Here is a 227,462-nt window from a genome sequence, read left to right as displayed (position 1 = left end):
TAGATACTTCTTTAATAATGTCATCCGCTTCGTTATCGTGCTCAATTTGTGCTTTTCCCGTTGAAAAGTTAACGCGTACATCTTTGACAGCAGGAACTGTTTTTAAATGATTCACAATTGTGTTCGCACAAGCCGCGCAGTCCATTCCTTCAATCAAATACGTTTTCATTTTTTTATTTGATTGGATAGTCTCAATGTTAAACCCTAGTTTTTCTACTGAGCTTGGAATGAGTAACAGAGCTGACTCACTTGCCGCCGCTACCTGGAGCTTCCCTGTATTATAGTTGAGGGTTACGTGTTGAATATCGTTTAATGTTTTTAAACTTTTTTCAATCGTCGCGGCGCAGGAAGGACAATCCATTCCATATACGCGGTATTCAGCCGTTTCTTCTATGTCACTGTCGCCTGATACTATATCGTGATCACTGCAGCAAGAATGCTGGCCTTTGTCGGTCGTTAACGCAATGGTATCTGAACAGCAGCTGTGACTGTGTTCATGACTCTTTGTGCCGCAGGAAGAAGGCTCTTCAGTAGATGCGGCTTCTGAAGAAGAGGAGCAGCAGGTCTTGCTTTCAATTTCTGGTGAAGAAGATCCGCTGCAGCAGCTTCCGGTATGCTGATGATTTTTTTTATCTTCGTGTTTCATTGTGTCCCACTCCCTATACGGTAAGAAAAACTTAAATGGTTACGTCTTCTTTTTTAGCAAACATGATATCAATTACTTGTTTAATATGTGCATCCCTTAAAGAATAAAAAGCTAACTTTCCTTCTTTGCGATAATTGGCAATTCCTATATTACGCAGCAGTCTTAAGTGATGAGAAGCAGTCGCAACTGTAGAGCCTACAATATTGGCTACGTCACATACACATAATTCCTCGCCTTTATACAGAGCCAAGACGATTTTAAGCCTCGTTTCATCTCCTAACGCTTTGAACAGGGCAGAAACACCTTGAACAGCTTCGGCATCGATAGCAGGCTTAATACGATTTACTTTTTCTTCATTAAAACAATAAATATCACAGCGGTCTTTTGGCATGATTTCCTCCTTCATTCAAACATTCAAATGATTGTTTGTTTATAATATATGTCAATTTTAAAAAATGTTCAAACATTTATTGATTATTCGGAATTTTTTTCTGAGCAAAACATAAATATAGAAAGTATGCCTATTAGTGTATGTACTCTGTACTAAATGGTGCGGGCGAAAAGAGAATGACTTTACATGCAGGCCAAAACAAAAAGCCACCCCTGTAGGTAGCCTTTTAATGATTTTAAAAATGATAGAAATAATGGAATATAGCTTAGACTTTGTTTACTTAATTAGCGTTTTAATCGGTTAAATAATAAATCTGCTGAATTATTTAACACCTTGTCCGACTCTTTTAATCGTTTGTCCGAGTTTTCTAAATAGGATTGAGCAGATAATACAACATCTAACGGATCCTTGACATTCTTCTTTTCGGTACATACTAAATGCCCTACACCATTTTTCCAATGAATCGTGCATTTAAAATTCACAAATGTATCATTGGTCGTTCTCAAACGCAAATGCCTGATGATGGGGTTAGATGAGGAGTGCTGTGACAGCATCCACATTGCTTGTTTCCGGTCGTCTTTATGAATAATGCTCCACAGACTGGAGACTGAAGAAAAATAAGAATGTGCTTGACTAGAAAAATGAAGGATTTCACCTTCTTGATTTAATTGAAAGTAAGGAACGGGGATCCATTTAAGTATGTTACTTTCCATCATGCACCTCTCCCAACTTAAGTAATCCCTTTTACCATATCACAATTACCTAATATTTGTATGATTTTTATTATTTTCCCCATGCTTTTCCCCGTTTTAAGCTGTAAAAGCTAAAGAATTATTCAGTTTAAAACACTTGAAAAAAGAACATGCGTTCGATAAACTGAAAATTAAAGGAGCGAATTCTATGCGACAGCTACTTCAAGAAAGCTACTCTTCAAAACGACCTGTTGAAATTATTTATATGGACGATAAAGGATGTTTGACACAGCGATTTATTATTGTGTATAAAATTTATCCTCAGAGCGTAAAAGCTTGGTGCTTACTAAGGAACGAGAAACGAACGTTTAAAATAGAGAATATCCTTTCATGCGGATTCAGCAATAAAAGGAAAAGCAGTTTTAGGCAGAAAGCTCACTCAATTTAAGAGGGGCTTTTTCATATCATTTCCTCTTATGGCGTGTGAGTTATTTTCATACACTATATCCACCAGAAAGGGGAATGAACATGACATTAAACCAAGGAAATAAAACTAAACACATCGCTAAAGGAAGAACGGAAAAAGATGATATGACAATGCAGGGTGAGAAAAAACAGCATGAAGCACAAAGTACCTCTTTGTCTCATAATAATTGTCGGGCAAACCTTGATGGAGATTAATCTAAAAAAGGAAAGCTTTCGTTTCCGAAGCTTTCCTTTTTTGTGTATATCGCATTTTTAAGTTAACTCGTATTTTTCTGAGCCAATTACAATATAGTCTCTCGCTTGATAGATGAATTTTACGGATTTCTCACAAACTTCGTACGAATAATTTTCTAAAACATTGTTTTTTTGATTAATATATTGCATAAAAACGCTTTGAAAATAACCGTTCTCCATAAAAAGTTCCCCGGCTTTGCACAGCTTCTCATGTGCTTCTTCCAGCCATTTTGCAATTTGACTGTCGTTGTTAGCAAATGTAAGGATGTGTGCATAGTGACCTGATAAATCCGTCATATCCTCTTTATCCTGGTCAAAATAAAACACTTTTTCTTTTTTTGACTGCAGCCTTTGTTTATGCAAAGTGATATTTTTTAACAGTTCTTTTTCAACGTCTTCTTCGGGACTTATATAGATGGGGCAGGTGCCTGCTACCTCACCTTGATCTGTAAATAATACAACATAGTACAAATCAAACATCATATCTCTCCCTTCACGTGTTCATACTATCCTATCTCGCATCCTTTACTTTTAGAATCATTTTTCTGACGTTTGTGCAACATTGGTTCTAATGTATTACTCATAAGCGAACCTCAGTTTTAACGGGAAAGAAAAGGGGAAATGAAAATAAAAATTCTGCGTTTCTTCATTATAATAAGAAAAAACGATCTGTTTACTAGTATTTAAATCTTTTGAAAAATCAAAATAAATAATGATTGATTTCGTCACTTTATTGTGGTTTCATAATAAAGTGTAAAAAGACCATTTTTCTTTCAGAGAGAAATGAGATAGAGTGCTTCTGTGTTGATTCTTTCTTTTGAATATAGTATACATACAGGGGTATAGAAATTAATTGGGAGGAAAACATGGCGATACTATATATGAGCATAGGTATTTTACTTTTATTAATTTGTTACAGTTTTTATAAACGCTATGTGCCGGTGCAGGGAATAAAGAAAGTGACGACCGTCGACTGTGCTTCTACAACAATTTCGTATGTAGATGTTCGTCATTTTCATGAAATGAAACAAAACCCCTGTCAAAAAGCAATCCATATTCCGCTTCCTTATTTAGAGAGACAGCATGCAGAAATTCCATATAAAGAAGTGGTCGTAATTGTTCCTGACAGCATTTCCCGAAATTTAAGCATTCGGCAGCTCAAAAAGCATGGGTATCAGGTCAAGGGATACATGTGTGCGGAAAGATGTGTGTAATAAAAAGAACAGCAAATGACCCTTTATAGGGTTTCCTTTTGGAAAGCTGTGATATATAAGCTGAAAGATACCTGTGTCAAAACGGGTATCTTTTTTTGTTATGAAGATGAGAAGGGGGCAGGGATCGGTTTCTTTTGGTTCAACAGCTACTGAGTCTTTTAGCGTATTTTTATGACAAAAGGTTTGAAAAATCCCTTTTGTGGTAAAAAAAAACGTAGTTCTCCTAGTGCATAGACAGAGGTTTAATAGGAAGTTATAATTTAGGCAATTACATAAAAGGGGAGTAAGCTAAGGAAGGTGAATAGATGTGCGAAAGATAAAGCGGTTGCTATTTCTGTTCATTTGTATAGCGGTTGTAATTGTTGCGTATGAGATGATTCGATATCCGATTGAAAACAATGCTGCAAGTGTGCAGCAGCATTTGCGAAATTGGGAGCATAAAGAAAGTATTGATGGTTCTGCAAGGATTACGCTGCAAGATTTTAAACGGGTTGATCACTCTAATACATACATAGCCTTATTCTCCATACCTGGTGATAAAGAAGGAATGGCCGTATTGAAGCAAGGATGGAACAAACGCCTGCGTATTGAAGTCAGTACCAAAATGAGCAATTTAGTGGATTATGATGATATCCATACAAATAAAGGGACATATGCGCTGTTTACAGGAACAAATAGAAGTAAACAAATTGAGCGAGTAAAGGCGGCTTTGGTGCACGATACATATACAATTGATGCCGCGGTTCCAAAAAGTGATTATTTTGTGCTGTATGAAAAAATACCGAGTCATATTAAACATCCGTTTCCAGCAACGACAACGCTGCTAGATAAAGCAGGGGATGATATCACGGTTAAAGAATTTATGGATCAAGAGCTGCGTGAATAACACGCAGCTTTTTTCTATAATAAAAAGCTTTTTAAAAAAATTCACGTTTTGTTCATATTTTCGAAAGAAAGAATTTTAAGCAAAAAAATCAAATATTTGCTACAAAGTAAAGGGGAATTAACGGGCAAAATAAGTTTCATACAAGGCGTCACATTTTCTTTGAAAATTTGTCACAAAATATTCAATTATGTCGATGTGTATTGATATATCAATGTTGAAGCAAACATACAAAGCTAATTTTGCAGTTATTCCTAAAGAAATAGTTAAGAAATGGGAGCTAGATCCTTTTATTTACATTTATTCATACCAAATTATGTGATAGAATATCGCAAGGTTGAAGCACTCTAACCCCATTGGTACAGTCACTATATTAGAATATTTTTAATATAAAAAAATAAAGCAAAAGGGACGAAAAAAATGTCATTTTGTATTACAATAGTAGTGGCCTACAAATAAGGGGGAAGAGAGTCTGTATAAAAATGTCGTTATCTAGCGAAAGATAGCGCATTTTGAATGTTCATCAATATAGGCTTCGCATCATGTGTTGTTAGAAAGGAGAGTTTTAAGTGAAACCAAAAAAAGGATTTTGGAAGCTAGTAGGTTTACTATCTGCGCTTTCACTAGTATTTTTGAGCGGTTGTTCAAAGCTTGCTGTATTGAACCCGCAAGGTCCTGTTGCAAAAACGCAATCTGATTTAATCATTTGGTCTATGTGGATGATGTTGATCGTGGTTGTTGTCGTATTTGCTATTTTTATATTTGTTCTTGTCAAATATCGTGAAAAACCTGAAAACATGGACTATGAGCCACCTGAGCAAGAAGGTAACTTAAAGATGGAGGTTATTTGGACAGCATTCCCAATCATCATCTTAATTCTATTAGCAGTGCCAACTGTTAAAGCGATCTATTCTGCAGAAGAAGTACCGGCAGAATCAAAGGATAAAGATCCAATCGTGATTCACGTTACATCTGCAAACTGGAAATGGATTTTCAGTTATCCGGAACAAAATATCGAGACGGTTAACTACGTAAACATTCCAGCGGATACGCCAGTGAAATTTGAGTTAACAGCTCAAGGGCCTATGAACTCATTCTGGGTACCAGAACTTGGCGGACAAAAATATTCGATGAACAACATGTCAATGCCATTATACTTAGAAGCTGATAAGCCTGGTTCTTATATGGGACGTAGTGCTAACTTCTCTGGTGAACATTTCACTCAAATGCAGTTCGAAGTTCAAGCTCAAACGGACAAAGACTTCAAAGAGTGGGTTAGTGACGTAAAAGGCACAGCTGGTAAACTGACTGAAAAGAAATATGATCAAATCCTAAGCCCAGGCGTTGTTGGTCGTCAAACTTACAACGGTACACATTTAAAATGGATTGACCATGCAAAAGATGTATACATTCCTGGCAAAGAGCTAGAACGTGGTACAGGACATGATCACAGCAAGATGAAAGAAGACGAAAAAACGAGTAATGAAGAAATGGAAAACATGGATCACTCAAATCATGAATAACATTCATTTATTACACTAAATAACGTAATGATTGGGGGAAGACATAATGAAGCTAGATGAATTTTTCGTCACTGGCGAACCTATGATTTACGCTGCTGATGCAGCAATCGCTATGACGGTCATCGGTATCGTTTTTGTCTTAACATATTTCAAGAAATGGAAATGGTTATGGACAGAATGGTTAACAACAGTTGACCATAAAAGACTCGGTGTCATGTACATCCTTTCAGCTGTATTAATGCTTTTCCGCGGCGGAATCGATGGAATCATGATGCGTATGCAGCTTGCATTCCCGGGTATGAACATTTTAGATGAACATCACTACAACGGAGTCTTCACGGCTCACGGTGTTATCATGATCTTATTCATGGCAATGCCATTTATTATCGGACTAATGAACGTAATCGTTCCATTACAAATTGGTGCGCGTGACGTAGCATATCCGTTCTTAAACGCAATTAGTTTCTGGACATTCTTTATGGGAGCAATGCTATTTAACCTTTCTTTCGTAATCGGAGGAGCTCCTGATGCAGGTTGGACAAGTTACTTCCCGCTTGCAGGTAAAGAATTCAGTGAGGGCATCGGAAATAACTTCTATGCCGTTTCACTACAGATTGCTGGTGCTGGTACATTAATGACTGGTATCAACTTCTTTGTAACAATTTTAAAAATGCGTGCTCCTGGCATGACAATGATGAAAATGCCAATGTTTACTTGGTCAATCTTCATCACATCAATTATTATCATTTTCGCGTTCCCTGTATTAACAGTAGCGCTTGCACTTATGACACTTGACCGTGTATTCGGAACAGCCTTCTTTACAATGGCTAACGGCGGTCTTCCAATGATGTGGGCTAACTTATTCTGGATTTGGGGTCACCCTGAAGTATATATCGTTATTTTACCGGTATTCGGTGTCTTCTCAGAAGTTATCAGTACACATTCTCGTAAGAACTTATTCGGTTATAAAGCAATGGTTGTATCAATGGTCGGTATCGCATTCTTAAGTTACCTTGTATGGGTGCATCACTTCTTTACAATGGGTAACTCACCGTCAGTTAACTCGTTCTTCTCAATCACAACGATGTTAATTGCCGTACCAACCGGAGTTAAAATCTTTAACTGGCTCTTTACAATGTATAAAGGCCGTATCAAATTTACGACTGCGATGCTTTGGTCATTAGCGTTTATTCCAAACTTCGTAATCGGTGGGGTAACAGGGGTTATGCTTGCGATGGCATCAGCCGATTATCAATATCATAACAGTTACTTCCTAATCGCTCACTTCCACTATGTATTAATCTCTGGTACAGTGTTTGGCTGTTTCGCAGGTTTATACTTCTGGTATCCAAAAATTTTCGGTCACACGTTGAACGAAAAATTAGGAAAAATTTCATTCTGGATTTTTGTTGTTGGATTTAACGTATGTTTCTTCCCACAATTCTTCCTAGGTTTAGACGGTATGACTCGTCGTATGCAAACTTATGCAGACAACCTTGGCTGGAACGGATTAAACTTAGTTTCAACAATCGGTGCATTCTTAATGGGTCTTGGCTTCTTCGTATTAGTAGTTAACTTATTATATAGTGCATGGAAAAACAAACGCGACACTGCAAACGATCCTTGGGATGGTCGTACACTTGAGTGGTGGACTAAATCACCAGTTCAAGCTTACAACTTTGCAGTAATTCCTCATGTGAAAGAAATGGATGCATTCTGGCACATGAAAAAACGTAATGAAACAGAAATTAAAGCAGAAGACTTAAAACCAATTCACTTACCAAGCAACTCTGGTGTGCCGTTTATCTCAGGTATTTTCTGGTTTATCGGTGGATTTGGCTTAGTATTTGAATGGATTCCAATGGCAATCGTTGGATTAGCAGGTATTTTTGCTTGTATGCTTGCTCGTTCATTTGATTATGATCCGGGCTTCTATGTAAAAGTAGATGAAATCAAGAAGGTTGAAGGAATTACAGGGGGTGACAAATAATGGCAGGACATTTAGATAAATCATTGCCGTTAGAATACCAAGAAGAACAAAGTCGCCTGAATATCCTTGGATTCTGGATTTTCTTAGGTGCCGAGATCGCGTTGTTCTCTACGCTGTTCGTAACGTACTTAACGTACCATACGCGTACAGCGGGTGGCCCTACTGCAGAAGAACTGTTCGTTGTTAAAGATTTTATGATCGAAACGCTGTTACTACTATTCAGTAGTTTCACGATGGGAATTGCCATCTTTAAAATGCGTAATAATGATTTAAAAGGACTTTTAGTTTGGTTCGTTATTACGCTTGTCCTTGGTGGAGGATTCCTTTTCTACGAAATTCGTGAGTTTTACATGTACGCAGTTCACGAAGGTGCAACAATGCAAACAAGTGCCTTCTTATCAGGGTTCTTTACACTACTTGGAACGCACGGTCTTCACGTAACAGTCGGTGTATTCTGGGCAATCAGTATTATTATTCAATTAGTAAGACGAGGATTAACACCAGTTACTGCTCGTAAAGTATTTATTATCGGTTTATACTGGCATTTCCTTGATGTTGTATGGATCTTCATCTTCACGCTTGTATACTTGAACGGATTGGTGGGATAAGACATGGAAAATAAACAAGGCCAAAAAGCAGGTTTTCCGCTTAGTCATGTATTTGGGCTTATCCTTTCACTAGCCTTAACATTCGCAGCGCTTGGTTTAGTAGTGCTAGCTGATCTATCAAGAAGCATTACGATGACTCTTATCATGATCCTAGCGTTATTACAAGCAGCAATGCAGCTAGTAATGTTCATGCACATGACTGAAAGTGAAAATGGTAAAGTACAGGTTGCAAACATTCTTTACAGTTTCTTTATTGCACTTTGTATCGTTGTTGGTACACTGTGGATTCTTGCAGCTCACTTTAACCATTAAAAATAAAACCACTTACTTCGGTAAGTGGTTTATTTTTTTTCATTCAGTTTATATTTCAACGTTTGATATTCTCCCGTGGGAACTTTTTTTACTACTTTTCCTTTATCATCTCTATAAACATTTACTTGTTCGTACACTTCAATTCGGTATCCGCCTCTTTTTTCTGTTTTAACATGAACTTCTTTGACCGACATGTTTAATTGTTCCGCCTCGCCTTCATCTGCAGAGGTTTCAACAGCTCCTCCATCAAGTGAAAGGTGAGATAAGCTGTCAAACGACTGCTGGGAATTGTTATCAACATAGCTTGTCACGACTAAAATGCCGGCAAAAAACAATACTAAAAAAAGCGTCCGGACTTTCATCTTCATCTTAAAACACCCCCGTAAACTGACAAACCAGCACGACTGCACCTAATATCCAAACGTAAATTGCAAACGTTTTTAATGAATGATGCTTTAAATAATTGATCATCCATTTTACCGCTACATAACCAAATAAAGCAGATGAAAGGGTGGCGACGAATAAAAAGAAAATGGAAAGCTGCTCGACTTCACCTGTGACTACATCTTTTAACTGAAGTAACACCGCTCCGCAAATAGCGGGAGTCGACAATAAAAATGAAAAGTAAGCGGCTGTTTCACGGTCTAATTTTCGCATTAACGCAGCTGCCATCGTTAAGCCCGATCGAGATACAGCAGGGAATATCGCAGCTGCTTGAAACGAGCCGATAAAAAACGCATCTCCGTATGAAATATGATCCATTTTTTTATAGCCATTTTTTACGGAATCACCAAACCATAACAGCAGTCCCGTCGCAAGAAATTCCCAGCCAATCGTTAAGCCAGATTTAGAAATACTGTCAAAATAGTCTTTGAACAAAAGACCAATCGCAACTGCAGGGATGGTTCCTATCACTAAAAGCCCTGTAAGCTTGCTAAAGGGATGACGAATAATATGCCATAGCTCACGCTTATAAAAGACAAACACAGCAAGCAGAGTGCCCATATGCAGCATCGTATCTAAATACAGTCCTGCATCGTCTAAGCCAAATAAGTGGCGTCCTAAATACAAATGCCCCGTGCTGCTTATCGGTAAAAACTCTGTAAGCCCTTGAATGATTCCCAAAATAAATGCTTCAAACCACGACATCTTATCACCTCATACAGCGTGTCCTTATTAGTAGTGTATAGAGGAAGTTCTGAGAACATGACAAAAACATGGAAGTATAGGCATTCATTTAGTGAAATAAATACATAAAAATAGGTCATAGTATAAGAAGAGACGACCATTCTTATCTCCATCTCATCCACAATGAATGGAAAGAGGTGCTAAAAATGATACGAAAATGGGTTGCTGTATGCGTCGTATTCGCTGCTTTTATTTTTCCGCAGGCAGTAAGTGCTGAACAGCCAAAAGTAGAGATATTTCAAATTGAAACGGGCAGAGTCGTTCGTTCAACGCTCAAACCCCCAAGTGTTCAAAAAGAAGCCGAAAAAAGTATTGCGTCCATTACTGGTTTATATAAAAAGGCAAGTCCGCTTCCTAAAAAAGGCTATCTTGTTAAAGTACCTCTTGATCCAGCCGTAAAAATTGAAAATAGTGCGGTCAACACGCTGGCAAGTGAAGTTATTTTTGTTCTTGAGCCGAATCAAAAGCCAATCATGATGGTATTTGACAATGAAAATAGAACCTATTTTTTTGAATTCACTCATGATTTAACTCTTCTCAGAAAAGCATTACAGCTATAAGTCATCGAAATGATGGCTTTTTTTTACATAGACAGTTGACAGTTTATTATGATAAATGTAATATATTTAGAAAAGTCAGAAATAATAAGGGGGAGAATTATGTGATAGCTCTACGACCGTTCTCCAAAAAAGACTTTAAACAGCTAATGGATTGGATTCCCTCCGAGTCATTTATGGTGCAATGGAGCGGCTCTAGCTTTTCTTTTCCGCTTACTCCTAGACAGTTAAAACACTACATTCGATATGCAAATGAAGATGGTGCTTCTACCTATGCTTTTTCCGTCATAGATGAAAATGAACAGCTTATTGGGCATATTTCTCTTGCTCATATTGATTATTATCATAAAACAGGAAGAATTGGCCGAGTGCTGCTTGGTGAAAAGTATAGAGGAAAAGGGCTTTGCTCGCACATGTTTGAAAAAGTGTTAGCTTTCGGTTTTGAAGAACTGGGTCTTCATCGAATTTCGCTCGGCGTCTTTGATTTTAACGAGCGGGCGATTCAGTCCTATGAACGAATTGGCTTTACACGCGAAGGCCTTCTTCGAGATGTCCGGCTTGTAGATGGACAGTACTGGAGCTTAATTGAAATGAGTATGTTAGAAAGTGAATGGGCACAGCGTGATGTGCATCAAAAATCAAGCTAAAATCTACTAGTGAAAAGCCAGCTTCTCAACAAGCAGGCTTTTTTGACGTGTGCTTAAATTTCTCTAAAAAGGTATAAATTTTCATTCATTAAGGCATATAGAGAGTAAGTGATGTGTAAAGGAGACCGTATGAATGAAAAAATACAAAATAGGGATCTTAGCGGCATGTATTTTGCTTTTAGGAACCGCTGGATTTGGAATTGCCTATCAACAGCAAACATCTGCTAAAGAGCAGTCTCACTCGTTTAATGTACTGGTGATGGGCGTAGATGAAAGGCCGGGAGATACAGGCCGCTCAGATGTATTAATGGTGGTCAACTTAGATACGAGCCACAATAAAGCAAAAGTTATGCCGATCCCTAGAGATACACGCGTGCACATTGATGGAAAAGGAACGGATGAGAAAATTAATCATGCTTATCGATACGGAGGGATTCCTTTAACCGTGCGCACGGTTGAGAAATTCTTAGATATCGATGTCGATTATTATGTGAAAGTAAATATGGAAGGCTTTAAAGATGTAGTAGATGAACTTGGCGGAGTGAACGTTAAGAACCCGTTTCCTTTTGTGTTTGATTCATTTATCTTTCCCCAAGGAGAAAATGCGTTGAACGGCGAAAAAGCTCTTGCCTATGTGCGGATGAGACACGAAGATCCAAAAGGAGATTTAGGAAGAAATAATCGCCAGCGCCAAGTAGTGGAAGCTCTATTAGATAAAGGAATGAACATGTCAACGGTGAAAAACATTCCAAGTCTCCTCACGCTTGTAAAAAAGCATATTCGAACGAATATTGATATCAGCGATGCATTTACGATGTATAACATCATTAAGAATGGCCGGCCTGATTTCGAAACGGTAACGGTAAAAGGAGAAGGGCAAATGGTAGATGGTACATGGTATTATGTTGTCAAACCATCTGAAAAAAAACAGCTGAGCGCTATGTTTCAACAAACCAATGAATAAAAAAGAGGGCTGAAGAAATTCAGCCCTCTTTTTATTCACCAATTTCTTCTTGACGCTGCAAGCAGGAAATTTGTTTTTTCTCTGGATGGACACCAAATGTATAGCCCCACGTTTGCAATTTATCTAGAATGATTTCGTCTTTTTTAAAGCCAAAGATCATCACTACATCTTGGTTTTCATCTAAAAGCAAATACTTTTCATCTTTGCGCCACATCGTTAAGTTTGACGCGTAGAAAAGATTCCAGCCGTTATTCATGCGATGACCGGTTGCTTGGTTTTTATAGTTGACAATCATATTTCTTCCTCCATTAGTGAATCTTTCTAAAAGTAAAACTTCAAAGAATATTATAAACGTTCTATTCCTAGAAATCTATTATTTATCCTGTTGAGGGGAACTCGCCGTGATGTTTATAAAATACATGTGATAAAAGATTTAGTATATCAGGATATATTTGTATAAAACAAGAGTCGATAAGTAAGAAAACGGAGAAAAGGAGGGTCTAAAAGCGTATATAATTGAAAAAAATATAAGTTATCTAGCTTTAAAGACTTAAAAACACGCTTTTCAGACCATGGACATGCTTTTTCAAATTTCTACCTACAAGAAAGAAGGCAGAGGTGCGAAATGTGTAGGTGAATCTAAATGAGTTTACGGTAAACATGAGGCCCCAAAACGTGGTACATGCTAGAAAAGGGGGAAATTCAACGATGTCAAAAAAAGCGCTATGGATTAAAAATGCTTCGCAAGTTGTAACGGCCAAAGAAAATAAAGGTCCTTTAGCTGGAAAAGAAATGAGGAACTTGACGGTGATTGAAAATGGCTCAGTCTGGATAGAAGGAGATCAAATTGTGACCGTAGGTACAACAAAAGAGCTAGAACAAAAATATGAAAGGGAAAGAAATGACGCAACGATTATTGATGCTTCTCATAAAATTGTGACTCCAGGTCTGATTGATCCCCATACACACGCTGTGTACGCTGGCTCGCGTGAAGAAGAATTTTATAGGCGGTTTGAAAGGCCAACTTCTTACTTGGATTTATTAGAAGAAGGTGGAGGTATTCACTCCACTGTCGTTCAAACACAGGAAGAGTATGCGTACCGGATTTATCAGCAGAGCTATGAGCGTCTTACGTCTTTTCTAGCTCACGGAGTCACAACTATAGAAGTGAAAAGCGGGTATGGCTTAGAACTAGAAACAGAACTAAAGCAGCTGCAAATCGCTAAAATGCTGAATGATACGCACGCAGTTGATGTAGTAAGTACCTTTTTAGGCGCACACGTCGTACCTCTTGTATATAAAAAAGATACGCAGAAATACGTCAATTTACTTATTCACGAAATGATTCCTCAAATTTCTTCTTATAACCTTGCAGCATTTAATGATGCTGTATGTCTTCCAAATGCTTTTTCATTCAAACAATGTCAAGAAATACTCGAAGCCGGGAAAAGATATGGCATGCTTCCTAAAATACATGCCGACCCCTTTGAATACTGCAGAGGAGCGGAGCTCGCAGCAGAGGTAGGAGCGATATCAGCAGATTATCTTTTGTATGCTTCTGATGAAGGATTAAAGAAACTGGCTGAAAAACGGATCGTAGCCACACTTTTACCCGGGAATTCCTTATTTGTTGGAATGAAATGGCCAGATGCTAGAAAAATGATCGATTTAGGAGTTCCGGTTACTCTTTCTACAGACTGCAATCCAGGTTCATCTCCAACGACTTCACAGCAATTTGTGATGAACCTGGCATGTATGAATATGAACATGAGTCCTGAAGAAGTGCTTGTAGCCACAACTCTTAACGCAGCTCATGCTATTAATCAAGGAGATAAGATTGGGAGTATTGAAGCCGGAAAACAGGCTGACCTAGCGATTTTTAATGTCTCTAGTTATCGAACCCTTCAATATCAGTATGGCTTAAATCATATTGACTGCGTAGTAAAAAAAGGAGAAGTAGTTGTAGAAAACGGAAAAGTTTTGTAAAACAAGTTTATAGAAAAAGAGAAAAGGGTAAAGAATAGAGAATTTGTCACACATGCAAAGGCAGGGAATTTAGATATGATTACAAAACAAAATGTTATTCCATTACTAAAAGAAGCTTGCCCATCTTTTGAGCCAAGCGAAGAAGTGGACCTCAACGATAAAGACGAGCTGCAGCATGAATTAAGCCGTGTTGCGGGTCATTTAATCTCTCTTGAATATAACGGCCAGCTCCAGCGTGAACCGGACGTATTTGAAGCGATTGAACAGCTGTATATAGAAGGTGAAGCTGATGTGAAAGAAGCTGTTACAACGGGACTCTTTCAAGCAATGCATGAAATGATTATAGATCAGCAAATTAGCCCAGAAGAAATTGGAATGCTATTAAAACCTCACTCACTGAAGTGGTGGAAAACGATTGACCATTTTAGCGAAAACAGTGCTGAACAGTAAGGAAAAAGAACGTCATGGAAACATGATGTCCGTGACGTTCTTTTCTTTTACTGTTCTTTTTTCAGCTGTCTCTCTAAAATAAAAGGACCAAATGGAATAACCGACATAAGAAATGCAAATAAAGAGCGGCCGATTGACCATTTATGCGCGAATTTCACATGAACGACTGCAAGAGCGTACAGCACAAAAAGTGCACCGTGTGCTGCGCCTACAACTGATACAGCTTCGGGTATGCCTGCTGCATATTTTAGCGGCATAGCAATGCCAAGCAGCAGTAAAAATGAAATTCCTTCTAAAATTCCTACTAAACGCAGGCGACCGATTGGTGATGTAAGAACCATGTTTTCTCCTCCCGTAACGACGGAATAAATTTCTGTATCAATGACAAAAATGTACCATAGCGAGCTCTTCATATACAAGCATCATTTGTATCTGTCACAAAAAAGTCGAAAACGCTTTAATTTGCTTTATAGAAGTATTTTGTTTGAAAAACTGACATACTCTTGTGATGCAAGGGATAAAAGAGCACACTACGTGTTGACAAGTTATTTTAATTATTTTATATGTATAGTATCGAAAACGTATGAGAGGATTTTTTACCATGACAAACCGAAAACAGCAGAGAGAGAAAATTTTAGATGCTGCTTTTGAAGTGTTCGGATCCAAAGGCTACTATGAAGCAAAAATGATTGATATTGCTAAACTAGCAGGTGTATCTAAAGGAACGCTTTACTTGTACTTTTCGTCTAAAGAGTCGCTTTATATCGCTGTGAACAATCGTTCGTTTGATGAGTTTTTGTATCATGCAAAGCGAAGAACGGATGAATGCCAAACGTTTCATGAAAAGCTGTATTCAATTGCGAAGCATCACCTGCTCTTTTTTTACGAAACTAAAAAATATCCGGACTCTTTTTGGCAAGCCCCTCACCAAATGCCAGAAATGATGGGTCGCCTTCATCAATTTTTTGAGGATTATCACGGGCTTGTTGCTAAATTGATTGAAGAGCAGAAAATAAAAAATGCTTTCTTACACTCAAAAGCGTTTTGCAGCATGTTAAATGGGTATAAGATGGATATCGTTTCCGACGATGATATAACAGAAGAAGATATCATGAACTATGCGGAGTTCATTGTGAACTTATACATTGAAGGCTGCTATTTTGAGACCCAAAAATGACTCGTCGGTACTGGTTGATAATGGAGGGATATGATGAATACCAGCAGCACAGTAATTAATTTTTCATATTTTCAAGAACAAACCGTTACCAAGGTTAACACAGACAATACCCTGCCGTTTTCTCTTGGATTTAGTAAAGGTGGACTTGTGGCAGAATGTCCATGGAGACTAAAAAACAAACGCAGCATCTTGCTTGGTCAAGCGGACTGGAAATCGCTACATTCTGCCGAGCAGCGTCAGCAAGTCGAAGCACTGCTGCTTGGCCAGCACATTATCTCTATACAGTGGTATGAAGATATCGGTATACTTCGAATTACATTTTCTAATGGGTATGCGCTAGATATGTTTCACGACAGCTCTTTTTTTGAAGGTTGGGATTTATATGGTCAAGACGGCTTTTCTTTTATCTCGCTGCCAGGGGGAGCGTGCGACCATCAAATTTCAGTTTGTATAGACAGTTCATCAGCACATGAAAGGAGGTGAGTTTTTTTTATGAAAAACTGACCCGCGGGTACTCTAAAATTGTTAAAAAAAAATAAAACGGGTCTGCAGCTATTAAAGGATGAAGGCTTTTCAAATAACTTAGTTACGTAACGGAGGAAAAAGATGAATTTTTTGACGAGATTTAGTTTAAAAAATGCGGTAGCTGTGTTTATCGTTTCATTTTTACTTATTTTAGCGGGGCTATATTCATTTTCAAAACTAAAAATTGATTTACTGCCGAATATCGAATTTCCGCAGCTGTCCATTGAAGCAACGTATCCCGGGGCTTCTCCTGATGACGTAAATGAAAGCGTCACGTCGAAAATCGAAGACCAAGTGAAAGGAATTGAAGGCGTTAAAAGCGTACAAAGCGTATCGTATGAAAACGTCGGTATTATTAATTTAGAATTCCCGTTTAATACGGATTTAGATAAAATTGAACAGCAAATTAACTCGTCGATAAAAGAATTAGATTTACCAGAGTCATCAAATGTAGACGTAAACCGTTTTTCATTTGGTTCATTCCCGATTTTCAACATTTCACTGTTTGCGAAAGATGATGCAAATCTTGAAAAAGTATTAAACGATGAAGTGATTCCTGAATTGAATAAAATTCAAGGTATTAACTCCGTCTCAGTTGGCGGCGTGAAAGAGGACCTTTTACAAATTACGGTCGATAAAGAAAAAGCAGCTCAAGCTGGCTTAACGCTTGATGGGATGAAAGAACAAATTAATCAAAAAGCTGTTTCATTCCCAGCAGGAACATTAAACGGAAAAGAGCTTCAAATTCCAGTGCGAGTAGAAGAAAAAGTTGCGACGATCGATGCATTAAAGAAAATCCAGCTGAAATCTACGACGAATCCTGAAGCAAAGCCTGTGAAGCTTGGCGATATTGCCAAAGTCGAAGCCGTAACAGAACAAGGCGAATATACACGCTATGACGGCAAAGATGCACTGTCGATGGCCATCACAAAAAAACAAGATGCTAATACGGTTGAAGTGGCGAGCGAAACGATGAAAATTTTGAAAAAATATGACGATCAGTTAGACTACGCAATCGGCTTTGACTCAGCTGACGGCATTGAAAAGTCTGTTGAAACATTAGTGCGCGAAGGATTGCTCGGAGCATTATTTGCGTCACTTGCCGTGCTGATTTTCTTGCGTAACTTCCGCGCTACGATCATTGCCATTATATCGATTCCATTATCGCTGTTAGTATCAGCTATTTTCTTAAACCAGCTTGATATTTCACTTAACATTATGACACTAGGCGGAATGGCTGTAGCCGTTGGGCGCGTAGTGGATGACAGTATTGTTGTGATTGAAAATATTTTTAGACGCGTTCGCCGTTCAGAAGAAGGCATGAGCAACGAGCTTGTCGAATCGTCCACAAAAGAGATTTTAAAAGCCATTACCTCGTCTACCATTACAACGGTTGTCGTATTCTTGCCAATCGGCTTTGTAGGAGGAATTACAGGAGAGTTCTTCTTGCCGTTTGCCTTAACAGTTGTTTTTTCACTGTTAGCATCTCTTCTTGTAGCGATTACAATCGTGCCGATTTTAGCAAAGTTTGCATTTAAAAAAGTACCGCCTGAAGAAAAAGAAGGAAAGCTGCAGCGCGGATATGCAAAAGCGATTGCATGGTCGCTTAATCATAAAATCAAAATTTTAATTTTATCCTTTATTTTACTGTTTAGCTCATTTGCACTTGTTCCTTCACTTGGCTTTACGTTTATTCCAAATGAAGAACAAAAAATGCTTCAGGCCAACGTTCAATTACCGGCATCTACATCACTTGAAAAAACAAACGATGTATCTTTAAAAATTGAAAAGATGTTTGCGGATCAAAATGAAATTTCAGATGTGACTACGGAAGTTGGATCACGCGACTTTTCAACAGGTGTAAAACGCCCGAACCAAGTTGGCTATTTCTTGAACGTAAAAGAAGGCGTGAATGTCGATACGTTTATTGATAAAGTTCAAAAGAAAATGGAAAGCATCACGAAAGAAGAATCGCCTAAAGCAACAGTTAATGTACAAGAAGCATCAACAGGAGGGCCTCCTACAAATAATAACGTAACGGTTGATTTATATTCTTCTAATTTAAATGACTTGCAAAAGGCAGCTAAGCAAGTGGAAAACCACTTAAACAAAGACAAACGTCTTAAATATGTAACAAATAACTTCTCAGATAAGCAAAAGCAGCTTGTAGTAGAAGTAGATCCTGATAAAGCCGCAGAGTACGGAGTATCTGGATTTCAGCTGCTTGGTACAATCTCCGACCAAACCAAACCAGTATCCGTTGGAGACTTAAAATTAGATAATACAAAACGAGCGGTTCAGCTTTCGTACGATAAAGACCTTAGTTCAGTAAAAGAAATTAAAGATCTTCAAGTATTTACAGAACGAGGGCCTGTGTTAGTAAAAGATATTGCTGACGTTCGTACAATTGATACGTTCACTTCTATTCAAAAGCTTGACGGCAAAGTATTTGCGCGAGTGGAAGCAGATATTAAAGGCGATGATGTTCAAGCTGTGACCAAAGATGTTGTAGATGGAGTGAAAAAGTTAGACTTGCCAAAAGATGTGAGCTTGGACGGTGGAGGCGGAAGCGACGAGACAGTGGAAGTCTTCCAATCTCTAGGTCTAGCTATTTTAACGGCAATCGGCCTTGTGTATTTAACGATGCTCGTTACGTTTGGAAAAGCGCGTATTCCATTTATCATTTTATCGTCACTCATTTTTGTGCCAATCGGTTCGTTAGTTGGTCTAGTACTTGCAAAAGAACCGCTGTCCGTCAGCGTCATGATTGGATTCTTAATGCTGATTGGAATTGTTACAACAAACGCGATTGTACTTGTAGATCGAATTACCCAAAATCGTGAACAAAAAGGCATGACGATCCGCCAATCCCTTATTGAAGCTGGGAAAACGCGCTTGCGTCCAATTTTAATGACGGCGTTTGCTACCATTGCTGCATTAATTCCGCTGGCGCTTACTACATCAAGCGGAACGCTGATTTCAAAAGGCTTAGCTATCACGGTGATCGGAGGGCTTGCGTCATCTACCCTTCTTACCTTAATTATTATTCCAGTGGTATACGAACTCTTCTTCGCAAAGCAAGTGAAAAGAGAAAAACAGCTGGAAAAAGAAACGACATAAGAACTATTTTCTAATAGAGGAAAATATGACCATAGACTATATGTTATAATAAAAGTACGTTTTAACCCCTTATATTATAGAAAAAGAAGCGGCGCTTTCAAGCGCCGCTTCTTTTTTATGTAAAGTCATTATTTACAAAAAATGATTAAATGTCTTGTATGGAGGGAAAGAGTGTTAACAGGAAGCTTTACTATATCATCGTAGAGTTATCTAAAAAACATACAAAGTACAGGAGTGTCGTTTTCGTGAGTTCAACAAAGAAAGTTGTATTTATCAGTTCCATTATCTTAAATGTCCTTTTCATAGGTGTTTTTGCTTTTTATGCAACAAGCAGCAGCGCGATGAAAAATCCGCTGTCATCTAAGGATTCGTCTAAGCAAAGCTATAGAGATAATCCTTATTACATTGAACGGACCACTTTGTTCAAGCAATTAAGTATTCCTAAAGAGTCAATCGTATTTCTCGGTGATAGCATTACCCAGCGCTCTGAATGGAGCGAACTTTTTCATAATAAGCAGATTGTCAATCGAGGCGTAGCCGATGATACAACAGAAGGGGTATTGCATCGTCTAAAAAGTATTACAGATGCTAAGCCAAAAAAGATTTTCTTAATGATTGGCATTAACGATTTAAATGAGCAAAAATCTGTAAAAAAAACCAAAGCCAATTACGCTGAAATTCTTGAACGTATTCATAAAGAATCACCGAATACAAAAGTCTATATTCAAAGTGTACTGCCCGTGAACAATAAAAAATGCGGCGACGCAGTGGACAATAAAGATGTTATCGCATTAAATAACTATTTAAAGCGTTTAGCTAAGAAACACAACGATTCTTACATTGACCTGTATTCGAAAGTATCTACACATAATCAGTTAAAAAGTAATTTCACGGTTGATGGTCTTCATTTAAAAGGCCAAGGCTATGCTATTTGGAAACAAGAGGTTCAGGCATACGTAAACCAATAAAAAAAGCGCTCCGAAAGGAGCGCTTTTTTTTAGATAAGCTCTGGTAAATGTTTTTTAGCATCGTATTCGACAAGAGCATCTCCGTTTTTGATGCGCTGTAAATAATCAGGATTTGAAATAAGCGGGCGGCCAATAGCAGCTACGTCGATCCAGCCGGCTTGCAGCGCTTTTTCAGCTGATTCAGGCGTTAAGTCACCTACGCCGATAATCGGTCCATCCCAGTACTTACGCGTAATTTCATAAAGATTTTGACCGTTTTGAACATCTTCATAAAAATCCAGCATAGACGGATGGATGATCTCAATTCCTGTTTCTTTAAATGCTTCTGTATACGTTTGAATAGCTTTTTCAGTGTCGTCCCAGCGGTAGTCTGGTTTATCAAGCTTATGAGGAGAGAAGCGAATCACAACGCGCTCTTTTCCAATGGCGTCGATAACAGCCGAAATCACTTCTTTCATAAACGTTAATCGCTGTGCAAGGTCGCCTCCGTATTCATCAGTGCGTTTATTAGACCAGTCTGAATTAAACTGATCGATTAAATAGCCGTGAGCACCGTGAATTTCAACGCCATCAAATCCTGCTTCAATGGCATTTTTAGCGGCTTGAGCGTACTGTTCTACAACTTCTTTAATATCTTCTTTTGACATTTCTTCAGGCTCTTCGTAGGGCTTGCGGAAACGAGGCACTTGGCCTTGTGCCGCAATAGCGGAAGGGGCCTGAGGCTTATGCCCATTGATTAACCCGGAATGACTCAAGCGGCCAACGTGCCAAATTTGAGCGATAATCGTGCCGCCTTCTTCATGAACAGCTTCTGTTACAGGCTTCCATGAATCAATTTGTTCTTGGGTATAGATACCCGGAACGCCAGGATTTCCTTTTGCGCGTTCGCTGATAACAATTCCTTCACTAATAATTAAGCCAATACCATCCTTTGCGCGGCGGCGGTAATAGTCTACAACGTCTTGACCGACTACGCCTGTCTCTGGATCAGCAAAGCATCTTGTCATCGGTGCCATTGCTGTACGAGTGTGTAAATCAAATGCTTCAATGTTTGTTGGTTGGAATAGTTTTTCAAATTTACTCATTTTATATTCAGCTCCTTAAGAGGAAAGTATAGCTGCGAACGTTTTGCAGCGGGTTCAGTTTATTGTAACAGGGGATTTGTTTTATCTTCAAACATTTCGACTTCCGAAAAAGTTCAGAAAAAAAAGCCGGCTGTCTTTACAGCCAACTTTTACAACATTAATGCTGTTTATTAGGAAGTTTTTTCTCAGGATGTCCAGTAGCTTGACCCTGCTTGTTTTTACGCTGCTTTTCTTGATTGTCATTCAGTTTTTGAACAAATTCATTTGTGTTTTCCATTATCCAAACCTCCTTTATGAACTTTCCCTGTTACTATAACCCATTGCACGTAAAAACATGACGCGAATCCGTTAAAAGCAACTTCATATGTGCACTGGTATATAGAAATCAACAGGAAAATCGTGTATACTGTTGTAAAAATAATGTTAATGTTTCGTGAGTTTATAATTTCTTATTCATTCATGAACAAGAAAAGGTGTTACGCAATGAGTGATTTTTTTAGCGGGAAAGAAATGTCGTTTATTTTGATTTTGACATTCAGCGTGTACATATTTGTCTGGAATGTGCCCCTTCAGGCGACAAATGCCATGATGATCTACTTTATCCTGCTGTTTTTGTATACAGTCAGTAAACTGCTTTTTTCTCCTCAGTTCCGACAATTTCCGCTTGTTAAGGTGCTTTTGGCCATTTTATTCGTTCTTATGCTGGCTGAAATAATCGTTGCTTACAGCACTCATAGCATAAAGATTACAGATTTAAATCATATTTTCGATTATTTTAGTCATATGGATTTGTATTCATAGTATGTACAGCAAACAAATGATTTACCACGATATCCTCTCCGAGTGCTGGCTGTGCTTTTTTATATTTTTTACACACTGCTTGCACAAGGAAAGAGAAAGCGTACGTTCTTTGACCAAAAGATCAGGGGAATGCCAAATTTCTTTGAATAGCTCTGTTAAGATGCTTTCGCAAGCATGTGGATCTTTTTACTGCTGAATAGACAAGACGATACAAAAGCGATTCATATCGATTGTAAAGCTGATGAAGTGCTTCTTTCTTTCGGATTTTTATCTCTTGAATGAGTAAAAGATCATTGTTCATAACCGAGCCCCTTCGAAAATCAATTATAGTTCATTGTACCCTCGTTAAGATGAGTATAAACACCTAAAAAGGAGAGGCTTATGAGCGATGTAGTATCAAAAAAAACAAGGCAAAATATTCAACGAGATATCGAACAAGGGAACTTGGGGAAAGTGAGAGACCGCCTGCACAGTTTGCTCGTTACGTATCCAAATGAGCTGATAAACTTATTGTAGCTGGATGTGCATTGATTTTCCTTACAGTCGTCAGTTTACTAATCATTGGCGTATATACAGTTTGTACATGGCTGTTTTCATGAAGAAAAGGTGCACAGATGTGCACCTTTTCTTTATGAATGCTGCTTCACTACGTGATTTACAATTTTTTCGGCTGCAGCGGCGGGTCCAGCTGCCTGTTCGAAACTTACGTTGATTTCTTTTATCCCTTTCTTGTAGCGGTCGTCATGTATGACTTCGTCAACGGCACTCCTTAAAAGCGAGGCATTTACCGTTTCTTTTGCTAAGCGATACCCGGCGTTTAGCTCCACGAGCCTTTGAGCAACGAGCGGCTGATCTTTTCCGTGAGGTAAAACGACTAACGGTACGTTAAAATGAATAGCTTCATTTACACTGTTCATGCCTCCGTGCGTGATAAAAACGTCAGCTTCTTTTAACACGTCAAGCTGAGGAACATAGGGCGAAATAATAAAATGCTCTGGTGCTTTTCTTATCTTTTTAAAATCAGCCCGGTCTCCTGCTGCAATCACAACTTTTCCATCAAAGTCGCTAAATGCGTCGATGCAAAGGTTAAAAAAGCCTTCTACATCGTCGAGTACTGTTCCCATTGAAACATAAAGAACTTTTTCATCTTTTAGCTTTTCTAACGGAAAATCATGAGAGGTGTGACGCTTTGGAAAGCTTGGCCCAATAAATAAACAGGATTCATCAAAACGTTCATGAAGCGGCTGAAAAAAGCGGCTTGTGTATACGACCGTTAATTCGCCTTCATTGTTCATAAATTGAAGCAGATTTTTAGGTTCTACGCCAAACTGATTTTTGAGCAAGCTGAGCCCGTACTGAGCTTTTTCGTCAGGTTTAAATGGAACGTCTGAATCCGGATGCAGAGGCATCATTGCTAAGCGTTCTTTTGGCATTAAAAAAGAAGCAGATGATACAATCCCGGGAATTCGCAAATAATCACGTACTAATTCCCCTGCTCCAAACTTGTCGTAAAACACAAAGTCAAAGTCAATTTTTTTTGATAATGTATGAACAAGCTTCAGCGTATCTAAAGACGTTTGGATGTGGATATTTAAAAAGGCGTTGATTCCTTGAGCAGTTTCAGGCTTGATGGATACACCGCTTAATAAGTCCCGGTGAGTGTGTACGATAGCCCCGGCGTTTTCAAGACGCTCTTTAAAACGCTCGGCCGTAATGTAATGAACGGTATCACCTCGATCTGAAAAAGCTTTTACCATTCCAAGCGTTGGGTTTACGTGACCTTCAGCGGGAAAATTGATCATTAAAATGTTTGCCATTTTTTCACTTCACTTTCGGTAAGATTTCTTCAAGCGTAATCAAATATAAGGAAGTTGACAACTAATTTGGCTAGTGCATTTATCTTTTAAAACCTTAACTTTGTGTATAAAATGTGAAAAAATATAACTTTTTTCCTAAAAAATAACATCATTAAGCGGAGGTTATGGTAGGATTTTGAGAGCACTAGAGAGAAAGAATCATTTTTGGAGGTTGCTATTTTGAGTACGTTATCAACAAATTCAGAGCCGGTTTTAAAGCCTAAAAAGAAAAAAGAGTTTACTTACTTCACGCTGCTTCTATTTATCGTGTTAGGCTTTGGCCTGCAGATTATAGCCGGAATTGGAATAGCTATTTACGATGAAGTTACGGGTTCAAATATGACGGGAATTTTATTAGAAGGGCCATATGCCCTGCTGGTAGACGCGGCGTTTTTTCTAGGCGTTGCGGTGCTGTACAGGCCTGTGCGCAGATTTTTAAAGCCTATGTGGAACGTCTCAGTATTAAAAGAAAGAAAAACGTATGTATATATTGTGGTAGGCTTTTTAATTGTAGCCGCGGTGCAGTACGTGATGCTTTCATTTTTAAACGTAGAAAGCGCAAATCAGCAGCAAAAAGATTTAAACCAAGGCAGTTTTAATCAAACGCTGCTTTCAAGCTGGATATTCTTTATAAGTGTAGCAGTCATTACGCCTATTAAAGAAGAGCTGCTTTATAGAGGTGTTTTATGTGGTTTTTTAACCAAACGCCATCACGTGTTTGTAGGCATTTTCGTTTCCGCTATTGTATTCGGTCTGTTACATATTGGCTTTCCGATTACAGCTACCGTCATGGGACTTGTCTTTGCCATTATTTATTATCGAACAAAATCTATTTTTCCATCTATGATTTTACATATGCTGTGGAATGGATTAGTGAGTATAACCGTCTTCTTTTAAAAGCCGCTTAAGCGGCTTTTTTATTTGGATAAAGATGCAGAATGCTTTACGCGAATTTTCCCAACAATTAATAATCCAAGAGGGTAAAATAGTCCAAATAACAGACTATACGGAATCCACGTATCTCTGTCCCACGTTTGTTCATATGGAATGCTTGGATACACGATAAGTGAAAATGTAACGGCAATAATGCCTAGCGGAAGAGTTAAAATTCGGTAGTTTTTTAATTCAAGAATTTGAGCGAGTCCAGAAACGGTCGCATAATAGTAGAGAGACGTTTTAAAATAAAGAGATAAAAACCACATAATAGCCATAATTACTTCAATATTTTTTAGAAAATCCGCAACTTCGATCCGTCTTGCAAGCTCATAGCTTGGATATAAAGCAATACGTGTATACGTATTTCCAAGTACAAGAATGCCAAGCAATAAGATAATAATCATAATGCCTCCGCCGATTAAGCTTCCCGTAAAAAAAGCGCGGTTTCGCTGATCTGGTTCCGCTACGTGAGCAGGGAAAACGGTTAGCAATACAATAAAAGTGAGAGAAGTAATACTTGTAAATACCAGAATAGATCTGATAATAGGCTTAACGCCTACCTCTAACAAAGGCTGCAAATTCTCATAATGAATTTGAGGGAAGATCGAAAAAACTAAGATTAAGAACGGAATAACAAACCAAGGAAAGAGAATTTCAGCACAGCGGGCAATCGTTTCAATGCCAAGCCGAACGCCGACAATCACAATTCCCATAAACAAAATATGAACAGCAAGCATAGGTGTTTGAATAATAATGCGAGTTGTTAGAAACGAGCCCACGTAAAACAAAACTTGACTGCAAAAAAGAAGAGTAGAAGCGACAAATAAAAGAGATACAAACTTTCCTAGCCACTTGCCTAAAATGGCTTCGTTTAGTTCCATGAGCGTTTTATTAGGATAAAGGCTAGAAAGTTTGATATACATCCATACAAGAAAAACGCCTACACCTACGCCTAAAATAGCTGGAATCCATGCCTCTTGTTTAGAATCAGCCGTTAAGCTTCCAGGAACGACTAAAATGGTGTCGCCTAAACTATAAAAAATGACGAGTATTCGAAACTGTGCTGCGGATAAATTCATCTGACTATGCACATTGTTCACTTCCTTTTATTTCAACAGACTGAACAAAAAATCACTAAAAGGTTTTAATAAAAAAGCAATGCCGTCCCCGGGGTTAGGAACCTCCACACCGCCGTATTTTAAACTAACAATTAAAATACTTACTATGAACAAACTCCAAAAAATTTGCTTTTCTTTTTTACTGTTCACTTTTTTTAAATAAGGTATTTCTACTAAACAAACAGCTGCACAAAGTAAAAAAATCCCTAAAAATATAAGCATGTATCAACCTCAATTAGTAACCCTTTAAAAATGATGAAGGGATGTTAAAGACGCCTGTGTTTCAAATATAGTATGATCCAAAAAGGCTTGATTTATGAAAAGTAAGACTAAAGCCAGGGCAAAACCGTGTTATAATGACCAAGTTGAGCGTTATAATAGAAAAAACAGCATGATTACAAACAAGTAGATACATAACAAGGTAAGGATGGGAGAGATATATATGGCAGATGAGCTCAAAAAAATGCTAGATGACAAAGAAAAGGTGCAGCTTATTATCGCCGCTGTTGTCATGCTTGGAGGCCTGGTCGTTTTGTTAAAAAGCGTTGCAACAGGGCAGGCCATGGGTCAAAAATGGCTAGAAAGTCAAGGGAACGCAGACACGGATCTGTATCTTGAAACGATAAAAAGCTACATACATCTGTATCAAATTGTGGGTGGCGTCATGTTTGGAGGAGGCCTTCTCACGTTACTTCGTGCTAAACTAAAGAAATAAAGCGGCAGCAAAATAAAAGATCATAGTCCAAAAGAAGTGTCATATCTTTTTAATAACTTAAAAAATAGTGAAAAGGAGTTATGTATGAATAATGAAGAAAATACACCGGCTTATCATCTGTTTATGATGATAGGAGCGCTTGCTATGCTGATTTTTGGTGTTGTCGGTTTCTTTATTCAGTATCCTGCTACGTTAAGTTTTGTGATGTGTATTGGTGGAAGTATCATATTTTTGCTGCATTTATTTGAATATATGAAACCTAAAAATGAACTATAGCATCTTCAAACGAGGAAATCTAGAAGCAAAGGAAGATGAGAAATGCGGAAACACCGTACGTATGAAACGCTAGTTGATCTTTATCAAAAAAGCGCCAAAATTCATTATGAAATCGATTATCGAGATAAAAAATCTGTAAAAAAAGGCAATCGAGCTGCAGAAGATATGAAAAAAATTGCGCAGCTCATTCATTTATATTATCCAGGCATGCTGTTTGAATTTGCAACACTGCTGACGAATCCTACTTATCGAATTGACCTATGGGCTGCACATCATATTTTAGAAATCATGAGCTATTCACCAATGCTTGAGGACAACGCGCTTTCCGTCATTGAACGCTACGCCGACGAAAATGATTTTACAGCTTTAGGAAATCGCATGTGGTTAGATCAGTGGAGAGAAAAACAGCGCTAAAATTGGGCTAAGCAAACAAGAATAACCAAAAGGAAGATGGATATATGAGTTTACGTACATTAAAGAACGGTATAGGCATCAGCATTCGAGAAGCAGCACCGAAAGACGCAGAGAAAATGATTGCTTTTTACAACCGGGTAGGAGGAGAAAGCGATTTTCTTTCATTTGGAGAAGGTGAGTTTCTTACACCTCTTTCAGAGTACGAACTGTTTTTAGCTTCTGTAAAACAAGAGCAAAATGCTCTTATAGTTGTGGCTGAAAAAGAAGAGAAAATCATTAGTATTGCATCCATCACCTCGTCTCAAAACCCGCGTAATAAGCATGTGGGAACCCTCGGTATTGTAGTAGAGAAATCTTATAGCGGGCTAGGGTTAGGCAGACAGCTAATGATTGAGCTGATTGAATGGGCACGTACGAATAAACAAACAAAAAAAATCGAACTTGTGACGCGAGAAGATAACCAAAGAGCTATTTCTTTATACAAGCAGCTAGGGTTTCAAACAGAAGGATTAAAAGAAAAAGACACCTATATAAATGGCGTGTACTATAATACAATGCTTATGGGTCTTCACTTATAAAAAGAGGCTGGGACAAAAGTATATTAAGTGAATGAAAATCCGAACGATGAATCGTTCGGATTTTTTCATTGTGGTGATGAACATAGGCTTCCTATAGGCAGATGCTTCTAACGATTTTGGAGGCTCAGCGGCGCCCGCGGAACGCGAAGCCTTGGACGGAAATCAATGGCGGCGGAACAAGCAGGTCAGATCATGTATGCCAATGGTTCGTCTTTAGATTGAATTGACGTAGTTATATCTCACTCTTTTTTTGTTTATTGTTTTTTAGCGTCCGCAAATACACTCATCGCCTCGTTCATAAATTTGGCTAATCCTTTTCCATAGCGATCAATGTTAGTTGTAAATCGCTCATCTTGCACATACATTTCTCCAAGACCTTTAAAGGCTTCTAATGAATATGTTCCAAAGTTCTCATTTAAAAATTGATACCATGTCGCAATAGCTTTTTGAGCTTCTGTAGAGGATGGTGACAGATCACGAAGCGAAGCTAAGTGAGTGTAGATACTTTCCCATTCGTTTGATATGCGCTGCTGTTCTTCTTGTGAGAAGCTTTGTACTTTTTCATTCGCTTCATCTACCCGCTGATTTCCCCAGCGCTTCCGTGCTTCTTCTTCATAGGGGTTATGCGAAAAATCCAGTCCTTTAAACCGCTCTTTTTCGTTCATTTCAATCGCTCCTTTTTCATATTGAATCGTTTTATTAATGGTTACAATCATTTGATCGAGCCGACTGCGTTTTTCAATCAGCATGTTTTTTTGCAGTATCAACGCTTCTGTGCGATTAAACGTCGGATCTGTTATAATCTCGTGAATTTGTTTTAAAGGGAAGCCAAGTTCTTTAAAAAATAATATTTGCTGAAGCATATCGAGATTAGCCGGTGAATAAAGCCGGTAGCCGGATTCACTAACGGCATCAGGTTTTAATAGCCCGATTTCATCATAATGATGCAGCGTGCGGACGCTGATTCCTACTAAGTCAGCAACTTCTTTTACTTTTCTGTTCATTCTTTCATCTCCCTTCTGAAATCTACTATAAAATATAACGCAGCGTAAGGGTCAATACTAAAAAAGAAATAATTGACTTTTAGTTTATATGCATTTATATTTAATTAGCATTAACTATTTATAACATGAAATAAATAAGCAAGCCTGGAGGAATAGATGTGACAAAAAGCAATCAGTATCTTGGAGAGATTCGTTCATCGCTTCAAGTGCTATTTGAAAAAATGCAGCCTGAAATGATGGAGAGCCTAAATGAGCATGAGATGACTCCTACGCAATTATTTGTTCTTTCTTATTTAAAGAAAGTAGGGAGCAGCAAGGTTTCTCAAATTGCAGAACTCATGGATGTCAAACCGAGCGCCGTGACTCTTTTAGTAGATCGTCTTGAACAACACAATTTTGTTGTAAGAGAACATAATAAAGAGGACAGACGAGTCGTTGATATTACCTTAACGGAGTTTGGGCATCGCAAGCTTGAAGATGTGCTGAATGGTCGAAAAGCCATTATGGACCGCTATCTTTTGCATTTAACAGAAGAAGAGCTTTCTATGATGGCTTCTATTACGAAAAAGCTTGCAACGTCAGCTGCTTCTTATAAAGATAAGCAGTAGTAACAAAAATGAGGAGAGACACACGATGGAAAATCAAAAAAATTCAAAGCGCACGCTCTTATTAATTGGGTTAATTATTGCGATGTTCTTTTCTGCACTTGATGGAACCATTGTCGGAACAGCTATGCCAAGAATCGTAGGAGATCTTGGTGGATTGAGCATGATGACATGGCTGACAACAGCCTATTTATTAACGTCGACAACGGTTGTTCCGATTGCAGGGAAACTCGCTGATTTAGTAGGACGCAGAGTAATTTATGTTACAGGACTTATCATTTTTATGATCGCTTCTGCTCTATGTGGAATGGCAAATAACATGACAGAGCTTATTTTATTCCGTGCATTACAAGGAATTGGCGGTGGCGTTATGATGCCGATGGCAATGATTGTAATCGGTGATTTATTTACAGGAAAAGCACGAGCAAAATTTCAAGGAGTATTCGGAGGAATTTACGGTCTTGCTTCTGTCATTGGTCCACAAATTGGCGGATGGATTGTTGATTCACTGAATTGGAAATGGGTGTTTTACATCAACTTGCCAGTAGGGATACTCGCTACCGTTTTTATTGCACTGGGACTTCAAGGAAAGAAACATACGGGACCTGTGAAATTCGATGTAGCGGGTATGTTCACAATGGTTATCGGAGTAGTGAGCTTGCTTCTGGCCCTGAGCTTTGGAGGAAAAGACTACGACTGGAACTCTTGGCAAATTGTTAGTCTATTTACACTGGCTGTTGTTGGGATCATAAGCTTTATTATTGTGGAAACGAAAGCCAAAGAGCCGATTCTTCCGATGTATTTATTTAAGAACCGAACGTTTACGCTTTTAAATATCATTGGCTTTTTTATGAGCATCGGCATGTTCGGAGCCATTACGTTTGTTCCGTTCTTTATGCAAGGAATCGTTGGAGTCAGCGCCTCGGAATCCGGTACCATTATGACGCCGATGATGATTTCAATGATTGTAACAAGTATTATTGGAGGGCAGCTTGTTTATAAAGTTGGAATCAAGCCTCAAATCGTAACGGGTATGCTCATTATGGCAGGAGGGTTCTTCTTGTTAACAACATTAGACCTTCATACTAGCAAGCTTGTTGCCACTTCTTATATGGCCATAATCGGTTTAGGAATGGGTCTTGTGATGCCAATTTTAACACTTGCTCTTCAAGAGAGCTTTTCAAAAGAAGAGCTCGGTGTGGTTACATCATCAAGTCAATTTTTCCGTTCAATTGGAGGAACGTTCGGTATTACCATTTTAGGAGCGGTGATGAATGCAAAATCAGGTACGCTTCTTACTGACAAACTCGTTCCATATTTAAACACATTGCCTGCTCAAGCAAGTGCTTTTGCGGACGGGTTTAAAAAAGCGATTGATACGAATCCTGAAAGTGTGCTGCAGATGCTGTTTAGCCCCCAAGCGCTAAAGAGTATTCCAGCTGCCCTTTCAGACAGCATTGTGCCAATTTTGAAGACCTCGCTAATGAGCGCATTGCACAGCGTCTTTTTCATGGGCTTAGCTTTTATTATTTTAGGAGCGGTATGCACATTGTTCTTAAGGCAGATCAAGCTTTCAAATAAAAAAGCCGAAGAAAAACCAGAAGAAGGCATTGCTGAAGTAGAGCCATCACGTTAAAAAAAGCGCACAAATTTGTGCGCTTTTTTCTATATTAACTAGTTGTTTCATTAGGCTTACGAAGAAAAGGGGATTGTTTAGACGTGTCATACGAAATTTGATCAAGCAAATACGTTAAATATAAGTTCAGTTCAAACCGATCTTCCGACACAAAATCTGTAAGCGCTTGCTTATTATCTTTCCACATGAGAATTCCTCCTTAATTTTACATACTAATGAATGGATTTAATATCAGAAAGCTGAAGGGAAACAACGGCTTCATTTTCGTCTTTTACGGATAGAATTTGCTGATGGAGATTTAAGTTGTGCACGCGGCCTTTGCACGTTTGCAACGTTCCATCTTTATAGTAAGAAACAGTTATCGTCCCACTTTTCGTTAATTCTCGTAAAAACATTCGAGAAGCCTCCTTAAAAAAGATTACCTGATTTAAAAGCCAGTCCTTTCATTTGAGATGAGCAAAAGGGAATTGTATGTACTGCAAGCTTCCCTTTATATTCTCCAACGTGTATGAATAGATCGAATAAAAGGTTGCTAGCCCACCTATAAACTGTCCTAAATTTCAGAATATACTGTCTTTTCTGTATAGTGTTTTTTAAAAGGATTAATGTTACATTTATTATGTAACATTCTAATGAGAAAGAAAACCGTTTCTACAAAACTTCTCTAAAAATTACAAAATATTCATATTCATGTGAAGGATGTAGAATGAACAAATATAGAAGTAACTGTGTTTATAAAAAACGTAACTACAGCTTCAATTATTAATGATCTTAATACTAGTTATCAATTATATGTATTTTACTAATTTATTCTTCTCCGATAAAATGCAGGTAGACGAATTTGATAAGAATTTTCTAATGATTTATATAATTAAATTTGATATAATCTATAGGAATAATAATGTATGAAGGGAAACATCATTGATTAATTAGACACAGGTATTAAATGTTGTTGAAGATGATTCGTAAAAGCATACATATTTAAATTATATATTTTTGTGAGGTGGACAGTGTTGCAACTTAAGGTAGTAAACAGCCCTTTTAATCAAGAACAAGCAGATTTGCTTAATCGCCTTCTGCCGACATTAACAGAAGCACAAAAAATGTGGTTGAGCGGTTATTTAACAGCATCTCAATCTACGTCTGCCGAAGGAACGCCAGACGTTTCTACAGCAGCGCCTGCTCAAACGAAACAGACAGTTTCAAAAGACGTAACGATTCTTTATGGATCACAAACAGGAAATGCTCAAGGACTTGCTGAAAATACAGGCAAAACGCTTGAAGCAAAAGGCTTTAATGTAACCGTATCTTCTATGAATGATTTCAAACCAAATAATTTAAAGAAACTTGAAAATTTATTAATTGTCGTAAGTACACATGGAGAAGGAGAGCCGCCTGATAATGCGCTATCTTTCCATGAATTTCTTCACGGCCGTCGAGCGCCAAAACTTGAGAACTTCCGTTTCTCTGTTTTATCGCTTGGAGACAGCTCATACGAATTTTTCTGTCAAACAGGAAAAGAATTTGATGTGCGCTTAGCAGAACTTGGCGGTGAAAGACTGTATCCGCGCGTTGACTGTGATTTAGATTTTGAAGAGCCCGCAAATAAATGGCTTAAAGGTGTTATTGACGGATTAAGCGAAGCGAAAGGACACAGCGCTTCGGCAGCTGTTCCAGCGGAAGCTCCTGCAGGAACTTCACCATATTCAAGAACAAATCCTTTTAAAGCAGAAGTGCTTGAGAACTTAAACTTAAACGGCCGCGGATCAAATAAAGAAACGCGACACTTAGAACTATCTCTAGAAGGTTCAGGTTTGACGTATGAACCAGGAGACAGTTTAGGTATTTATCCTGAAAATGACCCGGAGCTTGTTGATCTTCTTCTTAACGAATTCAAGTGGGATGCAAGTGAAAATGTAACGGTTAATAAAGAAGGAGAAACGCGTCCTCTTAGAGAAGCGCTAATCTCTAATTTTGAAATTACCGTTTTAACAAAGCCGCTTTTAAAGCAAGCAGCTGAGCTTACTGGAAACGATAAGTTAAAAGCGCTTGTAGAAAATCGCGAGGAATTGAAAGCATACACACAAGGCCGTGATGTGATTGACTTAGTTCGTGACTTCGGCCCATGGAACGTATCGGCACAAGAGTTTGTAGCCATTTTACGTAAAATGCCAGCGCGCCTTTACTCGATTGCAAGCAGCTTATCAGCAAACCCTGATGAAGTTCATCTAACAATCGGAGCGGTACGCTACGAAGCGCATGGACGCGAGCGTAAAGGTGTTTGTTCCGTCCTATGTTCAGAACGTTTGCAGCCAGGCGATACGATTCCTGTATATCTTCAAAGCAATAAAAACTTTAAGCTTCCTCAAGATCAAGAAACGCCAATTATTATGGTAGGACCTGGTACAGGTGTGGCTCCGTTCCGCTCATTTATGCAAGAGCGTGAAGAAACAGGGGCAAAAGGCAAGTCATGGATGTTCTTTGGAGATCAGCACTTCGTAACAGACTTCCTTTACCAAACAGAATGGCAAAAGTGGTTAAAAGATGGCGTACTGACAAAAATGGACGTGGCGTTTTCACGCGATACTGAAGAAAAAGTATACGTACAAAACCGTATGCTCGAACATAGTAAAGAATTATTCCAATGGTTAGAAGAAGGCGCATCTTTTTATGTGTGCGGAGATAAAACAAATATGGCACGCGACGTGCACAACACGCTAGTTGAAATTATCGAAACAGAAGGCAAGATGAGCCGTGAACAGGCGGAAGGTTACCTTGCTGAAATGAAGAAACAAAAACGTTATCAGCGTGATGTATACTGAGGATTGAAAGGAGATTTTCAACATGGTAAACAAAATTTTAAAAGCGCCCGAAGGTCCTCCAAGTGACGTTGAGCGCATAAAAGATGAAAGTAATTATTTGCGCGGTACATTAGGAGAAACAATGCTCGACCGCATCAGCTCAGGTATTTCTGAAGACGATAATCGTTTGATGAAGTTCCACGGAAGCTACTTGCAAGATGACCGAGATCTTCGTAATGAACGTCAAAAACAAAAGCTAGAGCCAGCTTACCAATTCATGCTTCGCGTCCGTACGCCAGGCGGTGTTTCAACACCAGAACAGTGGCTAGTGATGGATGATTTAGCACAAAAATACGGAAATGGAACGTTAAAGCTGACAACTCGTCAGGCATTCCAAATGCACGGAATTTTAAAGTGGAACATGAAGAAAACGATTCAAGAAATTCATGCTTCTTTATTAGATACAATTGCAGCTTGCGGAGATGTAAACCGTAACGTAATGTGCAATCCGAATCCGTATCAGTCAGAAGTGCACGCTGAAGTATTCGAATGGTCAAAAAAATTAAGTGATTACTTATTGCCTCGTACAAGAGCGTACCACGAACTTTGGCTAGATGAAGAGAAAGTGATCAGCACACCGGAAGTGGAAGAAGAAGTGGAACCAATGTATGGTCCGCTCTATTTGCCAAGAAAGTTCAAAATTGGCGTAGCTGTTCCACCGTCTAACGATATTGACGTGTATTCACAAGACCTTGGCTTTATTGCCATTTTAGAAGACGAGAAACTTGTTGGGTTTAACGTAGCAATCGGCGGCGGTATGGGTATGACGCACGGAGATAAAACAACTTACCCTCAGCTTGCAAAAGTGATTGGGTTCTGTCGACCTGATCAAATTCTAGAAGTAGCTGAAAAAGTCATTACGATTCAACGTGATTATGGAAACCGCTCTGTACGTAAAAACGCGCGTTTTAAATACACGGTTGATCGTCTTGGATTAGAAACGGTAAAAGAAGAGCTTGAAAATCGTCTGGGCTGGAGCTTAGACGAAGCAAAATCTTATCACTTTGATCATAACGGCGACCGCTACGGCTGGGAAAAAGGTGTAAAAGGAAAATGGCACTTTACTCTTTTTGTTCAAGGTGGACGTATTGCTGACTTTGAAGACTATAAGCTTATGACGGGTCTTCGTGAAATTGCAAAAGTTCATAGCGGTGATTTCCGTTTAACGGCCAATCAAAATTTAATTATCGCGAACGTATCAACTGAAAAGAAAAAACAAATTAGTGACCTCATCGAACAATATGGACTAACTGACGGCAAGCATTATTCGGCTCTGCGCCGCAGCTCATTAGCTTGTGTATCGCTTCCAACTTGCGGGCTTGCTATGGCGGAAGCTGAGCGTTATCTCCCAGTTCTTCTTGAGAAAATTGAAGCAATTGTAGATGAAAACGGCCTTCGCGATAAAGAAATCACCATTCGTATGACGGGCTGTCCTAACGGCTGTGCACGTCCTGCTTTAGGTGAAATTGCTTTTATCGGTAAAGCACCGGGCAAATACAATATGTATCTTGGAGCAGCATTTGATGGAAGCCGCTTAAGTAAAATGTACCGTGAAAATATCAGTGAAGAACAAATCTTAAACGAACTGCGCGTCTTACTTCCTCGCTATGCAAAAGAGAGAGAAGAAGGCGAGCACTTTGGTGACTATGTCATCCGCGCTGGTGTAATCGAAGCTGTAACAGACGGCACGAATTTCCACGCATAATACGTATGAAGGGACCTTTCTAAACTTACAGAAAGGTCCCTTTTTTCTATTTTAATATTCTCTAACAAATACTGCTACTCCAAATACTCCTAATCTTTCAGCGGTATTTTGTTCAAATCCGTTATCAAGTAAACAATGTGCTGCACTTCGGTAGCGCTGACCTTGAGCTAACAAGCGTCCGCAAGGATTTGCGCTGCCGATTACTGTTGCTTCTACGACAGTACGAGGAGCTTGTCTATCCAAAGGATTTCGCTCCCACAGAATTGTCACCACATCCGGAGGACGTGGGATAGATACATTACCTGTGTGTTCATGCATAGCCACCACTTCCTTACACTATAGTAAATGCAAAAAATGACAGACTGCTTGTACACACGCTGATTTTTATTAAAAAAGGCGTTCACCTATGCCTAACTCGGCTGATTTCATAGCAATGAGGTGATCAATAGAAACGGCTGGCAGAAAAAAAGAATGCTATAATGTAAAAGAAAGGAATTTTTATCAAGGAGGGAGAAACATGCAGCAAAAACGAGTAGTGGTTATTACAGGGGGAGCAAGCGGAATTGGCAAAGAAACTGCCTTAAAGTTTGCGCAAAAAGGAGACGCGGTGGTCATTGCTGATTATGATAAAGGGAAAGGAAAAGAGACCCTTCAAAAAATTGAAGAAGCTGGAGGGAGCGCTTTATTTGTGCAAACAGACGTCACAAAGTTTGAAGAAGTGGAAGCGCTGATTGAGGAAACTGTGAACCGCTTTGGGCGAATTGACGTGATGTTTAACAATGCAGGTATTGGACGCCCTACATCTATTTTAGATCAAGACTTAGAAGAATATCACCGTATTATTAATGTGAATCAGCACGGCGTTACATATGGGATTATGGCAGCGGGCAGGAAAATGAGAGAGTTAGGTATTAAAGGCGTCATTATCAATACGGCATCTATTTTTAGCTTCTTAGCCTCACCCGGTACCTATGCCTATCACGCAACAAAAGGAGCTGTTGTGATGATGACGAAATCAGCTGCGCTAGATCTCGCTAAATACGGTATTCGCGTCGTCGCCATTGCGCCAGGATTTGTTGATACGCGCATTATTCAAGGCTATAAAGACAACGGTATGATTGAAGGAATGAAAGCTAAAACGATGAGCAGGGAGCTCACTACACCAAAACAAATTGCAGATATGGTTTATTTGCTTTCCTTGGAAGAAGCGGGAGCTGTAAACGGCAGCGTCATCATGGCTGATGATGGGTATGCGGCATTTAAATAAAAGGAAAAAGGATTCTTTTTAAGAAAAGAATCCTTTTTTATTATGTAGTAGGCAGGGAACTATAAACAAACGTATCGTGAGCTTTTCCGTTTTGATACATATAGTTTTTTAACACTCCTTCTTTTTGAAACCCGAGCTTTTCAAGCACATGCTGTGATGCTTTGTTTTCAAGAAACACAACAGCTCCAATCCGCACTAGCTGAAGGGTATCAAAGCCATAAGCCATAACAGCCGAAGCAGCTTCCGAAGCATAGCCGTGACCCCAGTGCTGAGGGTGCAGCTCATAGCCAATTTCCGCGCGCTTATGCTTTTGGTTCCACTGATTAAATCCAACTGTCCCAATTAATTCCCCCGTATCGAGCCGTTCAATTCCCCAGCGCATGCCTTTTTGATTTCTGTAATTTTCAGCAAAAATATCAATCAGAACCAGAGCTTCTTGAATAGTTGTGAATTTTTCTTGCCCGTAATATCTAATAACTTCTTTCTGAGAGAAGCAGTCAAAAATAGTATCTGCATCGACTTCTGTTATTTCACGCAGTGTAGTGCGAGGTGTAAGAAGAATAGGAAACATACTTTTCTCCTTTCTATTTTATATAGAAAGATTTCGTCAGCTCAGAGAAAATACCTTTTATTTTATTTTTCTGTTATAAATTAAGTGGAAATACGAGCTAAACGACTGAGAAAAAGACAGGAAAAACTTCTAAATAACGCAAACAGTTGTTACATACTAGCACTAAAAACAGTATACTAAAAAAACAAATAGAGCTAGCTGCACGTAGAGCAGCTAGCTTTCCTGTAGGAAAGAACCTATTTTTTAGTTAACTGATTGCGATCTTCAATTTGAGGAGGCTCTTCAAGCCATCCGTTTTGAATCATAATTTTGCCGCCTTCTTTCGCCAAACTGTAAATGTCTTTTGCAAGCTGGAGCATCTTTAATGGCAAATCACTTCTTAAACTAAAGGCTCCTCCTAAAGCATTACTCCCCAGACCGAACGTACTCAAAAGACTCGTATTGTACATCATCAGCTTATCTGAAAAAGGAGGAACGGTTGAATTCGTCGCTTTTCCGGCATGAGTAGCCGGGGGTTCTATGTAGCTATGGCGTAAAATATCACCTAGTTCTGTTTCAATTTTCTTCGAAAGCTTCATACCCCTGACAAAATGCTGCTGTGCTTCTTTGTTGTTGGCCACTTGAGCAAAACCAATCATCAGCTGCATTCCTACAAGATTTGTATCAACAGCATGTTGAATAAGTGACACTTCAATGGTATTCAGCGATCTTTTTTCGCTAAACCAGCTCAATCCGCCTATATAATTTTGTTCATGGACAAAATGGACTTCCTTAGGCATAGAAACGTATGGGGGTTTTGCGATGACACCCGTTTCTAACAATACTTGTGTGGATTGATTGTATATGTCCTGTGCTTCTGCTGTTGCCTCTACGAAGAAATTTCGGACATCTTCTCGGTAAGACATGGTCGAATGCAAAGCAAACAGTCCTGTTTCAATTTGAGACATTAAGCGTATATACATGACTTCGAACATGTGGTCATATAGTTTAGGAACTCCTATATTCACGTCATCTTTCGTAAAACCAATTGGGATAACAGCGCCTTCGTTCTCAAATATTTCTTTAATTCGAGCTACACGTTTTAAAGATCGGCTATAATATAGCTCAAAAAGTTCTTTGTAATCTTGTTTATCTTCCAGAAAATATTCTAGAAACCTCAAAATCATCGTTTTTTCCTGATAAGTCATCCATAAGTTAGCAAGCTCCGAGGACGTGAGCGGCGGAAGTTTTGATGTGCTCATTGTACACATTCCTCCTGAAAATAGTGATAGGTAAATATTTATAGCTTCATTAGTATTTCTTTTATTTATAGGAATATTCTTCTTTTTAATTTATTGAAAAGCTTCATTAGCCGTTATTATAGTAAGATAATTGAAGGAAATAAAGCTTACCAACAAGTCAGTTGTATGATAACTGATATGAATAAAACTAAGTTTTTCTATTACTTTAAATAATTTGACAATTGATGTTATTCTTACTATTATGGAAACATAAGTTTTACATATATTGCTAGAGTTCGGCAACACATTCTAGCAGCACTATAAGTAAGGAGCTTACGATGAAGCACATTGTCCAAGCAACAGATCATCCTAGAACGAAAGACACATTAAAAGAAGATTTACGCAGGTTAGGCATAACACAAGGGATGACTATCATCGTTCATTCTTCGCTATCTTCATTAGGGTGGGTAAACGGAGGTTCAGTAGCCGTTGTTCAAGCTTTAATGGAGACAGTGACAGAGGAAGGAACGATCGTGATGCCGTCACAGTCGGTCGATCTTTCGGATCCATCAGAATGGGGCAATCCGGCTGTGCCAAAAGAGTGGTGGGAAACTATTCGGGATACGATGCCTGCATATGATCCGGCCCACACGCCAACAAGCGGGATGGGACAAATCGTGGAAACTTTTCGAACGTACTCTGGCGTAAGAAGAAGCAGCCATCCAATGTATTCATTCGCCGCTTGGGGAAAGGACAGCGAAGACCTCTTAAGAGATCATCCCCTTGAATTCAGTTTAGGCGAAAATTCTCCTCTTGAAAGGCTTTACAAAAAACATGCCTTTGTTTTATTATTAGGTGTCGGGTTTGGGAACAATACTTCTTTTCATCTAGCGGAATATCGTATTCCATATCGAAACGTGATTCAAAAAGGGTCTCCAGTTATGGATGCAGGAAAGCGAGTATGGAAGACATATAAAGAATTAGAGTTTCGAGAAGAGCTGTTTGAAAAGATAGGTGAAGCGTTTATTGAAGCAAAAGGAATAAAAGCTGAAAAAATCGGTTCAGCACGTGCATACTTCTTTTCAATGCCTAAAGCCGTCGATTTTGCTGAAACGTATTTGAAAGCGCTACAGTAAGTGGTTGTATGCTTTTAAAGTTGTCTGTATATCAGACAACTTAACGTGAGAGCCAGCGACCCCTCTGGAATCTAAATTAAACAAGCGCAGAAGTCATTCAAGCAAGATAGTTTACTTTTTATGTTCCTTGTTTCATAATGGCACTTGTCTGTGAATTTATTCGGTCAGGTTGTCTTACAATTATGGAGATAAAAAGCAAGTGTTAAATAAATTCATTAAAAAATTTAAATGTATAGAAAAAAAGGAGAGAATACAATTATGTCACTACGTGATCAAGCACTACATATGCATCAAGAAAAACAAGGTAAGTTAGAAGTTAAATCAAAAGTTGAAGTTCAAAACGCTCAAGATTTAAGCTTAGCTTACTCTCCGGGAGTAGCAGAACCTTGTAAAGAAATTCATGAACATCCAGAAACGGTGTATGATTACACAATGAAAGGAAACATGGTCGGCGTTGTGACAAATGGTACCGCTGTTCTTGGCCTTGGAAACATCGGACCTGCGGCTTCACTTCCCGTTATGGAAGGAAAAGCAATTTTATTTAAAAGCTTTGCAGGCGTAGATGCATTCCCAATTACACTTGATACAACAGATACAGATAAAATTGTTGAAACTGTGAAATTAATGGCTCATACATTCGGAGGCATTAACTTAGAAGATATCGCAGCTCCACAGTGCTTTGAAATTGAAGAGCGCCTGAAAAAAGAAGTAGATATTCCTGTGTTCCATGATGATCAGCACGGCACAGCAATCGTAACGGTAGCAGGACTTGTAAATGCACTGAAAATTGTCAATAAATCAATGAAAGACTTAAAAATCGTCTTAAACGGAGCAGGAGCTGCCGGCATTGCCATTACAAAGCTTCTTTATTCTTACGGTGTACGTGACATGATTATGTGTGATACGAGAGGTGCTATTTATGAAGGCCGCTCTCAAGGTATGAACAAAGTGAAAGCTGAAGTGGCTTCTTATACAAACGTAAACAAAGAAAGCGGTACGCTAAGCGATGTAATTAAAGGCGCAGATGTATTTATCGGTGTATCTGCAGCAGATGCATTATCTCAAGAGATGGTTAAATCAATGAATGAAGATGCAATTATCTTTGCGATGGCAAATCCTAATCCAGAAATCAAGCCAGACGCTGCAAAAGAAGCAGGAGCGGCTGTTATTGGAACAGGTCGTTCAGACTTCCCTAACCAAGTAAATAACGTTCTTGCATTCCCTGGAATTTTCCGCGGTGCATTAGACGTTCGCGCTACTCATATCAACGAAGAAATGAAAAAAGCTGCTGTTGAAGCAATTGCAGCCCTTATTACAGAAGAAGAGCTAAACGCAGATTACGTTATCCCTGGACCATTTGATCCTCGCGTAGCGCCAGCTGTAGCAGAGTCTGTAGCAAAAGCGGCAATGGATTCAGGCGTTGCCCGCATTACAATTGATCCAGCACGTGTAAAAACACATACAGAACAATTAACAAAAATCGAAAACTAATAACGGGTAAAAAAGCCCTTTGAAACGCTGTTTCAAAGGGCTTTTTGTTTTAAAGACCTGCTGTAACCGCTGTGAAATCTAAACGTAACACCATTTCATCTCCCATATGATGTACAATAAAGAGAAAAGAACCCAGGTTTTGTATCATAAAGGGAGGAACAAAGATGTACACCGTATTTTCAACATTTAATGTACCGGATGAAAAAGCTGAAGAAGTGATTGGAATTTATAAAAATCGTTCAAAATCAGTCGACGAGGCTCCAGGATTTGTAGACTTTCTACTTCTTCAAAACGATAAGCGAGCAGGGGAGCTCACCGTTCAGCTTACATTTGATACGAAAGAGAATTATTTAAGCTGGGTACGAAGCGAAGATTTCAAGCGTATTCATGATTTAGAGAAAAAGTACCCTGATCAAGAACTGGCAGCCGTCATCCCAAAAGTTTCTCAGTACAAAGTGGTGGCACGATGAGTTCACTTCCCGTTAATAAGATCGTCGAAAGAGTAACGGAGAAAATCTACGAGTTAGAACCTTCTTTGCTCGAAAAATTCGGAGAGCGCGGTAAAGAAAGATGCCATGAAGATAATCATTATCATATGAAGTATCTTGAGACAACATATAAGTTAGACAACCTGAAAATTTTTACGGACTATGCCTTATGGTTAAACAATTTACTCACAAGTAGAGGCATGAAAACACAGCATATTATTGATAATTTTAATTTTATACAAGAAGCGCTGTTTGAATTAGATAATTACGGTGATAAACAAGTACAGGCGTATGTGACTTACTTAGAAGAAGCAAATCATATACTGAAGCAACAGCAGCTTTAAAAAAGAGGCTAGGACAAAAGTGTTTTAGTTGAAGGGAAATCCGAACGGGTTTGATTCTTGTTAGAGAATTCAATCTGTTCGGATTTTTTCATGGGTAGGGTGAACGTAGGTTTCCTGTATGTAGTTATGTCTCACTTTTTTTGTTTTACATATGTATAAAGGTGGAAATAAAAAAGAAAAAGGAGAATACATATGCAAAAACAGCTAACAAAAGGAATCCTGTTCTTAATTACTCTATGTATGATTGGAAGTGCGGCAGCTTGTTCAGGTGAACCAGCTAACAAGACAAAATCTGATAATCATACAGCAGAGGAAAAACCAATTGAAGACCGTCAAGAATTGACAAAGCTACAGCAGTATTCGAGCGACCCAGACATTAAAAAGGGGAAAGATGAAGATTTTGACTTGATCGGTACGTTAAAAAAAGACGCTGAAAAAGAAATGACGCTGAATATCGATGATCAACTCGTTAAAGTACCAAAAAGCTCTGGGATGGAAGTGGAAGGCTCACAGCTAAAAGATATGATTAATAAAGAAGTAGAAGCTGAAATTGACGCAGCTAAACAAGAAGCAACTAGTATTGAATTAACTCCAAAAGCAAAAGCAGATAAAAATGGCGTGTATGAACAAGATGGAGACGAACGTAAAATTGTAGGTGTTTTTATAGAAGAAAGTAACAAACATATAACGGTAAAAGTTCCAAACGGCAAAAAAACGTATCAAAAAAGCACAGACTTTGAAAAAGAAGAAAAGGGCAGTTTAAAAGAAAAGACGGTATACCTTGAAATCAACTCAGCTAATGAAGTAGAAAGTATAGAAAAAGAAGACCGTGAATAAATAAAGCTACAGTTCTTCTTTCCCTCCTTGCTCTCTTGACTTTTCCAACTGTGTCACTTAACGTTACAGTAGAGAAAGAAAAAAGGTGGTTTATGGAAGATGAACAGTGAATTTACCATTGCCGTGCACAGCTTAGTGTTCCTAGCAAATTTACCAGATCACCGAGCAAGCAGTGAATCGATTGCTTATAACATCTGTACCAATCCTGCACGGGTTCGGAAAATAATGAGTACACTCAGAAAAAACAACTTGGTTCGGACAAAAGAAGGGCTAGGCGGCGGTTATACTTTAGGCTGCAGTCCTGCTGAAATAAGTCTTGGATTGATTTACCGAGTTATATCGACAGGAACGCTGAAGCCTCACTGGTGCAGCGGCGACCCTGACGCTGACTGTATTGTGAAATCAAACATTCAAACAGTGATGGACGACATTTTTACAGAGAGTGAGCAAAGCGTAATCAGGCATTTAGATCAAATTACGATCGAAGACGTGCTGAAAAAAGTTAGAACTGCTCATTAAAAAGCACCTTGCTCATGCAAGGTGCTTTTGTTATGACTCTTCGGAAGCGGCTGTTTCAGCCGCTGCTGCTTTTAAGCCGTCATTTACTTTTCTTCCATTCTCTAAATACTCTGTTTTGAAGCCGCTTTTTAAAGCCCATGTGTAGAAGAGAAGAGAAACAACAACAATAATTCCCATATCCCATCCATATTTAATGACATTAAGGCCCCCAAACTTTTCGCTTCCAAGCCATGAAATAGTCATCATACAAAGTAAGTATACAACCATCCATACGCCGCCTTTGAAGTTCTGCCGAAAGCCTTTCCATTTAGCCTTTGCTTGATAATAAAAATAAATAGGCAGGCCGATTAAAATAATAAACAAAACTTGTCCAGTTAGCGGCCAGCGCGCCCAATATAGCGTTAATGAAGCAAAAATAAAGCCGAGCGGCGCAATAATGCTTAATCCTTTTAAACGAAGGGGACGATATAAATCGCTTCCAGTTCGTCTTAGCGTCATAACCGTAACAGGACCTGTAATGTAAGAAATAAGCGTAGCGACTGAAATAATTTCAGCAAGCACGCCCCAGCCCCGAAATAAAAACAAAAAGACAAGAGAAACAGCTAAGTTAAAAAACATGGCTTGACGCGGAACACCATAAATAGGATGAAGGCGTCCTAGAACACTTGGCAAATATTTATTTTGTTCCATACCATAAATCATTCGAGCAGTAGTAGCTGTATACGTAATACCTGTTCCAGATGGTGAAACAAACGCATCTGCATACAGGACAATTACAAGCCAGTTGATGTTAAGCGCAATGGCTAAATCTGCAAATGGAGAGTTGAAATTTAAATGACTCCATCCCTTCGCAATATCAGAAGGGTTTACCGCACCGATAAAAGCAATTTGAAGAAGCAAATAAATGACTGTAGCCACTAAAATTGAGCCTACAACCGCAATCGGAATAGCTCTTCCAGGATTCTTTGCTTCTCCAGCCATATTAATGGGGCTTTGAAAGCCGTTAAAAGCGAACACAATTCCAGACGTAGCAACAGCTGTTAGCACACTAGCCCAGCCGTTTGGTGCGATGCTGCTTCCAGAAGTGAAGTTCTCTCCGTGAAAGCCTACAAATAAAAGTGCTCCAATTGTAAGTCCCGGTATAACAATTTTAAAAATAGTGATTAACGAGTTGGCCTTGGAAAATAGTCCAACTGTCCAATAATTCAGTAAAAAGTAAATAATCAATAGCACAGTAGCGATAGCTAATCCTTCGCCAGTTAACGTTCCTTTTTCTACGAGGTGGCTTGTCCACTGTGCCCACTTCCAAGGCCATGAGCTCATATATTGTACAGAAGCTACTGCTTCGACTGGAATAACGGATACAATCGCAATCCAGTTTGCCCAAGCAGCAATAAAACCAATAAACGAACCGTGCGAGTACTGCGTATACTTGACCATCCCGCCAGCTTCGGGAAACATGGATCCTAATTCACTGTAAGAAAGTGCAATAAATAAAATAACGACCATTCCAATGACCCATGATAAAATAGCAGCCGGACCTGCAATTTGAGCTGCTCGCCACGCTCCAAATAACCAGCCGGAACCAATAATTGATCCAAGTCCCGTCATGGTTAACGCGAATGTTCCCATTCTTCGATGTAAATTGTTCATCTGACTAACACCTTTCATATAAAATAAGTCTTTCAATTAAACGTTGTTGCTTTATTATTATTATTCTGAAATCTTTGGTTGTCAACTTTTGTCGTTACATGCAGTTCTTGATACCTATTGATTTCCATTTATGTAGGACAGCTATCCTCAACCTTTCTGTCAAGGTAATTAAAGCGCTTTACTTTCTTTCTTTTTTATCCTACAGGAAACCCTACAGAAATAGATACAATCCGACAAAAAGTTATCAACTTCGTACCTTATGCACTAGCAATATAAAAAAATTAGGGGATAAGTGGTAGTTATATTCCCTAAATATGTGAAGAAAAAACATACTCCATAATAAAGCCCCCTTTGAATAGAGGAATAAATACCTTCAAAAGGGGGGAGAGTTGGAATTTTATCTTTCTTGATGTTTATACTCGAGTAGTTTTACGACGTTTTCTACATCATTTTCAGCAGAAAGTTCGTTGATATTCACTTTATAAATAAGCGTATCCGTTGCAAAAAATTCATCTTCTCCCTCGGGTTTTACTTTTAAGTTCAAGATTTTCACCCGCACAATATGAGTGAACTTACCGCCTTTGCCGGGCTGTATTTCACCCATTTGTATCCCGATATCATCTTTTTTAATCGGGCGAACTTTTACTTTTTTATGCTGTTTACCGTAAACCTTCTCATAATGAGAAGTAATATCTTGATGTACCCAAGGTTCAAGAGATTGATAAATAAAATCTTTTACAACAGGCTGACTTACGTGTGATTCTATATTTTCTTCTGGTATATTTTCTTCTGCGGAAATGGAAAGCGTAAAACAAAAAAAGACAAATGCTGCTAAAAATAAAAATTTTCCCACGAAAAAACCCACCTTACCTGTTCGTTTATGTAGCTGATTTTCTAGATCTGCCTCTTTATCTTTTGAACAAAGGCAGGAAGGTATGCACAATTTTTTTTTGTGGAATTTACCTTATTTAAAATCAATTTAGTTTAAATAAAATATGTTCTAAATAATTGATTGAAAATTCAAATGTGGTTTACGTACAAAAAATAGCCAAGTGTGCCTTTACATAAGGACACTTAGCTATTTTCATGAACATTTTATGCTGCTGTTTTCTTATTGCCTTTAAAAATAAAATAAAGAGCTAATAGCATAAATGCTACACCAATCCAACGGGATAGATCAAAGGGTACTTCCTTGCTTCCAAACCAGCCAAAATGGTCAATAATCATACTTGCAAATAACTGACCGATAACAGTTGAGATATTAGCTGCTGTTACACCAATTTTAGGTACAGCTAAAACAGTTAAAAATAAATAAGATGCTCCGAATAAAGCGCAGGTAAGCTGCCATTTAGGGACATCAAAAACAGAGAGAATGTTTCCTTGACCAAAGAATACAACGACAATCGTTAAAATCATGGCACCTGTCGCAAAGGTTAAAAAAGCTGTTTCAAACGTACCTGTTTTTTTACTTAGTGTACCGTTAATAGAAGACTGAGCGCTTAGCGTTAATCCTCCTATTAAGGTAAGTATCACCATCAATAAACTCATCGTAAAACCCTCCTAGAAAATAAGCACAAGCGCAATTCCCATACATACAATAGCCATTACGCGTTCTTTGTTAATTTTAATTTTGCTGCTGCCAAGCCAACCAAAATGCTCAATGATCATGCTTGTAATCATTTGGCCCACAATAACAGCAACCATTGAAACGCCAATTCCGATAAAGGGGATACTAATCACTAGAATTGTTAAATAAACCGTACCTAATAAACCGCCGGTTAAATTCCACTTAGGCGCTTTTAAGACGTAAGGTAAATCTCCCTTTCCAGCAAATAAAGTGGTCAGACCTAAAATGAGCGTTCCCATAATAAAAATATAATAACTGCTTTCAAGTTTTCCCACTGTTTTTCCGAGTTCTCCGGCAATAGCGCCTTCCATACTTAAAGCAGCGCCGCCTAGAACCGCAACCAAATAAACCAACAACTTCACGTTTATCACTCCAACACTTCTTTATATTTGTATATCTAGAAAAATAGATATAATGAGTGAAAAAAACTCGTTAAAGTTTTTTTCGTAAGAATGAAGAAAGCTCTTGAAGCGTTTCTTCATTTCGGCGATAGTATGTCCATTGACCGTGCCGAATTGACTCTAACAAACCTGCTTTTTGCATCATGGAAAGATAACTGGACACTGTGGACTGAGACAGCTGAGCTTTTTCCTGAATATCTCCCACGCAAACACCGCCTCTGCTGCTGACCTCCTTAGGCAAATGTGCTTGTTTGTCTTTAAAATGCTTTTCAGGTTCTTTTAACCACTCCAATATATTTAATCGAGTTTCATTAGATAATGCTTTAAAGATATCAATAGGTTTCATACTTATTATTTTATTCGTCACAGCTCAGATGTCAAATGTTCAAGTTTGCATTTTATAGCTAAATAAAAAGCGATGGGTTGAATTATAACAGCTGTGAACAAAAAGTCAACTTATAAAAGAGTATAAAGAAGAACGTTTTATTCGGCTGTTTTTCTACTTATATAATTAAAAAGCACCTTATTTTTTGAGTAGAACAGATGACATATTCCTTATTTTTCAAGGGGTAGTTTAGTAAAATAGAAAAAAGTGAATAACAAAAGAAGCTAGTCTATTTACTCAGGGGGAGGGCTGCATATGCAAGGGAAAACAAAACAAGTGCGCTTTCGTAATATGGTAGCGTATGGATTTGGGGATTTGTTTGGCGGAGGATCCTTTTTTATTATCGGCACATTATTTATGGTTTTTTTAACAGATGTAGTCGGGCTTTCTCCTGTAGAAGCAGGAACGATTGTAGCTCTTGGAAAAGTGTGGGATGCTTTGTTAGATCCAACCATTGGGTACATATCTGATCATCTTCAGACAAAAAAAGGACGAAGAAGAGTCTTTTTTCTTTTTGGAATCATTCCAGTTGCCATCACGTTCAGCATGCTTTGGATTCCTATTGAAGGTTCGCATATGTTCAAATACACCTATTTTATCTTAGCCTATCTTTTGTTTAACACGGCGTTTGGTATGGTGATGGTCCCTTACAACACGCTAGCAGCAGAAATGACTACAGATTATAGTATTCGTTCGAAAATGACGGGAATACGCATGGTCTTTTCACAAGGCGCTTCATTTTTAGGCGCTTTCTTTCCAAAACGAATCATTGATGCATTTCCAGGTGGACAAGGGTATTTAATCATGGGAATTATCTTTGGTCTTCTTTTTGCTCTTCCATGGATTTTTGTCTATAAAGGAACTTGGGATAGCGGAGAAGTAGTGGAACGAAAAAAGAAAAGCGGATTTTGGTTAGAATTTAAGCAGCTTTTTATCAGTTTTGGAAGTGCATTTAAAAATAAGTCGTTTAACGTGTATCTTGCCATGTACTTAGCATCTTACATTGCAATGGATGTATTTAATGCTCTTTTCTTTTATTTTATTGCCTATTACATGCTGCGCGAAGCTATTTATGCAGACACCCTAAGCTTTGTGCAAATTACACAAGTGCTATTTATTCCTCTTGTTACGTACATAGCCATTAAGTTAGGAAATAAATTAACCTATAACTTCAGCATGATCATCTGGGGAACGGGCATTGTTTTATTCAGTTTCCTAACAACAGATAGCTCGTTAGTTCTTATTTATTTAGCAGCATTTTTCTTAGGAAGCGGTCATTCTGGAGCGATTATGATTCCATGGAATGTACTGCCGTTCGTATCAGATGTAGATGAAATGATTACGACAAAAAGAAGAGAGGGCGTGTATGCAGGGCTGATGTCGTTTATTCGAAAATCTTCTCAGGCGCTTGCGATTTTTCTTGTTGGTGTTGCCTTAAAGAATATTGGTTATGTACCAAACGCCGAGCAGTCAGCGTCTACGCTAGCCGGCTTACAAAAGCTGTTCATGATTGTACCTGCTATTTTGATTCTCGCTGGAATTATCGCAACCATATGGTTTAAAATAAGTCCGGAAAATCACAAAATCTTATTAGCTGAAATTCAAAGAAGAAAAAAGGGAGGCCGAGCGAAAGACGTTACTCCTGAAGCGCAAGCGGTTTGTGAAAGTTTAACGGGTTATAAATACGAACAGCTTTGGAAAGACGTAACCATTTCAAAAGAAATTCGAGATAAAACGGTTGTTTAACCTTGAACTTCGCGAAAAAGCGCAAAATTTTCTGCGCAAACATTCGCTAATTATATCCAATAAGAAACTTCCTCTGACGTATTGCCTTTTGACAAGAAAAGAAATTCTCCTGTCTATCGACTCATTTTTCAGGTGAATTTTAGAAAGGAAGGATTTCTTACCATTAAAGATGTGCAATTTGGCACGTCTTGATAGGGTGGATTGTACAACTTATAATAAAACTATAAACTAGCCACAGGCGCTTTCAAGGCGCAGGTATAAATTAGAAAGAAGGAAGGTACAGTTTATGCCGATTCGATATGTTTGTCCACAATGCCAAGGAGCCGGTAAGAAATTTGGATTTATAAAGTGCAAAGTGTGCAACGGCGAAGGAAACATTATCATGTCTTCTAATGAGCCAGATCCAACTAAAAATAAAAAATTAAAATCATCTTCTAAACAAGACAAAGCAATGTAAGCTATTGCTAGTAAAGGTATGTATGAACCCCGCTTTTCTATAAAAAAGCGGGGTTTTCTGCTAGACAGACAAACGCTTTTCTTATGATACAATAAAATGAAAATCGCTAAAATAAGGGATAGGGAACTGAAAGAAGAGGGAGATAGATGGAATACATCGCAAAACAATTTACGCCGCAGTTAGAACAACATATACATACAGTTGAAAGATCTATGCAAGAACTTCTCAAATCAATATATGCACAATATAAAGAAGCTTTTGAAAAAAAAGGGATGGAGCTTTCTGTAGGTGTGATCCGTGAAGGAGAAAATCCTTTTCAGCCCGGTTACCACGCCACTATTCACGTAGGTATTTTGGAAAAAGATGAGTTTTTAGACGGTCTTTTTATTCCTGTCTGGCACTGTGTACGCACGTTTTGGGGCATCCGTTCTTCGAGGAAGCTCCCAGGCAGCAAGATAACCGGAGAGCTGGTGGAAGAAACAGAAGAGGAAATAACAAAAGAAGTAGTAGGCTATTTAGAAATGCAGCTAGAAGATTAGAAGCACCCTGCTTCTAATCTTCTTTAAATTGAAGAAGGTGCAGTTTCTTTTTCAATTTGTCTTTTAGCACGAATAAAAGCCGTCAGCTGCTGAATTTCTTCTTGAGATAGTTCCGCACCGTCAACCGTAATCGTATGAGTTTGAGGCGATGTTAATTCAATGGGTGCAGCTGAAAGAGAATGAGGTTCCTTTTCCTTACCTAGCAAGTAGTCTGTTGATGTATCAAATAGTTCTGCGATTGTAACGAGTGCTTCAAGAGAAGGACGACGATAGCCAGATTCGTATCCTGCGTAGGTGCTTTTAGCAATTTCAAGCTGGTCAGCTGTATATTGAAGAGACCATTTTTTTTCTTTCCTGAGTTGAGCTAATCTGCTTAACATTCATGACGCTCCTTTGTAGGTGTAGTATGTAAAAAACCGAGGCATTCAGCTCGCGCGCAGATCTTTGTAATCAAACCGTGAGCTAATTTACATTTTTATTCATTATATCATTGCTGCAGAGAAAAGTGTACGCGAAACGAATAATTTTTCTCTTGATTTATTGATTTTTGGTTACTATAATTACAGGTGAAGTACGCGAAATGAATATAATTTATTTGATAGATTGTCAGGTTTTTTTACAAAAATTAAGCAAAGGGGATGTCGGTTTTGAAAAAACTATTATTGTTATCAACTGGTGGAACGGTCGCTTCACTTGAAGGTGAAAATGGACTTGTTCCTGGAATGGAGCCAGATCAATTACTAAGCTACATACCTGATTTAAATGAACACTGTCAAATTGACAGCAAATCTCTTATGAATCTTGATAGTACAAATATGCAGCCAGAATGTTGGATAGAGATGGCAAAAGCGATCGAAGAGCATTATAATGAATACGATGGTTTTGTTATCACCCATGGAACTGATACAATGGCCTACACATCGGCAGCTCTTTCTTACATGCTTCAGCATTCTAAAAAACCAATTGCGATTACAGGATCTCAAATTCCTATTTCATTTAGTAAAACGGACGCGAAGCGCAATATTGCAGATGCGATTCGCTTTGCTTGTGAAGAAACAGGCGGAGTCTATGTAGTCTTTGACGGTCGTGTGATTCAAGGCACAAGAGCAATCAAGCTTCGTACAAAAAGCTATGATGCATTTGAAAGCATTAATTATCCATACGTGGCGTCTATCCATGATAATACGGTGGAATATACAAAACCCGTTCGCTCTAGTAAAGAAGAGTTGACGGTTAATACATCTCTTTGTACGGATGTAGCAGTTGTTAAACTGTTTCCCGGCATTAAACCTGAATTTTTCGATGGATTAAAGGATGTATATCAAGGCGTTGTTGTTGAAAGCTATGGAAGTGGAGGTATTCCATTTCAAGTTCGCAACATTTTAGCCAAGCTTGTTGAGTTAACAAACCACGGTGTATCCGTTGTCATTACGACTCAATGTCTTGAAGAAGGAGAAGACATGGGCATTTATGAAGTAGGCCGAATGATTAATCATGACAGCGTCGTGCGCTCAAAAAACATGAACACAGAAGCCATTGTTCCTAAATTAATGTGGGTGCTCGGACAAACGAAAGACCCTCACCAAGTTAAAAAGATGATGGAAACGTCGATTGCAGAAGATATTAATTAAAAAGAAAGCAGGTACAGCTATGAAACAAGAAACAGCAGGATATCGTACAGAAGCTGATTTTCTAGGAGAAAAACAAATCCCAGCAGACGTATACTACGGTGTACAAACCGCACGTGCCGTAGAAAATTTCCCGATTACGGGTTATAAAGTACATGAAGAAATGATTAAAGCGCTTGCTATTGTAAAAAAAGCGGCAGCGCTTGCAAATATGGATACAAAGCGCTTGTATGAGGGTATTGGAAATGCGATTGTGCAAGCAGCTGATGAAATCTTAGCAGGTCAGTGGCATGAATACTTTATTGTGGACCCTATTCAAGGTGGAGCAGGAACGTCGATGAATATGAATGCTAATGAAGTTATTGCAAACCGTGCTCTTGAAATTATGGGAAATAATAAAGGGGAGTATGGTAAATTAAGTCCTAACAGCCATGTGAATATGTCTCAGTCAACAAATGATGTATTTCCAACGGCTATCCATATTTCAACGCTGAACTTATTAAATAAACTTCTTGTTACAATGAATGATATGCATGATGTGTTCAAGCGAAAAGCGCAAGAATTTGATCATGTAATTAAAATGGGCCGTACGCACCTTCAAGATGCTGTACCCGTTCGTCTTGGTCAAGAGTTTGAAGCATACAGCCGCGTGTTAGCGCGCGACATTAAGCGTATCAGCGCAACGCGTGACCACTTGCATGAAGTAAATATGGGGGCGACAGCTGTTGGAACAGGCTTAAATGCAGATCCTCGCTATATTGAAAATGTAGTCAAACACTTAGCCGATATCAGCGGTCTGCCGCTTGTGCATGCAGAGCATTTAGTGGACGCTACTCAAAATACAGATGCTTATACAGAAGTATCTGCAGCGCTTAAAATCTGTATGACGAATATGTCTAAAATTGCAAATGACCTGCGTTTAATGGCCTCGGGACCTCGTGCAGGTCTAGGAGAAATCAGCCTTCCAGCCCGTCAGCCTGGTTCTTCAATCATGCCAGGAAAAGTAAACCCGGTTATGGCTGAATTAATCAATCAAATTGCGTTTCAAGTAATGGGAAATGACCAGACGATCTCTCTTGCTTCAGAAGCAGGTCAGATGGAGCTTAACGTCATGGAACCTGTGCTTGTATTTAACTTGCTTCAATCAATCAGCATCATGAACAACGGTTTCAGAAGCTTTACAGATCACTGTTTAGCAGGAATTGAAGCAAACGAAACGCGCATGAAAGAATATGTAGAAAAAAGCGTAGGAATTATTACAGCTGTTAACCCTCACTTAGGCTATGAAGTCGTATCGCGTATTGCGCGTGAAGCGATTTTAACAGGAAAACCAATTCGTGAGCTTTGCCTTCAATACGATGTGTTAACAGAAGAGGAATTAGATCTCATTTTAAATCCATTTGAAATGACGAACCCTGGTATTGCAGGAAGTTCATTGTTTGATCGACAATAAAAAAAACGGCTTCCTTATGGAAGCCGTTTTTTTTATGAAAACATGTGATGAATGACGCGGCGCATTTTCTGAGCTGTTGCAGCCAAGACGTCATCTTTTTCAGTATATTGAGGAATTTGCGTATAAAAACCTCCGAAACACTCCTCTTTATATCTCGGAACGATGTGCATGTGAAAGTGAGTTAACTCGTTAAACATCCCGCCGTTTTGAGAGAGAGTAACTCCGTCTGGAACAAAGAGCGTCTTCACTGCTTTTGTCATTAGCTTCGCTGCATTCATCACGGCCAGTATGTGTTCAGTATCAAATTCGTCGATTTCCACTATATGTGTTTTAGGAAGAATTAAGACGTGTCCTTCGTTAAATGGCTTGTGATCTAATAGGCACGTCACAAACGAATCTTCACATATCACATGCGATTTCTCTTGGTTATTTGCTAATCGACACCCTAAGCAATCTATACGTGGATTCACCATCATACGTTCTCTCCTTTTTAAGATAACTAAAGTGTAGCACGAGAAGTATCAGGAGGAATAGTTTGAAATATACACAGGTATTTTTTCGCTTAGTAAAGAGAGCCCGGATATATGACCTGGGCTCTTTGTTTTGTTCTTTTTATATGGTTAGTTGTTTTATCTAAAATTTACCATGGTTTTAATTGTAAAAATAAAATCTTTACAGTATAATGATAGTGTAACAGTTAACTGTAACTAATAAGGGGGGATTGTTTGAATACATATACAGGAAAGCAAATTACGGAGTTATTAAATAATGAAGGTGCGGACTTGAACCTGCGTACGGTACGGTATTACACGCAAATAGAAATTGTTCCTCCGCTAGTGCTAGTAGGGAATAAGCGTGTCTATACAGATCAGCACGTTCACTACTTTCGAGCCGTTTTAACATTATCAAAAGCAGGTGAGTCACTAGCTTCCATTCAAAAAACGCTGTGTTCCATGAGTGATGAAGAAGTAAAAAACATCGGTGCGCAGCTCCCTCTTTACCAAAGCAAACAAATTCAAAATCAAGAAATGCATCAAGTCAATGAAGATGTGTTTGTAGCTATGAATCGAAATTTATCAGCGGACGTACGGCAAAAAGTAATTGAGTCTGTTACTCAAATTTTAAAGGATCATTCATCGCATGATTAAATTAGCTGTGGCAAAATCAGTGATGGAAAAAGAAGAAGGAATGAACCACCTTTGTATTACATTTGAACGTTCGCAAGTAAAAGTAACAAACATCACGATTGATATTCAGCTGCCCGAAGGTCTGTTTAAAACGACAAACTTAAATGGATACCGGGAAAACAAACAGGGGCAAATCGAAGTAAAACATATCGACGATGAACCTCTATTAATAGAGCTCTACACGGAAGAGACTGTTTTATATCCACAGGCAGAGATTGCAGTTGCTGTGACTTACCGCGATGAAATCTTGCATATACAGCAAGAAAGGCATTCTCTAATGATTAAATTTACGGATGAAGAGTTGATAGGGGATTCATTTTTAAATCATGAAATCAGTGCAAAAGTGAAAAAATTTGCTCGTACTAATTCAGTGGAAAGAGGCGGTCACATGAACTTAACTCCATATGTAGTAGAACAAACAAGCAAAGGAGAGCGTGCCTATGATATTTATTCAAGGCTGTTGCTCGACCGAGTGATTATGCTCACAGGTGAAGTTACGGATGAGGTGGCTACTAGCATTATTGCTCAGCTTTTATTTTTAGATGCAGAAAACCCAGAAAAGGATATCAGCATTTATATTAATTCACCGGGAGGATCTATTACAGCGGGCATGGCTATTTTTGATACGATGCAGCTTATACGTGCAGATGTAAGCACATTGTGTATAGGGCTAGCGGCATCTATGGGTTCATTTTTACTAGCGGGCGGTCAAAAAGGGAAACGTTTTGCTCTTCCTAATAGCGAAGTGATGATTCATCAGCCGCTAGGAGGAGCAAAAGGACAAGCAGCTGAAATTGAGATTCGAGCGAAGCGTATTTTGCGGTTAAAAGACCACCTAAATGAACTGCTGTCTGAACGAACAGGGCAATCGCTGTCAACGATTAAAAAAGACACTGATCGAGATACATTCTTTACAGCGGATGAAGCAAAAGAATATGGCATGATTGATCAAATTTTAGTTCATCAATAAGGAGGATACCGTGTGGAAAAAACAAATCGTTATTCAGTAGAATATGAATGGGCGAACGTGATTTTTTATCAAGAAGTAGAAGCAATGACTATACAAGAAGCAAAAGAGCGAATTCAACATGCAAAAATAAACGCCGCTATTCGCGCTGTTCATGTCATAGAAGATGTCGAATCGTAACGAAAAACTGGATCCTTTCGGGGATTCAGTTTTTTTGAGCAAATGAAGCAGGGATTTATATGAAGAAAGGAGAATGCAAAAAGAGATTTAAAAACGAGCAGCTGGTAGCATCATTCAGCAAGAACATCTCATTTCAATTACACAAAGAAAGGTAGATGTAAATGAAAAAAGTATGGTCTGGATTAGTTGTTCTCATTGCTATTTGTTGGGTGATAACAGGATGTCAGCAAAGCAGTGCTTCAAGCGGTACTGTTGAACAAAAGCTCGTAATCGAAAAATACATAGCCGATAATCAATATGGCCATGCGGTTAAAATGAAAGATCAAAATCAAGTACAGAAAGTGCAGCAGTGGTTAAAAGATGTATCATGGAGAGAAGAAAAAGCTGAAATGATTCGAAAACCTAACTACATTCTTCACTTTGAACCGGTGGAAACAAAAAAGGATATAAAGGTACAATCTTATCGGATGTGGGTCAACTTAGGAAACGAAACCGTTGAATTAGCTACAGATACACACTACGCACAGTTAAAGGGCAAACAAGCAAGATCATTTATTGAATTAGTAGAGCCCAAATAGAAAGCAACTATAAAACAATGTCCAATGAAAGCTAAAACTGCACTTGTTCATATTGGAGCTACCTTCACCGATATGCTTGATGATCTCGAAGGCACAGGGCTGCTCCTTACTAACGCGCTTGATATGAGGGTGTAGAAGTATTAAATGTGAGAGGTGACAAGCAGCCATTTTTAAATGTAGCAATAAAGAGTTACACTTACAGGTAGGTTCATTGTTAAAACATTTTGCTATAAGAAGTAAGGGAAAAAGAGAAATCAAGACGCTGATTTCTCTTTTTTATTCAGGCATGTCGATGATTATTATTTCCGCGCATTTTGCGTAAAACAAAACTCACAATTAAGACTAAAATAACAGCACCAATAATAGCAGGAACAATTGCGAATCCGCCAATCTCTGGACCAAAATCTCCAAAAATTAGAGAGCCTAACCATGCTCCAATAAACCCGGCAATGATGTTTCCGATAATTCCACCTGGAACATCTCGTCCTGTCAACGCACCGGCAAGCCAGCCGATAAGTCCTCCAACAATAAGCGTCCAAATAAATGACATATACCTAACCTCCTTTTTATAGGGAATTCCTTTTCAGTCTTTCCTAAAACACACTTTGTCATGCGACATGCTTGCTGCATACCCTTTTACATTTTTTCATCTATTTATCATATATGCTAAGATAGCCCAACATTAAATTGAAGAGTTATGTATGAGAATCCACTGTGAAAGTAACGATAAAATGAAGGAGAGAAGTTCAGCTCGTGTACGTTTTAGATTCAATTTAGCTCATTCTATTCGTAAAAGGGGACATCCGGTTCATTTTTTAAAGCTTTTTCCCTTAGTTTTACTTTTTTTAACGGTATTTGTGATATCATTTTAAGTAAACAAATTCTTAACGGGAGAACAATATGGAGTCATTATTATTAGATAAAAAGCTTAAACACATTACGAATTTAATTTTAGAAAAAAAAGAAGAGTTCTCAAAACAAAAAAAATATGAAGAAAAAGATATTCAACAACAACTAGAACCGTGGCGCGTTCATTTAATTCAAATATATGCTGATTCTGTCTCAACAAATGATACCAAAAACTTTGAAGTACTTGAGGAATGGGGAAGAGAAGTAGCGAATTTACTCGTTGTCCTTCAGCTTCCGTTGGATGTAGCATTAGAAGAAATCAGCTATTACCGAAATGTTATCGGAGAAATTATTAAAGAAGAAGCAAAAGCTGAGACGTTTACGTTTGATGCCTTCTATCAAGTTATTTCTCGTTTCAACGTAGTAGTAGACAAGGCTGTACACTGGGTTAGTAAATCATATATGACGGACTTTGCAAACAAAATTCAATCCGCTCGCTATGCAATTGATGAACTTTCAATTCCTGTGGTACGCATTACGAAAGAAATTGGCGTGATTCCTCTTGTTGGCGATTTAGATACAAATCGCGCTCAAATTTTAATGGAAAATGCGCTTCAACACGGCAGCGACTACAAGCTAAATTGGCTGATTATTGATTTATACGCGGTTCCAATTATTGATACGATGGTAGCGGACCAAATTTTTAAAGTAATCGGTGCTTTAAGATTATTAGGAATTCAAGTGGTTTTAAGCGGGATTCGCGCTGAAATTGCTCAGACGATGGTGAACTTAGGGTTAGATTTGGCTGACATTACGACTTTCAGCAGCCTTCACCAAGCAGTGGAATACGTTAATCAAGCGGACTAATACAACACAAAAGCCCCTGATATGGTTACATACTCACGGGCTTTTATTGGTAGAAGAAAATTTGAAGTTTATTTAATAAAGCATCTAATGATTGACTAACTTGAAGTGTGTTAGGACTTGTCATTCCTTCACGGACAGCCGTTTGAATCATTAACGTTCGTGTCTGTTCGATTTCTTCTATTAGTATTTGGTACATGGATTTGTCTTTTGAGTGGGTTGAAAGCAGCATGTTAATTCCTCTTTTTTCTATAGTGATTATGGTTAAATTAACATTAAGAGGTTTATTTTTCAATATTATGAAATTAAAAATAGTAAATTTTAAGAATTTTTCATATAAAAAAAGAACCTCTTTTTCAACAGAGGTTCTTTTTCTAATATAATAATTTATTAGGCATGTTTATGATTACCACGCATTTTTCTCATAATGAAACTTACGATTAACACTAAGATGATTGATCCGATGATAGCAGGAATAATAGCAAATCCACCTACAACTGGTCCGAAGCTTCCAAAGATAGCTGAACCTAACCAAGAACCGATAAAACCGGCAATAATGTTACCAATAATACCCCCTGGAACGTCTCTTCCCGTAATTAATCCGGCAAGCCACCCAATAATACCACCTACAATAAGTGCCCATAAAAATGACATAAATATCATCCTCCTTTTTAATGATGTATTGCTTATATAGGTTAATACCCCACTTAAAAGAAAACTATTCACAGAATAGCAAAAAAAAATAAAAAAAACTTGTAAAAGGATTTAAGAACTGCGATAGAGTCATAGAAAATAGACTAACTAGTATATAATAGAAAAAGGAACATAGTTTAGAAGAGAAGGGAGACATAAAGTGAAAATAAAAAATCAAAGCGAGGTAGTAGAACAGCACTTGATTCAGCACTGGATGTATTTTCAGCATACGAAGAAATCTGTGAAAGTGGATACGTCAGAAATTAAATGGATTTCTGCATCTCCTTACAATCGGGGGATATATGCAGGAACCCGTCACATTGAGCCTGCGTTAGGAATATGCTCTCCGCAAGGGGAGGAACCTCTATGGATTGTTGGTCCATCTTCATATGATAACCTTGGTCCAGTTCTTCATAAAAATGGATTTGTTCCTTATGAAAAATGGATTGGAATGATTCAGCACATTCAAGAAAAAGAATACATACATACAGGAGTAGAAGGGTTTCAATGTAAACGAGTGCGCACAGAAGCTGAATTGAAAGAATGGATAACAGTATACATAGACGGCTATCAAAAACCAAAAGAATATCAAGCTGACTTTCTTGAAAGGTTTAGGGAGCTTATGCAGCACACTGACCAATATCAGTTATATCTGGGCCTTTATCACAACCGGCCAGCTGTAGCTGGATCTCTCTTTTTTTATGACGGTACAGCGGGTTTGTATTGTATCACTACAGCTAGACATATGAGGAGAAAAGGCCTGGCCACCGCATATTTGAAGGAAGTTCTTACTGAAGCAAAAAAACAGGCGGATACGTGTATTTTGCATGCTACAAATGCAGGAAAGCCAGCCTATGAAAAACTTGGTTTTACAGCGGTTAACGAATTTGATGTATATAGATGGAGAAATAGAGATAGAACATAATGTGCTGCGGTTTGTGAGAAAAGAGACAAATTTCGACAATTTTTTAAAAAAGTGTAGCTTCCACTTCGTTTTTGGTGTATCCTAGGAAAAAGCAGCAGCATGAGCTAGTGTTGTACAGAGAACACAGATAAAAGGAGTCATTATGAAACATTTTTTTAAAACGAGCACGTTTTGGATAGGTTTGGTTATCGGAATCGCGCTCACATTTGGGGGATATTTTACTGTTACTAGTATTTATGATTATTATTTAGGACGAGAACAGCTGAAAGTATTGACTGCCTCTCAGAAAAACCTTCAAACTGCTTTTAAAGAGTATAATCAGCTTATGGCCGAAAAAAAAAACAAAAAGCAATTTATCAATGAACTCGATGATATTTCAAATACTATAAACTATGAATATAATGAATTAGCTTCCCTTGATCCTACGATGAAAACGATGTATAAGCATACGGGCGTCATCGATGATATGGAACTGATGATTGATAATATCGATAGCATTTATGAATTAACGATGAATGATCACAAAGACGCAACAAAACCGCTTCAAACCTACGTATCTGATTTAATGGAATATGTAGAAAAAGATATGAAAAAAGAAATAAGCATGCTAAGTAAATAGAAAAAAACAGCTGTCTAAACAAATAGGCAGCTGTTTTTTTGTTGATTATAAAAGGAATCTTTTGGTTGCAGGCGAAAGAGTATACTATGCACCCACTCACTTACGTGCACCACGTTTACAAAAAAGGGAGGACATAGTATGAAAAAAGTGGTGGTTATTCTATTTAGTTTGTTTTCATTAGCCGCATGTCAGGTTCCTACAGCTGAAACGCTTGAAGATCCTTATCCACCCGCTATAAAAATAATAGCGGAAGGCAAAGAAGCCATCATCAAGCCTTTATTTTTTTGCTGGACCGAATGTGAAGCTGATTTTGGCGAACGAAAAAATTTTAGACAAATTGTTATGAAAGATAGTATTCCCGTCTCTCAAGGTGGTCAAGTGTCCATTAAAATAGATGGTAAAAAACCTAATGCGCTTTATTACAAACAAATTCGCAATCAGTCTATTTACGAAAACATAGTAGAAAAAAAGGACATAAAAAAAACATCTGCTATTACAGTAGATTCTACCTCTCGCAGTGATCGGTATATACTCGTAGCGGACTGGAAAGATAGCAAAGGAAAAAAGTTAATCGGGCGTGTCTACTATACTCCAGTAAAATTTGAAACGCCATAGATATGGCTCTCTATACTGTAATAGAGAGCCATGTGCTTAACTAATAGAATTAAGTGCTTGTGCAAGAGAAGAAGTAGTTTTAACATGTTCAAATGAAAGCCCTAAGCGAATGGCAGTTTGAGAAATTTCCGGTCGAATTCCAGATAAAATTGTTTGCACACCAATTAAACGAAGAGCTTTTACCAAATTAAAAATCTCTTGTGCCATCATCGTATCAATCGTAGCTACACCGAGCAGGTCAATACATAAATGTTCAACGCCTTTTTCCGAGCATTGCTGAAGCGTATTTTCTAAAATAAACTGACTTTTGACCGTTCCAATATCCCCCACAAGAGGCAAAAGTGCAACTTTGTTTTGAAGCATGATGACAGGAGAACTTAATTCATTAATTAACTCTTTCTGAGCGTTCAGCTGTTCTTGCGTATTTTTATGATATTCTTGAATAAAGATATAAATAGATAGATCAAAAGCTTTAACAATAATGTCATACCACATAAATATCTTATCTACGCTTACCTCATTCGAATGCAAAGAGATAAACTTCTTTAAATAATTAACGACAATTTTTTGTGAATTAAAATATTCTCGAATAATAAAGTGAAGAGGCGTACTTAAATGCTTTGGATCACGTGCTAGTTCTATCGACCACTGCTGAAAATCTGAAAAAAAATACTCCTCATCCTTTATAAATACGTCAAATAAATGCTGAAAATAATCTTGATTTTGCTGCTTCAGTTCTTTCACAATTGCTGGATTTTCACTCGAATAGACAGAAAACTCATTTTCATCGTCGAGCTGATTGTACCAGTCTTCAGTTAATTGAAGAGAATGTTCTTTGAAAAAATGATATAAGTCCTGATTTTTATGCATGAAGACTCTCCTTATATATGTATAGTCTAATTGATTTATAAATAAAGGCATAAAAGCATCCCCTGATCTAGAGTGAGGATGCTTATAAATAAATCCATTATGAAGCGCATTTATTTTCCTATACGCCTTATTTTCCCTAACTGTATACTCTCAAACCCAATTTATAAAAAAATAAACATTTTTTAACTAGCATATTCATCCATGTTAACTATTTTTCATAAAGAACCACTTCTTATGCTTATAGCTTTAGCTTCGGCAAGGCATCTTTAATGCTTTGATAGACTAAAATAAAGGACATATCATCTTCTATAGTGCTCATATGTATGGCCATGTCAGGAGAAATTCCTGTTAAAACAAGCTGAGTTCCCATGAGCTTCAGCCAATTGTAAATATTAAGAATATCACGGCCGAATGAATCATTAAATTGCGCTAATCCTGAGACGTCTAGGATTAAATAACGATCTTTGCTGCTTGTATTACGCGCGGTGAAGCTATTAAATAGCATTTCTATACGCCGTTCGTTTAACGTTCCGATTAATGGAAGAACAGAGATTCCTTCCTCTATTGGCACGATAGGAGTGGATAGCCTTTCCACTTCTTCCAAAGCCTGCTGAAGCTGTTCCTGGGCTGTAATTTCTATTGTTACGTCTTTTTGAACACCGATAAAGTAGTATTTATCTTCTTCTTCTATATATGTTGGGTCAATCGTTAGCTGATTATGAAAGAAAGAGCCGTCTTTTCGATAATTAACAAGCGTAACAGAGACTGACTGATTGCGGCTGATAGCGCTGCGAATTTCATCAACGTGGTGCGGGTTTGTAAGAGGACCTTGTAGAAAACGGCAATTTTCCCCTAATACTTCTTCTTCCTTATAGCCGGTCATAAGGGAAAACCCTTGATTGAGGTAAATAATTGGGTTATCAGGCAAAGAAGGGTCTGTCACGATAATACCAGATTGTGAGCTATGAAGGGCTTTATTTAAAATGGACCATTTTGAATCTTGAGCTTCAGGTGTAGTCAATGCATTCCCTCATTCCTTGGAATTTTTATAAAAATATTGTGACATAAACACGTCAAAAAAACAATTTTCGACGCGTTTGCTTCTAGAGAAAGAATGAAGATAAGGAAAAATATGTTATAATAGTTTCAGGAGCAAAGGGAGTGTGAACAAACGTGATAACCATCAATTTATTTAACGTTAGTTTCTTTGTGATGGCGCTAGTAGGCTTTATTCTCATTTTTTGTTTGCGGCTAAAGTTCAAGCGGCCACTGTCATTATTTAAATGGTCTTTTTTGTTCGGAACGATGCTGCTGTCGCTAAGTTTATACTTGTTTATGGCGACCAGCCAATATATTCATTTGATATGCAATACAATCGGCTCAGTTATGACAGCGCTCTATCTTATCAGTATTATGGTCGGAGCAGAAGAGTCATAAATACATATGTTTGAAAGTCTATTGAAAGTAGAAAAAAGTAAAGATGCATAAAAGAGAAAGAAACGAACTTACATTCTTTTAGCCAAAATGATAACAACTGGAAAAACACCTCGGTACAAAATGCCGAGGTGTTTTTTCTAAATAAAAATAAAAGGGAAGGGAGAATATTTAGAGAAATACTAGTCATATTTTACTGAGTGTAGTAAGATAAAAAGTTATTATTCTATTTTTAGGTTGTTGCTATTGGCAACATGTGTTAGTCTAAAAGTGGTATACATTTTAGGCGATCTTGAAAAAGAGAGACGAGAAGCTTTTATTCAAGTTTCTTAAAAGCTTTACGTTTACTGAGGTGAAACAATGAAATCTCAAGTACAAAAATTTGTAGGCTATTTATTAGCTGGTGATCAAGACAGCGCTTGGGAAATTGTGCTAGAAGAAATCCAACAAGGAAAGAACAGCCTAGATATTTATGAAAATTTAATTACAACCGCAATGCGAGTAACTGGAGATATGTGGGAAGAAAATATCATTTCTGTAGCTGATGAGCACGTCGCCACTACGACATGTGATTATGTGCTAACTCGCTATCGCTTTTATAAAAAAATTCAGGGACACGCTTCAGACATCGCTCCAAAGGCACTGCTTCTATGTTTGGAACAAGAACAGCACTTTATTGGTTTAAAGATGGTGGCTTTATTGTTTGAAGAACACGGGTGGAATACTCGCTTTTTAGGGGCCAATCTGCCTCTGGAATACGCCGAGAAAATGGCTATGGAGTGGAAACCACAAATGGTAGGATTATCTGTCAGTATTCCTTATCATATTGAGAGGCTTGCTGAATATACCAAAACTTTGGACAAATTAGAACCAAGACCAACTGTAATGGTAGGAGGGCGCTTAGTTTCTCAAATTGATTTCCGTTCCTACTGTTCTGAGCATACACGCCTAATTCCGGATCTTCACCAACTAAATAACTGGTTAATCAGTTATCACAAAGGAGTGGAAGTTAATGTCGATGCTTGAATATGTTCCAATTCCTTACTTTTTAGTGGATACTGAATTTAATATTTTGGAATGGTCGCAACAATCAGGTCATTTATTTAAGCCTTCAGCTAATTTTTTAGATCTTGTAGACGTATTTAGTCAAGAAAAGGCGAGAAAGTTTTTAAGCTTGCGCCAAAAAGATTCTCGAGAACTGTCGGTAGACGAACCCCATGATGAGCAAACGCTTGTCCAAAGCCGAGGCCAGGCTATTCAGAAAGTAGAGCTTGTGATGCAAACCAATGATTCGCCTTATTCACTGTTTGAATGCTTAATTCAATGGGATAGTGATATAGGTCATTTAGTTTGTATTCGCCAAGATGAACGTATACAAGAGCTAACGAATCTTGTTCAAGACCATCGGAAACGATTAGCAGATACAGATTTTGAACTGCTTGAACAAAAAGAACGTCTTGAAAAATCATTACAAAAAATTAAGCAATTGTCCGCTTCTTTTATTAAATTATCCTCTAAAGTAGGACTTATACCTCTTTTTGGAGACTTAGATACAGATCTTGTAGCTGAAAATACGTACATTTTGCAAAACTTTGCGCATGAAGGAAATTACACCACGCTTCTATTTGACTTTGGAGGCTTAGATATATTAACAACCGAAGGAATTCAAGCTTTTGCAGGCTTTATGCAGTCCTTCTACCTCATGGGTATCACATGCTACATTATCGGCATGAAGCCTCACCATACGGCTGCTTTGAAAAATAGAACGTTTGGTGATCAAATTATTTATATGAATAATCTTAGTGAAATTATTGCTGTGAATAAAAATGTGAGTTAAAAGAGTGGAGGAGAAGAAAGAATAACTTTCTTCTCCTCTTTCTGTATACACTTCTTCGCTTACAATTAAACATTCTTTTTATATTTCAGCTGAAAGGATAGCATTAAGACGTTGAAGTCCAATGTTCAAATCAGTATCACTAAGAAGGGAATAGCTTATTCGAATGTAAGCATGAGGAGGTTTGTGAACGAAACAAGCTTCACCAGGTAAAAAGCAAATATTATGCTCCTGGGCTTTTTTTAATAATGCGAATGTGTTTACATTTTGCGGCAGTTTTAACCATAAGTTGAAGCCTCCTTTAGGGACTTGGAATTGAACGTAGTCGGAAAGAGGCGAAAGCAGGTCGCTTGCATGATCTCTTCTCAATTGCAAAGCGATCCTCAGCTTTTCCATATGCTGTTTCATTCGCTCAGTGCGTAAGAAAGCTAGCACAGCTTTTTGAGTTAGTAAGGGACTACCAATATCCATCAATGCTTTAACCGCATATAGCCAATCAAATACAGAACCTTGTGCATAAAGTAATCCAATTCGAAGTCCTGGAGCCAAGGTTTTACTAAACCCCTTCAAGAACAAAACATGCCCATTTTTATCAAACGTTTTGATCGGTGGAGGCACTGATATATCATCGAAATAAATCTCTCCAAACGAATCATCTTCAACAATAAAAAAGTGATACAATTCGGCCAAATCAACTAGTTCTTTGCGGCGCTGTCTGCTCATTAGTATACCTGTAGGGTTTTGAAAAGAAGGGTTTACGTACAAAAGCGAAGGCTTTATTTTTTGGCAGACTTCTTCTACTAAATCAGATTGTATTCCTTCTTCATCTAGTTCAATTGAAATGACGTTAACACCTTTATTGGTGAAGACATCAATTGCAGCTCCGTAGCATGGACTCTCTACTATAACCGTATCACCTGGCTTCAAAAGCGTTTGAGCAATTAAATCAATACCTTGCTGAGCGCCACTTGTAATCATGATTTCATGAGGATCAGCTTTTATTCCTTGCTCTCTCTGTAAATAAGAAGAAAGCTCTATGCGAAGCTCACGATCTCCTTGAATTGGACCGTATGTGGCTAAAACAAGCTCATTGGTACGTAACAGACTTTGCATTTCTTGCGCTAAAAACTGATTAGGAAGGAGACGAGGGAAAAGAATAGCCTGAGAGAAATCATAATATTTACGATCACGATTTAAGCTATACTGAGAGCGCGTGATATTTACGTTTAATTCATCTTGCCATGAAAAATTATTTAATACCTTGGAAGAACGTTTAGTAACCCCTTTAACAAAAGCTCCTTTTCCTGACTGTATTACGATTAATCCTGATTTTTGTAAGAGCTGATACGATTTTCGTACCGTTAATAAGCTTATTTCTAACTCTTGTGATAGCTTGCGTAAAGAAGGGAGCTGATCACCAGGTTTTATCATGCTCGTTTGGATGCGATAACGAATCTGCTCATAGATTTGCTGATAAATGGGGGTAGAAGATTTTTTATGTACATTAAATCTCATTGTGTCACCTAACTATTCTTTTTCTTTAGTTAACCTCAAAATAAGCATGGGCGCAACTGGAAAAACAGCAACTGTTATAGTCAAGGTTTTACTGTTATACTTCCTTTCTTTTATACTCGTGGTATGTTTAAAGGAGGAAGATATATGATTATTATTAATTACGTACTTATCTGTTTTATTTTCGGCACGACATTCTTAACTATTAAATTAGGGATTGAAGCAGGAATGCCTCCACTTTTCTCAGCTGGAACTCGCTTTCTTTTAGCAGGAATATTAGTAATCTCGTACTTTGCATATAAAAAAGACGTTCGACGCTCGTTATTACTTTCAAAAAAAGTGATGATGGTAGGGTTTTGTTTGACCTTTATGACATTTTCAACACTCTATTGGGCAGAACAACATGTGACATCGGGTCTTGCAGCTGTTTTATCTGCTACTGGCCCAATGATGATATTGCTTATTCAAGTGATGCAAAGAAAAATGGAATTAAAAAAAGAGCAGTTATTCGCTTTGCTTCTGGCTTTTACCGGTGTTATTTGCATTTCACTTCCAAATGTGACAGCCACTATGTCTTATTCGCGGACGTTAGGGTGTATCATTATCATAGTAGGAGAAGTATTTTACGGCATAGGCAGCAATTATTCGAAAGCTTTGTTAAATAAACTAAAAGAAGTATCACCGTTTTTAATTAACGGTATTCAAATGTTTTACGGGGGAATATTTCTACTGGTGCTATCTTTATGTACAGAGCAGATCCATGTTTCCACTATTATGCCTTGGAACGCAGTATGGTCTATTGTATATTTAATTTTTGTTGGTTCAATTGCTGGACACGGCTTATATTATTGGCTAATAGCCCAAACAAATCCGGTTTTTCCATCTACGTGGTTGTATGTATCTCCTTTAATCGCGGTGTTAATCGGTTATGTAGTCTTAAATGAAGCTATCACGCCTTCTATTATTGGCGGAGGCCTTCTTATTTTAATAGGAGTGTTTATGGCCAATCGTGAAGCTTTGGGAGTACATTTTAAAAAAGGTGTGCTATTCAAAAAGCAGCTGTAAAACAAGTCGCCATTTGCTGACTTGTTTTTAGTCAATCGGATGACAAAGAAGATTGAAGAAGATATCAAAGATGACTAAAAACCTCTTCCTAATGAAAGAAGAGGCTTTTTTGTTAAGAGTTTGCTGACATCGTATGAGACGGTAAAATGATATCTTGGTCGACGAGAAAGGACAAAAGTTCTCGTGTAGCATATGACATATAGCGATCTTTTTTCAAAATGATCCCGAGCTCCCACATTGGAGTAGGGGCGGCAATTGGAATACTTTTAATAAAGGGATTATTGATTTTCGGAAACACGGACTTTGGTAAAATAGCAATACCTAATTCAGAAGCAACTAGTTCAATAATCAAATCCCATTGAGAACTTTCGTACGCTATTTTTGGATGAAAACCCGCTTGAATGCACTCATGAATAATGCGATCATGAAGAGAGAAATCTTTGCTGAACAGAACAAACGGCTCTTCTCTAAGCTCGCTCAAAGCAACAATTGATTTAGCTGCCAGCGGATGCTCATGATGAATGTATAAATTAAACTCTTCTTCAATAAACGGATAGATGTGAAAAAGAGGGTTTTGAATAGGCAACACGATAATGCCAAGGTCTACTTGTTCGTTTTCTACAAGTTCGACAATTCGCTTTGCGCCAAGCTCCACAAGCTCTAATTTCACCTGAGGATGTTTTGATGTAAAGTTTTTTGCAATCATCGGGAAAACAACAGTCCCTACTAAAGGAGGAATTCCTACTTTAATATCTCCTGTAGGCAGATTCCGTAAATCATCTAACAGAGCATGCAGCTCGTGAAGAGTGGATACCAGCTTTTGGCTTTGCCCATACACAATCTGTCCTGCATCGGTTAACGTCAGCTTTCGAGTAGAGCGATCAAAAAGATCTACGCCGAGTTCTTCTTCTAGTTTCTTTACAATTTTACTTAATGCTGGCTGAGACAAGTGAATTGCAGCTGCTGCTTTCGTGAAACTTTTTTGATTAACTACTTCCATGAAATGTTGCAGTTCTCGAATATCCATAAATTCTCCTCACTAGTATTCTTAGTTTTCATACTATTTATTCTATTTATCTATTTTACTTATGATTCAAATAAATGTAAACTCTTACATAAGGAAGTGAATAGGGATTCATCTAAAAATAGTACATCAAATTCCTCTAAATACGTTAGAAACCCGCATGTTTGTAAGCGTTAACAAAAAAGCACCCTCGAAGAAAATCCTAGAAAAATATTTTTTCCTCCCGTAAAACAAAGCCGCGAGCGCAGAAATAACAAGTGTTGAAATGTTCATTTTGTATACTGTTCTGACAATTAAGAAAGAGGAATAAAATGGTATAGTGCACCACTAAGGTGAGTCTATTCATTCTGCAAACGAGCCGTACATAGAAAAAAGGCCTGTTTGTTAAAAATAATTGGGGGAGTGGTTGAGATGACATACGTTAAAGGACTAGAAGGAATCATTGCAGCTGAAACAAAAGTAGGGCATGTTGATGGAGAGAAAGGTCAGCTGATTTATCGCGGATATTGGGCAAAAGATTTGGCGATCAATTATTCTTTTGAAGAAGTTTCTTATTTAATTTGGAACGGCACGCTGCCAAATCATGATGAGTTAAAAGCATTTAAACAAAAAATGGTGACTCATCGTACGCTTCCAGCTAATATTGTTGCGTTAATGGACTGTTTGCCAAAAGATACAGAAGTGATGAGCGCGCTTCGCACATGTATCTCAGCATTAGGAGACCCTTCATACAGCTGGCCTCCGACAAAAGAGCAGGCGCTTGCGATTACAGCGGTAACACCTACCATTATTGCCTATTGGTATCGTAAAATGAATGATTTAGAAGTAGTAGAACCTAACGAGCATTTGGATCATGTAGCAAACTATTTATATATGATTAACGGGGAAATTCCAGATCAAAGTTTGGTTACTGCGCTGAACGCATATTTTGTTTTGACAATTGAACATGGGATGAACGCCTCAACCTTCTCATCACGCGTTATTTCATCTACCGAATCTGACATGGTTTCAGCTATTTGCGGAGCAATTGGCGCGATGAAAGGTCCGCTTCACGGAGGAGCTCCTTCTGGTGTTATTACCATGTTTGATGAAATTGGAAGTGAAGAGAATATTGAGCCTTGGGTTCGTAAAAAATTAGATAATAAAGAGAAAATTATGGGATTTGGTCATCGCGTTTATCGTACACATGACCCAAGAGCAGAAGCATTAAAAGAAGTATCGAAACAAATCTCAGGAGACAACGGGCTATTTGATTTAATTGTTAAAATTGAAGATAAAACCATTGAATTACTCAATGAATACAAGCCGGGTCGAGGCATTTATACCAATGTAGAATATTTCGCTGCAGCGGTTATGAAAGCGGTTGAGCTTCCGTCTGAACTATTCACACCAACCTTCACAGCAAGCCGTGTAGTTGGCTGGACAGCTCATGTCGTAGAGCAGTCAGAAAATAATCGTATTTACCGACCTCAGTCTGCGTATATAGGTTATACGCCAGTTGAACAAAATCAATAAATAAACTCGGTTTCACATAAAAAACGTCGGTAGATCCGACGTTTTTTTCATATGGTTAAATATATTCTTTTTGAGAATAAAATCGCTTTAATAAATAGAATAATCCGACTGCTAAGCATAAACTTGCTGCAGCTAAGCTAGAGGTAATCATGGCGTGCTCACCTTCGGTAGGGGTATGTGAAAGTTTATAGCTGCTGTAGCATAAGAGAGCTGTGATACATAAACAGCAGGAACTAATCAATCCATAACGCTTTTTGAAGCCAATAATAGATAGTAATACAATCAAATAAATTCCGCTCACCATCATCATAATTGGAAACTGAGGGTGGAATTTAATTGTATATAACAAATAATCGATGTGAGAATAGTGATGAACCGCCGAGGACTTTGTTAGCCCTCCGGTCAAACTAGCTGATAAAGGTCCTTCAAGCATCGAAGAGCCGTTATACCAAGTAGCGACTGAGGAAAGTAAAAAAACAAAACAACTTGCAAATAGCTGCGTCATGCATTTTATTGACACGTATAGAAAGCTCCTCTCAATAACCATCTTTTGTTAATACAAGTCCGAAAATTATTATAGCAGGTTTTGAAAGTAAAAAAAGTACTATTGGAATGGTTTCATAAAACGTTCATATTTGAAAAGGTTTGTTTTTTAAAGAGAAAGGGAAAAAAAGTGAAACGGAAGATATGAATAGAGGAGAGAGAAAGATGAAAGCAGCAGTGATTTTGAATCCAAACGCAGGAAACAAAAAATTAGTAAATGAAATTGACTTTATATGTGATCGGTTAAACACTGCATTTGAGACGGTTACTTTATATAAAACAGAGCAACCTGGAGATGGTGCCGATCTGGTAAGAAAATTGGAAGGCAAAGCGGATGTCATTATTGGAGCAGGAGGAGACGGGACAATTTATGAGCTCATCAACGCTCTTGCTCCGCTGCAGCAACGTCCTGTATTTGCTATTTTACCTGGAGGAACGTGCAACGACTTTTCGCGTGCAATTGGAATGAATCAAAATCCTTTAAAAGCGGTGGAGCAAATTATAGAAAAGCAGACGGAGGCAGTGGATGTTGGAAAACATGGCGAAGATTATTTTTTAAACTTTTGGGGAATCGGCCTCGTAGCTGATGTATCTGAAAATATTTTAGAAGAAAATAAAGAGAAATTTGGTAAGCTCTCTTATTACATGAGCGTAGGTAGAACTTTAAATCAAGCAGAGCCTTTTCAATTAAAAATGACGAGCGAAAAAGCTTCCTATGAAGGAGAAGCTGTTATGGTGTTAATTGGAAACGGTCCCTTTTTAGGAGGAACTCGCGCTATGCTAGGAAACAGCTCATTTCAAGACGGATTATTAGATGTATTCGTTATTAAAGAAATGGGAATCGAGCCGGTTATGGCATGGTTACAAACAAGCCCTGATGAGGAACAGCTTAACCCTGAAAGCAACCTTATGCATTTTCGTGCAAAAGAAGTTCATATTGAAACTACTCCTGAAAAAACGGTAGATTGTGATGGAGAAAAAGAAACGACGACACCTTCAACGATTACGGTTCTCCACAATCACATAAATATGATAGTCGGAAACAGATAAAAAAACGCTGGAAGTTCCAGCGTTTTTTTTATGAAGACAGCCATCGCGGAGAAGTAAAGAGCATAATCATTATGCTGCTCATCGTAATAACAAGCATGGAGTAGCAAAAAGCAGTAAATCCGATAATATGTAAGCCCACTATCATAATCGTACTGTCTAAGATAAAAATGGTTATTCCTATATTGATTTTCCATTTTTTTGATACAATAATGGCAATTAAATCAAGCCCGTCCGAACTGATGCCGTAGCGAAGCATCAGTCCTATTCCCATTCCTACGAGTGCGCCTCCAAGCAGTGAGCTAAAGAGCAAAGGAAGCTCCAGCGTGCCTTCGAGAATAGACAGCCATTCTGTCATAAAAAAAGAAACAAATAAACCTATACTTCCATAAAAAAAGTTTTGACGATGACGAAAAAAAGCATATAAATAGACAGGTACGTTCAAAAAGAAAATGGACATTCCGATAGGAGTTCCAAACACATAATATACGATAAGCCCAAATCCTATAAGTCCACCGTCTAGTAAGTGATACGGAGCAATAAATCCGTTTAGCCCTAGTCCAATTAATAAGCTGCCACAGCAAATCGAAACCACTCTCGAAAAAATATTCCTCACCCTATACGTTAAATTTTAATAGGAGTAATCGTTCATCTATATATATGGCAAGCTTGGGTTATTTAGAAGTAAAAAGAAAATTATGTAAAAAGTATTGATTCTATAACTCTGATATTCTATAGTTAATCTAACTTCGTTTTCACGACAATTTCTTGATTTTTTACGATACTGTTTAACTGTTTGTATTTTTAATATATAAAAAAGTTGTGTTCGGTAAAAAGCATACGATTGTAATAAGTCGATAAAAGCAAGCCGCTATATAAAGGGGTTGATTACGTGTAGGATTCTCTTTCTTTTCAGTCATACTAAAAAGAAAGAGGGATTGTCGTGAAAAATCGTTCCGTAATTTTTTTATGGTTTGGTCAAAGTCAAGCCAATTTAGCAGATGTATTATATATTGTTGCGTTAATCAGCATTCTTTATGCTCAAAATAGTTCTCCCGTGCTGCTTTCATGCATTCCGTTTACCATTACGACTGCTAAGTTTTTGAGCAGTTTTACTGTGCCTTTTCTTATAGATCGCTACAGGGCTAAGCGTATTCTTGTTGTGTCTCAGCTGTTAAAAACCAGTGTTTTGTCTATGTTTTTCTTGTGGCATATGTCGCTTATCAGCATGCTGTGCTGCGTGGCGCTTATTGCTTTTTTCGATGGGTGGGCAGCTCCGGTTCAAAGCTCTATGCTTCCTCATTTAGTAGATAAAGAGAAGCTGTTGAAATGGAACAGTATGTTTAATGTCACCGTTCAAACGATTCAAATTGCAGCCTATCCGCTTGGAAGCTTTCTGATCATTAGCTGGGATGCTACTGGCCTTTTATGGCTGTCATTTTCGTTATTCAGTTTGTCAATCGTATTTATGCAGTCCATTCGCATTAACGCTCATTCTTCTAAAACGAAGCAAAAACAAGGGTTAAAAGAGGGATGGAAGCTAATTTGGCATTATCCGCGCCTGCGGGTTTTATTAGTCATGGAGGTTTTAGAAGGGATGGCTGCCGGCGTTTGGGCATCAGCAATTGTCTACGTGTTTGTGAAAGAGATATTAAATAAAAATGAAGCTTGGTGGGGATATATCAACAGCAGTTTTTTTGTTGGAACGGTTCTTGGAGGTTTCGTTTTGTTGAAGATTTCAGTTGAACAAGAGAAAAGTCTTTATCATATCGTAACATTAGGCAGTCTTTTATCAGGTTTCTTTACATTATTGTTCGGAGTGATGCCTGCTCCTTTTCTTTCACTTTTACTTAGTTTTGCTATTGGTATTGCCCTTCAAATAAGCGCTACGTGTTCTTACACGCTTACACAAACGGCCGTTCCTTTAGAAAAGCTTTCTAAGGTACTTTCCGCTACGCTTAGCGTTTCATATGTGACGTTTGGGCTTTCGGTGCTGCTGCTTGGAGCTGTTGCTTCGCTAAATGTGACGGCGGCGTTTCTAACAGCAGGAGGACTGATTGTAATCAGCGGCTGTGTAGGTTTATTCTTACGAAATTATGCGCTTGCTAACTAAAAAAGGTTGCTATTTGCAACCTTTTTTAAAACATTGTATTTTCTCTCCTCAACCATAAGCCGTATAAGGTTGTTTGCTTTAAATATCCCTTGTGTAAAAGTAGGGAGCTTTTCACGAAAACGAAAGGAAAAAAAGTATGGTTATCGAATTATGTTAAGAGCGTTGAGCTAAAAGGAGTGATTAAATGGTTGTCATTCGACAGGCGGTTGAAACTGATCGAGAGCGACTGGCTACGTTAATGCAAGAATATATAGTAAAATTCTGTGAGCAGCCTGCCCCTTCCCGGAAAGCTTTAACTTTACATATTAAGCGCTTATTGAATAATCCTTCCTATGGTATCCAGTTTGTTGCTGAATTGGAAGGGAAGCTAGTAGGTTTTGCGACGGTGTACGTATCGTGGAGCACCTATTATTTTAAAGAAACAGCCATCTTAAAAGACTTGTACGTATCTCCTTTAAACAGAGGAAATAAAATTGGTGAACGTTTGTTTAAGATCTGCCTTGCCTATTCTCAAAAGTATGAGTTTGCAGGTATGACCGCTGAGTGCAGCAGTGAAAATAAAGTTGCTCAAAACCTTTATCAAAAAATGAACGGTAAAGAAAATGCAGGGGTTCAATACCGTTTTTTTAAAGAGAAGTGCAGCTTTTACTTTTAAGACTTCTACTAAATGGCAAAAATATGTTATAGTATGAAAAGTGAAATTGATGAAAATGTCGGTGGGCTATATGTTAGATGATCGTATCAATAGTAGGGGGAAGTTGGACTAGCTGTTTGAAAGGCGGCCATCCTATTTTTAGTATAGCCGCAAGGAAGGAGCAGGACCTTGAAAAAAAATCCAATCTTAAACGCGTGGAAAATAGTAACTGCAACGAGCGGTTTTTTACTTGCGCTGTTTATCTTTAAAGTCCGAAAAGGAAGATAACCATATAAAGAAAGCTCCTCGATTGAGGAGCTTTTTATGATTTAGGAATAGGAAACGTCAAGGGAGTCACTGTTGATAAAGAATCTCTGTAAGAATGATAGGTGAAATAATGACGTGTTGGACTATAAATAGTCATGTAAAGTAAATAATCATATTTCGTTTCCATATAGAAAAAAACGCCGTCTACGTGGAGTGTATAGAAAGAGTACGACATCCCGAGCAGCGTTTGCTTTTGTACGCTTGTGCTTGGGTTTTCTTTAATCCATTCATACAGTTCAAACGCACTCACTCCTGGTGATGATTGCAGCGTATGTACTTTGTCATATAACTTATCAGATACATCGGAAACCGACTGTTTTAATTGGTGAAATAAGTTGGACATTTGTTCTTTCATTGTGGTGAGCTCCTTTACGGGTAGTCAGCTATTAGCATGCTCAAAGAAATCCACGCTTATGTATAAGTTAGTGGATGGCTGATTTGAATTTGCCGCCATGCGCTTCTTGGGTATCCATAATGGTTGTAAATGCATGCGGATCTATTTCGGAAATAATGGTTTTAAGCTTGGTAATTTCTAAACGCGTCACAACTACGTATATGACTTCTTTTTCTGTACCTTCAAATCCGCCTTTACCGTAAAGCTTTGTAACGCCGCGTCCTAGACGATGTGTAATAGCATCTGACAGCTCTTCGTAGTGATTTGAAACAATAAAGGCTGCTTTTGTTTCATCAAGACCCTGAATAATCGCATCGATTGTTTTAGAAGCAATATAGTACGTAAGGATCGAGTACATGGCCTGTTCCCAACCTAGCACAAACCCTGCCCAAGCAAAAATGAAGATATTTAAAAACATCACAAATTCGCCCACAGAAAACGGGATTTTTTTTGTTAATAAAATACCTAAAATCTCAGTTCCGTCTAACGCTCCGCCGTGACGAATGACCGTTCCTACACCTGCTCCTAACAGTAGCCCGCCAAATACAGTAGCAAGAAGCGGTTCAGATGTTACAGCTGGAACATGGTGCAATTGAGATTCTACAATGGATAAAGCAACAACTGCAAACATAGATGAAAAGCAGAAGTTACGACCAATTTGTTTGTATCCACTATATAAAAAAGGGAGATTAAAGATGATGATAAGAAGACTGAACGGCAATTTCGTTAAGTAAACTAAAATTAGAGAAATACCGATAATACCGCCATCAATTACGGAATTTGGGACTAAAAATAATTCGATAGAAACGGCAGCCAAGGAAGCCCCAATTAACATCATAATGTAGCGATAAATGAGCCGACCTGCCTTTTCCTTTTTGTGCTGTTTCGTTGTCATAAAATCTTTCCTTTCAAAATACTGCCTATACGCAACTCTTACTAGTATAACTAAGTCTTGGGAACTCTATCCAATTATCTACTTTAAAAAAGACTAGCCAGAATAAACAAAATCCTGTTAAATTAAACGGTAGACATTTGCTGAAATAAAGGAGCTGTACATATGATAAACGTTTATATTCCAGCGCTTCAAACAAGCGCTGGCGAAAAAGCGGCACGCTATATTGATACATTAACCAAACCGATAGGAAGCCTTGGAAGACTCGAAGAAATAGCAGTGGAATTAGCGGCCATGACCGGGGAAGTTTTTCCGACAGTCACGCCGCCAGGAGTCCTCGTTTTTGCAGGCGATCATGGAATTGTAAAAGAAGGAGTTTCAGCTTATCCGCAAGACGTAACGGCACAAATGGCGCTGAATTTTTTGCAGGGAGGAGCAGCTATTAACGTGTTTAGTCAGCAAATAGATGCACAGTTCAAACTGATTGACATCGGCATTGCTTCTGACCTTTCCCATAAGGACCTTGTACAACGCAAAGTGAAGCTGGGGACAGCAAGTTTTTATAAAGAAGACGCGATGACGCGCAGTGAGGCAGAACTGGCTGTTCAAGTCGGATATGAAGAAGCTGAAGAGTTTATTGCCCAAGGAATTAAATGTTTGATTGTAGGAGAAATGGGCATCGGAAATACTACGTCAAGCACGGCTATTTTAGCTGTATTGACAGGAGAAAAAGTCTCTAAGCTTGCGGGAATGGGCACAGGGATTTCTGATGAACAACTGCGCCACAAAGTGAACGTGATTGAAGAAGCGCTGCAAAACAGGCACATTAACCCTCAGGATCCGATTGATATTATTAGTAAAATAGGGGGTCTTGAAATTGCCGGGATGACAGGTGCTATGCTGGCGGCAGCTGCTCACCGTATTCCTATTTTAGTAGATGGTTTTATTTGTACAGTTGCAGCCCTTCTAGCGACAGAAATCAATACACAAGCAAGAGACTATATGTTTGCTAGTCACGAATCTGTTGAACAAGGCCATGCGTGTGCAATGAAGCTTCTTGGCAAGAAACCGCTCCTCAACCTCAATCTTCGTTTAGGTGAGGGAAGTGGAGCTGCTGTTACATTTCCGCTGCTGCACTCGGCTTCACTGATGATTGCCAATATGGCTACGTTTCAATCTGCGGGAGTGTCTGAGAAAGAATAAACCTAAAAAAGACATGGAAACAAAACCATGTCTTTTTTCTTTATTTTATAAAAAAATCTTATATTTTTAACATCATAAACCAATAAATGCTAAAGCTAGCACCTGTTAAAATAAATGATCCAATAATTAACAATACCAGTGCAACGCGTCGTTTAATCGCTTGAATTTCTCTATCTTTTGGCAAACGTCCCATTGGTCTTCCTCCATTATGTAAATATTTCACGTATTTTCCTATTTTACTCCGCTTTAAAAAGAGAGAACATATGTCAAAGTTACTAAAAACCAAATTATTTTACAAAAAAATTGTATCCCCGTTACAGCAGGGCAAAGAATACGTATTTTTTTCAGTTAGAAAAGGACTGCTCTAAAGGTTTACTTACATGGCAACAACCTTTATCATATAACTGACTATACTATGATGTTATCCAAAGTTGGAAGAAATCTCAATAAATGTGAGTGTTATAATTACATGATAAGAGTCAGAAAATTTTAAAAAAGAGTGTGAGCAAACAATGAACGGTATGTTGATTATTCGGAACGGTGCTCCTTTTTATGAAGGAGCTTCCGTGCCTATTCCAAAAGATAAAGCCTGTATTATCGGACGAAGCAGTGAAGAATGGGAGCCTTATCTGGCCTTTCAAAGTGCTTACATTTCGCGCAAGCATTTTGAAGTAACGTACGAAAGCAATGCCTTTTTCATTACAGACTTATTTAGTAAACACGGGACAAAAGTAAACGGAGAAGAGTTACAGCCTGGAACCCCTCGTTTATTGAAAGAGCAGGATGTCATTACCTTAGCAAATGAAGAGGCAGCTTTAGTATTTAGAAATGATGATATGGATGCAACCCTCGATTTAGGACCTTTGCTAAAACAAATAAATAAGCCATTTTACACATTAGATCCAATTTTGCAGAAAGTAAAAATAAAAGAGGAAACGTATATTCTGTCAGATAAAGAATACGCGTGCTTAGCTTATCTTCTAGAATACAACAATCAATTTGTTTCAAAAGAAGCATTAAAAAAAAGCGTTTGGCCTGAACGAGTAGAGTCAAATGGAGAAATTCTAGTAGCAGCGGAAGAGCTGAATGCGCTGATTTACCGGGTTCGCAAAAAAATAGGAACATATTTAGAAATCGAAGTGATTCGAGGAAAAGGATATTGGCTGCACTTTAACGAAAATGGACGTGAATAGAATCACGTCCATTTTTTAATCTCGTTTTACAGCATGTACACGTATATGTTTAGCTTCTGCTAGCCAAGATCCATTTTGAAATAGTTTATCTTGCATTCGATTTTCTAAGCGCGTAATGAGGACATTTTTAGTTTCTGTCGTCACGTGAGCAAAAAGAGGGGCTGCATTTGTTTCTAGCCAATTACGCAAGCCGTTTTCTCCTTTTAACAAGAAGGGACGGCTGTAGTGAATAGCCGTGGTGACTTGAAAATTCTGTGATTCCAAAAGAGAAGAATATTCAGCTACAGAAGGAAAGTACCACGGGAAATCTACATCGTTATAAGGGATATCAAACGTTTTAAATTGACGAATGATTTCTGTGAAAATTTCGTCCATGTTTCCTTTTCCCCAAAATTCTGCTACAAATCGGCCATTTGGTTTTAAAGCATTGTAAATGTTTTTAATGACAAGGTGAGGGGGACGGATGTCGTGTAAAGTTGCATTTGAAAAAACTGCGTCAAATTGTTCGTAATAAGGAAGGTTAAGGGCATTTAACTGTTCAAAGGATAAAGTTGGGTACTGATGACGAGCCTGTTCAATCATATTTTCAGAGCAATCGATGCCCGTTGCACGGACATGAAGCTTATTGAGCTGCGAAATAAATTCGCCAGTGCCGCAGCCAATATCTAAAATATGTTCGCCAGCTTGAGGAGAAAGAAGGTTCATAGCACTTCCTCCAAATGAAGAAACAAACGGAAGATGATACACTTGAGCAATTTTTTGTTGATTAACAGTTTGACTCATGAAGTGATTCCTCCTTTGTAAAAGATGATGACTATCGTTTTATAAGAAGAAACAAGCTTTGAATAGTAGATATGAAGTTATTGATAGAATTATACCATATATCTCACTTATTATGCCGAAAACTGCAAAGAAAAAGCGCACCAAACTTCTAGCTTGGGCGCTTACAAGCACGAACTATTTTATTAACCGAACTGAACAAATAGAGGAAGATCTGTATGACCCATCTCACGTACGTAGACGTATAAATTTCCTTTATGATGAATTTCATGGTCAATGGCCATTTGTAAGAGTTGACTTCCGGGAAGCTTTCTTCCAAACGCTGCAGTGGTGTCAATTGTTTTGTTTAAATCATCTTCGCTAAGTGAACGTAATACGTCTACTGTTTTTTGCGTATATTCAGCTGCGAGGTCCGATAATGATTTACCGCTAAAATCAGCTTTTTGACCAAGTGGAGATAAATCACCGGATTTTACCACTGATGCAAATGCATAAAAAGATGTTAAAATATGCGTAGATAAGTCAAAAGCGGACATAGATGTCGGGGCAGGCTTGTATTCGTAGTGACCTGCTTCAATTTTGTTGATTAATTCATTAGTTACGTTTCGATGTGCTAAAAAGTGATGAGTAATTTGTTCAACTGTCATGATGAAAGGCTCCTTTATTATGTATTTCGCTTCTGAGTATAGCATCTGAAACTCAGAAAGCGAAGAAAAAACTTTAACAAAAAGAAAAACAGCTGCATGTGAGCAGCTGCTTTTCTTTTTGTTAGAAATTACGTTGTTTTAACTCTTCAAGTAATAACTCCATACCTTCGCGGCTTAAAGTTAATTTGCCATCTGCGATTGTTACGTTGTCAGAAGATACTTCGCCAGTAATCGCACAAGCACCGTTCGGCTCATATTTCTTTAAAATAATTCGATCTGTTTCGACAAAAATTTCAACAGGATCTTTTACATCTATTTCAAGAACACGTCTTAACTCTTTAGGAATTACGATACGACCTAAATCATCTACTTTTCTTACAATACCAGTCGATTTCATTTTTTAATCACCTTTACTTTTATATTTTATTGAGTACGCAAAATATTATTTTTGGAATTTCTAAGATGATTATATACTAGATAACCGCTAAATTTGTCGAAGTTATTAATATGTAAATGAACTGTAATATTATTGAAATATTATCTGTAAATACAAATCCTCCTACAATATGGAATATGTAGGGCTCTTTGTATGATATAGGAGATGCAGGAATTAATTACATTTGACATACATTTTTTTTTATGTTTATGCAGCAGCCTGGGGGTAGGCTACATGTAAGCGTGGAAGCAAACAAGTTGAAAAAATGAAGAAAATATGATTAAATTTAAAAAGTAACTTGCTCAAAATAATTAAATCGTAATGATTACGTATTTCAAATAAAAAATTGATAAAACGAAAGGATGACAAAGAGTTTGGCTAAAAAATCAAAAGTTGTGAAAGAACAAAAGCGTCAAGAGATGGTAGCGAGATATGCGCAATTACGCCAAGAGCTGAAGGAAAAAGGAGATTACGAAGCGTTAAAAAAATTGCCTAGAGATTCTTCACCAACCCGCTTAAATAATCGCTGCCGTGTTACCGGTCGTCCGCGAGGCTATCTTAGAAAATTTGAAATGTCACGCATCGCTTTTAGGGAATTGGCCTACAAAGGACAAATTCCAGGTGTTAAAAAAGCAAGCTGGTAGTATAAAAGCCCTCATTATGAGGGCTTTTATTATTTATTAGCTGCAAAATATCGAGCAATTCCTTGGTAAATACCTGTAGATATTTGCTGCTGATACGCGTTAGAAGAAACAATTTGCTCATCGTGAGCATTTGATAAAAAGCCTAGTTCAAGAAGTACAGCACGCTGGTTGTTTTCTCGAGTAACATAATAATCTCCAAAACGAACCCCCATATCCTTCATAGAAGGCGCGTTTTCAGCCATGCTTTCTTGAATGTATTTTGCTAATTCTTTATCTTTGGCTTCACTGTAATAAAATGATGCGATGCCGTTTGCAGAAGATGAAGTAGAAGCGTTATAGTGAATGCTGATAAATGCATCTGCATGCTTTGCTTCACTAACGTTCACTCGTCCGCTTAGTGAGATAAAAGTATCGTTTGAACGCGTCATAAATACATTTGCTCCAGAATTAGCTAGGCGGCTTGCCACAAGTTTTGCTGTTGTTAACGCTAAATTTTTCTCAATCGATGACTTGCCTGAAGTGCCAGGATCATATCCGCCGTGCCCAGCGTCTACTACAATAATTTTATCTTTTAAAGCAGCAGATGAGGAAGGCAAACTAGCTGAAGTTGTAGAACCAGCCGCAGCTGTTAACCCTTTTGACACCCATGCTGTTTGACTTGCAGAGTACTGAATTTGCACCCAGTCATTCGTTTCGCCTACTTTTTTGAATCGTTCACCTGCTTTTGCTACACGAATGATTCCCGCACTTAAGCTCGGCTGACTGCGCAAATTTGAAGCTTTTGTAATTTGAATCGACTGGGCTGGTTGTGAAGACTGTCCAGAATCAGCTTTTAAATACTGACTCGCCACCCAGCCGGTTTGACCCGATGCCGTTTTAATCTGCGACCAAGATCCGCTTACTTTTACCACCGTTACTTTTGAATTGCGCGATAAGCTCGTCACGATGGACGCGCCTGTGCTTGCAGAAGAACGAACGTTTAATGAGCTCGCGTTAACGACCGCTGACTGTGATGATGTGGACCCAGAATCTTTAGCTGGCGCAGAAGAAGCAGAGCCTGCTTGTAAATACTGACTCGCCACCCAGCCGGTTTGACCCGATGCCGTTTTAACCTGCGACCAAGATCCGCTTACTTTTACCACCGTTACTTTTGAATTGCGCGGTAAGTTTGTCACGATGGATGCGCTTGTGCTTGCAAAAGAACGAACGTTTAATGAGCTCGCATTAACGACCGCTGACTTCGATGTCGAATTTGCGGTAGACGTACTGTTTGTTTGCGTTTTATTTATGTATTGAGATGAAATCCAAGCTTCTTTACCGCTATAGGTAATTTTAGCCCATCCTTTGCTTTCATCTACTATATCAACGGTGTTTCCCTTCGTTATTTTTCCAACGATAGCACCGCTTGTACTAGGCGTTGCACGTACATTTAACGATGTAGCAGTTACTTTGGCCGATTCAGCTGCATCTGCATCAATTGAGTGCAAAAGCAATGAAGAGCTTAAAAGAACAGAAGAAACGGCTGTGTACATGACATGTTTTTTACTCATTTTTTCCTCCTTGCAAATTACAAATTTCAACATAAGGTTATTGGTATACAAAGCATATATCGGCAAATAGTCCAAAATTTTGAGTGAAATCTACTATTATCTCATAATACCGATATTATCCATCATACTATATGTCGAAATTCAATTGTATAATGAATTTGAACTATCTGCCATCCTTACCGATAAAATTTTACATTAATGTAAAATATAATTATGTTAAAGGTGGAATATAGAGATATTAAAAGCATTTAGTCCTTTGTTTATCGACATTTTGAGGACGTGTTTTATACTAGAAAAAATGTAAAATAGTATAAAGCAGCCGGATGTGAATAGGATAGAGGAGAGATAGCAGATAAAAACGTATCTATCTTTTGGAGGAGGAAACATCCACAATTATGAAACATTTAGAATAAAAATAACAAAAATATATAAAATAATAAAAAGCCTGTCTATATTGCTGTAAAGCTCGTAGCATAAACTAAAAGTAAATAGTTAGAAAATTCTTTCTTTTTATTTTGAAACATGATACAGTATAAAAAAGTGAAAGGGTGGAAACTGATATGCGAAAGATTGTTCAGTATGAAACAAAGTGGTCGCTTTTGTATCAAATGGAAAAAGAAGCGTTGCTTAATACACTAAAAGACTTTTCAGTAGACATCGAACATATTGGAAGCACGTCCGTTCCAGGATTGGCAGGTTCACCAATCGTTGATATTTTAATCGGAGTCAAACGCGAAGAAGACATAAATGAAGTGCGGGCTATATTAAAAAATAAATCTCACGTATATGTAGCGGAAAAAGAGATGTTTGTCTTATTAAAAGAAGGCGTTCCAGCTGCACACTATCCTCCAATTATGACAGCTAAAAATGCCCGTAGGCTCATTCCACATGATGCTAGAAGAAGTCATGTGTATGTAACGGTCAGTGAATCTCCTTACTGGAACGAACGAATTAATTTCAGGGAGCAGTTACGCTCGAGCGAACGTGCTAGAAAAAAATATGAAGGTATGAAATACGAGCTTTCAAAACGATTGTGGAACGATATTTCTACCTATGAGTACAAAAAAGAAGAATTCATTCAGCGCAGTCTATAAAAAACGTCATTTCAATTGAAATGACGTTTTTTAATTAATTATCTTGTAAAACAATGGTCTCAAGCTTGTCAGCAGTATTTACTGCGAGAACCGTATAGTTTTTACCGCTTTGAAGATTTGTTCCAGGAAGACTTAGTATTTCTTTTCCATCTGCTGTGGAAACAGATAGATCATACGAACCCGGATTTACTACTTGATAACCTGAAATGCTTTTAAAAGACAGATCTTTAAATAAAGGAGCAGCACCTTTAGGACCTACGTTTACCGCAGGAGCATCAGGAGATAAATGAGCAACACGTAAGCTTGCTTTTCCATCCATTCCTTGCTTATTATTCGTGAAAGCCTGTAGTTCAAGATTTTCCGCTTTATTTACAGCGGCCACTGTATACGATTTTCCACCGTCTACAACAAGGGTAGCTTCGATGATGGAATCTTTTGTTCCTTTTGTCTTCGCTTCGTATACTTCTACTTTATGAGAACCGGCTGACAAAGGCAAGGAGTTGGAGACATCTTTAAACTTTGCTCCTTCTACTAAAGCTTTGTCATCCACAAAAATGTCTACAGCCGGAGCATCCGGTGAAGCATGAACGATGCGAACTTCTGCATTTTGAGCTGTTCGCTCATCTGCAGCAGGAGGTGTTTCAGCGGCAAATACTAACATGCGGCTAAGTGCCAAGAAGGCAATCACTGCTGCCATTACGAATAGTCGTTTCATCAAGTATCACTCCTTTTTTAGTATACACAGCTTTATGTAAAGAGAAGGACTGTGCAGTTGTTAGCGTACACTAAATAAAATCAACTATTCGTTTGTTTGTTAACTTTTGATATGTTTACTGAGATTTCTGACGAAAAAATCGAAGAATAGCCAAAATATTGTACAGAGCTGTTAAGAGCCATGTTAATAAAAAGCCTAGGCCAAGCCCAATATTGGCATCTATATACGTATGCGTGAAGTCGTCATATACGACGTAGGAAAGAGGAGCAATCGACAGTAAAAATAGAAGAAAAAACAAAAGCTTTTTCCATCTGTTTAAAGTGAAGGTTAAATAAAAGAAAAGGAAAGCAGCGAACAATAGAAGACCGTCTCGAATAGCCCAAGACAAAACGCCGATATGTGGATTAGCGAAAAGAAAAGTCGGGACAATCGAAAGGAGGAAAAGGAGAGAAAGTAAAGTTACGTGAAGTGTGTGCTTTTTTGTAAAAGCCGGCACCAATAAAAACGCTGCGGTTGCACTTAAAAGAAAATTACAAATTAAAATAAACTCCATATCAACACCTCATTTATTGAGTATTACTTTTAGTCTATTCAGCACGCTGTTAAAGTAGATAAAAAAGCTGCGATGTTCATCGCAGCTTTTGGTTATTCGAATTTAAATCCTTGTTTTTCAAGCATCGCTCGAACTTCTGGATAATAAATGGTTTTGTAAATAGCTGATACAGTTTGTGACCAGTTGCGGTCATCAGCACCGTTTGTTCTCTTTTTCATATACTCTGCCATTTCAGCATCATAGTCTTGAATCAATGACTTCAAGTCGTGATTATAGCTTTCACGATGGTGCACAGCAGCTTGTGGCAATCGAGGCTTTTTCGCAGAATGATCTGACGGATGTCCAACCACAAGACCGCTTACTGGGAATACGTATTCCGGTAAATTGAGCAGTTCAATGACTTCTAGCGGCTTTCTGCGAATTCCTCCGATTGGGACTGTACCTAAACCGAGTGATTCTGCTGCAACTGTTGCGGCTTCTAAAGAAATTCCAGCATCAGTTGCCCCGACTAAAATTGATTCAAGCCCATCGGTTACGCCAAGAGGGGCATCGTTAAGCTCAGCTGCAATCTTAGCACGATTAAAATCTGCACAAAAGATTAAAAATAGAGGAGCTTGATCAATCCACGCTTGGTTGCCGGCAAGCTCTGAAAGTTTTTTCTTCTTTTCTTTATCTTGGACGCTAATAATAGTTACTTGCTGTCCATTAATAGAAGAAGCGGCTGACTGAGCAGATTGAATAATCGTATCTAAATGTTCGTCACTTACTGCTTCGTCTGTATACTGACGGATAGAACGATGATCTTGAATTGTACGAATTGCTTCATTCATGATGCGTCATCCTTTCAAAGAAGTTATGATTAACCTTGTAATGTTTTTACATCTAAAGGTGCTACAAGTACGCCAGTTTGAGCAAATGCTACAAAACTTTGGAAGTGAGCTGATTTATTGTGTGCTTGAATTGCTTCTTCGCTTTTCCACTCTTCAATCATCATAAATGTGTTAGATGTAAAAGCATCTTCAAATAGTTGATAGTTGCTGTTTCCTTCTTCTTGTAAAGAATGCTTAATTAGTTCTTGTACGTTTTCTAAAAATTCTTCTCTTTTTGCTGGGTTAACTTTCATTGAAGCTTGTAAATGAATCATGGGTGATTCCTCCTTTAATAATGATGGTGCTTTATATTATTTGTTTTGTTTTTAATCTTTCATTCAATTTACGATTAAAATGAAGATAAGTTCGAATATCATCGAACAATGAAACTATAACACCGATTAAATAACAGTGCAAGGAATTTAGTTCGAAAGTTATCGAACATTGATACACAAAAGAAGCTGTGTTATATTTTAAGCATGAGAAAACCTTATCAACCACCGAAATCTGAAATTAAATTAACGCCTATTTTACATGCGTTGAGTGATCCTAACCGGCTGCGAATTGTACAGTGTTTAGCGACAAGAAAGGAGCAGACCTGTTCGTATTATCAAAAATTAAATGTATCAAAATCAACGCTATCACATCATATTAAAGTACTTCGCGAAGCTGGAATTATCAAACTACGTATAGAAGGTACGCAGCACTATTATTCCTTGCGTTTAGAAGAACTTGAGGAATTGTTTCCAAATCTTCTTCCTTCCATTATAAATATAGATGAGCAATTATTTTAAAAGCTGAACGATGTTTTGTTCAGCTTTTAAAATAAATGTGTCCATGCAGGCTGCACCCGGGATTAAAAGAAGAACGACAGTGAGGGCAAGTCGAGTTACAGGTTAAGTATTCATTAATTGATAGCTCGTGTTTACATACTCCGCAAAGAATAGCTTTTTTATTAAACATAGCTTTTGGCCACCTTTTAATATCATGATCAGCATGTCCGTTATGACATTGATAGCATGGATAATATGTATTACAGCAATAAAATTTTATTGCGATAATATCTTTAGCTGTATGATAGTGCGTACAGCGCGTTTCGGAATCCACCGTATCACCTTTTACTGCAGGTACAGATTTGTTCATTATCATCACTCCCTATGAAAAGTATAGCATGCTTTTATACGCCTTATCATACATATGTAAAAAGAAAAATGCTATAATAAAACCATCGTTTTACATGTCAGATTGCATGCTAAAAAGATCAGATAAAAATTGATGTCAAAACAGATCGATTAAGTGAAGTAAAGAGAGGAAGAAAAAATGAGTAAGCAAGTTATCGTTTTTACCGGAGGCGGAACAGCTGGACACGTAACACCAAACATTGCCATTATGAAAGAATTAGACAGTGAAAAATGGGATATCCATTATGTCGGTTCTCACAATGGTATTGAGAAAGAATTAATTACAAAATTAAACGTTCCATATCATGCGATTTCAAGCGGGAAGCTGCGTCGATACGTAGATATGGAAAATGTAAAAGATGTATTTCGAGTAGCAAAAGGAGTTGGCGATGCACGTCGCGTGCTGAAAAAGTTAAAGCCTTCTCTTGTGTTTTCAAAAGGCGGTTTTGTCACAGTTCCTGTTGTAATGGCTGCTAAATCGCTAAACATTCCCGTGTTCATTCATGAAAGTGATTTAACACCGGGACTGGCAAATAAAATTGCGCAGAAATTTGCCACTAAAATTTTCACTTCTTTTGATGAAGCGGCAAACTATTTTCCAAAAGAAAAAGTGCAGGTTGTTGGTTCACCTATTCGAAAAGAATTATTTAGCGGAAGCGCAGCGAACGGGGAAAGCTGGCTTCGCTTTTATGATAAGCGCCCAATTTTAACCATTATGGGCGGAAGTTTAGGAGCACGTCGCATCAATGAAATTGTTCGAGAGTCCTTGCCTGAACTGCAAAAGAAATTTCAAATTGTACACCTGTGCGGAAAAGGCAATGTTGATACAAGCCTTGAAAAAGAGTCGGGCTACCGTCAGTTAGAATATGTAAATGAACAGCTTCCAGATGTTCTAGCGGCCACTGATTATGTGATTACACGCGGCGGATCAAATGCTATCTTTGAGTTTTTAGCCCTTCATAAACCGATGATGATTATTCCTTTGTCAAAAGCACAAAGCCGCGGAGATCAAATTTTAAATGCACAGTCCTTTAAGAAAAAAGGCTACTGTATGGTCGTGGAAGAAGAACAGTTAACAAAAGAAGTGTTTTTGCGTGAAGTGAATGAGCTTCAGCAGCAGGCAAGTACGATGAAGCGTACAATGCGTGAAGCAACAAAAACGGATGCCATTTCAATTCTTGTAAATGAAATTGAGAAAATGAGCTAAAAAAAAGGCTGGGACAAACGTACTTTAGCCGAAGTGAAAAACGAACCATTGATCAAGGTGTTTGATTAGTGGTTCGTTTTTTTTGTTAAAGTGAACGTAGGTTTCACCTGTTCAGATCCTTCTAGCAGTTGATTGGAGGGCAAGAAGAAGACTCCTGCGGGAAAAGCGACGAGGAGGCTCAGCGGCCGCCCGCGGAAAGCGAAGTCTTGCACAGAAATCAACTGCGGTGTCACAAGCGGTTCAGCTCATGTATCCCATTTGTTCATCTTTAGATGGGCTACATTCAGTCACAACCTTTTTTTCTTCGAATCTATTATTTTAAAATAATGAATATACATAGAAAAATAAAGCTTTTAAAATTTCAAAAAATGTTGTTGACAGTAAATTTTAACAGGAGTAAGATTACTCTCATGAAACGTTCCACTGTGAAACGCTGAGTCTTTTCTGAAAGAGAAGGAAAGAGCGGAGGACCCAATTATCAGGGGTGAATCTCTTAATTGAGTAGGGTTACTTTCTTGACCCGAACCCGTCAGCTAACTTCGTAAGCGTTAAGAGAGAGGATGGTGTAATCGTGGTCGTTTTCTATAACAGCGGATAGCGCGTTCCTTTCAAAATATAGGCGAAAGGAGCGTCAAGATGCATTTATCTAAGCAAATGATTCAATTGATTGAATACCGAGCAATGTGCGACCAGCAATCTTTTGATCTAGCAAACCGCTATTTGTCTACGTTAGCTAATCAAAGTTTTAAACGCAGCAGTAAAAACCATAATTAAGTCTAAAAATTAAATAACAAATATACGCTTAATCAATTATGAGCGGGGGACCCAATATTTTGTACGTATGTACTAGGGGTGAATCTCTTAACTGAGTAGGGTTACTTCCATAACCCGAATCCGACAGCTAACTCCGTAAGCGTTTTGGGAGTAAAAAAATTCGTGTTGATCACGGCTTATTTGTCGTGCATTAAACCGCGGAAGAGAACTCTCTTCTGCGGTTTTTTTAATGGGGAAAATAGGAGAGCAGGTTATGTCTGCACCGTAAAGAGGATATAGTAGGGCTTTTAAAACGAGAGCAACAATACGTGAGGATTAAACAATCAAAGATAACCTTTCGCAGCTAGCTCACTTGGGCGTGATGCTTTACGCACAGAAACAGTCACTACGCTTAATCATGGGTGGTAAGAAACAGTTAGGAGGGAGCAACTTGGATATAATCATGCTTGGAACGCTTGCCATATTAACAGCTGCTATGTACGGAATTATTTGCTGGTCGTCTCATGTAGTAGACGAAAGAGAGGAGAAGTGAACATGTCGTTCATTTTGTTAGGTATTTCAGTTCTCGTTTTAATTTATTTAGTATATGTACTGTTAAATCCAGAACAATTTTAATAAGCGGAGGAATAAAACGTGGGAATTTTTCTACTATCAGTTGCGCTGCTGCTTGTTTTTGTAGCCCTTATTGCAAAGCCCGTAGGTATTTATATAGCGAATGTGTTTTCAAACGATAAAAACACTAGCTTGGTAGGGAAGATAGAATCGGTGATGTTTAAAGCGGCAGGAATTAAAGGGCATAATCAGACGTGGAAGCAATATGCATTTGCTCTCGTTTTGGCGAATACGTTTATGATTTTTGTGGTGTATCTTATCTTCCGGTTTCAAGAGGTACTGCCGCTTAACCCAAGCCACATCAAAGGAATGGATCCGGCCCTTGCTTTTAACACGGCCATTAGTTTTATGACAAATACGAACTTGCAGCACTACAGCGGTGAATCAGGTTTGTCTTATTTCTCGCAGATGGCCGCCGTTGTATTTATGATGTTTGCTGCACCAGCAACAGCCCTTGCAGTAGCAATCGCTTTTATTCGTGGGTTGGCAGGGAAGGAAATGGGAAACTTTTTTGTTGATTTTGTGAAATCAATTACGCATGTTTTACTTCCTATCGCTTTTATAACAGGCATTTTATTTGCGTTTTTAGGTGTTCCTCAAACGTTAAGCGGAACGGTGACTGCCCATACATTAGAAGGGGCATCCCAGCAAATAGCAAGGGGACCAGTTGCTTCTTTTCTTTCAATCAAAGAGCTAGGCAACAACGGAGGGGGATTTTTTGGTGTCAATTCAGCTCATCCATTTGAAAATCCTAATGCGTGGAGCAATGTATTACAAATCGTCCTTATGCTTTTGTTGCCAACCGCACTTCCTTTTACGTACGGAAAAATGATCGGACAGCGTAAACAAGGTCGCATCTTGTTTATATCGATGAGTATGCTCTTTATTGTTATCTTAAGTACAGCGTTTGTAACAGAGTGGGGTGGCAACCCTAGACTTGATGCTTTTCATTTGAATGAAGCGAGCGGTTATATGGAAGGGAAAGAAGTTCGTTTTGGTGTCGGCATGTCAACTCTGTACGCCATCGTGACGACAGCAAGTGAAACAGGCGCAGTCAATGCCATGCACGATACCCTTACGCCTCTTACCGGGTTATTGACACTTGGAAATATGATGTTAAATACCGTATTTGGCGGTGTCGGAGCAGGGTTTATGAATGTCATGATGTACGTCATCATCGCCGTATTTTTATCAGGTTTAATGGTTGGAAGAACCCCGGAATACGTAGGTAAAAAAATTGAAGGAAAAGAAATGAAGCTCATTGCCGTGACGCTTATTCTGCAGCCGCTGCTAATTTTAGGGGGAACCGCCGTAGCGCTCACTACTCATTTAGGAATGGAAGGTATATCAAACCCAGGCTTTCACGGGTTAAGCCAGGCACTGTATGAATTTACGTCGTCAGCAGCAAACAATGGATCCGGTTTTGAAGGACTCGGTGACGCAACTCCGTTTTGGAACATTTCTACGGGAATTGTTATGTATATTGGACGCTACTTCGGACTAATTACGATGCTGGCGGTATCGAGCTCACTAGCATCTAAGCAGCTTGTTCCTGAAACACCTGGGACATTTAAAACGGATACGTCTTTATTTAGCGGCATTTTAATTGGAACTACCGTTATTGTAGGGGCACTTACGTTTTTCCCAGTGCTTGTACTTGGGCCGGTTGCTGAGTATTTGACACTGTAATCAAGAAAGCGGAGGATTATAATGAATAAACGGAATTTTATGAATAATCTTGAATTAGATCGTAACAGTCATATTCAAGGTTCTGTAGATAAACAAACTTCATCGATTTTTATTCAATCAGTAAAGCAGGCTTTTATCAAGCTAAGTCCAAGAACGATGATAAAAAACCCTATCATGTTCGTAGTAGAAATCGGGTTTGTTATTACGCTTTTTTTAGCTGTTGTTCCAGACCTTTTCGGAGAAAGTACAGTAAGCGCAGGCTTTAATATTGCCGTATCCCTCGTTTTATTTTTCACAATTGTTTTTGCTAATTTTGCAGAAGCATTAGCAGAAGGACGAGGAAAAGCGCAGGCAAACTCATTAAAGCAATCGAAAGGTGACATTACAGCTAATAAACTTCAAAACGGGCAAATGATACAAGTTTCGGCATCGCAACTAAAAAAAGGAGACATCGTCGTCGTTTCACAAGGCGAGATGATTCCTGGAGATGGAGAAATCATTAAAGGACTGGCGTCTGTTGATGAATCGGCTATTACGGGTGAATCGGCACCTGTTATGAAAGAAGCAGGGGGAGATTTTAACTCTGTAACGGGAGGTACAAGAGTTGTCAGCGATGAAATTACAGTTAAAATTACGTGTGAGCAAGGTGAATCATTTTTAGATAAAATGATTTCGCTTGTTGAAGGAGCAGAGCGTCAAAAAACGCCAAATGAAATTGCGCTAAACACGGTTTTAACAAGTCTGACGATTATTTTCTTACTAGTTGTTGTGACGCTTCCTGTATTTACAAATTACTTACATTTTCAGCTCGACACGGCTATTTTAATTTCACTGCTCGTCTGCCTCATTCCTACGACAATTGGAGGATTATTATCGGCCATTGGAATTGCTGGGATGGACCGAGTTACTCAGTTTAACGTGATCGCCATGTCAGGAAAAGCAGTAGAAGCAGCTGGTGACATCAATACAATTATTTTAGATAAAACCGGCACCATTACGTTTGGAAACCGAATGGCTCATCAATTAACGACTGTAGAAGGCATAGACGAACGTGAACTTTACAAATGGGCGTTTGTTTCTTCTCTTTACGACGAAACGCCAGAAGGGCGCTCAGTTGTTGATTTTATTCAAAACCGTATGGGAGTAGAAGATCTTAGAAAAACGCAGGGAACATTTGTAGAATTCAAAGCTGAAACGCGAATGAGCGGTATTGACTTAGAGAATGTATCTGTACGAAAAGGAGCAGTGGACGCCGTCACGGCATGGGTAGAGTCAAAGGGCGGGAAGGTTCCCTCTGATTTGCAGCAAAAAGCAAACGAAATTGCAGGAGCTGGTGGCACGCCGCTTGCCGTCGCCGATGATGATAAAATCTATGGCTTAATTTATTTAAAAGACACGGTAAAACCAGGAATGAAAGAACGCTTTGATGAACTTCGTAGAATGGGTATTAAAACGGTTATGTGTACAGGAGATAATCCGTTAACCGCTGCAACCATTGCAAAAGAAGCTGGAGTAGATGAATTTATTGCGGAATGCAAGCCAGAAGACAAGATTCAAGTAATTAAATATGAACAGCAGCAAGGAAAGCTAGTTGCTATGACAGGTGACGGGACAAACGATGCCCCTGCGCTTGCTCAAGCTGATGTTGGCTTAGCAATGAACAGCGGAACCTCAGCTGCTAAAGAAGCAGCAAATATGGTGGACTTAGATTCTGATCCCACTAAAATCATTGAAGTCGTTTCAATTGGAAAACAGCTATTAATGACAAGGGGTGCCTTAACTACATTCAGTATCGCAAACGATATTGCTAAGTATTTCGCTATTATTCCAGCCATGTTTACCTTGGCGATTCCGCAAATGGAGGCTCTTAACGTAATGAAGCTGAATTCACCTCTATCTGCCGTATTGTCAGCGCTTATTTTTAATGCGGTCATTATCCCGCTGTTAATTCCCTTAGCCATGAAGGGAATTGCGTATAAGCCGATGAGTTCTAACGCCCTGCTGCGAAAAAATTTGTTCATTTACGGATTAGGTGGGGTATTGGTTCCCTTCATTGGGATTAAAGCGATTGACTTACTACTTTCATTTGTAATGTAGAGGAGAAGAAACGATGATACAAACAGAACGAATGGGAAGCATTATTGTTCGCTTAACAATTATGATGATAATTCTTTGTGGTCTTATTTATCCTGTTGTGATGACAGGCATTGCTCAGACGGCTATTCCAAGTAAAGCAAATGGCAGCTTAATCTATTCAAACAAGCATCAAGTTATCGGTTCTAAGCTGATAGGGCAGCAGTTTACGAGCAATGCATTTTTTCATGGCAGAATCTCTAGTATTGATTATAACGGGGCAGGGTCTGGCTCGTTGAATTTAGCACCTTCAAATAAAGATCTTACGAACCGTATCGAAAGATCAGTAGCGGCGTGGAAAAAAGAAAACGAGGTACCAAAAGGCGGAATTCCAATTGATGCCGTCACAAATTCGGCTTCTGGACTCGATCCGGATATTACGCCACAAGCTGCATATGCACAAGTAGAGCGCGTAGCAAAAGCAGCGCATATTAACACCAACACGCTAAAAGAGCTGATCAAAGAACATACTCAGCAAGGAGCTTTTGGTGCAAAACGAGTAAATGTAGTAGAGCTAAATTTAGCTGTTCAACGAGAGCGCTAATTACATGCACTCGCTTCATGTATTGAAGCGAGTGTGATAAAGGGGCCTGAACAATGAAAGAAAAAGAAGCTCATCCATACTTTCGAAGAAAAACTCCGGAAGAACTATTGCGTGAACTTCATGATCAGAAGCGCGGAAAGCTTAAACTCTACATCGGTGCGGCGCCGGGAGTAGGAAAGACGTATAAAATGCTTCAAGATGCGCAAGATTTAGTCAAAGAAGGCGTAGATGTCGTAGTTGGATATGTAGAAGCACACGGCAGGAATGAGACTGAGGCGATGATCGGAAATCTAGAAGTAATCCAAAGAGAAACCGTTTTTTATAAAGGAAAAGAATTACAAGAGCTTGATTTGCTGGCGATTGTAAGAAGGCGGCCAAAAGTTGTAATTATCGATGAACTCGCTCATACAAATGTGCCGAAAAGCCGCCATAAAAAACGTTTTGAAGATGTTTCTTACCTGCTCAACCAAGGTATTTCAGTCATGTCAGCAATGAATATTCAGCATATGGAAAGCGTACATGATCTCGTATATGCTGTTACCCAGGTAAAAGTTCGTGAAACAGTGCCAGATTTATTTATCCAGCAAGCAGATGAAATTCAGCTTGTGGATGTTACGCCAGAACAGCTGCAAAAGCGTCTTCGTGAAGGCAAAATATACGAAGTTCATAAAATTGAACAAAGCCTGCAGTCTTTTTTTAAGCTCGCAAATCTCCATGCCCTTCGTGAATTAACGCTCAGAGAAATAGCGGATGAAGTGGACGGTAAGCTCATTCATTCCCATGAAATTGGCGTAACAGGTATTTGCGAACGCATTTTAGTATGCATTCAATACAGTGAAACAGCTGAAAAATTGATTCGAAGAGGCTGGAGAATGGCAAACCGATTGAAAGCAGATTTGCTGCTGCTTCATGTTTTTACAGGCGAGCAAACTGAAAGGCAAAAAGCACAAATCAAAGAGTGGCAGGAATTTGCTGATCGCTTTCACGCATCGCTAATTGTTGAAGAAGCTAAAAAGCAAAAACCAGCTGCAGTGATTGTGAACGTAGCCAAGCAGTATCGCGTTACTCAAATCTTACTAGGGCAATCAGCGAGGACAAGGTGGGAAGAGATTCGAAAAGGGTCTATTGTGAATACGATTATGAGACAGACTCATAACATCGACATTCATATTGTTTCAGATTCAGCAAAGCAATGACAATAAAATGGATGTATAATAAAAGGAGAATATGAGTGAATATTGCGTTCTTTTTACTCCCCAAAAAAGAAGTCGTTACCCTGTCGACACAGTCAACTGTCCGTCAAGCATTGGAGAAAATGGAGTATCATCGCTACTCTTCTGTACCGCTCATTAACCAAAAAGGAGAATATGTAGGGACTTTGGCAGAAGGAGACTTGCTATGGAAAATAAAAAGCCTAGAGCATATAGAACTTCATGAGCTAGAACACCTACGAATTGAAGAGGTCCCAAGGCATCGCGATTATGAACCTATCACCATTAATGATGAAATGGAAAGTATTTTGTCACGCGCGTCTGAACAAAATTTTGTACCAGTTGTAGATGATCAAAATATTTTTATTGGACTCGTGCGGCGAAGAGAGATTATAGAGTATTGTATCTCTCAACTTTTTATACATGGAGAAACGCCTTTAAATGTGAAGATTTAGTTAAGTTTGCGTAAAAAACATAATTTTTACATAAAAGGTAGTCTCTTTTTATATAATTAATGTTATAATAAGAGATGTAAAGACGAAACTTGCGTAATGTAAGCCTCTAACATTTGTTAGAGGTTCTTTTTTTACATAACATAAAACATTTGATTTCAGTTCTTTCTATGATTAAGTTAGAATAAGTGTTAAAGTAAGAGGTTTCTTGCTTTTTTACATAAGAAAAGTGAGCTGTACAAAGGAGACAAAGTATATTGACTACGGAAAAAACAAAAAGCGATCAATTACGCAGCATATTCAAAACTATTATCTTCGCTATCGCTCTAGTATTTATGATTCGCGCATTTTTATTTTCTCCGTATATTGTAGAAGGCGCTTCAATGAACCCAACGCTGCATAACGGAGAGCGTTTGTTTGTGAATAAACTGTCGTATTCGCTCCATGATATTCGCCGCGGAGATATTGTGATTATTAAAGATGAGGCTAAGAATAAGCATTATGTAAAAAGAGTAATCGGTCTGCCAGGTGAAAAAATCGAAATGAAAAAAGATCAGCTTTATATTGATGATAAAAAAGTAAGTGAACCTTATTTAAAAACGAATCGTCAAATTGCCAATAACATGGATATGGAGCTCACAGGAGATTTTGAACCCGTTCAAATACCTAAAAACGAAGTATTTGTAATGGGTGATAACCGTCTGTACAGTATGGATAGCCGCAACGGTCTAGGTCTCATTGATGAGAAACGGATTGTCGGAAAAAGCGAATTTGTATTTTACCCCATTAAAAAAATAAGAAAAACAACGTAAAAAGAAATGCCGGCGAAGGTATTTCTTTTTTTGTGCCTATGTCTACTCGGCTTCTAGATGGGCAAGCTAAGGAAAAAAGGTGTGAATTAATTGAAGACAGCCTATGAAAAATTATTTAAACATTTTAAATTTGTTGATGCTCTTGAGATGAAAAACCGATTAGCAATGGGACCTATACTCACATACGCTTCACGGGAAAACGGAGAAATATCCGATATCGATCTGACTTTTTACGAAAAACGAGTAGGGGGCGTCAGTACGGTAATTGTCGGCCCCGCGTTTATCACAGAAAATGGCCAAGTAGCACATGGTCAAATCGGCATTCATCGTGATCAGGTCATACGAAAGCTTCATCAACTAACTCAAATGATTCATAGGAGAGGAGCTAAAGCGATTCTTCAACTATCGCACGGGGGAAGAAAGTGCGTAGAAATGAAAAATAAATGGCAAGCCATTAGCCCAAGTGAAAAGCCTCATAAACGTAAAGGCAAAAAGCCTGTTCAAATGAACGAGCGCGATATAACTTATATTGTTCAAGCGTTTGGCGAAGCTACCACTAGAGCTATGGAAGCAGGATTTGACGGAGTGGAAATTGACGGAGGAAATGAATGTTTACTGCAGCAGTTTATGTCAAGGCAAGCCAATGAACGAAGCGATTCTTATGGGGGAAGCGCAGAAAACCGCTTCACTTTTGCACTTGAAGTTATTCGTGAAGTGACGCGTCGAGCAGCACATGCGGGCAAACCATTTATTGTGGGGTATACATTAGCGCCCAAAGAAAAAGGCTATTTAGGAAATAAAGTGGAAGATACATTTGAGTGGATTGATCGTCTTGTTCATACAGAAATTGATTATTTACATATCAGTGCTTTGCATGAATCTACCTTGGATAGTGAAGAAAATCGTTCACTTCTTTCTTCGATTATTAAGCACGTCAATCACCGTGTCCCTCTTGTAGGTACAGGAGGACTTACGGCAACAGAAGTAGCAGAAGCTTTTGAGCAAGGTCTGGCTTTAATTACGATTGAACAAGCATTAGTCGTACAGCCAGATTGGGCAGAAAAAGTGATAAATAGCGACGAGCCTGCTTCTATGGATATGACGTCATTAGATAAAGATGTGAGTTTGCCTCCTGAAGTGCTGGCTCATTGGAAAGACATGCATAAAAACGACCGCCCTTATTAAGTGAGCGGTCGTTTTTATGTGGTTGACTTAACAAGAAGAATTTTATTTTACTGATACTATAACCAAGCAGCATACATAGACTAAAAGAAAAAATCAAAAACACAGTTGACTTCTAGGAATAGTTAGGATTACAATATAAACAACTTATTCATAAAACGGACAGCTGATCGGACATACCGAAGGCTTCTAGCAAACAACTGTTGGAGGCCTTTTTGTGCTTTCTAACAGAAGATGAAAGTGGAGGGACAACATGAAAAAGTTAATTACGTTTGCACTTATTGGCTTTTTAGCTCAGTTAATTGATGGATCACTCGGAATGGCATACGGGGTGACATCAACTACGCTGCTTTTAACGTTTGGAATTGCACCAGCTGTGGCTTCCGCATCTGTTCACTTAGCAGAAGTTGTAACAACAGCAGCTTCTGGTGTTTCACATATTAAATTTGGAAACGTAGATAAATCGATGGTGTTAAAACTAATTATCCCAGGTTCCATCGGAGCTTTTGTAGGAGCATGCTTTCTAAGTAATTTACCTGGAGATGCAGTAAGGCCTTACGTTTCAACATTCTTATTGCTCCTAGGAGTTTATGTGTTATTTCGTTTTTTATTTACGTTTAAAACAAACGAAGAAAAGAGCACCAAACCTTTATCGACGAAGCAGTCCATTCCGTTGGGATTAATTGCTGGATTTGCTGATGCTACAGGAGGAGGAGGCTGGGGGCCGATAGCAACGCCTGTATTGCTAGCTAAAAAAGGCACAACAGCCCGGAAAGTCGTTGGAACCGTGGATACAAGTGAATTTGCTATTGCCGTCTCGGCTACACTTGGCTTTTTAATTTCTCTTGGCTGGGAGCAGGTAAACTGGTTCTGGGTAGGCGCCCTTATGATTGGCGGAATTATCGCGGCTCCGATTGCTGCATGGTTTGTGCGTATTATCCCGGCTCACTTGCTTGGTTCACTTGTTGGTGGATTTATCATTTTAACAAATGCTCGAACACTCTTAAATACATGGGTATCCAGCAGCTCAACTCAGATAGCTGTATATGCATTCATACTTATTGTGTGGGCCGCAGCGATCATTTACTCACTGTTACAAGGAAAAAAATATAATCAAAATCGAAACGTAGAAGTTTCGTAATAAAGAGGATGGAATAAAAGTAGCTTAGTTAAAGGAAGATCTGAACGCATTTGATTCTTGATGGAGAATCAAATGCGTTCAGATTTTTTTATGGTTAGAGTGAAGGTAGTTTCATGTATGTAGTGGTTTCTAGCTGTTGGTTGGAGGGCAAGGCGAGGACTCCTGCGTGAAAAGCGGAACAGATGAGACCCGGCAGGAGCGGCCGCCCTCGGAAAGCGCAGCCTTGTACGGAAATCAACAGCGGTGTAACAAGGGATCCATGCTAGCGTATTATCCCATTTGTTCGTCTTTAGATTGGGGTGATTTCGTTATGTCTCAATCTCTTTTATTATCTGAATTCCGTAAAATAGAGAAGCGTAGATATTTTTTTTGCGTCTTATGATACAATAGACGAGTTCATTCATGAGTGGGAATACTTTCTAACACATATAAAATTCATTGAATCGTCGAGGTGTGAAGAGTAAGTGGTCTATTTTATTTTAGTATTAGTAGCAGCTATCGAAGTAATTGTCTTATTGATTAATCGACCTGTATTTGCAAACATTCCGTATGTTCAAGTATATATTGTTCCTTTGTTAGTAGTAATTGTCATCACGATGTTGCTTTCGCGAAATCCAAAGAGATTTATGCGGTGGTTTAAACAAGGGCTTATTACGATTTCAGTCGTTGTGCTTGTATTCGTACCGGTTCTCTATGCCAAAAATCTCCCGCTGTATGGTTATAATGAAGCAAAAAAAATGCTTGCGCAAAGAGAACAGCTCTTGCTAAGTCAGTTCCAAAAAGGAAAATACGTATATCCAGCAAAAGACAGCCCTAAAAAATACCGTTATCTATTTAAAGTCAATCGTGGAAACGGCATGCTTGAATATGTATTCGACCCATACACAGGCGGTTATGAAGTTGTGACAGATGTGATAAAAAAATAAAGGTTTAGCTTATCTAAAGCTAAGCCTTTTAATATGAGAAAAATTGAAACTTTTTGAAAATCTGTACGTATTTATTAAAGAACGTTCACAAAAAAGTCACAAAAGGAGTTGCATAATGGGAAAGTTAGAATACCGACTGCTAAAGCCTGATGATACATTTGTATCTATTTATCACTATCAATCTATTGAACTTGAACAAATTTTAGCAAGAAGAGAATGCGAATTTTTTGTTAAAGAAGGAGTAACGTATAAACAAACTTCATCTGCAGTCGAAGATGATATACATATTATTTATGTAAAAGAACATGAACATGGACCGAAAGAGCAAGCAGAAGATGATCACAGAGAGATTACATTAGAAGTCCGCGAACTGAATTCTCTTCGAGGACATCCGATTTTATTCGTCTCTTCATTTCATACGCATTTGGACGTATTAAGCTATATCGGAACAGTTTATACATACTACAATGGATGGGAATGGGAAAGAGACTCTGCGGAAATTGATGAAGATCGCAGCGTGTACAGTTTATATGTAACAAAAACAGGCGTAACGTATGAAGGGGGAAAGGCGTAATGTCAAAAACAAAAAAAATGATGGCCGGGGTTTTGACCACAGCTTTAATGACATCGCTCGTTGCCTGTGGTTCAACTGATCAGGCAAGACCAGCTAAACCGAAAGATAAATCGTGTGACAAGTGGAAATGGGATGAAGATACCCAAACGTACTACTGTTCAGATTCTTCTTCTTCCCACAGCGGCTCATATTATCACGGAGGCCGCTACTACGGCTCTAAAAAACAGTTGACCTCATCATCGGCCTATAAATCATTTAAATCAAGCAGCTCGTATAAATCTGGAATTGGGAGCGGCTCTAAAGGCGGTTTTGGCGGGTAATGCATAAAGAAAAGCGAGAAATGTTTTATAAAGAAATTGAAGATTTTTGGCACGATTTATACGGAACAGAGTATGCTCTTTATGACGTACATATAGAGTCTTCTCATATCATTGATTCTATTAAAGAAGCTTCAAATCAAATTGGGGAATTATTTTTTAAAACTGCACCTTTACTTCGTTCGTTAGATGATCAGACGCTTTTTTCTTTAGGATTTCCAAAAGACAGCCTCCCGTACCTACGACTGAAAACGATGGAAACAGAAAGTGTGATTTCGCGCCTTGATTTTGCTGTTACGACTGATCAAATCAAGCTTTTAGAACTAAATGCGGATACGCCTACGTTCATTAAAGAATTATTTCATGTAAATGAGTTAGTCTGTCGTCATTTTCAAGTGCAAAACCCTAATAAGCTTGAGGAAGAAAAGCTTGCTTTAGCATTAAAACACGCCATTTTTGAAGCTTATAACGAGCTCGATAGAACGAACTATCCAAACGTCGTTTTTTCTTCTCATGATACACATGAAGAAGATAAGCTAACGACTCTTTATTTAATGAAGCTAGCCGATGTAGAAGCTACATACGTTCCATTATCGCAGCTTCTAATTGTCCCTTCCTCTACAGTGGAAGAAGGTGAACATATAGAAGCGGGCGTGTATGATCAATATGGACAAAAAATAGACGTACTTTATCGCCAAACTTATCCGCTTGAACATTTAATTGAAGATGAAGATCCGAGCACGCATGAAAAAGTCGGACACATGCTTTTAACATTGGCACAGCAAAAAAAAGTAGCCATAATCAACCCGCCTTCTGCATTTTTACTGCAGTCCAAAGCCGTGCAAGCACTCATTTGGGCTTTGTATGAACAACATCACCCTTTCTTCACTAAAGAAGACCATCACATCATTGAAACGTACTTTTTACCAACGTATTTAGAAGAAGATCCATTTATTGAAAGAAAACAAGCATTTGTGAAGAAACCATCTTTTGGTCGTGAGGGAGATACCGTTGAAATTTATAATGAAGATGGAATCAAAATAGACGAAGATCAGCATAAAACATATCAAGAATACACGGCTGTGTATCAACAGTTTATTCCATTGCCAACTGCAACGATGAAGACTCAAACGCAAACAATAGAGGCTCATATCATGTACGGGTGCTTTTTATTAAATGGAAAAGCAAGCGCAGTAGGAATACGAGCTGGAAATCAAATTACGGATAACGAATCGTATTATTTGCCGATTGGATTAAAATGAAAAGGGGACTAAAAATGACACAATGGATTGATTGGGCTAGTATAGGGAGTTTTTTATCTCACGTAGCGGTAGGGTTAGGGCTATTATTTATCGGAGTTATGGTATTTGAATTAACAACAAAGTTTAATGACCGTGAACTCATAAAAAAAGGCAATGTGGCGGTCGCTTTGAAGTTATGGGGAAAAGGAATTGGGCTTGCTATTGTCATTTTTACTGTATGGAGCAACAGCTTAAATTTGGTAGATGCAACTCTTTGGGGAGTAGTAGGTATCGTTACTCAAGTAGTGGCATATTGGGTTATTGAATTTATCATGACGCCTAAAACGAGCCTAGCCAAAAAAGTAGAAGAAGGAAATGTAGCGGTTGGAGTAACTCTTTTTGCAGCGTCGGTTGCCGTCGGCCTTATTGTGGCCGGAAGCTTAACATATTAAAAGAAGGCGATTCCTGTTTTACGGGGAATCGCTTTTTTTATGTCCAGATTGCTCGTGTTCACTTAGTAATAATGTACGTGTATTTTCACGATCGGCACGAACAATTTTTTGCTGTGTGTAAAGCGGAATGACAAAGAGCAAAATAAATAAAAAAACATAGCTCATTTTTGTTATCCTCCCATGTAAATTGTAAACGCCTGCTAATAGTGTGTGACAAACAATACGTAAATATAGCATATTTGATTGGATGAACTGGAAAAAATTGAGGGATACAAAAAGAATATAATCTTACCTTCAACAAAAACTAAAAGCAGTATAGAGGCACGTCTTTTATTAAGAAAGGAGTTGGGAAAAGTGAAAAGGTGGCTCATTTTGTGCTTAATGATTATAATCGCAGCTGGATGTGGACGCCCAGATGAAACGTCTCAACCGAGCATTTTCCTTATACCAGAAGGGTACAAAGGATGGGTTATGGTCGAATATGACAAAGATAACGGAAATCCCAGCAAGACAGAAGGAGACTACATTGTATTTAAAGTAAATGACCAGGGAGTCGGGAAAACCAAAACGCTTTTAAGCGGCGGCGGCTGGGCAAGAAATAAATATTTCTATGTAAATAAAAATGGAGAGCGAAAGCAATTGAAGCAGGGGAAGATGATTCATGGAACGACTCAAGGTAACAAAAATCATACGGTAACCTACTTTTTCGTCGGCACCGCAAAAGAGTTCGATAAGGCCGGAGACTATCGAAGAAAACTTACCGAAGAAAGTTCTTCGTAAAAAAAGAAACGTTGCCTCTTCGGCAATGTTTCTTTTCTATCTTCATTTGAATGTGCAAAAGACGGTGTCTTTTAAACGTTGAATTTCGTTTAATGCTTCTTTCTGCTTATGAATTACCCAATCTGGCAATGAATGTTCAACCGACAGCTCGTCGAAACAAGCCCCGCATGTTTTAACTTCAATATAAGATTCAATATACTGAAGGTGATCTAAGTTATAAGCCCAAAGTCGACGTTCAGGGCATATCGTTTCTAAGTAAAGCGGAAGCTGAAAAAAAGGATCTACTGCTTCAGAAAGTTCTAACGGTCCTTGGCTATCAGCATTGGTTACGTCTAGATAACCGCAGTGAGGACACGTGCATGAGTGCGTTGACCCGCTCAATTTTTTATCCAGTTTTACAACTCGCGCACATAGTTCGCAGTTTGGACATTTTACTAAGATAAAATCAAGGAACTTATCTAAAAATTGTTGCTGTATTACTTGCTGATTTGTCATTTTTTGTACCTCTAACTGTCAAACTTTTTTTAGTTACGAAAATAAATCATGAAACCTACATACTATTCATAACACATGATGGGGGTTAAAACAACAAAAACCCTTTTCGACAGAAGGGTTGTATGATATAGTATGACAAATCAGAATAAATAAAGAAAAATGGTGAGAAAAAATGAGTCAAAACGAACAATGGACCTCAAAACTCGGCTTTATCTTGGCATCTGCCGGTTCCGCGATTGGAATCGGAGCCATTTGGAAACTGCCTTATGTAGCCGGAACAAGCGGAGGAGGGGCCTTTTTTTTACTGTTTATCTTGTTTACAGCAATTATTGGTTTGCCGCTTTTGCTTGCTGAATTTGTACTAGGTAGACATACACAAAAGGAAGCAATTCGTGCTTATGATGCAGTTGCTCCCGGTTCTCTATGGAAAGGAATCGGGTATTTAGGTGTGATTACATGCTTCATTTTATTATCTTTCTATAGTGTAGTAGGAGGATGGATTTTACAATATATTTTTGCAAGCGTCACGGGTCAGCTGAATGGAGTAAGTGACTACGGGAGTTTATTTAACTCGACCATTGCCAATCCAACAAGTGCTGTTATCTCTCAATTTGTTTTTCTTCTTTTAACAATTGTTGTAGTCGCAAGAGGCATTCAAAATGGTATTGAAAAAGCAAACAAAATTTTAATGCCTGCTCTCTTTATTTTATTTATTATTATCATTATTCGTTCTTTAACATTAGACGGGGCGATGGAAGGCGTATCTTTCTTTTTGTATCCAGATTTTTCAAAGCTTACATCCCAAACCATTTTGTTTGCCATGGGACAAGCATTCTTTTCGCTTAGCGTAGGCGTTTCAGTTATGGTTACGTACAGTTCGTATCTATCTAAGCAGCAAAACTTGCCAAAATCGGCTATTTCAATTTCAGCGTTAAATATTTTGATTTCTTTACTAGCAGGACTGGCAATTTTCCCTGCGGTCTTCTCAATGGGTGTAAAACCGACCGAAGGACCAGGTCTTTTATTCATTGTATTGCCTTCTATTTTTGAACAGCTTCCGTTCGGAATTGTGTTTCAAACTTTCTTTTTGGCGCTGTTTTTATTTGCCACTTTGACATCTGCGTTTTCGATGTTAGAAATTATTGTTGCTTCTTTAGCCAAAGGAGAGCAGCATAAGCGTATAAAGCTATCTTGGATTTCGGGCTTGCTAATCTTCGTGGTAGGAATACCTTCAGCGCTATCGTATGGTTTATTAAGTGACGTATCGATCTTTGGAAAAAGCATCTTTGACGCTTTCGATTTTCTTGTAAGTAATATCCTTATGCCACTAGGTGCTCTTTTAATCGCCATCTTTGTTCCTTGGAAAATGAAAAAAGATGTGCTAATTGAAGAATTTAAGCACGGTTCAACGAATGTGAAGCGCTGGTTCTCTTTATGGCTTCTTGCTATTCGATACATTGCACCTGTTTTAATTATCATTGTATTTATTAATATGCTAGGCTTTATCTAACGAAAAAACGCTGTTAAAACGCTTGGTTTTAACAGCGTTTTTTTGAAGGAAGAGGAGGAGTATGATGCTTGATTTCTTGTATGATATGTTTGTAGGGGCAGGGGTATTTATTTTATTAATAATTCTGTTGCTAGTAGCGAGAACGTCAGGGAAACGCAAGAAATAGGCGGGTATAATTCCCAGTGTAAAAACCCCAAAAAAGACTAACACCACAGAATTAAACTATGATAATATATTATCCTATGAGCATAATCAATGCTCACATATGTTGTGATGAAGCGTTTTTTTAGAAAGAGGGATCATCTTGAGTGGAGAAGTTCTTGTCAAGATTTTATCTCAAGCGTATGAACAAAAAAAGACATTACCAATCGTCTCATTCTCGTCTTTTTTTGAACAAAAAAAGGTGGGCTTTCGTTTAAATAACGATGTGTCCGCTGATATTATCTACCATACGCTTATGTGTATTCAGAGAAAAACGTGTGTCCAAGATGTGTTAGTGGAAGTACTAAAAGTTGATAGTCCAAACAATGACGGGGCATTTTCTGATTGTGTATATATTTTAGCAAATGGTACAAAACAGCAAGTGAAAGAATGGGTTCAACCCTTACATCCTAAAAGAGTGAAACAAGGATATCAGCACGGGACACCCATTGATGCGCCACAGTTAAAAAATGACTACCACGTGTTTGCCGTTACTTGGTCATAAGCGTTTAACCCAAAAAACATCCTGCTGTCGCTGCAGGATGTTTTTTGTTAATAAGGATGAGCATCGTGACCTTTTTCATTAGCTTCTTCTACCGCATCAGCAGCTTTGTTGCTTCCTAAGGGTGAACCGCCTTCTTTTGGCAATTTCCCGTATGTAGGAGTCATTTCTGCTCCCATTTCAATTTCTAGGGAACCATCATCATGCATCAGAAGACCAATGCCATTTGCTACTCGATTGCCGTAGTCAAAATCACATTGAGTTAAAAGCTCAATCATCTTTGTTTGAACGGTATGGTGACAACATTTTAAGCCGTCTACTAAATTTTGAATAAGCTCATCACGTTCCCAGTCCTCTAGTAAACGATAGCGTTCACCAGCTTGCTTAAAGTCATTTGTACGATCAATTTTTTCTTTTTTTACATTTCCTTCAACATAAGGCTGATGAGGTTTTGGATGGTCATGCGCTTCTTGAAGACCTCCAAGAGAAGAAGGCTCGTAATTCACGTGCGGGTTCTGACCTGGAGCAGCATCTACATGATAGGCCATTTGACCGTCGCGTTGATTTGTTGCTACATGTTTTTTCGGCGCGTTAATAGGCAGCTGCAAGTAGTTTGTTCCCACCCGGTGACGCTGCGTGTCGGAATAGGAAAACGTTCTTCCTTGCAGCATTTTATCATCAGAAAAATCTAGCCCGTCTACAAGTACACCCGTACCAAATGCGACTTGCTCCGTTTCAGCAAATACGTTGCTTGGATTTTTATCTAGGACCATTTTACCTACTGGGAGAAATGGAAATTGGTCTTCCGGCCAAATTTTCGTGTCATCAAGCGGATCAAAATCCAGTTCAGGATGCTCTCCATCTTCCATGATTTGTATACAAAGTTCCCACTCGGGGTAGTTACCGCTCTCAATCGCTTCATACAAGTCTTGAGTGGCGTGACTGATATTTTTAGCTTGAATTTCTTCTGCTTGCTTTTGGGTCAAATTTTTAATTCCTTGTTTTGGTTCCCAATGGTATTTCACAAGAAACGCATCGCCATCTTTGTTTACCCACTTATATGTATTAACACCGGAACCTTGCATTTGCCGATAGTTAGCAGGTATTCCCCAAGGTGAAAATAAAAAAGTAATCATATGCATAGCCTCAGGGGTGTGAGAAATAAAATCAAAAATACGCTCGGTATCTTGACGGTTTGTCACAGGATCGGGCTTAAAAGCATGAATCAAATCAGGGAATTTAATAGCATCGCGGATAAAAAATATTTTAAGGTTATTTCCTACTAAGTCCCAGTTTCCGTCTTCTGTGTAGAACTTTACAGCAAACCCCCTTGGGTCTCGCATTGTTTCTGGAGAGTCCTTTCCATGAGTTACGGTAGAAAATCTGACAAAAACGGGCGTCTGTTTGCCTGCTCCTGAAAAAACTTTTGCGCGGGTGTATTTTTCAACGGGCTCGTCTCCAAGCTTTCCGTACGTTTCAAAATATCCGTGAGCTCCCGTTCCCCGGGCATGAACAACACGTTCCGGTATACGTTCACGATCAAAATGCGAAAGCTTTTCAATCAGCTGGTAATTTTCAAGAGTAGCAGGTCCTCTGTTGCCTACCGTTCGAGAATTTTGGTTATCACGAATGGGGTGACCTTGACGCGTCGTAAGCGTCTGCTCGTTTTCTCCGGCTGCATAGCGTTGGTCTTCCGAGTCACCTGATCCGCTAACATTTGTACCATGAATGCCTTTATGGCTCATAAAATAATCCTCCTTGTTTCAAACATAACAAGACTATTTTTTTCAGCCTTCGTTTTTTTATTCATTAATATGGAAACAATATAAATTTTTAGAAGAAAAGCTGTTTTACTAAAGAGGGGAACAAGTCCGCTAAACGAATAAATTTTAAAAAAGTTTCACATTTCAAAAAAAAATAAATTGTTTTTTTTGAAATATAAAGATAATGTTACGGGTGATTTTTTACCTATTATTAGTGTAGGAAAAGGAATAATATTGGAATATATTAGCTTTTTTGTCGAACTTATTAAGTGTTAAACGACAATAAACTACGACAATATACACCATACAGCTGCGCTACTGTCGTTTCCTGTAACATAAATGTAATATTAGTGATGTTATTTTGTAATAATGTGTTGTTACAATGTAAACGTCTTATAGATTAGTAGATTATGGCATTGGAGGAACCTTTTTTTATGAAAAAGTTGATATATTCGTTAGCGTTATGTGGATCTTTAACAGTAGTACCTACAATTAGTGAAGCTGCTTTAGGAGATGCTACGTTGCACCCAGGAACAAGTAATTCAGATGTGAAAGAATTACAGCAAAAATTAAAAAACAAAGGTTATTTTACATACGGTACAACAACAAACTATTACGGTTCAATCACGACTAGCGCAGTAAAGTCGTTTCAGCGTGCAAATGGTTTATCTGCAGATGGTATTGCAGGTCCATCTACATTTAATAAGCTGCTAGGAAGCGGAAGTTCATCAATTAGCTCAAGTTCATTGCTGCGCGTTGGTTCAACTGGACCAAACGTACAATCTTTACAGCAGCAGCTAAAGAATAAAGGCTATTTTAAAGGGACTACGACTCAATACTTCGGTTCAATTACAAAAAATGCAGTAATGGCATTTCAACGTGCAAACGGACTGTCTGTGGACGGAATTGCGGGTCCAGCTACGTTAAGTAAATTAAAAAATGGCGGTTCTAGCGCTTCAACTGGTGGTTCTAGCTCTAGCAGCTCAACTATTTTACGTCAAGGTATGAAAGGTTCAGCAGTAAGCAGCCTTCAGCAAAAACTAAAAAATAAAGGTTACTTCTCAGCTGGTGTAACAGGCTACTTTGGCTCAATTACAACAAGTGCAGTAAAATCATTTCAACGTGCAAATGGTTTATTAGTAGACGGAGAAGCGGGTCCAGATACGCTGAATAAATTAAATTCAAGCAGCTCTAGCAGCTCAAAACCTTCAACATCAACAGGAAGCAGCACAAGCTCAAGCTCAGCTTCAAAAGTTATTTCATATGGTAAACGTTTTATGGGAACACCTTATGTTTGGGGTGGAGCTGCGCCTGGAGGCTTTGATTGCAGTGGTTACCTTAACTATGTATATCGCAATGCAGTAGGTGTAAGTCTTCCTCGTACAGTTGCTAGCATCTATCAAACTGGTACGCGTGTAAGTTCACCTCAGCCTGGCGATATCGTTTTCTTTGAAACGTACCAACCAGGAGCTAGTCATGCTGGAATTTATATCGGGAACGGTCAATTCATGCATGCAGGTTCTTCAACAGGCGTGACAATCACATCACTAAGCAACTCTTACTGGTCAAAACGTTACTTAGGAGCAAAGCGTTACCTATAAGAGTGTAACAAAAAGGAGTAGTTGCAGAACTATTCCTTTTTTCTATGCACCATAAACGTAAAAGTAGGAAATTTTTGCGCGATTTGGTATGATGACTAGGGAACAAATAAAAGGAGTGTATAACATGGCTATTGTAGATGTAACCATTATTCCGGTAGGTACGGAAACGCCAAGCGTGAGTCAGTACGTAGCTGATATTCAAAAAGTGTTGGCCAAGCATGAAGATGAAATTACATATCAATTAACCCCTATGAATACATTGATTGAAGGGGAATTAAGCACGCTGCTAAAAATTGTTCAAGAGATGCATGAAGTACCTTTTGAAAATGGTATTCAGCGCGTATGTACAAATTTACGAATTGATGATCGCCGTGATAAAGAAAATCATACGATGGCTGGGAAATTACAATCAGTACAGTCTAAATTAAAAGCAAAATAAATAATATGCAATACAATAAAAAACGCTTGAGTATCCACTCAGGCGTTTTTTATTGTATTTATACTTAATTAGCATGCACAAGAGAAAAAATTTGAAAAGCTACGCGCAGCCGAAGGGTTTCCTCTGACGTGTGAATAGGTCTTTTTAATAATTCTTCGCATTTTTCAATTCGATAGATCACCGTGTTCCGGTGAACGAATAACTGCTTAGCAGTCTCTGAGATTTGGCAATTGGAATTTAGATATGTTTCAAGCGTGTCAAGTAAGATGGAGCGATCTTTCTTATCGTACTGCAGCAAACCTTCTAATGTTTGAGAATAGTAATCTTGTAAATCGTTTGCTGGAAGCAACCTCAGCAGTTCTTTAAACTGTTTTGGCTGATAAAATTGAATAAGCTTCGACTGATCTTTAAAATGGATGGTTTCAAGAGCTTCAACAGCTTCTTTATATGAGTCAGCGATTGTAAGTAGGGATTGGCTTTGGTTTCCAACTCCAAATGACATTCGCTTATCGTAGTGACGGTAAACAGCTTCCTGCAAGCGATGCAAGCATTCTATAATCATAGGTTGAGAATGAGGTGTAAACAAAAGAATATAAAGATTGTCATAGAAAAACAAAACGGCCTCTGTATGACCTGTTGATAACTCATATTGAAGGAGCTCATAGATCATATCATCATCGCTGTAAGGCGTGAATGTAGAGTGGATTTTCCCGACGGCGCAAATATAGCTGTTTCCTGCTGATAAGCCCATCATCTGTGCTTGAAAGGAAGCATCTTCAAGCGTTTTATAATAATTGTTAACAAGCTGATTGAAAAAATCGTTTTTTCGTCGCCGTTCAGCTTCATACAAAGCCTGCTGTCTCATCATTTCGAAGGATAAAACGTTTGTCGCTTGTTCAATCGTTAGGAGCGCTGAATCGGATAAAGAAACTTGGTGTTCAATAAGTAAATAACTGTACTTTCTTGTATGAGTAGCAATCGGAAAAAGCGTAACGGTTTTTTTGGTGTGTAAAAAGGAAAAGGTTGTATATTTTGACGTTCGTAAAAACAGCTGCTTAGCGCCCGCTACCGCTTCTTCCATCGGGAGTGAAAAGGGTTCGCGTTTGTTTGTATAAAAGAGTTCATGGCCATGGGTATCAAAAAGGGCAACGTGAGCATTGCATAACGTTTGAATAGATTGCATAATTTTCTCAATGCCTTTTCCTTGTAAGATGTACGAGGAAAATAGCTGATGTGTGACCATCGCTTGCTGAAGCTCGGCTGTTTTTTTATCTAAAATAAAGCTGAGAGATTCGTTAATAACTGCGCCTAACGTTTCGTCCGTTTGGAAATCAATGATCGGAAAGTGAAGTTCATCAGCTAGCTGACAAATAGAAGCAGGAACGTGTTCGAAAAAGCGCTTCGTTTTGATGGCCAATCCTGCACATTTCTTTTTAGCCATTCCTTCTACAAGTTTTGCTAAGCTTTCTTCATGTTCTTTGAAGTGATAACCCGTTGTAATTAAAAATTCTCCTTCTTTTAAAAAAGATAAAATATCGGGTGCATCCATCATATTGACGTTATGTACTTTGCGGGTGACTCCTTTTTGCCCGGCTACTACAGATGCTTTTTCATAAATTGGAATGCGTAAAAGAGTTTGTAGTTCCATTATTTATTACTCCTTTTGTTAAAAATTCTCACATTTCTCTGCGCGTATCTTTATCTATCTTTTATTTTATAAGAAAGTTTAGTTAAAATAAATAAAATCTTCAGAAAAAAATGTATAAATTGTTAATGAAGAAGTGTATTCAATCCTGTAAGATAAAATAAATAACATATAATGTTAGAAAAAGTGACGTATATAAGACTTTGTATATTTAGTGATAATAGCCAAAAAAACACTAAATCATTGTAGGAAGTGTCAATGAAAACAATCAGTCATTTTCTTAAAATGAAGATAGCAGGAGGGATAGCAATGGTTGCAGATATGACGGGAAAATCTAAGCTTTGTCAGCAAATCGAAGAAAACGTTAGCTGGTTGTCCCAGTTTGGGTTAGATGAAAAAGAAGGCGTTACGAGGCTTTTATATACCGAACAGTGGAATGCAGCTCAAAAAGCATTGGAAGAAAAAATGAAGGGACTTCACCTCAAAACGTATTACGATGATGTAGGAAATTTATTTGGACGGTTGCAAGGAACGGGTTCAGAACAACAAGTTATTTTAACAGGATCCCATATCGACACCGTGATAAACGGTGGAAAGTATGACGGGGCGTTTGGTGTTGTGGCAGGTATCATTGCTCTGCAGTACCTATATGCGCATTACGGCTCCCCTACAAAAACCTTAGAGGTCGTATCACTTTGTGAAGAAGAAGGTAGCAGATTTCCTCTTACGTATTGGGGATCAGGTAATATGAATGGATTACACAGCAAAAGTGATGCAAAACATGTTATAAATAAAGAAGGGGTTAAGCTGGATGACGCAATGAAACAGCTTAATTTCGGAAAAGGCCTCCACAGCGAGCCATACCGCACGGACATCGCTTCTTTTATTGAACTGCATATCGAACAAGGAAAGCAGCTTGAAATGTCTCGTTGCGATATCGGAATTGTTTCTAGTATCGTCGGGCAGAAACGATTTACAGTATCTGTTAAAGGTGAAAGTAACCATGCGGGCACAACCCCGATGAACATCAGAAAAGATGCATTTTATGTGAGCTGCAAACTTGCTAAAGCATTTATTGAATTGAGCGAAAAATATCATAACGCTTTATACGTAACGGTTGGCAAAATTACACTTTCTCCAAATGCACCGAATGTAATACCAGGATATGTAGAATTCACGGTCGATATAAGACATCATGAATATGAGGTTTTACAAGAGGCAGAACGAGAAATGAAGGAAATTATAAAGCGAACAGCAGGGGATTTAGAAGTGAATATCGACTGCTGGATGGATGAAAAACCTGTCGCCATGAGCGAAGAATTATCTGAACTTTCCAAAATTATTTCCTCGGAAAAGAATATCTCCTCCCGAGAATTAGTAAGCGGTGCAGGACACGACTCGCAGGTATTCGGACGAAGAGTTCCCACATGTTTGTTATTCGTACCGAGCCAAGATGGAATCAGCCATTCCCCAAAGGAATTCACCAAAGGAGAACAGTTAGAAAAAGGAGTAAAGGTCTTAATAGAACTATTATATAAACTTGCCTACTAGGAGGAATTTGATATGACTATAACAAAACAGCTTCATACACCGCCGCGTACGATTATGACACCCGGACCCGTAGAAGCAGATCCCCGCGTATTAAGAGCATTAGGAACACCTATTTTAGGTCAGTTTGACCCCGCATTTACGCACATTATGAACGAAACGATGGAAATGCTTCGTGAACTATTTCAAACCAAAAACAAATGGGCTTTTCCCGTTGATGGAACGTCTAGAGCTGGGATTGAAGCAGTTCTTGCAAGTGTAGTTGAGCCTGGAGATAAAGTATTTGTCCCGATTTTCGGCCGCTTCGGCTATTTATTAACGGAAATTGCCGAGCGCTACGGAGCTGATGTACACAATATTGAATGCGAATGGGGAGAAGTGTTTGACCCTGAAACAGTTATCCATGAAATAAAAAAAGTGAATCCGAAAATTGTTGCAATGGTTCATGGTGAAACGTCTACAGGAAGAATGCAGCGGCTTAAAGAAATTGGTGCTGCATGCCGCAACCAAGATGTTTTATTTATCGTCGACGCCGTAGCCACTATTGGCGGTACGGATGTAAAAGTAGATGAGTGGAACATTGACGCATTGATTGCAGGTACACAAAAGTGTTTATCTGTTCCGTCGGGCATGGCACCTATTACGTACAATGATCGTATTGAAAAAATTATCATGGAACGCAAAAAAGTTGAAAAAGGAATCGCAACAAAAGCGGATGCTCAAACTGTTCGTCTGCGTCCGAATATTATCAGCAACTATTTCGATTTAAGTCAGCTTCAAGACTATTGGAGTGAGCGCAGGCTAAATCATCACACGGAAGCAACGTCCATGCTCTATGCTTTAAGGGAAGGGCTGCGCGTTATTTTAGAAGAAGGATTAGAGGAAAGATTTGCAAGGCATCGTCTCCATGAAAAAGCACTTGTAGCCGGTATTAAAGCAATGGGATTATCTTTATTCGGAGATGAGCATTCAAAAGTTCCAACCGTTACTTGTGTTTTAATTCCCCCAGGTATTGACGGAGAGACAGTTCGTTCTACGCTTCTTGAACAATTTGGGATTGAAATTGCAAGTTCTTTTGGGCCGATGCACGGAAAAATATGGCGTATCGGTACAATGGGATACAGCTGTCGAAAAGACAACGTTCTATTTACATTGGCTGGTCTTGAAGCAGTGCTTATTCGAAACGGGGCAAGCGTGAATGCAGGTGCTGCTTTGCAAGCAGCATTAGAAGTTTACGAGGAAGAAGTAGCGTTGTCTAGCCTGTAGAGATTCGTTTTATTCATCATATAAAGAAAAGAGGAGATTTTCTATGAGTGAATACTTTTTTACACACCCCTATGCATCGCAGCGTACGTGTACGTTTGGAAAAAACGGAATGGTAGCAACCAGTCAGCCTCTTGCTGCTCAAGCGGGTCTTGAAATGTTGAAAAAAGGAGGCAATGCGGTAGATGCTGCTATTGCCTCCGCGGCTTGTTTAACGGTTGTAGAGCCTACGTCAAATGGAATTGGCGGAGACGCATTTGCTCTTGTGTGGATAAATGAAGAGCTATACGGACTCAACGCGAGCGGTCCTGCTCCTGCTTCTATCTCTATTGAGGCTCTACGTGCCATGGGGATAAAAGAGATGCCCGCTCGCGGTTTTGTTCCTGTTACGGTCCCAGGTGCCCCGAGTGCGTGGGTAGAACTGTCAAAACGCTTTGGGCGGCTATCGTTAAAAGAAGTGCTGCAGCCTGCTATTTCATATGCACAAGAAGGGTTCCCAATCTCTCCGATTTTAGGGTACAATTGGGAACGAGCGTTTGAACGATTTACACACGCGTTAAAAGGTGACGAATATAAGCACTGGTTTGAGACGTTTGCCAACAATGGATCAGCTCCTAAAGTAGGGGAAGTGTGGCGATCACCGGACCATGCTGCTACGCTGCTTGAAATTGCCGAAACGAATGGAGAATCTTTTTACAGAGGGGATTTAGCTGATAAAATAGCAGCTTTTTCGAAAAAATACGGCGGATTTTTAGCAAAAGAAGATTTAGCAGCTTTTAAAGCAGAGTGGGTGAAGCCAATTTCAACTTCTTACCGAGGATATGATGTGTGGGAAATTCCGCCTAACGGCCAAGGCCTTATTGCACTTTTAGCTTTAAATACGCTAAAAGGCTTTTCTTTCGATGCCAAAGATTCTGTCGATACATATCACAAGCAAATTGAAGCCATGAAGCTAGCGTTTGCAGATGGACAAAAATTCATTACAGATGCTGATAAAATGACAGTAGCAGTTGAAGATTTGTTGAATGATTCTTATGCAAACAAGCGCAGAGGACTGATTGGTGAAAAAGCGCTTATTCCCGAAGCCGGACAGCCGTCTCATAGCGGCACGATCTATTTAGCGACAGCTGATGGAGAAGGAAACATGGTATCATTCATTCAAAGTAATTACATGGATTTTGGCTCAGGACTTGTCGTACCTGATACGGGCATATGCCTGCAAAACCGCGGGCATAATTTTTCGTTAGACCCACAGCACCATAACCGATTAGAGCCAGGAAAACGGACCTATCATACCATTATTCCTGGATTTTTAACAAAGAATAAAAGTGCTGTAGGTCCATTCGGTGTAATGGGCAAATTCATGCAGCCTCAAGGACATGTGCAAGTCGTCATGAATATGATTGATTTTCATCTAAATCCTCAGGCAGCTTTAGATGCACCAAGATGGCAGTGGATTGAACATAAAAAGGTTCTTGTGGAAAAAGAAATGCCTTCACATATTGTAGAAGCATTAGAACGCAAAGGGCATGATATTCATGTGGCTACGAGCAGACATACGTTTGGAAGAGGGCAGATTATTTTGAGAGATGAACAAACCGGCGTATTATACGGCGGCACAGAAGCGCGAACAGACGGAGCGGTCGTTGCTTATTAGATCACAGAGAAAGGAGCGCGAGAAATGCGACAATTGGATATTTTTATAGCGTTTTTTCGCTCAGGTATGCTCGGCTACGGAGGAGGACCTTCAGCTATTCCACTCGTAAAAAAAGAAGTGGTCGATACGTACAAATGGATGGATGACGATGAATTTGGCGATTTGTTAGCAATCGCCAATACGCTGCCTGGGCCTATTGCTACAAAGCTGGCTGGATACATCGGCTATCGAGTCGGCGGTATTTTGGGTCTCGGGACAGCTTTATTTGCAGCCGTTATTCCAACCGTTTTTTTAATGGTATTGCTGTTAACAACTTTAACGCAATTTAAAGATCAGCCGTGGGTTATGGGCATGACCAAAGCAGTTGTTCCTGTAGTGGGAGTTATGCTCGCGGTTATGACGTGGGACTTTTTTAAAAAATCAACATCTGGTTTAGGGTGGACGCCAGCTATTATCTTACTGATTATTAGCTTAGGATTAATGGAATTTGCCCATATCCATCCAGCGGTCATTATTATTGTTCTTATGGCGGCAGCTTGGATTCCGCTAAAACGAAAAGGAAAAAAAGGCGAAAGTGCTGAACACAAGCAGAAGAGGGAATCGGTATGATTTATATTCAGCTATTTATGGCGTTTTTTGTTTCAAATATTTTAGGCTATGGAGGCGGACCTGCCTCGATTCCGCTTATTCAAAAAGAAGTCGTAGATCGCTACCATTGGCTTACCGTCAAAGAGTTTAGTGAAATGCTGGCAATTGGAAATGCGCTTCCTGGTCCGATTGCAACAAAAATGGCGGGGTTTATCGGATATCAGCAGGCAGGGATTTTAGGCTCTGTGATTGCTCTTTTTGCAACGATTGCTCCATCGGTTTTACTTTTAGTTATTTTACTTCGAATATTATTTAAGTATAAAGATTCGCCAAATGTTAAGAAAATGACGAACTACATTCGTCCCGTTATCGCCATTTTACTGGGCTTGATGGCGTATGAATTTTTTATGAATTCATACGGTGATTCAGGTATATGGCAAACTTTATTTTTAGTAGTAGCCAGCTTTCTTTTATTGGAAAAATTACGTGTGCATCCAGCGTTCGTTATTGTCGGAGCACTCGTATACGGAGCTGTTTTTCTTGCTTAAATGAAGCTCTCAAATAATGAGAGTTTTTTTTGTGTAAAAGAGACGAAAAGAGGGGAAGTCATGGTTGAAAAAGCAGCGCTAGAAAACGTTCAGGATTTGGTTAAACTGCGAATGTTGCTCATGAAAGAACTGGGAGAATTAAACGGGAACGAGGAGCTGTTTCAAAAAGCTACAGAAGAATATTTTACTGCAAATATAAATAATCCAAATAGCTATACGGCTATTTTAAAAGCGGGTGGAGAAATTGTATCAGCAGGAAGCATCGTCTTTTTTATACGTCCGCCTTCACCGAGTAACCTCCAAGGAAAAGAAGCATATGTTATGAACATGTATACAGCTTTTGATCACCGAAAGCACGGCTACTCTTCAGCTATTTTAAAGCATTTGATGCAGTACTGCCAAAAAAGTGGTGTAAATCGAATATGGTTAAATGCTTCTTCCGCTGGAAAAAGCTTGTATCAAAAACATGGGTTTATTGAATGTGAATCTGAAATGGAATACAAGTTTGAAAAAAATTAGAGTAGCAAAACTCTTGATAGAGATGGGTTTGAAGGAGCTATGGTTTTTAAAAAATAAAAAAAATTGATAAAAAGTGTTGACGAAGATAAAAAAACCATTCATAATACAAATCAACATCACACAACATTACACACAACTTGGAAGCGACAAACAGTTTCAAACGATCGGAACTGATTATCCAAGTACACATACATAGTCAATACTGAGCGTTGATAGGAGCACTAGTAGAAAAAATTTCCCTGTAACAGAGAGCTGACGGTTGCTGCGAGTCAGAACACAAATTTTTTCGAAGTACATTCCTTGAGCATCTTTTCCGAGTAGGAAAAGACGGCCTGGCCGTTATTTTAATGAAGAGGCAAGCAAAATGCTTGCAACTAGGGTGGTACCGCGAATTTTCGTCCCTACTGACTCTTAAGAAAAATCTTAAGGGTGAGTAGGGACTTTTTGTATTTCGGTCCATTATAATTTTATATCCATTACAAGCGATGAAAAGAGCATAGTAGCAAAATCTTCCCTGTATTCAGAGAGCTGATGGTTGGTGCGAATCAGTACAAAAGAGATTGCGAATTACATTCTTGGAGCTTTCTTTTGGCGATAGTCAAAAGCGGCAATAGCCGTTATCTTAATGAAGAGGCAAGCAATGCTTGCAATTAGGGTGGTACCGCGATCAATTCGTCCCTACTGATACAATCAGTAGGGACTTTTTGTATATCCGCATAAGCGGCTGTGTAGGTGTAAAACGGATTTTTCAATACAAACTAAACGAGAAGATCCGTTCAAGGTTATAAAATCAAAGGAGGATTTTTAAAATGACAAAATCACTAGAACAATTACGAGGACAAATCGACGAAATAAATTTAGAAATTTTAGAATTATTAAATAAACGCGGTGAAATCGCACAAGAAATCGGAAAAGTAAAAGGTACACAAGGTGTGAATCGCTTTGATCCAGTGCGTGAACGTAAATCGTTAGATCAAATCTTAGCTAACCATAATGGACCATTCGAAGCTTCAACAATTCAGCATATTTTCAAAGAAATTTTCAAAGCAAGCTTAGAGCTTCAAGAAGACGATCACCGCAAAGCACTTCTTGTATCTCGTAAAAAGAAATCTGAAGATACAATCGTTGACATCAACGGTACAAAAGTAGGACCTGGAAATTTAGAATTTGTAATGGGACCATGTGCAGTAGAAAGCTACGAACAAGTAAAAGAAGTGGGCTTAGCCCTTAAAGAACAAGGCATTACGTTAATGCGCGGCGGAGCGTTCAAACCACGTACATCACCTTACGATTTCCAAGGTCTTGGAGTGGAAGGGTTAAAAATCTTACGTCAAGTAGGCGATGAGCTAGGCCTATCAATTATCAGTGAAATTGTTTCTCCTCAAGATATTGAAACGGCTCTAGACTACGTAGATGTGATTCAAATTGGTGCACGTAACATGCAAAACTTCGAGCTATTAAAAGCTGCAGGTTCTGTAGACAAACCGATTCTTTTAAAACGTGGATTGGCAGCAACAATTGAAGAATTCATTAACGCTGCTGAATACATTATGTCTCGCGGAAATGGAAACATTATTCTTTGTGAACGCGGTATCCGCACATACGAACGTGCAACACGCAACACATTAGATATCTCAGCTGTTCCAATCTTGAAAAAAGAAACGCATTTACCAGTTGTAGTAGACGTAACGCATTCAACAGGACGCAAAGACTTATTATTACCATGTGCAAAAGCAGCGATTGCTATCGGCGCAGATGCTGTAATGGCAGAAGTTCATCCAGACCCAGCGGTAGCACTATCAGATTCAGCACAGCAAATGAACATTCCTGAATTCCACAAATTCATGGAAGAATTAAAAGGTGCAGCAGTAAAATTATCTTAATTTCATAGTGATACAGTGATAAGAAACTAGTAGCAAACATTTCCCTGTCTCAGAGAGCTGACGGTTGGTGGAAGTCAGTACACAAATGTGAGCGAATTACACTCTTTGAGTACTCTTTTACAGAGCGGTCAGCAGATCGTTAACAATTCGAGGTGGCAAGCAATGTTTGCAACTAGGGTGGTATCGCGAGAAAAACTCGTCCCTATGACATAGGGGCGAGTTTTTTTATTTTTTATAACAGAAAGGAATCGATAATATGAGATATTTAACAGCAGGAGAATCGCACGGACCTCAATTAACAGCGATTATTGAAGGAGTACCGGCAGGGCTTGAATTAACAGCCGAACATATTAATGAAGATTTAGCAAGAAGACAAAAGGGACATGGGCGCGGACGCCGCATGCAGATTGAAAAAGATCAAGTTCAGATTAAAGGCGGGGTTCGCCACGGTGAGACGCTTGGTTCACCCATTGCTTTAGTCGTTGAAAACAAAGATTTTACTCACTGGAGAAATATTATGGGTGCTGATCCAGTTGATCATGATGAAGAAGTAAAGCGACAAATTACAAAACCTCGTCCAGGTCATGCGGATTTAAATGGAGCGATTAAATACGGTCACAGAGATATGCGAAACGTATTGGAACGTTCATCTGCTCGTGAAACGACGGTGCGAGTAGCCACAGGCGCAGTTGCCAAACAAGTACTAAAAGCTGTAGGCGTAAATATTGCGTGTCACGTGCTTGAAATCGGCGGTGTGAAAGCTGAAAAAACGGCATATGAGTCACTGACAGAACTTCAGGAAAAAACAGAAGCGTCACCTGTTCGCTGTTTAGATGAAGAAGCAGGACAGAAGATGATGAAAGCAATCGATGATGCAAAAGAAAATGGAGACAGCATTGGTGGCGTAGTGGAAGTAGTAGTAGAAGGAATGCCTACTGCAGTGGGAAGTTACGTGCACTATGATCGTAAGTTAGATTCAAAGCTAGCTGCTGCTATTATGAGCATTAACGCGTTTAAAGGCGTTGAAATCGGCGTAGGCTTTGAAGCAGCTCGCAGACCGGGAAGCGAAGTTCATGATGAAATTCTATGGGATGAACAAAACGGCTATACGCGTAAAACGAACAATGCAGGAGGTTTAGAAGGAGGCATGACAACAGGGATGCCGATTGTTGTGCGAGGCGTCATGAAACCTATTCCTACCTTATACAAGCCGCTGCAAAGTGTAGATATTGATACAAAAGAACCATTTGCTGCAAGTATTGAACGCTCAGACAGCTGTGCAGTACCGGCGGCAGCGGTTGTAGCAGAATCAGTGATTGCTTGGGAACTAGCATCTGCTATTATCGATCAATTTGGGGCAGATCGAATTCAGTTAATTCAAGAAAACGTAAAAAAACATGAAGAATACGCAAAGCAATTTTAATGAATAGAGGAGAATGAAAGGTGAAAACACGTGTATTACTTATTGGCGTCGGCCTTATTGGAGGATCATTAGCGCTAGCTATGAAGAAGCATCGTCACGTCACAGTCGTTGGAGCTGATATCAATACAAATGAAGTACAAGTAGCCAACCAGCTAGGTATCGTTGATTATGTAGCTGAAGATATAAAAACAGAAGCAGCCCAAGCAGATTATATCGTGCTTGCTACTCCAGTAGAGTACACGACAGCATGGATACACGACCTTTCTACTTGGAAGCTTAAAGAAACGGTTATCGTAACGGATGTCGGAAGTACCAAAGGTGAAATTATGAAAGCAGCCGAAGCGCTGAATAAGAAACGTATTTCATTTATTGGGGGGCATCCGATGGCTGGTTCTCATACGAGCGGTGCAGTCAATGCACGAGCGGATTTATTTTGTTCGGCGCGCTATATTTTAACGCCGTTTGAAAATGAGCAAAAAGAAAAAATACATGCGCTTATGCATTTGCTAGAGCCTACAGGTGCACAATTTGTACCGCTTGATGCAGCTACTCATGACCAAATCACTGGAGTTGTCAGTCATTTACCTCATGTGATTGCGACCAGTCTTGTAAGACAAGTAAAAGGATATTCAGCACAGAATCATCTTGTCACGGAAATGGCAGCAGGCGGTTTTCGAGATATTACGAGAATTGCTTCAAGCAATCCTCATATGTGGAGAGATATACTAAAACAAAACCGTTCTATGCTTTTAACATTGCTTGATGACTGGATGAAAGAAATGGAACAAGTAAAACTATTAGTAGAAAAAGGTGACGGTCACGAATTATTTGATTACTTTTCAGATGCCAAAGAATTTCGTGATTCGCTTCACGCATAAAAGGAGAGACATATTGTGACAGTAAAAGCTTTACGAGGAACGATTCAAATTCCAGGAGATAAATCCATTTCTCACCGCTCCGTTATGTTTGGTTCAATCGCAGAAGGAACAACAACGATTAACGGGTTTTTGCCAGGTGACGATTGCCTTAGCACCATTTCCTGCTTTCAAAAACTAGGTGTAGATATTCAAATGATTGATGAACAAAGCGTCGTAGTCAAAGGAAAAGGGATACAAGCTCTAAAAGAGCCATCTGATATTTTAGATGTTGGAAATTCGGGCACAACGATTCGCCTTATGATGGGGATTTTAGCAAATACACCCTTTCATTCAACATTGATTGGAGACGAATCCATTGCCAAACGCCCCATGAAGCGTGTGACCGGTCCGCTTCGTGATATGAATATTCATTTAGACGGTCGAAAAGATGCTAATTTTACACCGCTTGTTATTCGAGGTGGGCAAGCAAAAGGTATACACTATACATCTCCCGTTGCAAGCGCACAAGTAAAATCAGCTATTTTACTTGCTGGACTGCAGGCGGAAGGAACAACTTCTGTAACGGAACCGGCGAAATCACGTGATCATACAGAACGTATGCTAGAGGCATTTGGTGTTAAAGTCGAAGAAGAAGGCTTAACGGTTTCAATTGAAGGCGGTCAAACGTTAAGAGGAACGCATGTAGAAGTGCCTGGTGATATTTCGTCAGCTGCATTCTTTTTAGTAGCGGGGGCTATTATTGCAAACAGCCGCATTGAAATTCAAAAAGTTGGGATGAATCCGACTCGAACGGGTATTTTAGATGTGCTTTCAAATATGGGCGCTTCGATCGAGACAGTCAAAGAAACAAAAGAAACAGCGGAACCCTATGCAGATTTAGTTGTAGAAGCTTCTCACTTAAAAGGTACAGAAGTAGGCGGAGACTTAATTCCACGCCTAATTGACGAAATCCCAATTATTGCACTAGCTGCCACACAGGCAGAAGGAATCACGGTTATTAAAGATGCTGCAGAGTTAAAAGTCAAAGAAACAAACCGTATTGATACGGTAGTGAATGAGTTAACCAAAATGGGAGCTAACATTGAAGCAACGGAAGATGGAATGATTATTCACGGAGGTACAAAACTTCACGGAGCAAATGTAAACAGCCACGGAGATCACCGTATCGGTATGATGCTCGCTGTTGCCTCTTGTATTGCAGAAGGGGAAACAATTATTGAAAATCGTGACGCGGTATCCGTCTCTTACCCGCAGTTTTTTGCTCACTTAGAGTCTTTACAGCAGTAAATTCCCTTATTATGTTAAAATAGCAGTTTGAAAGTTATAAGGAATTTATAAAATTAAAACCAATGACTCTATATTTCGCTGGAGAAATCCGATATAATCATTACAACACCTCTAGTATTAAATAGAATTTGGTGAATGATTATGTTTTTGATGATTGTCTACATCGGGGCCATTTTATTTTTTATAAAAATGTTTATGGATCGAGATTTTATTTGGTTTTTGTTCCTATTGCCATTTTTGATGTTTGTTATGTTTTTTGAAACAGACTATCTTGATCATGTCCCTGAATCTGGAAGGTTAATTATCTTTACGTTTTCTTTTTTAGTCATTTATGCAATGGTTTTGGTGTATAATCGATATTTTAGAAAAGAAGGATGTAAAGAGTAAACTCAAATGTGAATCCATTGATAATGATAAAAAAAGCATGCCCTACGGCGTGCTTTTTTTATCGCTTGAATTGACATCCACTGGCGTAAGCGGCTTTTTAGCAGGGCCTTCTACCACAGATCCGTCGTAAGAGAAACGAGAACCGTGACAAGGGCAGTCCCACGTGCGGTCACCAGCGTTCCAATTCACTTCACATCCTAAGTGCGTGCATGTAGTATCGACGCAGTGAAGCTTCCCTTGAGGGTCTTTATAAGCCCCCGTACGTTTGCTGTTTACATATACGACCGACCCTTCATCATTTTGGAGCTGATCCAGTCCTTTTTCAGGCATTGAAAACTTACCGGTAATAAAGTGTTCAGCCACATCAAGATTTTGACGAAAGAAATGCTTAAGGCTAGGGTCTGCATAAAAACGAGATGGATTATACAACTCTGCATATGGGTTGTCTTTTCCGGTTATTGCATCTCGAATAATATGTGCTGCAATGGTACTATGAGTCATTCCCCATTTTTTAAATCCGGTGGCAATAAAGATATTTGGCTTGCTTTCTTTAATGGGACCGATATATGGAATTTTATCAAGCGTAAATAAATCTTGTGCAGACCATTTATAACGAAAATGTTGAACATTAAAATTTTCTTCAGCGAACCTCTGAAGGGACTCATAGTGGAACATAGTATTAATTCCTTGTCCAGCTTTGTGGCCTTCTCCACCAATTAAGATGAGTTCTTCTCCGTCAACTTTTGTTGAACGCAGCGAATGAGTAGGCTGATCAGCACTTAAATACATGCCTCCAGGGTAAGCTTGTTCAACTTTTGCTGCTAACACATACGAACGTTTGGCATACATGCGCGTATAGTAAAAGCCCGCTCCATCATAAAATGGAAAGTGTGAACACGCCACTACGTATTTGCAAGAAATTCGATGTCCGTCTCTTGTGACAACGGTGGGCGATGTGCTTTCTTCTACGTCCGTTGCTACGGTGTTTTCAAAAATCAATCCGCCGCTTTCTGTGAATTTTTTTACTAAATGAAGCAGATATTTTAACGGATGAAACTGAGCTTGATCTTTCATAATAGCTGCTGCCCTAATATCAAAATTAAAAGGAAGCTCTGTTGCAAATTCACACGGAATATGTAATCGCTGATAGGCTCGAAATTCTTTACGAACTCGATGATCAAACTCCAGCGTTTCTCCATATAAGTAAGCATCTTGTACCGAAAAGTCACAGTCAATGTTCTCCGTTTGAATTAAGTTTTTCATAAACTGCAGAGCTTGTTCGTTTGCTTTATAATACAGCAGCGTTTTTTCTTCGCCAATGTGTGAAAGCAGTTCATCGTAGATAACGTCATGCTGAGCTGTAATCTTTGCTGTTGTGTGACCGGTTGTACCATTTAAAATATTATCAGCTTCAATTAACGCCACGTTCAGTCCTTCTTTTTGTAATAAATAAGCTGTTGTAATACCGCTAATACCGCCTCCTACTACTACAACATCAACTTTTCGATTTTCTGAAAGAGATGGGTATGTTGGAAACTTTAAATGATCGCGCCAGTAGGGCTCAGTATCCTTTGGGATATTTGCCAATTTATTCACCTCCATATGATAAGTCTTATTTTTACCATAGTTTTCTAAAAAATGTATGCAAAATAAAGGAATCTACTCTAATAGCATCTCTTCGCTATACCTATTTAAGCAAAGGAGGGGAAAGAGTGATTACAATCAGCCTTTGTACGATTGTTGCGAACGAAGCAGAGGTTAAACGAAAATATTTGCTCTTCAAGATTCTTCTTTTTCAACGTGGCTTCCGCACCTGCACCTTGCCATTTGCTACGAAAGAATTGGTGAATAAAAAGCAAAGTATGAAATAGTAAAGGTTACAGATTTAAACATGAAGAGCAATAAATTCATATAAATGATAGGGAGCATCATATAATAAAAGTATAGAGGTTTAATTCGGCAAAAGGTATTTAAACATCAAGGTCCAAATAAAAGGGCAAACGGCATGTTTGTCCTTTTTTCATGATTATAGTGACAATTTTCATATATAGTAATAAAGTATATATATAGCAAAAAAATCCCAAATTTTAAGAAGATAAAAAACGGCTTAAAACCAAAACAAGTTGTACTCTTAGAGTATGTAGAACGTGCAAAAAAACGAAATAATATGTAGTATTGTAATACAGGACGTAATTGGGAAGAAAAATGAAAACGTTGACAAAAAGAGGAGGGGTACCATGTTGGGTTCACTACCTAATGTTATAAATACGTCAACGCTTGTGTCTTCAAGTGAACAACAAGAAGCGTCATCTGAATCATTTAAAACATATACTCATAAAGGGAAAAAATTCAAGGTCTATTTACCTAAATCCTATCATATTTTAAAATCTTACCCACTAATGGTTATGCTGCATGGATGTACACAAAATGCAGATGATTTTGCGATAGGCACGCAAATGAATGAGCTCGCCGACGAAAAGGAATTTATTGTCGTATATCCACAGCAGTCTTCTAACTCAAATATGAATAAATGCTGGAACTGGTTTGAACCTCTTCATCAAATTAGAGGGTTTGGCGAGCCAGCTATTATTGCAGGGATTGTAAAAAAAGTCCAAAACATGCACTTTATTCAGAAAAATAAAGTGTTTATTGCCGGTCTGTCAGCAGGAGGAGCAATGAGCATCGTTATGGGGGTAACGTATCCAGAACTGTTTGCTGGAATAGGTGTGTCAGCAGGTATCGAATATCAGGCGGCTCTTAACGTATTTAATGCGTATTCTGTCATGGCCAGTAAAGGTCCTTCCCCCGTTAAACAAGGAAGAATTGCTTATCAGCAAATGGGAAAACGGGCAAAGCCACTGCCGCTCATTGTATTTCATGGTAACGCTGATTCTACGGTAAATGTAGCCAATGCAGATCAAGTGGTTCACCAGTGGATTACAACGAATAATCTTGCTTATAATGGAAGAATAGATGGATGGATTCAAGATAGCCCGGTTAAAACGAGAGAAGAAAAAATTCTCTTTGGACGGGATTATACAACATATCGCTACGAAAGCAGTAAGGGAGAATTGGCTATTGATAAATATATTATCAATGGAATGGGGCATGCATGGTCAGGAGGGAATTCAGCCGGCAGCTATACAGACCCTAAAGGCCCCAACGCTAGTCGAATCATGTGGGACTTTTTCATGAGTCAAAAAGTATAAACAGAGCATATAATGAGGTTCAGTTGCGTTCTTATCGCAGAGAAGAAGAGCTGAAAGTAGCTCTTCCGGCCCTTATTAGTATAAAGAAGCAGCTGCAGGAGCCATTATTTTAACTAGACGTGTTTTTCTAAAAATTAGGATTTGATTATTTAGAAAACGGGTACTGTAATAAAGAAAATAAGAAGCCAAAATTACATAGCTTAGGATTGACAGCTTATAGTTGTAAATGTAAGATAACTGCGAGCTGCATTTTGTATGATTAAAACATTAAAATAAGCCGAAAACTGAAAAAATAAATAGAAATTGTAAGATGAGCGGGTAAGGAAAAGGAGATTAAAAAATGAATATTGCATTTTTCTTAGTACCAAAAAGTGATGTTGTAACACTAAATATTCAATCCACATTAAGACAGGCTCTTGAAAAAATGGAGTATCATCGCTATTCTACAGTTCCGCTGGTTGACGATGATGGTAAATATGTGGGCGTTCTTACTGAAGGAGATCTTCTTTGGAAGTTAAAAAGCCTAGGAGACTATCGCTTTCAAGATACGGAAAATATTAAATTAACAGAGATTGACCGCTATCAAGATTATAACCCAGTTGCTATATATGATGAAGTTCAAAACATCCTTTCAAAGGCAATTGACCAAAATTTTGTTCCTGTAACGGATGATCAAGGGGTATTTATTGGAATTGTGAGAAGAAGAGAAATTCTAGAGTTTTATGCAGAAAGCGCAAGTAAAGTGAAAAATCAAATATAAAAAAAGCCATCTCTAGATGGCTTTTTTCTTGTCTTATCTCCCCCGTACATACTCCTAAAAACAGGCTTAGGTCATGGCCCACAGCAATGCACTTCCTTGTACTAGTTTACATAATCTATTTATATATAGGTATAAAATTGCCTATATAAATCTTATTTATAGATAAGGATGGTTTATGTGAGTTACAACAATAAAAAGAAGTGTTGCTGGTGTTCTAATCAGTATTATTACAAAACTTCTGGCTATGATCCAAGAAGTAGCCATGAAGGAAAATGCTGTCATAACGATTATAAGCATAACGATCATTGTCCTAAACATGATGATGATCATCGTTCTGGACATAAAAAATGCCATCATGATGGCAACCATGGCGGAGGTCACGACGGTAACCATGGCGGAGATCATGGTGGCAACCATGGCGGAGATCATGGTGGCAACCATGGGGGCAACCATGGCGGAGGTCACGGCGGTTGTCATGGCGGCAACCATGGCGGAGGTCACGGCGGTAACCACGGCGGTAACCATGGCGGAGGTCACGGTGGTTGTCATGGCGGTAATCACGGTGGTTGTAAAAGACGTCGCTGCTGTTGGGGCTGGGTGTTTTAATTTAATAAATAATTGAATTAAAATGAAGCGTTGATTTAGCAGAAAGAACTCAAGAAATTGAGTTCTTTTTTTGTAAGTTGAAACTTATAAACGGTATACTTCGTATATATAGTAAGAGCATTTTGGAGGAGGAAAAAAAATGTTTAAAAAAATGTTTGCTAAAATTGGAGTTGGAGCTGCCAAAGTAGATTTACGACTAAATGAAACGGCCTATACGCTCGGTCATGTAATTGAAGGAGCTATTATCATCCAAGGTGGAAACGTTCAGCAACATATTAATTTAATTGATGTTGAATTTTGGCTTGAAGTTCAAATGAAAAGCGGTCAAATGCATACACATCGTGTGGAAAGCCTGCGCGCAGCTTCTTCATTTACAATTAATGAAGGCGAGAAAAAAGAAATTCCATTTACATATCATTTACCTTTGGATCTTCCAATCTCTGCGAGCAACGTTAGCTATTTCTTTAAGACACACTTAGATATTGAAGGGGGAGTAGACTCAACAGACCGGGACCCTGTGCGTATTAAAGCTCCAAAAAGCTTATATCAGCTAGTAGAGGGCCTTGAAGCACTTGGGTTTAGAGAAAAACATCATTCAGGAAAATTTAACGGATACAAACAAGAATTTTCATTATTTCCTACAGACTTCTTAAAGGGATATGTAAATGAGGTTGAGTTTGAGGTAGCCATTGAACGAAAAGGTATCCGCGTGCTGTTGGAGCTAGATTTGCCTTCTTTCGGCCGAGAGAGGGAAATAAAAAATGAACTCTTTTTTACAAATGATGAACTAAGCCAGCCATCTACTATCGCTCGTTTGCTGGAAGAAGCGATGGAAGAGATGATGGAAAATCCTCGAGACTATGAGTATTATAAGCCTTCTCACTATGATCAGCATTCACACCACCCACGTATGAGCGGGTTAGGAGGAGCAATGGGAGGCTTTGCAGCCGGTATGTTAGGCGGACTGCTCATTGAGAATTTGATGGATGATATGTTTGAAGACTCGGCGCTTGGTGAAATTGGAGAAGATATTGAAGAAGCCGGGGAGGATCTGTTGGATGGAGATTTTTTTGATGGAGGAGACGATTGGTAAAAGGGATTTTGAATAAATAAAAAGGATGATTAATGATGATCATCCTTTTTTTCTTTCTTCTTTCTTTTTTTTACTTCTATATACTTAATGTGAAAATCCTCTATAATCAGAACTTTAAAGTAAAATTGCTCATGCTGAATGATATCATTTTTGGTCACATCAAACTTTTCGGTTAACACCCACCCGGCAATGGTATCTACTTCTTCGTCGCTAATATCCGTACCGAGTAAATCATTTACTTGGCTAATGAGCATTTTTCCGTCAAGAATATAATGGTCGTCTTTAATTTTTTGTACATAAGGAATTTCGTCCGTATCAAACTCATCTCGAATTTCTCCCACAATTTCTTCAATAATATCTTCTACTGTAACAAGCCCAGCGGTTCCGCCATACTCATCAAAAAGAATAGCCATTTGAATACGTTCTTTTTGCATCTTTACAAGCAAGTCATGAATGGGTACGGTTTCAATTACTTTAAAAATAGGCTTGACGTATGACTCTAACGTATTGGTGCCGTCTTTTTCGTTGAATACAATATCATTATAAATTTCTTTGATATTAACGAGACCGATTACTTTATCTTTATCCCCATCTTCAACAATTGGATAGCGCGTATATTTTTCGACATTTGCGATTTGCAAAAAAACCTCTACGACGTCGTCTTTGGAAGCACTCACAATTTCCGTACGAGGGACCATTACTTCTTTAGCTAAACGATCGTCAAAATCAAAAATTTTGCTCATATATCGATATTCGGATTGATTGATTTCACCGCCTTCGAAGCTCTCAGATAACAAAATGCGCAGCTCTTCTTCACTATGAGCAGCTTCATTTTCTGAAATCATCGTTATACCAAAAATCTTGGTCAACATACGAGCTGATCCGTTTAATATTTTAATGAACGGATACATAAGTTTGTAAAACACGATAATCGGTTTTGCAAAGTTCAGCGTAATTTGTTCAGCCATTTGAATAGCAAACGTTTTAGGAGCTAATTCCCCCAAGACAACATGTAAAAAAGTAATAACAACAAATGCAATGACAAAAGATAAAATACCAGCAAGCGGTTCATTCGTATGGAAGGTAGTAAAAAGAGGGTGAAGCAACCGATCTAGCGTTGGTTCACCAAGCCAACCAAGCCCGAGAGCCGTGATGGTGATACCAAGCTGACAAGCGGATAGATATTCATCTAGATGCGTAATAACGTGTTTGGCAGATACAGCTTTTTTATGTCCTTCTTCTAGAAGCTGATTGATTTTTGAACTTCTTACTTTTACAATAGCGAATTCTGTCGCTACAAAAAAAGCAGTTAATGCAATTAAAACTGCGACTAATAGTAATTTTACGGCGATCATCAAAGTCACCACCTTGTACGTAAATGTATATCTTAAGTGTTAGCCAAAGTGGAGAAAACATGTATTAAATCGAGAAAAGAAAAACGCACATAAAAAAACTGCTTCTATCTTTAAAAAGAAAAAGAAGCAGTTTATTATGTTACATGTTCATTTAGGGGAATTAATCTTAACTTTACCATCATGGTCTATCACATATCGGTTCTACAGTTCAACTGACTTTTAGCAAACGTATTGCGAGTGTGTTATGACACCTCCTTTAACTGTAATCCGAGTATATATGATGCATCTCTCACTCCTTTCTATTAGTTAATTGTATTATAATACACAATTAATCAAAATACTACAAATATTCAGAAAATAATTCAAAATGCATAGTTTTTTGTCATTTTCTGAAATATACACACAAAACGAGATTGAGATATAACAAAATCAATACAATCTAAAGAAGAATAAACTGAGTAAATGATCTAGTATGGGTCGTTTGGTAACACTGCTGGTGATTTCCGGGCAAGGCTACGCTTTCCGCGGGCGGCCGATCAGCCTCCTCGTCGCTTGCGCTCCTGTGGGGTCTCATCTATTCCGCTTTCCCGCAGGAGTCTTCGCCTTTCCCTCCAATCAACAGCTAGAAGCAACTCCAAACATATTAACATTAAACCTATATTCACCATACCAATGAAAAGATCCGAACGATGAATCGTTCGGATCTTCCTTCAACTAAAATACGTGTGTACCAGCCTCTTTTTAATTAATGCAGCTTATGGTTATTAGGCATCTGAGGAGAGGCAGTAGCTTTTGCAAAACTTGTGATCATTTGCTGCATATCTTCTTTTGCAAGCTGCGGCACTTGATAATAATGGTGTTTATTTTGATAAAGAGAAATTTCATAAGCCATTTCAATCCAATTAGGAACACTGTCTCCGAATATTCGGCGAACAACAGGATTTGTTATTTCTAAAGCGGTCATGGTTAAAAGAGATGCTTGAGACTTAACTAGACCTAGCATATGACCTGATATGCCTTTTTCATTAATTTCCTCAACGGACTGATTCGGCTTTTTAGGCTGCGAAGGCTTTAAGCCATAAACAAAGGTATGAGACTGCTTCATGTTATATACATGTGTAGAATCGGCCGGCTTTTGACCAGTAGAAAAAGCTTCTACGATTAAATTATATTCATTTAAAATAAACTGATATTGCCGATCAATGATATCAAGCAGCTCTTGTTCTTTTACATATTGCCTAAACATCATAAACTGATCCATTACATTAATCGAGCCGGCAAGTGTTTCATGAACGTCAAATAGTTCATGCCCTCCATGGTTCAATTGAGGGGGTACAGCTCCAGTTTGCATGTTTGTAGGAAGTTCGTGATTATTCATACTAAGTCCTCCTTAAAATCGGTATCGACTATAGTCTTTAAACTTCTTCAGGTTTTATACTCAAACTTGATTTATTCATAAAATGTTGCTCTACATAACTTAATTTACAACTAGTTATTTAATTAAAAGGTAAAAGTGAAAGGGTTTTATGAAAAAAAAGCGAATATCAATAACAATTCACGATCTATAGATAGGGGAATCAAAAAACATGAATGAGCTGCTGTCATACTCAAGTGAATTAAAACACGAAGCAAATCAACTGGTGGTATCCAATCATTTATTGGATCTGTTAAGAGAATACGGTTGTCCTCTCTCAGGGGAAAGTTTTGAGTTAAATGTCATGACAAATCGCATCATTAATTTTTACGTAGGAAATGATGAAATGGATGAAGAATCTATTTTTCACATGGGGTATCAGCTTACAAAGCGTTTTAACCCTTATAAGATGATATTTGCTAATGAAAAAGATAAGTACCAGTGGAGTCTGTATATGATTCAGAAGGGAGAAGAGTGGAAGCTTGATATTTCCGTGCTTCCAGAAAATATCGTGAAAGGCAAAGTTGAGAAACAAGAGTTATTAAAATCACTTCTCACTGAAAAGAAGCGGGAATGCATTTTATTTTTCAAGCAGCAAAGCGGATATAATCGCTATTATACGAGTGATCATGTCTATAAGGCTGTACTAGAAGATGACATTCACGATGATATGTCTTTTTTTATATGGCTGCAAAGACAAAAAAAAGTAAATCAACAAACGTAAAAAAGAGCCGCTTAGGCTCTTTTTATGCGTTTACGGATGTTTTTACAGGTAAAGCAGCTTTTAGCATCCAAATATGTTTTTCAATGTTGCCGATTGTTCCAATGAATAAGTCAGCTGTTACGTGATCGTGTGCTGCTTCAGCGTTTTCAACTGCATTTTTTAGGTTTTTAACAAGTAGCGTATAGTCATTAATTAAGGTTTCTACCATTTCTTCACTCGTTTGCTCGTTTCCATCTTCAGAAAGAGTAGCTGCTTGCAAAAATTGCTTCATTGTAGCAATTGGGCTTCCTCCAATGGCTAGTAATCGTTCTGCATATTCATCTATATAGTCCGCCGTCTCATTATAGAGTTCTTCAAATTTTTCATGAAGCGTAAAAAATTGAGGCCCTTTTACATACCAGTGAAAGCGATGTAGCTTCGTATACAATACGTTAAAATCGGCAATTTGTTGGTTCAATACGTTTTCTAAATTCATAGTTAATAGCCTCCTAATGAGTTGTTATTATCTTATATTTATATTATATCAAATATCAAATTAAAATCAATACTTATTTATAATTATTATTAAATAATAATCAGAATGCTTTTAAATTATAGCTATTCTCTTTAAAAACTCTAAAGATATGATAGGATAGAGCAAGAGTATTGAAAGGAAGCAAGAGTATTGAAAGGAAGAAGGATTAGTTATGCATATTACACCAGAAGCAAAACAATTAATTAACAATATACTTGAAGAGCAGGAGATAACAGGAATTCGCTTGTACTTCAAAGGAATTAGCTGTGAAATCCCTAATATTGGGTTAGCTTTTGAAGAGCCTTTTGAAAATGATGAAATGTATGAAGTCGACGGAGTACAAGTAGCAATGGAAGCTTCTATTGTGCCTTATACAAATGAATTAATGTTAGATGTTCATACAACGCCGTACGGTCCAGGTTTAGCATTAGTTGGGGCTAAAGAGGCTGAGTAAAAAATTTATGTAAGAGAAGCTAACAGGTTTGTTGTTTGTTTTGGTAAACCTTGTTTTACTTAATTCAAACGTTAGTGAAATGGAGGGGGACCTATGCTTCTTTCTCATCATGTAACGGTTGAACAAAGGCAGCAAATCAAACGCTTTAAGCAGCAAATACAAGACGCAAAAACGCTAGATGAGCGCCGTTTGTATCAAGCCCAGCTAAATAAATTTGTTGAGCGCCTATTTATTGAGAATCGCTTGCAGCGCAGCGGCGAACAATAAAAAACACCTAGAAAAGAAGCCTTCAAAGAAGGTTTCTTTTTTTTTAGTAGATTATTATACTTTTAACTCTTGTAATTATTCATTTTCTTATATATCGCCCTTTATCTACTTGAAATCCGGTTTTCTGTATGAATATAGCACTAAAAACGTGTAAGTGACTATTAAATGAAAGCGCTTTCTGTTATAGTGAAGGTATAGAATTGTACTTGTTCACCTACAATGTTCATAAGGAGTGGTTTGTATGATTGAAAGAGGAAACTTCTTAATTGGTTTAGCGTGGGGAACATCTTTGAGCATACCTTTATGGATCGCCTTCTTTGGCTGGATAAAATTAGTTTGGCGCTTGCTTTAAATAAATAAAAACAAAAAAAGTAAAAAAACTTCAGTGGATATGCGCTGAAGTTTTTTTAAATAGAATAAATAGGTATTAAGAACTATTAAATAAATTATAATTTATAACGATAAGTAAATAAGACTACTATAAATATTATTTATGGATTTTTTAAGATTCTAATGTTTTAGGTCTTATTACACAACGGAAAGCAGGAGTACAAATTGAAAAGCTATCGTTTAGTAAGTTTCTCTACCTTATGTATCTGTCTACTTGTTTTATTCATTTCACCTTTTCAAGATACATCTAGTGCGTCAACTGATAAATATCAAAATTTCAAGCAGCTCTCACAGCACGAGTTTTCAGCTAGCTATAAAGTGACGACCAAAGAAACAAAAAGCCCTGTCCTTATCTTTGCTCCACACGGTGGAGGAATTGAAGGGGGGACAAGCGAAATTGCCAAAGAGCTTGGCAAACAAAATGCTCTTTACCTATTCGAATCGTTAAAGTCGAAAGGGTCACGAGACCTGCACCTCACAAGCACTCATTTTGATGAGCCCACAGCGCGTAAGATGGTAAGCAAGTATGATAATGTTTTATCACTTCACGGGTATTCTGGGAACGAAAAACATATTTTTGTGGGGGGAACTGATCGGGAGCGTGCAAAAAAATTAACGCAATTATTAAATCAAAATGGATTTCCCGCGGAACTGATTACAAAAGGGCACGATGAGATTGCAGGCATTAACCCTGGAAATATTGCAAATAAAAATCGTACCGGGAAAAGTATTCAATTGGAGATTAGCCAACCGCTGCGAAGTGCTATGTTTCATTCATTCTCTTCAAAAGGAAGAGCTTCGTCTAAAACTCAAACTTTTTATAGGTTTACAAATGTGCTTTCTACATTTGTTTCCGCTTCTTACTGAATCCAAAAAAGAATGCTTTCACAAGCATTCTTTTTTTATAAACTAGTTTCGCTACTCGTGACTTATAATAGGTTTCCAGTTAAAATCTTTTACATCTTGAACAGAGGGCTTTCTCACGTGCTGTAAGCTTTCTTTATTACACGCTCCATAAACTATAAAATTTTCCTGAGCTTCTATTAAAGAAATAGAGTTGGCTCCTAATTCGTTGGCATTCAGCTTTTGGTACGGATCGTCTTCCCAAAAACATATCTCACAAATATCATAGTCACCATCACTGTCTAACGATTGATAACCACAGCAAGGGCATGTATACTTTTTCATTGTTTCTATCCTTTCTGTATGGGATTTTAAGCTAGAAAAAAGTCAGCCATCTTATTTAACTATTTTACTATATTCAAGGATAGTCTGAAAGAATATTCAAAAAATTACAGCGGCATCTTCCCTAGGATTTGTGAACATTTTATAACGAATTGGTAATAGTTATTGTGAGACTGAGTAAAAAAGGAGTACACTTACTAGGAAAATAGATCGTGTTCGAAAACGTCTACATAAAAGCATTTTTGGATATGATGAAAAAAGAAAAAAGAGATAGGGAGTCATAAATATGAAAAAAATAATAGGTTTACTTTTAGCATGCTTTTTAGCTGTTCCGACAGTTAGTTTTGCTCATACACATGTGCAAACAACAGTGCCGGAAAATGGTGCAACTGTTACAGCTCCTCTAAAAGAAATTAAATTAACCTTTGAAACACACATCGAGAAAATCAGTACTGTAACCGTTACAAAAGATGGACAAAAAATTTCACTTGCATCGCAAAAAGTAGAGGGTCATGATTTAATAGCTTCTCTCGATCAGCCTCTTGAAAACGGATCTTACACAGTGAACTGGGAAATTGTAGGGGAAGATGGTCATGTAATGAAAGATTCGATTGCTTTTAAAGTAGATGTGAAAGATGAAGCGAAAGAAGAGAATACTCAAGCAGCCGGAAAAGATAGTGAAAAAAAGCAAGACGCCACGCAATCCGAACAGCACCAAAAAAGTGCAGTAGCAAATGATGAAAAAACAGAGAACAATGATTCTTCATCGTTTTTTGTTATCATGATTATTGCTATTGTAGTGGTGGTTGGAGCATTACTCTTAATCTTCAGAAAGAAAAAGGCTTAAAAAGATGAGTATTTTGTTGCCTGTTTTTGAGTGGTTCACATACGTAGGTCTTTCCTTATTATTAGGATTTGCTGTACTGCAATATGTACCTCTTACAAAAAAGCCAACAATTTTATTATCAAAGCGATGGCTACTTGCAAGTGCAGCGGCTGTCGCTATTTTTTCGGTTGGAAATTCGCTTGAGATTATTTTATCTTTTTCAAAAATAAGAGGGTTAGGTGAAACAGTTCGTCTTGTATTATTGGAAACAAGAACCGGACACGCCTGGATCTTTGTTGTGCTGATTGCTATTTTATGTATGGTTGCTGTTTCAATAGAGAGCCACCCTCATATGTATACATTACTGACTGTAGCCTTGGTGGGAGGAATCGCCTACGCAAGTCACGCAGCATCCGCTTCTGCGCTTAGCGGCATGCTTTCTCATTCTCTTCATATTTTAGCAGTTGGACTGTGGGGAGGGGTGGTTCTGATTGTTGCCGCTTTTTCAAAAGAAACCTCCAATTGGAAAAGTTTCTTAAGCTGGTTTACTCCTTTTGCAATCGCTTGTTTTGTGCTTCTTTCATTAAGTGGGTTCATTTCGATGGTCATTATCATGGGGCTGTCCAACTACGTAAATTCATGGGCTACAGATTACGGGCAGTCTCTTTTACTAAAGCATATTACGATTATTCCGCTGCTTGCATTTGCCGTCATCAATGGCTTTCTTATGAAAAAAACGATAAAACATCCAGAATATAAGCCCGTGATGTGGATTCGAGCAGAAAGCATTATTTTGCTTATCATTTTTTTATTTACAGCTATCATGGTGACGCAATCGCCGCCAACTAATATAAGTCATATGGCAATGGATTCATCGATTCTTCCGTTTATCTATGGGAAACAAGTGACGCTCCCTCTAACGTTTCACGTAACGATTGTAGGAATCCTATTCTTATTTGTCGCACTGCTGTTTTTTGTGTATTTACTTGTTTGTTTTTACAAAAAGACAGTATGGCTTAGCGTATTAAGTGCGGGTTTGTTTGTTTTTGCTTTTTATATTGCGATGATGACAAGTATTCAAGTCTAAAAACAGTGAGAAATATCTCACTGTTTTTTTATTAGCCATTAAAAGCTGTGTTATCTCTCGGGCCTTTTCCCAGAGAAGGAGGCATCGGCATATGGGAATTAGAACCAGAGCTAGAACCAGAGCCGGACGTAGAGCCGCTTGGAGGCGATATATTTCCTACGTTTCCAAAAATAATGATCCCGCCAGAAATTGTTCCAATAGAAACAGATTTAATATAAACAGACATTCTTATTCAACCTCTCATCTAGTAAAAGAGTTCAGTGTACCATAGTATATGACCAGCTTGTCATTTTCGTATAGACGAGTTTGAAAAATAGGTAAAAGCTTAGAAGTTCAGGTTGAGAAAGGAAATGGTGTAAAATAAGATAGAACTTTGAAGGTAAAGTGTGTGGTGTCTGCCTAAAGTGTGTATACCACCTATTAAAAGAATTAGAAAGGAACTAAGATGAATACGCAAAAAGGAATTCATTTTTCATTTAAAAAATTATGGTTGCTAACGGCCCCTCCGACAGGAAAGCTACTCATTTCGTTTATACTGGCCTTAATTAATACCGGAGCGTCGCTTTCTATTCCTCTTGTCATTAAAGAAGTGATGGAGAAAATTGCAATAGGAGTCTCACCGCAGCTTATAGCAGGACTCCTTGTTTTATTTGCTGCTCAAATGGTAACAAGCGCAGTATCTCTTTATCTCCTTGCTCAAGTAGGGCAAGGTGTTGTAAAAGAACTCAGACATAAAGTGTGGAACAAGCTCATAAAGCTTCCGGTTTCATTTTACGACCAAAACCGTTCCGGTGAAATGGTAAGCCGCATTACAAATGATACAACCATTGTGATGAATTTATTGTCAACAGAAATGATTGACTTTGTTAAAAATATTTTATCTATTATCGTTGCCATTGTTATTTTATTTACGCTTGATGTACCCATGACGCTCATTTTATTAGCGGTTATTCCCGTTATGTTTGTACTGGTTATGCCGCTAGCGCGAAAAATACATAAAATTTCACGTGAGCAACAGGATAAAATGTCCAAGCTTACGGCTTTTTTAGCTCAAATGCTGAGTGAAATCCGCTTGATTAAAGTATCCGGTTCAGAGAAAAAAGAAGTTGATTCCGGCTTACAATCATTTCAGTCACTCTACCTCTTCGGTGTAAAGAGAGCTAAAATTGAAGCCATCATTACCCCGATTATTAGCACGGTGATGACCGCTGTTATGATTGCCATCGTCGGGTTTGGTGCATACCGGGTGAGTGAGGGATTTATCACTGCAGGAGAGCTGGTGGCTTTTGTTCTTTACCTTTTTCAAATTATGGTTCCGGTTGGTTCACTTACCCGATTTGTTACGAGCTTTCAGCAAACCAAAGGAGCTTCAGAAAGAATCTTTGATATATTAGCTGAGAAAGAAGAGAACTATGAAAATGGAGAAGTGCTTGAACAGGTAGGGAGTTTAAGGTTCGATAAAGTTGCTTTTCAATATGAAGATAAACCAGTATTGCAGGAAGTTTCATTTTCTGCTAAAAAAGGAGAAGTTACCGCTTTTGTTGGACCTAGCGGAGCTGGAAAATCTACTGTTTTTTCGCTTATCGAACGCTTTTATGAGCCTTCATCGGGGCGCATATTCTTGGATGGAACAGACAGTCAAAACGTCAACTTACGTTCGTGGCGTCACCTGTTTAGCTATGTTCAGCAGGATTCTCCGATTTTAGCAGGAACAATTCGAGAAAATCTCATTTACGGATTAGAGCGGCATGTGACGGATGAAGAAATAGAAGAAGCAGCGAAGTTAGCGAATGCTCATCATTTCATTCAGTCCTTTGAAGCTCAATATGAAACAATGATTGGAGAAAGAGGTATTAATCTCTCAGGAGGACAGCGACAGCGTATTGCAATTGCCCGAGCGCTGTTACGCAATCCCCAGTTTTTACTACTGGACGAAGCGACAGCTAGCTTGGACTCCGAATCAGAAAAGCTTGTGCAAGAGTCATTGGAAACGGTAATGAAAGAACGCACATCACTCGTCATTGCCCATCGTCTATCTACGGTCATTAATGCGGACCAAATTGTTGTAATAGAAGAAGGGCAGGTTACAGGAAGCGGAACGCATAAAGAGCTGTTAGCCTCTCATTCTTTTTACCGGCGTTTGGTAGAGCAGCAGTTTCAAACATCCCTATAGAACAAACAAAAAAAGACTGCTTTCAAGCAGTCTTTTTTTAGTTTATTTATTTAGCTTTTTGACTAATTCATCACCCATTAACTCAGAAGAAAAAGGATCTCGGCTTGTGACAATTTGATCATTTGCCCAAACGGCATATGCTTTTTTATCCATCTCAGGGATGTAGTTAGCCACTTCACGAAGTTCTTGTTCTAAACTGTATGGTAAAAAGGGAAGTACTTCTTCCGGTTCGATTTCATCAGGATAACCGGTTACGTCTAGTCCTTTAATTAACAGTTCATCATCGGATCCTTTCAAGAAAGCAAAAACAGAAGGTCCGTGACACTCAGCTGCTAAAATACCTCCGTTGTCGTACACTTTGTTCATAAGTGCATGCAAGTCCACATTTTTTGCTAAGTCAAACATAGCGCCGTGGCCGCCTACTACTAAAATAACGTCATAGTTCTCAGCATCTACTTCTTCAAGTTTCATTGTCTGATCCGCTCTTCCTGATTCATATAATTGCTTATACGTTCCGTCTGGATCAAAGTCTTCTGAAATACTTCGAACGTCTACTTCCGGCTTACCTCCAAAAGGTGAGGCTAAATCAACGGTGTGCCCTGCGTCCTCAAGCTTTTGCAGCGGAGCAAATAATTCTTCTGCCCACCAACCTGTGTGATAATCTTTCTCTTCGTATCCGCTTGATAATACAGCTAACACTCTTGCCATGTTTATACCTCCTAAATAATGTAAAACGTATAGTGATACATATCATGTATTCATTGTGAACTGTACCCTATATAAAAAAACTTTAAACAATGGCAAGTTATGAAAAGGTAGCGTGAATCATAAACAAAACCAAAAAAGAGATAGCAAATTTAAGATGCCACTTTTTATCTGTACGCTTATAGCGCTTCACGCCCATCACGAGTAAACAAGCTAGAACAGCCATCGTAATAATTCCTGAAAAGTACGTAAAATTTGCTTGAAATCCTTTTATTAAAGCCATATAACCATGTAAAATAATCAAGGCTGTTGATATAAGAGCAATGGGAACGTGCCACTGACGAACGTACTTGGCTAAAAATTGGATAAGCGGTTTTAACTCAAAATTTCCTTTTTTTATGTGCGATAACGGTTTCCATTTTAATAATAAAAAAATAGGATAAATGGCTAAAGCTGCAAAGAAACCAATTCGTGCGATTGAACCAAGCTCTTTAAAATTCCCTTCATATACTTTAGAATCGAGCGGAAGGGAATGTTTATAAATAGGGATGTAAATAAGCCCTGCTACAACTAGTAAAAAAGAGATAGTAAAGATAAAGATCACTTTTTTGCGCTCACTTTTATTTTTGATTAATGTCTGTAGCCATGATTTTTTAGCTGGAGATTTAGCTGAATTCATTTTCTTCCTCCTCGGAAAAAACTAGTTAATGTCAGTATGAACTTTTTTCCTTAAAAAACCTTTAAAAATCCTTCTTTTTTAGAAAAATTCATTTTTTTCTTTGCAATACGCGTTATAGTTAAACAAAGGGTTTAAAAAGGAGATGAATACATGAAAAAAAGAATAAGTATATCTATAATCAGTCTTTGTTTACTTTTAACGGCCTGTGGTCAGGAACCTGCTCAAAGCACAAATGCTGAGCAGCCAAAACCGTTGGACGTAAATCTTCAAGGCCCAGGGGCGTTACAGAAAAATGAAAGCGGTATCTACAAAGCCGAAGTTACATATGGAGACGAAAAAGTGAAAAATGATGATGTTGAAATGATTGAATTTGAAATAGAGAAAAAAGATGGCGAAGGGAAAGGGAAGATGTTAAAGCCTAAACAAATAGGAGAAGGTGTATATGAAATACAAACATCTTTCTCTGAGCCTGGCACATATACCGTGCAATCACATGTTTCTGCAAAAGGGACGCATAACATGCCTCTTATAACCGTTACGGTTAAATAAAAGAAGTCAAGGATTCTAATTCCTTGGCTTCTTTTCGTTTAGTATGTCCATTGAATTCCCATTCTACAAGGGGAAAAGGTTATTTGGAATAGGATGATTTTTTCTATCATCAATTAAAGTAATGCACTGAGCCAGCTGTTCAATTCCTCGTTTGATCGTATTCGTATTTACTTGTGAGATGCTTAATCGGAGAAGAGTGTCTCGTTTGTATTCTGGTAAAAAAAATCTAGAAGCATCATCAACATATATGTGCTGCTCGTTTAGCATGTGAACGATCTGTTTTGCTGTCACATGCTCAGGCAAACTAATGGATAAATAGAATCCTGAAGTTGGTTTAGAAAAGTGTGTATGAGCGGGTAGCAGTAAATCACATGCTTCTACAAGAGTTTGCATTTTGGTATGGTATACCTCTTTTATCTTTTTAAGATGACTAGTAAACATGCCGCTTTTTAAATAAATTTCAAGAGCACCTTGGGAAAGCGCTGAACTATTAAAATCTGAACTGAACTTATATCGTAAAAAGTTGCTATTCATTAACGAAGGAAGCACGACAGCAGCAATACGTAACCCAGGAAGAAAGATTTTCGAAAAGCTTTTAATGTAAATAACTCGTCCAGAAGGATTAAAAGAAAATAAAGGATCTTATTTTGCATCGGGATCAAGGTCACCCAAAAAGTCATCTTCCACTATATATACATCGTATTTTTCGGCTAGCTCCACGATTTTTTTCTTCTCAAAATTTGTATAACAATGCCCAAGAGGATTGTGAAATCTTGGAATAATATAGAAAAATTTTATATCATTATTTCGAAAAATGTACTCCAAACGATCAAGATCAATCCCTTTCATCGATAGCTCGATCCCAAAAGCAGTAGCTTGGTGCAGCGTAAGAGACTCGATAAAACCGAAATAAGTGGGCTGTTCAATCAGGATATTATTTTTTCCATTTGGAAATGGCATAGAAACTAATAAGTGAAGAGCTTGCTGAGACCCGGATACAACAACTAACCTTTCAGCTTGAGTGAACACCTGTAGGTTCTGCAAGTGTTTCACTAACTGTACCCGTAATGAGTAAGAGCCTTGTTGATCAGAGTATGTAAAAAGCTCTTCTTTGTAGTGTTCAATCGCTTGGTTTATACAATGCTGAAATTCAAGATAAGGCATAACGTTTTTATCTGGACCAGCAGACAAGAAATCAATCACTTCATTTTCATTCGTCCTATGTTGAAATTCTGCCACAACGTAGTAGCCGCTTTTAGGAACAGAATAAATTAAATGCTCTTTTTCTAGTTCACTGTACGCTTTGATAACGGTATTCTTGCTGCACGAAAAATGTTGGGATAGTCGGCGAACAGAAGGGAGTTTACCACCTGCAATAAGCGATCCAGTTGCTAGGCCAAGCTTAATTTCTTCCATGATTTTCAGATATTTCAAACTCATAGGTCCTACTCCTTTAATTTGTACCCGTACAGATAGGTAAAAGAATGATTTATTTTAGTAGTTGTCCTGCGCTATCCTTTTAATTATATCAGAACTTTTTTTAGAAAAATGGTACAGTTCTGAAAAATAAAAAGACAGGGGTAGGGTAAGATGCAAAAAGAAACGAGAGAGAAAATGGGCTTATTGTTGGGGTTAGTAGGCGTTATCTGTTTTAGCTTAACCCTTCCTTCTACAAGCATTGCAGTGGAGTATTTCGGAACGACAGTCGCCGGTTTAGGAAGAACAGCTGTAGCTGCTGTTTTAGTAGCTGTGATATTGATTGTACGAAAAGAAAAATTTCCTTCTCTTCGCCAATTTAAAAGTCTGCTGATCGTCGCTTTAGGCGCAGTTTTAGGGTTTCCTCTGCTCACTTCTTGGGCAATGAAATCCTTGCCTGTTTCTCACGGAGCGGTTGAACTCGCTCTTTTACCATTAGCCACAGCCGGTTTTGCGATGTTTAGAGGGGGTGAACGTCCTTCTTTAAAATTCTGGGTCTCAAGTATAATCGGTTCGGCAGCTGTTATCGTGTATGCTCTTCACCTCGGATTCGGTCAACTGCAGTTTGCTGATGCAGCTTTACTAGCAGCGGTGCTGATACTTGGACTGAGCTACGCAGAAGGAGGGGGGTTAGCAAGAGAATTAGGCAGCTGGCAAGTAATTGCTTGGGCCATTATCATCGGTGCACCATTTTTTATGATTCCAGTGGGACTAAGCATTACAGCTGAAATGCTCCATGCGCCTTTACAAGCGTGGGTTAGTTTGATTTATCTCTCAGTAGTGAGTCAATTTTTAGCATATGTTGCTTGGTACAGCGGGATGGCTATGGGTGGAATAGCCAGAGTTAGCCAGGTTCAATATTTACAGCCATTTTTAATGATTCTGTTTGCAGCTCTATTTCTAGGTGAAACAATTACACTTTTTACTCTTGCTATAGCAATAATTGTTGTCTTTTCGGTTGTACTAGGCAAAAACGCTTCGGTGTCAAAAAAAGAAGTGCATCCACAGAAAATGGTGAATAAAGACGCTTAACTAATATGTGAATTTGTTATATTAAAACAACATGCTCTATTCCCATTAGCAATCAGCAGGCTCATTGGGTCTCCTGTGTTCTCTATGCAAGTTTCAAGAGCCAAAAGATAAGAAATGAATGAATTTCCTATGTAAAAAAGGTATATAACGGTTTTTTTTTACATAGGTTGAACATTATACAAGAACTTGTACACCGAAAAATACAATTAGACAAATAATTCGTATAAAGCTTGTCATATACATAGAGAGAAGAGGTAGTGATGAAAAAGGACGGGAAATAGAGGAGATAACGAGATGAACACTTTTTTGAAAGGAACGTTTATTCTAGCAGGTGCTGCCTTTGCAGGAGAGTTAATTGAATTTCTTGTAAATATGGTACTTGCTAGAGAATTAGGAAGGGAAGGCATGGGCATGTACATGACTGTTCTTCCTATCATTTTTCTTATTGCCACCGTAGCTAACTTAGAACTGCCTATTTCTATTTCTAAATTTTTGGCTGAACATCATCGCAAAGAACATCAGCATATGATGAAGCATGCCACCATTTTTGCGACTGCTGTGAGCTTGGGAATCTTTTTTATTACACTGGCCGTATTAGCAGCCTTTCCATTTTTTAGTCACTATCATCCTTACTTGAAATGGGTCGTACTATGTTTCATTCCGGTTGTTTCATTTTCAGCGGTGCTTCGTGGATATTTTACGGGTAAAAATAATATGACGACTATCGCTGTGTCTAATTTTATCCGCAAAGCCTTTCAGCTAACGATTTTATTTGTTGTTTTTCAAATGTTTGCTTTCACAGATGTTAAAATGTCGCTGTTTATTGCGATTTGTACGCTAATTGGAACCGAAGCTGTTATTTTGCTTTATTTTTTTATCACGTATGTTACTCAGTTAAGTGTTTTATCAAGAGGGCACAGACCTCTGCTTTCTCCAAGTGAGATTCGGAAAAAGCTGTTAGGCGTCTCACTTCCGACCACGGGACTGCGTTTATTTAACGCGGTATGTAATGCTATTCAGCCGTTTTTAATCAAACACGCGCTCGTTTTATCGGGCATGACTTTAACCGGGGCAACGCAGCATTTTGGTATGCTAACAGGGGTAGCGATGTCGATCGGATTTTTTCCAGCTTTCTTTGCTCATTCTCTTTTAGTGGCACTAATACCTGCTGTATCTGAAGCTCATGCGAAAAATCAGGAAGAACAGCTTCAAAGACTTTTGACTCAAAGTATGCAAATGACATTTTTATATGGGATTCCGTCTATAGTGGCGATGTATTTCTTTGCTGAGCCGCTTACTAACTTGTTTTTTCATTCTACAGAGGCCGTGTACTATTTAAAGGCTTTATGGCCGTATTTTCTTTTTCACTTCTTTGCCGTCCCGCTTCAAGCTTATTTAATTGGACTTGGCTATGTAAAAGATGCTTTTTATCATACGATTTGGTCTCATATTGTATCTTTTTCCCTGATGTTTTTCTTAGGATCACAAACAAATATTGGCATGCAGGGAATTATTATCGGGATGAACTGTGGCGTGGTTGTCTTGACCGTTCTGCATTATGTAACGATTTGCAAAGTCATTAACGTTTCCTTTTTTTCACTTAAGCATAAAACGCATTTATCTTAAAAAAACCTCCAACAGTGAAGTTGGAGGTTTTTTGGTTACCAGTTATTCATAATTGAGCTAAACAGTGTAGCAGGGTCTTGTCCGCCGCCGCCTGATAAGTATTTCGTTGTTTGCGTAGAATTAGCATTATCAAAGCCAGCGTGGATAGAAACGACTGCATCATCGGTATACCCGACAAACCAAGCATCTTTGACATCGTTGGTTGTACCGGTTTTACCTGCAGCATCTCGTGAAGAACGAGCGTTAACACCTGTTCCATAGCTTTTTTCAATCACATCCTGTAGCATGGATGTCATTGTATCCGCATTTTCTTCACTCATTACTCGCTCTGTCTGAATGTCTGGCTTTTTCACTTCACCGTCGCGCATCTCAATTTTTCGAATTGCGTACGGCTTAGTCATGACGCCTTTGTTAGCAAAAGTTGTATATCCTTGTGCTAACTGAAGGGGAGAGAACGTTGTGGTCGTTCCTCCCAGAGCAAGCCCTAATTTTGACTTATCGTCATCTTCAAGAGGAAGTCCAGCTTTTTCCATGAATTTTGCGCTTGTATCAATACCAATTTGTTTTAAAAGCCAAACAGCTGGAACGTTAAGCGAACGAGTAAGTGCTTCACGCATTGTCACATGCTTTTGATATTCACCTTCTGCGTTTTTAGGGCTATATCCACCGCCAAAGTCTTGTCGTTCGTCACTTAAGAGTGAAGTTGGTGTATAATCTCCAGTTTCTAAGGCTGGACCGTATACGGCTAAAGGCTTAATAGCTGAACCAAGCTGATAGCCGCTTGTAGCACGGTTTAAGCCGTTTCGCTCATAGCTGCGTCCTCCATACATCGCTGAAATTCCACCTGTTTTAGGGTTAACAGCTGAAATCCCAACCTCTACTTTGCTGTTGATGTCATCATCTCGGAACATATGATTTGCTACAGAGTTATTAATCGATTCCTGTAAATTAGGATCTAAATCTGTATAAATGGCATAACCACCCTTGTAAAGGTCATCAGCAGATACGCCATACTGTTGAGCAGCTTCTTTAATTACATAATCAATAAATGCTTGATTTGAGTTCGGTTTTTTAACCGGAATACTAGGCTTGACTACACGTTCGTTTAACGCTTGCTGATACTGAGTATCACTAATAACGTTTTGGTCATGCATCAGTTTCAATACAACGTTTCGTCGGGCTGTCGCTTTTTCTGTACTATTGCTGGGTGAATAAGTACTCGGCGCTTTTGGCAGTCCTGCTAAAAGCGCAGCTTCGCCTACGGTTAAATCTGATACAGGCTTATTAAAATAAAGCTGAGAAGCTGCACCAATACCATATACACCGCTTCCGAAATAAATTTGATTTAAATATAATTCCAAGATTTGATCTTTTGTAAATTGTCTTTCTAAACCTAATGATAGAAACATTTCATCTACTTTACGTTTAATGGTCTTATCACTAGATAAGTAAAGATTTCTTGCTAACTGCTGTGTAATGGTACTTGCGCCTTCAGCTTTACTCATTGTTACAATGTTCTTAAAAAGGGCGCGGCCAATACCTTGTAAATCAATCCCAAAATGCTTGTAAAAGCGACGGTCTTCCGTTGCAACAAACGCCATTTTTACATAATCGGGAATTTCATTGCTCGAAACATTTTGACGGGGAACGGTTTTATACAATTCGTCAATCTTACGGTCATTTTTGTCATAGACTACCGTACTTTGAACCGACTGCAGTTTCGAGTAAGATAAATCAGCCGTTTGCTGAAATTGCTTTAATACATAGGTAACTCCTAGCATTACAATTAAAACAACGACTAAAAAGGCTAAAATAAATTTCCTCATGTTGGTTCACTCCACTAAGTAATAATTCCATGTTTACACATAGCTACATTCTTCGTCTTTACAAGGTCGTTATGTAAAGAATGCTAAAGTTTGTTGATCCATTCAATCTTTTAACAGAGAGATGGATGATAAAGTATTAACGTTCACAAGCTGACGCGCTAAGTTTAATAAAGGCTATTATTCAAGTGCAGGTAAGTTTTTAGGGTATAAGATGATTGACATAAATAGCTCTTTACGCAGTTATTTTTTGCTTACTCGCAGATGTTTCGTTTTTTTATTAAACTGAAACGAAGTGAAATACAATCATCTGAACTTAGTTTACCCATAAATTTGTGTTTGTCAAATAAAGTCGTATAAAGCACCATTCGGGGCTTTGTTCCCCTTTATGAAAAAACAAGCTGGTATTTTACGTTCTGTTTCTCATAGAAAAAAGTTGTTATAACACGTATAAGAAATAAGATTTAGTACGTTCGGGTATAAATGCTGATATCTGTTGAAAGTAACGAAATAAAGCAAAAATTAACTAATTTATCAGACTAGGGCACTTTTTATACGAAGGAGGACGGGCGAGTTTTAATCATTATCCACCTTTTGACGGGAGCACTTAGCTAAAAGTGGAATATTTCTTTCCCCGTTGTAAGTCAAACGAATTAAATACCTAGCTGCATATGAGCAATGGCTATATGAAGTTATTCAGTATTATGTGATACTGCCAGCAAAACATACAGGTATTTCTTTGACAGTAGTTCCTTTACAAATGCTTCGAAAGTTCTTATAATAAATTTATCTTTAATTCGAGATATTTAAAAGGAGTGGATATACGTGAAACATATTTTTAAAAAAGGAACGGACGAGACGAAACCGACTTTGTTGCTGTTGCATGGTACAGGAGGTACAGAACAAGATCTGCTTCCTGTTGCAGATATGATTGATTCCTCTTGCTCGGTATTATCTGTAAGAGGAAATGTACTAGAAAACGGAATGCCCCGTTTCTTTAGACGTTTACAAGAAGGAATATTTGATATAGAAGATTTAATTGAACGCACAACAGAACTTCATCAATTTTTAGACGAAGCGGCTGAAACATATTCATTCGACCGACACAACATCGTAGCTGTAGGCTACTCAAATGGTGCCAATATTGCAGGAAGTTTGCTATTTCATTATGAGAATTCTTTAAAAGGGGCGGCTCTTCTTCATCCGATGGTTCCAAGAAGAGGAGTTGAAGTGCCTAAGACGGACGCCTCTATCTTTATCGGCGCAGGCACAAACGACCCTATTTGCCCAGCATCAGAAACAGAAGAACTTTCTGCGCTTTTAGAAAAAGCCGGAGCAGACGTACAGGTGCATTGGGAATCATTTGGACATCAGTTAACAAGAACAGAAATTGAAGCAGCTGAAAAATGGTATCGGTCAAAATTTTAATTTAAAAACTTTCCGCACTCGTGCGGGAAGTTTTTTTATTTTTAAAAAATAATGACAGTTATCGTACAAAAGATAGATATAAATGGTAAAAAGTACTTTTTTTACTGAATGAAGGGAAATTTTATGATATCATTTTATTTCCGGTATATCTTTGCAGAACAGCTATTTTTAGGTAAAGTATCAAATTATTTTAAAATTCCTGGTTTCTATCACAAAAAAATGAAACCAAAGTCTGAGTAAACCGTTATAATAAATGCAGGATTTAAATTCAAAAGGATGGTTAAAAGCATATGACTCGTTTTTTTATTGTTTTACTTTTCGTTCTAATGGTTATATGTGTATATACCATTATTTCGCAAACCCTTTATCGTCGCTATCATTCATCAGTCATAATAAAAGGGGAAAAAAAGCATAAAATAGCTATAACATTTGACGACGGGCCTCATCCTGTTTATACACCAAAAATTTTGGACTTGTTCAAACTGCATGAAATGAAAGCTACTTTTTTTATTGTGGGAGAACTAGGGGAGAAACACCCGTCTATTTTAAACAGAATGATCGATGAAGGACATGAAGTAGCTATACATCATCATCGTCATGTGAGTGCATGGACGCAAACACCTTGGCAATTAAAAAGACAAATTCATCAATGTGCACAGGTTATAAAGAAAGTAACAAATCAAAAGCCGCTTTTTTATCGTCCGCCGTGGGGACATTTAAATATGAGCAGTTTATCAATGGCCAAGCCATATCACCTTGTGATCTGGACAGGAATCTTTCAGGATTGGACACTAAAAACAACGAAAACGGCATTAGTTCAAAAACTAATGCGTAAAGTAGAAGATGGAGCCATTTTTGTGTTACACGATAATGGAGATACCCCGGGAGCAGATGAAAAAGCACCTGAAATGACGATTGCGGCGTTAGAAGAATTTTTACCTTACTTAAAACAGCAAGGGTATGAAAGTATAACCATGCAGCAATTGATGAATCAATCGTAAATAGAGGAGCGAGCAGTGGACTTAACAATTATTTCTCAGTATATACATTCCTATGGTTATATTGTTATTTTACTTGTACTTTTTTGTGGGATTGTTGGAATTCCAGCGCCTGAAGAATCATTTTTAATATTATTAGGCATGTTTATTGCCAAACATCAGCTGAACTTATACGAATCATCTCTTTTTGCTTTTTTAGGTGTTATAACTGGAATGCTTACTGCTTACGGGCTAGGAAGGTATGCGGGAACCCCATTTTTTGATAAATACGGAAAATACGTAGGGTTAACCAAAGAGAAAATTGAAGCGGCAAGCGGCAGCTACCATAAATATGGGATATGGACCATTTTATTTGGTTTATATATTCCAGGCTTGCGTCAAATTAGCCCATATATGGCGGGAATAAGTCGCTATCCGTTTTTGCTTTATTTATTGTTATCGGTAGTAGGAAGTCTAGTATGGGTCCTTTCTTTTCTAATTCTAGGTTACTACGTAGGAGATCGAATTCATATTTCGTATATTATCATGGGGGCTGTAGCTTTTTTTGTCATTTATTTACTTATAAAAAGAAAAAGAAACCGAAAACGTCTTGAGAGGAGGGATGGTCAATGAGGAAGGTTTTATTCTTACCGCTTTTTCAGATGCCATCTGGTCATCACCAAGTAGCAGACGCCGTTATGGATGCCATCATGGAGCGTTTTTCGCACGTTATTTGTCAAAAAATTGATTGTTTAAGCTATTGGAGCAAACCGCTTGAACAAATGATTTCATCGATATACATGAAATGGATTTCTGTTTTTCCAAAGCAGTTTGAAAAATTTTATTACGGTCATGTATACAAAAAAAACGACCATACGATGGATGATTTTGTTGTGAAAAAGTGGCCGATTATCGAATACCATATGAAAAAATTAATTGATGCAGAGCAGCCGGACGTCATTGTTTGTACACACAGCTTTCCTTCCTGTGTATTAAGCGGGTTAAAAGAAAAAGGAATCATTGATCTTCCTATTATAAACGTATACACAGACTTCTTAGTAAGCGACGTATGGGGTAAAAATGGAATTGAGCTTCACTGCGTGCCTGATCAGGATACAAAAGCGTTTTTACAAAACGTTCACGGTGTAAAAGAGTCTTCTATTTATGTAACGGGCATTCCCGTTCATAAAGCGTTTTTAAAAAGACGGATTGACCATCTCATGCCACAGAAACATATACTGATTGCCGGAGGGAATTCCGGCCTTGGAAATGTACGCAAAATGCTTCAGCAGCTTCCGCAAAACTGTACGTATATGTATTATGTGCTGTGCGGAAAAAACAAAAAGTTGTATCAAGAACTAATAAAATTGAACCACCCGAGAATTAAAGCGGTCTCGTATGTAAAATCGAGAGAGAAAATGAATGATTTATATGAGGGAGCAGATGCCATTGTCACAAAAGCGGGGGGAGTGACAATTAGCGAAGCCCTTCACAAGAGACTACCTATTTTTATTCACTCATCTCTTCCCGGTCAAGAACAAATTAACATTGAATATCTAAAAGAAAAAGAGCTGCTGATACCGCTTAATGATGCTGAAGCCTTTGAACAGCAGCTTAAGAACATTTTAGAAAATGATGTGAAACGAAACCGGTTGATAAAACGGATGGACGAATATGTAGACAGCTTAGAAGTAAAAGTAGATCGCGTGCTTGCAGATCACTTTAAGCTGTATCGATATGAGACAAGTCAAAATCAATTTTAAGCAGAACATTGGTTATTTCTTTTTACATTCGATAAACTAACTGTAGAGATAGCATCTGTAGAAGGTTAGATGAAGTAAAAGGAGATTATAATATGAACTCAGTTATTGAAACGATTTTAAATCATCGTTCTATTCGCAAATATGAAGACAAACCATTGTCGGAAGAGCAAATTCAGACGATTGTAGAAAGCGCACAGGCAGCTTCCACATCAAGCTATATTCAAGCGTATTCCATTATTGGAGTAAAAGATAAAGAAACGAAGCGAAAGCTTGCTCAATTAGCAGGAAATCAGTCTTACGTAGAAACAAATGGACACTTCTTTGTATTTTGCGCTGACTTTCATCGTCATGATGTCATTGCGGAAATGGAGAAAAAAGATTTATCGACAGCGCTCGAAAGCACAGAGCAGTTTATGGTAGCTATTATTGACGTTGCCCTTGCTGCGCAAAATGCAACGCTTGCTGCTGAATCAATGGGACTTGGAGCTTGTTACATTGGCGGTTTGCGTAACGAATTAGAAGAAGTAAGCAAATTGTTAAAACTGCCTCATCATGTAATCCCGTTATTTGGTCTAACGGTTGGACATCCAGCGGGTATTACGGATAAAAAGCCGCGCTTACCATTTAAACATGTGTATCATGAAGAAACATATGAGCCGAATGATGAGCAGACGAAAAAAGAATTAACAGCGTATAACGAAGAAATTTCTGCTTATTACAACGAAAGAACAAATGGCAAACGCCAAGACACATGGACTGGTCAAATGGCTGAAATGCTTTCCAATCCTAAGCGTATGTATATGAAAGAATTTGTTGAAAAGCAAGGATTTAACAAGAAATAAAAAAGCTGGGACAAAAGTAGTTTAGCCGAATTGAAAAACGAACCGCTGATCAAAATTTTTGATTAGCGGTTCGTTTTTTTTTGTTATGAAAAAAACTTAATATACCCGTTAAATGATCACTAAAAAAGAAGAGGCATAGCCAGCAATGGTAGAGAAATTTAACTATTTTAGTAAAAACAACAATAAAAAGCAGTAAAAAGTAGAAACGTTTCATCATATAGCCAAATTATCAGAAATATTACGATTGAATGTTCTGTTTTGTTAAGTTTTGTAATAAAAGTAGCACGGCTCTGTAACGGCTGTGAAATGTGAGGATGATATCATTCAATCATTGAGTAAATAAGGAGGTATTCTTAATGAAAAAATTTATATTTACTCTAGGAACAACAGCAATCCTTTCAGCAGGATTTGTAGGTGCAGCTTCTGCTTCTACAAGCGGAACGTATCACGTAGAAAAAGGTGATACGTTATGGAAAGTCGCTCAAAAGCACAGCGTGAGCGTAGACGAGCTAAAAGATGCAAACAACTTAACATCTAATATTATTTATCCAAATCAAGAATTAAACGTAGCTACTATAAAAGAAATGACGCACAAAGTTCAGCAAGGAAACACATTATGGTCCATCAGTCAGCAATACGGCGTGACGGTAGATCAAATTAAAGAATGGAACGGACTGAAGTCAGATTTAATTTATCCTGGCGAACAATTAAAAATTCAGTCTCCAAACGGTCAAGCTCAGCAATCAAGCCCTTCAGTAGCCCAAGCTGCTCCAGAAGCTCAGCAAGCTCAAGCACCGGCTGAACAAACTCAAGAAGAACAGCAGCAAGCTCAAGCTGAACAAGCTCAAAAAGAACAACAGCAGGCTCAAGCTGAACAGGCTCAAAAAGAGCAGCAGCAGGCTCAAGCTGAACAGGCTCAAAAAGAGCAGCAGCAAGCTCAAGCTGAACAGGCTCAAAAAGAGCAGCAGCAAGCTCAAGCTGAACAAGCTCAAAAAGAGCAGCAGCAAGCTCAAGCTGAACAAGCTCAAAAACAACAACAACCTGCTGAATCGTCACAACAAGCCAGCGGCAAATCAATGACAGTTGAAGCAACTGCCTATACGGCTAATTGTGCTGGATGTAGCGGTACAACTGCTACAGGAGTGGATTTAAAAGCAAATCCAAATCAAAAAGTAATCGCTGTTGACCCTAGTGTTATTCCATTAGGTTCGAAAGTTTATGTAGAAGGCTATGGTGAAGCTGTAGCTGCCGATACAGGTGGAGCAATTAAAGGCAATCGAATTGATGTATTCGTTCCTTCTGAAGGTGATGCTCAACAGTTCGGAAGAAAATCTGTTAAAATCACGGTTATGAACTAAGAAGTTCTTTATAAAATTGCTAGTCTAGTATAGAAATACATAGCTAGTAAAGCAAAAGAGGTGCCTTATGGCACCTCTTTTTACTTTATAATACGCTTTGCTCCTGCATAGCTGTTTTTCCAGTAAGCTGTTGAAAGTGATTGCGTTTTAACGCCTTTGCTGCTGACATAAATGAATTCTTGTTTGTCTAGGTAAATTCCTACGACTGAAACAGATTTGCCGTTTTTAAAGAAAACTAAATCTCCAGCCTGCAGGCTGTTTTGCTTTACGTCCGTGCCGCTTTTATACTGATCTGCTACTGTACGGGGGATAGAAATATTTGAACCCGCGTTTTTATATACATACTGTGTGTACCCTGATACATCAAAACCTTTTGGTGTCGTACCTCCATATTTATATGGCTTTCCAATTAGCGTTTTGGCATACGATACAATTTGCTGCTGTTTTGCACTAACAGAAGCTTGAGGTGCTGGAGCCGGAGAAGGTGCGCTTGTACTTTTCACTTTCAGCACTTGTCCAACTTTTAGCGCATCTGTTTTTAAATTGTTTAATTTTTTTAATTCAGCTACCGTCATGCCGTACTTTTTAGCGACTGCTGTCAGCGTGTCTCCTTTTTTCACCGTGTAGGTGCCATTACTATCAGCCGGTGTAGATGGAGCTGTTGGTGAAGGTTGAATATCTTCATCAAGCAAATAACTCATATTTGCGTTAAACGTTACTTTTCGCTTCGTTTTATAGCTCTTCGCTTTTTGCTGAAATTGCGTATTGTATGCGTTGATTTCTTTTTCAAAATTTGCAGAGATCTTATTAAATTCCGCGTCACTTACATCTCCATACGCATAGTCTTCAAGATCCACAATGTAATTGTAAAGAGCAATTAAGCTGTCGTATAAATACCCTTGAAGCTGACCAGCTTCTGAATTAAGGTGATTCATCGCATAATTTTTATCAGTCTTTGTTAGAAACTGGTCAATTTGATCCGCAAGCTGATCATATGCCGCTAACGCTTTTTCGTCATCTTTTATTCCTTCAATTTCTTTTAGCTTTTTTTCTACGGTTTTATAAAATGGTGCGTAATAATCTGCTAGCGAATTAACGTCTTTTTGATAAACGCTGACAGAAGAAGCAGCATAAGCAGAGTGACTAAAAACAGGCGTTGTCACCGATGCTCCTACTAAAACGGATGCTGCTATAAATGGTACAAGTAGTTTCTCTTTTTTCATTTGTAAAGTCCCCCAAATATCCAAATAATAGTATAGCAGATAGATTATACTATATTAGGTTATAAAAGAACTAGTACTTTTCCTTTAATTTCATATTTTTTAGCAGTTTGCGTACCTGATAGAAGATAATTTAAGGAACAAAGAAAATATGTGATACAATGTACAAATATTCAGTTAAAAAGGAAGTGTACGATATGCAGCAATTTATCAAAGAAATAGCGCGCGGAAAAAGAGGATCAACTGACTTAACGTATGAACAAGCAAAAGAAGCAGCTCGCTTAATCGCTTCTGGACAAGCTACGGATGCTCAGATCGCTGCTTTTTTTATTGCGGAACGTATTAAAACTGAAAATGCAGATGAACTATTGGGATTCGTTCATGCTTTTCGTGAAAAAACAAAAGAAATCCCGCTGTCTCAGCCGTTAAAAGATAAATCAATTGATTTTGCAAGCCCTTATGCAGGGAGAAATTCATTTTTTGCCACCATTCCTGTATCGATTTTATTAGCTGAAAGAGGTGTGCCAGCTTTTTTACACTGTACAGAAGCACTTCCTCCAAAGTTTGGAACAACGATTGAAGACGTACTTCATTCATTACAGATCCCTCAAGCTCAAACGATTGAAAACATCGGTCATGTGTTTGAAACGTTAAAAATTGGCTTTGTAAATGCTGAAACAATTTCTTATCCTCTTAGTCGCATCAAAAAAATTCGTCATGAAATTGGTGTAAGGACACTTATTAATACGGTTGAAAAACTACTAAACTTATCGAATGCTTCTTCTTTAATGATGGGGGCTTTTCATCGTACGGCCATTAATAAGATTGTGCCTATTTTTGCTTCTCTGCCTTTCAAACACGTATACGTGGTACAAGGGATAGAAGGATCAGAAGATGTACCTGTACATAGAAGCAGCTTTGTTTTTACTATCTCAGAAGGAGAGATGGAGTCGTTTATTGTCAATCCAAAAGAATACGGACTGTTTGTGGAAGAAGAGCACTTTGAAAAGAAAATAAGTGTTGAAAAACAAGCGGAATATGTGATGCGCATTCTGGAGGGTGAATCTTCTTCCGAACTGACTTACGTCTATAATCAAGTAGTATTAAACGCTGGATTGCGCTATTATTTATTTGGCTATGAAGCTTCTATTGAAAAAGGAGTAGACTATGCAAAACGTCAGCTAGCTGAAGGTTTGGGCTGGAAACACCTGCAGAAATGGAAAACACAAGCGATTTCAGAAGAGTAAAAGGTGAGCAAACATGCTCATCTTTTTTTATCGGAAGAGATAAATCCTTTGTTTTTTGTCAGAAAATTTACTATAATTAGTTATGTATTTGTGTTAGAAAATGTCACATTTGATGTTAATAAAAAATAGATTAGCAGAAAGGAAGCTTTCATTGAAACTTACGTCGAGAGAACAAGAAAAATTAATGATTGTCGTAGCTGCAGACTTAGCAAGACGCCGTCAAACAAGAGGATTAAAACTTAATTATCCCGAAGCAGTAGCTATTATTACATATGAAATTATGGAAGGAGCTCGTGATGGCAAGACGGTAGCACAGCTAATGCGAGAAGGGACCAAGATTTTAAAACGAGAAGATGTAATGGAAGGTATTCCGGAAATGATTCATGATATTCAAGTGGAAGCTACCTTTCTAGACGGAACCAAGCTCGTCACTGTGCACGATCCAATTCGTTAAGAGGAGGGAAAGATATGATTCCAGGGGAATATTTCTTAAAAAAAGACCCAATCACTTGTAATAACGGAAAGAAATCAATTAGCGTGACTGTAATCAACAGAGGCGATCGACCTGTTCAAGTAGGGTCACACTTTCATTTTTTTGAAGTGAATGCTGCGCTCGAATTCCCCCGCGAAGCTTCGCTTGGCTATCATTTAAATATTCCGGCCGGTACAGCCGTTCGTTTTGAACCAGGTGATGCAAAAGAAGTCGATCTCGTTGCTTTCTCCGGAACAAGAGAAATCTACGGTCTTAACAATAAAACAAACGGATCGCTTTCTGATAGAAAGGAAGATGTATAAGATGAGTTTTCAAATGTCGCGACGTCAGTATGCAGATATGTTTGGACCAACCGTTGGAGATGCTGTTCGTTTAGCAGACACAGAGCTATTTATTGAAATTGAAAAAGATTTCACAACATATGGAGATGAAGTGAAGTTCGGCGGAGGAAAAGTCATTCGTGACGGAATGGGGCAGCATCCTCTTGCAACACGAAGCGAAGCAGCGGACTTAGTGTTGACAAATGCAATTATTGTTGATTATACAGGCATATATAAAGCAGATATTGGAATAAAAGATGGACTCATTCAAACCATCGGAAAAGCGGGCAATCCCCTGCTGATGGATGAAGTAGACATCATCATTGGTGCGAGTACAGAAGTGATTGCAGCAGAAGGGAGAATTGTAACCGCCGGCGGTATTGATGCACATATTCATTTCATTTGTCCGCAGCAAATTGAAACTGCTCTTGCCTCTGGAGTTACAACAATGATTGGAGGAGGAACGGGACCGGCTACAGGAACAAAAGCTACAACTTGTACACCCGGAGCGTGGCATATTGAACGAATGCTTGAAGCCGCTGAAGCATTCCCAATGAATATTGGCTTTTTAGGAAAAGGGAATGCAAGTGCTAAAGAGCCTTTAATTGAGCAAATTGAAGCAGGAGCGATTGGACTAAAGCTTCATGAAGACTGGGGAACCACGGCATCTGCCATTGACACAAGCTTACAGGTAGCAGACGAGTACGATGTTCAAATTGCGATTCATACAGATACTTTAAATGAAGGCGGCTTTGTCGAAGATACGATTGCAGCGATTTGCGATCGAGTCATTCATACCTATCATACTGAAGGAGCTGGAGGCGGACATGCACCTGATATTATGGAAATGGCAAGCTTTCCAAACGTGCTTCCATCATCAACTAATCCAACAAGACCCTATACTGTCAACACGCTTGAAGAACATTTAGATATGCTCATGGTATGTCACCATCTTGATCCCTCTGTACCAGAAGACATCGCTTTTGCTGATTCTCGCATTCGCAAAGAAACGATTGCAGCTGAAGATATTTTACACGATTTAGGTGTATTCAGTATGATTTCTTCAGATTCCCAAGCAATGGGACGTGTAGGAGAAGTGATTACAAGAACGTGGCAAACAGCTGACAAAATGAAAAAGCAGCGAGGGAAACTTGATGGTGACAGCGAAGCTGGCGATAACGCACGTGTCAAACGCTATGTAGCTAAATATACGATTAATCCAGCTATTGCTCATGGAATTTCCGAATACGTAGGATCAGTAGAAACAGGGAAAATGGCTGACTTAGTCCTATGGGAGCCAGCGTTTTTTGGAATAAAGCCTGACTTGATTGTAAAAGGCGGTTTGATTGCACACAGCTTAATGGGAGATCCTAACGCTTCAATTCCAACTCCACAGCCGGTTTTATACCGTCCGATGTTTGCTTCTTATGGAAAAGCAAGAGCTAAAACGTCTTTTACGTTTGTGTCAAGAGCAGCGTACGAGAACAAAGTGGGCGAGAAACTGGGGTTGCAAAAGCTGCTTAAACCGGTCAAAAATATTCGTCAATTAAAAAAAACAGATATGAAGTTAAACGGGGAAATGCCTAAAATTGAAGTTGATCCCCAAACGTACGAAGTCAAAGTAGATGGACAAATGATTACATGTGAAGCAGCAGAAGTTGTGCCTATGGCGCAGCGATACTTTTTATTTTGAGGTGAAAGAAATGGTAATCGAAAAAATTATCGGAAATATGGCAACATTAGAAAAACGGGTTCCACATATAGAAAAGGTATATATCGAAAGTGATCACTTAGTAAAACGCGTTCAGCGCGTTGTAACAGATCACGGTAAGGAACTAGGAATTCGTCTAAAAGAAAATCGCGAGCTCACTGATGGCGACGTGCTGTTTATGGATGAAAGCAATATGATTGTTGTGCAGGTGCTGGCAGACGATATTTTGACGATTCAGCCGATTGATATTCAGCAAATGGGAGAAATTGCTCATCAGCTTGGCAACCGACATTTGCCGGCACAGTTTGAAGGTGGAGACATGCTCGTACAGTACGATTATTTAGTCGAAGAATTGCTCCGGCAGCTTGATATTCCCTATAAGCGTGAAAAAAGAAAAGTAAAACAAGCTTTTAAGCATATCGGACACAGTCATGACTAATTCATTGCTTTCGCTGATTCAACTATGTGATTCAAATTTTCCATCCGGTGCATTTTCACATTCGTTTGGCTTTGAAACGTATATTCAGCGAAACCAAATTTACAACACAGAAACCTTTCAAGAAGCGCTTCGTACATACCTTGATGTTCAGCTGACGTATACGGACGGCTTAGCATGCAGACTGGCTTATGAGTATGCGGCTCATGACCAGTTTAACGAAATTATGAGAGTGGATCATGAATTATACGCTCTTGCTTTGTCAAAAGAAACAAGAGAAGGGACAAGACGCGTGGGCCAGCGCATGTTAAAACTTTGCTTAGAGTTATTTCAAGGCTCTTATTTAGAAAAGTATATGAGTGAGGTAAAAGCAAAGAAGGCGTATGGACATCCTGCTGTTGTATTTGCGTTAGCCAGCCTGCAGTTAAATATCACAAAAGAAGACGCAATTTTAAGTCACTTGTACGCTAGCATTTCTTCGTTAATCCAAAATGCTGTTCGCGGCATACCGATCGGTCAAACGGATGGACAAAAAACGCTCGTTCTTTTTCAGCCGCTGCTGCAGCACGCACTTCAGCATATTTTACAAGCAGATCAAGAGGAATTTGGTGCCGTGACACCAGGGTTAGAAATCGCTCAAATGCAGCATGAACAATTGCATGTCCGATTGTTCATGTCATAAAAAAGGAGGGAAGGCCTTCTAACGATGAAGGCGTAAAAAATGAATGCAATTAAAATTGGAATTGGTGGACCTGTTGGTGCAGGGAAAACAATGTTAGTAGAACGATTAACGCGTGCACTAGAAGGACAGCTAAGCATGGCGGTCGTTACAAACGATATTTACACAAAAGAAGACGCGCAATTTCTAGTAAAAAACAGTATTTTACCGGAAAATCGCATCGTAGGAGTAGAAACAGGAGGATGTCCTCATACGGCCATTCGAGAAGATGCATCTATGAACTTTGCTGCGATCGATGAGTTAGTGGAACGTCACCCGGATGTTGAACTTATTTTTGTAGAAAGCGGAGGAGATAATTTAGCCGCAACGTTTAGCCCAGAACTCGTTGATTTTTCGATTTATATCATCGACGTAGCACAAGGGGAAAAAATCCCGCGTAAAGGCGGTCAAGGAATGATTAAATCTGATTTATTCATTATCAACAAAACAGATTTAGCCCCGTATGTAGGAGCCAGTTTAGAAGTAATGGAAAAAGATACAATCCAAGCGAGAGGGCACAAGCCTTTTGTTTTCACCAATTTAAAAGAAGATAAAGGGCTCGACCAAGTGATAGAATGGATTAAAAAAGAGGCCTTTTTAATCGGCCTTGAATCATGAGCTACACGGGTTATTTAGAGCTTCGAGCAGAAAGAAACAGTGAGCGTACCGTTATTAAAGATACGTACCATTACGGGGCTTTCAAAGTTGCCAGACCTATTTACATGACTCCTGAATCCCCTTTTGTCTATATGCTTCACGTAGGCGGAGGATACGTAAGCGGAGACAAGTATAAAACGATGATAACGGTAGAGAAAAATGCCCAGCTGACGGCTACTACTCAATCTGCGACAAAGGTGTACAAAACACCGAACGAAGCTGTTTTACAAGAAACGTGTATAACTCTTGAAGAACAAGCCATCATGGAATATATACCAGACCCGCTTATTTTGTATGAAAATGCTGCATTTGTTCAAGAAATAACGGTTCATATGGCACAAAACGCTGCTTTGTTTATGTGTGACAGCATAACTCCGGGGTGGTCGCCGGATGGGCAGCTGTTTCAATATACCTCTATGCGTTCCAAGCTTAAACTGTATGTAAACGAGCAGCTGAAGGTATACGATCACTTATACTTGAAGCCAGAAAGCCATTTGCGCGGCATGATGAAAATGGAAGGGTATACTCATTTTGGATCGATTATCATTGTTCATCCAAACGCCGACGACGCATTTATAGCGAAAGTACATCAGCTGTGCGAAGAGGCAGGCTGTAAAGTAGGAGCTTCCGCACTTCCGATCCCCGGATGTGCTATTCGAATATTAGCTGCTAGTACACAAGAAGTTGAAGACATAATCGCTAAAGTATACGGATTGTTCCGACAGCATTTACTAAAAGCTGAAGTATCACTTTTGCGTAAGTATTAAAGAGGCTGGGACAAAAATATGTTAGTTGAAAGAAGATCCGAACGAGCTGGATTCTTAGTGGAGAATCAAATTCGTTCGGATTTTTTTATTGGTAGGGTGAACGTAGGTTCCCTGTATGTAGCTCCTTCTAGCCGTTGATTAGAGGACAAAGCGACGTCTTGCACAGAAATCAACAGCTGTGGAACAGGCAGTCCAGATCATTTATCCTACTTGTTCATCTTTAGATGGAATTGTTTTCGTTATGTCTCATTCACTTTTAGAACCACAGGCTAAACAAGCCGTTGCTTACACCTAAATTATACATATAATAAAGGCCAAATATAATGCTGACAGCGCCTGTTACCTGCATCAAGCAGCGGTTTAACGTCACTTGTTTTTTAGTTGTAACGAATGGAATCCCAATAACCGTTGTAAATAACAGCATGCCAAGACAAGTGCCGATTCCAAAAATGATAATGTACAGAGCACCTTGCCATACGTGAGTAACGGTGCTCATCGTTAATACAACCATCGCTGCACTTCCGGCCAGTCCATGAACAAAGCCAATGCCCAATGACTTTAAGTAAGACGTTTTTTCGTGATGCGTATGTACTTGTTTTTTGTAAGACAGAAAAGATGTAAAACCGAGGTAAACGAGCATAATGCCTACTAAAAATTCAAGTGACATGCTCATACGTTCAGAAATACTGCTTTTGAACACCATTAAAATCATGCCAAAAATAAACAGCGTAAGCGTATGACCAATCCCCCAGTATACTCCTGCAAGCGAAGAGCGCCACAGCTTTTTACTTTTTGAAGCAATGGTTGATACAGCGATAATATGATCTGGTTCTAGAGCATGCTTGATTCCTAAAAAAAACCCTAGTATTAAAATTGAAAAAAAACTTGTTTCCATGTCAGCTTTCTCATCCTTTCGTACGTATAAAACTAGTATATCGTACGTTTTTGTTTTAATAAACAGAAAATTCTAAACGAAAATGTCTGGTCGAATAGCTAAACTATTTATCAATTTACAATAAGTTACAAATATTAAAGGAGATGTAGTATAAAAATTTTACATTTACAAAAACTATGAGTAAATTATTGTGAGGTTGATAACTATGGACAAAATTTCTACTGATATCATGCTGTGGAGTTCTTTTATACGTCAAAATGTTAGGACAGAACGTGACTAGACTAGAAGCTCTTTTATGGAGCATTGCGTTGCCGGGCTTTGGACAATTACTAAACAAAAAACATATAAAAGGAATTTTGTTTATTGTACTTGAATTTCTCATTAATATGGGCGCAAATTTTAATGAAGGTATTCGCTTAAGCTTTTTAGGAGAAACAAGGCAGTCCCTAGAGGTAATGAACATGCAGTGGTTAATGTTTTATCCATGTTTGTATTTTTTTGCAATTTGGGATGCTGTTAAAGAAGCAGAAAACGGCGCATCGAGATTTACATTTATTCCTTTTGTCTCCTGTGCTTATTTTGTTACAGTAGGCATTATGTATTCCTCAGTAACAACCATCAACGGTGTTTTTATAGGACCAATTTGGCTTCCTATGCTGTCTGTTATACCCGGACTTGTTGTCGGGCTCATTGTCAAAAAGCTATTAGAAGTGTATATACATAAGAAAAAATAAACGTCATTACAATCTATACATCCGTAGATTTTAATGGACGTTTATTTTATTTTTGTTTATAAATAAGTAATAAAGTCTCTTATTTAGGGAACGTACTAACAGTGGCTGTTTTTACATAATTTTAAGAGAGCGCGGACTACTCATAAAAAAGAGCACATTGAAAATGGAGAGAATGTGTACAAGCTTATATAATAGCACTTTGACAAAAAGAAGCTGGAGAGCAGGTGGATAGAGGATGATCACAAATGGTATTTATCGTTTTTTTCTTATCTGGTACGTATGCGGAGTCGTCTTGCTTTCCTTCGATTTGCTGCCTTCATGGTTAGAATGGGCAAACGCGGTCTTTTTACACTTGAGCAGTCTTCTTGCTCTTATTTATCTAGCTAAAGCTTATGGAGTAAGGCGGGCACTGCTCGTTGCGATATTTGTGACAGGCGCATCTATTTATATCGAAAGTCTAGGTGTTAAGTATGGATTTTTATTTGGATCCTACGATTATGAAAAAGATTTTGGCGCCAAAATTTTAGGGGTTCCTCTGACCATTGGTTCGGCTTGGTTTATGGTTGTGATCACAAGCAGAATATTAGCTCTCGGAATTATGAAACGTATGGAACTGCCGTTTATTGTCCATGGAATTGTCTATGCAGTCATTAGTTCGCTTTTTGCTGTTATTATGGATTTGGCTATTGATCCTGTTGCCTATGTTGTTAAACAATATTGGGTGTGGGAAGGGGACAGCTTTTATTATAATATTCCTTTATCAAATTTCTCCGGCTGGTTTTTATTGTCTTTCTTCATTCAGCTGGTCGTATATTTCTTTTTAGCTAAGGCTTCTAAAGAGGAAAATCCGGTGTGGGAAAAAAGAATGGTATTTTTGTATAGTGCAGTTGTCATGATGTTTGTGATTGTAGCGTTGGCGAATGGCCTATGGCTTGTCGTATGGCTGACGATGATTCCTTTTCTTATTCTTTATATTGTGTATAAAAAGGAGACTCGCTTATGATTTACCCGAAGAAAAACTCAATATTTGAGCGATTTTTTCAACTGTTTGTCACATATCAGCTTAAAAAGCAATTTTATCGTATTCATTTACATATAGAAGGGCTCCCAAAAGATAAAAAAATTTTATTAATTGCTAATCATTCCAGCTGGTGGGACGGTTTAGTGACATTTTATTTAAATAACGCGGTATTAAAAACAGATCTATACGCTATGATGTCCGAACAAGGAATGAAGGATTTTCCTTTTTTTCAACGAATCGGAGCTTTTTCAGTAAATGCAGCGTCTCCGAAGCATACGGTGGAATCGTTAAGGTTTGCCAGTAAGCTGTTAGAAGAGAAAAAAACGGTGCTTATTTTTCCCCAAGGAAAAGAAGAGCATCTTGAAAAAAGACCGTTAACTTTTTCTGAAGGACCTGCTTTTCTTCTAAAGAAGCATTCTGACGTTGAAGTTATTCCCATTACGTATTATTATACGTTTCGCCATGATCAGCGACCGGAGCTTTTTATCTGGGTAGGGCAAGCTGTTTTTTACGACTCATCTAAGGCAAGAGAAGAGATAACCAACACGCTAGGCGGTGCAGTCACTGCTCAGCTCGATTATCAAAAACAGAAAATAATTCAAGAAAACGATGAGGAATTTACGGTTTTATTAAAAGGAAAAAAGACGCTTAGTGAATGGTTAACGTGGTGGAAAGCGAAGGTGAAAGAATGATTTACTATATGCTTTTATTTATTTTTATGCTGCTTCTAACCATTGTAAATATTAAAGCAATGCCTAAATTAAAAAGATACGAGCCAGATTCCAAAACACCTCAGCCTCTTATTTCTATTTTGATTCCAATGCGAAATGAAGAACGAAATGTAAAGCGAATCATTTCCTCTATTAAAGGATTAACGTACAGCAATCTAGAATGTGTCATACTAGACGATCAGTCCACAGATCAAACACGAACACAGCTGTTGAAAGAAATTCACGGGGATCCGAGGTTTACCATCATAGAAGGAAAAGAGCTGAGAGAGGGCTGGGTCGGAAAAGTTCATGCCTGTCACCAGCTGTCGCAAGCTGCAAATGGAGACTATTTATTGTTTGTAGATGCAGATGTAGAACTAAAAGAACGTACACTGGAACATACTTTAGCCACAGCACAAGCGACAAAAGCCGCTCTTTTAACAGGTTTCCCTCGTTTTCCCGTAAAAACGTGGTTAGAAGCATTGGTTGTTCCGCTTCAGCATGTGGTTGTTTTTAGTTATTTACCGGTTGTCGTAGCTAATCGTAATAAGATGAGCAAAGCTTCAGCGGCTCACGGTGCTTTTATGTTTATAAAAAAAGAAACATACGAGGCCGTAGGAGGACATGAAGCCGTCAAATCTTCACTAGTAGAAGATGTCCACCTAGCCCAGCTTTTTAAGCAAAAGAAACACCGCGTCATTTTAGCTAATATTACCTCTCATGTTAGCTGTTATATGTATGAAACAACAGAAGAAGTATGGAACGGTTTTGCTAAAAACATCTTTGTAGGTCTGGGCCGCTCCGCTAAAGCAGTTTGGGTACTAAGCGTTTTTTTTGCCTGTTACTATGTGCTGCCGCTTCCTTTTTTTATAGCAGGAATATTCACAGGCAACATGCTTTGGATTCTGCCTTTTTGCATTATGCTTTTTCAGCGGTTTTTAATTGACCGGTCGGCTCAGCAAAAAGGGCTTTTGTTTTGTACGATGCCCGCGTCGGCAATTGTGCTGATGCTGCTGATGAATCATTCCATGAAGCGTGAACGAAAAAAGCAGGGATATGAATGGAAAGGAAGGCATTATCAATGAAAAAAGTACTAATAGTTGGGGCAGGGTTAGGCGGATTAGCTGCAGGAGTTCTTCTTCAAACAAAGGGGTTCGATGTCACAATTGTGGAAAAAAACGAGCATGTAGGCGGAAAAATGATGCCTGTGCAGCTAGGAGAATATTCTTTTGATTTTGGGCCTAATACCATTACAATGCCCGAAGTTTTTCAGTGGTTATTTGAGCAAGCGGGTGAACGTCCAGAAGACTATATGCCTCTTGTCAAACTAACGCATCATACGAATAATTTCTTCACCGACGGCTCCCAATTTTCCATGTCTATAGATGAAAGAAAGATGATTCAGCAGCTTGAACGTCTCGATCCCTTTGCTGCGGAGCAATACCCTGCCTATTTAAAAGAAGTAAAAAGAATATACGACATTGCAAAAAGCCAATTTTTCTACCGGACATTTTCATCGTGGAAAGATTACACAAACCCTTCTTTATTAAAAGCATTGCTGCAAGTAAGGCCGTTTGAAACAGTAGATACGTTTCATCAGCGTTTTTTTCGAAACGAAAACATTCGAAATGCATTTAATCGATATGCAACCTATATCGGATCTTCACCTTATACATCACCCGCTACGTTTTCACTGATTGGACATTTAGAAATGAATGATGGGGTGTACTATGTAAAAGGAGGAAATCCTAGAATTGCAAAAGGGCTGGGACATGTGTTCCAAAAAGTTGGAGGAAAGCTGTATACAAACTGCAGCGTTACTGAAATAATCGTAAAAAATAAACGGGCTGCCGGAGTGGAAGTAAATGGAGAAGAAAAGATAGACGCGGATATCGTTATTGTGAACGGGGACTTGCTAAAAGCCTATCCGGCACTTGTAAAAGAACAGGATAGACCTCATTTTAAAAACAAAAAAGCAGCTGAATTCGAGCCTTCCATATCAGCTTATGTGATCATGGCAGCTGTTAAGAAGCGCTTTTCTCAGCTGATTCATCATCAAGTGTATTTTTCTCAGGATTATAAACAGGAATTCTATGAGCTATTTCAGCAAAAAACGCTTCCAACCGATCCCACCATCTACATTTGTAATTCTTCATATACCGATAACACGGTAGCTCCGGGTGATAATTTATTTATTTTAGTGAATGCTCCTGCTGTGAAAGAAGAGAATCAAGAAGAAATGAAAGCTTACAGAGAAGTTGTCTATCGCAAGCTTTCTCAGTTTGGTTTAGATATCGAGCCTTCGCTTGTACATGAACGAATTGTTACTCCATATGAAATTGAACAAACGTTTGGCGCATTTAAAGGTGCTTTGTACGGCGTGAGTTCAAACCGGAAAATGGATAGTTTTCTTCGCCCAAGCAACGTCTCAAAAGATGTTAAAAACTTATATTTTGTAGGAGGAACGACTCACCCTGGAGGAGGGTCTCCTATGGTCACGATTAGCGGCATCAATGTAGCTATGCTTATTTCATCTTCCTAATTGATAAATCAGGATTGTCAAAAAGTTTAGTTTTTTGGTACTATAAGAAAGTGCAGAGGCTGTTAACCTACTGTTCTTACGGATGGAAAAAATGAAAAAACATGTTACATAACGAAGTTGAAAAGGTGATTACATAACTATATGATTGTATTTACGTGTCTTATTATTATCATAAGCATTATCCGTCCGTACTTGGAAAGCGTGACTGTTAAGCGACTTGCTTCAGAAGGCAAAAAAGTTCGCTACTACAAAGAACAGTTCTTTTTTTATGTGCTAATTTTACTATTTTATATTGCGGTGATGGTATACCATAGGGTTCCAATTTCTATGTTAGGATTACAGGGAGTATATCTCGATACGATTCATCGCACGGCTCCGTATCCAGCGTGGATTGAATATTTGCTGCTTTTAATCTTTGCAGGCTTTATCATTCTTTCCATTATGCTTCAATGGATGAAAGATCATGGAGAAACGGTTTTTGTGGAACAGGAAATGCCCACGTCAATTGAGGCAACCGTTCCTAAAACGGAAAGAGAGCAAAAGTGGTGGCTAGCATACAGCGGTATTTCCAGCTTCGTAGAAAGCACCGTCTATTTTCCTAGCTTTTATTTATATAGTCACTATATATTAGCCATTGAAAACACATGGGTATTGGCCGTCTTAATTGGTATTGGTTATTTCCTATCACAGCTAGCTTTCCAGCGTGACCGTTTAAGTGTCCAGACGCTGTTAGTTGGTATCGGGCTAGGCGCTTTATTTATCATGACGAAGTCAGTTGTCATCATGGTCTTGTACTATGGCTTTAGCTTTTTGATTTATGATATTTACCAGCAAGATCGCAATCTAGTAAAAAGCACAGATGATCACTAAGAAACAACACGGCATAAAGCTGTGTTGTTTCTTTTTTTTTATAATTTATAAAAAAAGCTTGAAAAGCGCTTTCAATAGTCTTATAATTTAGATAAATCGATTTACTAAACCGGTTTAGTAAGTGGTTAGTTAGCATAATAAGAAAGGTAGGTCGATTTATGAATAGTATCATTATCCCGTTAAATGCATTTGAAACAACAGGCTTTCAGCACACCATGATTGGGAAAATACATGAGCAGCAAGTACATGGAGTGGAAATTCGAAGAGAGTTAATGAAAAAAGTAGATCAAGAGATTGAGCTTATTGCCGAAGAATTAAAAAAATATCCGCTTTTTACAGTATATTCGGCTCCAATTGAACTGTGGAGAGAAAATGGAGAGTTAAACACACAAGAATTAAAAGCTATTCTTGAAGAAGCCGTATCACTTGGCGCTCAGTGGGTAAAAGTTTCTCTTGGTTTTTATCAGCCCCAATCGCCTATAGCAGATTTACAGCAGCTATTAGAAGCATTTCCAGCTTTACGTCTATTTGTAGAAAACGATCAAACCAGTCACGGAGGCAACATAGCATCTCTGCACGCATTTTTTGATAACGCTTACGAAGTTCCTGTTTCCATGACGTTTGATATTGGTAATTGGCTTTATGTACATGAACAACCCCAGGAAGCAATCAAAAAGCTAAGGTCATTTGTGGGCTATATTCATATTAAACACGTAATAAAAAACAGCGGAAAGCTAGTGACCACCGCTATATCAAACGGTTCAAATGAAATGTGGAAAGATATTTTGAAAGGGTTTTCTCATTCTACTTTTAAAGCTTTAGAGTTTCCAATCGATGAACCAGAACAAATCCCCCGCTTCATTTCATTGGTGCAAGCAGCAGAACAGGAGGAAGTGCAATGAATTCATTAGACGTTATTACCTTCGGAGAAGCAATGGCGATGTTCATGGCAGAACAGCCGGGACCGCTGCATGAGATTAAGCGTTATACGAAAGAACTAGCCGGAGCAGAAACAAATGTAGCAATTGGTCTCGCTCGTCTCGGTCTGCGCGCAGGCTGGGTGAGCAAAGTCGGCAACGATCCTTTCGGTACGTTTATTATGAAACGGCTACAAGAGGAGTCAGTCAACACCGATTGTGTACTAGTAGATAGCGAGCATGCAACAGGCTTTCAAATTAAATCAAAAGTGGAAGTGGGAGATCCGGAAGTTTGTTACTTCCGAAAAAATTCAGCAGCCAGTCACTTGCACTCCAGCGATTTTAATCAAAACTATTTTTTAGCGGCAAAACATATGCATATGACAGGCATACCGCTTGCTGTGTCAGCAAGTATGCGCGATTTTGCTCTACATGCACTTACATCGATGAAAGCAGCTGGAAGAACGGTTTCCTTTGATCCAAACCTTAGACCCACTCTTTGGGCATCGAAAGAAGAAATGGTTATTACAATCAATGAAGCTGCTAAACAAGCAAACTACGTTCTGCCGGGTATTGAAGAAGGAAAAATCTTAACCGGCTACGAAAATCCAGAAGACATTGCTTCTTACTATTTAGATGCAGGCGTAGAGCTTGTCGTTATTAAACTAGGTGAACAAGGAGCCTTTTTTAAGACGGCTAAAGAGCAAGGAATGGTTGAAGGAATAAAAGTGAAACAAATAGTGGATACAGTCGGAGCAGGAGACGGTTTTGCAGTAGGACTGTTAAGCGGACTTCTTCAAAATGATTCTCTTACTCAGTCTGTAAGGAGAGCAAATGCTATTGGGTCATTAGCTGTACAAAGCCCTGGAGATAACGACGGATATCCAACTGAACAGCAGTTGCAAAGATATATGGAATCCCAAAAACAAGGAGTGAAGTGATAATGAAACAGCAGCTCGCAAAAAAAAGATGGCTTCGATTAATTCCTATCGTATTTATTACGTATAGCCTTGCATATTTAGACCGTGCAAACTACGGGTTTGGAGCAGCGGCAGGGCTGGCAGAAGATCTTCATATTACGCCAGGTATTTCGTCTTTATTAGGATCGCTCTTTTTCTTAGGTTATTTCTTTTTCCAAATTCCAGGCGCTCACTATGCTGAAAATAAAAGCGCCAAAAAGCTGATTTTTTGGTCTCTGATTTTATGGGGAGCACTTGCTACAGCTACGGGTATGGTAAGCCACGTCGGATTTTTGTTTGTTATTCGGTTTGCTTTAGGAGTAGTCGAAAGTGCCGTTATGCCTGCTATGCTCGTGTTTTTAAGCCACTGGTTTACAAAAGCAGAACGTTCTAGAGCCAACACGTTTTTAATTTTAGGAAATCCGGCAACCGTTCTTTGGATGTCTATTGTTTCTGGGTATTTGCTAGAATCGTTTGGCTGGAGATGGATGTTTATTTTAGAAGGTTTTCCAGCTGTTATTTGGGCATTTTTATGGTGGAAACTAGTAAACGACGAGCCAAAAGATGCAGGCTGGCTGTCGAAAAAAGAAAAAACAGATTTGCATGAAGCATTACAAAAAGAACAAGAAGGAATTAAACCTGTTAAAGGCTATAAAGAGGCTTTCAAAAATCGTACTGTCATTTTATTAAGCATTCAATATGCTTTATGGAGTATCGGCGTCTACGGATTTGTTATGTGGCTTCCTTCTATTATTAAAGCAGCGCCTAACATGAGTATAGTAAAGACCGGTTGGTTAGCGTCCGTTCCTTACGTATTAGCAGTCGTATTAATGTTAACGGTTTCATATTTATCAGATAAGTTTTTAAAACGAAGCGCATTTGTATGGCCGTTCTTATTGGTAGGAGCGCTTGCTTTTTACGGATCATACTTAGTTGGCACAAGCAACTTCTGGCTTTCTTTTACTTTACTCGTTATCGCCGGAGGGACAATGTACGCTCCGTACGGACCGTTCTTTGCAATTATCCCTGAAATTTTACCGCGTAATGTTGCCGGAGGAGCGATGGCTTTAATTAATAGCATGGGCGCACTTGGCTCATTTGCGGGTTCTTATATCGTAGGGTTTTTGAATGGATCAACAGGAGGATTTGGCGCTTCCTATATCTTTATGGCGGGATCATTATTCCTTGCTGCCATTCTAACTATTGTCGCAACGAAAAAGCCAAGAGAAGTTCAAAGTGTAAAGCCAGTTGAAACAACAGCTTAATGCAACGATAGAAAAGGAGAATTCAAATGCATATTGAGAAAATTACAAGTAGCGGTATTGTAGCGGTCATTCGAGGAGCAAGTGCTGAGCGAATTATTCCGCTTGCCTACGCGTTAAAAGAAGGCGGAGTAACAAACCTAGAAATTACAATGGAAAACCCTGCTGCCGTAGAGGTTATTAAAGAGTTAAAAAATGAATTTGACGACTCGATGTTTATTGGAGCAGGAACTGTTCTAGACGAAGAAACAGCACGAATTGCTATTATGGCAGGAGCGTCATTTATTTTTTCTCCTACGGTTAATGAACGAACAATTAAAACGGCTAAAAGATACGGAGTCATTAGCGTTCCGGGCGCTTTTACACCCACTGAAATTTTAACAGCCTATGAATGCGGTGCAGATATGATTAAAGTCTTCCCGGCAAGCGTAGTGGGCCCCGCTTATTTTAAAAATATAGCAGGACCGCTTCCTCATATTCCATTAATGCCAACGGGCGGCGTTACGGCTGAAAATGCAGGAGCTTATATTAAAGCTGGAGCAGCTGCTATTGGGGCAGGAAGCACATTAGTGGATGGAAAGCAGCTTCCAACTCCTGAATACTTACTTCAAGTAACAAAGGAAGCGAAGCGTTTTACTCATGAAATTCAAGAAGCTAGGCTTGCGTACGTTTAATAAATAAAGCCTTCTGCTAGCAAGAAGGCTTTTCCTTTTTCGTTTTTTTCGTTTACACTAGGAGTAGCATAATTTTAGGGATTGAATGAAAAGGACGGATTATGATGCAAAAAGTTACTATGCTGGACGTTGCAAAAGCAGCAAATGTCTCCAAAAGCACCGTATCACAATACATTAACAAGCGGTATGAATATATGGGCGAAGAAACACGAAAGAAAATTAAAGAAGCGATTGATACACTCGGCTATCAGCCCAACTATCTAGCAAGGAGCTTAAAACAAAAGCGAACGTCGATGATTGGGATTATTGTCGCGAATATTATGCACAGATTTTCTACTGAAGTCATTCGTGCAATTGAAGACTATTGCCATTCACAAGATATACATGCCATCATCTGTAACGCAGATGATGACCCTGATAAAGAAAAGAAATATATTAATATGTTAAAAGCAAAGCAAGTAGATGGCCTTATTTTATTTCCAACGGGAGCCAATACTTCTCTTTATGAGCAGATGATCAAAGAAGAATATCCGGTTGTTATTATGGATCGTAAAATTCATGATGTAAAAGGAAAAATTCCATCCGTAGTGGCAAACAACCAAGAAGCCACAAAACAGGCTATTTTGCATCTCCTCGAGCTTGGACATAAGCATATAGCGATTATTACAGAACCATTAACTATTACACCCCGGATTGAACGTGTAGAAGGGTACAAAGAAGCGTTAACATCAGCCAATATGCCTGTAAATGAATCCATGATTATCAACTGCAAAAAAGCGGACATGCAAAAAGCGCTTGAGAAGCTATTTGCAGCCGATAATCCGCCGACAGCGCTGCTTGCTGGAAACGATTTAGTATTCATTGAAGTGCAGAAATTTATTAAACAACACGGATTTAATATCCCAAATGATTTATCTTTAATTGTTTATGATAATATTCCTTACGCAGATGTAGCAACGCCTGCTGTTACGACGATTTCGCAGCCCGCTTTTGATATGGGAACAAAAGCAGCAGATTTACTTATTAAACAAATTTTGAAAGAAAAGATAGCTTATGAAGAGTACCAGTATGAGTGTGAATTAATTATTCGAGAAACAACTTTGTCGCATTAAGCTAAAAAGAGCGCCTATGGCGTGCTCTTTTTAGCTCATCAAAATATTGGTTTTTTTTACGCTGTTACTAAACCGGTTTAGTAGAAAGTGAGGAAAAAAAATATGAAGATACAAGTAGCAGTAGATCGTGTCACAATTGAAGAAGCTATTATCCTTGCCAAGCTGGCAGAACCCTCTGTTGATTGGATTGAAGTAGGCACATCTCTTATAAAAGAGTATGGAATTGAAAGCATTTATAAAATCAAACAGGCATTTCCACACAAGACGATTGTAGCAGATATCAAAACAATTGATAACGCAGAGTATGAGTTTACAATGTGCTATCAAGCAGGTGCAGATATAGCAACAGTCATGGGCGTATCACCTTTACCTACGATAGATACTTGCGCAAATGTCAGCGAAAAATGGAATAAAAAAATGATGGTTGATTTATTAAACACATCAAGCAGCTCGCAAAAGCAAGTAGGTATTTATAGAAACGCTATTTTTTGCCATCATATCAGCAAAGACGAGCAAGAAAAAGAAGGAAAATCGCTGAGTCAAATAAATTTGCGGCAATATTTTCATTCAGATGCCCAAATAGCAGTAGCAGGAGGAATTAATCCAGCCTCAGCAGCATCGTTACTTCAAATGAAAGCGGACGTCGCGATTATTGGATCAGCGATTACAAAAAGTGCGGATGTGGCAAAGGCATCTGCTGAATTTCAAAACTTATTTATGAGCAGGGGGAACGTATAATGACAAAAACACAAACGATTTTAGACGAAATTACGGCCGTAATGAATCACATAAAAGAACCGCAAATAGAAGAAGTAGCGTTTTCACTTTACCAAGCGAAACGAATTTTTGTTATAGGCGAAGGCCGCTCTGGGTTAATGGGCAAATCATTTGCGATGAGACTGATGCATTTAGGTGCGACAGTATATGTTGTAGGGGAGACCATTACTCCTTCGATTGCAGCAGGTGACGTGTTGGTGGCCATATCTGGTTCAGGAAAAACACAGCAAGTGGTGAGTGTAGCTAAAAAAGCCAAAGAAGTAGGATGTTCAGTTATCGGCATTTCAGCTAGTACAGAATCACCGTTAACTGCTCATACTGATGAGCTGCTGCACATTCCCGCTGCAACCAAATACCGAAGCGAAAATGAAGCCGCTTCTATTCAGCCTTTAGGCTCATTATTTGATCAATGTGCTCACGTTGTATTTGATGCCATTTGCTTAGAATACGGGAATTTGAATCACACGGATCATGAACAGGCGTTTAAGCAGCATAGCAATTTAGAATAAGAGGAAAGAGGCTAGAACAAAAGTAGGTTATTTAAAAGAAAATCCGAACGATGAATCGAGATTCTTGATAAAGAATCACATTCGTTCGGATTTTTTCATTGGTATAGGTGAGCGTAGGTTTCATGTGTGTAGTTGCTTCTAGCTGTTAATTGAATCGATGTAGTTATGTCTCATTCTCTTTTGATACAGGCAAGTCTAAGTCTGAACGTTTACTTCAGTTTTGTTTATTGCGAATATATTCCTTCTCTTCAAAGTAAATGACAGCATTTTTATGCTGAAATTGCTATAATATACAAGCCGGTACATATACTAAGGCGACTGAAAATAAAGGAGTTTTGATTAATGACAAAAATAAAATTAATTTCACATAACGATTTAGACGGGGTAAGTCCAGCACTGTTGGGTCGGTTAGCGTTTAGCGATGACAACTTTGATTACAGCACGGTAAGCATTGGCCGCATCAATGACACAGTGACACATTTTATTGAAGAAGAAAACGATGGAGACACAGCTTTATACATAACGGATATTAGCGTAAATGAGGAAGTAGCGGAAAAATTAAATGAACTGGTAAAAAAAGGCCAGCAAATCACTCTTATTGACCATCATATCTCTGCTCTTCCACTAGCTGAGAAATACGATTGGGTTCATGTTATTGCGGAAGATGAAAACGGTAAAAAGACGGCAGCTACATCTCTTTTCTATGACTACTTAGTGCGCCGCAACATGCTCCAAAAAACGGCGTTGCTTGATGAGTACGTAGAACTTGTGCGCTTATTTGATACGTGGGACTGGTTCCATGAAAATAACTTGAAAGCAAAGCGCCTTAATCACCTATATTATCTAATCCCGCATGAAGAATTTAAAGAAACCATTCTAGAAACACTTCGTGAATCGTATCATACTGAAAATCAAGAATTTACGTTTACGGACAAACACGAAATTTTACTAGAAGCAGAAGAAAAAAAGATTGAAAAATACATTTATGACAAACAAAAACAAATCATAAAAGAAAGGGTTGAAATTGATAAAACAGCGTACAACGCAGGGATTGTATTTGCAGATACATATCAGTCTGAGCTAGGAAATGCACTGTGTCTAGAAAACGAAGATATCGACTTTTCCGTTATGGTGGACATGGGACGCCAAAAGATTGGCTTCCGTGCAGTAAAAGACGAAATCAACTTAGCAGAAATTGTTGGGCACCTTGGAGGAGGAGGTCACCCAAAAGCTTCTGGATGCAAGTTAACGGCTGAAACGTTTGCTCTTTTCGTCACGGATCACTTGTTTAAAGACGAAGAAAAAAGTGAATAAAGCGTATAAGGAGGAGATGATATGTCGTTTAAAGATTTAGTTGTTGTTGTTACCGGAGCTGCGAACGGAATAGGTAAAGATGTATCCCGCGCATACGCGAAACAAGGAGCAAAAGTGGTATTGGCAGATGTGGACGAAACCGAAGGAGAGGGTCACGCGGAAGCTATTCAAAGACAAGGCGGAGAAGCCATTTTTGTGAAAACAGACGTCCGAAAAGAAGGCGACATTTTAAATCTCGTTGAAAAAACGGTCAGTACGTATGGAACGATACATATTTTGATTAATAATGCAGGCGTTTCCCGCTGGAAATCACCGTATGAGCTAACCATTGATGAATGGGATGACATTATCAATACGAACCTGCGCAGCGTGTTTCTATGCTCTCGCGAAGCAGCTAAGGTGATGAGAAAAAACGAAAGCGGAGGCTCCATTGTAAACTTAGCTTCTACAAGAGCTACAATGTCTGAACCTCACACAGAAGCCTATGCGGCTACAAAAGGAGGAATCGTTGCTTTAACTCATGCACTTGCCATTTCACTTGGTGATGACAATATCACAGTAAACGCTATTTCTCCAGGATGGATTGAGACATCTGACTACGATGGCCTTCGTGAAATCGATCATACGCAGCATCCGTCTAATCGGGTGGGAACGCCAGCCGATATTTCAAGAGCGTGTATGTACTTAACAAACGTTGAAAATGATTTTGTAACAGGAGCTAACCTCGTAGTAGACGGGGGAATGACGCGAAAGATGATTTATGAACATTAAGCATCTGTGAAAAAAGACTGCCGTATCTAGCGGTCTTTTTTCATATAATCAAGAAAGGAAAAAGATAATCATTTTTTTCTTGACAGACTAAAATAATCATTGTAAAGTAAGTTACATAAAGTAATTAAATTTCAATTAATATTTTTTTAGTTTAATATCTCGAATTAGAGATATAAGAATTCATTATACCTTGTTTATCTCCTTTTATCAGGGGGAAGGGTATAAACATGCAATTTAAGTTAAAAAAACAAACAATTAGGAGTGTGGAAAATGGGTTTTTTAGATAAATTATTTGATAAATCAAGTGATCAACAACAGGTTGGAAAAGATTTTTATGAAGCAATTAAAAGCCGACGTTCTATTTATGCAATTGATAAAAATGTAAAAATATCAGAAGAAAAAATTGAAGAAATTATTAACTTTGCGGTGAAACATACCCCTTCATCATTTAATTCTCAAAGCGCACGCGTAGTTGTTTTATTTGGCGAACAGCATGATAAAGTATGGAATATTACGAGAGAAACGCTTCGTAAAATTGTTCCAGCTGAAAATTTTTCAGATACGGATCAAAAAATGAACTTATTCGGAAGCGGCTATGGAACAGTTCTTTTCTTTGAAGATCAAGAAGTAATTGAAGGATTGCAAAAGCAGTTCGCATCTTATAGCGAAAATTTCCCGGTTTGGTCTAACCAATCATCAGGTATGCTGCAGCATGTGATTTGGACAGCGCTTGAGCTGGAAGGCCTAGGAGCAACTTTACAGCATTACAATCCATTGATTGACGATGAAGTAAAAGCAGCTTGGAATATTCCAAGCTCATGGAAATTAATTGCTCAAATGCCATTTGGTAATCCTGTGGCGCCAGCGGGCGAAAAAGAATTTCAACCGCTAAGTGAACGTGTAAAAGTATTTAAATAAGAAAAAAGAGGTACGGACAAAATTATTTTAGTTGAAGCAACATCCGAACGATGAATCGTTCGGATTTTTTCATTGGTATGGCAAGCGTAGGTGTTGCGTATGTAGCTGCTTCTAGCGGTTGATTTCGTTATGTCTCAGACCCTTTTTTTAGTAAATAGTTTGAATATTCTTTTATGTTTAACCTAAGAAAAATGCGGTTAAATAGGAGGAGTAGTCCTCAAATCTTCTGTGGAATTTATGCGCTATACATAAGCAATTCAACGATGTTTTACAAAAAAATAAAGTTTTTAACTTGGTTTTTTAGAGAATATTTGTTAACATATCCACTTGTGAGGTCTTAGTAAGAGGAGGATGATGTAAAGAATCCCATATCGGACGCAAGGGCGTAGATATGTGGAGTGGGAATTTTAAAGGAGGATTTTATGTCTGATCAAGGAAATCAAGGAAAATTTAAAAAATCAATATCGTTACTTGACCTAACGTTAATTGGGATGGGAGCTATTTTTGGTTCCGCCTGGTTATTTGCGGTTAGTAACGTAGCGTCAAAGGCTGGTCCAGCCGGAAGTTTTTCGTGGCTGATTGGCGGAGTCATTATTTTACTTATCGGTTTAGTGTATGCTGAACTTGGAGCAGCGCTGCCGCGTACCGGTGGAATTATCCGTTATCCGGTTTACTCGCATGGTCATTTAGTGGGTTACTTAATTTCATTCATTACCATTATTGCTTACACAAGTTTGATTGCCATCGAGGTAACGGCTGTACGTCAGTATGTTGCGTTTTGGCTTCCTGGTCTAACTAAACATGGTTCTGAATCGCCTACTACAATCGGCTGGTTATTTCAGTTCGCGTTATTAACGCTATTTTTTATCATTAACTACGTAAGTGTAAAAGCATTTGCTAAGTCAAATGTCATTATATCTGTGTTCAAATATGCGGTTCCTCTTACAATTATCGTCGTGTTAGCTTATCACTTTAAATCAGCTAACTTTACAACTGGCGATTTTGCTCCGTTTGGTTTTAATGGTATTCAAGCAGCCATTTCAACAGGTGGCGTTATGTTTGCTTACCTAGGACTTCACCCTATTGTTTCTGTAGCCAGTGAAGTTAAAAACCCGCAGCGTAATATTCCAATCGCGCTCATTATCTGTATTGTACTTTCAGCGATTATTTACACAGCACTGCAAGTATTGTTCATTGGTAACATCCCGGCTGATATGCTATCAGGAGGATGGGGAACAATTCAAGAGCAATTCTCTTTACCATTTAAAGATATTGCACTTATTTTAGGCCTTGGCTGGTTAGTAACGCTTGTTATTTTTGATGCTATTTTATCACCAGGCGGTAACGGGAACATCTTCATGAATACAACTTCTCGTTTAGTGTATGCTTGGTCTCGTAATGGAACATTATTTAAACGTTTCTCAAAAGTAGATAAGAAAACAGGAATTCCACGTGCGTCACTATGGCTATCATTTGGAATGTCCGTATTCTGGACACTGCCATTTCCTTCTTGGGAAGCGCTAGTAAACGTATGTTCAGTGGCACTTATTCTGTCTTATGCGATTGCGCCAATTTCAGCTGCTGCATTCAGAGTAAATGCAAAAGACCTTAAGAAGCCTTTTAAATTAAAAGGCATGAGCGTTATTGCTCCTGTTTCATTTATTTTCTGTTCATACATCGTATATTGGTCAGGATGGACGACAATTTCTTGGCTGCTGGGATCACAGCTTCTAATGGTTGTTATCTACGTAGCGTTTAAGAAATATGTACCAACTGACGTCGTAAAATTTGCACAGCAGCTTAAATCTGCTTGGTGGCTAGTTGCTTATTATATTATTATGCTTGTTATCTCTTATCTAGGTTCATTTGGTGGAGGACAAGGTGTGCTAAGCAACCCGCTTGACTTAATTTTAATTGCTCTTGTTTCACTTGGTATTTTCTACTGGGCGAAATACACAGGTTTACCAAAAGCAGTTATCGATACAGATGATTAATAAAAAACACGGCATGAATTCATGCCGTGTTTTTCGTTTGTATAGGCGTATACTCTATTTATTTATCAAACAGCCATGTTTTTAATATAGCAGCATACTCACGAAAGTAGGCTTGAAGTTTAATTGAATTTGGTGTCTTTGCACCTAAGGGATAAACGTCAAAGCCTTGACGTTTGGCAATAATAGAGGCGCGAAATAAATGAAAATCACTGCTAACAAGCACGACTTTTTTGTGTTGAATATCAACTTTCTGTTTAGTAAAAGTAAAATTCTCAAAAGTAGAAGTTGACTGATCTTCTTTTATAATTCGATTCTTTTTAATTCCTTCTTTCCGCAGAAAACGATAGGCTGCCTCTGCTTCAGATATTTCTTCATCGGATCCTTTTCCGCCCGTTACGATAACTTTTGTTTGTTGATGTGCTTGTAAATAAGATAAGGCCGTCTTTACTCGTTCTTTTAAACTAGGAGACATTTGATCACCATCTACTTTAGAACCTAAAACGAGCACATAATCTGCGTTTTGTGGAACAGGCTTGTGAGCAGTTTGATACATACAAAAAGATATAATTGCTATATAAAGAACAAGAGAACCAATAAAGGTATAAATCATTTTTTTCTTCAACTGTGAGCACCTTCCTAGCTATTTCATAAGATGTTTGGAAAATAATTGTTATTATAGCATACGAGACCCAAATAAGTATAAGCACAGTAATATATAATAATAGAAGAAAATCGTTATTGTGAATGGTTATAAAATTCGTTACAATAAAGAATAAATGATTTTAAAAGTGCCTCTAAGGAGGATAATAGGGAAATCGGTGTAAATCCGGTGCAGCCCCCGCTACTGTAAATGTGGATGAACCTGCAAAGACCCACTAGTCAAACTAGGAAGGGTGCAGAAGTAAAACGAAGCATAAGCCAGGAGACCTGCTTTTAAAAACCCCTTATTTTTCGGTGGGAGAAATAAGTCAAGACAATGTGTTAATGAGCGCATGACCAAACCTTGACTTTTACAGTTAAGGTTTTTTTATGTGGTAGGGAGTGGAAAAAGTGAAAAAAGGAAAACCGCTTATGATTCAAGGAACGCACTCAGACGCTGGAAAAAGCATGATTGCTACAGCATTTTGCCGTATTTTTAAAGAAGACGGCTATCAAACTGCACCGTTTAAATCGCAAAATATGGCGCTTAATTCATACATTACAATGGATGGAAAAGAAATTGGCAGAGCGCAAGGAATTCAAGCAGAAGCAGCTGGAGTAGAAGCAACAACCAATATGAATCCTATTTTAATTAAACCAACTCGTGATCATGAATCTCAAATTGTCGTTCACGGAAAACCGCTACGTAATATGTTTGCTTTTCAGTATCGGCAAGAATTTTTTAATGAAGGTTTGAACGTTATCACGGAAGCTTATAAAGAGCTTGCCAATCATTATGATCGAATTGTGATTGAAGGCGCTGGAAGTCCTGCTGAAGTCAATTTGAACGATCGGGAACTCGTAAATATGCGCGTTGCAAAAATAGCCCAAGCGCCTGTTGTGTTAGTAGGAGATATTGATAAAGGAGGAGTTTTTGCGAGCCTAGTGGGTACTCTTCAATTGCTTCCAGATGAACACAAGTCTAGAGTTATCGGGGTGTTAATTAATAAATTCCGAGGAGATTTAGAACTTTTAAAACCAGGTTTGAAGTGGTTTGAAGAATACACGGGTGTTCCGGTTCTAGGAGTTATTCCTTATATGAACAACGTGGAAATTGACGCGGAAGATTCGTTATCACTTAGAAATTACTCAACGCTTGTGAATCCGTTAAAAGAAATTGATATTGCGGTTATCTCGTACCCGCGCATCTCAAATTTTACAGACATCGATCCTTTAAGCTTAGAAGAAGACTGTCACGTGAGGCTTGTAACCAAGCCGTCGCAATTAGGTACGCCTGATTTAATTGTTTTACCAGGAAGCAAAAATACGATTGAAGATGCTCAGTTTTTACAAGAAAGCGGCCTGGCTCTAGCCATTAATCAAGTTTTGAACACAACGAACGTTCACGTCATTGGCATCTGCGGAGGATATCAAATGCTAGGGGAGACAATTACAGACCCTGATGCAGTAGAATCTCGGATTGAATCCATTAAAGGGCTGGGCTTGCTTCCGGTGGAAACCGTTATGACAACCAGCAAAAAAACAGAAAGAGTTTCTGGGTATGTCCAGCTAGAAAGTGAAAGAGTTTCGATTGAAGGCTACGAAATTCATATGGGAAAGACGATTTCTAAGAGCACCACGGAAGCTTTTGCAGTGGTAGAGCATGAAAAAGAAGGAACGGTTAAAGACAACGTCATTGGCACGTATGTTCATGATGTGTTTCATAACGATGCTTTGCGCAGAGCTTTGCTTAATCAAATTCGTAAACATAAAAAATTGCCGCCTATTACGGACACATTCAACAGTCGCCTGCAAAAAGAGGAGTCTTTTTCAAAAGCAGCAGCATATGTGAGAGAAGCCGTAGATATGGAAAAGCTGTATCATTTAATAGACAACTATAAAAGCCCGGAGCAAACACAAAAAGTATAGCTTGTAGGGGCTTTCGCTTGTTTTTTTACCGAGAACTTTAGTACGCTATTCTACGTTGCCTAGTTCAACAGTCTAGCACTCGTAACAAATAAAAGATGATTGTTTCCAACTTAATGCATGGTGGAAGCATGGTTTATGGACAGGAAAATGAATGGTTAATGTAAAACATCACGCCTCGTTTCCTAGAGGAGCTGAACGTATTGATTTTTAAACGTATTTTTTTTAACAAAGCATCTATTTTATACATAGTCAGTTTATTTATTGTATGTACTTCGGTAATTATGGGCGTATTTATTGGTACAGTTTCGTTAACCGTAGGAGATACAATCAAAATTATTATTGGCCACCTTACCGGGCTATCCTTATATCACGGTCCGGAAAACATGGATTTAATCATTTGGCAAATTCGTTTTCCAAGAGTACTGGTGGCATTTTTAGTAGGAGCTTCGCTTTCAATAGCAGGGGCTGCCTTTCAAGGGCTATTAAGAAACTCTCTTGCCGATCCTTATACGATCGGGGTTTCCTCAGGTGCAACCCTTGGCTCTGTCATGGCAATTTATTTTCATTGGAGTATTTTTGGTTTGTCTATCTTCACGCTGCCTGTAGTCGGCATTGTATCTGGTTTTATTACTCTTCTTTTAGTTTTTGGTATTACGAAACTCGCAAGCGGCAATTTGGCCAATGAAACCATCATCTTAGCGGGGATTATTTTATCATCCTTTATGAGCGCGCTTATTTCATTAATTGTGGCTCTTTCTCCCGAAGAAGATGTAAGGCAGGTTTTATACTGGCTAATGGGAAGCGTATCAATGAGAGGATGGTCTCATATTCAAATTTTAGGGCCGTTCTTTTTGATCGGTACAATTATGCTGTTGTTACATGTAAAAGAGCTGAACGGCTTAGCATTTGGCGATCAATCCGCTCAGTTTATGGGAATAGACGTAAAGAAGAAAAAAAGCATGATTTTAATAGGTGCATCCGTATTAACAGGGGCTGCGGTATCAGTATCTGGGGCAATTGGATTTGTTGGCTTAGTTATCCCCCACGTAGTGCGTCTCGTAGCGGGAGCTAATCATAAGCATGTACTGCCGCTTTCTATTTTAATTGGAGGAAGTTATTTGGTTTTAGCAGATTTATTGGCACGAACGATATTAGAACCTCGTGAACTGCCGATTGGAGTCGTAACCGCCTTAATTGGTTCGCCAATTTTTACCCTGCTCCTTGTAAAAGAACGTATGCGAAAGAGAGGGATATCATGATTGAACTATATAATGTGACAGGAGGATACGATAAGCAGCAGCCAACCGTTCGTGACATCACGTTCACCGTAGACAAAGGTTCTTTTGTCGCTTTACTAGGACCAAATGGAAGCGGGAAAACAACGCTTATTCGCTTAATTATGAATGTATTAACCATTCAATCAGGAGAAGTGAAGGTGGAAGGAAAGTCAGTGAAGGCTTATTCACCAAAACAACTGGCGCAAAAAGTTGCAGTCATGACGCAAGAAAATCAAATTGGGCTAGAATTTACGGTTCAAGAAATTGTTTCACTTGGACGTTACCCTTATCAGGCAAAAGGATTGTTTAGCACTGTATCAGCACAGGATGAAGAAGTGGTGGAAAACGTGATGAAATTAACAAACGTCTGGCACTATAGAAATCATACTTTTCAATCGCTAAGCGGTGGAGAAAAACAGCGGGTTTTACTGGCTAAAGCACTAGCGCAAGAACCTGACTACTTACTTCTTGATGAACCAACGAATCACTTAGATGTAAAACATACAATGGAACTGCTTCAGCTGTTAAAAACTTTACAGCAGGAAATGAGCTTAACGGTCCTGGCCATTTTGCATGATCTCAACATCGCCTCGCTGTTTGCAGATAATGCCGTGTTGCTGAAAGATGGAAGAGTAGAAGAAACTGGGATGGATGCCATTTTTAAGGATGCAGCTACGTTAAAAAGAGTATATGGGGTTGATTTGCATGTATTTCACCATCCCGCTGTGAACAAGCGACAAATTGCTTTTGTGCCGCCGTATCAATATCCAGAGACGGACTTCCATGAGTTGTATCAGTTACAAAAGGAACCGGGCAACCTATGTTTATCCTTTGTTCGTCCTTTGAGAACTCTTTCACTGGGTTCAAATGAAACAGGTCTAGACTGGTGTCAAGAAATTGTTCAACAGCAAAGCAGTGCTAACGCGGCGTGGAAATCTGCGTCTTTATATAGTCATGAAGTTCGCTTAAAAGACGATAAAGGTTACTCGTGGCTGGCTGTGCTGACACATGGACAAAAAGAAAACGAAGTAAATATTGTTCTACTAACAAATGTGCCGCTTTCGGACGGAAACTTACTTCATGCTGCGATGAAGGTAATTGAGTACCGAGCTTTCTTAGGAAAAACAGGACGTATTGTTGTAGCATCATCTCATCATAAAGAAGAAAATCAAGAAGAAATTTCAGAGTTCTTGATGGAACGCCTCCAAAAAGAATTACAACTATTTATGGAAACAAAAATGACCGACAGTTGCTTTAAATAAGCAGTAGCGGTCATTTTTTATTCTTCGGAGTGATCATCAGACTTTTCTGTTTCACCTCCTGAACTCATCGTTGTCTCAGTTGTATGTTCATCAATCTTTTTTTCTTTTAGCTTAACAGAAAACAAGTCTTTGACTTCTTCATCTACTTGATCAGAGTCAGCGCTGTAAGTGGTGCCGATGTTTAAGTGACCGGTCAAATCTTTAATGCCTAGCTGGCCGAAATTATTACTAAGATCAATTTTGTCTAACAATACTTTTTCGACCATGATTTTTTCAACAACAATGGACTGCTTTGGCTGAGTTACTTCATCAATCTTTTTGTCAAGAGTTTTCACCATCTCATATAAGGCTGTATTGGACGATTCTTCCTTTAACGCAGAGAGCTGATTTTGAATAGCTTCGAAATTAGGAGCTGACTGCATAGCCGAGAGTAAATGAGCTGTTTGATCGTGCAGTTGAGACAGTGATTGAATAAGGTGAGCTGATTCATTTAATTGCTGATGAAGCTCTTCTATTTTAGGGATCGCGTCGGTTAAACGCGTCACTTGATCAATAATTCCCTGCAGGTTCAGCGCTGAATCTGACGAAAGAGCAGGTTTTGTGAATTCAGCTTCAGCAGAGGTCTTAGGCTCCATTTGGCTAGGCAACTTCTTTGGCTGTTGAGGGGGTTTTTTTAGATTAGACTGTTTTTTAGCTTTCATCTTTTCGGGTAATTCTTTCCGCTTTTGATTAGAACGTTGGTCTATGGGACCTGCTTTTTTTTGAGTTGGAAGGGAAGACGGATTTATTTTACGGACTGTTTCAATTTTAGGCGATTGTTTAAACCACTTAGAAAACATGAAATTCCCTGCCTTTCATGCTACGTATAGTTCTGCACAATAAATTACAAATCAAATTTCACATGCAAAAGACCATCTTTAAATGATGCGTGACACGGCGCTTCCCCTACAGCAGGCGGAAGGATGATTGATCGTTGAAACGTTCCTTCACGTCTTTCTTTGTGAAGAACATTTGCATCCTTCACGGTTAAAAGAGATGAACCGGATATGTGTAAAGTATTTTCGTGCATGGTCAATTCGACATCTGTTCGTTTAGCACCGGGTATTTCAATTACAACTAACAGCTGATTTGCCCATTCATATACATCAATTAAAGGATAATCTCGATACTCATTTACAATTTGAGGAGAAGCATCTGCTTCCGTATCATTCTGTTCTTCATGATCATCATCAAAAATCTTTTCCCAAAATTTCGTATGGTTTTCTTCTTGTAACGTTTCTGCCCACTTTTTAAATTTTCCATGATTCATATTTGTCACCTTCTTAAGAAAAATAAAACAAGGCCTTTTGCAGCTTTCTATTTTATATGTATGCATGAAAATAGAAAAAAACGTCCACTTTAATCTAAATCGTGGACGTCTATTTGAGACATAGGAATATTAACATGTTTAGGCATCCGGATTTCCAACACTCCGGAACGATATATGGCGCGTGTGCCTTTTTTACGAACCGAACAAGGAAGCTGAATTTCTTCTTTGAAGGATTCTTCTCCATCTATTCCTTCAATCGTACACACATATGGCGTATGATAGACTTTAATGCTTGATACAATATCGCGGTTAGGGATTTTTAGCTGTACAATGCATTCATCTAATGTATTGATGACGTTTGAATCAAATCTTCTTGGCTTTTGTCCATGACCTTCAGTTCCCATATCCTGCTGTTCTTTCATCATGTCTTGGGCTTGCTTAAAGAATTCATTTCCTTGCATAAAATCCGGAAAAGAATGGGACATCGTAGAAGAAATCATTTGCTGAATATACTTATTCATGTCTTTAGATGCCATTCCTTTTGGGATATTTTCCATCATTCCTTTAAAGGGAGATTTTCCAAATGGAAACATATTTACACACCTCCTTGTAATGTGCCAAGTAAAACGCCAAAATTATTAAAGCTAAATTTGATTTCCAATTGGAGCTGAAGGGTTTGCAATTTGATCTTGATCGCTTACATCAGGATCTAACACGCCTGTATTCATTTGAGAGCAAGTAGGAGAGAAGTTACCTAAAGAGAAATTCGCGCCGTTAAACTTTGAGTTCGCCGTGTGACTGTTTTGAATGGTGGAACCAAAATCAATATTTGCGTTTTGCGTGACACCGTTTGTTACGATATTAAAACCGTTAATTTGAAGAGGCATAAAGAGACTCCTTACTGTTTTTATTCATTCCGCTCTGACTATCGCGTTAAGAGAGAATGTATTCACCGTTTGTCGTCATGCTGTTGACAAGCATTGCCCTATATCACTGCTGATAACCATTGACATGATCAACGTTTGCAATATCTGTTTGGTCATTTGTATCAGGATCGATATAAATGTTTCGCATTTTCGAGGAAGCAGGTGAGACATCGCCATAAGAAGAGTTCGTACCAGTGGATTTTGAATGAGCCGTGTGACTGTTATGGAGTGCTTCGCCAATGTTGACAGAACCGTTGCTTGAGATACTGTTGATCTTTAAATTATAAATGTTAATAACACTTGGCATACGCTCTCACCCTTTTCTATGGTTGATTAATGTATCCTATGATGATAAGTGCCTAAACGTTCACAATTCCTCATAACTAAAATCGCCTTTTCCGATTGAAGGAAAAAGCGATTGAGAGAGGATTACTTAATGATATGATGGGCTTATGAAATGGGTGCAATACGATAATTCTTTTTTTCTAAAATGTAAGAGATGCTTTGTTGGACAGTGGAAAATGTTCGCCAATTAAACTGAGAATCTACAAGCGAAAGAGCCATTTTTGAAGAAAGACCAACAATAAGGCAAGTGGTACCAATCAAACGCAAAGCATCGTGAAGCGTGTTAATATAATAACCGTGTTCTTCATCTAACGAATGAAGGGAAGATAAATCAATAAGCAAATAGCGCGCCTGTTCTTTTACAACTGCCTCCAATACCGTTTCAGTTAGCTTCTTTCCACGTTCTATATCCATCTTACCGGTAATGGGCACAGCTAAAACCTCGTCCCATATCTTTAATAAAGGCGTGGACAAATCCTCAATTAACCGTTCTTTTTCAAGCTCTGCTTCGGCTTGATCTGTAAAGTCTAATAGCATAAGCAAGTAGCCATAACGCTCGCCGTCTTTTGTATCAATAGGGTGAATCACAGCTTCTGCTACGTATTGACTGCCAATCGTTATACGCGTTCGGTAGGTTGTATGAAGAGAGGTGAGTAATTTTTCCGCTTCTTCAGAATTGGAATGAAAGAAGTCCATATGCTTTCCAATTAACTCTTCGATATGAGATAACTGGTAGATTGGGAGTACTGGCTGGAGTGTTTCAATTGCTCTTGCATTCATCCACTGCACACGATAGTCTTTATCTGCAATGATCATGGTTTCTTGAATATTTTCTAAAATCAAATGTCCATTAAGCTTTTGTGGAAGTCGTCCAATTCCATTCATTCTCCATCTCTCCTTATGTGTGTATTAAGTTTATGTACATCTACTTTATATTTTACAGTGAAAAGAATGAAGAAGGCTATAAGAAATTTCTTAACGTGTATAGGGATCATGGTATGTAAAAAAACGTAGGAGTAAGCACTCCCTTCAATCAAAAAACTCCCCTGTGCAAAAGGGGAGTTCACCTTACTCATATGATTTAATAAAATCAACGTTGTATTTTTCAACGCTTGATAAGTAGGAATCTCTAAATGATGAATCAGGCGTATACCATGACTTTTCATAAAAATAGGCTTGAAGATCTTTCGATTTAAATACATACCCATGCCGCGCATAGATTTCATTTCGAGCTAGCCTTAGTTCACTCGAGCTCAAACTGCTAATATCTCTATAGCTTAATTTGTAAGAATCCGAACCAGGAAGAATATAAGAGCTTGAAGTAGCATAAGAGCGCGGCCCAGGCACGATCACTTCTCGTTCTTTTATGACGGTTTTTTCCTTTTCGACGGGCGGCGTTTGTATATTTAACATAATACTTTCTTCACTTTGAATAGTGTAGGGACTGCTTTTGAACGTTGTGCCGTCTTTTTGCACTTCAGCATGAACAGTGACGCTTCCATCCGTGGCAACAGGCCCTATTTGTGATGAGCTATTCACCTGCAGTCCCGTGCTTTTTCCATTTACGAATAAGATAGCGTCATCTCTATTCGATGAGATTGTAACGTAAGCCCCTTTAAATACCACAGATATATTTTCTTCTTTTTGCCGGTGAAAATTTACAGTGGTTTGGTCTGTAAGTTTTCCGTAAGAGCTTTCATAATAAGCCGTAAGCGGGTAATTTCCAATCATAAAAGGCCCTATTTTTTGCGTTTGATTCTTGGATATCGATTGTTTTGTATCATTGACTGTAACCGTTGCATCCTCTGGCGTGGTGAGGGAGATATAATATGATGACGGCACAACCACGTACTGTTTTTTGAAGAGTAGTGAATGTTTCTGTTCTTTTATTGTGAAGTAGATACTCGATTTATTTTTTAAATCATTTTCAACGTCTCGTAAAATAGAACCATCGGAAGTTGCATCTAACAGTGCTTGAATAGATGTGTCATTAATAACTATAGTAGACTGCGAAGAGTCTAATAACTCTCTTAACACAGCTGTATCTTTCGATTCTAATGCCTCAATAAAGCGGTCAGCCGTCTTTTCTTCTGAGCCAGAGAAAAAGAAATAAAATACAAAAGTTAAAAGAAGTATAAGCGCAATACCTCCGCCAATATACCAGCTCTTTTTATGCTTAGCTGCAGCTGGCGACACGGTGAAAGAAAAGCCGCAGTTATTGCAAAATAATTGGTCTGTGCTTGCACTGGCCCCGCATTTTGGACATTGATTCATTCACACCATTCCTTTCTTTTCATTCCATTAAATGTATGGAACGTGTAGGTAAAACAGACCATTAAATTGGAAAAAGAATAGATTCAACAAGAAAGATAAACACACCAAACATGCACAGAAAAGGTGAGGTATGCTATGATAAGAACTATATATTAATCCGATAGGGACACTCTGTCATATAAAAAGGAGATGAAGCAAATGAGTGTTTCATTTGTAAATAAAAATCAAGAGTCTACGTATGAAAAATTGCTGCCTCTAGTCGAAAAATTTAAGAAACGAGCTTTTAAAATAGATGAAGAAGGTACGTTTCCCTTTGAAAATATTCAAGAGTTAAAAGAAGCGGGCTATACACGTCTTTCTCTCGAAAGCAAATATGGCGGAAATGAATTACGCCTTTATGATTTTTTATTATTTCAAGAATTAATTGCTCAAGGAGATGCTTCTACGGCTCTTAGTATTGGATGGCATATGGGGATTACAATGGACTTGCGTGAAAAACAGCCTTGGAATCAGCAAATCCTCGATTTTATTTTTAAAGAAATAGAAAAAGGTGCACTTATTAACACCGCTGCTACTGAACCGAAGACAGGAAGTCCTACTCGAGGAGGAAAACCGGAAACGACAGCCGTAAAAACAAAAGAAGGCTGGCGAATCAACGGCCGAAAAACATTCACCACGATGTCTCCAGTGTTAAATTACTTTTTGGTAAAAGCAAGCATTGAAGGTGAAGAAGAGATCGGCTTATTTTTAATTCCTCGTGAAACAAGCGGACTTTCAATAGAAGAAACATGGGATATGATTGCAATGCGCGGGACAGGAAGTCACGATCTTGTGCTAGAAAACGTCGATATTAAATACGACTTTCTTGTTGAACGCCTCGGTGGTTTTAAAAAGAATGAGCCAAGCGGCTGGCTTCTTCATATACCAGCTTGCTACATGGGTACAGCCATCGCAGCAAGAGATTATGCTGTCGCATTTGCTACAGAATATTCGCCTAATAGTATTGAAGGGACGATTAGCGAGTTGCCAAATGTGCAGCGTTTAGTAGGAGAGATGGAACTGGAACTCATGCAGGCGCGTCACTTTATGTACAGCGTGGCAAGTAAATGGGATGAGACCAGCGACCGAGCAGCATTAGCGGGAGAGTTAGCAGCTGTCAAACACGTAGTGACCAATAGTGCCTGTACGGTTGTTGACAAAGCCATGCGCATAGTAGGAGCACGTAGCTTGCAGCGCAGTAATCCGTTGCAGCGCTATTATAGAGACGTGCGTGCCGGGCTTCACAACCCTCCAATGGATGATATGACGATTGTTAATTTAGCGAAGCAGGCGTTTACTAGATAAAACTTAATAACATGTTAAATGATGAAAAACTGCTTATTATAGGCTATTCTATAATAAGCAGTTTTTTCGTTGCAAGAGGAGGAATTGAAGATGAAGTCCGTAAGAGAAATTCAGCTGACACCCTATAATATCGCGTGGGAAAAGGAATTTTCAAAAGAAGCTGCCACCTTAACAACTATAATGTCAGCTCAAGTTTTAGAGGTTCATCATATCGGAAGCACTGCTGTTCCCGGCTTAAGCGCAAAACCGATTATTGATTTACTTATTGAAGTGAAAGATATAAAGAAAGTAGATACATATAATCAGAGGATGGAACAGCTTGGTTACGAAGCGAAAGGTGAAAACAGCATAAAAGGAAGACGATACTTCCAAAAAGGCGGAAATGAAAGAACGCATCATGTTCATATTTATGAAAAAGGCCACCCAGAAATTAATCGGCATATATGGTTTCGAGATTATCTGCGTACTCACCCTGATACAGCAAAAGAATACGAAACGTTGAAAATAGAACTAGCGCATCGCTATCGCTTTGAACCAGAAAAATATGTGGAAAATAAAACGAATTTTATTCATAAAATAGATGGGCTAGCTTTAAAATGGAGAAAGGGAAGCAGCAATAAGAATAGGAAAGATGATCTTAGATAAAAAGGAGGAACGAGTTTGACTCCAGTTCTAAATCGACAGACAAATACAGGCAAAAAGAAAAAAACAATATGGATCAGTCTGATATCCTTTGTTATTCTTTGTTTTGTACTTTGTACGGCAATTTCTCTTTATGTAGGCATAAGCCTGACAAAACTAGATAAAAATTCTGCTGTGAAAAATCCTGGTGATTACGGCATGCACTATAGCAATCAAGTATTTTTGAGCAAAGACGGAATAACCCATTTAAAAGGATGGATGATTGAACCAACGGAGCAGCCAAAAGCGACCATTATTATGTCACATGGATACGGAAATAACCGTGAAGCACAAGGAGCTGGCTTTCTGCCCCTGAGTAAAGAATTTGTAAAAGCGGGATATCGGGTAGTCATGTTTGACTTTAGAGATTCAGGAGACTCAGAAGGAAATCAAACGACGATTGGTGTAAAAGAACAGCTCGATTTATTAGGCGTTATTCAGAAAATAAAAGAAACAACAAAAGAGCCAATTGTGCTCTACGGCATTTCAATGGGAGCAGCCACTTCTTTATTAGCAGCTTCTCAAGATGACGACATAAAAGCAGTGGTAGCCGATAGTCCTTTTAGTGATTTAACCTCTTATTTAAAAGAAAACCTATCTGTATGGTCTCATTTACCAAACTTTCCGTTTACACCGCTGACAATGGCCATTCTTCCTGTTATTGCAGATGTAAATCCTGCTGAAGCTAGTCCCATTAAAGCGGTCGAGCATATTTACCCTCGACCAATTTTATTTATACACAGCACAGGAGATACAAAAATTCCTTACACTGAAAGTGAAAAAATGGCTAAAACGCACCCGGATGCTTTTCACTTCTGGAAAACTGATAAAGCAGAACACGTTCAAAATTATCATGTATACAAAAAAGAATATGTAAAGCGCGTATTATCTTTTATTGAGCAATCGCTGTAAAAAAAAGAGGCTGGGACAAAAATATTTTAGACGAAATGTAAAACGAACCATTGATCAAGACTTTTGATTAGTGGTTCGTTTTTTTTGTTAGGACAAACGTAGATTTCATGTGTGTAAATCTTTCTAGCAGTTGATTGGAGGGCAAGACGGAGACTCCTGGGGGAAAAGCGGAACAGGTGAGACCCCTCAGGAGCGAAAGCGACGAGGAGGCTCAGCGGCCGCCTGCGGAAAGCGAAGTCTTGCACGGAAATCAACTGCGGTGTCTCAAGCAGTTCAGCTCATATATCCCATTTGTTCATCTTTAGATGGGATTCATTTCGTTATGTCTTAACCTCTTTTAGCCGTTGATTTTACCTTGTTCTATAAGCTCAGCATATAAATTACGAAGAATGTAGGTTTTATAACTTTCTAGCTTTCTTCCATCAATTTTAGAGATATTGGCCGCTTTTAACTGCTGAACAAACCAGCCCTTTGAATAGATATGAGCCATTGTTAATCACTCCTTCAAAAAGATCCACTCTAAATAATTAACTATATTCATACAAGGAACTAAAAAGAAGTGAACGAAGCAAATGAATTGACGTTCATTTTTCACAGCGTTATACTGCTCTACAGCTACATAAAAGGAGGAAATGAACAATGAGTAAACAGTATATAAACGTAAATGGCGTTAATTTGCACTATATAAGCAAGGGACAAGGAGAGCTTATGCTATTTCTTCATGGGTTTCCTGACTTTTCGCATATTTGGCGACACCAGATAGACGAATTTTCTAATGATTTTCATACAGTTGCTTTGGATTTAAGAGGATATAACTTATCTGAAAAGCCAAGCGGACTAGAATCATACGAGATTGATGTATTAGTAGAAGATATTCGCCAAGTGATTGAAGGTTTAGGATATAGCTCCTGCACGCTAGTTGTACACGACTGGGGAGCAGGAATTGGGTGGACATTTGCTTATCGCTACCCGGAATATGTACAAAAATTAATTGCTTTTAACGGTCCGCATCCTTATACATTTATGCGTGAGCTTAGAACAAATAAAAATCAGCAAAAAGCAAGTGAGTATATGAAATGGTTTCAAAAACAAGAAGCACAGGACTATATGGAACGAGACAACTTCTCAGGTTTGCGTAAGCTTGTGATCGACCCAGGTGTAAAAAAAGGATATCTAACAGCTGATGATGTTCAAGCATACATGAACTCTTGGGAAAATGGCTCTGTGCTGTCAATGCTAAGTTATTACCGCAATTTAAAGATTTTTACAGAAGAAGAACTTCAAAGAAAATCTTTGTTTCCGTTAGAAGAAGAAGTGTTAAACATCCCGGTACAAATTATTTGGGGAAATCAAGATCCTACTTTTATGCCTGAAAACTTAGATGGTATTGAAGAATATGTACCAAACATATCTGTTCACCGATTAGCTGAAGCATCTCATGCTCCTCAGCATGAAAAGCCTCAAGAAGTAAACGACGTGATGTGGAATTTTTTAAATAAGTAAAGAAAAAAAGAAAGGTTTCCTCTAGAAACCTTTCTTTTTCTTTTGAATTTAAAATAATTTTTTAAAAAGTGATCCAACAGAATAAGGTGATCGTTAGGTAAGTATAAAAGGAAGGAATTCTTGAAAAAAGGCGGGTAAAAACTTTTTAAAAAAAGTGATCTATCTGAACAAAGCGTCCGTTAGATAAGTAGAAAGGGAAGGAATTCTTCAAGAAGATGACATTAAAAAAATTTTTTAAAAAAGAGTGATCCAACGTCACTCAGCAATCGTTTAGTAAATAGAAAGAGAATACTTCCTAAAAAGGATCATTAAATGTGAGGGAACATGAAAGTTTAATATATAGAATATTCAAAATGTTCAATCTGTTTAATGATTTAAGATGTAGTAAGAATGAAAAAAGTGGCGTACATCAACTAAAAATGAGGAGAGTGGAAAATGATGAAATTAAGTAAAAAATTAATGATCCCTGTACTAGGAGCTTCACTATTGATGCCGACTATTGCAAATGCAGAGGAAGCAAAACCAACGGCAGTAACAAAAGCTTCAGATCTACGAGCGAACTTAGACTACTTATTATCTGAACACTTTACGCTTGCCGTTGCCGCTATGACAACAGCCTATGACGGTTCTAAAGATGCTGACGCTGCGTTCAAAGCACTCGATCAAAATGCCGTCGACATGGAACCAGCTATTGCTTCTATCTATGGTGATAAAGGAGCGGCTGAGTTTGAACGAATTTTTAGAGAACACAACAATTACACAGATGATTTTGTAAAAGCAACAAAAGAAAACGACAAAGAAGCCATGGCGGAAGTAGATAAAGAAGTAGATCAATTCGTGAATGAATTTGCTAAATTTCTAAGCACTGCTACGGAAGGTAAACTACCTGAAGATGCAGCAAAAGAAGCGCTTCGCGTGCACGAAGATCAAGTAAAAGAAACGTTTGAAGATTATGTAGAAGGTGACTATGAGGCAGCCGCGAAGACATACCGCGAAGGATATCATCAGATGTTTGCAATTAGTAAAGCGTTATCAAATGCAATCGTAACGCAAATGCCTGATAAATTCGACAATACGAAAGTAGATACACCAGCAGCAGATTTACGTTCTTCATTAAACAGCTTAGCAGCAGAACATTTTGCTCTAGCAACAATGGGAATGGAAAAAGGGTTTAACGGTTCAAAAGATTACGACTATGTTAGCTGGTTAGAAAATGCCAACACAGCAGATTTTAAAGCTGCAATTGGCTCAGTATATGGCGATGAAGGAGCTGCACAATTCGAAAAAATTTGGCAAGGAGATCACATCAATGCCCAAGCTGAATTAGTAAGTGCACAAGTAAAAGGCGATGAAGCAGGAGAAAAAGCTGCAAAAGATAAGCTCCATAAATTCGCGCAAGAATTTGGTACATTCTTAGGAACAGCAACAGATGGAAACCTTCCAACTGCAGACGCACAGGCAGCTATAAAAGCACACGAGGATACGGTTATTAAAACATTTGAACAATATGCATCCGGTGACTACGCTGGAAGTTATGATACGTATCGTGAAGGGTATAAATTAATGTTTGGTGTTGGTCAAGCTTTAGGTGAAGCAATCGTAAAACAAAACCCCGATAAGTTTGCTGAAACAGCTATGCCAACAGATATGCCGAAAACAGGTATGGGCGGGGCATCTGAATCAACGATGAATCCACTAACAGCGATCTATATTGCACTAGGTTCGTTAGCTGTGTTAACAGCTGGAGTTATTTTACGCAAGAAACCAGTAAGCAAATAATATTTTTTCTCCTTTTCCTTATGAATTAAAAGTCAAGAGTCCTGAAAAAAAGAAGAGAGGCTGTTCTCTCTTCTTTTTTATAAACAGCTGTGAAATGAGGTGACGATGTGAAAAAAGCGATTGTTCTCGCCTACTGTATATTAAGTTTAGTCCTGCTTGTTAGCGGCGGACTATATTTTAAAGAACAAATGGTAGAAGCAAAAGAAACAAAGCAACAGGCTGCAGCTAAGCAAAAAGAAAAAGAAGCACAATCAAAGGATCTAAAAAGCCGGGTAACGCTTGAAGAAGAATTTGCTGTACTAAAAAAGCATAAAACAGAAGCCAAACAGTTAAACAAAGAATTCAAAGGAATCATCCCTGAAAAAGTGTCCATTCCTGCTGTTCATGTGGAGGCTTCAATTGAACAAGTAGGATTATTAGACAGCGGTGAAATGGCAGCTCCATCTACAGAAAATGGAGTTGCTTGGTTTGAACCAGGAGCTAAACCTGGCGTAAAAGGAAATGCTGTATTAGCAGGACACGTAGACAGTAAAACCGGCCCTGCCGTCTTTTACAACCTAAAAAACTTAAAAAAAGACGATGAAATTACCATAAGAGATGCACAGGGGACCACACTTACTTTTGTTGTTAAACGTATAAAAAGCTATCCGCGAGATAAAGCACCTCTAAACGAAATTTTTGGGTACAGCAACAAACGTAATTTAAACCTAATTACGTGCACAGGCACGTTTGACCGTGCGGAAGGAACCCATCAAGAGAGGTTAGTTGTCTATACAGAACTAAAAGCTGACCAAGCAAAAGAATTGGAGCGTGAAGCAACTGCACCACAACCTCCTACACATGTAAAGATGAGCGGTAATTTGCTTACGTGGTACGCGGTACGAGAAGGTAATATTATCGGCTACCGAATTTATAAAAAGAATCCAGGCGGAACATTTGTCCATATTGGCAGCGTTTCGGAATTTGAGCGAAAAAGCTTTGCTGACTCCGACGCATCTCAAGCTCGTTACTATGTAACAGCTGTTAATGAGTCAGGAAAAGAGTCCGCTCCGTCTAGTATAGCGAAATAACAAAAAGCTCTCTTCAAACGGAGGGCTTTTTGTTATTTTTGATTGTCGATTAAAAAGATATCTTCTGCCTTTCTATTTATCTAAATGCTATTAGTTTTAATAGATAAATAAAAATTCCTTAAAAATAATACTTGAATAATGTAAATATTCAGATTATTATGTACTAATAGTCTTTTTTGGTAATTAAAAGGAAAAATCTAAAAAATTCTAAACGGAAAAGGAGAGAAAGTATGGCACAACCTAATTTGCAAACAGAGCAAAAATCGCATCCAACAACCTTTCTAGACAAACTATTAGGAAGGGTAGAAGCAATCGGAAACAAACTACCTGATCCTTTTATTTTGTTTGTATGTCTAGCGCTTATTATCGTAGTAGCATCTGTTGCTATTAATAGTATGGGAGTAACGGTGGTCCATCCCGGTACTAATAAGACTCTTCCAATTAAAAGTTTGTTGTCGCATGAAGGCATTCAGTATATCTTAACATCGATGCTGACCAATTTCACTGAATTTAAGCCCCTAGGACTTGTACTTGCTATGATGCTTGGAGTCGGACTTGCAGAAAAAGTAGGTCTGCTTGAAGTGGCCATAAAGAAAACGATTTTGAATGCTCCAAAAGCTCTTATTACATACGCCATCATTTTTACAGGAATTATGGCCAACTTAGCGGCAGATGCTGCTTTTGTCATCGTGCCTCCGCTTGCCGCAATGATTTTTTATACAGTAGGAAGGCACCCGCTTGCTGGATTAGCAGCAGGATTTGCTGGGGTGGGATCAGGCTTTACAGCGAATCTTATTATATCCGGAACCGACGGATTGTTATCAGGCATTTCTACTGAAGCTGCTAAAACAATTGACCCAAGCGCTGCTGTCAGTCCTGCAGCGAACTGGTATTTCATGGCGGCTTCTGTATTTGTTTTGACCGTTATAGGGGCGATCGTCACCGAAAAGATTGTAGAACCTAGGCTGGGCAATTATAAAGGGAAAAAACGCAATGATTTTGGTGAAATTAGTGAGGCAGAAGCAAAAGGATTAAAAAACAGTATCGTTGCTACATGTATTTATGTCGCTGTACTAGCTGTTTTCTTATTTTGGCCCAACTCTCCTCTACGAAATGAAGACGGTGGAATTGTTCCATCTCCTTTTTTAGATGGTATCATTCCGATCACACTGCTGTTTTTTGTGGTAGTTGGCTCTGTTTACGGAATAACAGTAGGGAAAATCAAAAGTTCTAGAGATGTACCTGCTTATATGACTGATTCGATGAAAGATATGGCTAGCTATATTGTTCTTATTTTTGCGGCTGCTCAATTTATCGCTTACTTTAATTGGACTAATATTGGAACGTGGATTGCAGTAGAAGGAGCGGATGCATTAAAAGTACTAAATCTAACTGGACTTCCAGTTGTGGTTGGTTTTGTATTTTTAACTGTTGTTCTAAGCCTTCTTATTTTTAGCGGCTCCGCTCAATGGGCGCTAGAAGCACCTATTTTTATTCCATTGTTCATGCTGTTAGGATACAACCCTGGATTTATTCAAGCAGCATACCGAATAGCGGATTCTTCCACGAATGTAATCACTCCTTTAAATCCATACATGATTGTTATTTTAGCCTTTATGAAAGAATACGAGCCTAAGGCAGGACTTGGCACAATTATTTCACTTATGCTTCCTTATACTCTAGCTTTTTTAGGAATTTGGATTGTTATGTTGCTTATTTTTGCAGTATTCGGTATTCCTCTAGGGCCTGGTGTATATATGTATTTGTAAAGAAAAATCCTCTTCTACTCCAAGAAGAGGATTTTTTATGTCAGAAATTCTAACACAAACAAAAAATAGTTCAGCTTATGTATACATAGGAGAATACATAAGAAAAAGAAAACAGTATAAAAAACAAAAGTTTTCTGAATAAATTTGCAAAAAGTAGTTGCTAAATACATATAAATCAAATATGATAGTAAACATAACAATAGATGTTATATAATCTAACATTAAATTTAGGGGTTATTTATTCGTACTTAAGGGGGAAATCATCATGCAAATGGGCGATTCAGTATTTATGTTTTTTTCAGCATTATTGGTTTGGATTATGACACCAGCTATTGCATTGTTTTACGGGGGCATGGTTCGAAGTAAAAACATGTTAAGTACCGCGATGTATAGCGTAGGTTCTTTAGCTGTTATATCTGTTCTTTGGATAGTGGCAGGCTATTCGTTAGCTTTTTCTACCGGTGGCAATGCTTTTATTGGTAACTTGGACTGGGTGGGATTAAAAGGAGTCGGGTTCACTCCAAACGGGGACTACAGTGCTACGATCCCGCATAATATGTTTATGATGTTTCAGCTGACATTTGCTGTACTAACAGTAGCTATTATCTCTGGAGCTTTTGCAGAGCGCATGAAGTTTTCAGCATTTATCTTATTTGCTATCCTATGGTCATTATTTGTATATGCACCAGTAGCACACTGGGTTTGGGGAGTTGGCGGATGGCTTCGTGAACTAGGAGCTATTGACTTTGCCGGAGGAAACGTCGTTCACATTTCATCAGGTGTAGCAGGATTAATTCTAGCTCTTGTTGTTGGAAAACGAAAAAATGCCGATGCCGCAGCACCTCACAATTTACCGTTAACTCTTTTAGGCGGAATGCTGATTTGGTTCGGGTGGTTTGGTTTTAACGTTGGAAGTTCTTTAACTATTAACAGCGTTGCAATGACGGCTTTCATTAACACGAATACAGCGGCAGCAACAGGAATTATCGGCTGGCTTGTAGTAGAGTGGATTATCAATAAAAAACCTACGCTGCTTGGAGCCGTTTCGGGAGCGATTGCTGGACTTGTAGCTATTACACCAGCTTGTGGATTCGTTACACCGTTTGCCTCTATTGTAATTGGTTTTATCGGCGGAGCAGTTTGTTTCTGGGGTATCTTCTCACTTAAAAAGAAAATCGGTTACGACGATGCGTTAGATGCATTTGGTCTTCACGGTATTGGGGGAACATGGGGAGGTATTGCAACAGGTTTATTTGCCACAACTTCTGTAAATGACGCCGGTGCGAATGGTTTATTCTACGGAGATCCAAGTCTACTTTGGAAACAGCTGGTGGCTATCGTAGCAACGTACCTATTTGTCGGTATTGCTACCTTCATTATTGTTAAAGTGGTTGGATTAATCGTATCTCTGCGTGCGACACAAGAAGAAGAAACGCTTGGGCTTGATATTACGCTGCACGGTGAAAGAGCGTATCACGAATCAAATATGTAAAAGGGGTGGACATAGTGAGTGATGTTTTAACAAAAATTGAAATTATTACACGCCCTTCAAAGTTTGAAGAGCTTAAGCAAGAACTGGCGAAAATTGGCGTTAGCGGTATTACAGTTACGGATGCACTGGGGTGCGGGTTGCAAAAAGGCATTACGGAGCTTTATAGAGGCGTTAAAAAACAAGACAATATGCACGCACGAATTAAAGTAGAAATTGTGGTGTGCGAAGTTCCGGTATCTGACGTTGTTGATAAAGCAAGAAAAGTACTAAATACAGGTCAGCCTGGAGATGGGAAAATATTTATTTATGAATTAAAAAATGCGATTAAGATCCGAACAGGGGAAGAAGGATCACAGGCATTACGAAATAATAGTTAAACTTAGGGAGAAAGAGAAAACAAAGGGTCATATAAAAGGTGCATACTATGCACCTTTTTTTAGGTTGAATAGTTACACGGCATGTTTCCTTACGGTGACATGCTTTTTTGTTATATATATAGCCAAAAAGTATATCGCAAAAAATAAGTGAATATAATTAAAATTATTTTTATAAAATTAAGAAAATTATAAAAATATGTGTCATTATTACTGACAAATTTGGTGAAATACTGCTGTTTATCCTTTTATAATAGTAAAAAATAACTATATTTTTACTTTTATTAGTTTCTCTTTATATATGAGAGCAAATCGATTATGAAAGGATGTGAAAAAAGATGTACATAAACAGCAAGCTGTTTCACCGTTTTCAGAAATGACATTTGTTGCAAAGATAAAAAGCGTTCTAGACGCGAACAAAGGGAGGAAAAATCGTTATAAAAGACTAGCCGCTATTAAGCGTTTTATAACGATTACTACATGCTAAGTAAAAAAATGTTATCTATTTTAGCAACAACGGTCTTATCGGTAGGGTTTGTAGCTGGCTGTGGGAGCAACAGTACATCGGGAGAAGATAAAGGCAGCAATGTTATAAAAATTGCTACGCAAAGCCCTTTGTCAGGAGGTAGTGCGACGTTAGGTGAAGCAATTAAACTGGGAGCTCAGCTAGCTCTTGATGAAGAAAAAGACACGTTTAAAAAATTAGGATATAAACTTCAGCTTGTACCGTATGACGACCAAGGCGACCCGAAAAAAGGCGTAGCGAACGCTCAGTTAATCGGATCCGATAAAGCCGTCTATGGAGTGATAGGACATTTAAATTCAGGGGTTACCATTCCTTCATCTGAAACGTATGAGAAGTATTCAATTCCAATGATTTCTCCTGCAAGTACAGCAACGGACGTAACAGACCGAAAGTTAAAAACGGTTAACCGCATTGTAGCGCGCGATGACTTCCAAGGGCCTGCAGGAGCTGAATATGCTGTTAAAGAGTTGAAAACAAAAAATATTTTTGTCATTCAAGATAAAACAGCTTACGGACAAGGGCTTGCAGATGCTTTTAAAACAGCAGCTGAAAAAGAAGGAGCAAAAATTGTTGGATTTGAAGGAATTACGGTTGGAGAAAAAGATTTTAACGGTGTGTTAAATCAAGTCTCTAAAGAAAAGCCGGATCTCGTTTATTTTGGTGGTCTTTATGCAGAAGGCGGACTTTTAATTAAACAAGCTCGTGACAAAGGAATTACCGCTAAGTTTATGGGAGGGGATGGCTTAGACTCATCAACTTTAGTTGATATTGCCGGAGATGCTGTAAAAGATACATATCTTACGTCAGTAGCAGGCGATGCTTCCAAGACGCAATTCGCTAAAAATTATGAGAAGAAATTCAATAAAAAAGTAGAGTCATATTCTGTATACGGGTATGATTCCATGAAAGTTATGCTTCAAGGTATTCAAAAAGCAATTGAAGACAATGATAAAAAGCTTCCTTCTCATGAAGCAGTACGTGACGCCGTACGCGGTATTACAGAATATAAAGGAGAACTTACGCAGGTAGGATTTGATGAGAAAGGAGACAATAAATACGCTAAAATCTTTATCTATAAGTTTGACGCTCCTTCGTACCCAGCTAAATTAGAAGGAGAAATCTCACAGTAAACCTTAGAAAAGAAAGGTATGGATGTTCCGTACCTTTCTTTTCTTAAAATCGATTTTATAGGACGAAAGGGACGAGGTTATATGTTTGCTCATATTATACAAACACTGCCGCAAGTGTTAATTGACGGACTAACATTAGGAGCTGTATATGCAATTATTGCCCTAGGTTATACGATGGTATATGGCATTTTAGAACTCATCAATTTTGCACACGGCGAAATTTTTATGTCAGGCGCCTTTATCGGAACCGCTATTTTAATAGGGTTAACAGGCGTAGGTTGGATTGCAGCTTTTCCAGCTGTTGTGACGTTAATTTTAGTTCTTCTTATTACGAGCGTTGCGACTGGGTTTCTTGGTATGGGAATTGAAAGAGTAGCTTACCGCCCCCTGCGCAAGTCTTCTAAACTAATTACACTTATTACAGCTATCGGAATGTCGTTTCTATTACAGGATTTTGTGCGCTTCATTACGGAACTTAAGAATGGTAACTATATTGTTAATACCCCTGCTTTATTTTCAGGAAAAGTATCGGTTAGTGCTTCTTCTCTTTCATCATCATTTGATGATGCTACATTTAAAGTAACGTTTATCGTAGTGTTACTTGTTGCTTTTTGTTTAATGATCGGACTTGAAATTTTCGTCAATCGGACCAAATGGGGAATGGCAATGAGAGCTGTAGCTCAAGATCCCGATACAGCTTCATTAATGTCCATTAATGTAAACAAAGTTATTTCTCTTACTTTCTTTATTGGTTCGGCTCTAGGAGGCGCGACCGGTGTGTTATTTGCGCTTCATTACGGAACAATTGATCCTTACATTGGGTTCATATTAGGATTAAAAGCTTTTACAGCAGCTGTTTTAGGAGGTATAGGCAATATACGAGGCGCAATGTTTGGAGGGCTAATGCTTGGCATTCTTGAAATGTTTGCAGCTGCGAATTTATCCACAATCACCGGCAATGTTTTAGGAGCAGAGTATAAAGATGTATTTGCATTTGCCATTTTGATTTTGGTATTAATTTTTAAACCAGAAGGCTTATTTGGAAAAGCCGTTACAGAAAAAGTGTAGGTGATGAAGATGAAAAAAATAATGAGTAGGCTTGAAGGAAACAAAAAGGCGCAAATCATTCTATTTTTTATATATGTAATTGCAACAAGCGGTAGTTTAATGCTTGCCCAAAAGTCCGTTGTCGCATTTTTACTTCTTTTATTTTCATTATTACTTCTGTATTTTATGTCTCTTTCTACTAAATTAAAATGGCTAATAGCAGGGGTCATTTTAATTGTGCTGCTTCCTTTTTCAGCTAGCCAAGGCCCTGCTTATGAATCCTATATGGAAGTATCTACACTAGTAGGCATCTATATTGCTATGGCACTTGGGTTGAACATTGTAGTGGGGTTAGCCGGATTATTGGATTTGGGATTTGTTGCTTTCTTTGCAGTTGGGGCTTACACGTATGGAATTTTTGCGACCAATCAAGCTGCTAATTTTATGCCTTTTGGTACGTACCCATTATCAGGAGAAAGCTTTTGGTTTTTTATTATTGCAGGGTGCCTAATAGCCGCTTTATTTGGAGTTTTGCTTGGTATACCTGTGCTGCGCGTAAAAGGAGACTATCTAGCTATCGTTACGCTTGGATTCGGGGAAATTATTCGAATTGTATTTAACAATTTGGATAAACCAATCAATATTACAAACGGAGCAATGGGGCTGTCCTCCGTGACGCCGCCTTCTATTTTTGGGATTAACTTAGTATATCCAAGTCAGTTTTATTATGTAGTATTAGTCATCTTAGGGGCGGTTATTTTTATTGTACGGCGATTTGAATATTCTAAAGTAGGACGATCGTGGAAAGCGGTTCGTGAAAATGAAATTGCAGCTCAAGCGATGGGAATTCACCTTGTCAGAACAAAGCTGCTTGCGTTTGCTATCGGTGCCTCTTTTTCAGGCATGATGGGAGTGGTCTTTGCCGCTAAGCAAACGTTTGTTGATCCAACCAGCTTTACGCTGTTAGAATCTATCACGATTTTAGTTATGGTTATTTTAGGAGGAATGGGGAGCGTTCCAGGCGTCATACTTGGAGCGGCGGTTGTAACCATTCTTAATCTTCAAGTATTAACGGAGCTCACCGATTGGTTTAATCAACTGAGTTTAAACGAAGTTATCTCTATACCGGATGCACTTTCGCCAGCTAAAATGCAGCGATTTATTTTTGGCGGACTTCTTATTCTATTTGCTCTATACAGGTCTCAGGGATTGCTTCCTGCTAAACAGCCTACGTTCGATTTGAAAGAGCTGAAAGAAGAAGCGGAAGAAGAAGAAATACAGCCTGTGATTTCAACGGCTGAGAAAAACGTCAATCTATAGAGGTGAAAGAAATTGTCTATTTTAGAAGTGAAAAATGTAACCAAGGCCTTTGGCGGTTTAGTTGCCAATCAAGACGTAACAATGGATATTCAAAAAAATTCAATAACAGCTGTAATAGGACCAAACGGCGCTGGAAAGACTACATTTTTTAATATGGTGACAGGTGTTTATCAGCCAACCTCAGGTGATATTATGTTAAATGGTCAATCTATAACAGGCCTAAAACCTCACAGCGTATCAAAACAAGGGATTTCTCGGACATTTCAAAACATCAGGTTATTTAGTAATATAACGGTGTTAGAAAATGTATTAGTTGGGATGCACAACCATTTGAAAGCAACCACTTTTGAAACGCTGTTGAATTTACCTCGAGCAAGAAGAGCGGAAAAATTAGCTAAAAAAGAAGCGTATAAGCTGTTAGAATACGTTGGGCTAGAAGCTTTATATAACGAAGTAGCCAATAACTTATCGTATGGAGCGCAACGCCGACTCGAAATTGCCAGAGCGTTAGCTACTAGACCCTCACTGTTATTATTAGACGAACCGGCTGCTGGTATGAATCCGCGTGAAACAAAAGAGCTGACAGATCTTATTCACACGATACGAAAAGACCGGGAAATAACCATTTTATTAATTGAGCATGACATGAAGCTCGTCATGGAAATTTCTGATCATATTATTGTATTAGACCATGGAATAAAAATTGCAGAAGGAAATGCTGAACATATCCGTACGCACCCGAAAGTGATTGAAGCCTATTTAGGGAAGGGAGCGGCAGGGGAGATAGACAGAAAGGAGAAAAGTACATGACTCTATTAAAGTTAACTGAAGTTGACACCTTTTACGGAGGAATTCAAGCGCTTAAAGGAATAACGATTGATGTAGAAGAAGGAGAAATTGTGACTCTTATTGGAAGCAATGGAGCCGGTAAATCTACCACACTAAAATCCATTAGCGGTCAAGCTCCTGTCAAAGCAGGTAGTATCGTGTATAAAGGCACCCATATCACGAAATTCCCTCCTCACCAAACGGCCCGGCTAGGAATAGCTCACGTGCCAGAAGGAAGAAAGATTTTTCCTAAGATGACGGTAAAAGAAAATTTAACCATCGGAGCCTTCTCGCTATCTAATAAAAAAGTAATAGAAGAAAATATGACTAGAGTACTCACATATTTTCCAAGGCTAAAAGAAAGATTGACTCAAAAAGGAGGAACGATGAGTGGCGGTGAACAGCAAATGCTAGCCATCGGGCGAGCGCTTATGATGAACCCCACTATGCTTATGCTAGATGAACCTTCTATGGGGCTTGCTCCTATCATTGTAGAACAAATATTTGAAATCATTATGGAGTTAAATAAAAACGGCATGACGATTTTACTCGTGGAACAAAACGCTTATCAAGCACTGCAAATCGCGCACCGAGGCTATGTGATTCAAACGGGAGAAATTATTCTGCAAGGGAAAGGCTCGGAATTAATTCATAATGAAAAAATAAAAGAAGCTTATTTAGCTTAAAAAACAAACCGCATCGCGTTTTAACGCTGCGGTTTGTTTTTGTTCACAAGGGATGATTTGGATAAAGCAGCTAAGCATTGCTATTATCTGGTTTAGTTTCTTAATTAAGTAGGGAACGTTTAAAATAAGATTATTGAATAAGTGAGTAATTAGATAACCTCCTAGCTGAAAGAAATGATTCAATTTAAAGCTTTTTTATAAAAAACAAAAAAAGTTGAAACTTTTTTCATTAAAAAACGTTTATAAAGTAATAGAAAAAATGGGTACGGTTATTTACACTCAAAAAGGAAGTGAGAGCGTGGCGACGCTGAAAACTAATTATTTGACTGACTTATGCTTAATCTATAGAGAAAGTCAATTTTATGTAATGCAAATACCTAGTTTCTACAAAAAAATGGCTAGCAAATACTTTCAGTTTCAGCCCCAAGAAAAAATAATTGCGTATTTACACAGCTCTTTTATAGCAGGCCTAGATAAAAGGGGAATTTGCTTTACAAATAAGGGGATTTACTGGAAAAGCAGAGGGATGAAAAAAGGAAAAATGTTATGGGAAGAGTTCGCTAACATTCAATCCATTACCATTCGAAAAGAAGAAATGATTTGTTTTAATGACGTGGAGAAATTTCAAGTCAATCAAAACGATTACTCAGCTAGAAAGCTAGTATCTCTATTAAAAAAAATCAAGAAATTTATTCGCACTCATTCCCATGAATATATGTGTCAAGACTATATATATCCGTGTGTATCCTCAAAAGAATTAACTTCTATTTGTTCATCTTTTCAAATTCATCAAACCCCTGATCCAAAAGATGCGTTGTCGGTAGAAGGACAACTATGTGAAGAAGTTGAAAAAGAGATGCGAAACAGGCTCTATTTACCTGCTAAAGAAAAAATTGTAGCTCATTTAAATACATATCCTCTTCAAAAAACCGAGGGGATTACCGTTTGTTCTAAAGGAATTTATTTCTCAAAATCTTTTAAAACAGTTTACTACCCTTGGCACTTATTTCGCCACGTGAGTATTTCAGTGGAAACCGAGGAATTAAAAATTGCTAAAAAACATTCGTTATCTCTCAACTCAGCTGCCGTATCAAGCGGGGAAGTAATGCTGTTTCTCAAACAAATTAAACAGCATGTGCAGGCTTTGCATGAAAAAGAAGTCGATATTAAACAAGATAATAAGTTTGCATGGAAAATGTTAATTTAAAAAACAGGTTACGCGTAATCTGTTTTTTGTTTTATAGTTCTTTAGAATCATTTATTTGGAATGTTGAAAGACATCATACAAGTAAACAAGACTAGAATATTGGAAGTTAAGAAATTTTTTCCATGACTATAAGGTTAATTTTACCAAAATATCTTTTTCGTTTGGATAATTATGCTAAAATAGAGCTCGAGTTTATTTTAAGGAGCTGACAACAAGATGGAACGTAATTATTCAATTGATTTTATTAAGTTTTTTGCTACAGTGTTTGTGGTTTGTATTCATGTTAATCCATCACATGACGATTTCTTTTTAGGGAACCAGGAAAATGTGCTAGATGTCATTGTTGACACATTTGCACGATTCGCGGTTCCTTTTTTCTTTATTGTATCAGGGTATTTGTTTATGAATAAAATTCAAAAACATCCAAAGCCTTCTGCATACTTAAAAAAATACACGTGGAATATTTCAAAGCTTTATGCATGTTGGTTCGTCTTTTATTTATTGTTTGGTGTAGTTCTGCGCTTATTTCAGAACCACGGAACATTAGCAGAACGAAAAGGTGCAGTAGCTGATTATCTAACATCATCCATCACATTCAAAGATATCTTTTATTATGGAAGTGACACAAGTGGATTTCAGCTTTGGTACTTGATTGCATTAATTTGGGCTGTTGTCATCGTTTTCTTATTTCAAAGATGGAAAAAGATTGGCTTATTAATGCTTATCAGCACCGTATTATATGTAACTGGGTTATTTGGGCAGTCTTATTCTTTATTTTTTCCACTTTCTTTTCAAACGAGAGATGCCCTGTTCTTTGGTTTGTTCTATACAGTATTAGGAGCTATGTTTGCCCTTTACGGTAAGCAAATTCTGTCAGTATTAAACGCAAGGCCAATGGTTTATTTAGCCAGCTTTTTTGTGTTTTCAGCGTTAGAGATCGCCGAGCGTTACTGGTTGGTCAATATCCAGCACAGCAAGCCCGGAGACTATTTTATTTCTACGATTTTTTTATCGGCATCATTGTTTTTATTCGTATTGAGCAGTCCAGCTCTTGGCAAAAACTCGTTTTTTTCAAAAGTTGGGAAAAATTCAGTTGGCATTTATGTAGTGCATATATGTATATTAAATGAGACCTATCGATTGCTTCGTTCTATAGATTCTTCTTTCTTTACGAATAGTGTCGTTGCCTACGTACTTATCGTTCCAGCAGTTTTTTGGTGCTCGTACTATTTATATAGAGGAATTCAATGGACAAAGGAAAAATTACATGTGAAGCCGCACAAACATCCAATCACAAAACTACAGCATAAATAAAAAGAGCTGGCTAACTAAGCCAGCTCTTTTTATGATGCAATAGCGTACAAAAGCTGCCTTTGCAGTTGAGGGGATAAGGAAATATTTTGATACAATTCGTAAATATGATGTTCGTTCCGGTGATAACAAATCCAATCCTTGTATGTTCCTTTTAAGAAGATGCGAAAAAACACGATTCGCTTATTCGTGCCGCCTGTTTTTAATTCAATTTTCAAATCATCTGTTTCTAATGTATACTGTACTGTAGAAGAGGAAAGAGCAAGTTTAGTTGTTTTTTTACTTGTTTTAATGAATTCGGCAAGTTCAATGATCTTCATTTTTTTACCTCACTCTATTGTAAATTAGGGGTATCTTATACGTATGATGTGTACAAAGAAAATAGAATTGTTTTTTTATAGCTTAGAAGAATGATCTTCAGCCCCTTCGTTAAGGGATTTGCATAAAAGGTTGACGTTTTCTTTGAATACAAATAAAATGCATATTAAGAAGTATTTCCCTCATTGTAACTACAGAAAAAGAAGAATTAAGGGGGCTCAATATGTTGACTGACTTAGTTGTAAGTCAAAAAGTAGTCAAGGTAAATGAATTTACTGTTGTAGGAGTGCCTATTCGAACAGATGAACCTGTGGAAGAAACGGGCACAGGTCTTATTCCCGAGCACTGGCAGACTTTTTATAAACAACAGTTAGCTAATAAAATCGCCAATAAAGTAAATGGTAATACATTTGCTCTTTATACAGAATTTGAATACAATCAAAAAATGGATTTTACATTTGCTCTCGGATATGAAGTTTTACCCGGCGGCGAACTGAAAGATGATATGAGAGAGTTCATCATCCCAGAAGGTGAATACATGGTGTTTACAACAGCTGTTGGTCCAGCTAGACAGGTAGTCGTAGAGGCTTGGGCTTATATTCGCGAGTGGGCTAAAAAAAATCATCGTGCCTATAAAATAGATTTTGAATTATATGATGAACGCTGTATTGATCCTGAGTACAGTCAAGTTGATATTTATGTTTCGATTTAATAGCTAGTTTTGCTAAGTAGTTAAGATGCAGAGAAACGTTTTTGCTGCGTTCTTACTTTTAACGATAGGAATACAAAAGGGGTTTAGCGAGAGTGATCAGCAACGATTTATTACAAGCTTTAAAAGACGGATATAAACAGAGAATTAAATGGGTACTTATAAGTCAAATGGCACTGTTCATCACCGTAGCAGTCATACTTGTATCAAATTTTGTCACTAAATTTTCGTTTAACCAATTAAGCTTTATTTTTGTTTTGGTTAGTATAAGTTCGCTGTTATCAGGGGTAGAGCACGTATTGTTAAAACGTGAGAAGTGGCAATGGATTTTTGATTTTATTTTAGCTGCTTTTTTTATTGGTTTATCTATTTTTTTACACCGTTAAAGCGCCTAGTTCAGCGCTTTTTTATTTTGGGCAGCTCCGCACACAATTTTCGGACCTTTCTAGTATAAACAAAACAAAACAAAAATAGGTATTTATGACGAAAATAGTCAGAAAATTTAGTAAAAAAGTCTTGTATCTTGTCTTTATTTCGATTATGATAAGTTTACACCCTTCGTATTCACTTCTTTAGATGTCAGTACCTCTATTTTTACACTACAGAAAAGAGGTGAAGCCATTTCTTCAGTTTTCCTGCTAGCCTGCATACTAACCCTTTTAGCTATTTTATTTAGTAGCAACTACCCTCAAAATTAAAGGAGAGATCCGCGCTTATGTCAAAAGCTCCTGCAAAAAACGAAATTGAACTTCAACTATCTGAAACGCACTTTTTTCAACTGCTTGATTTAATTTATTTAGGTAACTGGATGGTCACAGCATGCTCTGGAGTGGAAGATGAACATGCACAAGAATATACGGATGTAGAAAAACAAATGTTTTCTCACGCAGAGCCTTTCCTTGAAAAAGGACCTTTTCACACGCTAAACAGTGAGATTATGTTTACAGAAGAACATGAAGATTCTCTTCAAGATATTATTGGAGAATACGATAACGAAGTGTTTTGGGAAGCGCTAGCCTATCGCATGGCTAAACGAGATGTGATAGAACAAATAGGACCCATTAAAGAAATAAAAAATGAAGTTTTTATGCAAATTTTCCATCGAGAAATGGATTATATACGAGAGTTTGAGGCAAATGGAATTAAACGAATAACCATACCGCCTCTGCAGTAAAGGAGACAAATCGGCTTTCAAACTTGAAGGCCGATTTGCTGTTAAGCTGAAGCTTTCCTATTCCGTCTGAGAGGCGGGAAAGATCGGTATGTAAAGCTCCTCCATAACCATTCACACGGACCGTAATAGAAATAATAAAGCCACCACTTATTAAAAAAAAGCTGGAGTGTATATATAATGAGACAAATAATCGTGCTTTCTGTTAAGGTAAGAGTTCCGTATAAACCAAAGGCTCGAACCATCCACAGGCAAATTAAAGTTTGGCTAAGGTAAGTTGTTAATGCCATTGTTCCACTATACTTAAAAAGACCCAGCATCGAAGCGTAAGGAGAAAATTGCAGGAATAACAGTAAGGTGGTAAGATAAAAAAAACATAGAAAAATGCCGCTCAAACTTGTAAAAAGGTGAATGGCCGCCTGCTGATAGAGTCCATATTTTAAAATTTCTAGTTTTAAGATAGCGAGAATGATAGTTAAAGTAAAACCTGCTGCGCCTGTTATTAACTGAATTTTCTTAAAAAAAGAACGATTTTGTTCGATATTATGTACTAATCCTTTTTTAGCAGTATATAAGCCAAATAAAAACATAGAAAATACGGGAAAGATAGAAAACGGTAGATTTAATAGCATAGGCACCACTTCAACATTCAAACGATAAAACAGCCAAGATAAATAGTCTGCTTGCCTGTAGGTGGATAAATATTGAGTTAAGGCATGTTCATGTAAAACCTTATACTCCAACTGAGCCTCCTGCAAGACGTGGGCCGGAATAAAAAACTGCATGCAAGCCAAAAGATAAAAAAAGCATAGCAAGCCTATTGCCCACAGCAAAATCGTCTTGGTTTTTCGATTATAAAAAAACAACACTAAAAAACCGCCGACAGCATACACATGCAAAATGTCTCCATACCAGAAAAAGACAAGATGAAAAAGCCCGATTAATAGCAAAGAAGCCATTCTTCTTGACCATAAAGCAGCGGCAAAGTAATGCTTTTCTTCAGCTCTATGCAAAAAGATTCCGCATCCAAGTCCAAATAAAAAAGAAAAAATCGTAAAAAACTTTCCTTGAACAAACAGTAGCAGGAATAAATCAATAAAAGCATCCATTCCTTTATATTCATAAGGAATATCGTACAGCTGAAAAATAAATATCGGCGAAGCAAAAGCAGGGATATTTACTAAGAAAATGCCTAGCAAAGCAATGCCCCGAATAATATCAAGAACAACAAGGCGTTCGTTAAGGGGAAGTGGAGAAGGCTTCATCACTGTCGCTCCTTTTTGTAAGATATGTACATCTTAACACGACAGCGGCGAAAAAATAGGTGGGAATATAAAAAAATAAGCGGAAAGATTCATAGCTTTATGAACAAAAAAGTTGGATAATAATGGTATGGTTATCCATATCAAATACGAAAGGTGGAGAAAAGGATGAAAACAGCACTTGTGTTAGGTGGAACTCGTTTTTTTGGAAAAAATTTAGTCAAGACATTGCTCTCTAAAGGAGTTAAGGTTACGTTAGCAACGCGAGGTAAAACACCAGATGATTTCGGCGACCGAGTTGAACGGATTTTTCTTGATCGTGTAGAAAAAGATTCTGTAATCGAAACAACACGAGGAAGAAAATGGGATGTTATCTTCGATCAAATATGCTATTCTTCACACGGCGCAGCTGTGGCTGTTGAAGCTTTTCGTCATAGTACCAGTCACTATGTACTCACCTCGACTCTTTCAGTATACGGTTCTTTAGAAAAAACGTGTTATGAAGAAGATTTTGATCCATACAAGTATCCTATTTCATATACACGTCGTGAAAATATTTCCTACCAAGAGGGAAAACGCCAAGCTGAAGCGGTATTTTTTCAAAAAGCACCGTTTTCGGTAACGGCTGTCCGTTTTCCAATTGTAATGGGAAAAGATGATTATACGGATCGCTTACGTTTTCACGTAGAAAAAATTATGCATGAAGAAGAAATTGGTGTACCGGCTATTGAAGCAGAAATGAACTTCATTTCACAGGAAGAAGCCGGTGAATTTTTAGTCTGGTGTGCAGAACAGAAGCTAAAAGGACCGATTAACGCTTGTTCAAATGGTACTATTTCACTCAAAAATTTATTTTCATATATTGAACAAGCAGCGAATAAAACAGCAAAAACAACTTCTCGTTTAACAGATGAAAATAGTTCTCCTTACGGAGTAGATCATTCTTGGACGATGAGCAATGAAAAGGCTAGCTTTTGGGGATATTCATTTACAAACCTGCAGGAATGGCTGCCATCATTAATCAAAGCTTTCGTTGAAAGCGAAAAGAAAGTACCTTTAAGTTAAGAAAAAACAAAGACTGCACCGTTTAGCAGTCTTTTTGCTGTGACAAGCAGAACATTTTTATTTTATACATAAAAAGGGTACGCTAGGTACACATCATTATATAGAAGAAAGAAGGATAAACTATGGCAAAACATCACTTTCATTTGCAAGCAAATTGGCCAGGAGGCCGAAATGAAGTAGGTACAATTGAATCAGGACAATTAAAAACAAAAATTTCCATTCCGCCAGAAATGGACGGGCCAGGAGTGGGAACAAATCCAGATGAAATGCTCCTAGGGGCAGCAGCCACGTGCTACATCATCACGCTTGCAGCGATGTTCGAAAGAAGCGGAATCCGTCAAGAGGCTTTAACGATGGAATCAGAAGCTATTGTGGACGTGACGAATGGTGTATTCACATACGAAAAAATTATTCATAAACCTCATGTTATCATCACATCTGAATTTGCGGCTCAAGAAGAAAAAATCAATCGACTTATAAAAAAAGCAGAAACATCCTGTATGATTTCAAGAGCAATTCAAGGAAATGTTGAGATTAAATTAGAGCCTCAGCTCACAGTAAAAGCGTAATGGACCCATTACGCTTTTCTTATGTTTATTTCTAAAAAAAGCACATTTAAGATTGTAAAATACTCAAATTTGAATATAATAATTTAAGTAGCTATCATTTCTGTTCATCAAAAAGATGACGCGAAAGGAGGAACTGAAATGGTTTCATCAGAAAAAAATATTCGTTTTATCGTAGCAGGATTGCTGCTCGGTATTTTTATGTCAGCCATGGATAATACCATCGTAGCGACGGCTATGGGGAAAATCATTTCTGATCTAGGTGGGTTAGATAAGTTTGTTTGGGTTACGTCCGCCTATATGGTTGCCGTGATGGCAGGTATGCCGATATTTGGTAAACTGTCTGATATGTACGGCCGTAAACGGTTTTTTATTTTTGGATTGACGGTATTTTTACTTGGATCTGCATTGTGTGGCCTAGCGCAAAGCATTGTGCAGCTAAGTATTTACCGGGCGATTCAAGGAATTGGAGGAGGAGCGCTTCTTCCGATTGCTTTTACCATTGTATTTGATATTTTCCCTCCCGAAAAACGCGGGAAAATGACGGGATTATTAGGTGCCGTTTTTGGCTCAGCAAGTGTATTTGGTCCGCTTCTTGGTGCATACATTACGGAATACATCAGCTGGCACTGGGTGTTTTACGTGAACGTGCCGATTGGACTTTTATCGTTATTTTTTATTGTGCGCTTTTATAAAGAATCAACAAGTCATAAAAAACAAAAAATTGACTGGGCTGGTGCAGCCACTCTTGTAATTTCAGTAGTTAGTTTAATGTTTGCTCTTGAACTTGGAGGGAAAGAGTACGATTGGTCTTCTCCGCAAATTTTATCTCTTTTTGCTATCTTTGCTGTGGCGCTATCACTCTTCTTTTTTGTGGAAAAACGCGCGCAAGAGCCGATTATTTCATTTTGGATGTTCAAACGCCGTTTATTTGCAACATCACAAATTCTCGCTTTCTTATACGGAGCAACGTTTATTATTTTAACGGTATTTATTCCTATTTTCGTTCAAGCTGTGTATGGAGGTTCTGCTACAAATGCAGGTTTAATTTTAACTCCTATGATGTTAGGCTCGGTAGCAGGAAGTGCTATCGGCGGGATTTTTCTCACAAAAACAAGCTTTCGAAACTTAATGATTATGTCCGTTTTTTCATTTGCAGTAGGAATGTTTTTATTAGGAACAATGGAACCTGATACACCTCGTTGGATGCTAACGGTATTCATGATTTTGACTGGGTTTGGCGTAGGATTTAGCTTTTCTCTTTTACCAACTTCGTCAACGCATAAGCTGGATCCACAGTTTAGAGGTTCTGCCAACTCAACGAACTCATTTGCGCGTTCTTTAGGCATGACGCTTGGAGTTACGATTTTTGGAACGATTCAAAGCAATACATTTACAAATGAGCTGCAGCGCAATTTTCAAGGTATGGAAAATGGATCACAAGGAGCATTTTCTCAAATAGGAGATCCGAGTGCAGTTTTTCAATCAAGTGCCCGAAACAGCATTCCGCCTCAAATATTAGATAAGATTGTTGATGCTATGTCTACATCGATCACGTATGCATTTATGCTTGCTCTTATTCCAATTGCAGTAGCTATCATTACTGTCTTTTTAATGGGAAATGAACGAGTGGAAGTTCCCCCTAAAAAGCGGGTAGAAGCTAAGGAACCTGCAGCTCAAAAATAGAAAAAGCACGAAGATGTTCGTGCTTTTATTACTAAATAAGATGCATGTCAAGAGGTGAAAGGTGTTATGAGCGTTAAATTAGTCATATTGGGTTTATTAATGGAAGGAAATAAGCACCCTTATGAGATTCAGCAAACCATTAATGAAAGACAAATGAAGCACTATATTAAACTTGCAAGCGGCTCTTTATATTATGCTTTTGATACGCTTGAAAAAAATCAGCTGGTGAAAGTAGTCGATGTGATTCGAGAGACAAACAGACCTGAAAAGACCGTTTATTCTATCACGGATGCAGGAAGAGAAGAATTTGAGCGCCTTTATTTTGAACAGCTATTAAAAAAAGAGCATATGCATAGACCAGTTTATGCTGCGCTTTCATTTACTTCTTACGTGGATCAAGAAAAAGTGGCTTCTGCTTTAGAAAAAAAGATTGAGGAAACGGCAGCTTATTTAGAAAAAATGCAAAATTTGTACCAAGTTAAAAAGGTGGATCATTCCATTGCAAATCTGTCGATCATTATGCGCACGATTATGCATTTGAAAGTAGAACTAACTTGGTTCACTCATTTACTCGAAGCGGCGAAAAGCAACAAGCTTACAGAAGTAGATGATGGTTATTTTGAAGACGTTGAAAAAATCGTAGATGAGTTTTAAAAAAAGAAGCAAAACGCTGCTTCTTTTTTTTAATGGTCATAAAATATATTTCAAGCAATTTAATTTTGCCAAAAGCTAGGTCGATAACAATTAATTAACACCTGATTCGACCTTTAATCAGCTTTACTTATAAAACGCTTTCAAAAAGTAGTAAGACTATTAAAAAAGTAAAAAAAATTAAAGAAATATAGCGATTTCATTTTGATTGACGAGTAAAAGAGTGGTAAAATATAAGCAGATATCAGATACACACGCAGTGAGATTTATCACTCGTTGTAAAGATGTCAGACGATAAGGTAATCGACATTCAAAATGGAAAGATTGTTGAGTACGACAATTATTATAACTCGTTGGGGGTTTTATCATGGGTAACGAAACGTCGAATAGAGGGGAGCCTTGGCAAGGATTTTTGGGTCCGAACTATGGCTATGTATTAGAACAGTATGAGTTATATGAAGAGCAGTCAGATCTAGTAGATCCAGAGTTAAAAGAATTATTTGATTATTGGGGTGCTCCTCCATTAAACGAAAGTGAGCAAGTTCAGCAAGCTGAATACGCACAGGCTGCACCTTCAGCTAACACATCTAAAATTGCATCGGCTATTAAGCTAGCGGAAAATATCCGTGCTTATGGTCATCTATACGCATCAATTAAGCCTCTTGAAAGCGAGAAGAAAGATCCTGTCTTGCTTCACTTGGAAGATTACAATTTAACGCAAGAAGATTTAAAATCAATTCCGGTTGATATTTTATGTACGAATGCGCCATCACACGTCAAAAATGGTTTAGATGCAATTAACTATTTAACAGATGTCTACACAAAAACCATTGCGTTTGAATTCCATCACGTACATAACATGGAAGAGAATAAGTGGCTGACTGATATGGTCGAGTCAGGTACTATTTTCCAACCTCTTTCAAATGAGAAAAGAACTTCTGTATTGAAGCGTTTAACAGAAGTAGAAGGCTTTGAACAATTTTTACACCGTACATTTGTCGGACAAAAACGCTTTTCTATTGAAGGCGTAGATATGTTAATTCCACTTGTAGATGAACTGATTGCACGCTCAGTGGAAACAAGCCCAAAAACGGTTAATATCGGTATGGCTCATCGTGGACGCTTAAATGTATTGGCACACGTATTAGGCAAGCCGTATGAAATGATTTTTGCAGAATTCCAGCATGCACCTAACAAGGAATTAGTTCCTTCAGAAGGTTCAATCGGTATCAACTACGGCTGGACGGGAGACGTAAAATATCACCTGGGTGCCGACAAACAAATTAAAGCAGAGAACACAGTTCGAGCTCGTTTGACATTGGCTAGCAACCCGAGTCACTTGGAGTTTGTTAATCCGGTTGTGGAAGGGTTTACAAGAGCGGCTCAAGATGAGCGTGATGTGAATGGATACCCAAAACAAGATGTAAAAAAATCGTTCGCAATTTTAATTCACGGAGATGCTGCGTTCCCTGGTGAAGGTATTGTACAAGAAACGCTGAACTTAAATCAATTGACTGGTTATCAAACAGGTGGAACAATCCACATTATTGCTAACAACATGATTGGATTTACAACAGAAAGCGTCGATTCTCGTTCAACGAAATATGCAAGTGACTTAGCAAAAGGGTTTGAAATTCCAATTGTTCACGTAAATGCGGATGATCCGGAAGCCTGTTTAGCTGCTGCTTACTTTGCTTATGAGTATCGCAGACGCTTTAACAAAGATTTCTTGATTGATTTAATTGGATACCGTCGATTTGGCCACAATGAAATGGATGAACCGTCTGTAACGCAGCCGAAGATGTATGAAATTGTGACAAAACGTCCAACCGTTCGTGCTATGTATGCAAAGCAGCTTGAAGAACAAAACGTGATTCAAAGCGGCCAAGCAGATCAAATTAATGAAGAGTTACAAGCGAAGTTAAAAGCAGCTTATGAGAAAGTACCGCCAAAAGCTGAAAAGCAACATAGAATCATGGAAATGCCACAAGCAGTCTTCAAAGGAATTTCAGATATTGATACATCTGTTACAAAAGAAGAGCTGTTTGAAGTAAATCAAGAGCTAGTGAAATACCCTGAAGGATTTAACGTATTTCCAAAACTTGATCGCATCTTATCTAAACGTGCCAAAGCGTTTGAAGAAAATGAAAGCGTAGATTGGTCATTGGGTGAAGCATTTGCATTTGCTACGATTTTAAGAGACGGCACGCCAATTCGTATTACAGGCCAGGACTCTGAACGTGGTACGTTTGCACATAGACATCTTGTTCTTCATGATCATAAGACAGGGGATGTTTACTCACCACTACACGCAATGAAGAACGTAAGCGCTTCCTTTGATATTCGTAACAGTCCATTATCTGAAGGATCCGTGCTTGGATTTGAATACGGCTATAATGTATTTGCTCCTGAAACGCTCGTTCTTTGGGAAGCACAGTTCGGTGATTTTGCCAATGCAGGCCAAGTTATTATTGACCAGTTTATTGCAGCAGGCCGTGCTAAGTGGGGACAAAAATCTGGAATGGTTTTATTGCTGCCACACGGCCATGAAGGTCAAGGGCCAGAACACTCAAGCGCTCGTCTAGAACGTTATTTACAGCTAGCTGGAGAAAACAACTGGACAATCGCAAACGTAACAAGCGCTGCACAATATTTCCACTTACTTCGACGACAAGCTGCCATTTTACAGCGCGAAGAAGTAAGACCGCTAGTAGTTATGACACCAAAAAGTTTGCTTCGTAATGCTTTTAGTGTGTCAAACCTTGAAGAGTTTACAAAAGGCTCTTTCCGCTTAGTAGTAGAACAGCCTGGATTAGGCAAAAAAGAAGATGCAGTTGAACGAATCGTTCTGTGCAGCGGAAAAATCAGCAGTGAATTAACGGAACGCTTAAACAAAGCAGAAGATGATAAAGATTGGCTACACGTCCTTCGTCTAGAACAAATTTATCCGTTCCCAAGACGCGTAATTGCTGAAATCTTTGCTCGCTATAAAAATTTAAAAGAGATTGTCTGGTTACAAGAAGAGCCGGAAAACATGGGCGCATGGAACTATGTAGAAGATCGACTGCGTGAAGTAGCACCAGAAGGAGCTACGGTTGACTACATCGGCCGCACAAGACGCTCAAGTCCAGCTGAAGGAGATCCAACAGTTCACAGACAAGAACAAGAACGTATTTTACAAGATGCATTAACTAAAAATGAAATTGCTAACGACGTTGTTACACGATAAGGAAGGGGAATGAACCATGGGAGAGATTAAAGTACCGGAATTAGCAGAATCAATTTCTGAAGGAACAGTTGCACAGTGGCTAAAACAAGTAGGAGATTTCGTTGAAAAAGGCGATTATATCGTTGAACTTGAAACAGATAAAGTTAACGTTGAAATTACAGCTGAAGACTCTGGTGTATTAACGGAACTTCTTGCTGGCGAAGGCGACACAGTGCAAGTTGGTGAAACAATTGCACGTCTTGAAGCGAAAGAAGGAGCTTCAGCACCAGCAGCACCAAAAGCTGAAGAAAAACCAGCAGAGGAAGCACCAAAGCAAGAAGCGGCTCCAGCTCAGCAAAAAACTGTTGAAGAAGTAGCGCCAGCAGCTGAAGCGCCTCAGCAAGGAAATCAAAAACAATGGCTAATTGCTTCTCCTGCAGCTCGTAAAGCAGCAAGAGAACGCGGGATTAAGCTAGATCAAGTGCCAACTACTGATCCTCTTGGCCGTGTGCGCAAACATGATATTGATTCGTATGCAGACCAAAAATCAAATGAGCAAAAGCAGCAGGCACAAGCAAGTAAGCCAGCTAACCCGGTATCTCCGTCTCCAGCGGCAAGTGAAAATAGCGACAAACCTGTTGAACGCGAACGTATGTCACGTCGTCGTCAAACAATTGCCAAACGTCTTGTTGAAGTTCAGCAAACAGCGGCTATGCTAACAACGTTTAACGAAGTAGACATGACTGCTGTTATGGCTCTTCGCAAACGACGCAAAGACAAATTCTTTGAACAGCACGACGTAAGACTTGGCTTTATGTCATTCTTTACAAAAGCAGTAGTAGCAGCACTTAAAAAGTATCCATTATTAAATGCTGAAATTCAAGGAAACGAGTTATTAATTAAAAAATTCTATGATATCGGTATTGCTGTGTCAGCTCCAGACGGTCTTGTTGTTCCAGTTGTACGTGATGCTGACCGCAAAACATTCGCTGGTATCGAAGGATCTATCGTTGATTTAGCGAAAAAAGCGCGCGACAACAAATTATCATTAAAAGATTTACAAGGTGGAACGTTCACAATTACAAACGGCGGCGTATTCGGTTCATTAATGTCTACACCAATTTTAAACGGACCTCAAGTTGGTATTTTAGGAATGCACAAAGTTCAGCTTCGTCCGGTAGCAATTGATGAAGAGCGTATCGAAAATCGTCCGATGATGTACATTGCACTTTCTTACGATCACCGTATCGTTGACGGCAAAGAAGCCGTAAGCTTCCTAGCTACTGTTAAAGAACTATTAGAAGATCCAGAATCTTTATTACTAGAAGGTTAATAAAAAGAACCTGCTATTTTCTTAGAGAATAGCAGGTTCTTTTTATGTTCGTTTAATGCCTGCAATATAAGCAGGACCTAGAAAAGTCATGCTAGCGAGTGTCAGGGCCATTTCTCGCGGTGACTGCTTCATATCTTGTTCTAACCAGTGCTGAATGACTCCAAGATGCGCTGACGTTACGTAAGACATTAAATATTCAAGTGGAACAAGCGGAGATGTTTTATTATCAATGAGCTTTAATTTTTCTAGCATATTGGTTTTCATGACTTCTTTAATTTTAAGATAAAATCCAGGATTCCCTTTTGGACCAAGCATAACCTGCATAAAACGCGCATTTTCTTGAATATACTCAAAAAGTGCGATGATAAACGGTAAAGGCTGTTCTTGCAAATTAGCAGACACAATCTCATTGGGATTTGCTTTCTTGATAAATTCTTGTATCTCTTGAATAACTTCATTTTCGCTTTTTTCAAGTAAATCGTATTTGTCTTGGTAGTGTAAATAAAAGGTTCCACGATTAATATCCGCTTTTTTTGTCAGATCTCTGACCGTTACTCCTTCAAACCCTTTCTCTTCCATCAATTCTGTTAAAGCATCTCGAATGAACCTTTTCGTTCGAATAATTCGGCGATCTGTTTTTGAATTACCCACAGTTTTTAAACACCTACTTTTTTTCTTTAATAATGAACAGTTATATGCTTTGTGTTAAGTAAGCAACATTCTTACGATTATTGCATATTGAGAATGCAGGTGAATTTATTATAATTTACATAGTGATCACTAATCAACAGCATGTACATTATTTTTTTCTTTCGTCAAAGTCCATATCTTTAAAATGAAAAGGGGACGTTTATATGAAATTAGTTCACCAAAAATGTATATACTTTTCACCAATTATAGTGGTAGCAGTTATTTTCATTTTTATCCTAACGTTAATTCCTTCAGTAAACCAAGCACCTAAGAATTTGCCAATCGCATTCGTAAATGCCGACGAAGGAATGACAGTTCCAGCAAAGGGTAAGGTAAATATAGGAGATCAAATAAAACAAAATATGAAGAGTTCAAGCACTGCACAGTCTTCGGTTAAATGGATTTTTGTATCAACTACTAAAGAAGTTGAAAAAGGATTAAATAATCAAAAATACTATGGGGCGCTTATCATTCCAAAAGATTTCACCAAAAAACAGGCGACTCTTCAGACGGCTCAGCCGAATGCACCCGCTATTAGATTATTAGTGAATCAAGGAATGAATACAGCTGCTTCAACAATAGCAAGTCAGGTGCTAAACGGAGCAGTTGATAAGATGAATGAAAATATGCGCTTGCAGATAGTAAAAAGATTTGAACAAAACGGAACGCAACTAAGTGCAAACCAAGCATTAGCACTCGCTGCACCGATTCAAAAAACAGTTATAAACGTAAACGAAACAGGGACTCATAGTGTCAACGGAAATGCCCCCGTTTCATTATTTCAGCCGCTGTGGATGGCGAGTATAGCAGGGGCAGCAGTTGTATTTCTCGCTATCAAAAAAATCACGTTTTCTTCTCGTAAAGAGAAAATCGTTAACCAAGTAGGGTTCGTAATCATCGGGGGTATACTTGCTTTAGCTGCAGGTTTCGGGCTAGCGTGGCTGGCTGAAATGGTTGGAATTACTGTTCCTTCATTTTTAGATACAGCACTATTCTTAGCTATTGCTTACTTCAGTTTTTTCACTCTGATATCAGCCGTACTTTCATGGCTAGGACTAAAGGGAATTCCGATTTTCGTTATTATTCTATTTTTTGGCGCACCTTTGCTTTCAATGGCCCCAGAGATTATGCCTGATTTTTATAGAGAGTGGATTGATCCATGGCTACCAATGAGGTTTATGGTAGATGGCGTACGAGAACTATTTTTCTTTGGAGAACATCTGACATGGAATCATTCTGTATCTGCTCTAGCTCTTATCTCTTTAATAAGTTTATGTGCTGTGTTTGCTTCTGCTTTACCTGCATCTTCTGTAAAAAAAGAGAAGTCTCACTCAATATAAAAGATACTGTAACTGAATGAAAAGGAGAGATGATGATGAATCCACAAATCCTAATCGTTGGTGCCGGCCCTACTGGCCTCGTTATGGCCTACAATTTAGCCAGACATAACATTCCTTTTCGAATTATTGATAGAAGCGACGGGCCTGGGCAAGCCTCCCGGGCAATGGCTATTTTACCGCGAACCCTTGAATTTTATCAGCAGTTCGGTTTTGTAGATGAAGTCATAGACCACGGGATTAAGATGGAAGATGTATACGTCCGAGTAAAGAATAAAATAAAAGCAAAAGTTCATCTAGGATCTTTAGGAGAAGGATTAAGTCCTTTTCCTTTTGTTCTTACATTTCCACAGGACGACCACGAGCGGTTTCTACTTGAAAAATTAAAAAACCTTGGGATTGAAGTAGAATGGAAGACGGAGTTACTATCTCTAGCTGAACACGGAGAAGGGGTAAAAACTTTATTAAAAGCCCAGCAAGAGGAAACCGCTTATTTTAAGTATATTTGTGGATGTGACGGAGCACACAGTACAGTTCGGAAACAAATGAAGATAGAATTTAAAGGAGAAAAATATAAACAGCATTTTTATGTGATGGATGTTGAAGGCTCTGGTGAAATGATGAAGAATCAAAAAATCAGTATTTCATTTAGCAATGAAGAATTTTTGATTTGTATGCCTGTTAGAAGTAAAGGAACGTATCGAATGATCGGCATTATTCCTTCAGCTTTTGGGGATCAAAACGATGTAAAAGCTGAAAACATTCACGCTTTTCTTCAACAAACATTTGGTGCTCAGGTTGAGGGTATAAATTGGTTCTCGACATATCATATCCATCACAGAGTAGCAAGCCGTTTCCGACAGGGGCGTACTTTTCTAAGTGGAGATGCAGCCCATATTCATAGTCCTGCAGGCGGACAAGGAATGAACACAGGAATTGGAGATGCAATCAACCTTTCATGGAAATTAGCAGCTGTCCTTCAACACAAAGCGGCACTTTCCATATTAGATACATACGAAGAAGAAAGGTTGCCTTTTGCAGAGCTGCTTGTAAATACAACTGATCGCGCTTTTAAGCGAATGGTGGCACGAGATAAAACGAGTCAATTTTTTAGAAAGCATATCTTTCCGCCTGTACTATCCTTTTTATTTCGTTTCCCTTATCCCCGTCACAAAGCATTTACGATTTTATCTCAAATCCGCATTAAGTATCGAAATAGTAACCTAAGCAGCGGGCAAGGGACAAAGGTGCAAAGTGGTGATCGGTTACCTTATGTAGAAGGGAATTTTGAATATTTACAGTCATTAAACTGGCAAATACATGTCTATGGAACAGCAGCAGAGAAGCTAAAAAAGAGCATGCAAGAAAAAGGCTTCTCCTTGCACGAGTTTTCTTGGAACCCTTACTTGAAGAAAGCAGGGCTTCAAAAAGATGCTCTATACGTTATTAGACCGGACGGATACATTGGTTTTATTAGCAGCGAGCAGCGAATAGATCTGCTTCATCAATATTTGAATACGCATAAAATCCTTCCTTTTACAAATGAATATTAGATCTAAAAAAACGCCATCTTATATGGTGTTTTTATTTTTGTTTACAATTTCGAAACAACTTGGAGATGTTTTTGGGAAAGCTGTTTGATAAGATAGACGAATAGAAATATCAAATGAAAGTACGTGATACATTGAATAAAAGGATTTTAGTAGTTGATGATGAAAAAAGTATTGCTACAGCGGTATCCTATGCTTTCAAGCGCGAAGGATATATTGTAGACACAGCATCTGACGGTGAAGAAGCGCTTGAAAAAGTAAAAAGCTTTCGACCTGATGTGATGATATTAGATGTGATGATGCCGAAATTAACCGGCTATGAAGTATGCCGAAAACTTGAGAATCGAAGAGGAATGGGGATTATCTTGTTAACGGTTAAAAATGACATCGTCGATAAAGTTCTAGGTTTAGAGTTAGGCGCAGATGATTACATGACCAAGCCGTTTGATGTAAGAGAACTTGTAGCTAGAGCTAAAGCACTTGTTCGGCGAATGGAAAAAAATGAAGCTCCTGAAGCTGTGGGAGAAATCACGGTAGGAAAAGTGAAGGTGAACTTAATTCAGCGCACGTTACATGTTGCCAATGATTTAGTAAAGCTTACACCAAAGGAGTTTGATCTTATTGCTTTATTACTTGCCAATTTAGAGAGAGTGTACACACGAGAAGATTTACTAGATCTTGTCTGGGGAATGGATTATGCAGGCGGTACACGTACGGTAGACATTCACATGCAGCGCCTTCGAAAAAAAGTAGGAGAAGCAGAACCTTATTTGCTTCAAACGGTATATGGCGTTGGATATAAAGCGACAGCAGGGATCAATGAATGAAAATCAGCCTAAAAGCTAAAATGGGACTCGTTCTTGCTTTTTTAATTATTTTAACAGTAACCGTACTGAGCGTACTTGTGTTAAAAGGAATTGAGACAAATCAGCGTGATCAGCTAGAAAGTGAACTTATTCAAAAAAGCAAAGCAGCCGAGCAAACGATTCGTCAAAGTTATGTAACCGGTGACACGTCTCTGAATACAGATTCTTTTCTTCAGCAAAAAGGACAGCGTCTTGCCTCTTCGATTGCATCACAAAGCGGAATGCAAACAGTCCTATATAATCAAAAAGGACAGGAAGCAGGAAGCTCTATTCCCATCGGCCAAAAAGATGTGGATGTTTCTGACACGCTTAGCTATGCTTTGAAAGGAAAAATAGCTTATCAAATCTCGGGTTCTTCCCTTATTTACTTTGCACCTGTGTCAATCGATAATCAATTTATTGGAGCCATTCGTTTTGACCATTCCCTAAAAAATAATCAGCAGTTTATAGCTGACATTAGACACCTATTTCGTACTTGGGGAACGATTGCAGCAGCAGCAGCTTTTTTAATTGGCTACGCTTATTTTTACCGTATTGCTTCGCTTATTGCTAGCCTTCAAAAAACTTCACAGCAGATTCGAAAAGGTCGTTATTTAACCGACCTGCCGTTCAAACGGCGCGATGAACTCGGGGAGCTCAGTCAAGGCTTGTTTTTTATGAGTACGTCGATTGAAAAAAATATCGATCAAATGAATGAAGAAAAAAGAAAGCTTGAGTTCGCTATTTCGAAACTGCAGTCTCTTGAACAGCAGCAAAAGCAGTTTATCGGTAACATCAGCCACGAATTTAAGACGCCTTTAACATCGATCAAAGCTTATGTTGACTTACTTGATATGTATCGAGATGATCCTCAGCTTATGGAAGACGGCGTGCAAAATATTCGTAAAGAAACGAATCGCCTTCATGAAATGGTAGATAAAATCTTAAAACTTTCAGCGCTTGAGAAATATGATTTCGAGCAGCGGCCAGAGCAAGTTGAATTGAAGCGGCTTCTAGAAGACATATGCGATCGTATGAAAGGAAAAGCAGCTAAATTTGATTTGACTCTTCATACAAATATAAAAGAAGCAGTTGTTTGGGCTGATCGTGAAAGCTTAATACACATTTTTATCAATTTAATTGACAATGCTATTAAATATAATGAACCAGGCGGAAAAGTGGAAGTAACGTCTTATACTTTAGAGAATTCTATTATTGTAGATGTAGCTAACACCGGGATAGGGATTCCACCCGAAGCAGAAGAAAAATTATTTCAACCATTTTTCACCGTAAATAAAGATCGGTCGCGTTTATCCGGAGGTACAGGCCTTGGCTTAGCATTAGCCAAAGATTTAACTGAAAAGCAAAAAGGCGTTATCAAGCTGCATCATTCTGATTCTAAATGGACGATTTTCAAAGTGTCGTTTCCTTTGAAAACAGAGAAATGAGTTAGCTAAAAGGAGTGAACCGTTATTGAAACGGTATAGATTAATGATATGTATAGCAAGCACTTTTCTTATTTTAACATCATGCGGACAAGAAGAAAGCCATAGAGAAACCGTTGAAAAACCCGACAAGAAAATTACTGTATTGGACCAAGTAGATAAAGATGGAAAAATAGAAGTGAAAGACGTTCAGGATATTAACGGCGTAAGGGCGTTTCAATTTTTAAACGAAAACACAATGATTGTTAGTAAAGAAAATAAACAATTTCGTTCGCACGATTTCGGTCCCAAAGAGGTATATGCACAGAATCTAGCCACTTATAATCTAAAAAACAAGTCTACTTTTGTGTTGCATCCAAGCAATGAAATTCAACATGCGGCAAAGCTTTCTCCGAATGGTGAATATCTTTTTTATAAAGTAGCAAAAGGTGAAGATACATTTGGTTATATAATGAACCTTCAAACAAAAAAAACGGTTAAAATAAAGAATGTTCTTCTCTATCCATCAAGCGGAGAGTGGCTTAATAATTCAGAAGTAATGTTTATTACAATGGAAGGAAAGCTTTCTAAAGCAAATGTAAAAGGAGAAGTAGAACCTCTGTTGCACAGAGACGATCGAATCTTAGATGCAGTTAAAGGAATAGGTGGCATTTATTATATTGGTGTAAACAACCAGCTTTTTTTTCTTCATAACGAACAGACGGACCCTGAAAAAATCAGAGATAATGTGGTTTCTATTATCCCGTCTCCAAACGGAAAACAATTAGCGCTCGTTCAGCAAAAAGATGCCCAAACGAGAACGCTGTCTATTACAGATTTAAAAGGATCAGAGGCCTTTCAGCTTGCTCTGTCCACTCAAATTTTTGGTGTAAGCTGGTCTCCCGACGGTTCGAAATTAGCTTATAACTTTATTTCTGAAAAAGAGGGAGATAAAGGGATATTCATAGCAGATGGATTAACAGGAGATGTTACACACCTAAACGTAAATTTAGACTATGCCGCTGATCAGCTTGATTGGAGTCAATCAGGAAATAAACTAGTTGCATCGAGCTTTACGCAAAATCAAGTTCATACGTATATTATCTTTTTAAAATGAGGCTGAGACAAAAGTAGTTTCATTAAAGTGAAACACGAACTATCTATCAAAAATGGATAAATAGTTCGTGTTTTTTTATGATCA

The 227,462-nt window shown here is 38.4% G+C and carries 247 protein-coding genes, 3 pseudogenes, 3 riboswitches and 3 other annotated features (1 of these 256 running past the window's edge); of the genes and pseudogenes, 174 read left to right on the top strand and 76 right to left on the bottom strand.

The features are described 5' to 3' along the window. The 3 genes from ACFX4N_RS10275 to ACFX4N_RS10265 form a co-directional block, all read right to left on the bottom strand. Positions 1-646, bottom strand: partial view of a heavy metal translocating P-type ATPase gene (locus ACFX4N_RS10275; protein WP_055992109.1) — the 5' portion only. Its footprint begins 1,916 nt before the window's first position; only the first 646 of its 2,562 coding nucleotides appear in the window; it begins with the start codon at positions 644-646; its stop codon lies beyond the left edge, outside the window. 31 nt (positions 647-677) lie between these two features. Continuing rightward, positions 678-1,037, bottom strand: coding sequence for an ArsR/SmtB family transcription factor (locus ACFX4N_RS10270; protein ID WP_013057833.1), 360 nt, complete (start codon positions 1,035-1,037; stop codon positions 678-680). 284 nt (positions 1,038-1,321) lie between these two features. Further along, positions 1,322-1,750, bottom strand: a complete 429-nt coding sequence (locus tag ACFX4N_RS10265) for a PAS domain-containing protein (protein ID WP_301264464.1) — start codon at positions 1,748-1,750, stop codon at positions 1,322-1,324. Positions 1,751-2,257: 507 nt separating this feature from the next. Between ACFX4N_RS10265 and ACFX4N_RS10260 the strand changes: the two genes are divergently transcribed. Further along, entirely contained in the window at positions 2,258-2,410 is a 153-nt protein-coding gene (locus ACFX4N_RS10260) for a hypothetical protein (RefSeq protein ID WP_170960212.1), read from the top strand. A gap of 57 nt (positions 2,411-2,467) precedes the next feature. Here the strand turns inward: ACFX4N_RS10260 and ACFX4N_RS10255 are convergent, their stop codons facing one another. Further along, the gene (locus ACFX4N_RS10255) at positions 2,468-2,929 is read right to left on the bottom strand and encodes a hypothetical protein (protein ID WP_377261334.1); all 462 of its coding nucleotides are present in this window, start codon (positions 2,927-2,929) and stop codon (positions 2,468-2,470) included. A gap of 386 nt (positions 2,930-3,315) precedes the next feature. Here ACFX4N_RS10255 and ACFX4N_RS10250 point away from each other — a divergent pair, with 386 nt between their 5' ends. From ACFX4N_RS10250 to qoxD, 6 genes are all read left to right on the top strand, one after another. Then, positions 3,316-3,663, top strand: a complete 348-nt coding sequence (locus ACFX4N_RS10250; RefSeq protein WP_013057829.1) for a rhodanese-like domain-containing protein — start codon at positions 3,316-3,318, stop codon at positions 3,661-3,663. 307 nt (positions 3,664-3,970) lie between these two features. Beyond that, the gene (locus tag ACFX4N_RS10245; RefSeq protein ID WP_013057828.1) at positions 3,971-4,549 is read left to right on the top strand and encodes a hypothetical protein; all 579 of its coding nucleotides are present in this window, start codon (positions 3,971-3,973) and stop codon (positions 4,547-4,549) included. A gap of 566 nt (positions 4,550-5,115) precedes the next feature. Continuing rightward, positions 5,116-6,069: a cytochrome aa3 quinol oxidase subunit II gene (gene qoxA, locus ACFX4N_RS10240; protein ID WP_013057827.1), complete on the top strand. Its 954-nt coding sequence runs from the start codon at positions 5,116-5,118 to the stop codon at positions 6,067-6,069. 46 nt (positions 6,070-6,115) lie between these two features. Next, a complete protein-coding gene (qoxB, locus tag ACFX4N_RS10235) occupies positions 6,116-8,059 on the top strand; it encodes a cytochrome aa3 quinol oxidase subunit I (RefSeq protein ID WP_013083896.1) in 1,944 nt (647 codons plus the stop codon). Beyond that, entirely contained in the window at positions 8,059-8,667 is a 609-nt protein-coding gene (gene qoxC / locus ACFX4N_RS10230; protein ID WP_013057825.1) for a cytochrome aa3 quinol oxidase subunit III, read from the top strand. Before qoxB ends, qoxC begins: the two co-directional genes overlap by 1 nt. A 3-nt stretch (positions 8,668-8,670) precedes the next feature. Continuing rightward, a complete protein-coding gene (qoxD, locus tag ACFX4N_RS10225) occupies positions 8,671-8,979 on the top strand; it encodes a cytochrome aa3 quinol oxidase subunit IV (RefSeq protein ID WP_013057824.1) in 309 nt (102 codons plus the stop codon). Between the two features lie 29 nt (positions 8,980-9,008). On the opposite strand, the gene ACFX4N_RS10220 is transcribed toward qoxD, so the two are convergent. Further along, positions 9,009-9,347, bottom strand: a complete 339-nt coding sequence (locus tag ACFX4N_RS10220; RefSeq protein ID WP_013057823.1) for a hypothetical protein — start codon at positions 9,345-9,347, stop codon at positions 9,009-9,011. 1 nt (position 9,348) lies between these two features. Next, positions 9,349-10,128, bottom strand: coding sequence for an undecaprenyl-diphosphate phosphatase (locus ACFX4N_RS10215; protein WP_013057822.1), 780 nt, complete (start codon positions 10,126-10,128; stop codon positions 9,349-9,351). A gap of 185 nt (positions 10,129-10,313) precedes the next feature. Here ACFX4N_RS10215 and ACFX4N_RS10210 point away from each other — a divergent pair, with 185 nt between their 5' ends. From ACFX4N_RS10210 to ACFX4N_RS10200, 3 genes are all read left to right on the top strand, one after another. Next, the gene (locus ACFX4N_RS10210) at positions 10,314-10,727 is read left to right on the top strand and encodes a hypothetical protein (RefSeq protein WP_013057821.1); all 414 of its coding nucleotides are present in this window, start codon (positions 10,314-10,316) and stop codon (positions 10,725-10,727) included. Positions 10,728-10,828: 101 nt separating this feature from the next. Beyond that, complete coding sequence (locus ACFX4N_RS10205) at positions 10,829-11,371, top strand: GNAT family N-acetyltransferase (protein ID WP_013057820.1); 543 nt, start codon at positions 10,829-10,831, stop codon at positions 11,369-11,371. Between the two features lie 133 nt (positions 11,372-11,504). Beyond that, complete coding sequence (locus ACFX4N_RS10200; RefSeq protein WP_328126035.1) at positions 11,505-12,335, top strand: LCP family protein; 831 nt, start codon at positions 11,505-11,507, stop codon at positions 12,333-12,335. Between the two features lie 31 nt (positions 12,336-12,366). Here ACFX4N_RS10200 and ACFX4N_RS10195 read toward each other — a convergent pair whose 3' ends face one another. Next, the gene (locus tag ACFX4N_RS10195) at positions 12,367-12,630 is read right to left on the bottom strand and encodes a hypothetical protein (protein ID WP_013057818.1); all 264 of its coding nucleotides are present in this window, start codon (positions 12,628-12,630) and stop codon (positions 12,367-12,369) included. 413 nt (positions 12,631-13,043) lie between these two features. On the opposite strand from ACFX4N_RS10195, the gene hutI reads away from it, so the two are divergent. Together hutI and ACFX4N_RS10185 are read left to right on the top strand one after the other, a co-directional pair. Further along, a complete protein-coding gene (hutI, locus tag ACFX4N_RS10190; RefSeq protein ID WP_029322765.1) occupies positions 13,044-14,321 on the top strand; it encodes an imidazolonepropionase in 1,278 nt (425 codons plus the stop codon). 75 nt (positions 14,322-14,396) lie between these two features. Continuing rightward, entirely contained in the window at positions 14,397-14,771 is a 375-nt protein-coding gene (locus ACFX4N_RS10185) for a DUF7674 family protein (protein ID WP_029322762.1), read from the top strand. Positions 14,772-14,818: 47 nt separating this feature from the next. On the opposite strand, the gene ACFX4N_RS10180 is transcribed toward ACFX4N_RS10185, so the two are convergent. After that, complete coding sequence (locus ACFX4N_RS10180; protein WP_013083888.1) at positions 14,819-15,112, bottom strand: DUF3817 domain-containing protein; 294 nt, start codon at positions 15,110-15,112, stop codon at positions 14,819-14,821. Positions 15,113-15,372: 260 nt separating this feature from the next. Here ACFX4N_RS10180 and ACFX4N_RS10175 point away from each other — a divergent pair, with 260 nt between their 5' ends. The 4 genes from ACFX4N_RS10175 (at position 15,373) to ACFX4N_RS10160 (ending at position 20,561) form a co-directional block, all read left to right on the top strand. After that, positions 15,373-15,948 (top strand): TetR/AcrR family transcriptional regulator, encoded by a 576-nt coding sequence (locus ACFX4N_RS10175; protein ID WP_013057814.1) that lies wholly within the window; start codon positions 15,373-15,375, stop codon positions 15,946-15,948. A gap of 33 nt (positions 15,949-15,981) precedes the next feature. After that, positions 15,982-16,431 (top strand): DUF6188 family protein, encoded by a 450-nt coding sequence (locus ACFX4N_RS10170; protein ID WP_013057813.1) that lies wholly within the window; start codon positions 15,982-15,984, stop codon positions 16,429-16,431. A gap of 123 nt (positions 16,432-16,554) precedes the next feature. Further along, a complete protein-coding gene (locus ACFX4N_RS10165) occupies positions 16,555-19,593 on the top strand; it encodes an efflux RND transporter permease subunit (protein ID WP_013057812.1) in 3,039 nt (1,012 codons plus the stop codon). 245 nt (positions 19,594-19,838) lie between these two features. Continuing rightward, on the top strand, positions 19,839-20,561 hold the full coding sequence (locus ACFX4N_RS10160; RefSeq protein WP_029322755.1) for a GDSL-type esterase/lipase family protein: 723 nt from the start codon (positions 19,839-19,841) through the stop codon (positions 20,559-20,561). Between the two features lie 29 nt (positions 20,562-20,590). Here the strand turns inward: ACFX4N_RS10160 and ACFX4N_RS10155 are convergent. Beyond that, a pseudogene (locus ACFX4N_RS10155) lies at positions 20,591-21,631 on the bottom strand (alkene reductase); the annotation flags it as partial. A gap of 172 nt (positions 21,632-21,803) precedes the next feature. Then, the gene (locus tag ACFX4N_RS10150; RefSeq protein WP_013057809.1) at positions 21,804-21,923 is read right to left on the bottom strand and encodes a DUF4023 domain-containing protein; all 120 of its coding nucleotides are present in this window, start codon (positions 21,921-21,923) and stop codon (positions 21,804-21,806) included. A gap of 206 nt (positions 21,924-22,129) precedes the next feature. Here ACFX4N_RS10150 and ACFX4N_RS10145 point away from each other — a divergent pair, with 206 nt between their 5' ends. Beyond that, on the top strand, positions 22,130-22,447 hold the full coding sequence (locus ACFX4N_RS10145) for a hypothetical protein (RefSeq protein WP_013057808.1): 318 nt from the start codon (positions 22,130-22,132) through the stop codon (positions 22,445-22,447). Positions 22,448-22,568: 121 nt separating this feature from the next. Here ACFX4N_RS10145 and ACFX4N_RS10140 read toward each other — a convergent pair whose 3' ends face one another. Next, positions 22,569-22,748 (bottom strand): RNA polymerase sigma factor, encoded by a 180-nt coding sequence (locus ACFX4N_RS10140; RefSeq protein ID WP_098764364.1) that lies wholly within the window; start codon positions 22,746-22,748, stop codon positions 22,569-22,571. 80 nt (positions 22,749-22,828) lie between these two features. Between ACFX4N_RS10140 and ACFX4N_RS10135 the strand changes: the two are divergent. After that, positions 22,829-22,948, top strand: a pseudogene (locus ACFX4N_RS10135) (DUF6584 family protein); the annotation flags it as partial. Positions 22,949-23,076: 128 nt separating this feature from the next. On the opposite strand, the gene ACFX4N_RS10130 reads toward ACFX4N_RS10135, so the two are convergent. Continuing rightward, positions 23,077-24,264 carry a macrolide family glycosyltransferase gene (locus ACFX4N_RS10130; RefSeq protein WP_053487458.1) on the bottom strand — a complete coding sequence of 396 codons (1,188 nt, stop codon included), beginning with the start codon at positions 24,262-24,264 and terminating at the stop codon, positions 23,077-23,079. 219 nt (positions 24,265-24,483) lie between these two features. Between ACFX4N_RS10130 and ACFX4N_RS10125 the strand changes: the two genes are divergently transcribed. Further along, positions 24,484-25,200, top strand: coding sequence for a CPBP family intramembrane glutamic endopeptidase (locus ACFX4N_RS10125; protein ID WP_098548023.1), 717 nt, complete (start codon positions 24,484-24,486; stop codon positions 25,198-25,200). 20 nt (positions 25,201-25,220) lie between these two features. Here ACFX4N_RS10125 and ACFX4N_RS10120 read toward each other — a convergent pair whose 3' ends face one another. After that, complete coding sequence (locus ACFX4N_RS10120; RefSeq protein WP_013057805.1) at positions 25,221-26,330, bottom strand: GerAB/ArcD/ProY family transporter; 1,110 nt, start codon at positions 26,328-26,330, stop codon at positions 25,221-25,223. A 15-nt stretch (positions 26,331-26,345) separates the two neighbouring features. Next, positions 26,346-26,579, bottom strand: a complete 234-nt coding sequence (locus ACFX4N_RS10115) for a hypothetical protein (protein WP_013057804.1) — start codon at positions 26,577-26,579, stop codon at positions 26,346-26,348. Positions 26,580-26,799: 220 nt separating this feature from the next. Here ACFX4N_RS10115 and ACFX4N_RS10110 point away from each other — a divergent pair, with 220 nt between their 5' ends. The 4 genes from ACFX4N_RS10110 (at position 26,800) to ACFX4N_RS10095 (ending at position 28,340) form a co-directional block, all read left to right on the top strand. Further along, positions 26,800-27,072, top strand: a complete 273-nt coding sequence (locus ACFX4N_RS10110; protein ID WP_025751130.1) for a hypothetical protein — start codon at positions 26,800-26,802, stop codon at positions 27,070-27,072. 84 nt (positions 27,073-27,156) lie between these two features. Beyond that, the gene (locus ACFX4N_RS10105) at positions 27,157-27,348 is read left to right on the top strand and encodes a hypothetical protein (RefSeq protein WP_014459359.1); all 192 of its coding nucleotides are present in this window, start codon (positions 27,157-27,159) and stop codon (positions 27,346-27,348) included. 42 nt (positions 27,349-27,390) lie between these two features. Beyond that, positions 27,391-27,762, top strand: coding sequence for a hypothetical protein (locus ACFX4N_RS10100; protein WP_013057801.1), 372 nt, complete (start codon positions 27,391-27,393; stop codon positions 27,760-27,762). 44 nt (positions 27,763-27,806) lie between these two features. Next, on the top strand, positions 27,807-28,340 hold the full coding sequence (locus ACFX4N_RS10095; protein WP_098548022.1) for a GNAT family N-acetyltransferase: 534 nt from the start codon (positions 27,807-27,809) through the stop codon (positions 28,338-28,340). 254 nt (positions 28,341-28,594) lie between these two features. Here the strand turns inward: ACFX4N_RS10095 and ACFX4N_RS10090 are convergent, their stop codons facing one another. Beyond that, positions 28,595-29,344 carry a MerR family transcriptional regulator gene (locus ACFX4N_RS10090; RefSeq protein WP_098901020.1) on the bottom strand — a complete coding sequence of 250 codons (750 nt, stop codon included), beginning with the start codon at positions 29,342-29,344 and terminating at the stop codon, positions 28,595-28,597. Positions 29,345-29,502: 158 nt separating this feature from the next. Between ACFX4N_RS10090 and ACFX4N_RS10085 the strand changes: the two genes are divergently transcribed. Continuing rightward, complete coding sequence (locus tag ACFX4N_RS10085) at positions 29,503-29,952, top strand: MarR family winged helix-turn-helix transcriptional regulator (RefSeq protein WP_098548020.1); 450 nt, start codon at positions 29,503-29,505, stop codon at positions 29,950-29,952. A gap of 25 nt (positions 29,953-29,977) precedes the next feature. Then, the gene (locus ACFX4N_RS10080; protein ID WP_057273511.1) at positions 29,978-31,585 is read left to right on the top strand and encodes an MDR family MFS transporter; all 1,608 of its coding nucleotides are present in this window, start codon (positions 29,978-29,980) and stop codon (positions 31,583-31,585) included. A 34-nt stretch (positions 31,586-31,619) separates the two neighbouring features. Here the strand turns inward: ACFX4N_RS10080 and ACFX4N_RS10075 are convergent, their stop codons facing one another. Both ACFX4N_RS10075 and ACFX4N_RS10070 read right to left on the bottom strand, forming a co-directional pair. Continuing rightward, on the bottom strand, positions 31,620-31,772 hold the full coding sequence (locus ACFX4N_RS10075) for a hypothetical protein (RefSeq protein ID WP_013057796.1): 153 nt from the start codon (positions 31,770-31,772) through the stop codon (positions 31,620-31,622). 25 nt (positions 31,773-31,797) lie between these two features. Next, on the bottom strand, positions 31,798-31,980 hold the full coding sequence (locus tag ACFX4N_RS10070) for a YolD-like family protein (protein ID WP_013057795.1): 183 nt from the start codon (positions 31,978-31,980) through the stop codon (positions 31,798-31,800). Between the two features lie 618 nt (positions 31,981-32,598). On the opposite strand from ACFX4N_RS10070, the gene ACFX4N_RS10065 reads away from it, so the two are divergent. Further along, entirely contained in the window at positions 32,599-34,407 is a 1,809-nt protein-coding gene (locus ACFX4N_RS10065; RefSeq protein WP_057273510.1) for an assimilatory sulfite reductase (NADPH) flavoprotein subunit, read from the top strand. Positions 34,408-34,429: 22 nt separating this feature from the next. Continuing rightward, positions 34,430-36,151, top strand: a complete 1,722-nt coding sequence (gene cysI, locus ACFX4N_RS10060; protein ID WP_057273509.1) for an assimilatory sulfite reductase (NADPH) hemoprotein subunit — start codon at positions 34,430-34,432, stop codon at positions 36,149-36,151. A gap of 51 nt (positions 36,152-36,202) precedes the next feature. Here the strand turns inward: cysI and ACFX4N_RS10055 are convergent, their stop codons facing one another. Next, positions 36,203-36,469, bottom strand: a complete 267-nt coding sequence (locus ACFX4N_RS10055) for a hypothetical protein (RefSeq protein ID WP_377261324.1) — start codon at positions 36,467-36,469, stop codon at positions 36,203-36,205. 199 nt (positions 36,470-36,668) lie between these two features. On the opposite strand from ACFX4N_RS10055, the gene ACFX4N_RS10050 reads away from it, so the two are divergent. Then, positions 36,669-37,418: an SDR family NAD(P)-dependent oxidoreductase gene (locus ACFX4N_RS10050; protein WP_098548018.1), complete on the top strand. Its 750-nt coding sequence runs from the start codon at positions 36,669-36,671 to the stop codon at positions 37,416-37,418. A 40-nt stretch (positions 37,419-37,458) separates the two neighbouring features. Here the strand turns inward: ACFX4N_RS10050 and ACFX4N_RS10045 are convergent, their stop codons facing one another. Together ACFX4N_RS10045 and ACFX4N_RS10040 are read right to left on the bottom strand one after the other, a co-directional pair. After that, on the bottom strand, positions 37,459-37,989 hold the full coding sequence (locus tag ACFX4N_RS10045; protein WP_013057790.1) for a GNAT family N-acetyltransferase: 531 nt from the start codon (positions 37,987-37,989) through the stop codon (positions 37,459-37,461). A 236-nt stretch (positions 37,990-38,225) separates the two neighbouring features. Continuing rightward, positions 38,226-39,230 carry a DUF3231 family protein gene (locus tag ACFX4N_RS10040; protein WP_013057789.1) on the bottom strand — a complete coding sequence of 335 codons (1,005 nt, stop codon included), beginning with the start codon at positions 39,228-39,230 and terminating at the stop codon, positions 38,226-38,228. A 317-nt stretch (positions 39,231-39,547) separates the two neighbouring features. Here ACFX4N_RS10040 and ACFX4N_RS10035 point away from each other — a divergent pair, with 317 nt between their 5' ends. The 6 genes from ACFX4N_RS10035 (at position 39,548) to ACFX4N_RS10010 (ending at position 44,024) form a co-directional block, all read left to right on the top strand. Continuing rightward, positions 39,548-40,345, top strand: coding sequence for an AAC(3) family N-acetyltransferase (locus tag ACFX4N_RS10035; protein ID WP_377261321.1), 798 nt, complete (start codon positions 39,548-39,550; stop codon positions 40,343-40,345). 258 nt (positions 40,346-40,603) lie between these two features. Then, entirely contained in the window at positions 40,604-41,836 is a 1,233-nt protein-coding gene (gene ystJ / locus ACFX4N_RS10030; RefSeq protein ID WP_013057787.1) for an NADP-dependent malic enzyme, read from the top strand. A gap of 164 nt (positions 41,837-42,000) precedes the next feature. Continuing rightward, on the top strand, positions 42,001-42,306 hold the full coding sequence (locus tag ACFX4N_RS10025) for an antibiotic biosynthesis monooxygenase family protein (RefSeq protein ID WP_013057785.1): 306 nt from the start codon (positions 42,001-42,003) through the stop codon (positions 42,304-42,306). After that, positions 42,303-42,668 carry a hypothetical protein gene (locus ACFX4N_RS10020; RefSeq protein ID WP_013057784.1) on the top strand — a complete coding sequence of 122 codons (366 nt, stop codon included), beginning with the start codon at positions 42,303-42,305 and terminating at the stop codon, positions 42,666-42,668. The genes ACFX4N_RS10025 and ACFX4N_RS10020 overlap by 4 nt, the downstream gene beginning before the upstream one ends. A gap of 192 nt (positions 42,669-42,860) precedes the next feature. Further along, the gene (locus ACFX4N_RS10015) at positions 42,861-43,505 is read left to right on the top strand and encodes a hypothetical protein (RefSeq protein ID WP_057273506.1); all 645 of its coding nucleotides are present in this window, start codon (positions 42,861-42,863) and stop codon (positions 43,503-43,505) included. Between the two features lie 99 nt (positions 43,506-43,604). Then, a complete protein-coding gene (locus tag ACFX4N_RS10010; RefSeq protein WP_013057782.1) occupies positions 43,605-44,024 on the top strand; it encodes an Rrf2 family transcriptional regulator in 420 nt (139 codons plus the stop codon). A 30-nt stretch (positions 44,025-44,054) separates the two neighbouring features. Here ACFX4N_RS10010 and ACFX4N_RS10005 read toward each other — a convergent pair whose 3' ends face one another. From ACFX4N_RS10005 to ACFX4N_RS09985, 5 genes are all read right to left on the bottom strand, one after another. Further along, positions 44,055-45,677 (bottom strand): glutamate/serine transporter AimA, encoded by a 1,623-nt coding sequence (locus ACFX4N_RS10005; protein ID WP_013057781.1) that lies wholly within the window; start codon positions 45,675-45,677, stop codon positions 44,055-44,057. Positions 45,678-46,074: 397 nt separating this feature from the next. After that, positions 46,075-46,530, bottom strand: coding sequence for a hypothetical protein (locus ACFX4N_RS10000; RefSeq protein ID WP_014459377.1), 456 nt, complete (start codon positions 46,528-46,530; stop codon positions 46,075-46,077). Between the two features lie 242 nt (positions 46,531-46,772). Next, positions 46,773-47,225, bottom strand: coding sequence for a DMT family transporter (locus ACFX4N_RS09995; protein ID WP_013057779.1), 453 nt, complete (start codon positions 47,223-47,225; stop codon positions 46,773-46,775). Positions 47,226-47,237: 12 nt separating this feature from the next. Then, positions 47,238-47,666, bottom strand: a complete 429-nt coding sequence (locus ACFX4N_RS09990; protein ID WP_028409192.1) for a DMT family transporter — start codon at positions 47,664-47,666, stop codon at positions 47,238-47,240. A 70-nt stretch (positions 47,667-47,736) separates the two neighbouring features. After that, on the bottom strand, positions 47,737-48,051 hold the full coding sequence (locus ACFX4N_RS09985) for an ArsR/SmtB family transcription factor (RefSeq protein ID WP_013083854.1): 315 nt from the start codon (positions 48,049-48,051) through the stop codon (positions 47,737-47,739). A 294-nt stretch (positions 48,052-48,345) separates the two neighbouring features. Between ACFX4N_RS09985 and ACFX4N_RS09980 the strand changes: the two genes are divergently transcribed. From ACFX4N_RS09980 to ACFX4N_RS09970, 3 genes are all read left to right on the top strand, one after another. Next, positions 48,346-49,836: an MFS transporter gene (locus ACFX4N_RS09980; RefSeq protein ID WP_061859310.1), complete on the top strand. Its 1,491-nt coding sequence runs from the start codon at positions 48,346-48,348 to the stop codon at positions 49,834-49,836. Between the two features lie 286 nt (positions 49,837-50,122). Continuing rightward, entirely contained in the window at positions 50,123-50,293 is a 171-nt protein-coding gene (locus ACFX4N_RS09975; RefSeq protein ID WP_013057775.1) for a hypothetical protein, read from the top strand. Positions 50,294-50,439: 146 nt separating this feature from the next. Next, the gene (locus ACFX4N_RS09970; protein ID WP_053487452.1) at positions 50,440-50,832 is read left to right on the top strand and encodes a hypothetical protein; all 393 of its coding nucleotides are present in this window, start codon (positions 50,440-50,442) and stop codon (positions 50,830-50,832) included. A 23-nt stretch (positions 50,833-50,855) separates the two neighbouring features. Here the strand turns inward: ACFX4N_RS09970 and ACFX4N_RS09965 are convergent, their stop codons facing one another. Continuing rightward, the gene (locus ACFX4N_RS09965) at positions 50,856-51,212 is read right to left on the bottom strand and encodes a helix-turn-helix domain-containing protein (protein ID WP_192100296.1); all 357 of its coding nucleotides are present in this window, start codon (positions 51,210-51,212) and stop codon (positions 50,856-50,858) included. Positions 51,213-51,479: 267 nt separating this feature from the next. Here ACFX4N_RS09965 and ACFX4N_RS09960 point away from each other — a divergent pair, with 267 nt between their 5' ends. Further along, positions 51,480-52,463, top strand: a complete 984-nt coding sequence (locus ACFX4N_RS09960; protein WP_013057772.1) for an asparaginase — start codon at positions 51,480-51,482, stop codon at positions 52,461-52,463. Between the two features lie 19 nt (positions 52,464-52,482). Beyond that, complete coding sequence (gene aspA, locus ACFX4N_RS09955) at positions 52,483-53,913, top strand: aspartate ammonia-lyase (protein ID WP_013057771.1); 1,431 nt, start codon at positions 52,483-52,485, stop codon at positions 53,911-53,913. A gap of 32 nt (positions 53,914-53,945) precedes the next feature. On the opposite strand, the gene ACFX4N_RS09950 is transcribed toward aspA, so the two are convergent. After that, positions 53,946-54,389 carry an HIT family protein gene (locus tag ACFX4N_RS09950; protein ID WP_328255210.1) on the bottom strand — a complete coding sequence of 148 codons (444 nt, stop codon included), beginning with the start codon at positions 54,387-54,389 and terminating at the stop codon, positions 53,946-53,948. Between the two features lie 249 nt (positions 54,390-54,638). Here ACFX4N_RS09950 and ACFX4N_RS09945 point away from each other — a divergent pair, with 249 nt between their 5' ends. From ACFX4N_RS09945 to ACFX4N_RS09930, 4 genes are all read left to right on the top strand, one after another. Further along, complete coding sequence (locus ACFX4N_RS09945; RefSeq protein ID WP_013057769.1) at positions 54,639-55,061, top strand: MerR family transcriptional regulator; 423 nt, start codon at positions 54,639-54,641, stop codon at positions 55,059-55,061. A 427-nt stretch (positions 55,062-55,488) separates the two neighbouring features. Further along, on the top strand, positions 55,489-56,070 hold the full coding sequence (gene clpP / locus ACFX4N_RS09940) for an ATP-dependent Clp endopeptidase proteolytic subunit ClpP (protein ID WP_013057768.1): 582 nt from the start codon (positions 55,489-55,491) through the stop codon (positions 56,068-56,070). Between the two features lie 12 nt (positions 56,071-56,082). Further along, positions 56,083-56,247, top strand: a complete 165-nt coding sequence (locus tag ACFX4N_RS09935) for a hypothetical protein (RefSeq protein WP_013057767.1) — start codon at positions 56,083-56,085, stop codon at positions 56,245-56,247. Between the two features lie 161 nt (positions 56,248-56,408). Continuing rightward, a complete protein-coding gene (locus ACFX4N_RS09930; RefSeq protein WP_013057766.1) occupies positions 56,409-56,825 on the top strand; it encodes a YhfM domain-containing protein in 417 nt (138 codons plus the stop codon). 280 nt (positions 56,826-57,105) lie between these two features. On the opposite strand, the gene ACFX4N_RS09925 is transcribed toward ACFX4N_RS09930, so the two are convergent. After that, positions 57,106-57,375, bottom strand: a complete 270-nt coding sequence (locus ACFX4N_RS09925; protein WP_013057765.1) for a GlsB/YeaQ/YmgE family stress response membrane protein — start codon at positions 57,373-57,375, stop codon at positions 57,106-57,108. A gap of 350 nt (positions 57,376-57,725) precedes the next feature. On the opposite strand from ACFX4N_RS09925, the gene ACFX4N_RS09920 reads away from it, so the two are divergent. Next, on the top strand, positions 57,726-58,541 hold the full coding sequence (locus ACFX4N_RS09920; RefSeq protein ID WP_013057764.1) for an STAS domain-containing protein: 816 nt from the start codon (positions 57,726-57,728) through the stop codon (positions 58,539-58,541). A gap of 43 nt (positions 58,542-58,584) precedes the next feature. On the opposite strand, the gene ACFX4N_RS09915 is transcribed toward ACFX4N_RS09920, so the two are convergent. Both ACFX4N_RS09915 and ACFX4N_RS09910 read right to left on the bottom strand, forming a co-directional pair. Continuing rightward, complete coding sequence (locus ACFX4N_RS09915) at positions 58,585-58,770, bottom strand: aspartyl-phosphate phosphatase Spo0E family protein (RefSeq protein WP_013057763.1); 186 nt, start codon at positions 58,768-58,770, stop codon at positions 58,585-58,587. Positions 58,771-58,928: 158 nt separating this feature from the next. Further along, complete coding sequence (locus ACFX4N_RS09910; RefSeq protein ID WP_013057762.1) at positions 58,929-59,192, bottom strand: GlsB/YeaQ/YmgE family stress response membrane protein; 264 nt, start codon at positions 59,190-59,192, stop codon at positions 58,929-58,931. 199 nt (positions 59,193-59,391) lie between these two features. Between ACFX4N_RS09910 and ACFX4N_RS09905 the strand changes: the two genes are divergently transcribed. From ACFX4N_RS09905 to ACFX4N_RS09895, 3 genes are all read left to right on the top strand, one after another. Continuing rightward, positions 59,392-60,156 carry a GNAT family N-acetyltransferase gene (locus tag ACFX4N_RS09905; RefSeq protein WP_057273503.1) on the top strand — a complete coding sequence of 255 codons (765 nt, stop codon included), beginning with the start codon at positions 59,392-59,394 and terminating at the stop codon, positions 60,154-60,156. A 142-nt stretch (positions 60,157-60,298) separates the two neighbouring features. Beyond that, positions 60,299-60,775, top strand: coding sequence for a hypothetical protein (locus tag ACFX4N_RS09900; protein ID WP_057273502.1), 477 nt, complete (start codon positions 60,299-60,301; stop codon positions 60,773-60,775). 138 nt (positions 60,776-60,913) lie between these two features. After that, entirely contained in the window at positions 60,914-61,390 is a 477-nt protein-coding gene (locus tag ACFX4N_RS09895; RefSeq protein ID WP_057273501.1) for a hypothetical protein, read from the top strand. A 36-nt stretch (positions 61,391-61,426) separates the two neighbouring features. On the opposite strand, the gene ACFX4N_RS09890 is transcribed toward ACFX4N_RS09895, so the two are convergent. Together ACFX4N_RS09890 and ytvA are read right to left on the bottom strand one after the other, a co-directional pair. Beyond that, complete coding sequence (locus ACFX4N_RS09890; RefSeq protein ID WP_029322709.1) at positions 61,427-62,260, bottom strand: STAS domain-containing protein; 834 nt, start codon at positions 62,258-62,260, stop codon at positions 61,427-61,429. Positions 62,261-62,498: 238 nt separating this feature from the next. Then, positions 62,499-63,281: a YtvA family blue-light photoreceptor gene (gene ytvA / locus ACFX4N_RS09885; RefSeq protein ID WP_013057757.1), complete on the bottom strand. Its 783-nt coding sequence runs from the start codon at positions 63,279-63,281 to the stop codon at positions 62,499-62,501. 152 nt (positions 63,282-63,433) lie between these two features. Between ytvA and ACFX4N_RS09880 the strand changes: the two genes are divergently transcribed. The 3 genes from ACFX4N_RS09880 to ACFX4N_RS09870 all read left to right on the top strand — a co-directional run bounded on the left by ACFX4N_RS09880 (position 63,434) and on the right by ACFX4N_RS09870 (position 65,531). Beyond that, a complete protein-coding gene (locus ACFX4N_RS09880) occupies positions 63,434-63,697 on the top strand; it encodes a hypothetical protein (protein ID WP_078081959.1) in 264 nt (87 codons plus the stop codon). A 357-nt stretch (positions 63,698-64,054) separates the two neighbouring features. Then, complete coding sequence (locus ACFX4N_RS09875) at positions 64,055-64,720, top strand: cobalamin B12-binding domain-containing protein (RefSeq protein WP_013057755.1); 666 nt, start codon at positions 64,055-64,057, stop codon at positions 64,718-64,720. Further along, a complete protein-coding gene (locus ACFX4N_RS09870; protein WP_192100297.1) occupies positions 64,707-65,531 on the top strand; it encodes an STAS domain-containing protein in 825 nt (274 codons plus the stop codon). The genes ACFX4N_RS09875 and ACFX4N_RS09870 overlap by 14 nt, the downstream gene beginning before the upstream one ends. A 78-nt stretch (positions 65,532-65,609) precedes the next feature. Here ACFX4N_RS09870 and pdxR read toward each other — a convergent pair whose 3' ends face one another. Further along, complete coding sequence (gene pdxR / locus ACFX4N_RS09865; protein ID WP_192100298.1) at positions 65,610-67,043, bottom strand: MocR-like pyridoxine biosynthesis transcription factor PdxR; 1,434 nt, start codon at positions 67,041-67,043, stop codon at positions 65,610-65,612. 144 nt (positions 67,044-67,187) lie between these two features. Between pdxR and ACFX4N_RS09860 the strand changes: the two genes are divergently transcribed. Continuing rightward, complete coding sequence (locus ACFX4N_RS09860) at positions 67,188-68,105, top strand: DMT family transporter (RefSeq protein WP_029322707.1); 918 nt, start codon at positions 67,188-67,190, stop codon at positions 68,103-68,105. A 112-nt stretch (positions 68,106-68,217) separates the two neighbouring features. On the opposite strand, the gene ACFX4N_RS09855 is transcribed toward ACFX4N_RS09860, so the two are convergent. Further along, positions 68,218-69,132, bottom strand: coding sequence for a LysR family transcriptional regulator (locus ACFX4N_RS09855; protein ID WP_013057751.1), 915 nt, complete (start codon positions 69,130-69,132; stop codon positions 68,218-68,220). A gap of 408 nt (positions 69,133-69,540) precedes the next feature. Between ACFX4N_RS09855 and ACFX4N_RS09850 the strand changes: the two genes are divergently transcribed. Further along, positions 69,541-70,644, top strand: a complete 1,104-nt coding sequence (locus ACFX4N_RS09850) for a citrate synthase/methylcitrate synthase (RefSeq protein WP_013057749.1) — start codon at positions 69,541-69,543, stop codon at positions 70,642-70,644. Between the two features lie 55 nt (positions 70,645-70,699). Here the strand turns inward: ACFX4N_RS09850 and ACFX4N_RS09845 are convergent, their stop codons facing one another. Continuing rightward, complete coding sequence (locus tag ACFX4N_RS09845; RefSeq protein ID WP_223260182.1) at positions 70,700-71,164, bottom strand: DUF4306 domain-containing protein; 465 nt, start codon at positions 71,162-71,164, stop codon at positions 70,700-70,702. A gap of 188 nt (positions 71,165-71,352) precedes the next feature. On the opposite strand from ACFX4N_RS09845, the gene ACFX4N_RS09840 reads away from it, so the two are divergent. After that, positions 71,353-72,237 (top strand): diacylglycerol/lipid kinase family protein, encoded by an 885-nt coding sequence (locus ACFX4N_RS09840; protein WP_025751162.1) that lies wholly within the window; start codon positions 71,353-71,355, stop codon positions 72,235-72,237. A 28-nt stretch (positions 72,238-72,265) separates the two neighbouring features. Here the strand turns inward: ACFX4N_RS09840 and ACFX4N_RS09835 are convergent, their stop codons facing one another. Then, positions 72,266-72,829, bottom strand: coding sequence for a YitT family protein (locus ACFX4N_RS09835; RefSeq protein WP_029322703.1), 564 nt, complete (start codon positions 72,827-72,829; stop codon positions 72,266-72,268). Between the two features lie 348 nt (positions 72,830-73,177). Here ACFX4N_RS09835 and ACFX4N_RS09830 point away from each other — a divergent pair, with 348 nt between their 5' ends. After that, positions 73,178-74,347 carry an MFS transporter gene (locus ACFX4N_RS09830; RefSeq protein WP_377261312.1) on the top strand — a complete coding sequence of 390 codons (1,170 nt, stop codon included), beginning with the start codon at positions 73,178-73,180 and terminating at the stop codon, positions 74,345-74,347. 184 nt (positions 74,348-74,531) lie between these two features. After that, positions 74,532-75,002: a GNAT family N-acetyltransferase gene (locus tag ACFX4N_RS09825; protein ID WP_192100300.1), complete on the top strand. Its 471-nt coding sequence runs from the start codon at positions 74,532-74,534 to the stop codon at positions 75,000-75,002. A gap of 301 nt (positions 75,003-75,303) precedes the next feature. Here ACFX4N_RS09825 and ACFX4N_RS09820 read toward each other — a convergent pair whose 3' ends face one another. Beyond that, on the bottom strand, positions 75,304-75,663 hold the full coding sequence (locus ACFX4N_RS09820) for a hypothetical protein (RefSeq protein WP_192100301.1): 360 nt from the start codon (positions 75,661-75,663) through the stop codon (positions 75,304-75,306). Between the two features lie 67 nt (positions 75,664-75,730). Then, on the bottom strand, positions 75,731-76,597 hold the full coding sequence (locus ACFX4N_RS09815) for a YitT family protein (protein WP_013057742.1): 867 nt from the start codon (positions 76,595-76,597) through the stop codon (positions 75,731-75,733). A gap of 162 nt (positions 76,598-76,759) precedes the next feature. Here ACFX4N_RS09815 and cobT point away from each other — a divergent pair, with 162 nt between their 5' ends. Continuing rightward, positions 76,760-77,797, top strand: a complete 1,038-nt coding sequence (cobT, locus tag ACFX4N_RS09810) for a nicotinate-nucleotide--dimethylbenzimidazole phosphoribosyltransferase (protein ID WP_029322696.1) — start codon at positions 76,760-76,762, stop codon at positions 77,795-77,797. A gap of 58 nt (positions 77,798-77,855) precedes the next feature. Here the strand turns inward: cobT and ACFX4N_RS09805 are convergent, their stop codons facing one another. Beyond that, complete coding sequence (locus ACFX4N_RS09805; protein ID WP_013057740.1) at positions 77,856-77,990, bottom strand: hypothetical protein; 135 nt, start codon at positions 77,988-77,990, stop codon at positions 77,856-77,858. 319 nt (positions 77,991-78,309) lie between these two features. Between ACFX4N_RS09805 and ACFX4N_RS09800 the strand changes: the two genes are divergently transcribed. Beyond that, complete coding sequence (locus ACFX4N_RS09800) at positions 78,310-78,990, top strand: FHA domain-containing protein (protein ID WP_013057739.1); 681 nt, start codon at positions 78,310-78,312, stop codon at positions 78,988-78,990. A 15-nt stretch (positions 78,991-79,005) separates the two neighbouring features. On the opposite strand, the gene ACFX4N_RS09795 is transcribed toward ACFX4N_RS09800, so the two are convergent. The 3 genes from ACFX4N_RS09795 to ACFX4N_RS09785 all read right to left on the bottom strand — a co-directional run bounded on the left by ACFX4N_RS09795 (position 79,006) and on the right by ACFX4N_RS09785 (position 80,814). Next, positions 79,006-79,773, bottom strand: a complete 768-nt coding sequence (locus ACFX4N_RS09795) for a class I SAM-dependent methyltransferase (RefSeq protein WP_013057738.1) — start codon at positions 79,771-79,773, stop codon at positions 79,006-79,008. Positions 79,774-79,955: 182 nt separating this feature from the next. Then, complete coding sequence (locus ACFX4N_RS09790) at positions 79,956-80,417, bottom strand: DinB family protein (RefSeq protein ID WP_053487444.1); 462 nt, start codon at positions 80,415-80,417, stop codon at positions 79,956-79,958. A 121-nt stretch (positions 80,418-80,538) separates the two neighbouring features. After that, positions 80,539-80,814 carry an AbrB/MazE/SpoVT family DNA-binding domain-containing protein gene (locus ACFX4N_RS09785; RefSeq protein ID WP_013057736.1) on the bottom strand — a complete coding sequence of 92 codons (276 nt, stop codon included), beginning with the start codon at positions 80,812-80,814 and terminating at the stop codon, positions 80,539-80,541. 413 nt (positions 80,815-81,227) lie between these two features. On the opposite strand from ACFX4N_RS09785, the gene rpsN reads away from it, so the two are divergent. Continuing rightward, positions 81,228-81,497, top strand: coding sequence for a 30S ribosomal protein S14 (gene rpsN, locus ACFX4N_RS09780; RefSeq protein WP_013057735.1), 270 nt, complete (start codon positions 81,228-81,230; stop codon positions 81,495-81,497). Positions 81,498-81,526: 29 nt separating this feature from the next. Here the strand turns inward: rpsN and ACFX4N_RS09775 are convergent, their stop codons facing one another. Further along, positions 81,527-83,047 carry an N-acetylmuramoyl-L-alanine amidase family protein gene (locus tag ACFX4N_RS09775; RefSeq protein WP_057273491.1) on the bottom strand — a complete coding sequence of 507 codons (1,521 nt, stop codon included), beginning with the start codon at positions 83,045-83,047 and terminating at the stop codon, positions 81,527-81,529. A gap of 560 nt (positions 83,048-83,607) precedes the next feature. Between ACFX4N_RS09775 and ACFX4N_RS09770 the strand changes: the two genes are divergently transcribed. Further along, on the top strand, positions 83,608-84,141 hold the full coding sequence (locus ACFX4N_RS09770) for a GrpB family protein (protein WP_013057733.1): 534 nt from the start codon (positions 83,608-83,610) through the stop codon (positions 84,139-84,141). A 34-nt stretch (positions 84,142-84,175) separates the two neighbouring features. On the opposite strand, the gene ACFX4N_RS09765 is transcribed toward ACFX4N_RS09770, so the two are convergent. The 4 genes from ACFX4N_RS09765 to ACFX4N_RS09750 form a co-directional block, all read right to left on the bottom strand. Then, entirely contained in the window at positions 84,176-84,856 is a 681-nt protein-coding gene (locus tag ACFX4N_RS09765; RefSeq protein WP_057235282.1) for a DUF4397 domain-containing protein, read from the bottom strand. 115 nt (positions 84,857-84,971) lie between these two features. Beyond that, the gene (locus ACFX4N_RS09760) at positions 84,972-85,409 is read right to left on the bottom strand and encodes a hypothetical protein (RefSeq protein WP_057273490.1); all 438 of its coding nucleotides are present in this window, start codon (positions 85,407-85,409) and stop codon (positions 84,972-84,974) included. Positions 85,410-85,501: 92 nt separating this feature from the next. Next, entirely contained in the window at positions 85,502-86,239 is a 738-nt protein-coding gene (gene nfsA, locus ACFX4N_RS09755; protein ID WP_057273489.1) for an oxygen-insensitive NADPH nitroreductase, read from the bottom strand. A gap of 29 nt (positions 86,240-86,268) precedes the next feature. Further along, positions 86,269-86,553, bottom strand: coding sequence for a putative quinol monooxygenase (locus tag ACFX4N_RS09750; protein WP_057273488.1), 285 nt, complete (start codon positions 86,551-86,553; stop codon positions 86,269-86,271). Between the two features lie 204 nt (positions 86,554-86,757). Between ACFX4N_RS09750 and ACFX4N_RS09745 the strand changes: the two genes are divergently transcribed. After that, the gene (locus tag ACFX4N_RS09745; protein ID WP_057273487.1) at positions 86,758-87,072 is read left to right on the top strand and encodes an ArsR/SmtB family transcription factor; all 315 of its coding nucleotides are present in this window, start codon (positions 86,758-86,760) and stop codon (positions 87,070-87,072) included. A 19-nt stretch (positions 87,073-87,091) separates the two neighbouring features. Here ACFX4N_RS09745 and ACFX4N_RS09740 read toward each other — a convergent pair whose 3' ends face one another. Beyond that, entirely contained in the window at positions 87,092-87,421 is a 330-nt protein-coding gene (locus ACFX4N_RS09740; protein ID WP_057273486.1) for a CHY zinc finger protein, read from the bottom strand. Between the two features lie 177 nt (positions 87,422-87,598). On the opposite strand from ACFX4N_RS09740, the gene ACFX4N_RS09735 reads away from it, so the two are divergent. From ACFX4N_RS09735 to ACFX4N_RS09650, 18 genes are all read left to right on the top strand, one after another. Further along, positions 87,599-88,666: an undecaprenyldiphospho-muramoylpentapeptide beta-N-acetylglucosaminyltransferase gene (locus ACFX4N_RS09735; RefSeq protein ID WP_013057726.1), complete on the top strand. Its 1,068-nt coding sequence runs from the start codon at positions 87,599-87,601 to the stop codon at positions 88,664-88,666. Between the two features lie 128 nt (positions 88,667-88,794). Then, positions 88,795-88,938 carry a hypothetical protein gene (locus tag ACFX4N_RS09730; RefSeq protein ID WP_257129523.1) on the top strand — a complete coding sequence of 48 codons (144 nt, stop codon included), beginning with the start codon at positions 88,795-88,797 and terminating at the stop codon, positions 88,936-88,938. A 149-nt stretch (positions 88,939-89,087) separates the two neighbouring features. Further along, a riboswitch (cyclic di-AMP (ydaO/yuaA leader) is annotated at positions 89,088-89,230 on the top strand. A 72-nt stretch (positions 89,231-89,302) separates the two neighbouring features. Further along, complete coding sequence (locus ACFX4N_RS09725; protein ID WP_155660383.1) at positions 89,303-89,440, top strand: hypothetical protein; 138 nt, start codon at positions 89,303-89,305, stop codon at positions 89,438-89,440. Between the two features lie 15 nt (positions 89,441-89,455). Beyond that, positions 89,456-89,596, top strand: a riboswitch (cyclic di-AMP (ydaO/yuaA leader). A gap of 378 nt (positions 89,597-89,974) precedes the next feature. Then, a complete protein-coding gene (gene kdpF / locus ACFX4N_RS09720) occupies positions 89,975-90,055 on the top strand; it encodes a K(+)-transporting ATPase subunit F (protein WP_063611563.1) in 81 nt (26 codons plus the stop codon). A gap of 24 nt (positions 90,056-90,079) precedes the next feature. Continuing rightward, complete coding sequence (gene kdpA / locus ACFX4N_RS09715) at positions 90,080-91,741, top strand: potassium-transporting ATPase subunit KdpA (protein WP_192100480.1); 1,662 nt, start codon at positions 90,080-90,082, stop codon at positions 91,739-91,741. Between the two features lie 21 nt (positions 91,742-91,762). Continuing rightward, positions 91,763-93,838 carry a potassium-transporting ATPase subunit KdpB gene (gene kdpB, locus ACFX4N_RS09710; protein ID WP_057273484.1) on the top strand — a complete coding sequence of 692 codons (2,076 nt, stop codon included), beginning with the start codon at positions 91,763-91,765 and terminating at the stop codon, positions 93,836-93,838. A gap of 13 nt (positions 93,839-93,851) precedes the next feature. Further along, a complete protein-coding gene (kdpC, locus tag ACFX4N_RS09705; protein WP_192100302.1) occupies positions 93,852-94,418 on the top strand; it encodes a potassium-transporting ATPase subunit KdpC in 567 nt (188 codons plus the stop codon). 53 nt (positions 94,419-94,471) lie between these two features. Then, positions 94,472-95,614 carry a KdpD-like non-kinase potassium sensor gene (gene kdpDN / locus ACFX4N_RS09700; RefSeq protein WP_192100303.1) on the top strand — a complete coding sequence of 381 codons (1,143 nt, stop codon included), beginning with the start codon at positions 94,472-94,474 and terminating at the stop codon, positions 95,612-95,614. A 35-nt stretch (positions 95,615-95,649) separates the two neighbouring features. Further along, on the top strand, positions 95,650-96,084 hold the full coding sequence (locus ACFX4N_RS09695) for a CBS domain-containing protein (protein WP_057273481.1): 435 nt from the start codon (positions 95,650-95,652) through the stop codon (positions 96,082-96,084). A 254-nt stretch (positions 96,085-96,338) separates the two neighbouring features. Further along, the gene (gene lepB, locus ACFX4N_RS09690) at positions 96,339-96,893 is read left to right on the top strand and encodes a signal peptidase I (RefSeq protein WP_013057720.1); all 555 of its coding nucleotides are present in this window, start codon (positions 96,339-96,341) and stop codon (positions 96,891-96,893) included. A gap of 90 nt (positions 96,894-96,983) precedes the next feature. Continuing rightward, a complete protein-coding gene (locus ACFX4N_RS09685; protein WP_057273480.1) occupies positions 96,984-98,078 on the top strand; it encodes an oxidoreductase in 1,095 nt (364 codons plus the stop codon). Between the two features lie 250 nt (positions 98,079-98,328). Further along, entirely contained in the window at positions 98,329-99,216 is an 888-nt protein-coding gene (locus ACFX4N_RS09680) for a sulfite exporter TauE/SafE family protein (protein WP_013057718.1), read from the top strand. 136 nt (positions 99,217-99,352) lie between these two features. Beyond that, complete coding sequence (locus ACFX4N_RS09675; RefSeq protein ID WP_080518343.1) at positions 99,353-99,598, top strand: hypothetical protein; 246 nt, start codon at positions 99,353-99,355, stop codon at positions 99,596-99,598. Positions 99,599-99,680: 82 nt separating this feature from the next. Further along, entirely contained in the window at positions 99,681-100,142 is a 462-nt protein-coding gene (locus ACFX4N_RS09670; RefSeq protein WP_013057717.1) for a hypothetical protein, read from the top strand. 115 nt (positions 100,143-100,257) lie between these two features. Further along, a complete protein-coding gene (locus tag ACFX4N_RS09665; protein WP_053487435.1) occupies positions 100,258-100,716 on the top strand; it encodes a hypothetical protein in 459 nt (152 codons plus the stop codon). Then, positions 100,716-101,036 (top strand): hypothetical protein, encoded by a 321-nt coding sequence (locus ACFX4N_RS09660; protein WP_013057715.1) that lies wholly within the window; start codon positions 100,716-100,718, stop codon positions 101,034-101,036. Before ACFX4N_RS09665 ends, ACFX4N_RS09660 begins: the two co-directional genes overlap by 1 nt. Then, on the top strand, positions 101,036-102,295 hold the full coding sequence (locus tag ACFX4N_RS09655; RefSeq protein ID WP_192100304.1) for a glutathionylspermidine synthase family protein: 1,260 nt from the start codon (positions 101,036-101,038) through the stop codon (positions 102,293-102,295). Before ACFX4N_RS09660 ends, ACFX4N_RS09655 begins: the two co-directional genes overlap by 1 nt. Positions 102,296-102,309: 14 nt before the next feature. Further along, complete coding sequence (locus tag ACFX4N_RS09650; RefSeq protein ID WP_057273477.1) at positions 102,310-102,726, top strand: DUF350 domain-containing protein; 417 nt, start codon at positions 102,310-102,312, stop codon at positions 102,724-102,726. An 18-nt stretch (positions 102,727-102,744) separates the two neighbouring features. On the opposite strand, the gene ACFX4N_RS09645 is transcribed toward ACFX4N_RS09650, so the two are convergent. Then, positions 102,745-102,891, bottom strand: a complete 147-nt coding sequence (locus tag ACFX4N_RS09645) for a hypothetical protein (protein WP_016764718.1) — start codon at positions 102,889-102,891, stop codon at positions 102,745-102,747. Between the two features lie 189 nt (positions 102,892-103,080). Here ACFX4N_RS09645 and ACFX4N_RS09640 point away from each other — a divergent pair, with 189 nt between their 5' ends. Next, complete coding sequence (locus ACFX4N_RS09640) at positions 103,081-103,506, top strand: DUF6843 domain-containing protein (protein ID WP_013057712.1); 426 nt, start codon at positions 103,081-103,083, stop codon at positions 103,504-103,506. Positions 103,507-103,548: 42 nt separating this feature from the next. Here ACFX4N_RS09640 and ACFX4N_RS09635 read toward each other — a convergent pair whose 3' ends face one another. Beyond that, positions 103,549-104,001 (bottom strand): hypothetical protein, encoded by a 453-nt coding sequence (locus tag ACFX4N_RS09635; RefSeq protein ID WP_013057711.1) that lies wholly within the window; start codon positions 103,999-104,001, stop codon positions 103,549-103,551. Positions 104,002-104,173: 172 nt separating this feature from the next. On the opposite strand from ACFX4N_RS09635, the gene ACFX4N_RS09630 reads away from it, so the two are divergent. Further along, positions 104,174-105,511, top strand: a complete 1,338-nt coding sequence (locus ACFX4N_RS09630) for a sodium-dependent transporter (protein ID WP_014459442.1) — start codon at positions 104,174-104,176, stop codon at positions 105,509-105,511. A 304-nt stretch (positions 105,512-105,815) separates the two neighbouring features. Next, the gene (locus ACFX4N_RS09625; RefSeq protein WP_013057709.1) at positions 105,816-106,217 is read left to right on the top strand and encodes a hypothetical protein; all 402 of its coding nucleotides are present in this window, start codon (positions 105,816-105,818) and stop codon (positions 106,215-106,217) included. A 47-nt stretch (positions 106,218-106,264) separates the two neighbouring features. Here ACFX4N_RS09625 and ACFX4N_RS09620 read toward each other — a convergent pair whose 3' ends face one another. Next, a complete protein-coding gene (locus ACFX4N_RS09620; RefSeq protein WP_013057708.1) occupies positions 106,265-107,959 on the bottom strand; it encodes a catalase in 1,695 nt (564 codons plus the stop codon). A 452-nt stretch (positions 107,960-108,411) separates the two neighbouring features. Between ACFX4N_RS09620 and ACFX4N_RS09615 the strand changes: the two genes are divergently transcribed. Both ACFX4N_RS09615 and ACFX4N_RS09610 read left to right on the top strand, forming a co-directional pair. After that, on the top strand, positions 108,412-109,578 hold the full coding sequence (locus ACFX4N_RS09615) for a C40 family peptidase (RefSeq protein WP_013057707.1): 1,167 nt from the start codon (positions 108,412-108,414) through the stop codon (positions 109,576-109,578). A gap of 124 nt (positions 109,579-109,702) precedes the next feature. Next, positions 109,703-110,017, top strand: coding sequence for an MTH1187 family thiamine-binding protein (locus tag ACFX4N_RS09610; protein WP_013057706.1), 315 nt, complete (start codon positions 109,703-109,705; stop codon positions 110,015-110,017). A gap of 64 nt (positions 110,018-110,081) precedes the next feature. On the opposite strand, the gene ACFX4N_RS09605 is transcribed toward ACFX4N_RS09610, so the two are convergent. Beyond that, positions 110,082-111,665 carry a PucR family transcriptional regulator gene (locus ACFX4N_RS09605; protein WP_013057705.1) on the bottom strand — a complete coding sequence of 528 codons (1,584 nt, stop codon included), beginning with the start codon at positions 111,663-111,665 and terminating at the stop codon, positions 110,082-110,084. A gap of 306 nt (positions 111,666-111,971) precedes the next feature. On the opposite strand from ACFX4N_RS09605, the gene allC reads away from it, so the two are divergent. The 11 genes from allC (at position 111,972) to ACFX4N_RS09550 (ending at position 123,643) form a co-directional block, all read left to right on the top strand. Further along, the gene (gene allC, locus ACFX4N_RS09600; protein ID WP_029322650.1) at positions 111,972-113,213 is read left to right on the top strand and encodes an allantoate deiminase; all 1,242 of its coding nucleotides are present in this window, start codon (positions 111,972-111,974) and stop codon (positions 113,211-113,213) included. A 12-nt stretch (positions 113,214-113,225) separates the two neighbouring features. Then, complete coding sequence (locus tag ACFX4N_RS09595; RefSeq protein ID WP_029322648.1) at positions 113,226-114,476, top strand: pyridoxal-phosphate-dependent aminotransferase family protein; 1,251 nt, start codon at positions 113,226-113,228, stop codon at positions 114,474-114,476. A 43-nt stretch (positions 114,477-114,519) separates the two neighbouring features. Continuing rightward, positions 114,520-116,130, top strand: a complete 1,611-nt coding sequence (gene ggt / locus ACFX4N_RS09590) for a gamma-glutamyltransferase (protein ID WP_057273475.1) — start codon at positions 114,520-114,522, stop codon at positions 116,128-116,130. A gap of 24 nt (positions 116,131-116,154) precedes the next feature. After that, entirely contained in the window at positions 116,155-116,739 is a 585-nt protein-coding gene (locus tag ACFX4N_RS09585) for a chromate transporter (protein WP_013057701.1), read from the top strand. Next, positions 116,736-117,266 carry a chromate transporter gene (locus ACFX4N_RS09580; RefSeq protein ID WP_013057700.1) on the top strand — a complete coding sequence of 177 codons (531 nt, stop codon included), beginning with the start codon at positions 116,736-116,738 and terminating at the stop codon, positions 117,264-117,266. Before ACFX4N_RS09585 ends, ACFX4N_RS09580 begins: the two co-directional genes overlap by 4 nt. Positions 117,267-117,326: 60 nt before the next feature. Beyond that, a complete protein-coding gene (locus ACFX4N_RS09575) occupies positions 117,327-117,785 on the top strand; it encodes a GNAT family N-acetyltransferase (RefSeq protein ID WP_274589320.1) in 459 nt (152 codons plus the stop codon). 200 nt (positions 117,786-117,985) lie between these two features. Further along, positions 117,986-118,191: a binding site (T-box leader), on the top strand. Positions 118,192-118,261: 70 nt separating this feature from the next. Then, positions 118,262-118,468 (top strand) — a binding site (T-box leader). A 126-nt stretch (positions 118,469-118,594) separates the two neighbouring features. Beyond that, on the top strand, positions 118,595-119,668 hold the full coding sequence (locus ACFX4N_RS09570) for a bifunctional 3-deoxy-7-phosphoheptulonate synthase/chorismate mutase (protein ID WP_013057698.1): 1,074 nt from the start codon (positions 118,595-118,597) through the stop codon (positions 119,666-119,668). A 6-nt stretch (positions 119,669-119,674) separates the two neighbouring features. After that, positions 119,675-119,875: a binding site (T-box leader), on the top strand. 49 nt (positions 119,876-119,924) lie between these two features. Then, a complete protein-coding gene (aroC, locus tag ACFX4N_RS09565; RefSeq protein ID WP_013057697.1) occupies positions 119,925-121,091 on the top strand; it encodes a chorismate synthase in 1,167 nt (388 codons plus the stop codon). A gap of 20 nt (positions 121,092-121,111) precedes the next feature. Continuing rightward, positions 121,112-121,969 carry a prephenate dehydrogenase gene (locus tag ACFX4N_RS09560; RefSeq protein WP_057273474.1) on the top strand — a complete coding sequence of 286 codons (858 nt, stop codon included), beginning with the start codon at positions 121,112-121,114 and terminating at the stop codon, positions 121,967-121,969. A gap of 15 nt (positions 121,970-121,984) precedes the next feature. Further along, positions 121,985-123,256, top strand: coding sequence for a 3-phosphoshikimate 1-carboxyvinyltransferase (aroA, locus tag ACFX4N_RS09555; RefSeq protein WP_053487429.1), 1,272 nt, complete (start codon positions 121,985-121,987; stop codon positions 123,254-123,256). A gap of 135 nt (positions 123,257-123,391) precedes the next feature. Then, positions 123,392-123,643, top strand: a complete 252-nt coding sequence (locus ACFX4N_RS09550) for a hypothetical protein (protein WP_225518904.1) — start codon at positions 123,392-123,394, stop codon at positions 123,641-123,643. Positions 123,644-123,685: 42 nt separating this feature from the next. On the opposite strand, the gene ACFX4N_RS09545 is transcribed toward ACFX4N_RS09550, so the two are convergent. Continuing rightward, the gene (locus ACFX4N_RS09545) at positions 123,686-125,230 is read right to left on the bottom strand and encodes an FAD-dependent oxidoreductase (RefSeq protein ID WP_029322637.1); all 1,545 of its coding nucleotides are present in this window, start codon (positions 125,228-125,230) and stop codon (positions 123,686-123,688) included. A 125-nt stretch (positions 125,231-125,355) separates the two neighbouring features. Between ACFX4N_RS09545 and ACFX4N_RS09540 the strand changes: the two genes are divergently transcribed. The 5 genes from ACFX4N_RS09540 to ACFX4N_RS09520 all read left to right on the top strand — a co-directional run bounded on the left by ACFX4N_RS09540 (position 125,356) and on the right by ACFX4N_RS09520 (position 129,311). Continuing rightward, a complete protein-coding gene (locus ACFX4N_RS09540; protein ID WP_156622787.1) occupies positions 125,356-125,514 on the top strand; it encodes a hypothetical protein in 159 nt (52 codons plus the stop codon). Between the two features lie 366 nt (positions 125,515-125,880). Next, the gene (locus tag ACFX4N_RS09535; protein WP_016764703.1) at positions 125,881-126,852 is read left to right on the top strand and encodes an extracellular catalytic domain type 1 short-chain-length polyhydroxyalkanoate depolymerase; all 972 of its coding nucleotides are present in this window, start codon (positions 125,881-125,883) and stop codon (positions 126,850-126,852) included. Between the two features lie 340 nt (positions 126,853-127,192). Next, complete coding sequence (locus ACFX4N_RS09530) at positions 127,193-127,612, top strand: CBS domain-containing protein (RefSeq protein WP_013057690.1); 420 nt, start codon at positions 127,193-127,195, stop codon at positions 127,610-127,612. Positions 127,613-127,856: 244 nt separating this feature from the next. Continuing rightward, a complete protein-coding gene (locus ACFX4N_RS09525) occupies positions 127,857-128,234 on the top strand; it encodes a hypothetical protein (protein WP_377261301.1) in 378 nt (125 codons plus the stop codon). 123 nt (positions 128,235-128,357) lie between these two features. Beyond that, a complete protein-coding gene (locus ACFX4N_RS09520) occupies positions 128,358-129,311 on the top strand; it encodes a sporulation protein (RefSeq protein ID WP_377261298.1) in 954 nt (317 codons plus the stop codon). 29 nt (positions 129,312-129,340) lie between these two features. Here ACFX4N_RS09520 and ACFX4N_RS09515 read toward each other — a convergent pair whose 3' ends face one another. After that, positions 129,341-130,666 (bottom strand): hemolysin family protein, encoded by a 1,326-nt coding sequence (locus ACFX4N_RS09515; RefSeq protein ID WP_013057688.1) that lies wholly within the window; start codon positions 130,664-130,666, stop codon positions 129,341-129,343. A gap of 745 nt (positions 130,667-131,411) precedes the next feature. Continuing rightward, complete coding sequence (locus ACFX4N_RS09510) at positions 131,412-132,044, bottom strand: spore coat protein (RefSeq protein WP_013057687.1); 633 nt, start codon at positions 132,042-132,044, stop codon at positions 131,412-131,414. 208 nt (positions 132,045-132,252) lie between these two features. Between ACFX4N_RS09510 and ACFX4N_RS09505 the strand changes: the two genes are divergently transcribed. Further along, on the top strand, positions 132,253-132,804 hold the full coding sequence (locus ACFX4N_RS09505; protein ID WP_377261295.1) for a hypothetical protein: 552 nt from the start codon (positions 132,253-132,255) through the stop codon (positions 132,802-132,804). Positions 132,805-132,826: 22 nt separating this feature from the next. Here the strand turns inward: ACFX4N_RS09505 and ACFX4N_RS09500 are convergent, their stop codons facing one another. Then, the gene (locus tag ACFX4N_RS09500) at positions 132,827-133,279 is read right to left on the bottom strand and encodes a Dps family protein (RefSeq protein ID WP_013057685.1); all 453 of its coding nucleotides are present in this window, start codon (positions 133,277-133,279) and stop codon (positions 132,827-132,829) included. A gap of 211 nt (positions 133,280-133,490) precedes the next feature. On the opposite strand from ACFX4N_RS09500, the gene ACFX4N_RS09495 reads away from it, so the two are divergent. The 3 genes from ACFX4N_RS09495 (at position 133,491) to ACFX4N_RS09485 (ending at position 135,296) form a co-directional block, all read left to right on the top strand. Beyond that, positions 133,491-133,772, top strand: a complete 282-nt coding sequence (locus tag ACFX4N_RS09495; RefSeq protein WP_013057684.1) for a hypothetical protein — start codon at positions 133,491-133,493, stop codon at positions 133,770-133,772. Between the two features lie 93 nt (positions 133,773-133,865). Then, positions 133,866-134,039, top strand: a complete 174-nt coding sequence (locus ACFX4N_RS09490; protein WP_013057683.1) for a hypothetical protein — start codon at positions 133,866-133,868, stop codon at positions 134,037-134,039. A gap of 555 nt (positions 134,040-134,594) precedes the next feature. Next, a complete protein-coding gene (locus tag ACFX4N_RS09485) occupies positions 134,595-135,296 on the top strand; it encodes a poly-gamma-glutamate hydrolase family protein (RefSeq protein WP_029322617.1) in 702 nt (233 codons plus the stop codon). 51 nt (positions 135,297-135,347) lie between these two features. On the opposite strand, the gene ACFX4N_RS09480 is transcribed toward ACFX4N_RS09485, so the two are convergent. Then, positions 135,348-135,617 (bottom strand): CPCC family cysteine-rich protein, encoded by a 270-nt coding sequence (locus tag ACFX4N_RS09480; RefSeq protein ID WP_013057680.1) that lies wholly within the window; start codon positions 135,615-135,617, stop codon positions 135,348-135,350. A gap of 283 nt (positions 135,618-135,900) precedes the next feature. Between ACFX4N_RS09480 and ACFX4N_RS09475 the strand changes: the two genes are divergently transcribed. Then, positions 135,901-136,461, top strand: a complete 561-nt coding sequence (locus ACFX4N_RS09475) for a copper resistance CopC family protein (protein WP_013057679.1) — start codon at positions 135,901-135,903, stop codon at positions 136,459-136,461. A gap of 4 nt (positions 136,462-136,465) precedes the next feature. Further along, a complete protein-coding gene (locus ACFX4N_RS09470) occupies positions 136,466-137,527 on the top strand; it encodes a copper resistance D family protein (RefSeq protein WP_231101747.1) in 1,062 nt (353 codons plus the stop codon). Positions 137,528-137,558: 31 nt separating this feature from the next. Here the strand turns inward: ACFX4N_RS09470 and ACFX4N_RS09465 are convergent, their stop codons facing one another. After that, a complete protein-coding gene (locus tag ACFX4N_RS09465) occupies positions 137,559-137,753 on the bottom strand; it encodes a hypothetical protein (RefSeq protein WP_013057677.1) in 195 nt (64 codons plus the stop codon). A 219-nt stretch (positions 137,754-137,972) separates the two neighbouring features. Here ACFX4N_RS09465 and ACFX4N_RS09460 point away from each other — a divergent pair, with 219 nt between their 5' ends. After that, complete coding sequence (locus ACFX4N_RS09460) at positions 137,973-139,700, top strand: ABC transporter ATP-binding protein (protein WP_377261292.1); 1,728 nt, start codon at positions 137,973-137,975, stop codon at positions 139,698-139,700. Positions 139,701-139,742: 42 nt separating this feature from the next. Here the strand turns inward: ACFX4N_RS09460 and ACFX4N_RS09455 are convergent, their stop codons facing one another. Next, the gene (locus tag ACFX4N_RS09455) at positions 139,743-140,408 is read right to left on the bottom strand and encodes a type 1 glutamine amidotransferase domain-containing protein (RefSeq protein WP_013057675.1); all 666 of its coding nucleotides are present in this window, start codon (positions 140,406-140,408) and stop codon (positions 139,743-139,745) included. A 97-nt stretch (positions 140,409-140,505) separates the two neighbouring features. Further along, positions 140,506-141,084, bottom strand: coding sequence for a hypothetical protein (locus ACFX4N_RS09450; RefSeq protein WP_064471829.1), 579 nt, complete (start codon positions 141,082-141,084; stop codon positions 140,506-140,508). Between the two features lie 150 nt (positions 141,085-141,234). Here ACFX4N_RS09450 and ACFX4N_RS09445 point away from each other — a divergent pair, with 150 nt between their 5' ends. Further along, positions 141,235-141,633: a FixH family protein gene (locus ACFX4N_RS09445; protein WP_057273467.1), complete on the top strand. Its 399-nt coding sequence runs from the start codon at positions 141,235-141,237 to the stop codon at positions 141,631-141,633. 63 nt (positions 141,634-141,696) lie between these two features. Here the strand turns inward: ACFX4N_RS09445 and ACFX4N_RS09440 are convergent. After that, a pseudogene (locus ACFX4N_RS09440) lies at positions 141,697-143,073 on the bottom strand (aminotransferase-like domain-containing protein). Positions 143,074-143,223: 150 nt separating this feature from the next. Between ACFX4N_RS09440 and ACFX4N_RS09435 the strand changes: the two are divergent. Both ACFX4N_RS09435 and ACFX4N_RS09430 read left to right on the top strand, forming a co-directional pair. Beyond that, positions 143,224-144,141, top strand: coding sequence for a DMT family transporter (locus ACFX4N_RS09435; RefSeq protein WP_013057670.1), 918 nt, complete (start codon positions 143,224-143,226; stop codon positions 144,139-144,141). A 294-nt stretch (positions 144,142-144,435) separates the two neighbouring features. Continuing rightward, on the top strand, positions 144,436-145,767 hold the full coding sequence (locus ACFX4N_RS09430) for a polysaccharide biosynthesis protein (protein ID WP_013057669.1): 1,332 nt from the start codon (positions 144,436-144,438) through the stop codon (positions 145,765-145,767). A gap of 35 nt (positions 145,768-145,802) precedes the next feature. On the opposite strand, the gene ACFX4N_RS09425 is transcribed toward ACFX4N_RS09430, so the two are convergent. Continuing rightward, positions 145,803-147,593 (bottom strand): transglycosylase domain-containing protein, encoded by a 1,791-nt coding sequence (locus tag ACFX4N_RS09425; RefSeq protein ID WP_013057668.1) that lies wholly within the window; start codon positions 147,591-147,593, stop codon positions 145,803-145,805. Positions 147,594-148,415: 822 nt separating this feature from the next. On the opposite strand from ACFX4N_RS09425, the gene ACFX4N_RS09420 reads away from it, so the two are divergent. The 6 genes from ACFX4N_RS09420 to ACFX4N_RS09395 all read left to right on the top strand — a co-directional run bounded on the left by ACFX4N_RS09420 (position 148,416) and on the right by ACFX4N_RS09395 (position 153,958). Beyond that, a complete protein-coding gene (locus ACFX4N_RS09420; RefSeq protein WP_029322598.1) occupies positions 148,416-149,018 on the top strand; it encodes an alpha/beta hydrolase in 603 nt (200 codons plus the stop codon). 290 nt (positions 149,019-149,308) lie between these two features. Next, positions 149,309-150,019 carry a polysaccharide deacetylase family protein gene (locus ACFX4N_RS09415; RefSeq protein ID WP_013057666.1) on the top strand — a complete coding sequence of 237 codons (711 nt, stop codon included), beginning with the start codon at positions 149,309-149,311 and terminating at the stop codon, positions 150,017-150,019. Between the two features lie 15 nt (positions 150,020-150,034). Beyond that, a complete protein-coding gene (locus tag ACFX4N_RS09410; RefSeq protein WP_013057665.1) occupies positions 150,035-150,628 on the top strand; it encodes a DedA family protein in 594 nt (197 codons plus the stop codon). Continuing rightward, positions 150,625-151,758 carry an MGDG synthase family glycosyltransferase gene (locus ACFX4N_RS09405; protein ID WP_013057664.1) on the top strand — a complete coding sequence of 378 codons (1,134 nt, stop codon included), beginning with the start codon at positions 150,625-150,627 and terminating at the stop codon, positions 151,756-151,758. The genes ACFX4N_RS09410 and ACFX4N_RS09405 overlap by 4 nt, the downstream gene beginning before the upstream one ends. Positions 151,759-151,850: 92 nt before the next feature. Continuing rightward, the gene (gene nfsA, locus ACFX4N_RS09400) at positions 151,851-152,600 is read left to right on the top strand and encodes an oxygen-insensitive NADPH nitroreductase (protein ID WP_192100313.1); all 750 of its coding nucleotides are present in this window, start codon (positions 151,851-151,853) and stop codon (positions 152,598-152,600) included. Positions 152,601-152,956: 356 nt separating this feature from the next. Then, positions 152,957-153,958, top strand: coding sequence for a 3D domain-containing protein (locus ACFX4N_RS09395; protein ID WP_098288063.1), 1,002 nt, complete (start codon positions 152,957-152,959; stop codon positions 153,956-153,958). Positions 153,959-154,038: 80 nt separating this feature from the next. On the opposite strand, the gene ACFX4N_RS09390 is transcribed toward ACFX4N_RS09395, so the two are convergent. After that, complete coding sequence (locus ACFX4N_RS09390; RefSeq protein WP_063671955.1) at positions 154,039-155,181, bottom strand: C40 family peptidase; 1,143 nt, start codon at positions 155,179-155,181, stop codon at positions 154,039-154,041. Between the two features lie 194 nt (positions 155,182-155,375). On the opposite strand from ACFX4N_RS09390, the gene ACFX4N_RS09385 reads away from it, so the two are divergent. The 8 genes from ACFX4N_RS09385 (at position 155,376) to ACFX4N_RS09350 (ending at position 161,527) form a co-directional block, all read left to right on the top strand. Next, the gene (locus ACFX4N_RS09385; protein WP_013057660.1) at positions 155,376-156,425 is read left to right on the top strand and encodes an anthranilate phosphoribosyltransferase; all 1,050 of its coding nucleotides are present in this window, start codon (positions 155,376-155,378) and stop codon (positions 156,423-156,425) included. Positions 156,426-156,576: 151 nt separating this feature from the next. Next, entirely contained in the window at positions 156,577-156,879 is a 303-nt protein-coding gene (locus ACFX4N_RS09380) for an urease subunit gamma (protein WP_192100314.1), read from the top strand. Between the two features lie 14 nt (positions 156,880-156,893). Beyond that, positions 156,894-157,220 (top strand): urease subunit beta, encoded by a 327-nt coding sequence (locus ACFX4N_RS09375; RefSeq protein ID WP_013057658.1) that lies wholly within the window; start codon positions 156,894-156,896, stop codon positions 157,218-157,220. Between the two features lies 1 nt (position 157,221). After that, entirely contained in the window at positions 157,222-158,931 is a 1,710-nt protein-coding gene (gene ureC / locus ACFX4N_RS09370; protein ID WP_192100315.1) for an urease subunit alpha, read from the top strand. 10 nt (positions 158,932-158,941) lie between these two features. Continuing rightward, entirely contained in the window at positions 158,942-159,388 is a 447-nt protein-coding gene (gene ureE / locus ACFX4N_RS09365; protein ID WP_192100316.1) for an urease accessory protein UreE, read from the top strand. Further along, a complete protein-coding gene (locus tag ACFX4N_RS09360; protein ID WP_013057655.1) occupies positions 159,381-160,067 on the top strand; it encodes an urease accessory protein UreF in 687 nt (228 codons plus the stop codon). Before ureE ends, ACFX4N_RS09360 begins: the two co-directional genes overlap by 8 nt. 39 nt (positions 160,068-160,106) lie before the next feature. After that, a complete protein-coding gene (ureG, locus tag ACFX4N_RS09355) occupies positions 160,107-160,721 on the top strand; it encodes an urease accessory protein UreG (RefSeq protein WP_013057654.1) in 615 nt (204 codons plus the stop codon). Next, complete coding sequence (locus ACFX4N_RS09350; RefSeq protein ID WP_057273460.1) at positions 160,718-161,527, top strand: urease accessory protein UreD; 810 nt, start codon at positions 160,718-160,720, stop codon at positions 161,525-161,527. The genes ureG and ACFX4N_RS09350 overlap by 4 nt, the downstream gene beginning before the upstream one ends. A 256-nt stretch (positions 161,528-161,783) precedes the next feature. On the opposite strand, the gene ACFX4N_RS09345 is transcribed toward ACFX4N_RS09350, so the two are convergent. Further along, complete coding sequence (locus ACFX4N_RS09345) at positions 161,784-162,422, bottom strand: HoxN/HupN/NixA family nickel/cobalt transporter (protein WP_274589330.1); 639 nt, start codon at positions 162,420-162,422, stop codon at positions 161,784-161,786. 257 nt (positions 162,423-162,679) lie between these two features. On the opposite strand from ACFX4N_RS09345, the gene ACFX4N_RS09340 reads away from it, so the two are divergent. The 17 genes from ACFX4N_RS09340 (at position 162,680) to ACFX4N_RS09260 (ending at position 179,506) form a co-directional block, all read left to right on the top strand. Beyond that, positions 162,680-163,156, top strand: a complete 477-nt coding sequence (locus ACFX4N_RS09340) for a hypothetical protein (protein ID WP_028409109.1) — start codon at positions 162,680-162,682, stop codon at positions 163,154-163,156. Positions 163,157-163,391: 235 nt separating this feature from the next. Continuing rightward, entirely contained in the window at positions 163,392-164,159 is a 768-nt protein-coding gene (locus tag ACFX4N_RS09335) for a carotenoid biosynthesis protein (RefSeq protein ID WP_192100317.1), read from the top strand. Further along, positions 164,156-164,869, top strand: a complete 714-nt coding sequence (locus ACFX4N_RS09330; RefSeq protein ID WP_029322579.1) for a lysophospholipid acyltransferase family protein — start codon at positions 164,156-164,158, stop codon at positions 164,867-164,869. Before ACFX4N_RS09335 ends, ACFX4N_RS09330 begins: the two co-directional genes overlap by 4 nt. Further along, positions 164,833-165,972 (top strand): glycosyltransferase family 2 protein, encoded by a 1,140-nt coding sequence (locus ACFX4N_RS09325; protein ID WP_225518910.1) that lies wholly within the window; start codon positions 164,833-164,835, stop codon positions 165,970-165,972. Before ACFX4N_RS09330 ends, ACFX4N_RS09325 begins: the two co-directional genes overlap by 37 nt. Next, positions 165,969-167,429, top strand: coding sequence for a phytoene desaturase family protein (locus tag ACFX4N_RS09320; protein WP_377261284.1), 1,461 nt, complete (start codon positions 165,969-165,971; stop codon positions 167,427-167,429). The genes ACFX4N_RS09325 and ACFX4N_RS09320 overlap by 4 nt, the downstream gene beginning before the upstream one ends. A gap of 141 nt (positions 167,430-167,570) precedes the next feature. Continuing rightward, positions 167,571-168,299, top strand: a complete 729-nt coding sequence (locus ACFX4N_RS09315; protein ID WP_013057645.1) for a hypothetical protein — start codon at positions 167,571-167,573, stop codon at positions 168,297-168,299. Positions 168,300-168,457: 158 nt separating this feature from the next. Continuing rightward, positions 168,458-169,201, top strand: a complete 744-nt coding sequence (locus ACFX4N_RS09310; protein WP_301264453.1) for a sugar phosphate isomerase/epimerase family protein — start codon at positions 168,458-168,460, stop codon at positions 169,199-169,201. After that, complete coding sequence (locus ACFX4N_RS09305; RefSeq protein ID WP_055990953.1) at positions 169,198-170,157, top strand: sugar kinase; 960 nt, start codon at positions 169,198-169,200, stop codon at positions 170,155-170,157. The genes ACFX4N_RS09310 and ACFX4N_RS09305 overlap by 4 nt, the downstream gene beginning before the upstream one ends. A gap of 2 nt (positions 170,158-170,159) precedes the next feature. Further along, positions 170,160-171,440 carry an MFS transporter gene (locus tag ACFX4N_RS09300; protein ID WP_029322567.1) on the top strand — a complete coding sequence of 427 codons (1,281 nt, stop codon included), beginning with the start codon at positions 170,160-170,162 and terminating at the stop codon, positions 171,438-171,440. Between the two features lie 26 nt (positions 171,441-171,466). After that, positions 171,467-172,111: a bifunctional 4-hydroxy-2-oxoglutarate aldolase/2-dehydro-3-deoxy-phosphogluconate aldolase gene (locus ACFX4N_RS09295; RefSeq protein ID WP_013057641.1), complete on the top strand. Its 645-nt coding sequence runs from the start codon at positions 171,467-171,469 to the stop codon at positions 172,109-172,111. A 101-nt stretch (positions 172,112-172,212) separates the two neighbouring features. Next, positions 172,213-173,223 (top strand): LacI family DNA-binding transcriptional regulator, encoded by a 1,011-nt coding sequence (locus ACFX4N_RS09290; protein WP_013057640.1) that lies wholly within the window; start codon positions 172,213-172,215, stop codon positions 173,221-173,223. Between the two features lie 102 nt (positions 173,224-173,325). Further along, positions 173,326-173,961, top strand: coding sequence for a 3-hexulose-6-phosphate synthase (hxlA, locus tag ACFX4N_RS09285; protein WP_192100318.1), 636 nt, complete (start codon positions 173,326-173,328; stop codon positions 173,959-173,961). Continuing rightward, positions 173,961-174,509, top strand: coding sequence for a 6-phospho-3-hexuloisomerase (gene hxlB, locus ACFX4N_RS09280; RefSeq protein ID WP_192100319.1), 549 nt, complete (start codon positions 173,961-173,963; stop codon positions 174,507-174,509). The genes hxlA and hxlB overlap by 1 nt, the downstream gene beginning before the upstream one ends. 342 nt (positions 174,510-174,851) lie before the next feature. Next, positions 174,852-175,823 (top strand): DHH family phosphoesterase, encoded by a 972-nt coding sequence (locus ACFX4N_RS09275; RefSeq protein WP_013057637.1) that lies wholly within the window; start codon positions 174,852-174,854, stop codon positions 175,821-175,823. A gap of 21 nt (positions 175,824-175,844) precedes the next feature. After that, positions 175,845-176,594: an SDR family oxidoreductase gene (locus tag ACFX4N_RS09270; RefSeq protein WP_098449192.1), complete on the top strand. Its 750-nt coding sequence runs from the start codon at positions 175,845-175,847 to the stop codon at positions 176,592-176,594. Between the two features lie 270 nt (positions 176,595-176,864). After that, positions 176,865-177,512, top strand: a complete 648-nt coding sequence (locus ACFX4N_RS09265; protein ID WP_057273455.1) for a nitroreductase family protein — start codon at positions 176,865-176,867, stop codon at positions 177,510-177,512. Between the two features lie 422 nt (positions 177,513-177,934). Further along, positions 177,935-179,506 carry an APC family permease gene (locus ACFX4N_RS09260; RefSeq protein ID WP_013057634.1) on the top strand — a complete coding sequence of 524 codons (1,572 nt, stop codon included), beginning with the start codon at positions 177,935-177,937 and terminating at the stop codon, positions 179,504-179,506. A gap of 58 nt (positions 179,507-179,564) precedes the next feature. Here ACFX4N_RS09260 and ACFX4N_RS09255 read toward each other — a convergent pair whose 3' ends face one another. Further along, positions 179,565-180,128, bottom strand: a complete 564-nt coding sequence (locus ACFX4N_RS09255; RefSeq protein ID WP_075420859.1) for a YdcF family protein — start codon at positions 180,126-180,128, stop codon at positions 179,565-179,567. Positions 180,129-180,275: 147 nt separating this feature from the next. Continuing rightward, positions 180,276-180,455, top strand: a riboswitch (cobalamin riboswitch). Between the two features lie 92 nt (positions 180,456-180,547). Between ACFX4N_RS09255 and ACFX4N_RS09250 the strand changes: the two genes are divergently transcribed. The 3 genes from ACFX4N_RS09250 (at position 180,548) to ACFX4N_RS09240 (ending at position 184,613) form a co-directional block, all read left to right on the top strand. Beyond that, a complete protein-coding gene (locus ACFX4N_RS09250) occupies positions 180,548-182,074 on the top strand; it encodes a cobyric acid synthase (protein WP_192100320.1) in 1,527 nt (508 codons plus the stop codon). Between the two features lie 200 nt (positions 182,075-182,274). Next, a complete protein-coding gene (locus ACFX4N_RS09245) occupies positions 182,275-183,333 on the top strand; it encodes a FecCD family ABC transporter permease (RefSeq protein WP_192100321.1) in 1,059 nt (352 codons plus the stop codon). Continuing rightward, entirely contained in the window at positions 183,330-184,613 is a 1,284-nt protein-coding gene (locus ACFX4N_RS09240) for an ABC transporter ATP-binding protein (RefSeq protein ID WP_057273453.1), read from the top strand. The genes ACFX4N_RS09245 and ACFX4N_RS09240 overlap by 4 nt, the downstream gene beginning before the upstream one ends. A gap of 17 nt (positions 184,614-184,630) precedes the next feature. Here the strand turns inward: ACFX4N_RS09240 and ACFX4N_RS09235 are convergent, their stop codons facing one another. The 7 genes from ACFX4N_RS09235 to ACFX4N_RS09205 form a co-directional block, all read right to left on the bottom strand. Continuing rightward, complete coding sequence (locus ACFX4N_RS09235; RefSeq protein WP_057273452.1) at positions 184,631-185,452, bottom strand: hypothetical protein; 822 nt, start codon at positions 185,450-185,452, stop codon at positions 184,631-184,633. Positions 185,453-185,496: 44 nt separating this feature from the next. Further along, the gene (locus ACFX4N_RS09230; RefSeq protein ID WP_013057628.1) at positions 185,497-185,922 is read right to left on the bottom strand and encodes an Hsp20/alpha crystallin family protein; all 426 of its coding nucleotides are present in this window, start codon (positions 185,920-185,922) and stop codon (positions 185,497-185,499) included. 89 nt (positions 185,923-186,011) lie between these two features. Further along, complete coding sequence (locus tag ACFX4N_RS09225; RefSeq protein ID WP_013057627.1) at positions 186,012-186,515, bottom strand: Hsp20/alpha crystallin family protein; 504 nt, start codon at positions 186,513-186,515, stop codon at positions 186,012-186,014. Between the two features lie 51 nt (positions 186,516-186,566). Continuing rightward, on the bottom strand, positions 186,567-186,809 hold the full coding sequence (locus ACFX4N_RS09220) for a spore germination protein (protein ID WP_057273451.1): 243 nt from the start codon (positions 186,807-186,809) through the stop codon (positions 186,567-186,569). Positions 186,810-186,912: 103 nt separating this feature from the next. Further along, positions 186,913-187,155: a spore germination protein gene (locus ACFX4N_RS09215; protein ID WP_013057625.1), complete on the bottom strand. Its 243-nt coding sequence runs from the start codon at positions 187,153-187,155 to the stop codon at positions 186,913-186,915. A 143-nt stretch (positions 187,156-187,298) separates the two neighbouring features. Then, positions 187,299-188,078: an STAS domain-containing protein gene (locus tag ACFX4N_RS09210; protein ID WP_013057624.1), complete on the bottom strand. Its 780-nt coding sequence runs from the start codon at positions 188,076-188,078 to the stop codon at positions 187,299-187,301. Between the two features lie 183 nt (positions 188,079-188,261). After that, positions 188,262-189,467 carry a TcaA 3rd/4th domain-containing protein gene (locus ACFX4N_RS09205; RefSeq protein ID WP_057273450.1) on the bottom strand — a complete coding sequence of 402 codons (1,206 nt, stop codon included), beginning with the start codon at positions 189,465-189,467 and terminating at the stop codon, positions 188,262-188,264. Between the two features lie 198 nt (positions 189,468-189,665). On the opposite strand from ACFX4N_RS09205, the gene ACFX4N_RS09200 reads away from it, so the two are divergent. From ACFX4N_RS09200 to ACFX4N_RS09185, 4 genes are all read left to right on the top strand, one after another. Further along, positions 189,666-190,811 (top strand): acyl-CoA dehydrogenase family protein, encoded by a 1,146-nt coding sequence (locus ACFX4N_RS09200; protein WP_053487415.1) that lies wholly within the window; start codon positions 189,666-189,668, stop codon positions 190,809-190,811. Positions 190,812-190,901: 90 nt separating this feature from the next. Then, a complete protein-coding gene (locus ACFX4N_RS09195; RefSeq protein ID WP_013057620.1) occupies positions 190,902-191,456 on the top strand; it encodes a GrpB family protein in 555 nt (184 codons plus the stop codon). 15 nt (positions 191,457-191,471) lie between these two features. Beyond that, entirely contained in the window at positions 191,472-192,404 is a 933-nt protein-coding gene (locus ACFX4N_RS09190) for an alpha/beta hydrolase (RefSeq protein ID WP_029322535.1), read from the top strand. A gap of 130 nt (positions 192,405-192,534) precedes the next feature. Continuing rightward, positions 192,535-192,735: a hypothetical protein gene (locus ACFX4N_RS09185; protein ID WP_197226945.1), complete on the top strand. Its 201-nt coding sequence runs from the start codon at positions 192,535-192,537 to the stop codon at positions 192,733-192,735. Between the two features lie 6 nt (positions 192,736-192,741). On the opposite strand, the gene ACFX4N_RS09180 is transcribed toward ACFX4N_RS09185, so the two are convergent. After that, positions 192,742-192,894 (bottom strand): YflJ family protein, encoded by a 153-nt coding sequence (locus tag ACFX4N_RS09180; protein ID WP_013057618.1) that lies wholly within the window; start codon positions 192,892-192,894, stop codon positions 192,742-192,744. A 149-nt stretch (positions 192,895-193,043) separates the two neighbouring features. Between ACFX4N_RS09180 and ACFX4N_RS09175 the strand changes: the two genes are divergently transcribed. From ACFX4N_RS09175 to ACFX4N_RS09115, 13 genes are all read left to right on the top strand, one after another. Continuing rightward, positions 193,044-193,907 carry an alpha/beta fold hydrolase gene (locus ACFX4N_RS09175; RefSeq protein WP_029322532.1) on the top strand — a complete coding sequence of 288 codons (864 nt, stop codon included), beginning with the start codon at positions 193,044-193,046 and terminating at the stop codon, positions 193,905-193,907. Between the two features lie 435 nt (positions 193,908-194,342). After that, entirely contained in the window at positions 194,343-195,686 is a 1,344-nt protein-coding gene (locus ACFX4N_RS09170; RefSeq protein WP_377261275.1) for a copper amine oxidase, read from the top strand. Positions 195,687-195,793: 107 nt separating this feature from the next. Beyond that, complete coding sequence (locus ACFX4N_RS09165; protein ID WP_097813014.1) at positions 195,794-196,756, top strand: class F sortase; 963 nt, start codon at positions 195,794-195,796, stop codon at positions 196,754-196,756. A gap of 230 nt (positions 196,757-196,986) precedes the next feature. Then, the gene (locus ACFX4N_RS09160) at positions 196,987-198,525 is read left to right on the top strand and encodes an AbgT family transporter (RefSeq protein ID WP_176544319.1); all 1,539 of its coding nucleotides are present in this window, start codon (positions 196,987-196,989) and stop codon (positions 198,523-198,525) included. Between the two features lie 265 nt (positions 198,526-198,790). Next, entirely contained in the window at positions 198,791-200,017 is a 1,227-nt protein-coding gene (locus ACFX4N_RS09155; RefSeq protein ID WP_013057612.1) for an ammonium transporter, read from the top strand. A 14-nt stretch (positions 200,018-200,031) separates the two neighbouring features. Then, positions 200,032-200,394: a P-II family nitrogen regulator gene (locus ACFX4N_RS09150; RefSeq protein ID WP_013057611.1), complete on the top strand. Its 363-nt coding sequence runs from the start codon at positions 200,032-200,034 to the stop codon at positions 200,392-200,394. Positions 200,395-200,871: 477 nt separating this feature from the next. Further along, complete coding sequence (locus tag ACFX4N_RS09145; RefSeq protein ID WP_097813015.1) at positions 200,872-202,047, top strand: branched-chain amino acid ABC transporter substrate-binding protein; 1,176 nt, start codon at positions 200,872-200,874, stop codon at positions 202,045-202,047. Positions 202,048-202,128: 81 nt separating this feature from the next. Further along, positions 202,129-203,115, top strand: a complete 987-nt coding sequence (locus tag ACFX4N_RS09140) for a branched-chain amino acid ABC transporter permease (RefSeq protein ID WP_014459527.1) — start codon at positions 202,129-202,131, stop codon at positions 203,113-203,115. A 9-nt stretch (positions 203,116-203,124) separates the two neighbouring features. Further along, on the top strand, positions 203,125-204,414 hold the full coding sequence (locus ACFX4N_RS09135; protein ID WP_063671923.1) for a branched-chain amino acid ABC transporter permease: 1,290 nt from the start codon (positions 203,125-203,127) through the stop codon (positions 204,412-204,414). Positions 204,415-204,426: 12 nt separating this feature from the next. Beyond that, complete coding sequence (locus tag ACFX4N_RS09130) at positions 204,427-205,224, top strand: ABC transporter ATP-binding protein (RefSeq protein ID WP_013057607.1); 798 nt, start codon at positions 204,427-204,429, stop codon at positions 205,222-205,224. Further along, positions 205,221-205,928 carry an ABC transporter ATP-binding protein gene (locus ACFX4N_RS09125; protein WP_013057606.1) on the top strand — a complete coding sequence of 236 codons (708 nt, stop codon included), beginning with the start codon at positions 205,221-205,223 and terminating at the stop codon, positions 205,926-205,928. Before ACFX4N_RS09130 ends, ACFX4N_RS09125 begins: the two co-directional genes overlap by 4 nt. A gap of 394 nt (positions 205,929-206,322) precedes the next feature. After that, the gene (locus tag ACFX4N_RS09120) at positions 206,323-207,135 is read left to right on the top strand and encodes a hypothetical protein (protein WP_013057605.1); all 813 of its coding nucleotides are present in this window, start codon (positions 206,323-206,325) and stop codon (positions 207,133-207,135) included. 216 nt (positions 207,136-207,351) lie between these two features. Beyond that, entirely contained in the window at positions 207,352-208,449 is a 1,098-nt protein-coding gene (locus tag ACFX4N_RS09115) for an acyltransferase (protein ID WP_029322512.1), read from the top strand. 29 nt (positions 208,450-208,478) lie between these two features. On the opposite strand, the gene ACFX4N_RS09110 is transcribed toward ACFX4N_RS09115, so the two are convergent. Next, positions 208,479-208,766: a hypothetical protein gene (locus ACFX4N_RS09110; protein ID WP_013057603.1), complete on the bottom strand. Its 288-nt coding sequence runs from the start codon at positions 208,764-208,766 to the stop codon at positions 208,479-208,481. Between the two features lie 221 nt (positions 208,767-208,987). On the opposite strand from ACFX4N_RS09110, the gene ACFX4N_RS09105 reads away from it, so the two are divergent. The 3 genes from ACFX4N_RS09105 (at position 208,988) to ACFX4N_RS09095 (ending at position 210,647) form a co-directional block, all read left to right on the top strand. Continuing rightward, entirely contained in the window at positions 208,988-209,476 is a 489-nt protein-coding gene (locus tag ACFX4N_RS09105) for a GyrI-like domain-containing protein (protein ID WP_013057602.1), read from the top strand. Between the two features lie 92 nt (positions 209,477-209,568). Continuing rightward, positions 209,569-209,859 (top strand): hypothetical protein, encoded by a 291-nt coding sequence (locus ACFX4N_RS09100; protein ID WP_013057601.1) that lies wholly within the window; start codon positions 209,569-209,571, stop codon positions 209,857-209,859. 329 nt (positions 209,860-210,188) lie between these two features. Next, a complete protein-coding gene (locus tag ACFX4N_RS09095; RefSeq protein WP_013057600.1) occupies positions 210,189-210,647 on the top strand; it encodes a hypothetical protein in 459 nt (152 codons plus the stop codon). A gap of 41 nt (positions 210,648-210,688) precedes the next feature. Here the strand turns inward: ACFX4N_RS09095 and ACFX4N_RS09090 are convergent, their stop codons facing one another. Further along, positions 210,689-211,909, bottom strand: coding sequence for a DUF418 domain-containing protein (locus tag ACFX4N_RS09090; RefSeq protein ID WP_063671921.1), 1,221 nt, complete (start codon positions 211,907-211,909; stop codon positions 210,689-210,691). Positions 211,910-212,074: 165 nt separating this feature from the next. On the opposite strand from ACFX4N_RS09090, the gene ACFX4N_RS09085 reads away from it, so the two are divergent. The 6 genes from ACFX4N_RS09085 to odhB all read left to right on the top strand — a co-directional run bounded on the left by ACFX4N_RS09085 (position 212,075) and on the right by odhB (position 220,415). Further along, entirely contained in the window at positions 212,075-212,971 is an 897-nt protein-coding gene (locus ACFX4N_RS09085) for an NAD-dependent epimerase/dehydratase family protein (protein WP_013057598.1), read from the top strand. Between the two features lie 122 nt (positions 212,972-213,093). Further along, on the top strand, positions 213,094-213,540 hold the full coding sequence (locus ACFX4N_RS09080; protein ID WP_013057597.1) for an OsmC family protein: 447 nt from the start codon (positions 213,094-213,096) through the stop codon (positions 213,538-213,540). Positions 213,541-213,678: 138 nt separating this feature from the next. Next, entirely contained in the window at positions 213,679-215,223 is a 1,545-nt protein-coding gene (locus tag ACFX4N_RS09075) for an MDR family MFS transporter (RefSeq protein WP_013057596.1), read from the top strand. A 66-nt stretch (positions 215,224-215,289) separates the two neighbouring features. Then, positions 215,290-215,877 (top strand): PadR family transcriptional regulator, encoded by a 588-nt coding sequence (locus ACFX4N_RS09070; protein WP_013057595.1) that lies wholly within the window; start codon positions 215,290-215,292, stop codon positions 215,875-215,877. A 364-nt stretch (positions 215,878-216,241) separates the two neighbouring features. Then, positions 216,242-219,103, top strand: coding sequence for a 2-oxoglutarate dehydrogenase E1 component (sucA, locus tag ACFX4N_RS09065; protein WP_057273436.1), 2,862 nt, complete (start codon positions 216,242-216,244; stop codon positions 219,101-219,103). A gap of 16 nt (positions 219,104-219,119) precedes the next feature. Further along, positions 219,120-220,415, top strand: coding sequence for a 2-oxoglutarate dehydrogenase complex dihydrolipoyllysine-residue succinyltransferase (odhB, locus tag ACFX4N_RS09060; RefSeq protein ID WP_029322499.1), 1,296 nt, complete (start codon positions 219,120-219,122; stop codon positions 220,413-220,415). Between the two features lie 42 nt (positions 220,416-220,457). Here the strand turns inward: odhB and ACFX4N_RS09055 are convergent, their stop codons facing one another. Then, complete coding sequence (locus ACFX4N_RS09055) at positions 220,458-221,066, bottom strand: TetR/AcrR family transcriptional regulator (RefSeq protein ID WP_377261268.1); 609 nt, start codon at positions 221,064-221,066, stop codon at positions 220,458-220,460. A gap of 203 nt (positions 221,067-221,269) precedes the next feature. Between ACFX4N_RS09055 and ACFX4N_RS09050 the strand changes: the two genes are divergently transcribed. The 5 genes from ACFX4N_RS09050 to ACFX4N_RS09030 all read left to right on the top strand — a co-directional run bounded on the left by ACFX4N_RS09050 (position 221,270) and on the right by ACFX4N_RS09030 (position 227,378). Continuing rightward, positions 221,270-222,445, top strand: a complete 1,176-nt coding sequence (locus ACFX4N_RS09050; protein ID WP_063671917.1) for a YhgE/Pip domain-containing protein — start codon at positions 221,270-221,272, stop codon at positions 222,443-222,445. A gap of 35 nt (positions 222,446-222,480) precedes the next feature. Next, complete coding sequence (locus ACFX4N_RS09045) at positions 222,481-223,995, top strand: FAD-dependent monooxygenase (protein WP_223268889.1); 1,515 nt, start codon at positions 222,481-222,483, stop codon at positions 223,993-223,995. 131 nt (positions 223,996-224,126) lie between these two features. Continuing rightward, positions 224,127-224,819, top strand: coding sequence for a response regulator transcription factor (locus tag ACFX4N_RS09040; protein ID WP_057274127.1), 693 nt, complete (start codon positions 224,127-224,129; stop codon positions 224,817-224,819). Beyond that, positions 224,816-226,285 (top strand): sensor histidine kinase, encoded by a 1,470-nt coding sequence (locus tag ACFX4N_RS09035; RefSeq protein ID WP_013057588.1) that lies wholly within the window; start codon positions 224,816-224,818, stop codon positions 226,283-226,285. The genes ACFX4N_RS09040 and ACFX4N_RS09035 overlap by 4 nt, the downstream gene beginning before the upstream one ends. A gap of 25 nt (positions 226,286-226,310) precedes the next feature. After that, entirely contained in the window at positions 226,311-227,378 is a 1,068-nt protein-coding gene (locus tag ACFX4N_RS09030) for a TolB family protein (protein WP_013057587.1), read from the top strand. The last annotated feature ends 84 nt before the right edge of the window (positions 227,379-227,462 follow it).

The organism is Priestia sp. YIM B13551, from assembly GCF_042787905.1.
Lineage (GTDB): Bacteria > Bacillota > Bacilli > Bacillales > Bacillaceae_H > Priestia.
The sequence above is the reverse complement of the archived record's forward strand: the minus strand, read 5'-3'. Positions and strand labels throughout refer to the sequence as shown.

What these genes read in the sequence shown, in the direction of transcription:
- ACFX4N_RS10270 (WP_013057833.1), bottom strand. Translation starts at nt 1,037, where the DNA reads ATGCCAAAAGACCGCTGTGATATTTATTGTTTTAATGAAGAAAAAGTA.
- ACFX4N_RS10265 (WP_301264464.1), bottom strand. Translation starts at nt 1,750, where the DNA reads ATGGAAAGTAACATACTTAAATGGATCCCCGTTCCTTACTTTCAATTA.
- ACFX4N_RS10260 (WP_170960212.1), top strand. Translation starts at nt 2,258, where the DNA reads ATGACATTAAACCAAGGAAATAAAACTAAACACATCGCTAAAGGAAGA.
- ACFX4N_RS10255 (WP_377261334.1), bottom strand. Translation starts at nt 2,929, where the DNA reads ATGTTTGATTTGTACTATGTTGTATTATTTACAGATCAAGGTGAGGTA.
- ACFX4N_RS10250 (WP_013057829.1), top strand. Translation starts at nt 3,316, where the DNA reads ATGGCGATACTATATATGAGCATAGGTATTTTACTTTTATTAATTTGT.
- qoxB (WP_013083896.1), top strand. Translation starts at nt 6,116, where the DNA reads ATGAAGCTAGATGAATTTTTCGTCACTGGCGAACCTATGATTTACGCT.
- qoxC (WP_013057825.1), top strand. Translation starts at nt 8,059, where the DNA reads ATGGCAGGACATTTAGATAAATCATTGCCGTTAGAATACCAAGAAGAA.
- qoxD (WP_013057824.1), top strand. Translation starts at nt 8,671, where the DNA reads ATGGAAAATAAACAAGGCCAAAAAGCAGGTTTTCCGCTTAGTCATGTA.
- ACFX4N_RS10220 (WP_013057823.1), bottom strand. Translation starts at nt 9,347, where the DNA reads ATGAAGATGAAAGTCCGGACGCTTTTTTTAGTATTGTTTTTTGCCGGC.
- ACFX4N_RS10215 (WP_013057822.1), bottom strand. Translation starts at nt 10,128, where the DNA reads ATGTCGTGGTTTGAAGCATTTATTTTGGGAATCATTCAAGGGCTTACA.
- ACFX4N_RS10210 (WP_013057821.1), top strand. Translation starts at nt 10,314, where the DNA reads ATGATACGAAAATGGGTTGCTGTATGCGTCGTATTCGCTGCTTTTATT.
- ACFX4N_RS10200 (WP_328126035.1), top strand. Translation starts at nt 11,505, where the DNA reads ATGAAAAAATACAAAATAGGGATCTTAGCGGCATGTATTTTGCTTTTA.
- ACFX4N_RS10195 (WP_013057818.1), bottom strand. Translation starts at nt 12,630, where the DNA reads ATGATTGTCAACTATAAAAACCAAGCAACCGGTCATCGCATGAATAAC.
- hutI (WP_029322765.1), top strand. Translation starts at nt 13,044, where the DNA reads ATGTCAAAAAAAGCGCTATGGATTAAAAATGCTTCGCAAGTTGTAACG.
- ACFX4N_RS10185 (WP_029322762.1), top strand. Translation starts at nt 14,397, where the DNA reads ATGATTACAAAACAAAATGTTATTCCATTACTAAAAGAAGCTTGCCCA.
- ACFX4N_RS10180 (WP_013083888.1), bottom strand. Translation starts at nt 15,112, where the DNA reads ATGGTTCTTACATCACCAATCGGTCGCCTGCGTTTAGTAGGAATTTTA.
- ACFX4N_RS10175 (WP_013057814.1), top strand. Translation starts at nt 15,373, where the DNA reads ATGACAAACCGAAAACAGCAGAGAGAGAAAATTTTAGATGCTGCTTTT.
- ACFX4N_RS10170 (WP_013057813.1), top strand. Translation starts at nt 15,982, where the DNA reads ATGAATACCAGCAGCACAGTAATTAATTTTTCATATTTTCAAGAACAA.
- ACFX4N_RS10165 (WP_013057812.1), top strand. Translation starts at nt 16,555, where the DNA reads ATGAATTTTTTGACGAGATTTAGTTTAAAAAATGCGGTAGCTGTGTTT.
- ACFX4N_RS10150 (WP_013057809.1), bottom strand. Translation starts at nt 21,923, where the DNA reads ATGGAAAACACAAATGAATTTGTTCAAAAACTGAATGACAATCAAGAA.
- ACFX4N_RS10145 (WP_013057808.1), top strand. Translation starts at nt 22,130, where the DNA reads ATGAGTGATTTTTTTAGCGGGAAAGAAATGTCGTTTATTTTGATTTTG.
- ACFX4N_RS10140 (WP_098764364.1), bottom strand. Translation starts at nt 22,748, where the DNA reads ATGAACAATGATCTTTTACTCATTCAAGAGATAAAAATCCGAAAGAAA.
- ACFX4N_RS10130 (WP_053487458.1), bottom strand. Translation starts at nt 24,264, where the DNA reads ATGGCAAACATTTTAATGATCAATTTTCCCGCTGAAGGTCACGTAAAC.
- ACFX4N_RS10115 (WP_013057804.1), bottom strand. Translation starts at nt 26,579, where the DNA reads ATGCTTATATTTTTAGGGATTTTTTTACTTTGTGCAGCTGTTTGTTTA.
- ACFX4N_RS10110 (WP_025751130.1), top strand. Translation starts at nt 26,800, where the DNA reads ATGGCAGATGAGCTCAAAAAAATGCTAGATGACAAAGAAAAGGTGCAG.
- ACFX4N_RS10105 (WP_014459359.1), top strand. Translation starts at nt 27,157, where the DNA reads ATGAATAATGAAGAAAATACACCGGCTTATCATCTGTTTATGATGATA.
- ACFX4N_RS10100 (WP_013057801.1), top strand. Translation starts at nt 27,391, where the DNA reads ATGCGGAAACACCGTACGTATGAAACGCTAGTTGATCTTTATCAAAAA.
- ACFX4N_RS10095 (WP_098548022.1), top strand. Translation starts at nt 27,807, where the DNA reads ATGAGTTTACGTACATTAAAGAACGGTATAGGCATCAGCATTCGAGAA.
- ACFX4N_RS10090 (WP_098901020.1), bottom strand. Translation starts at nt 29,344, where the DNA reads ATGAACAGAAAAGTAAAAGAAGTTGCTGACTTAGTAGGAATCAGCGTC.
- ACFX4N_RS10080 (WP_057273511.1), top strand. Translation starts at nt 29,978, where the DNA reads ATGGAAAATCAAAAAAATTCAAAGCGCACGCTCTTATTAATTGGGTTA.
- ACFX4N_RS10075 (WP_013057796.1), bottom strand. Translation starts at nt 31,772, where the DNA reads ATGTGGAAAGATAATAAGCAAGCGCTTACAGATTTTGTGTCGGAAGAT.
- ACFX4N_RS10070 (WP_013057795.1), bottom strand. Translation starts at nt 31,980, where the DNA reads ATGTTTTTACGAGAATTAACGAAAAGTGGGACGATAACTGTTTCTTAC.
- cysI (WP_057273509.1), top strand. Translation starts at nt 34,430, where the DNA reads ATGGTAAACAAAATTTTAAAAGCGCCCGAAGGTCCTCCAAGTGACGTT.
- ACFX4N_RS10055 (WP_377261324.1), bottom strand. Translation starts at nt 36,469, where the DNA reads ATGCATGAACACACAGGTAATGTATCTATCCCACGTCCTCCGGATGTG.
- ACFX4N_RS10050 (WP_098548018.1), top strand. Translation starts at nt 36,669, where the DNA reads ATGCAGCAAAAACGAGTAGTGGTTATTACAGGGGGAGCAAGCGGAATT.
- ACFX4N_RS10045 (WP_013057790.1), bottom strand. Translation starts at nt 37,989, where the DNA reads ATGTTTCCTATTCTTCTTACACCTCGCACTACACTGCGTGAAATAACA.
- ACFX4N_RS10040 (WP_013057789.1), bottom strand. Translation starts at nt 39,230, where the DNA reads ATGAGCACATCAAAACTTCCGCCGCTCACGTCCTCGGAGCTTGCTAAC.
- ACFX4N_RS10035 (WP_377261321.1), top strand. Translation starts at nt 39,548, where the DNA reads ATGAAGCACATTGTCCAAGCAACAGATCATCCTAGAACGAAAGACACA.
- ystJ (WP_013057787.1), top strand. Translation starts at nt 40,604, where the DNA reads ATGTCACTACGTGATCAAGCACTACATATGCATCAAGAAAAACAAGGT.
- ACFX4N_RS10025 (WP_013057785.1), top strand. Translation starts at nt 42,001, where the DNA reads ATGTACACCGTATTTTCAACATTTAATGTACCGGATGAAAAAGCTGAA.
- ACFX4N_RS10020 (WP_013057784.1), top strand. Translation starts at nt 42,303, where the DNA reads ATGAGTTCACTTCCCGTTAATAAGATCGTCGAAAGAGTAACGGAGAAA.
- ACFX4N_RS10015 (WP_057273506.1), top strand. Translation starts at nt 42,861, where the DNA reads ATGCAAAAACAGCTAACAAAAGGAATCCTGTTCTTAATTACTCTATGT.
- ACFX4N_RS10010 (WP_013057782.1), top strand. Translation starts at nt 43,605, where the DNA reads ATGAACAGTGAATTTACCATTGCCGTGCACAGCTTAGTGTTCCTAGCA.
- ACFX4N_RS10005 (WP_013057781.1), bottom strand. Translation starts at nt 45,677, where the DNA reads ATGAACAATTTACATCGAAGAATGGGAACATTCGCGTTAACCATGACG.
- ACFX4N_RS09995 (WP_013057779.1), bottom strand. Translation starts at nt 47,225, where the DNA reads ATGAGTTTATTGATGGTGATACTTACCTTAATAGGAGGATTAACGCTA.
- ACFX4N_RS09985 (WP_013083854.1), bottom strand. Translation starts at nt 48,051, where the DNA reads ATGAAACCTATTGATATCTTTAAAGCATTATCTAATGAAACTCGATTA.
- ACFX4N_RS09980 (WP_061859310.1), top strand. Translation starts at nt 48,346, where the DNA reads ATGCAAGGGAAAACAAAACAAGTGCGCTTTCGTAATATGGTAGCGTAT.
- ACFX4N_RS09975 (WP_013057775.1), top strand. Translation starts at nt 50,123, where the DNA reads ATGCCGATTCGATATGTTTGTCCACAATGCCAAGGAGCCGGTAAGAAA.
- ACFX4N_RS09970 (WP_053487452.1), top strand. Translation starts at nt 50,440, where the DNA reads ATGGAATACATCGCAAAACAATTTACGCCGCAGTTAGAACAACATATA.
- ACFX4N_RS09965 (WP_192100296.1), bottom strand. Translation starts at nt 51,212, where the DNA reads ATGTTAAGCAGATTAGCTCAACTCAGGAAAGAAAAAAAATGGTCTCTT.
- aspA (WP_013057771.1), top strand. Translation starts at nt 52,483, where the DNA reads ATGAAACAAGAAACAGCAGGATATCGTACAGAAGCTGATTTTCTAGGA.
- ACFX4N_RS09950 (WP_328255210.1), bottom strand. Translation starts at nt 54,389, where the DNA reads ATGATGGTGAATCCACGTATAGATTGCTTAGGGTGTCGATTAGCAAAT.
- clpP (WP_013057768.1), top strand. Translation starts at nt 55,489, where the DNA reads ATGAACTTAACTCCATATGTAGTAGAACAAACAAGCAAAGGAGAGCGT.
- ACFX4N_RS09930 (WP_013057766.1), top strand. Translation starts at nt 56,409, where the DNA reads ATGAAAAAAGTATGGTCTGGATTAGTTGTTCTCATTGCTATTTGTTGG.
- ACFX4N_RS09925 (WP_013057765.1), bottom strand. Translation starts at nt 57,375, where the DNA reads ATGTCATTTATTTGGACGCTTATTGTTGGAGGACTTATCGGCTGGCTT.
- ACFX4N_RS09920 (WP_013057764.1), top strand. Translation starts at nt 57,726, where the DNA reads ATGGAGTCATTATTATTAGATAAAAAGCTTAAACACATTACGAATTTA.
- ACFX4N_RS09915 (WP_013057763.1), bottom strand. Translation starts at nt 58,770, where the DNA reads ATGCTGCTTTCAACCCACTCAAAAGACAAATCCATGTACCAAATACTA.
- ACFX4N_RS09910 (WP_013057762.1), bottom strand. Translation starts at nt 59,192, where the DNA reads ATGTCATTTTTATGGGCACTTATTGTAGGTGGTATTATTGGGTGGCTT.
- ACFX4N_RS09900 (WP_057273502.1), top strand. Translation starts at nt 60,299, where the DNA reads ATGAAACATTTTTTTAAAACGAGCACGTTTTGGATAGGTTTGGTTATC.
- ACFX4N_RS09895 (WP_057273501.1), top strand. Translation starts at nt 60,914, where the DNA reads ATGAAAAAAGTGGTGGTTATTCTATTTAGTTTGTTTTCATTAGCCGCA.
- ACFX4N_RS09890 (WP_029322709.1), bottom strand. Translation starts at nt 62,260, where the DNA reads ATGCATAAAAATCAGGACTTATATCATTTTTTCAAAGAACATTCTCTT.
- ACFX4N_RS09875 (WP_013057755.1), top strand. Translation starts at nt 64,055, where the DNA reads ATGAAATCTCAAGTACAAAAATTTGTAGGCTATTTATTAGCTGGTGAT.
- ACFX4N_RS09870 (WP_192100297.1), top strand. Translation starts at nt 64,707, where the DNA reads ATGTCGATGCTTGAATATGTTCCAATTCCTTACTTTTTAGTGGATACT.
- pdxR (WP_192100298.1), bottom strand. Translation starts at nt 67,043, where the DNA reads ATGAGATTTAATGTACATAAAAAATCTTCTACCCCCATTTATCAGCAA.
- ACFX4N_RS09860 (WP_029322707.1), top strand. Translation starts at nt 67,188, where the DNA reads ATGATTATTATTAATTACGTACTTATCTGTTTTATTTTCGGCACGACA.
- ACFX4N_RS09855 (WP_013057751.1), bottom strand. Translation starts at nt 69,132, where the DNA reads ATGGATATTCGAGAACTGCAACATTTCATGGAAGTAGTTAATCAAAAA.
- ACFX4N_RS09850 (WP_013057749.1), top strand. Translation starts at nt 69,541, where the DNA reads ATGACATACGTTAAAGGACTAGAAGGAATCATTGCAGCTGAAACAAAA.
- ACFX4N_RS09840 (WP_025751162.1), top strand. Translation starts at nt 71,353, where the DNA reads ATGAAAGCAGCAGTGATTTTGAATCCAAACGCAGGAAACAAAAAATTA.
- ACFX4N_RS09825 (WP_192100300.1), top strand. Translation starts at nt 74,532, where the DNA reads ATGGTTGTCATTCGACAGGCGGTTGAAACTGATCGAGAGCGACTGGCT.
- ACFX4N_RS09820 (WP_192100301.1), bottom strand. Translation starts at nt 75,663, where the DNA reads ATGAAAGAACAAATGTCCAACTTATTTCACCAATTAAAACAGTCGGTT.
- ACFX4N_RS09815 (WP_013057742.1), bottom strand. Translation starts at nt 76,597, where the DNA reads ATGACAACGAAACAGCACAAAAAGGAAAAGGCAGGTCGGCTCATTTAT.
- cobT (WP_029322696.1), top strand. Translation starts at nt 76,760, where the DNA reads ATGATAAACGTTTATATTCCAGCGCTTCAAACAAGCGCTGGCGAAAAA.
- ACFX4N_RS09805 (WP_013057740.1), bottom strand. Translation starts at nt 77,990, where the DNA reads ATGGGACGTTTGCCAAAAGATAGAGAAATTCAAGCGATTAAACGACGC.
- ACFX4N_RS09800 (WP_013057739.1), top strand. Translation starts at nt 78,310, where the DNA reads ATGAACGGTATGTTGATTATTCGGAACGGTGCTCCTTTTTATGAAGGA.
- ACFX4N_RS09795 (WP_013057738.1), bottom strand. Translation starts at nt 79,773, where the DNA reads ATGAGTCAAACTGTTAATCAACAAAAAATTGCTCAAGTGTATCATCTT.
- ACFX4N_RS09790 (WP_053487444.1), bottom strand. Translation starts at nt 80,417, where the DNA reads ATGACAGTTGAACAAATTACTCATCACTTTTTAGCACATCGAAACGTA.
- ACFX4N_RS09785 (WP_013057736.1), bottom strand. Translation starts at nt 80,814, where the DNA reads ATGAAATCGACTGGTATTGTAAGAAAAGTAGATGATTTAGGTCGTATC.
- ACFX4N_RS09775 (WP_057273491.1), bottom strand. Translation starts at nt 83,047, where the DNA reads ATGAGTAAAAAACATGTCATGTACACAGCCGTTTCTTCTGTTCTTTTA.
- ACFX4N_RS09770 (WP_013057733.1), top strand. Translation starts at nt 83,608, where the DNA reads ATGCGAAAGATTGTTCAGTATGAAACAAAGTGGTCGCTTTTGTATCAA.
- ACFX4N_RS09765 (WP_057235282.1), bottom strand. Translation starts at nt 84,856, where the DNA reads ATGAAACGACTATTCGTAATGGCAGCAGTGATTGCCTTCTTGGCACTT.
- ACFX4N_RS09760 (WP_057273490.1), bottom strand. Translation starts at nt 85,409, where the DNA reads ATGGAGTTTATTTTAATTTGTAATTTTCTTTTAAGTGCAACCGCAGCG.
- nfsA (WP_057273489.1), bottom strand. Translation starts at nt 86,239, where the DNA reads ATGAATGAAGCAATTCGTACAATTCAAGATCATCGTTCTATCCGTCAG.
- ACFX4N_RS09750 (WP_057273488.1), bottom strand. Translation starts at nt 86,553, where the DNA reads ATGATTCATTTACAAGCTTCAATGAAAGTTAACCCAGCAAAAAGAGAA.
- ACFX4N_RS09745 (WP_057273487.1), top strand. Translation starts at nt 86,758, where the DNA reads ATGAGAAAACCTTATCAACCACCGAAATCTGAAATTAAATTAACGCCT.
- ACFX4N_RS09740 (WP_057273486.1), bottom strand. Translation starts at nt 87,421, where the DNA reads ATGAACAAATCTGTACCTGCAGTAAAAGGTGATACGGTGGATTCCGAA.
- ACFX4N_RS09735 (WP_013057726.1), top strand. Translation starts at nt 87,599, where the DNA reads ATGAGTAAGCAAGTTATCGTTTTTACCGGAGGCGGAACAGCTGGACAC.
- ACFX4N_RS09725 (WP_155660383.1), top strand. Translation starts at nt 89,303, where the DNA reads ATGCATTTATCTAAGCAAATGATTCAATTGATTGAATACCGAGCAATG.
- kdpF (WP_063611563.1), top strand. Translation starts at nt 89,975, where the DNA reads ATGTCGTTCATTTTGTTAGGTATTTCAGTTCTCGTTTTAATTTATTTA.
- kdpB (WP_057273484.1), top strand. Translation starts at nt 91,763, where the DNA reads ATGAATAAACGGAATTTTATGAATAATCTTGAATTAGATCGTAACAGT.
- kdpC (WP_192100302.1), top strand. Translation starts at nt 93,852, where the DNA reads ATGATACAAACAGAACGAATGGGAAGCATTATTGTTCGCTTAACAATT.
- kdpDN (WP_192100303.1), top strand. Translation starts at nt 94,472, where the DNA reads ATGAAAGAAAAAGAAGCTCATCCATACTTTCGAAGAAAAACTCCGGAA.
- ACFX4N_RS09680 (WP_013057718.1), top strand. Translation starts at nt 98,329, where the DNA reads ATGAAAAAGTTAATTACGTTTGCACTTATTGGCTTTTTAGCTCAGTTA.
- ACFX4N_RS09665 (WP_053487435.1), top strand. Translation starts at nt 100,258, where the DNA reads ATGGGAAAGTTAGAATACCGACTGCTAAAGCCTGATGATACATTTGTA.
- ACFX4N_RS09660 (WP_013057715.1), top strand. Translation starts at nt 100,716, where the DNA reads ATGTCAAAAACAAAAAAAATGATGGCCGGGGTTTTGACCACAGCTTTA.
- ACFX4N_RS09655 (WP_192100304.1), top strand. Translation starts at nt 101,036, where the DNA reads ATGCATAAAGAAAAGCGAGAAATGTTTTATAAAGAAATTGAAGATTTT.
- ACFX4N_RS09650 (WP_057273477.1), top strand. Translation starts at nt 102,310, where the DNA reads ATGACACAATGGATTGATTGGGCTAGTATAGGGAGTTTTTTATCTCAC.
- ACFX4N_RS09645 (WP_016764718.1), bottom strand. Translation starts at nt 102,891, where the DNA reads ATGAGCTATGTTTTTTTATTTATTTTGCTCTTTGTCATTCCGCTTTAC.
- ACFX4N_RS09635 (WP_013057711.1), bottom strand. Translation starts at nt 104,001, where the DNA reads ATGACAAATCAGCAAGTAATACAGCAACAATTTTTAGATAAGTTCCTT.
- ACFX4N_RS09630 (WP_014459442.1), top strand. Translation starts at nt 104,174, where the DNA reads ATGAGTCAAAACGAACAATGGACCTCAAAACTCGGCTTTATCTTGGCA.
- ACFX4N_RS09620 (WP_013057708.1), bottom strand. Translation starts at nt 107,959, where the DNA reads ATGAGCCATAAAGGCATTCATGGTACAAATGTTAGCGGATCAGGTGAC.
- ACFX4N_RS09615 (WP_013057707.1), top strand. Translation starts at nt 108,412, where the DNA reads ATGAAAAAGTTGATATATTCGTTAGCGTTATGTGGATCTTTAACAGTA.
- ACFX4N_RS09610 (WP_013057706.1), top strand. Translation starts at nt 109,703, where the DNA reads ATGGCTATTGTAGATGTAACCATTATTCCGGTAGGTACGGAAACGCCA.
- ACFX4N_RS09605 (WP_013057705.1), bottom strand. Translation starts at nt 111,665, where the DNA reads ATGGAACTACAAACTCTTTTACGCATTCCAATTTATGAAAAAGCATCT.
- allC (WP_029322650.1), top strand. Translation starts at nt 111,972, where the DNA reads ATGGTTGCAGATATGACGGGAAAATCTAAGCTTTGTCAGCAAATCGAA.
- ACFX4N_RS09595 (WP_029322648.1), top strand. Translation starts at nt 113,226, where the DNA reads ATGACTATAACAAAACAGCTTCATACACCGCCGCGTACGATTATGACA.
- ggt (WP_057273475.1), top strand. Translation starts at nt 114,520, where the DNA reads ATGAGTGAATACTTTTTTACACACCCCTATGCATCGCAGCGTACGTGT.
- ACFX4N_RS09585 (WP_013057701.1), top strand. Translation starts at nt 116,155, where the DNA reads ATGCGACAATTGGATATTTTTATAGCGTTTTTTCGCTCAGGTATGCTC.
- ACFX4N_RS09580 (WP_013057700.1), top strand. Translation starts at nt 116,736, where the DNA reads ATGATTTATATTCAGCTATTTATGGCGTTTTTTGTTTCAAATATTTTA.
- ACFX4N_RS09575 (WP_274589320.1), top strand. Translation starts at nt 117,327, where the DNA reads ATGGTTGAAAAAGCAGCGCTAGAAAACGTTCAGGATTTGGTTAAACTG.
- ACFX4N_RS09570 (WP_013057698.1), top strand. Translation starts at nt 118,595, where the DNA reads ATGACAAAATCACTAGAACAATTACGAGGACAAATCGACGAAATAAAT.
- aroC (WP_013057697.1), top strand. Translation starts at nt 119,925, where the DNA reads ATGAGATATTTAACAGCAGGAGAATCGCACGGACCTCAATTAACAGCG.
- ACFX4N_RS09550 (WP_225518904.1), top strand. Translation starts at nt 123,392, where the DNA reads ATGATTATGTTTTTGATGATTGTCTACATCGGGGCCATTTTATTTTTT.
- ACFX4N_RS09535 (WP_016764703.1), top strand. Translation starts at nt 125,881, where the DNA reads ATGTTGGGTTCACTACCTAATGTTATAAATACGTCAACGCTTGTGTCT.
- ACFX4N_RS09530 (WP_013057690.1), top strand. Translation starts at nt 127,193, where the DNA reads ATGAATATTGCATTTTTCTTAGTACCAAAAAGTGATGTTGTAACACTA.
- ACFX4N_RS09525 (WP_377261301.1), top strand. Translation starts at nt 127,857, where the DNA reads ATGATCCAAGAAGTAGCCATGAAGGAAAATGCTGTCATAACGATTATA.
- ACFX4N_RS09520 (WP_377261298.1), top strand. Translation starts at nt 128,358, where the DNA reads ATGTTTAAAAAAATGTTTGCTAAAATTGGAGTTGGAGCTGCCAAAGTA.
- ACFX4N_RS09515 (WP_013057688.1), bottom strand. Translation starts at nt 130,666, where the DNA reads ATGATCGCCGTAAAATTACTATTAGTCGCAGTTTTAATTGCATTAACT.
- ACFX4N_RS09510 (WP_013057687.1), bottom strand. Translation starts at nt 132,044, where the DNA reads ATGAATAATCACGAACTTCCTACAAACATGCAAACTGGAGCTGTACCC.
- ACFX4N_RS09505 (WP_377261295.1), top strand. Translation starts at nt 132,253, where the DNA reads ATGAATGAGCTGCTGTCATACTCAAGTGAATTAAAACACGAAGCAAAT.
- ACFX4N_RS09500 (WP_013057685.1), bottom strand. Translation starts at nt 133,279, where the DNA reads ATGAATTTAGAAAACGTATTGAACCAACAAATTGCCGATTTTAACGTA.
- ACFX4N_RS09495 (WP_013057684.1), top strand. Translation starts at nt 133,491, where the DNA reads ATGCATATTACACCAGAAGCAAAACAATTAATTAACAATATACTTGAA.
- ACFX4N_RS09490 (WP_013057683.1), top strand. Translation starts at nt 133,866, where the DNA reads ATGCTTCTTTCTCATCATGTAACGGTTGAACAAAGGCAGCAAATCAAA.
- ACFX4N_RS09480 (WP_013057680.1), bottom strand. Translation starts at nt 135,617, where the DNA reads ATGAAAAAGTATACATGCCCTTGCTGTGGTTATCAATCGTTAGACAGT.
- ACFX4N_RS09475 (WP_013057679.1), top strand. Translation starts at nt 135,901, where the DNA reads ATGAAAAAAATAATAGGTTTACTTTTAGCATGCTTTTTAGCTGTTCCG.
- ACFX4N_RS09470 (WP_231101747.1), top strand. Translation starts at nt 136,466, where the DNA reads ATGAGTATTTTGTTGCCTGTTTTTGAGTGGTTCACATACGTAGGTCTT.
- ACFX4N_RS09465 (WP_013057677.1), bottom strand. Translation starts at nt 137,753, where the DNA reads ATGTCTGTTTATATTAAATCTGTTTCTATTGGAACAATTTCTGGCGGG.
- ACFX4N_RS09460 (WP_377261292.1), top strand. Translation starts at nt 137,973, where the DNA reads ATGAATACGCAAAAAGGAATTCATTTTTCATTTAAAAAATTATGGTTG.
- ACFX4N_RS09455 (WP_013057675.1), bottom strand. Translation starts at nt 140,408, where the DNA reads ATGGCAAGAGTGTTAGCTGTATTATCAAGCGGATACGAAGAGAAAGAT.
- ACFX4N_RS09450 (WP_064471829.1), bottom strand. Translation starts at nt 141,084, where the DNA reads ATGAATTCAGCTAAATCTCCAGCTAAAAAATCATGGCTACAGACATTA.
- ACFX4N_RS09445 (WP_057273467.1), top strand. Translation starts at nt 141,235, where the DNA reads ATGAAAAAAAGAATAAGTATATCTATAATCAGTCTTTGTTTACTTTTA.
- ACFX4N_RS09435 (WP_013057670.1), top strand. Translation starts at nt 143,224, where the DNA reads ATGCAAAAAGAAACGAGAGAGAAAATGGGCTTATTGTTGGGGTTAGTA.
- ACFX4N_RS09430 (WP_013057669.1), top strand. Translation starts at nt 144,436, where the DNA reads ATGAACACTTTTTTGAAAGGAACGTTTATTCTAGCAGGTGCTGCCTTT.
- ACFX4N_RS09425 (WP_013057668.1), bottom strand. Translation starts at nt 147,593, where the DNA reads ATGAGGAAATTTATTTTAGCCTTTTTAGTCGTTGTTTTAATTGTAATG.
- ACFX4N_RS09415 (WP_013057666.1), top strand. Translation starts at nt 149,309, where the DNA reads ATGACTCGTTTTTTTATTGTTTTACTTTTCGTTCTAATGGTTATATGT.
- ACFX4N_RS09405 (WP_013057664.1), top strand. Translation starts at nt 150,625, where the DNA reads ATGAGGAAGGTTTTATTCTTACCGCTTTTTCAGATGCCATCTGGTCAT.
- nfsA (WP_192100313.1), top strand. Translation starts at nt 151,851, where the DNA reads ATGAACTCAGTTATTGAAACGATTTTAAATCATCGTTCTATTCGCAAA.
- ACFX4N_RS09395 (WP_098288063.1), top strand. Translation starts at nt 152,957, where the DNA reads ATGAAAAAATTTATATTTACTCTAGGAACAACAGCAATCCTTTCAGCA.
- ACFX4N_RS09390 (WP_063671955.1), bottom strand. Translation starts at nt 155,181, where the DNA reads ATGAAAAAAGAGAAACTACTTGTACCATTTATAGCAGCATCCGTTTTA.
- ACFX4N_RS09385 (WP_013057660.1), top strand. Translation starts at nt 155,376, where the DNA reads ATGCAGCAATTTATCAAAGAAATAGCGCGCGGAAAAAGAGGATCAACT.
- ACFX4N_RS09375 (WP_013057658.1), top strand. Translation starts at nt 156,894, where the DNA reads ATGATTCCAGGGGAATATTTCTTAAAAAAAGACCCAATCACTTGTAAT.
- ureC (WP_192100315.1), top strand. Translation starts at nt 157,222, where the DNA reads ATGAGTTTTCAAATGTCGCGACGTCAGTATGCAGATATGTTTGGACCA.
- ureE (WP_192100316.1), top strand. Translation starts at nt 158,942, where the DNA reads ATGGTAATCGAAAAAATTATCGGAAATATGGCAACATTAGAAAAACGG.
- ACFX4N_RS09360 (WP_013057655.1), top strand. Translation starts at nt 159,381, where the DNA reads ATGACTAATTCATTGCTTTCGCTGATTCAACTATGTGATTCAAATTTT.
- ureG (WP_013057654.1), top strand. Translation starts at nt 160,107, where the DNA reads ATGAATGCAATTAAAATTGGAATTGGTGGACCTGTTGGTGCAGGGAAA.
- ACFX4N_RS09350 (WP_057273460.1), top strand. Translation starts at nt 160,718, where the DNA reads ATGAGCTACACGGGTTATTTAGAGCTTCGAGCAGAAAGAAACAGTGAG.
- ACFX4N_RS09345 (WP_274589330.1), bottom strand. Translation starts at nt 162,422, where the DNA reads ATGGAAACAAGTTTTTTTTCAATTTTAATACTAGGGTTTTTTTTAGGA.
- ACFX4N_RS09340 (WP_028409109.1), top strand. Translation starts at nt 162,680, where the DNA reads ATGTTAGGACAGAACGTGACTAGACTAGAAGCTCTTTTATGGAGCATT.
- ACFX4N_RS09335 (WP_192100317.1), top strand. Translation starts at nt 163,392, where the DNA reads ATGATCACAAATGGTATTTATCGTTTTTTTCTTATCTGGTACGTATGC.
- ACFX4N_RS09330 (WP_029322579.1), top strand. Translation starts at nt 164,156, where the DNA reads ATGATTTACCCGAAGAAAAACTCAATATTTGAGCGATTTTTTCAACTG.
- ACFX4N_RS09325 (WP_225518910.1), top strand. Translation starts at nt 164,833, where the DNA reads ATGGTTAACGTGGTGGAAAGCGAAGGTGAAAGAATGATTTACTATATG.
- ACFX4N_RS09320 (WP_377261284.1), top strand. Translation starts at nt 165,969, where the DNA reads ATGAAAAAAGTACTAATAGTTGGGGCAGGGTTAGGCGGATTAGCTGCA.
- ACFX4N_RS09315 (WP_013057645.1), top strand. Translation starts at nt 167,571, where the DNA reads ATGATTGTATTTACGTGTCTTATTATTATCATAAGCATTATCCGTCCG.
- ACFX4N_RS09310 (WP_301264453.1), top strand. Translation starts at nt 168,458, where the DNA reads ATGAATAGTATCATTATCCCGTTAAATGCATTTGAAACAACAGGCTTT.
- ACFX4N_RS09305 (WP_055990953.1), top strand. Translation starts at nt 169,198, where the DNA reads ATGAATTCATTAGACGTTATTACCTTCGGAGAAGCAATGGCGATGTTC.
- ACFX4N_RS09300 (WP_029322567.1), top strand. Translation starts at nt 170,160, where the DNA reads ATGAAACAGCAGCTCGCAAAAAAAAGATGGCTTCGATTAATTCCTATC.
- ACFX4N_RS09295 (WP_013057641.1), top strand. Translation starts at nt 171,467, where the DNA reads ATGCATATTGAGAAAATTACAAGTAGCGGTATTGTAGCGGTCATTCGA.
- ACFX4N_RS09290 (WP_013057640.1), top strand. Translation starts at nt 172,213, where the DNA reads ATGATGCAAAAAGTTACTATGCTGGACGTTGCAAAAGCAGCAAATGTC.
- hxlA (WP_192100318.1), top strand. Translation starts at nt 173,326, where the DNA reads ATGAAGATACAAGTAGCAGTAGATCGTGTCACAATTGAAGAAGCTATT.
- hxlB (WP_192100319.1), top strand. Translation starts at nt 173,961, where the DNA reads ATGACAAAAACACAAACGATTTTAGACGAAATTACGGCCGTAATGAAT.
- ACFX4N_RS09275 (WP_013057637.1), top strand. Translation starts at nt 174,852, where the DNA reads ATGACAAAAATAAAATTAATTTCACATAACGATTTAGACGGGGTAAGT.
- ACFX4N_RS09270 (WP_098449192.1), top strand. Translation starts at nt 175,845, where the DNA reads ATGTCGTTTAAAGATTTAGTTGTTGTTGTTACCGGAGCTGCGAACGGA.
- ACFX4N_RS09265 (WP_057273455.1), top strand. Translation starts at nt 176,865, where the DNA reads ATGGGTTTTTTAGATAAATTATTTGATAAATCAAGTGATCAACAACAG.
- ACFX4N_RS09260 (WP_013057634.1), top strand. Translation starts at nt 177,935, where the DNA reads ATGTCTGATCAAGGAAATCAAGGAAAATTTAAAAAATCAATATCGTTA.
- ACFX4N_RS09240 (WP_057273453.1), top strand. Translation starts at nt 183,330, where the DNA reads ATGATTGAACTATATAATGTGACAGGAGGATACGATAAGCAGCAGCCA.
- ACFX4N_RS09235 (WP_057273452.1), bottom strand. Translation starts at nt 185,452, where the DNA reads ATGTTTTCTAAGTGGTTTAAACAATCGCCTAAAATTGAAACAGTCCGT.
- ACFX4N_RS09230 (WP_013057628.1), bottom strand. Translation starts at nt 185,922, where the DNA reads ATGAATCATGGAAAATTTAAAAAGTGGGCAGAAACGTTACAAGAAGAA.
- ACFX4N_RS09225 (WP_013057627.1), bottom strand. Translation starts at nt 186,515, where the DNA reads ATGTTTCCATTTGGAAAATCTCCCTTTAAAGGAATGATGGAAAATATC.
- ACFX4N_RS09220 (WP_057273451.1), bottom strand. Translation starts at nt 186,809, where the DNA reads ATGCCTCTTCAAATTAACGGTTTTAATATCGTAACAAACGGTGTCACG.
- ACFX4N_RS09215 (WP_013057625.1), bottom strand. Translation starts at nt 187,155, where the DNA reads ATGCCAAGTGTTATTAACATTTATAATTTAAAGATCAACAGTATCTCA.
- ACFX4N_RS09210 (WP_013057624.1), bottom strand. Translation starts at nt 188,078, where the DNA reads ATGAATGGAATTGGACGACTTCCACAAAAGCTTAATGGACATTTGATT.
- ACFX4N_RS09205 (WP_057273450.1), bottom strand. Translation starts at nt 189,467, where the DNA reads ATGAATCAATGTCCAAAATGCGGGGCCAGTGCAAGCACAGACCAATTA.
- ACFX4N_RS09200 (WP_053487415.1), top strand. Translation starts at nt 189,666, where the DNA reads ATGAGTGTTTCATTTGTAAATAAAAATCAAGAGTCTACGTATGAAAAA.
- ACFX4N_RS09195 (WP_013057620.1), top strand. Translation starts at nt 190,902, where the DNA reads ATGAAGTCCGTAAGAGAAATTCAGCTGACACCCTATAATATCGCGTGG.
- ACFX4N_RS09180 (WP_013057618.1), bottom strand. Translation starts at nt 192,894, where the DNA reads ATGGCTCATATCTATTCAAAGGGCTGGTTTGTTCAGCAGTTAAAAGCG.
- ACFX4N_RS09175 (WP_029322532.1), top strand. Translation starts at nt 193,044, where the DNA reads ATGAGTAAACAGTATATAAACGTAAATGGCGTTAATTTGCACTATATA.
- ACFX4N_RS09170 (WP_377261275.1), top strand. Translation starts at nt 194,343, where the DNA reads ATGATGAAATTAAGTAAAAAATTAATGATCCCTGTACTAGGAGCTTCA.
- ACFX4N_RS09160 (WP_176544319.1), top strand. Translation starts at nt 196,987, where the DNA reads ATGGCACAACCTAATTTGCAAACAGAGCAAAAATCGCATCCAACAACC.
- ACFX4N_RS09155 (WP_013057612.1), top strand. Translation starts at nt 198,791, where the DNA reads ATGCAAATGGGCGATTCAGTATTTATGTTTTTTTCAGCATTATTGGTT.
- ACFX4N_RS09145 (WP_097813015.1), top strand. Translation starts at nt 200,872, where the DNA reads ATGCTAAGTAAAAAAATGTTATCTATTTTAGCAACAACGGTCTTATCG.
- ACFX4N_RS09140 (WP_014459527.1), top strand. Translation starts at nt 202,129, where the DNA reads ATGTTTGCTCATATTATACAAACACTGCCGCAAGTGTTAATTGACGGA.
- ACFX4N_RS09135 (WP_063671923.1), top strand. Translation starts at nt 203,125, where the DNA reads ATGAAAAAAATAATGAGTAGGCTTGAAGGAAACAAAAAGGCGCAAATC.
- ACFX4N_RS09125 (WP_013057606.1), top strand. Translation starts at nt 205,221, where the DNA reads ATGACTCTATTAAAGTTAACTGAAGTTGACACCTTTTACGGAGGAATT.
- ACFX4N_RS09120 (WP_013057605.1), top strand. Translation starts at nt 206,323, where the DNA reads ATGGCTAGCAAATACTTTCAGTTTCAGCCCCAAGAAAAAATAATTGCG.
- ACFX4N_RS09115 (WP_029322512.1), top strand. Translation starts at nt 207,352, where the DNA reads ATGGAACGTAATTATTCAATTGATTTTATTAAGTTTTTTGCTACAGTG.
- ACFX4N_RS09110 (WP_013057603.1), bottom strand. Translation starts at nt 208,766, where the DNA reads ATGAAGATCATTGAACTTGCCGAATTCATTAAAACAAGTAAAAAAACA.
- ACFX4N_RS09105 (WP_013057602.1), top strand. Translation starts at nt 208,988, where the DNA reads ATGTTGACTGACTTAGTTGTAAGTCAAAAAGTAGTCAAGGTAAATGAA.
- ACFX4N_RS09095 (WP_013057600.1), top strand. Translation starts at nt 210,189, where the DNA reads ATGTCAAAAGCTCCTGCAAAAAACGAAATTGAACTTCAACTATCTGAA.
- ACFX4N_RS09090 (WP_063671921.1), bottom strand. Translation starts at nt 211,909, where the DNA reads ATGAAGCCTTCTCCACTTCCCCTTAACGAACGCCTTGTTGTTCTTGAT.
- ACFX4N_RS09085 (WP_013057598.1), top strand. Translation starts at nt 212,075, where the DNA reads ATGAAAACAGCACTTGTGTTAGGTGGAACTCGTTTTTTTGGAAAAAAT.
- ACFX4N_RS09080 (WP_013057597.1), top strand. Translation starts at nt 213,094, where the DNA reads ATGGCAAAACATCACTTTCATTTGCAAGCAAATTGGCCAGGAGGCCGA.
- ACFX4N_RS09075 (WP_013057596.1), top strand. Translation starts at nt 213,679, where the DNA reads ATGGTTTCATCAGAAAAAAATATTCGTTTTATCGTAGCAGGATTGCTG.
- ACFX4N_RS09070 (WP_013057595.1), top strand. Translation starts at nt 215,290, where the DNA reads ATGAGCGTTAAATTAGTCATATTGGGTTTATTAATGGAAGGAAATAAG.
- sucA (WP_057273436.1), top strand. Translation starts at nt 216,242, where the DNA reads ATGGGTAACGAAACGTCGAATAGAGGGGAGCCTTGGCAAGGATTTTTG.
- odhB (WP_029322499.1), top strand. Translation starts at nt 219,120, where the DNA reads ATGGGAGAGATTAAAGTACCGGAATTAGCAGAATCAATTTCTGAAGGA.
- ACFX4N_RS09050 (WP_063671917.1), top strand. Translation starts at nt 221,270, where the DNA reads ATGAAATTAGTTCACCAAAAATGTATATACTTTTCACCAATTATAGTG.
- ACFX4N_RS09045 (WP_223268889.1), top strand. Translation starts at nt 222,481, where the DNA reads ATGAATCCACAAATCCTAATCGTTGGTGCCGGCCCTACTGGCCTCGTT.
- ACFX4N_RS09035 (WP_013057588.1), top strand. Translation starts at nt 224,816, where the DNA reads ATGAAAATCAGCCTAAAAGCTAAAATGGGACTCGTTCTTGCTTTTTTA.